This window comes from Cylindrospermum stagnale PCC 7417, assembly GCF_000317535.1.
Taxonomy (GTDB): domain Bacteria; phylum Cyanobacteriota; class Cyanobacteriia; order Cyanobacteriales; family Nostocaceae; genus Cylindrospermum; species Cylindrospermum stagnale.
The window spans coordinates 631,029-861,714 of the sequence record NC_019757.1 but is presented as its reverse complement, the minus strand read 5'-3'; the positions used below and the strand labels follow the sequence as shown (position 1 = coordinate 861,714).

Below are 230,686 nucleotides of genomic sequence, written 5' to 3'. Positions count from 1 at the left end.
CGCAGTGCTGACGCCCGCAGCACGCGCATTGCTAAAAGATCGAATGCCTTCTATGCCAAATTTGGCCATTAGATCCTCCTTCTCCTTCAAGAGATTTGTTTTTGGTTTGATGGTTTTTAATTTAGGGGAGAATCGAGAAGAAGCAGGGAAGATGAATTACAATTTTTGTCTTGAAAATAGAGACTAGAGGCTAGGGGCTAGGGGCTAGAGAAGAGAGATTTCCATGCCCTCATTGTGTGATTTATCACATCAGTTCTAGCTTGAAAGAGTGATTTTGGCGAAAGTAGGCAGCAAGATGTGTTGCTGTGGTTATTCCACCCCATAGCAACAGCAATAACTGTTGAGTGATGGTAGAGAGCAATTAGGAAGCAGAAGCCATCTCAGTCACATGAACTTGATAACCAACCACAAGCTGTACAAAAACAGTTAAATAGCATGATATGCGCTCAAGTTAAATCCATTACGGACCGGAATTTTATTTTAAAGGCTTTATTTCTATCAGGCTTTTCAGGAAATGATATTATACAAATCTATCATTGACTGCAAAGTATACATTTATAATTATGTCTAATTTATTTAAAAAAATCACCTTTTTTTTGCTTCTAAACAGATGGGAATTTATTTTTTTGAATTTACGTCATCAAAAACGAATCATAACAAGTTCTATATTGTTATTTACTCTGGCATTGTACATAACTTTGATTCCTATAACTTTTGCTCAACAACCAGCCACAAATATTTCTATTATTCACTCTGCAATCGCCATACCAGAACAGTTAATTGAGCAAGGAGAAAGTTTTTATCATGTGGGAAAGTTTAAAGAAGCGGTAGCAGTTTTGCAACAAGCTGTCCGTTTCTATGAATCACAAAAAGACTATATCCATCAAGCAGTATCTTTAAGCAATCTGGCACTGGTATATCAGCAACTCGGTTCATTTAAAGATGCCGAAAATGCTATTAATATAAGCTTAAATTTGTTGAGTTGGGATGCCAAAGAACAAAAGTTAAAAGTCAATAACCAAAACTCAAAATTTGTGGAAGTTTTGGCACAAACCTTGGATATTCAAGCGGGACTACAACTGGAATTAGGCAGGACTGAACTATCTTTAGCAACTTACCAGCAAGGAGAAAAATTTTGGCAGCAACTCGGAAATAATATTGGTGTAACTCGCAGCAAAATTAATCAAGCTCAAGCTTTACGGTTTTTAGGTTTCTACCGCCGTGCATTGGATACATTAGAAGTAGCGAATAAACACTTACAAAACCAACCTGACTCGCTGATGAAAGTTGCGGCTTTACGTTCCCTGGGTAATGCACTACAACTGTCGAGCGATTTAGAAAAATCTCAGGAAACGCTACAAGCCAGTATTAATATCGCTCGAAAACTGCAATTACCCCAAGATATTAGTGCTGGAGAGTTTAGCTTAGGTAACACGCTGAGAGTCAAGGGTGATTTTGAAAAGGCGATCGCACATTATCAAAAAGCGGCTGAAATTGCACCGAACCCCCTAGCAAAAGTTCAAGCGCAGATCAATCAACTTAGCTTGCTGGTGGATATGGAAAAAATCGCAGAGGCCAAAGCACTTCTCCCTATTATCCAATCGCAACTTGCAAGTTTACCTGTCAACCGTAGCAGTATCTACGCGGAGATTAATTTTGCCCGTAATAGTAGGAACATTATTTCTGCTCAATATATTGCCCGGATACTGGCTCAAAGTTGGCAACAGGCACAAAGTATCAAGGATAGGCTAGCCCAATCCTACGCCCTTGGTAGCTTAGGAGAAGTATATGAGGAAACCAAGCAATGGCGAGAAGCTCAGGAATTGACAGAGAAAGCATTATTGATTGCTCAAGAATTAGAAGCTTCAGATGCAGCTTATCTTTGGCAGTGGCAGTTGGGAAGATTATTGAAAACACAGGGGAAATTACAGGACGCGATCACATTCTATGATGCTGCTATTGCTACCCTTCAGTCTCTACGCAGTGACTTAGTCGCCGTAAACCGCGATGTGCAATTTAATTTCCGTGATAGTGTTGAACCTATCTACCGCCAGTCAGTAGAACTTTTGTTTCAAGAAAAAGGAGAAGGCAAACCGGACTTAGATAAAGCCCGCAAGCTGATTGAAGCACTACAAGTTGCCGAGTTAGATAACTTCTTTCGGGAAGCTTGCATAAATAACCAATTTGTGGCGATAGACAAAGTTGTAGACAGAGACAATCCCAACACTGCTATCTTTTACCCACTTATCCTGGAGAATCAGTTAGAAGTTATCCTCAAACTGCCCAACAAACCTTTAATCCATAAAACTGCTGTAGTCAGCGGTAAGGAGATTGAGCAAGTCGTAATGCAATTGCGAACAGACATTGTTCAACCCGAAAGAACTAAGAAAGTTAAAGCCCTCTCCCAAAAACTTTATAATTGGTTAATTCAACCATATGAAGTCGAGTTAAACAGTAGTGGTGTCAATACTTTAGTATTTATTCCTGATGGGTTTTTGCGGAATATTCCAATGGCTATTTTGTATGATGGCAAACGATATTTAATTGAAAAATATGCAATTGCTCTCAGTCCCGGGTTACAAATATTTAGCCCACAAACTTTTAAAACAGTATATTCTACTGCATTGATTGGCGGACTTTCAGAAATACCTGAAAACGAGAAATTTGCACCACTTCCTAATGTCAAAAATGAACTAAATCAAATTCAAAGATTAGGAATTAAGACTACTACACTTTTTAATAAAAATTTTATCAGTACAAAATTAGGTAAAACAATTAATGACAAGCCTTATAGAATAGTTCACCTAGCAACTCACGGAAAATTTAGTTCAAAAGCCAAAGAAACTTTCATTTTGGCCTATGATAAGCGTATTTATGTTGACGAACTAGATACCTTGCTTAAGAGTCGAAGTGAAAATATTACTGAACCTGTGGAATTACTAGTGCTTAGTGCTTGCGAGACGGCAACCGGAGACAACCGTGCCACATTGGGATTAGCAGGGGTTGCAATTAAAGCAGGCGCACGAAGTACGCTAGCTTCGCTATGGAACATTAATGATGACTCCACTACTTTTTTAATTAGTGAATTTTATCATCAATTAATTACTAGCAAAGTCACAAAAGCAGAAGCATTACGTCAAGCCCAAATTAAGATGCTCAAGGTTGATAATTACAGCCGTCCTTCTCAGTGGTCACCTTACGTAATAGTGGGCAATTGGCTGTGATCTAACCCAGGAGAGCGATTTTTTCGGGGGAGATGGGGTAAACAACGCGGTAAGATGACCAAATGCCCGATTCCTCTGAACCACTCATTTACCAACTTACTGAAGTTTAGTCTAAACTCCAGCAACAAAATAAATTCTACAAATTAGATAGAATTGCTATATAAAAAACAACTGGGTCTAGTTTCCACTTAACATAACGCCTAGCTAACAGAAAACCTGCAAACCTGTCGTCACATCAACGCAAAAACCAGACCCAGTATAAAATTATTGGCAATCAGACTTTGAATTCTAGCGTCTGCTACCACCACGGTAAGGCACTGCACTGAGATAATCAATATCAAATGCAGATAGTTTCTGCGCGTAGTTACCTTTGCCAGCGAGATCGGCTGCTGCATCCAAGTACTTGCGAGGGTCGCCTTCTGGCAATCGCTTTTCTTGAGCCTTGCGGCTGTAGAATTTCTCCACGGTGAAGCGCCAGTCGGTCTTGACGGTACCTTCTTTTTCTTGGAAGTCTTCGCCATAGCGAGGAGTTACCAAATTAAAGGGACGACCTTCTAAGCGCTTGCGCTGATAGGGTACGGTATTGTCGCCAAAGCTTTGGGTGTACTCTTCGCTGTCGATGATGGCATCAACAAAGCCGCTAAAACCCTTGGTGCCAATCACAATTGACCAGGCAATTTCTTCGTCTTTGTTGTAAGACGAACGACCCAACAACCGCTTGAGAGTGATGTCTACTAAACGGTAGTTGTTGTTAACAGAGACAACTAAACGATAGAAAGCCTCAGATTTAGCTAAACCTCTAATGAAGTCCCGCACAGACAGAGAGCCATTTTTCAGTTGAGATTCTAGAGTCCCTTGGCGGTTAAACTTGAGAATTTCATGTTCGCTAAAAATTTGGCGATAACCAGCCCAAATTATGTTCTGAATGTCAGTGTAAGAACTAACATCTTCAGTTCTGTAGATGTACGGTGTATTTTCATTTTGGTCAGCAACGCCGAAGCTCTTGACCCGGTGATTCTGACTGCTTGGTTTGTATTCAAGTAATGGCAGTGCCATGCTGCGTTGTTCCTCTTATTAACAAATTAAACAAAGAGCTAGCTAGTGAAAACTGAACGAGGCTTGATTTCTCAAACAACTCAATTCATGTTTTATTTATTGTCCCGCATTAGGTTAGTAGCCAGAACTAGTTCCTAACTAATTTCGCCGATTTAGCGTACAGGGAAATTAGCACTGCTATTGATGGAAACGGGAATACCTGTTGGCTTCGTTTCCCTTGTGGTGTTAGGAATTTGGATGTTTGCAGTGTTAACTCTTGTAAAGACAAGTGTCTTGATCTCAATGGAACTAGCTAATTCCAAGAAGTTCTTGATATCGCCTTCCTTATAACGCTGACTTTCTAGCTTATCGCGCCAGTAGTTGCCGTAGCGAGGTGTCACCAGATTAAAGGGTCGATCTTTATAGCGCCGCCGTTGGAAGGGAACTATATTCTCACCAAAGTTGGTTTGATACTCCTCAGAATCTAGCAATGTATCAACAAAACCACCCCAACCGAGAGTAGCAATCTTGATTGACCAAGCAATTTCTTCTTCTTTATTGTAAGGGGCACGACCTAAAAGCCGCTTCAGGGCAAGTTCCACTAGGCGGTAGTTGGAGTTTGTCTTAATCACCAAACTCTGGAACGCCTCAGATTTAGCTAAACCCCGAATGAAGTCACGCACGGTAATTGCTTTATTCTTCAATTGGGATTCTAAATTTCCCTGGCGGTAGAATTTTAGGATAACGTGTTCGCTAAAAACTTGCCGATAGGCAGCCCAAATTAATTCTTGGACTTCCCCACCAAAAGCATAGTCTTCTATGCGGTAAGCTCTGGGGGTATCTTCGTTAGGAACTTCGTAACCAGGGACGCGCTGGTTTTGGGAACTGGGTTTGTATTCTAGTAAAGGGATTGACATAGTTCAGGGGTGTTATAAGTTGTTATTCGTCATTAGTGTTATTGCTAATGACTAATGACTAAATGACTATTCCCTACGTTGTCCGGCTTCCAGGAAGGTAACGATAAGGCAAGGCAACTGGCGTGGGTTTGACGGTTGGTTGCGGGGTAGTTGCTTCGCGGGAGGTGTTGGGAATCTCTAGATTTTTGATTTGGGAGGTAACTGAGGCGATGGTTCGCTGGTAATTGCGTTCGCCGGTGATGATGTTTCCTGCCATTGCCATAAAATTGGCTGGAATTGCCCGCCGAATATCTTCTGTAGTCAAATCCCCTGAGGTGCGGGCGTTGTAGAAGGAACGACCTCCCAGGTATTGGAGAGTTAGGCGATCGCGCCAGTATCCAGCATAACGGGGGTTAGCTAAGTTAAAGGGGCGGTCTCCAAAGCGACGGCGTTGGAAAGGTACGATGTCATCGCCAAAGTTTTCCAGGTACTCGTCAGAGTCTAACAGAGCGTCAATGAAGCCATGTAACCCTTTTGTACCAATCACAATTGACCAGGCAATTTCCTCGGCTTTGTTGTAAGCAGCGCGTCCCAAAAACCGCTTTAAGGTGATATCAACTAAGCGATAGTTGGAGTTGGTGTCTGCTACCTGGGTACGGTAAACTTCCGACTTGCCCAATCCCCGGATAAAATCCCGGACGTTAATCGCCCGATTTCGCAGTTGAGATTCCAGACCGAGTTGGCGATTGCTCTTGATAATCAAGTGTTCGCTGAAAATTTGCCGATATCCTGCCCAGATGATGGCATCAATGTCTGCATCTGAGGTAGCGGCGGTCGAGCGATAAATCGTTGGCGTGTCTTCGTTAGGGACTTCGTAGCCTTCTACACGCTGATTTTGTGTGCTGGGTGAATATTGTAGCAGTGGTATTGACATCTTTACTTTTACCTTGTTTTATGGTATATAAAACAATTTATTGGCTTTGAGCCAATTGGACGCGGGCACGGACTGCCTTTTCGGCATCAGTTGCCAGCATTTCTTTGAGTCTATCCCGGATGGGCTGTTGCAATTCGCCTATCTTGGCCAAGCTTTGCAAACCAACGACAGCGGCATAACGAATCGACCAGTCTGAGTCTTGAGAAATGAACAGCAGTGTTTCCAAAGCTTGCTGTGGCGCTATTTGGCTTTCCGGAAAACCCAACTTATGCCAGTGTAAGTTTCCTAGTCCTTTAGCAGCGGCACGGCGGACACTGGGGGCAAAGTCTGTAGCAGCGGCACTGATTAAAACATCTAGTGCACGGGGGTCAGCGATCGCCGCTAAGGTACGAATCGAATAAGCCCGTGCGCCATAGTTATAATCATCTATTTGGGCGAGCAGTTGTGGTACTGCTTTTTCTCCAAACTCTGTCAGTGCCGCTACTGCCACTATCGCCGCCTCTGGGTTGTTATAACCAAACACGGCTATTAAGGTGGGAATTGCCGCTGGATCTCTGGCTGCTGCCAAGTTTTGCACTGCTGTCACCATTCGCGCTGGTGTATCTGCAAGGGCGACGGCCCGAATTAGTTCATCAGTCATTAGTCAGTGGTCAATAGTCAATAGTCAGTGGTCAATAGTCAGTGGCAAAAAACAACTGAACATTTGACAACTGACTACAAAAGTGAATCCATCAACTTCATAACCCGGATTGCATCATCAGAAACACTGAGGAAATCTAACTCGCCGGTGAGTTGATGCTCAAGCAATCCTTTGAGGGCAATGAGTTTGAAGCTATTTTCGGCTTTGGCATAAGCGATCGCCTCCGCAGAGGCCACATACCCGATTGCACCCAAGTCCCCTAAAGCAACACGGCGCAATTTCAGATCGTTGTTGTCCAACATTTTCACTAAGTGTTCCCCATAAGCAGGGTCTTGTGTAAGTTGGTACATTGCTCTGGCTGCGGCGCACTGCACACCTGGTACTGGATGCTCTAAGAAAGGCTGAATGAGGTAAATAGCCTCAGTTGCACCAATAGATCCCAAGGCTTCGATCACTGCTTCGTAGGGCTGGGTTAGGTGGGGGCGTCCGGGTACTTGCACGGCACCTGAGACACCCCCATCTAGCAGTCCTATGAGTGCAGATACTGCTGTTTTGTCCCGGAGCATTTCCAGGGATTGGGCTGCTGCTTCGCGCACGTAGAAGTCAGGACATTCTAAACACTTAATCAAGCCTGGTACAGCTTTGGCATTGCTGAGTTTCCCCAGTGCTCTGGCCGCATTGCGTCGTAGTGGATAACCTCCCAATTCAGTTCTGTCGGCTTCATCCTCTAACGCCGCAATTAGTCCATCTATAGCATCTGGTTGACTAACCCGGAATTTACCCAGCCACCAAGCAGCATAATAGCGGAGACTTAAATCTGATGATTGCAGATTGGCGATTGCGTCCCGCACGCCTTCGGCGAACCCTAGCTCTGGTGTGAGATGTGGCCCATTATCGGCAGAATATTCTGATCCACTGGGTTCTATCATTGCCAGGGCTTTAGTTGGCCTCCGGGGTGCTCAACAGTTCAATTTTGACGATTTTCCCGCCTAGACGGGTAATTCGCTGATATTCTTCGTTCAAGCGACTATAAGGCACTGTGATAAACACGCTGCCACTACGACGAATATTGTATTTATTCTTGTCGGTTTCTGAATTTTGCCGCAAGCCTACAACTTCGTAACGAAAAATTCGGCTAGCGGATGAGGAAACGCTACCCGCACCAAGTGTGGTTTGACCAAACATTATTACTCGAGCTCCTCTAATTTTTGCCTATTGCCGACCTAAGAGGCAGGGGGAAGAAGTCATCAATCAAAAGTCAAAAGAAAGACCGCTCTCTTTTTACTTTTACCTTTTGCCTTTTACCTTTTGCCTGCTTCAGGTTGAGATGATACTGACAATTTTGCCACCCTGCTTGTGAATCTGCTGGATCTTGTCAGAAAGCCGCTCGTAAGGTACGATAAACGCTGTGCTGCTACGTCGTACACTGGGATAACCAGGACCGCGAATCCCCGTGACTTCAATTCGGTAAGAGCGATCGCCTGCACCTACAGCATTACCTAAGTTTTGCTTGGGAGCTATATCCGCAGATGCACGGAAATTCCAATTATCGTTACTACCAGATGGTCCAACAATTGAGGAAGATTTGTTACTTGCCAATTCCTCAGCTAAACGTGATCTTTTGCCTTGTACCTGAGCGTTATCGCTATTGGCATAACCCCGGTATAACTGGAATATCCGATTAAAGCCAGCAATTGTTTGCCCTGGTTGAGTATCAAAACCACGGTAGTAAGGCACAACATTGTCGCCAAAGTTGTTTTGGTACTCCTGAGAATCAATGTAGGAGTCAATTTCAGCATCGTAGCCGTGGCTAATGTACAAGTCTAAATGGTAAGACACCTCAGACTCATCATAGGGAGCGCGACCCAACAAATGTTTGTAGTTGAGTTCGATCAACCGGGTTTGGAAACTATTGTAGAAAAATTTTGCTTTGTAGAGTTCTGATTTAGCAACGCTGCGGACAAACTCCCGCACTGTCAGGTTGCCATCCCGGAGAAGTGATTCTGCACTAATAAGGCGATCTGATGCCAATATATAGTCATTACCCAAAACATGTCGATAAACGGTGCGGATCACCTGTTCGACTTCTTCTCTGCTAGCGTTGGGGCGCAGTTCAACTCGACGTGCTTCGCTAAAAGGCTCTGTTCCTAGCCTTGATGCTGCTGTTGTAATTGCCATTTTTTTTCCCCTATTTATTTGCGCTTCGGCTAATTTTGCCGAGTGCTCGCTCAAATTATGCTTTTTATCTATACCCAGATAAAACGATGCCCGGAGCGAGATCCAACTGCTAGGTGATTCCATCTAACACTTGCATCCCTCTCCGGGCATAACGCTATCTAGCTGAGGGCGTTGATTGCATAGTCAATGTAGGTGTTAGCTTCGTTAGCAGCTTGACCACCCAAGCCATGATTGGCTTTGATGTACTTCAGAGCTTCTACATACCAGCTAGGAGACAACTCAAAGGAGCTGTTGATTTCTGCCAAACCAGCAATCAGGTACTCATCCAAGGGACCTGTACCACCAGCAACTAAGCTATAAGTGATGATGCGTAGGTAGTGACCAACGTCACGAGCACACTTGGACTTACCACGGCTGTCAGCAGCGTATTGTGGTCCTGGTGTTTGGGTGGTGTAAGGGAATTTTTGGTATACAGCTTGGGTTGCACCATCAATCAAACGTTGAGCGTTTGAGGTCAAGCCACGAGCGGCTTCTAAGCTAACAGCAGCACGTTGAAAACGACCGTTGACAGCTTGAAGTTCGGTGTTTCCTAAGAAACGTCCTTGAGTATCAGCAGCTGCAATAGCTTCGGTAATTGGGGTTTTAACCATGATTTCAAATCTCCTTGGTAATTCGTAATTTTTTTACCTAGACACCTAATTTTTTAGGTTCTGGGTTTTTGTAATGCTATTAAACAACAGCAGCAGCAGCGCGATCAAAGTAGCCAGCTACTTCAGAAATCAATTGGCTGCAATCACCCTTGCTGATACCGTTAGGATCGTTAGCAATCGCGATCGCTGCTTCCTTGATCTTTTGAACGCCTACAGCTACGGAAGAACCAGGAGTACCCAATGCTTGGTAGGTTTCACGCAGTCCATTGAGAGCGCGATCATCGAGAACACTGGAGTCACCTGCTAGGATAGCGTAGGTAACATAGCGTAAGATGATTTCTAGGTCACGCAAACAAGCAGCCGCACGACGGTTGGTGTAAGCGTTACCACCAGGAGCTACTAGTTGGGGCTGTTCTTCAAACAAAGCACGAGATGCGTTGGTCACGATAGCAGAAGCGTTGCTGGTGATGCGGTTAACAACATCTAAGCGCTTGTTGCCATCTTTAACAACGTTTGCCAAAGCATCGAGTTGTTCGTTGCTCAGGAATTCGCCTCTAGCGTCGGCTTGGGATACAACCTTGGTGAAAACATCTAATGTCATGGACTCTAATCTCCTAATTACTTAGTTGAAAGATGTCAGATTTAAAACTGTCAATCTTTTATCAATCTAGAATGGCTGACAACAGACCAGGAATTAAACTGCCTCTCAATTTAGTCTCACATTTGCTTGCCACTACGATGAATGAGAAATATGAGAATCTGGGGTGATTTTATGAGAAGCTGGCAAACCTTAATGAATTGATTGCCGCGTTTAACTTTCGTCTGTTGTTTTACCCCTCCAGTTTATGTTTATACAATGCTATAGATCCTTTATTTGTTACAAATTGTGAATAAATAAGTTGGGGGAATAAGAAATGCCTCAAATCCTTTACATACAAGGACTCCGCCTGAGAAAAGACAAATATCTTTGTAACAAAACTACATAAATGTTGCATTTACATAGAGCATTTTCCTTGTTTAAGATTTATTTAATTTTCGCAAAAACCTTGAAAAAACAATACGTTGCAGATTCAGATGGCATTTGTAGTCCCCGCAGATTTTGTTAAGGAATGTAAATTTTTTATTTCAAAATATTGTTCTAAGTCTCCACAATTCGTCCTCCTAGGGTTGAGATGGGGTAATTAGGGCAATGGGGAGTGCCGAATCGAGGAAAATTACTCCTCAATTCAGCACCCCCCACCCCCGTCAGTACTTAACGCCGCTAGGGCGGTGGTAATCCGAGATAGTACAACTTTATCTGCTTCTTGGGCTATCGCCTGTTGTAAGGCGGCGCTAGCCTCTGGTGTAGCAATTTCTTGCAGAGAAACCGCAGCTGCGTAACGCAGTCCCCAATCCTCAGGGGTGAGCAACGCCCAAGTCAGCTTTTCTTCAACACAACGGATAACTTCTGTGTCGTTACAAGTACTACCTATCCGTCCCAGTCCCCGTGCAGCAATGCGGCGGACGTTTCCCTGGCAGTGATTGGCTACTGCAACGCCCACAACTTCAGCTAACAAATCAAGGGCTTCTGGAGAGCCAATTTGGGCTAAAGCCTGAATAATATAGGCTTGTAAGCCCTGATCGCTAGAAGCAGCAAAAGCGGTAATTAACGGTTTTACTGTTGCAGGCGCTAATCTTACCAAAGCTGCGACAGATGCTGCGCCTACAGAGGGATGATGATGGCTTAAAGCTTGAATTAAGGCATTGATCATGGCTATTTCTTTACTTTCACTAGCAGCTAAGGTAGTGATTGCCGCGATCGCATCTTGAGGAGTTGAGGCGTGGTTTAATTGCGAGATCAATTGCTCGATATGATGAGAGTTCTGTGTGTTCATATTTAAATCATGCAGGTAAAAAACGCTGGTAAAAAAGATTGGAGACTAGATACTAAGATTTTTCTTAACACCCAAGTCTCCAATTCCTAAATTTCTAAGTTCTCATTTCAAAGCTGAATTAACAAATCATCAATTGTTTGGAAAAGTAACTGAGATGTTTCCTTTTGACAAACCTCATTATCCAAAACTCCTTCTAACATTCGCTTCAAATTTAATAGCTTCAAACTGTTAGGAACTTTAGCCGCTAAAATTGCCTGTATAGCTTGCTGATGACCAACTGCGCCCAAATCAAATATCGCAGCCCAGCGTAAATACATATTGTCATGATTGAGATTTTTGATAATGCGTTCAATGTATTCGGGCTGCTGAGTTAAAAGATACATATATCGAGCGGCTGCACATTGCACTCGCTCGGAAGAATGATTGAGAAAAGACTCAACTTGAGAACGAGCTGACCAAACTTCTAAAGTGGCTAGTGCTTCAATTAGTGCTTCATAGGGTTGTTCATGACTCTCTTGCAAAAGATTAAGCAAAGGTGTCACAGCCTGCTTGTCCCCAATAGCCGCTAAAGCCCCAATTACTGCTTCCCGCAGACGCAAATCCACATCACATTCCAAGGCGGCAATTAATGCTGGTACTGCTTGAGGATTTTTCAGTTGCCCTAAAGCCCGTGCAGCTTGACGACGCAGAGGATACCCCCCTGATGGGATGCGATACCTAACATCAAACAGGGCATCGCACAACGCCTCACAGCCTGCTTGCGCTTGATGCTTACCCAGCCACCAAGCAGCATAATAGCGGATTTGGTTATCGTCACAAGACAGCGCCGCGATCGCTGCTTCTGGAGAAAGAATTGGTTCGACAGAGTTAGCAGCAGTCATTGCAAAGATTGGGGAAATAGGAATTAAAAGGAGGGAGAGAAGTCTTCTAGAATTCTTCCCCGATCCTCCTTGTCTTGTCTGTTTTCCTGCTGTTTTAAACGGGCGAAATTTTGGTGATTTTACCGCCGCGCTTGTGAATTTCTTGGTATAGAGAAGAGAGTCGCTCGTAAGGTACAGTGTAAACCTGTTGACTACGACGCAATGCTGCTTTACTACCAATATTACCGGCGATCACTTCAATCACAAACATCCGACTATCTCCCCGTGGAGCAGAACTGATTAACGTCGGTGCTAATGATGCAAAGCCAGTACCAGCAGAAGTTGGTGGCGAAATCCAGTTTGCCAAATTCAGCGAGATTTTTGTCCGCAGGCGCGAATTTTTGCCGCCTAATTGAGCGTTATCACTGTTGCCATCACCACGATAAAGCTCGAATATGCGGTTAAATCCTACCGTCTTCATTCCTGGAATTGACTTAAATCCACGGTAATAAGGAACGACAGAATTACCAAAGCCGTTGTTATATTCTGGGCTATAGATGTAAGAATTAATCTCAGCATCGTAGCCACTAGAAGCGTACAAGTCTGTGTGGTAAGCAATTTCTGATTGATCGTAAGGTGCGCGCCCCAGTAAGTGCTTATAGTTTAATTCTATAAAACGCACCTGAGAGTTACTGTAAAAAAAGCATTCCTTGTAAAATTCAGATTTGGCTAAAATCTCAATGAATTCGCGGACATCGATTTTGCCGTTACGTAACAAAGATTCGGCACTGGTAAATTTTTGGCTGGCATATACGCCTTGACGCCCAAAAATTTGTTGGTAGGCAGCCCGAAACACCAGTTGTAAATCTTCTTCACTGGAATTTGGGCGAAGCTCAACTTTTTCGCTGGCTAAATCTCTAATTCCTAGCCGTTCTGCGACTGAACTACTCATCTTGACAATCGCTCCTTTGCAAATTTATTGTGGAAAGAAATTTGGGTCTTTGGAAGTAGAAAAATACTCAGATTTAGTAAATAGACATTAATAAACAGTAATGTTCGTAGTAGCGCTACGAAAAAACATTTAGTTTTGTCAATCTACTTATCTAGCACTTATCTATTTCTAAAGACCCAAGGGTGTTTGTTTAGCTCAATGCGTTGATCGCATAGTTGAGGTAAGTGTTGGCTTCACCAGCAACGTCACCGCTCAGACCATGATTGTCACGGACAAACTCTAGAGCAGCTACATACCAACTAGGAGATAAACCAAGGGCGCTGTTGAGTTCGCTCAAGCCAGCAACTACATATTCATCTAAGGGGCCAGTACCACCGACGACAGCACAGTAGCTGATGGTGCGGAGGTAATGGTCAATATCCCGTACACACTTGGATTTGCCTTCTGGGGTAGAGGCATATTGAGGGCCACTCATTTGAGTGGTGTAGGGGAATTTTTTATAGACGTGATTCGCTGCTGCTTCCGACCATTTTTTGCCGTTTTCAGAGAAGGCTTTAGCAGCATCTAAACCAGCACGAGCACGGTTGAAACGACCAAATACCGCTTGTAATTCGGTGTTGCTCAGGTAAGAACCGCGAACATCGGCGGCGGCGATCGCTTCGGTCAAAGGCGTTTTCATGATTTTCTTAATCTCCTGAATTTTCGAGTAATTACTAACAATCTGCTTTGAAAAAAATCTGGCAAAATACTTTTATTAGACAACAGCAGAAGCTGCGCGATCAAAATAGCCAGCTACTTCAGATATCAGTTGGCTGCAATCACCTTTGGTAATGCCATTGGAATCATTGGCAATGCTGATTGCTGCATCTTTCATTTTTTGAATTCCTGAAGCCACAGCATCACCAGGAGTGCCGAGAGCTTGGTAGGTTTCGCGCAAACCATTCAAGCAACGATCATCCATCGCGCTGGCATCACCTGTTAGTACTGAATAGGTGACATAACGCAAAATAAATCCTAAATCGCGGATACAAGCAGCTTGATTACGGTTGTGGAAGCAAGCACCACCTGCGTTGAATACTTGAGGACGTTCAGCGACTAAGGAGCGATAAGCATTTGCCACAATGGAGTTAGCATTGCTGGTGAGACGGTTAACTACATCTAACCGCTTATTGCTATCAGCAACAATTGCTGTTAATCCATTGATTTCGTCAGCGCTTAGGTAAGAACCTTTTTTGTCGTTTTGTTCAACTACTCTAGAAAAAGCGTCAAGCATTTTTTATTCCTCTCAAAGGTTATTGCTGACTTCAATAGCAATTAATTATTCAAGACAAAAATCGAAGACAAAACCTGGTAATTTTTGCACATTGAAGACATAAATGTTGCCTGATTATGTGCAATTAACTAACCAAAGAAATTTGCGTTTTGCTTGTTTTTTTTAATTGCGTTTTAAAGCTGTTTGTATTTTATATATCGCTTGCATTAATTTTTTATTAAGTTTTATGTAATTGTGTTAATCCATACAACATTCTGCTAAAGCTCTCTACCTACAAAGCTTTGGGTCGTTTTGATTAATAAATCTCTTTACAATAAGACATTTATCGTTACTTAACTTCATAAATTATTGTAGTTTTTCAAAAATTTAGTAGCATATTAAGCTTATAAATGTTTGCTACTGTCAGTAAATTGTTTTATATAAGCATTTCAAAGATTATTTATTTATAATTAATGTATTAAATATAACATTTAAGATTTTTCTCCAAGGAAATGATAATGATTCTTATGAAATAATTTAAGTATTAAGCCTATTCCCTTATATCCAAAAAAATGATGCATACCAGTATTTACAGCATTTACTGCTGCTATCTACTGCTGCTTTGATGTCGAATTTGTTTGTGACGTTTTGTAAAAATTAGTTAAGAAAAATCTGAAAAATTTCTCAGATTTCTCAGATTTCTTTTTAGTTTTCGGCAGAAATGCCGATTCGCCGGCGGAGAATTTCTAGCAAAGTCGTCAAAGTTTGGGGAAGGGGGGCAGTCACTTCGATCAAATCTTCAGATATCGGATGCTGCAACTTTAGTTTCCAAGCGTGTAGGGCTTGACCGGGCAAATTTACGCCAATGGAATGAGCAGAACTATAAATTGGGTCGCCGACTATGGGATGACCGATTTTGGCGCTGTGGACGCGAATTTGATGGGTACGTCCCGTTTCTAATTGGAAGTGAATTAATGTGTAGTTACCAAGGCGTTCTCGTATTTGCCAGTGAGTAATGGCATTTCTTCCACCTTGTTCTATGGAGACAATTGCCATTTTTTTTCTATCTTGGGGATGACGACCAATTGGTAAATCTATGATACCGCTTTCAGTTCTTGGCGCACCATAAACTACACCTAAATATTCTCGCCGTGCAGTTTTTGCTTGGAGTTGTGCTTGAAGGTGTTGAAAGGCGATATCTGTTTTGGCGATCGCGATCGCACCGGTGGTATCTTTATCTAATCGATGGACGATTCCCGGCCGTTGGACTCCACCAATTCCGGGAAGGTTGGGACAATGTGCTAACAAAGCGTTGACGAGTGTGCCATCTGGATGTCCCGGTGCAGGATGTACGACTAATCCTGCCGGTTTGTTGAGGATGATTAGCTGGTCATCTTCGTAGAGAATATCTAGGGGGATGTCTTCGGCTTGGAGTTGCAGGGGTTTAACTTCTGGGATTTCTAGGGTAATGCGATCGCCCCGAACGAGAGTTATCTTTTTAGACGTGCAAACTTTGTCGTTGAGTTGGACGTTTCCCTGTTCGATTAGCTGTTGAATGCGGGAACGGGAGATGTCTGATAATTCTTGGGAAAGATAGCGATCTAGGCGATCGCCGGAGGTATTGACGATGCGATCGCTTTTTTCTGGAACTTCTAATTTAAATTCGGTCACAATTATTCTGGATTAATTCCTCTTTCTTGGAGTAAAGCACGGAGAGATAGCAACTCTGCTTCGGCTTGTTCAGCCCGTTGACGTTCTTGTTCAGCCCGTTGACGTTCTTGTGCTGCTATGGTCTCAGCTTGATCTGCCCGTTGTCTTTCTTGCTGTCGTTCCTGGTCTAGTTCTACAAAATTGAGAAAACGTTGTCCATCAGGACGATAAATTTGCAGTTCACCATCTGATAGTTCAAAGCGGATACCAAGACGAGGACTTACCCAACCAGCCATTTGCTGAATGTCGGCTAATTCACCATCAGAACGCAACCAACCGCTTAACTCATTGGTATCTGGATCATATAGATAATATTCTTCCACCCCATAGCGTTCATAAAATTTGTATTTTCCAATCATTTCCTTAACACTATTGCCAGGGGAGAGAATTTCAAACACAACTTGTGGAGGAATATTATCTTCTCGCCATTGCAGATAAGAACCGCGATCGCCTTTTGGTCTGCCGAATACTACCATAGCATCCGGCGCTCTCCGGTTGGTGTTATTCCCTTCTATTGGATACCAAAGTAAGTCTCCAGCTATAAATACGTTTGGGTCATTGGCAAACAACAAATCCAAGTTTTTTTTAATTAGTACAATCAACTCAAACTGTTTTGTGTTATCTGCCATTGGCTGTCCGTCACTTGAAGGGTAGATAATCTCTTTTTTGGTGTCAGGTGTTAGTTGTGTAACCATTACGGTAATTCCCAGTTAATGGGCGGTGTTATTAATTTTAACAAATCGCCAAACAGGCGTGTTAATTCATATCTTGCACCTAGCCCGAACGACTGGAAGTCGCGGCTACACAAACAAAGTCCACCTGCGTGGACTAATAAAAAATGAAGGGTTTTGAGCCGGCTTTGGCAGGCTTTGTTCTGGTAGACGCGATTTTAATCGTCTGGTGCTGGATTTAAGGGCGAAACCGACGCTGTAGCATGCTTTTAAGGCGAAATAAAATCAAAATTGTTATCCAGAGACTGAAGCTAGCTACTGCACCTGCACCAATGCTGTACCAAAGGGCTTTTGTTTGGTAAAAGGGGATATTTTCGGGATCTGTTTTTTGGGCGATAATCGCAGAAGATGTTATTTGGCTAGTGCCTAGTCCAACACCTACAATTGCAATAATCGTGTTAAGATTTCGCTCCCTTTGTGCTTGTTGAATTTCCACCATACCGCGAATGGTGGTAGTCTCATTTTCTAATAAAGCTAATCCAGCATTCAGACTGAGATAGTCTTTTTCTAATTGCACTTTATACTTGTTTTCAACTATATTACTAAATTCTGTTAACCAAACTGACGTTTTGAAGTGTTTATCGCACTGAAGTTTGTAATTTCCTAAATTAACTTGGACTGTATGTTGTTGAATTTGTAGCCAATTTATATCTTGAATATATACTGATAGATTTAGTCCATTTTGTTGTAACTCTGTCTTCAGTCCCCCCAAATCTTTTTTGGATAAATCATTGGATACAACAGTAATATCCTTTTTGCTTTGTATCTGTTTCGCTAATCCAGCTTTGAGTTCTCTACCTTGTTGATAAGCCCAAATTATTTTTTGTCGCCAATAAAACAAAGAAAGCCAATGAAGATAATAATTCTTAGATACAACATCAACAAAGGTTTTTTCATCAGGATAGAATACAATTATTACATGACTGTCTTTTTCAATTCCTTCCCACTGGGTTTTTCCCCGCCACATTTCATAGACAGTTGCACCTAAAAATTCCCCTTTAATTAAATATTGATGTCCGTCAGCAATTAAAGATTGATAAATTTGTATAGCTTCAATTTCAGTAATTTGGCTATTATCGGGAACCATCGAACCTGACATCATCCAAGTTTGACCTTGATAACCAGCTTTTGAAAGATGTCCTGCTGGTAAATTATCAATCTTTGGCAGTAAAGCTAAATTTTTTAATTCAGTTAAGATTGATGGTAAATTAGATAATTCTACTTCTTCATCAAAAGAGCAGCAATAGTTTAAACAAGAAGTATCATCTACTGTAGTGCGACTATAGGAACCATCTATTTTACGAGTAGCAATTCCAAACTCAAAATATTCAGGTTCTCTAACTGTAACAGTTGATAATCTTTTCTGTTCGACTTCTGACGGCAAATTAAACCAATACTTTTCATAGGCATCTTTATCTGATACCTCTGTGAGATTGTAGATAAATAAATCGAGAGTGGGATACTTGATTTTGTTCATTAAAAACTTTATTGAATAACTAGCTTAATTTCTACTGCATATTTTTTCGCCTCAGCAGGAGAATCAGCAGCTTTTAAAATTGCTTCAATTGACTTTGAAGGCATAGCAATTGCTAAATTTTCAATCATTTCTGGGTCAGTAGCATTAGTTTGACTTTCTTTTTTCAAGTCACGGTGTTTATTGCGTTCTTGAATTTCATATTGCTGCTGGATATTCATCCTTGCTTGCAAATAAAATTCCTTCAGCACATCATCTTTAGCTAATTCTAGCAAGCGGTTAATGGCATCAGTCGGGGTGTCTGCAAAAATTTGTCCAACCTGATTAATTTCCTGCTGGAGTTTTGCGGGTAATGGAGAATCTAATTTTAACAAAGCTGTTAAAAAAGCGTTGATAGTGACTGTTTGTGGTGTGTTGAGCATAAATTTATATTAGGGTTATTTGATTTGAGAATGCAGGTTGCAAAGGCTGCTACCTCGAATTTAAAACTAAGGAAAAACCTCACCCTGTCCTGACGGACATCCCTCTCCTTCACAAGGAGAGGGACAGGTTTTGCGTAGCAGAACCAGGGTGAGGTTCTGTGAATCTTTTTCATCTCGGTTTACCTGTTAAAATAAACCCAGCCCAATAATAAGGATGAGCATAAATAGGCTCACTTGATGTTATTTTATTTGGGTCATTTTTAATTATTTGCACTTCAGTTTCTATAAACTCTCTACACTGGGGTTCATTTAATTTATTTGCTAACTCCAAATACCAATTGGCTAAACCTTTATAAGTTAACTGACTCAACCATTCTTTAGCTTGTCTCAAAGCCGCAGGAGGAGTTAGAGTTTCCTTGATTAATTGGTAAAATCTAATCATTAATATAGCAGTAGACCGTTCATCAACTCGCCATAAAGTACTAACAACATAGTTTGCACCCTTGGCTAAAAAGCCACTCACTAAACCTACATATTCATCAATCAAGTTTTCTGAACTACTCATCCCTGTTTCACAAGCTGAAAGACAAATTAATTCATACTTACTAAAGTCTAATTCATCATTATCAAAAATATCTCCCAAAGTCAATTTATCAGATTCAGTTAACATCAAAAACGACTCTCGTGGCTGTTTTGGGTTATGGTTGCCATGTCCAGAAAAATGAAATAACCCTGTATTTTGTTGCAAAGCCATGATTAATTCTTGGTGTTTGACGGGTGGGATTTGCAATGGCTGACATTCTGGATATAGTGAAGCCAGCGCAACTGATTCAATAGTGGAGAAGGCTAACTCGTTACTTACTACATTAACTATTGCCTGCGGTGATAAATACGGTTGTGCTAAAAGCTTGATACCTATCTGAAAACTTGGTAAATATGTGATGTTGGATTTTCCGGGAAATAGGCAATCTAGAGGCAGTAAATGTAATTCTCGGTGGGGAATTAATATCAATTCTTCAATATCTTGGAGATTTTCTAGAATGCGGTTAATTTCTAAGATGTCGCAGAGTTTAGTCAGCAACATATTGTCCATTTTTTGCCGCCAAGGGGCTGTTTCTTTGGCTGTATTGGTGTAATTACCCTCACAATAATCTTGATAATCTTGTTTCCATTGCTGCATCCATTCTTGAAAGCGTTTGAGTTGCTGAAAATAATCTAAAAAGTTAGATGTTCTCTGTTGTGGCAACGTCTGAGAAAAGGAGTTGAAGTAAAATTGTATTTCTCTTTTTACGGGAAATAAAACTATAGGCGGCTGATTGTGTTTGATAATAAAAGTGGTGATAGCATTGGGGCTGATGTGCCAGTAAACCGCCGCAGTTTGAGGATTAAGTAGTTTTTGCATATCCTGATAATCAAAACTGGGTGGTTGATCATCCCAACCTTCCCGCAACCAAGCTAGACAAATATTTTTCCGCGCTTCCGCTAATTCCAAAGCTTTGATGTGCTGTTGTTTATTTGGAGATTGAAGGCGGATATCTACTCGCAATTGGTCAAAAGCGGCATATTTTCGCCGTAGGGTGATTTCTTCTTCTTTAGATTGGCATTTACTGACTAATTCCTCAAGTCGCTGTGTTGCTTCTTCTTGGCGTTGCTGGAATGTCTGAGTGTCACCTAAAGCCGAACACACTCGCAATAATTCTTGCAATGTTTGCATATTGCGTTGGGGAAAGTTCTCAAAACTTAGGGAATTTAAGGCTTGTTCACAAATGGCTTTCGCTTCTAGCCAGGATTTGATCGCTTTTTCTTCTCTCCCTAAATGAAACAGCGCAATTCCCCGGTTGAACCAAGCTTCGTGGTAATCAGGTTTGAATTCTATGGCTTTGTCGTATGATGCGATCGCCTCTTCATATCTCCCTAAATCATCCAGCACAAATCCCTGACCATTCCAAGCATAGTGGTCGCCAGGTTTGAATTCTATGGCTTTGTCAAAAGATGCGATCGCTTCTTCATATCTCCCTAAATCATTCAGCGCCTTTCCTCGGTTGAACCAAGCTTCATCTTTGTTAGGTTTGAATTCTATAGCTTTGTCGAAAGACGCGATCGCTTCTTTATCTCTACCTAAATGAAACAGCGCATTTCCTCGGTTGTTCCAAGCTGTGTCGTCGTCAGGTTTGAATTCTATGGCTTTGTCGTATGATGTGATCGCTTCTTCATATCTCCCTAAGCGATACAGTGCATTTCCTCGGTTGTTCCAAGCTGTGTCGTCGTTAGGTTTGAATTCTATGGCTTTGTCGTATGATGCGATCGCTTTTTCATATCTCTCTAACTCATACAGCACAATTCCTCGACTACCCCAAGCTATGTTGTCGTCAGGTTTGAATTCTATGGCTTTGTCGTATGATGTGATAGCTTCTTCATATCTCCCTAACGCATACAGCGCAATTCCCCGGTTATACCAAGCTGTGTCGTCGTCAGGTTTGAATTCTATAACTTTGTCGTAAGATGCGATCGCTTCTTCATGTCTCTCTAACTCATCCAGCGCAAGACCTCTACCGCGCCAATCTTCTGCATTTTGGGGGGAAAGTGCGATCGATTGCTCAAAATCTGCATCTGCTAACTGCGTTTCCTTCAGTTGTTTGTAAGCCATACCCCGACGCGCTAATGCCAAAATATAATCAGGCTGAATTACCAAAGCTTGGTTGAGGTATTTCACCGCTTCTTGATATCGTTCCAGCCGAAAGCTAGCTAAACCCAACCCATAAAACACCTGGGGATTTGGCGGTTCCAGTGTCACAGCTTGCTGAAAAGTCGCGAAAGCTGCTTGGTAATTTCCCCGATCCAATTGGTCATTTCCTTGCTGGAGTAATGTTTCTAGGTTGGGGTTTAGGGTCATTTGGCTACATAGGGTTAATGCTTATTACTATTATTACTTGTAGCCATCTTCAATGAGTTATGAATAGCAAGATTCCCGACATCTCTAAACCTCACCCTGGTTCTGCTACGCAAAACCTGTCCCTCTCCTTCGTAAGGAGAGGGATGTCCGTCAGGACTGTTTGAGGTTGAAAAAGACTTTGGTTCTGCTATCGCTTTATCTTTCCCTCTCCTTAGCAAGGAGAGAGATGTTAGTCAGGAATTTTTGAGGTTGAAAAAGACTTTGGTTCTGCTATCGCTTTATCTTTCCCTCTCCTTAGCAAGGAGAGGGATGTCCGTCAGGACAGGGTGAGGTTTTAATGTTAGGGAATCTAGATTAGCGAAAGATACAGAAAGTAAATCAAATTTTTGGAATAATGTTTTCTGGCATAATTTGCACCTTGTTACTCTTGAGCATTTCTACTCGAGTAAATTGCAGTTTGCTGTAATCTGACTTGTTAAAAACTGGGGTGTGGGGTGTGAGGTATTGGGTGTCACGACATGGGAGTTGCTATACTCGCCCAAACGTGAACCGCGATATTTATCTTTCAGTGCATCCAGTAATATCGCTGCGAATTCTCAAAGGGTGATCTACCAAGAGCAAATTTTTTCATCCTTGAGATGTTTGAATGAAAACACTTCCAATTAGTAGATACCGATTTTTCCAGAAAATACAACCCCTATCTCTGTTAAAAAAAATAACTGGTAAGTCATTTACTGGTTGTTTACAAGTATTTAGCACTTCAGGTTCTTGGTCATTATACATAGATGAAGGTAAGCTGATTTACGCTTGTTTTTCAGAGAAAATGTTTGAGCCGCTTTACAGAAACTTACAGCGGTTGAGTCAGCAGGTTTCTACGCTTCCTAGAGGAATTCACGAACAGTTACGGGCAATATTTGAAACAGGGCTAGATAATAAAGCAATACCAAATCCAGATTATTTGGCTATTTGCTGGTTAGTCAATCAGAAATTTATTAGTTCCTTTCAAGCAGCGATACTAATTGAGCAATTGGCTCTAGAAGTTTTAGAATCATTTCTCAAATTAGAAGAAGGAAGTTATGAATTTCTGACCGATAGCTTTCTAGATGATCTGCCTAAGTTTTGTCATCTGAATTTGCGTTTATTAGTTGAACAGTGTCAAGGGGGTTCAAAAGTTTCTCCTGAGCAATATGCTCATCTTTGGCAGGAAAATCAACCTCTAGTTCAAACAAAAACTGAGGAACGATTACCAGAAATAAAAACTAATAAAGTAACTGAAAAGAGCTATCAGGGAATTTATTCACAACCTACAGACAAAAAAACCTACAAAATTTTAAGTATTGTTGATAGCCCTGTAGTATTAAATGCTATCGACAGTTATTTAGATGATCAAATATTTTCTGTTATTGGTGTCACTGATGCTTCAAAAGCCTTAATGGAAATTCTCCGCATCAAACCCGATTTAATTTTGCTAGATGTAGCAATGCCAAATTTAGATGGCTATGAAGTATGCTCTTTGTTGCGTAAGCATATATATTTTAAAAAGACACCTGTAATCATGGTGACAGGTAAAATCGGGTTGAGAGATAGAGCTAAAGCTAAAATGGTCAAAGCATCTGGCTATTTGCCTAAGTCTTTTACCCAAGGAGATTTACTCAAAATAATCTTTCAACACATCGTTTAATTACAAATGTAGGGGTAATTCATGAATTACCCCTACTGTAAATTAAGAGTTTTACGTTCGTAAGCATGAGTCCTCGAAATTGTATAACCACAACTTACTCATATTTAACTTATACAGCAATTCTATTTAGGTGGTGAAAACAAAATGATCTACTATATAAAGATTTTAGATTTGAAGGAGTGCAAATCGCCATAGTGAAGGCTGTAAAACAGCTAAAATATATATAATATGCTCCATCTAGTTTGATGAAATATAATAGCATTCATTATCTCCTCAAAAACAATCAGACTTGGGTAGCTGACAAGCTGGCTTTAGACCCGAATTACTTTGAAGATTTATCCAGGGGACAAACACCTCCCTTTCTCTACATCGGTTGTTCTGATAGTCGTCTGCCGTTAACAAATTTTACCCGCACTGAACCTGGAGAGTTATTTGTACATCGTAATATTGCTAATCAAGTTTCGCTGACGGATATTAACTTTTTAGCAGTTTTAGAATATGCAATTTTGCATCTACAGGTAGAACATATTATTGTTTGTGGTCACTATGATTGCGGCGGAATTAAGGCGGCTTTAGAAGGGAGGACAATCGGAATTATTGATAATTGGGTGAATCCGATTCGGGAACTTTATTTACAGAAACAAGATGAAATTGATGCTTTGCCAACGAGAGAACAACGTTTGAATCGCTTGGCAGAAATCAATGTTCTGACACAGGTAAAAAATCTTTACCAAACTTCTATCATGCGTCAGGTACTGCATGAGCAAAAAGCGCCGATGGTTCATGGCTGGGTGCTGGATATCCGCACTGGGTTGATCAAAGATTTGAATGTCTCAACTGTGGAATGGCATTTACACCCGTGCCCGTTGCTGCTGGAATTTAGACTAAAAACGAGCGTGATGTTCCCAAAATCTGCTTAGTAATCTTAGCCCTAATTAAGGCTGTAATGATTTGCCTCACCCGATGGGATGAAGTAATTTGATAATTGCCTGCACTAAATTATCCGGTTCAACAGGCTTGGAAATATGCATCTGAAATCCGGCAGCTAAGGCTTGTTGCTGGTTTATTTCTCCGGCATAAGCTGTGAGGGCGATCGCTTTAATGTTTCCTCCCAGTTCATCTGGCCACTTTCTAATTTGCCGAATTAAGAAATAGCCATCCATTTCTGGCATACCGATGTCACACAGTAGCAAATCAGGGACAGACTGATTCAAGCGGTCTAATGCCTGTGCTGCCGTTGCGGCTGTCGTCACTTGTGCGCCAGATTGTGTGAGGATGAATGCGGTCAACTCTCGGATATCTGCATCATCATCCACGACCAATATCTGAATGCCTGTTAAATGGGCCACACTTTCTAATTGGCTGTGATCAAAAGATAGTTCCTGCTCGATCAGTTTTAACGGTAGTTGGACGGTGAATGTTGTCCCTAAATTTTCTCCCTGACTGCTGGCTTGAACTGTTCCTCCATGCAGTTCAGTAAAATGGCGCGCGATCGCTAATCCTAATCCCAGTCCGCCGAATTTTCGGGTGGTGGTGCCATCTTCTTGCCGGAAGTATTCAAACACATGGGGCAAAAACTCTGAACTGATGCCAATTCCAGTGTCTTTGACTTGAATCTGAGCATAAATGCCAACCTGTGATAGTTGTACCTTGACTCGCCCTCCAGGTGGTGTGAACTTGACGGCATTGGAGACAAGATTCCAGATAACCTGTTGTAGGCGGTTCATATCACCTAAAACGGTTCCGGAAATTGGGTTGAGTGTGGTCTGAATTTGAATGCTCTTGGCGGATGCTGCCAGTCGTACCGTTTCTAAGGCTGCTTCAATCGTGGCAGCTAGTTTAACTGGAGCGACGTTTAACGTCATTTTTCCTTGTAGGATGCGAGAGACATCTAATAAGTCCTCAATCAATTGCGCTTGCAGCTTGGCATTGCGTTCGATTGTTTCTAAGGCTCGGTCGACTTTTGCGGCATCTAGCCGCTTACCTCTGAGCATTTGTGTCCAGCCGAGAATTGGATTGAGAGGCGATCGCAGTTCATGGGACAGTACGGCCAAAAATTCGTCTTTCACCCGGTTAGCAGATTCGGCTTTGGCGCGATCGCGTTGAGCTAACTGATACAACTGAGCATTGTCGATTGCTAAGGAAGCACGGCGAGCCAGTTCCTCGGCTAGTTGCAAATTGCTTCCGTCGTATAATCGCCCAGACTCGGCTGAAACAAAGGAAATAACTCCGAGAATTCGTGCTTGGGTTCGTAGTGGCACTGTCATTACAGATTTAAACCCAACCTGCCGCAAAATTTCTAAATGTTCTGGATCACGGGCTGCTTGTACGACCAACTCATCTGGAATATCCACCAACAAATCTGATTGCCCAGTTCGTAGTGTAAATGCAGCACCGCGAGCAGCATCCGGGTCTAGGGGATATTTATGTCTGATTTTGTCGGCCCATTCGAGTTTAGCAGGGTCGGCATGAGCAACAGTAATTTGCTCGATTGAGCCATCTTCTGCAACAATATGCACTGTACACCAATCTGCCAACTCAGGTACTGCCAGCTTTGCCACTCGCTCTAGGGTGGTTTGATAATCGAGAGAAGAGGCCAGGACTGCACTCGCTTCTGAAAGAAAGCGTTGGGCACGCTCTAACCGTACTTGGTCCGTCACATCTACGACATACACTAAAACGTCTTCTACCTGATGGTTTGAGTTTGTTGTTGGCAGATAGTGAACGTTGTAGTGACCCGGTTGGCGATCGTTACGTCCGGGAACGTTGACAGCAAGGCTAGGTGAGATAAAAGGATTGCCTGTAGTGTAGATTTCATCAAAGAGTTCGACTAATTTTGGATCAGATTGACCAAAAAGTTCGGGAATGGAATGCCCTAAGTGTTGTTCGCAGGTTAGTCCGTTGATTTCTGCTAGTGCTTGATTAATGGCAATAAATTGCTGCTGTGCATTTAACAGGGCAATTCCCACCGGAGAGGTTTCAAAAATGGTTGCTAGTTGACGCTGTGCTGCTTCTACTTGAGCACAGGCAATTCGTTCGCGTTCTAGCAATTGTTCCCGCTCTTGTTCAGCCTGCTTGCGTTCTGTGATGTTAATCACAAGGCCAATCATCCGCGTAGGCTGTCCCTCTAGATTGTAAGTAAATTGTCCTCTCGCTTCTGTCCAATGAATGGAGCCATCTGCCCAAACTGTTCGATATTCGTGGTGATACTCTGTTCTGTTGAGCATGGCTTGTTGAAGTGCTACTTCTGTTTTTGCTAAGTCTTCTGGATGAACGCTCTTGATCCAGAGTTCATAGCTTGGTTTGCAATCGTTTGGTTGAAGTCCGATTATGGCGAAGTGACCATCTGACCAGGTGATCGTATTCATCTGTATATCCCAGTCCCAAGTTCCCATCCGTCCGACCATCAACGCCAATTGCAGCCTAGCTCTGCTTTCTCGCGATTCCGCTTCTGCCCGCGATCGCTCCACGGCTAGCCAGGTTTTTTGGGCAATTCGCTCCATGACTGCGATGTCATCTTCTGTCCACTGCCTGGGAGCAACATGGTGCAGCACAAATAGCGCCACAAACCGTCCTTCTTTCACCAAGGGAACACACAGCAGAGACTTCGTCTCAATAGCGTCAAAGGTAGCTGCTCCAGAGCCGGCAGTCCGAGGATCGATATCGACATCATCCACAACGATTGTTTTGCCCTGCTTCAACTCAGCAATAATTTCCGAACCAAAGGAATCCATGTGATGTCTACCGATCACGCTCATTACACCATTGCAATAGTCGCGATCGACGATCACATATTCCTGGGTGGAATCAATTTCACCGTAGGTACAGCGAGTGACTTGGAAATGCTGCCCTGTGGCGCGAACCACCTGCCACATAATTTCCTTCGGGTCTTGAATGGCACGAATTAGATCATTCAATTCGATCAGGAATTGCTGAATTTCTTCTTTTTGCTGGAGGTTCTTGAGTAGTTGCTCAAGAGCCTGCTTGCGCTCGGTGACATTTTGGAAGACGACAACGGCTGCAACAATTTGATTCTGGTGATTAAGAATTGGTGCAGAATTTACATGGAGAAACATCTGGCTGCCATCACTTTGATGTAGTTCCATTTCTTCGTTAGAAACCACTTCACCCCTCAAGAGCGATCGCGCTAGCGGGTACTCATTAGGGGCATAGAGCTGTCCGTCGGAGCGAAAGGCGTCAAATGGAGTAATAGGCATATACTCCTCAAGCTCAAGCGACTGTTCATAGCCGTACCCCACAATCTGTTTAGCTTGCTCGTTGGCCAGAATCAGCTTACCAGAAGCGGCATCGGCAATCATCACCCCAGCAGGCATTTGTTGCAAAACCGCTTTAAATCGGGTGCGTTCAGTTTCCAGATCTTGCAGCAACCGCTCTCGCTCTGCCTCAGCCTGCTTGCGCTTTGTGATATCACGAAAATAAACCGCCACACCCTCGGCAGACGGATAGGCATTCACTTCTAACCAACACTGAACAGGCTCCCCAAATTCTTCCCAAGTGACCGGCACCTGTTCCGCTATTGCTCGATGGAATTCTTGGTAGGCCATCCCACCTACAAGTTCAGGAAACACCTCGTTCCAAACGTGTTTTCCAATCAGTTCCTCTGGTGTTTTGTGCAAAATTTCAACTGCTGCCTGATTCACATAGGTGTAGTACCAATTGCGATCAAAGGCAACAAAAGCATCGGTAATACTTTCAAGGATCACTGTCACCTGGCGTTCAATTTCTTGAGCCGCGATGAGTTGGGGATGCTGATCCTGGCTGATAACTCTGCCCAATTGTCGCCAAGAGTTTTCAGCATCCGCCCCATGAATATTGGAATCGAGATGTTGTTCATTTCCCAAGCTGCGGGCAATGTGTTCAATCACTTCAGAGCGAGAAATTCCTAGCTTTTGAGCTTGCTCCTCTAGTAGTCGCCATGCAGTAGCGGTAAGCGTGACACTAACCTGTTCTTTAGTCTCAGAATCCCAATTACTAACAAACTTACCTGTGCGATCGCGCTTCATGAGGCATTAATCCGTATATACACAGTCACTTTCATTCAAACTCAATTTTTACTTTATATAAATTACTCCTAAGGCAGAGAATTTTCGAGTTTCAGCCAAAATCTACCTCGCACTCATCTGAGTGCGAGTGACGAGATGAATATTGGGGTAATGACTTTCTTGACCTCTGACCAAGATTTTATCCTCAGTAAGCACTCCTTTACTGAGGGCAAAGGTAAAAAAAAGAGTTATTTACTAGTAACCAATAACCTAGACAAAGCTAGACAAATATAGAAAAATTTTGACTACCTCTTATTTTCTTTTCCCTTGCCTTTGATGAAATTACTATTAGCTTTTAACTCTATTCGCTTTTCTTCTAGCGATTAACAGGGCAACAGGAGAGTATGAAAGTCATTATCTAAGTTGAAGAAGGATTTTTTTGGCTATCGTGCTAAATTTTCATCCGTCTTTTGTATAATATTAACTAGAGTACAGTGTTGAATTCAGTCAATGCTTTTATCCATTAAAACAAAACTCAAACTGACTAAATCCCAAGAACTATTAATGTGTAAACACGCTGGGATAGCTAGGTTTACTTTTAACTGGGGAATAGCCACTTGGCAAGATTTGTACAAAGATGGATTAAAGCCCGACAAGTATCTTCTGAAAAAGTTCTTTAATAACTATGTTAAACCTGAATTCACCTGGATTAAAGAAAAAGGTATTTGTCAGAAAATCACTCAATATGCCTTTGATCACTTGGGTGAAGCCTTCAAGAGGTTTTTCCAAGGGCTAGCTAAATATCCTAGCTTCAAAAAAAAAGGGAAAAATGATAGTTTTACTATTGACAACAGTGGTAAACCAATTCCTGTAGGTGGTAAATCAATAAAATTACCTACTATTGGATGGGTAAAAACCTATGAGGGATTACCACATACTACCTGTAAAAGTCTCACTATTTCTAAAACTGCTGATAGTTGGTATATTGCTTTGAGTTATGAGCAAGAATCTAAACCAACCTTAAAACAGCACGATGTTGTTGGTGTAGACTTAGGAGTAAAACAATTAGCTACTTTAAGCACTGGAGTAGTTTTCCCTCAGACTAAACATTACCAACAAAATCTCTCCAAATTACAAAAATTGTCTCGCTCTCTTGCTAAGAAGTCTAAAGGTTCTAGCAATAGACTTAAAAGCAAAATAAAGTTAGCTAGACATCATGGAAGAATAGCCAACTTGAGAAAAGACACTCTCCACAAAATCACTACCTATTTATGCAAAAACCACGCCAAAATAGTAGTAGAAGATTTAAATGTTTTAGGGATGTTGAAAAATGAGAAATTAGCTCAAGTAATAGCTGACTGCGGATTTTATGAGTTTAAACGTCAGCTAGAATATAAAGCTAAAAAGTTTGGTTGTAAAATCTTTATTGCTGATAGATGGTATCCCTCTAGTAAAACCTGTTCTCATTGTGGACACAAGAAAGAGGAACTTTCTTTATCTCAAAGGACTTATCACTGTGAAAACTGTGGTTTTGAGATGGACAGGGATCTAAATGCAGCAATTAACTTATCGCGTCAGGCTGTGGCGTAAAAGCTTACTGAGGGATAACCGCTCCCATGCTCCCGTTGAAGTAAGAAGTAAATGTCTAGACTTGTCTAGGATTTATATAGCAGATAAATCCAAAAAACTAGCAGTCAAAGTTCCCGAAACGGTTGCCGGGGCTGTGTTTTTGGCGCGAATTATCAAACTGGACGACAGCCAGACAAAATACCGTGCAGATTAACCACTGGCCCGACTACTGCGATCGCCGGGGCGCTAAATTTAGTTTGCTCTACTTGCTCAACAATTGTCCCCAACTGGCCAATTAATTCTTCTTGTTCTGGCCTTGTACCCCAACGCACTAAACCAATGGGTGTGTCTAAACTCAACCCAGCTAAACTTAACTGTTCGACTATGTAGGGCAGATTGTGAATGCCCATATAAATTACTATTGTTTCGGCACCTTGGGCGATCGCATTCCAGTTTACTTTCGGTCGATATTTACCTGCCGACTCGTGACCAGTAACAAATGTCACTGAAGAACTATACAGTCGATGAGTTAAGGGAATACCTGCATAAGCAGCGGCGGCAATCCCCGATGTGATACCGGGCACAACTTCCACGGCAATTCCCGCTTCTACTAATTCTGCCATTTCTTCGCCACCGCGACCAAAGATAAACGGATCACCGCCTTTGAGTCGCACTACTATGGCATGATCTTGCACTTTCTCGATCAGCAGTTGGGTGGTTTCTTCCTGCAACAGTGAATGTCTCCCCATCCGCTTACCAGCATTAATTTGCTCTGCTTGGGGATTAATCATTGCCAAAATCGCCGGACTCACCAAGGCATCATAGACAACGACATCTGCACACCCCAACAAACCTTTGCCTTTGAGGGTGATCAATCCTGGATCTCCGGGCCCCGCACCTACCAAATAAACCTTACCCAAAAGCTTTTTCCCCTCCTTGTCTGTGGAGTTCATGTGTCTATTAAATTGCAAATCAGCAGAGCTAATTCTGGACTCGCTCCCAAAGGTTCCGTCAATTGGAAAGTCACCCCCGGAAATTGTAATTTTAGCTCTTCTACTGATTTAGCGATCGCATCGGTTATGCCACCAGCGAATAAAAAATATGACAAAATTGCAATTTGCCGAGAGCCAGCAGCTACCAACTCTTTCACTCGTGATTCTAAACTAGGAGGCACAGCCCAACAAGCTACCACTGCTCCCAGATTATCTGCCGTTGCTGACAATTGCTCTTGGGAACCAGGACGACGGCTGCCGTGAGCTAACAAAATCGCTGCCTCTGCTTTTATATTAGCCAATGGACGGGCCAGCAACTTCCCGAAACCGGGGTGAGTGCCTAAATAAGGTAGCAAGTCAATCATCATATCTTCACCAATAGCCTGTTGCGCCAGTGCTACTTCTGCGGGTATATCTGTCATCACGTGTACTCCCGGCAGCAGAAACAGCGGGACAATTTTTAGGCTACTGCACCCAGAGGCTAAAGCACTCTCGGCAAATTGTCTAATCTGTTCATGTAAAGGTTGAGCACTCAATTCCAAAGCAGCTATGCCAACCAGTTGTTTACTATCTGGTAATTTCTCACACACCAGCTTTGCCAGTTGCTGCATCGCCATTTCTGGGCGCGGATCACGACTTCCGTGAGATACCAATAGATATGCTGTAGATAACATAGAATCAATCACAATCAACCTTAACTTCATCTAAGTTATCAGATAATTTATCGGACAATATAGGAAACACCTCACCTGCTTGTATAGCTGGATTATTTACCTTGTTTATCTAGCTTTTCTGCGATCGCTTCCCGCACAAATTCAGGTGGATTATCTTGTTTCTTAAGTTCAGTTTCCATTGATTCGGTAATTCGTACCGTCAGCTTTGCTGTCAATGGTTCCTCTCTGTCAGTGGTGAATGGTTTGAGAGTTTCAGGATTACCTTTAGGGTTAGCCATATAAATATTATTAAGAAATATTAAAAAAATTGATTCACGTGTCGTCACGAGATTAAATAGATTAGAGGTTGTTTCCCGGTCAAGTTAGCAACCTCTAATCACCTTCTCAGGCAACTACTATTATATGCATACTCCTGAATCGCTACTAGTTCTTAGTTGTGAGCAATTACGAATGATTGCAAGTTTCGTGAATGCTGACATCACAGGCATCGAGTCAAACCAGACTGAGTTAGTTAACATAATACTGGATGCCCAATACCAGTTTTTACTAGAATTTTTCTCATGTAATCCTAAAGGACGCATAGCTCACGCTAAAAGCATCAGATATAGCGCCAATACGTTGAGAAGTGGATTAAACAACAGAGAAGTACACCTATTGCACTTACCAGCCAATGAGAAAATTGATAATCCAATCAATCAAACTATCTTAGATGAAACGAGAAAAGTTAATCGAGCAATTGCTCTGATTGAAAAAGCTGCGAGTCTGTTGGAAGATTGCCAGATTGCAAAAGCACAAGTGTTAACACTAGGGGAAGCAACACAGTTAATAACATCAAAACAAGCTAAAAGGATGTTGTTGACGAAATGCTAAAGCTGGCAAGAGAAGCGAGTGAGTTAATATCAGCCTCATACTAACAGGTTGCCAGTTTTGCCGCTAAAGCATTGATGTGTCGCCACAATTGAGTACCACCAGCCCAAAGGTGAGAGGGTAGGTGTCCTATCGGTGCTGACAAACTAAAAGATAATCTCTGGGCAGGACTCGTTGAGTTGGGGAGATTCCAGCCAATAGCAGCGCAGAACTGCCCATAATCATTGTTATAGCTTTCGTAGATTTTGGTTTGCACCGTGAAACCAAAACGCCCCCGGCTGTACTTCATCCACAACTCGTCAATTATCTGTAAATCCTCACAAGGAAACCTTTCAATATCGCCACTAAAAAAATAGCTACCAATTGGCTTGGATAAAGCCTGACACATTAACACCCAAGTCACTTCATCTGCTTGTTGCCATTTCCTCGCGGCGAGTAAGTCGCGCAACTTTTGATAATCAACGCCTACCTCAGAATTTAAGCTATTAATTAGCTTTTTTTTCACGAGTTGCGCTTCTAAGTTCATGGCTTGTAAAACTTCGGCAGCAGATTTGTAGCGTTGGGAGAGGGCATTGTGCAGCAATTTATCCAGAGTTTCCGCAAGTTTAGCGTCCAAAATCATACCACTAGGCAAATAATCTCGCCATGCCCAGCGATCGCTAGTCAGATCAAACAAATCAAACGGAGAAATGCCAGTTAGTAAGTAAATGCAAGTCACACCCAAACTATAGAGATCACTAGCTGGTAAGGCTTTGCCCCGCGTTTGTTCAGGAGCCATATATTCTGGGCTGCCTATTGTCGTACCCGTATGTAGGAATGCTGTAGCAGTGATTTGTTTAGCAATTCCAAAGTCAATCAAAACTAGATCCCCACCCGGCAACCTTCGCATGATATTTGCTGGCTTAATATCCCGGTGAATCACTTGTCGGGAATGGACAAATTGCAGCACGGTCAATAAATCTTTTAGCACGTGCCAAATTTGCGTGGCGCTAAATACTCCGTTTTGTTGCAATTCCTGGGCTAGTGTCTGTCCCGTAATTAATTCCTCCACCAAATACAACCGATTCTCTTGTTCAAAGTGCGCCAGCAGGTGGGGAATTTGGCGATGCCGCAACTCATCTAGGCGAACTGCTTCCTGGCGAAATAATGCCACTGCTTTACGAAAGCTTTCCCCATCTGCCTCTGGAAAACAAAGTTGTTTGATTACACACCTGGGTTTGGAGGGAAGGTGTTCATCCACAGCTAAAAACGTTCTGCCAAAGCCACCACGTCCAATGGGCTGAAGCGGGCGATAGCGGTCTTTGAGCAACAGTGGCTTACCACAACTGGTACAAAATCGAGCCGGATCGGGGTTGTGTGGGTAAAGACAGTCAAGGTTAGTACAGAAGCTCATCAAAAAGTGGGGAATTTCCAGAGATTTCTATATTTAAGTATTCCCAACTACTAGCACACTCTCCGCGCCTAGATTTACTGCTGTTCGGAGCTATAAGTATAAAAATTATCAAATGCTCCTACCGTCTCAAATTTGTAAGAAGGTACCCAAGAATTAAGTTTTAAATCTGTACGGTAAACACTAAAAATCATGTAATTTTGCCTAACCGTAGTTGCAGCAATGATTTCCCGGATTTGCGGGTTAGCTGTATCAACCAACTTATTGCAATTTACTTTGATTAAATTTTCTAACAGATTGGGCGTTTTTTTACAAACATCGGACTTTAAATATTTGGTCAACCCTTGTACCGCATACTCTTCATATTTAGGCTGATCGGGATTTGTCTTCGCCATTATCACCCCCAAGGTGGCGAGTCCTGCTGCTGCCACACATGTAATAATCGTTAAAACTTTCATATTTCCCAAATGTAATTCGCTGTAGTCGTTACACTCCAAGACTCTAGATTAACTGAGTCCGTTCCTTGCAAAAAAAAACTGGATCAATTTCCCAGAGGTATGCTATACTCAGGGAGTGAATGGCGAGCGTAGCCAAGTGGTTAAGGCAGTGGTTTGTGGTACCACCATTCGTGGGTTCAAGTCCCATCGTTCGCCCTGTATAAATAATAATTTATTCGCTTAGGCAGACAGAGCAGTGTTACTTCTCATAGAGATGAGCGGTTAAATCTAGGTGTTCTATTAGCTTAAATTATAAATATTAGGACTTACATTTATTTTTTGGTATTCCCTAAGCGCATCAAGACGTGACAGACAGTGATTTGATTTTGATTCAACTGTTTTTCTTGACATCTATCTAAAGAAACTAAAATTGTACTCCTTTCGTTAGTGCCAAAAATACTTAGACATCGATATTTTAGGTAAGGATGAACACGATTTGATATGCCTTCTGGAGGGCGGTTGCTCCTGGGAGAGATTTATTCGTGTTAATCCGCTTAGTCATAACCTAGCCTGGTGAGATGATCATGTCTGAGTTACTTCAAACAGTTCTAGATAGCGAAGAAAAGAACAATTTACGTTCATTACTTAGTGAATTACGCCAGCAAAAAAAGAAGTATCTGCTGCGTAACGACATACTTAATGTTTATAGCGAATATTACTCCAAGTCCCAAAATCCAGATAATTTTTACATTTCTTCTAACTTAGATAAACTAATTTACTATACTCAAGAGATTATTCTAGAGGACTCGAACTTCTATTTCATTATCCGCCCCAAGATTGCCAGTCAAGAAATTTATCGGTTGACAGCAGATTTGAGCCTTGAGGCGATGACGGTGCAGGAATTACTAGATTTACGCGATCGCTTCGTGAACAAATTTCATCCTTACGAAGGTGACTTGCTAGAACTCGATTTTGGCCCGTTTTATGACTATACCCCGCTAATGCGCGACCCGAAACAGATTGGCAAGGGTGTACAGTTTCTCAACCGTTACCTATCCAGCAAACTCTCACAAGATTCGCAGCAATGGCTAGAAAGCTTGTATCTTTTCTTGAATCTACACCAATACAATGGTGTCCAGTTGCTAATTAGCAATCGCATTCAATCACAGCAACAGCTTTCGCAGCAAGTTAAGGAAGCGATAGACCTTGTAAGCGATCTCCCCAATGATCAACCCTACGAAGAATTCCGATATGCTTTGCAAATGTTGGGTTTTGAACCAGGATGGGGTAACACAGCCGAACGTGTACGGGAAAGTCTGAACATTCTTGATGAATTAATCGACTCTCCCGACCCCCAGCTACTAGAAGCCTTCATTTCTCGTATCCCGATGATTTTTAAAATTGTCTTGGTGTCCCCCCACGGCTGGTTTGGACAAGAGGGAGTTTTGGGGCGTCCCGATACTGGTGGTCAGGTAGTTTATGTCCTAGACCAGGCAAAAAGTTTAGAAAAGCAGCTGCAAGAAGATGCCATGCTAGCTGGTTTGCAAGGACTAAATGTCCAGCCAAAGGTGATTATTCTCACTCGCCTAATTCCTCATAGTGATGGCACCCTTTGTAATCAGCGGCTAGAAAAAGTCCACGGTACCGAAAACGCTTGGATTTTGCGAGTGCCTTTGCGGGATTTCAATCTTCACATGACTCAAAACTGGATTTCTCGGTTTGAGTTTTGGCCTTATCTAGAAACTTACGCTATTGATGCAGAAAGAGAACTACGGGCAGAATTTAACGGTAGACCCGACTTAATTGTGGGTAACTATTCTGATGGCAACTTAGTGGCGTTTTTATTAGCGCGACGGATGAAAGTTACTCAGTGCAATATTGCCCATGCTTTGGAAAAATCTAAATACTTATTTAGTAACCTCTACTGGCAAGATTTGGATGATAAATATCATTTCTCCTTGCAATTCACTGCTGATTTGCTGGCGATGAATGCTGCTAATTTTATCATCAGCAGCACCTACCAAGAAATTGTGGGCACACCGGATAGTGTAGGTCAGTATGAATCTTATAAATGCTTCACCATGCCAGACTTATACCACGTAGTTGATGGAATTAAATTATTTAGTCCTAAGTTTAATGTAGTACCGCCTGGAGTGAATGAAAATTACTATTTTCCTTACTCACAAATTCAAGACCGAGTAGAAAGCGATCGCCAACGTCTTACAGAAAAGCTCTTCACCCTAGAAGATTCTAGTCAAATATTCGGTAAACTCGATGAACCCAGCAAACGCCCAATCTTCTCAATGGCACGTCTCGACCGGATTAAAAATCTCACTGGGTTAGCAGAATGCTTTGGGAAAAGCCTAGAATTGCAGGAGCATTGTAACTTAATTTTGGTGGCGGGTAAGTTGCGTGTGGAAGAATCAAATGATAACGAAGAACGGGACGAAATTGTTAAACTTTATCGCATCATTGAAAAGTATAATCTCTACGGCAAGATTCGCTGGTTGGGTGTGCGTCTATCTAAAAGTGATTCAGGCGAAATTTACAGAGTAATTGCTGACCACCGGGGAATTTTTGTGCAACCAGCTTTATTTGAAGCTTTTGGTTTGACAATATTAGAAGCGATGATTTGCGGACTACCAACTTTTGCTACACAATTTGGTGGCCCACAGGAAATTATTCAAGATCAGGTGAATGGCTTTTATATTAACCCAACAAATTTCGAGGAAACAGCGGCAAAAATTCTCAAATTTATCACAAAATGCAAACGTGATCCCAATTCTTGGGGTGTAATCTCCCAGGCAGCAATTAAAAGAGTTTACAGTGCATATACCTGGAAAATTCACACTACCAAACTGCTATCATTAGCGCGGATTTATGGATTTTGGAATTTTACCTCGAAGGAGAAGAGAGAAGATTTGTTACGTTATATTGAGGCTTTATTCTATTTAATTTATAAACCTAGGGCGCAACAACTATTAGAGCAACATAAGTATCGGTAGATCCCCTGATCCCTCCCTTCCCATTTGAAATGCTTGGATTGAGTCATCAAACCAAGTCTGCAAGTTTTAGTAATTTAATTTGGGCAAGGGAGTACTTAATAATCAACAATTAACCCACCGACTTAGATTGTCAACGCGCCCCAGGTTTTTTGACCAACTATTCCGTCTACTCCTAAATTTCGTTGATTTTGAAAAGCTTTGACAGCTATTTCGGTCAGTGGTCCGAAAACCCCATCAACTCGAATTCCATAGCCGTTAGACACTAACAACCGTTGCAAGACTCTAACGGAAATACCTGAAGTACCAAAACTTAAGATTGGCAAGGGTTGACTATTAAACTTTTGAGATCTTATGGCGATTTTTGTGTCGTCTTTGTCACTCCCTTGGAGATTTTGGGCATCCGCTAAGGTAGAAGATTCTGAAGATAGGTACTTGTTAATGATTTTCTGAAGTATTTTATTCTTCTTGATGGCGAGTGCTGATAGTCTAGTTTGGGAAGTTCCGTTTATTTGGATGAATTCAGGTGGTGTGATTTGAGCAGCAGGAACTGACTGAGATAACTGACTATTTGTGAACTTCTGCACACCATTTTCTTGCTGAAATGATCGCTGCTCTGACAAATATGGTTGTTTTGTATTTAACACGCCTGTCATTGGCAAGTCAATTTCAGTCATCGTAGTTCATTTTGCTAAAGCCACTATTTATTCTGACATTTAAAATTGAACTATTCCGGAATATTGTATACTGACAATTATCAAAAGAAACATGTAATAGTTTGGCTTGAGGGAAATTATCCCCTAGTCAAATCAGCATAATTTTCTCTGATTGTGGGCTATTTCTCTCTGTCATGCTGGCGTTGGTTGTAAAATACAACACTTAAATCAACTGTTGCAGTAAGAGCAAATTGTCTGAATTATTGACAATATTTTGGCTTAGAGATACTGAAATCAATAAATTACCAATTTACAAAAAGCGATCGCTCCGAGCTAAACTAACCTGAAGCGATGGCGCAGAGCGCTCGCCAAAGGCGAGCGGTCTGGCAATAATTACCCTAAAAATCGATTAAGGGACTGGAAAGAAATAGAAGGCAAAGCCCAAAACTGTATAGGTAGCTAAGAGCAAAGTACCTTCCAGCCAATTTGACCTACCATCGGAACTAATGCTGTTGGCAATCAATACCGACACAGCCACAGCAACTAATTCAAAGGGGTTGAAATCCAAGTCCATTGGTTGACCAATTATCCTCCCAGCAATAACTAAAACTGGAGCGACAAATAGGGCAATCTGCATACTTGAACCCACAGCCACAGAAACAGAAAGATCCATCTTATCTTTCATGGCTACGGTGACTGCTGTAGCGTGTTCAGCGGCGTTACCCACGATGGGAACTAAAATCACCCCTGTAAATAGTGCCGTTAAACCTAGTTGAGATGTGGCTACTTCCAACGCACCGACTAGTAATTCTGATTCAATAGCTACTAAGAGAGTGCAGACTAGCAGCACACCACTCCACAACAAAACGTTAGGTTTTTCATGGGGGAGACCCTCTGCTTCTATCTCTGCTACACCTATGTCATATAGATAGGCGTGGGTTTTCATCGAAAATAGCAGCGTCAGACCATAGACTAATATTAAGACTACGGCAACGGCAAGAGAGAGATTTTGCAGCGTTTTTGCGGGAATTCCTAGAGAAGAAAAGTTCATTGCTGTGGGCAACAGGATGGCAATTACGGCTAAATTCATAGAAGCAGCATTCACCCGCGCCACAATTGGCTGAAATGTCTGTTCTTTGTAGCGCAGTCCGCCCAAAAGCATGGAAAGACCCATCACTAATAATAAGTTACCGATAATTGATCCCGTGATACTGGCTTTGACTACATCCACTAAACCAGCATTCAGGGCCACTAGGGCAATGATTAGTTCTGTAGCGTTGCCAAAGGTGGCGTTCAATAATCCTCCTAAGGTGGGCCCAACTACGACAGCAATTTCTTCTGTAGCTGTACCCATCCAAGCTGCTAGGGGGAGAATTGCTAATCCTGCTGTGATGAAAACTATTAAGTCACCCCACTCCAGAAAGTGGGCTGCTAGGGAAACTGGTATAAACAGTAACAGAACGAACAAAATAATGTTTTTACCGGACATTTGTCATCTCGAATTGTGGGTAATCAGTTACAGGAAGCAGTCTTGAGTGCTGAGTCTTGAGTTTTGAATGGAGATTAAAGAATTGGTTTGATTTTTTTGAAGGAGAAACTCAGCACTACTAGGATAGTTTCTAAAAGCATAGATAAATATCTCAGCCTTTAAGAAAGCAGGTGTAACCCTTACTATGCCTAGCTATAAATGTCTATAAAATGAGCAAAGTTTTACAATAGTCTCAAGCGTCTGTGGAGCCACTGAGAATTTTTAAGACTCGTGAAGCGTCAAGCCCCCATGCTTCAGCCGGGGGAGTACGTCAAGCCAGTTGGGTGAGAGATGTGTAAAATATAATTGCGATTTACTGAGATGTTGCAATCTTTTGTTGCAAAACTATGAATTTTAGCCCGGATTTTACACCAAAAATGGGGTTTAATGGTTTGAAAGACCATTAAAATGAATAGCTCATTGGCGCTGCTAATCAGAAAAACCCCTACCTAAGTCTGTTGTTGAATTGCTGTTTACTTTGGTTCTTCGGGGAACGGGCTGTGCGATAACGCAGATTTCCCGCAAGACTAAGACTACATTTCGCGAAAATTTAGTTGTATCCCATAGTTGTATATACCGGAATTTAGGTTCTAGGGACTGTAAACAGGTACATTTACAATATTTTTGGCACAACTGCAAGTTTTTTTTGGATCAATACATATGACTTCAGCTGCTGAATTGCCAGTTAGCTCTGGCTCAAGATTCACATTACACCAAGATAATCAACCCACCCCTGATAGCGATCCCCTAAAAACAGCTACAGGTGTTTATGTAACGGTTCATGGTCATTTTTACCAGCCACCACGAGAAAACCCTTATCTAGACGCGATTGAACGCCAACCGAGTGCGGCACCTTTCCATGACTGGAATGAGCGCATTCACTGGGAATGCTATCGCCCAAATGCCTTTGCCAGGGTGCTAAATGACCGAGGCGAAGTTGTGGGGATCGTGAATAATTATGAGTACATGAGCTTTAATATTGGGCCAACGCTGATGTCGTGGTTGGAACGCCACGATGTGGAGGTGTATCAGCGGATTTTGGAGGCGGATGTGACGAGTTCGCAGCGTTTGCAAGGTCATGGAAATGCGATCGCGCAAGTATACAATCACATCATCATGCCTTTGGCTAACGAACGCGATAAATATACCCAAATTCGTTGGGGTCAAGAAGACTTCAAATCCCGGTTTGGACGTGATCCCGAAGGTATGTGGCTGGCAGAAACTGCTGTAGACTATGCCACTCTAGAAATTCTGGTAGCGGAAGGGATTCGCTTTGTGGTGCTGGCACCATCTCAAGCACAGCGTTGTCGTCTCCTACCCACGAAGAATGATCCCCATCCTGAATGGCATGAAGTTGGTGGTAATCAGATTGATCCCACCCGTCCCTATCGTTGTTATTTGAAGCCTAGCCTCAGTTGTCCATCTTCACCTTTGAATCCCAGCGTCACCAGCAACGGCAAAGCCTCAAAGCAGGAAAGTACAGAGGGATTACCTTATATTGATATTTTCTTCTACGATGGCCCGATATCCCGCGATATGGGTTTTAGCGATGTTGTTTATAATTCCAGTCACTTTGCCGGACGCATCGGTTCGGCAGTGCGTGGGGATCATCGTCCAGCACAATTAATTTCTGTGGCCACGGATGGCGAAACCTTTGGGCATCACAAAAAAGGTACCGAAAAAACTTTAGCTTATGCCTTTACTGGCGAGTTTCCTGATCACGGTTGGACTGTGACGAACTTTGCCCACTACCTCAGCTTAAATACTCCCACTTGGGAAGTTGAATTAAAACCAATCACAGCCTGGAGTTGCGCCCACGGCGTAGACAGATGGCAAGAGGATTGTGGCTGCGGTGGTGAAGGGGGCGTTTGGCATCAAAAATGGCGTCGTCCTTTGCGAAATGCGCTCAATTGGCTGCGGGATCAGCTCATAGCGGTGTATGAGGAGCAAGGTAAGCAGTTATTTAGTGATCCCTGGCAAGCAAGGGATGAATATATTCAGGTGTTGCGCGATCGCTCTCCTGCTAATGTTAGCCGTTTCCTCGGACGCCATCAAAACCACAAACTTACAGCCGCCGAACAGGTAGACGCCCTGCGGCTGTTGGAAATGCAGCGTCATGCTTTGCTGATGTACACCAGTTGCGGCTGGTTTTTTGAAGAAATTTCCCGCCCAGAAGGAACACAAATTTTGCGTTACGCCTCCCGTGCTTTAGAATTGGCGGGAGATGTGGCGGGTGTGCAGCTAGAAAAAGGCTTCCTGAAACGCCTGGGTTTAGCTCCTAGTAATGTGGAACACTTTAGACATGGGGGTGAAATTTATCGCCAACTGGTGCTAACTGCCCAAATTGGTTTTAAGCAAGTCGCTGCCCATTACGCGATTACTTCCCTATTTACAAATCACAAAAATTCCTCACCACAAGATGCGGCTAACACCAGCCCGCATGCTTGCCAAAATCGCGTTTATTGCTACAACGCCAATGAGTTAGATTACCAAATGCAACGCATGGGATCGTTGACTATGGTGGTAGGTCATTTAAAGCTGGTGTCAGAAATTACCTGGGAAAGTGAACATTTGGTGTTTGCTGTGCTTCATTTAGGGGGCTGGGATTTCCATTGCTGTATTCAACAATTTACCGGCAGGCGCGACTACAGCCAATTGAAAGAAAAGCTGTTTGGGGCGCTGAAACAAGCGAGTGCGGCTCAATGCATCTTGGTAATGACGCAGATTTTTGGGAATGAAACTTTTAGTTTGCAGAATCTGTTTGCGGAAGAACGCCACCGAATTATGCGGCTGTTAAGTCAGGAAACACTTTCACGCTTAGACCAACTCTATACCCAAGCGTATCGTGATAATTACGGTGTGATTATGGCGTTCCATCGGGATGAATTAGAGGTGCCGCAAGAATTGCAGGTAGCAGCAGAGATTGCTTTAGGCTATCGCTGTATGACAACATTGCGATCGCTAGAGCAAGATATCACCGAACCGCAATTAAGTTACAATCACATCGCCGAGCTAGAAGCGATCGCCACCGAAGCCAAACATCTGCGTTGTCGGCTGAATATCCCTGAAGGTAAGCAGATATTAGAACAGTTAATTGTGCGATCGCTTTGGAATTTGTTGCATGAAGCCAATGGTAGCTTTGATGCAGATATCCAAAGGTTAGAACGACTGATTGATGTAGGATATCAGCTAAATCTTGGCATTTCTCTACATCGATCCCAGGAACTATACTTCAGTCGTTTGCACAGTCAAATCTTACCTCTGTGTCTCACCACCTTAGCTAAAGAAGCAGATGCGACTCAATCTCGTCAATTGCTGAAGTTGGGACAAAAGTTAGCCGTTGATGTGAGCATGATTTTGAATAAGTTGTAATTGGAGTTTTGCCAATACAATCACCATTAGAAAGATTAACTCAGATCCCCCAAGTCTTGGGGGATCTTCGAGATAATAAATGTAATAATTAACTTCTTGGTCGTTTGCAATGATATGGATAAAGCCACTCACACTTAAACAGTCCATGAGTATGTTTCTCAAAAAAAGTGCCGGCATGGCGACTGTGTGAGATATCGATTCCCGCCTTTGTTTTTATCTCATACAGCCAAGGAAAGGCAGCGACTAAAACAGCTATAACCGCGAAAAAGTACAGGAAAGCGGGAATTAATTTGGGAAATCTTCGGGAATTATCCAGTTTTTTAGGCATAAAACCTGAGAGAATAACAGTTTATCCTAGCCTAAAGCTGAAAATATCGCTGGAAGCGGGGGTCAGTTTTGTCTGCTGGTTGCAGATAAAGCAGAGAGTTTGTAGATTGCTAATCTCATTTTGACCACCACGAGCCGAGGGGATAATATGGTCATTAGGCCAACTAGTGCAGCGCGGCAAAAATAACTAACCAGTGAAATTCAACTCAAAAGCTTGTGGAATCTGCTTTTTTAATTGTTAATTTTTAATTCCGACAAAGCGGTACTAGCCTCTAAAGTTGTGTCACCGCAGTTTTGGCATTGCTATTTACCACTTTGAAAAACATGCTTCCTGACTACTGACGGGATGGGAATACAGGGGTTTTGCTCATAATTTTTGACAAAACTCCTGATAATCTTGTTCTACACGCTGAGAATAGCTGCTGGCATACTTCAGGAGTTCATCGCGCCAATCAGACGAGTGAGCAAAGTTAATTAAATCATCTGCTGTAGCCGAACCTTGTCTACCACTACTACGCAATTGATCCCACGCCGTCACTTCACCCATTGTCTGCATCAACTTTTCTAAACGTCCCAACTTCCCATCCCAAGCTTTTAAATTCACCTTATCTTGTGTTGGTTGCAACTCCCGCAACACATAAGACTTATCACCATCAACTATCGCCTCCAACAGCGCCAGTGAAGTTCCTTGCAGTCGTTTTTGAAGCGCAACTACCCGCGCTGCTGGACTCTCCCACTGCGGCTGCGGTAGTGTTAAATAGTCTTGCAATGAGCTATTTCGTGTTTCCTTAAAATCTAATAGATAATTCTCATCAGGAGAACCTTTACCTTCCACCAAAATTACGTAACGTTCTAACCCTAAACTACCCGTACCAGCTATTCGCTGTTGCACATCCAAAACATGGTAAAAATCCGCATCTTGTTGTGAAGATTTATGCCAAGCAGCGATTAGTTCTTTGACTTTATGCTGCTCTGACTCCGTGGCTTCAGCAGTCCGTTTATTGTCAATAATTAAGCGCCGCTTGCCTTTCTTTTCTTTGGTGCGTTCATCTAGAAACCTTTGGCGATCGCGTTTCTTGAGACTTTCTAATAAATCTTTAACTAAACCTTTAGCAGTTTCCTTCTCCACACTCCTAGCCTTTCCTTTCGCCAAAGCATTAGTGTAGGCATCAAGAAAGTGATTGTTTAAATGCAGTGCTTCTGATTCATTTACTCCCAGAGCCTGAGAACCAACTATTATACTTGTAATAGCTCTTACCACATCCCAGGTACAGGGAGCAAGACAAGATTCATCAAAATCATTAATATCAAAATAAACTAATCGGTTATTCCCCTTATAACTGCCCAGGTTTTCTAGGTGCAAGTCGCCACAAATCCAAGCTGACGGCGCTGCATTTAAAGGTGAATCTTTAGGAAAGTCTTCATAAAATAAATGGCAAGTTCCGCGATAAAAAGTAAATACATCATCACGCATATTCTTGTATTTTAACTTCAGCCGTTCTGGGTTACGTCCTTTGTTAAATTTTTCAATCCTCTCAATTATATTGTTTGTCATCTTTTTTAGTTTTAATGTAATGCCTTACTTGTATGGAAAGTTTTTTGGTTTGACAATCTTATATGTTTTGTTATCCAAGTCTACAACATCACCATTATCACACGCTATCAACTTACAGCAGATTGCAACTTGGTGAGATACAGATTATCGTAGACAACAATGTTGTCTACCCGTGCACTTCATTTACCTGAAAAATGCTGTAAACTTATCTACCCTACCAACCTCATTCTTCTCTTTTCTGGAGTGTGAGACAATAAAATATATATTACAGCAGAAATCATTTATTTAGACCACGGTGTAGAGACGTTGCATGCAACATCTCTACAGGGATTTTAATTTCCGAGAAAGTGGTTCATTTATTTGAAAATAGCTGTAAGCCACACCAGAAGTCGATTTGTTAATAATACAAAAAAGCCACCTACAGTGTAAGTGACTTTTTTGATTAATTGGTAATCAATAAGACTGCGATCCGTCTGGACAAATTTCTCTCACTAATATCTGATGAAATGCAGCACGTCACGTAGAACGCTAAAGCCTGCTAAATCCCAAAGTAAGTACGCTAGAAAGCCAATCATTGCCAAGCGACCGTTCCACAATTCAGCTTGGGGATTCCAGCCAAAGACAAAGGCGTTACGATCTATACCATTGTAGGCTTTAGCAACAGGTGGTAAATCGGTAGAAGAGCGAGTTTCCATTTTTTTGTCTCCAAAATCAAGCGGGTTTTGGTTGAATCTTATTAGTAGCCAATCAGGTGCAATACGTCCCGAAGGACACTATAGCCAGCTAAGTCCCACAGTAAATAAGCAAGAAAACCAATCATTGCCAAACGACCGTTCCAGAGTTCGGCTTGGGGAGTTGAGCCAAACAGAAATTCATTGCGATCTCTGCCGTTGTATTCTGTAGCAACTGGCGGTAAATCAGTAGTAGAGCGAGTTTCCATATTTTTTGTCTTCAACAACTTGGTGCTTAACTTCAATGTAGCTTTTGCATACAAAACTGCTTTCTGCCTGTGGGTACAAACCAGAAGCACTTCTTGTGGACGATTATCAAAGGTCTATCGGTAGAGATAAATCTGCCTTGAGAGGGTGACAAAAAATATATTTGTAAATAAATGTAAAGTATCGTTAGCTGAAGTACAATTTCAGTAAATCAATTTGATGTAATTCAGTAATTAGAAATGCCAAAGACACAACCTAGGATAAGCCAGATTTTATGGCAATTACTGAGTGTTGAGTGCAAGCAAAGGGACTTTCACCCTATATTATGAATGGGTAGTTTCTAGCGAAAGTGTAAGGTTGTTGAACTCAAAATTTGAACTGAGTTACAAGCAAAATAATCAAATGCATTAAGCCTATAATCATGGTTTTTTTATAAAAGCTATTCAGGAATCCTCTTTGGATGCGCCATTTTTATATGGTACATAAATACTATATAAATGCGATCGCACTGTGCCAGTTGTGTAAGTCCTGAAAAAATCAAGAATATGTTTATTACTTGCACCCAAGAACATAAGTAAATACCTACCGCTGACAGAATTTTTCAGGTAAATAAAGTACACGGGTAGACAACAATGTTCATACATGTCAACTTAAGGTGAAACCCTTGTAATGGCGTTATATCAAACTTATTCAATTACCAACCAACCCCAAAGAACCCCACCCCGGTTTTGCTGACGCAAAACCTCCCCGAACCTCATGAGGGGAACTCGGGGCCCCCACGGAGTGGGGATTAGGGGTAAGGATTGAGGGGTGGGGTCAAATGTGTGTGGGACAACGGGTTGCGCTTAAGTTGACACCAATGAAGAATGTTGTACCCTTACTTACGATAATCTGTACCCCACCAAGTTGCAATCTGCCGGCATTTTTTTTAATTAGGCAAAAATTCACTATCAATTACCTGTTGAGGAGTAAAGGGACATTGTTGTGGAAAAATATCAGGACATAACCCAGTTTCTTCCACTGCCCAATCTAAAGCAGGAAGATAACATTCCTCAAAAATACTCTCATAATATCTGCTCAAACTGGGATGTTTTTGGATAGATTTATTAATGCGGCGACGATGTTCTTTAATACTAGCTCGCCAACTTCCTGAACGATGTACAGGTTGATATTTCCATTTAAGTAAATGGGCTAAAATCACAATTAAATTATTTTCTAACGCATCTTTTAAACTCCCACCCATTTCCTCTATTTCTTCTATTAATAAATCAATATCTAAATTATCAAAGTCATGTTGTCGCAACTGATTAATAGTTGACTCCAACCATAATTCATAATCTTGTTCATAGAAAGATGACAAACCAAATTGATTACTCATTTTTTAGTCCCCCATTCATTAAATAGTAAATATCTTTTACCAGATATCTTTTACTAGTACAGCACGGCGCAAATAAACAGACCATTCCAAATTAACAAAACGCTTACGCTGTAATCATTTTGAATTTTGAATTTTGAATTCTGCCTTGCGGTACTAGGGCTAGTTCATTCTTTTAAGCCCTACAATAATTTTAGTTATTTCTTTAGTCCGCGCAGGCGGACTTCGTTCTGGTAGCCGCGACTTCCAGTCGTAAGGGCTATATTGACATTATTTTTTCAGAAACTCCTGAACTACCTTCTTCGTCATTTCCTGAATAGTTATTAAATCTGGCGGTGGTGTTTCACCTTCCATTCCCAACCACAAAAGATACTCAATATTTCCCGCAGGCCCAGTTATTGGCGACCAAGTTAACCCCTGATACTTCCATCCTAACTCTAAAGCCACCTGCAACACCTGGAAAATTGCCTCGCCTTGGTCAATAGGATCGCGGACAACACCCTTCTTACCCACGCGAGACCTCCCGACCTCAAATTGCGGTTTCACCAGCAACACCGCCTCTCTGGGCGCTTGCGTAAGTTGCCATAAAGCCGGCAAAATCTTAGTTAAAGAAATAAACGACACATCCACCACTGCTAAATCAGGAAGCGTCGCATTTTCAGCATATAAATCTTCTGGTTTTAATTGCCGTAAATTGGTACGTTCTTTTAAAATCACCCGTTCATCAGTTCTGATTTTCCAGTCAACTTGTCCGTAGCCAACATCAATTCCGTAAACTTGTTTTGCGCCGGCTTGCAATAAACAATCAGTAAAGCCACCCGTAGAAATTCCCCCATCTAAACAAATCCGTCCAGATACAGAAATTGCAAATATTTCTAAAGCCTTAGAAAGTTTTTCACCACCACGAGAAACAAAAGGAGGACGTTCTTTTACTTGAATTTGCGCCGCAACATCAACCTCAGTCCCGGCTTTATCAATCATTTGTTGATTCACCGTCACTTCCCCAGCTTGAATTAGCCGTTGTGCTTGCTGACGGGAAGGGCATAAACCTAAATCTACTAAAAGCGTATCTAGTCGTTGTTTAACCAATTAACTTGATTCTCCTGATGAGATTAAATCTAAAGCATGATAAATAATTTCTTCGCAATTAACCAGCTTTTCTAATTCTTCTGACTCATAACGACCTTCTTCTACTTCAAGCGAAGCCTGATCAATAGCATTCAAATAAGCTTCTTCTAAAGTTTCTCCTAATTCTTCTCTTGTGAGATAATAACCTCCAGCTTTACGACGTTTATTTTCTCGTTGAATTTCCCGAACCGAATTTCTAATTGAGACTTCCCAAGAGCGAGTTGTGCGGTTTTCAGCTTTTTGTTTAATCAAGTGCAACAGCAGAATTACTGCATAATTCCGAATCGTCTTGATAATATCATTTCGGCTCATTTCTTCTAATTCTTCAACTATAACTAATGCCCCTTGGACATCACCTTGCAGAAGCAAGCCTTTCAGGGTTAATAATTCTTCCATAATGTAGCGCCTCAAACATCGTCGCCTAAGCAACTGCAAAGAGCAATTGTTTAGCAGAATCTTTTATGTCGGTGGTAGAAATTTTTAGAAACTATAGCAACAAAACAAGAAAATTAGCATACGAGTAAAAAATGGGTTTTCCTAGGTTAGGATTTTTCATGATCAAGGAATTGCCTTAGTTCTCGTATGGCTGCACTGGTATTGCGGTTATAGGCAGTTTCCAAACACTGCTGGACAATGCCATGTAAGTCAAGAGTAGGGAAGTAGCGGCTATGGGTTTGGGATAAATAGCTGTTTTGGTGAAGTTGATAAATAAACAGTTGCTTTTGTTTACACAGCCAAATTTCTGGCACGCGATAGGGTAAATAGTCGTTGACATCAGTATAACTAGTGACATCAATTTCCAGCACCAGATCGGGTGGTGGATCAATACTCCAGTTAATGCGCTTTTTGCCAGATACAGCTTGCCAGTTGTCAATGTAGAAACAGTAATCCGGTTCTAGTCCGCTTTCTTCGGGGAGTTCCATTGTCACCGGGGTGAAAGCATCATACTCAAGCTGGAAATAATCGAGAAGGGTAGTGATTACACTAGCGATGAGGTGAGCATCTCGACCATGTTGTGGCAAAGGTGACATCAGCAGAACTTCCCCATCTCGATATTTTAACCGGGGAATTGTGCGATCGCCCCGTTGTTGGCAGAGAGTTTGATATTCTTCCCAAGTTGCAGGCATCCGCACCACTGCACCAGGGGGAATTTGGGTTTTATCTGGTGATATCAGGGCAAACATAGCTTAAGCATCAGACTGCTAACTGTAATTCTATTTTAGGTTTAAAAAAAGTAACCGCACCTTGCCAATAAAGCCAAAGTGCGATATTAATTAAGTCCGCGTAGGCGGACTTTGTTTATGTAGGCGTGATTTATAATCGCCCTGGTTTAAGCTAAATATCCGTTTCGCTCAACTCACGAGTGATATGGTCAAAAGGTTCATCCACAAAAGCGGTATTGGCAATACCAGCCCCCGCAACTTGTGCCTTGACCATATCCTTCATAATCTGGACACCGCGAACCGTGGGACCAATAGGAACGCCCAAAGAATTGTAAGTTTCCCGCAACCCTTGCAGCACACGTTCATCTAACACATTCGTGTTACCAGCAACCAGCGCATAGGTAGCATAACGGAGGTAGTAGTCCATATCCCGCAGACAAGCCGCATAACGACGAGTCGTATAGGCGTTACCACTAGGGCGAATCAATTCTGGCAATTCTTCAAATAACTTAGAACCAGCCTGTTTGACAATTGCCGCCGCGTTAGAATTAATCGCCGCTGCCGCTTGCACCCGTGCGGTACCACTATCAAAGTAAGACTTGAGGCTATCGAGCGCATTCCGGTCAAAATAGCGCCCGGCTACGTCATAATTCTTAATTAAACTTGTTACTGCATCGCGCATTCCTTTTTCTCCCAATCATTACTATCTATGGTTTGATATTTATTTGGCTGCACTTATGCACCAGTAAATTTTTTGTGCCATTTAAAATTGATTCGGCACAAAAACAATCCATCTGCTACTTAAGGATTCTATGCCAAAGTTGACCCCTATGTGATGAACTTTCCAGTTTTGTGCAGATCAGCAGAGAAAGGTTAATATAACCTGTAATCCAGATAATCTGTATCAACTGCTACAATTTTACCCAATGTCCAGTAACTACGATATTTCAGGTATGTCACAACTTGGGTTGGCGCAGCAGGGTTAGGATGCTTTGGCAGATTCTGGTTTTACTTTAGTTAATTGGCTACAGAAGGAGTAAGAATGACAACCCCCAAAGAAGTCTTAAAGTTGATTCAAGACCAAAAAATTCAGATGATTGATCTGAAATTCATCGATACACCGGGGACATGGCAGCATCTCACCGTGTTTCACGACCAAATCGATGAAAGTTCATTCTCTGATGGCGTACCCTTCGACGGTTCGAGTATTCGGGGTTGGAAAGGCATTGAAGAATCAGACATGACGATGGTACTTGATCCAAACACCGCTTGGATCGACCCGTTCATGAAAGAGCCAACGCTAAGTATAATTTGTAGCATCAAAGAACCCCGCACGGGTGAATGGTACAACCGTTGCCCGCGCGTTATTGCCCAAAAAGCAATAGATTACCTAGCTTCCACTGGACTTGGTGACACAGCCTTCTTTGGCCCAGAAGCCGAATTCTTCATTTTTGATGATGTCCGCTACGACCAAACTGCCAACGAAGGCTACTACCACGTAGATTCTGTAGAAGGTCGTTGGAACACAGGCAGAAAGGAAAGCCCCAACCTCGGTTACAAAACACGCTTCAAAGAAGGTTACTTCCCAGTTCCACCAACGGATACCTTCCAAGATATCCGGACAGAAATGCTACTGACAATGGCAGCCTGCGGCGTACCCATTGAAAAGCAACACCACGAAGTTGCTACCGGTGGTCAGTGCGAACTGGGTTTCAAGTTTGGTAAGTTGATCCAAGCTGCTGACTGGTTGATGACATACAAATATGTGATCAAGAACGTGGCTAGGAAATACGGTAAAACCGTCACCTTCATGCCAAAACCAATTTTTGGCGATAACGGTTCCGGTATGCACTGTCACCAGTCGATCTGGAAAGATGGTAAACCCTTGTTTGCAGGTGATAAGTATGCTGGGATGAGTGAAATGGGACTGTACTACATTGGTGGTATTCTCAAGCACGCACCAGCACTCTTGGCAATCACCAATCCCACCACCAACTCCTACAAGCGCCTAGTACCTGGTTATGAAGCACCTGTAAACTTGGCTTACTCCCAAGGTAATCGTTCTGCTTCTGTGCGGATTCCTCTGTCTGGCGATAACCCTAAAGCCAAGCGATTAGAGTTCCGTTGTCCAGATGCTACTTCTAACCCCTACTTGGCCTTTGCTGCCATGCTTTGTGCTGGTCTTGATGGTATTAAGAACAAAATCCATCCCGGTGAACCCTTAGATAAAAATATCTATGAACTCTCTCCAGAAGAACTGGCGAAGGTTCCTTCCACTCCTGGTTCTCTAGAACTGGCATTGGAAGCACTGGAAAACGACCACGCTTTCTTGACAGATACAGGTGTCTTTTCTGAAGACTTCATCCAAAACTGGATTGACTACAAGCTAGTTAACGAAGTTAAGCAGATGCAGTTGCGTCCTCATCCTTATGAATTCTTCCTCTATTACGATTGCTAATTCTAAAAATTAGTAAATTTTTCTGCCACCCTAGGGGGTGGCTTTTTTTTCCACATTTGTTCAGTTGAGTCTCAGACTCAAGCTACAAAGTTTAAAAAAGGAGCGCTACTCAGCTCATGGAGGCATTGCTGCGGCCGTAAATCATCTGCGTTGTCGGATCTATCTTGCCTTGAATTGGGTTCCAGTAGTGGGATAGTTCTTCATGTAGACCGATTTCTTGTGCAGAACGCATCAGCATCGATTGTTGACGATTCTTAACTTGCTGATGTTGAAGCACCATTAATGCACGAGATTTTTCTTGAATAGACATAATACAGTCCTCTCTTAATTTTTTAGTGATATGTGATTGGCTAGTTATCCTTTCACTAACTATAATAACAGGGATTCTGTATCATAAGCTACGGAATTGATTAATTTAATAAAACTTTACATTATCTCGTCCTCTTGAATATCTTTCGATTGTCAAAAGTCGGGATAAATGTGACTAATCCAGCATAAAAAGCGATTAATTGCGGAAATTGTCCTTCATGTTCAAAGGAAGGAATGATCCACTGCCCCTTTTCGGTCAGTTTCACCTCAGCGCCCGCGCCTTCCTGACAGTAGAGGCTTTGTTTGTTACATTTTTTTACTTATAATTATTTAACGTTATAAAATCCAGAGCATTTTTATGTCTGACACTTTAACAAAGCTGACTTATCAGACCTTTCAACAAGGCAAAAACTACTTTGGACTAGCTCACAAGACTTTAAGTTCACAGTTGCGGAAGCTAGTGCATCCAACCCTTGAGCAGCAGGTTAAACCTATTCCGAACGAGGTTTTACTCAAACTTCAAGAAAAATTGAATCAGCTGCTAGAAACAGATTGGCAAGATGCTGAAAAAGGTGTATATCCCAAAAGCCTTTTGTTTGATAATCCCTGGGAAGACTTTTTCCGCTACTACCCAGTAACTTGGCTAGATTTACCTCAGATTTGGGAGCGGATGAAACAAAATAATAATCAAGACTTTTCGCCAGAAATAGAGACAGATGGTTATCCCAGCTACTACATGCAGAACTTCCATCACCAAAGCAATGGCTACTTAAGCGAGATGTCAGCCAATTTATATGACTTGCAGGTGGAAATTCTGTTTGGTGGCTCAACTGATGCGATGCGGCGGCGGATTCTCGCTCCTCTCAAGTCTGGGCTGGAAATTTTTGGGAATGTTCCACCACGAAATGTTCGGATTTTAGATGTTGCTTGTGGCACCGGGCGGACTCTGAAGTTGATGCGGGCGGCTCTACCTCAAGCATCTCTATTTGGTGCAGATTTGTCGCCAGCTTATCTGCGTAAGGCCAATGAACTCCTGTCTCAAAATCCGGTCGAATTACCGCAACTTTTGCAAGCAAATGCTGAAGAGTTACCTTACCTGGATGACTATTTTCATGCTGTAACTTCTGTTTTTCTCTTCCATGAGTTACCAGCCACGGCGCGTCAAGCGGTTATCGAACAATGCTTTCGAGTGACGAAACCAGGGGGAGTCTTTATTATCTGTGACTCAATTCAAAAGAGTGATTCACCAGAAATGGAACTGATGATTGACAACTTCCCCGAAACTTTTCATGAACCCTACTACAAGCATTATGCTACTGATGACTTAGTAGAGCGTCTAGAGAAAGCAGGCTTTGAAAATATTGATATACAAGTCCACTTTATGAGTAAGTATTTTATTGCTCATAAGCCAGCCTGAGACAAATTTTCTTGATGGTTTTTTACCGTTAACCCCAAAAAAACCAGATGCGAAATTTCGCATCTGGTCTTGGAAGGTAATAATACTTAGGATGATCTAGCATCTCCTTGGAGGATATTTATCTTTAGGAGCAAGCCCTGAGGAGAAAAACCAGGACGCAGGAGACTGATAACCTAAGTGACGTCGTTTTCTAGATCAGTAGAAGGTCAAGACTCAAACTTTAAGAGGGATTACGAGCAAGAGTTGTGTGGTTTTGAGGAGTGGGTGATGCTGTCGAGATAGGCAGTCAATTTGGTTCGTTGTTACGTTCCTCAGGATTCACGCTAACTACCTATACAAAAGCTCACTAATCAAAGAAGGAAACGGTTAAGTAATTCTGTCGTGCGTTAACTGTTTGTATCTCTGTTAAAGAGGATGAAATACTCAACGGTTAATTAATTCTGTCGTGCGTTAACTGTTTGTATCTCTGTTAAAGAGGATGAAATACTCAACGGTTAATTAATTCTGTCGTGCGTTAACTGTTTGTATCTCTGTTAAAGAGGATGAAATACTCAACGGTTAATTAATTCTGTCGTGCGTTAACTGTCTGTATCTCTGTTAAAGAGGATGAAATACTCAACGGTTAATTAATTCTGTCGTGCGTTAACTGTCTGTATTTCTGGAAAGAGAAGTTGTGTATGGTAATTTGATTCCCTTGCTACCAGACAACTAACCCTTCTAGAATTCGTATTACCCTAGGGTTGTTAAATAACAAAATGGGCGTTTCCGAAAGATTCCATTAACTCTCTGCGCCCGCTACCGCGATGAGGAACTGGCTTGTCTGGTTGGTTAGGTCTAGGTTTAGGTTTTGCAGAGACTAACAGCTGTGAACCAGAGCTGACAAGCAGCAGACGGGATAATTGGCCGAGCATCGCTTCGCAGTTTAAAGCTAAGGAGCCGAACACCAGACTCGATACTAAAAGTGGAATGGCAGCACGCATAGTAGATGTCTATTTTAGAACTCTCCAATTCACTGATACTTAGTTTTTGTATGGGCATCCGGACAATTTATTAAAAAGTATTGTGCTGCACTGAACAAAAAACAGTTTTATTCTCTATCTAGATGTTCGATTAGAAACCAATTACCAGAAAGGTTTAGATGTCCCCAGACTGTAATAATTTGTTCATCGCTCAGGGCTTGTAGTTGCTCATCAATGTGCGATCGCTTAGTCACAATCTGCCAATCGAGGTATTGATATTTGGTTGGTGTTGTGATATGCAATCTGTAGTTTTGCCAATCCAAGCGGTGAAAAACGCCTGTAACACAGTCCAATTCCTCAATTGAGTAATCAGACTCAGCAATTAATGAGCCTGGGTAATTACCGCTGGCGGGATAAGCTTCTGGATGGTCTAAATAATAAAATTGCCAGTGTAGCCACTCTGGATGATTGGGCGGTAAATTAAATAAAGGGATAATTGCTGCTTTTGCGCGATGGGCTGCGCCCCGCCCGAAGCGATCGCATTTTAATAAAGCTTCTTGCAGCATCCTCACCGCTAAATCCCTTGGCTGGCAGTTTAACTCCACGCATAAAGCCGCCGCCATACCCGCTGCTTGACCAATGCCCAAGACCACAGGTTGCAGTCTGGTAGCACCGTTAGCAATATGGGAGACAGAAATATTCTTCTCACAGACTAACAAACCATCTGTAGTGGCAGGAATTAAGCTTTTATAGGGAATTGTAAAGGGAGTCCCCGTCCAACGTCCCCCCCAGCGGATAGATTTTGGTTGCAGTGGGAACTTAACACCAGGATAATGGTGGTCATTGGCGTAGTTACCAACTGCGATCGCATCATCAAAAAGAGATGCTACTCTACCCCCTGGTAATGGTAAAATATCATGCTCACAAACGGTAGTTAGCCCGATTAAGCGGCGGCTTTCCCGGTAATAGGGATGCAGTGCAAAGGCATCAGGGGAAGAAGGAAAAATCCCTTCTGCTAAACCATAGCGACGACCAAGGTGAGTTTGGATAAAATGGGCAAAGTTTTGGCTATGCCAGCGACATTCTTGGAGAAACTCACGTCTTGATGTCTCCGACTCTAGCAAACGCCCAACCCCAAGGCCGTAGTCATTGCCACAGATAGGCCAATTAATCATAAATCGATTATCTGGCAAGCGTCCGTAATTGAGAAATTTCTCAGGGCCATAGTCATCCCAAGCACCTGTAAACTGAGATGGATCATAATTAGGAGCAGCGGGAATAACTGGTGCTTCTGCATCACCAAAATCTTGCATAATTACTACCCAAGTTGGCGCTTGCACAGGATATCTTTCTGTGAGAGCATTAGGTTTGTCTGGTGCGCTCGGCTCTCCCCATTGCGATGGGCTTCGCCCCAACCTAGGCGATTGCGCGGAGCGCAGTGCCGGAGGCAATCGCCATTCCCAGCCCCAACGGTAAGGTATTTCTCCTAAAGCCAATAAATCTCCTAACTCTGTACCGTCGAGAATCACCTGAGCGGTGACGGTGAAATCTGTAAAGCGGACACCTGTAATACAGTCCCCCGTCCGCAAAACCTCTAACGGCACTTTTCCCGAAATCCACTGTAAATTGGGCAATTCCTGCACCCAATCGGCGAAAATCTCCGCCCCAATACGCGGATCATAACTAAAAAAGCTCACCCAGCTATTATCTAATCCCCCCGATTGTCGGCGTCTCAATTCCTGTAAAAACGCACCCCATAACCCCGTCTGAAAAGCTTCTAATTCATTCCCATCCGGTGCAGAAACCCCCGCCGAGGTTAGCATTCCCCCCAACCAAGAAAACTCACTCACAAGGATAGTTTTAGCGCCTCTCCGCGCCGCTTGGATAGCCGCAGCAGTCCCGCCGGTTCCCCCACCCACAACTAAGACATCGGCTGTATATGTCTGATTAACCATTTTTTCACCTCGCTGGAATGTACCCAGTTAGGTTACATCACACAAGGTAGTTTTAATATCCGTTGCTTCTCGTAGAGAAGAGAGCGAAGCTATCACAAACTGCTTTTACTGGTGTACCATGAGTAAATTCCAGCAATAGTTCATTTCACCATCAGCCTCTTGATAAGCCGCGAACACGCGAACAATTTAACGGTTGCGGTAATTGCAGATTACGACATACAATTTTCTCCACCCTGATTCATTTAATTAATTATTAGAAGAAGTGAAATGCAAGCTGAGTTTAACTTTTTTCAGCATTGGTATCCCCTCTCACCAATTGAAGACATCGCTCCACAGCGTCCAGTTCCCGTAACTCTTCTGGGAATCCGTTTAGTGATTTGGAAGTCTAAGTTATCTGAGAATTACAGGGTATTTTTAGATCAGTGTCCTCACCGTCTTGCACCCTTGAGTGAGGGACGTGTTGACGATAAGACAGGAAATTTAATGTGTAGTTATCACGGTTGGCAATTTGATGAGCAAGGCATCTGTACTCACATTCCCCAAGCTGAAAATCCTGAACTTGTAGCTAAAAATCAACGAAATTTCTGTGTAGTTTCCCTCCCAGTGCGGCAGGAAAATGATTTACTTTGGGTCTGGCCTGATGCTGATTCAACAGAACTAGCTGCAAATACACCCTTGCCTTTGTCACCGCAAATAGATGTTAAGAAAGGTTTTGTTTGGTCTTCTTATGTCCGCGATTTGGAATATGACTGGCAGACCTTAGTAGAAAATGTAGCAGATCCTAGTCATGTTCCTTTTGCACATCATGGGGTACAGGGTAATCGAGAAACAGCAACACCCATAGCCCTAAACATTATTAAATCAACAGAAAATTTGATTGAGGCAAGTACGGCTGGACGCTTCCAAACCACAATCACTTTTGAACCACCTTGTCGCTTGGAATATGCAATTAGTGTTCCCAACTCAGACAAGCAACTGGGACTAGTTACCTACTGTATTCCTGTGTCTCCAGGTAAATGCAGAATTGTCGCCCAGTTTCCCCGCAACTTTGCTAAAACGCTGCATCGTTTCATACCCCGTTGGTGGAATCATATCAAAACTCGGAATCAGGTTCTCGATGGAGATATGATTTTGCTACATCAGCAGGAGTATTTACTTCAACAAAAACAATTAAGTGAAAGTTGGAAAACTGCTTATAAATTACCTACAAGTGCAGATCGTTTAGTGATTGAGTTTCGGAATTGGTTCGATAAATATTGTCAGGGAAAGTTACCTTGGCATCAAGTAGGAATTATTGCTCCTGAAAGGTGGCAAATAAATGATAACCGCGCTGTCATCTTGGATTGTTACAAACAACATACCCAGCATTGTAGTAGTTGTCGAAATGCGCTAAAAAATCTACAGCATTTGCAAATAGCACTTTTAGCTTATTTTGTGATTACTATTTCTGGTGTGGCGATTCTTCCTGATGCTTTACGTATGCGGCTAGGTTTACCACTAGTCATTACAGCACTTTTAGGACTGGGAGCTTATTCTTGGCTGAAATTCCGGCTCATTCCTAAATTTTACTTTGTCGATTATATTCATGCTGAGAAATAAGTTATTAGACATCTCCGACAAAGAATGTAGAGACGTTGTATACAACGTCTCTACAATGATTCTAGAAAATGCACATTTAAATTCGGTCGATGTCTAATAAAAAAGTAGATATTTTTTACAAACCATCTTTCCCCAATTCTTTAATCAAAGCGTCTATCACCTTCCCTGTCAATGACTGCCTATCTACCTTTAATTTTTTGAGAATGCGATCGCGCACTACCTCATAATCAGGTAACCCTGCTAGATAAATCCTAGACAAGTAGAACAAGCTAAAACAGAGCAATCTGAAAGATTATAGCTGAAAGTTGACCGCTAATGTTACATCTAGTAACATTGAATGGGAAAAAACCAACGTGAAAGCACAGGTATTTAGAGGCGTCAATCAATTATCCTACGAAGAGATCCCAGTCCCGACGCTGGAACCAGATGAAGTATTGGTACAGGTGCGGGTTGTGGGGTTGTGTCAGTCAGATATTAAAAAAATTCGCTATCCACTATATGAACCACCGCGCATTTTTGGACATGAAACCGCTGGAATTATTGCGGCTGTGGGTTCTCAGGTTGTAGGTTGGCAAGAGGGACAGCGGGTGGCTGTGATGCACCACATTCCTTGTATGCGTTGCGCCTACTGTCTAAATGATAATTTCTCAATGTGCAATGTGTACAAAAATATCTCCACCACAGCGGGTTTTAACGCCAGTGGCGGCGGTTTTGCTGAGTATGTGAAGGTACCAGGTCATATTGTCCAAAATGGGGGCTTAATTCCGATTCCTGATGATATTAGTTTTGAAGAAGCGAGTTTTGTTGAACCAACTAACTGCTGTTTGAAAGCGGTGAAAAAAGCCCAAATCGCACCCGGACAAACGGTTTTGGTGACTGGTGCGGGGCCGATTGGGTTAATGTTTATGATGTTGGTGAAGTATTTCGGCGGAAAAGCGATCGCTACTGATTTACTCCCATCCAGAATTGAAAAAGCCCTAGAAGTGGGAGCAGAAGCGGCTTTTGACGCTCGTGATCCTGATTTAGCCGCCAAAATTCATGCTCTCACCGATGGCATGGGTGTGGATGTCACCTTGTTAGCTGTCCCCAGTGATAAAGCCTTCTTTCAAGCGCTTGACTGCACCCGCAAAGGCGGAAAAATCCTCTTTTTCGCTGAGTTTCCCGATGAGTTGACAATTCCCATTAATCCCAATACACTCTACCGTCGAGAGATTGACTTGATGGGCAGTTATAGCTCATCCTATCGGCTTCAGGGTTTATCGGCGGATATTGTCTTTAATCGTCGCATTGATGTGTCAGCTTTGATTAGCGATCGCTATCCATTACAAAATTTATCAGCAGCTGTCGAAATGGCGATCGCACCCACACCAGAAACCTACAAAATCTTAATTTATCCGTAAAACCTAGATTATGGGTTGTATAAATTACCCATTACCCATTACTCACCAGCCCAAACAAAATGCCCTATACCCTAGTTATAGTCGCCATACTAGCCTTTTACGTCGCCTGGAATCTCGGCGCTAACGATGTCGCCAATGCGATGGGAACCTCTGTGGGTTCCAAAGCTGTCACCTTAAAACAGGCACTAATTATTGCTGGGGTATTAGAGTTTAGCGGTGCTATCTTGTTTGGGCAGGGAGTCACAGAAACCCTAGGAACGAAAATTGCTAACCCTGCCTTATTCGCCACAACACCGCAAACATTAGTTATTGGCATGTTAACGGTACTGCTGTCTAGTGGCGTGTGGCTGCAAATTGCCACATCACGGGGTTTGCCTGTATCCTCATCTCATGCAGTTGTCGGTGCGATCGCCGGATTTACTTGGGTAGCCTTGGGCGCAAGTGCCATCGATTGGTCATCACTAGGCTTAATCACCATTGGCTGGATTTTAACACCTGTAATCAGTGGTGCGATCGCCGCTTTGTTTTACAGTCTGATCAAACACTGGATTTTAGAACAACCAGATCCAGTAGTGCAGTTACAAGAGTGGATACCCTGGTTAAGCGCAATTTTATTGAGTGTATTTGGCGTAATTGTCTTACCAACCCTCACTCAACCCCTGACAAACTCTTTAATTAACCAACTTGGGTACAACATCCCTTCTCACGACATCCCACTTTTTACAGGTGCAGCAGCAGCCATTGGACTCACCTTCTTCAGTTGGCGACAATTAAAAAACAGTAAAATCCCAAATCCCGTTGAAGGATTATTTGGACGATTTCAATTGTTGAGTGCTTGCTTTGTCGCCTTTGCTCATGGTTCTAATGATGTCGGAAATGCGATCGCTCCCTTAGCTGTAATCGTCTACATCAATCAAACCGGTGGCGTACCCGCAGATAGTCTTACCATCCCCATCTGGATACTCATCCTTGGTGGTGCTGGCATTGTCGGTGGTTTAGCGGTTTGGGGTAAAAAAGTCATCGCCACCATTGGCGAAAACATCATTTCCTTGCAACCTAGTAGTGGATTCTGTGCCGAAATCGCCACCGCCACCACCATTTTAGTAGCCTCCCGCTTAGGTTTACCCGTCTCGACCTCCCACGCACTCGTTGGCGGTGTAGTTGGTATCGGACTAGTGCAAAATATCAAATCAATTAAATTTTCAACTCTCCAAGGAATCGCCGCCGCCTGGTTAATTACAGTCCCCGTCAGCGCCGTTCTCAGCGGTGCTATTTTTAGCATTGCCCGGATTTTCTTTCTTTAAGATGAATTTTGAAAGCATGAAACTATGCAACGAACGCTTCTCACAAAGCGGACTTTTGCATAATCGCTGCTCATTCATTAGAATGTTGTGCAGGGGATGGTAATAATTTTAATTTCCACAGAAAAATACTTTAATTCCCCATCCGAGATGTAAACTGTCACGCAAGTTACATTCCGCACAAATTTACAGATAGCTTAACAATTCAGATAATTTGCTTGTAGCTACTTACCCATCCGCAAGCCTTTGACAATTAATCTCCTCACCGAAATAATATGTATTAATTTTGAGTGAGATTTTTTTGAAGAGAAAAAATTGCACTGGAGAATATTAAGGGCAAACTAAACGGACAGGGTTTTAGTCTGTGATGCTGAAGACAACGCCGTGTAGTAGACAATGGGTAAATTTTACACTTTGCCAACACTGTATTCAGCGTGTCAGAATTACGTTGAAACGCGTAAGTCCTGTGAAAATTTCTGTTTTATCTGACAAAATACAGGAAATTTAGTATGAGCGCCGAGCCACTGTATGGGAAGCAACTTTATCGTCAAGGTTTTAGAGGTTAAAAAATGATGGGGCGATTTGAGAAGCGACCAGACAACCCACGAGTCAGAGGCGACCTATCCAGAGCAGCAGAAAATGCCCTCTGGGCTGTAGTTGAAGATTTGGAAAATCTCCAGCAGACTGTGCTGAGGTCGTTGCAGGAAGATGTAAAGCGGCTGGAAGGAGACAAAAACCGTTTAGCTGATGACATTGAACGGCTGTTAGTGGAAAAAGAAAAATTACAGCAGGCGCGGCAAATTACTGAACAGCAAGTGTTAATTCGTCAGCTAGCCGAAGTTTTGGCGAAGCACATCTCAAGCCAACTGCAATCGTCACTGGCGACATTAGCAAGCCAAGCAATTGAGGGCGAATCCTACGGACGAGCTACGCTGAAGTCCGCTGAGGTAAAAAGCGATATCAATGAGAATGTCGGTCAAATGCTTGACACGCTCGATGATACCGTTACCATCACCTTTAACTCACTGCAACAGGAGCTAAAAAACTACCAAAGTAGTCTTTCCCAACAGTTGTCCCGGATGTATAACCAACAACAGCAAGGGGAAGCAATATTGGCAGAGTTTGTGAATCGCCTACATGAAGAACTGGAAAAAACCCAAGAAGAAACCCCCTTACAAGCTGCAACAACACCAACTGTGTTGCAACTAATTGACCCACGAGAAAAAAGTTTCTTTGAAGCATCCACAACGAGAAACGGTACCGAGCCAATTTCTCTTATCCCCAAAGAATTCTCAAACGGCGAAACTAAATCCGAGCCTCCTCTTAGTTTTCAATCACCCCAGGAAAATACCACCGAGCCAATATCTGTCCTCAACCCAGAGTTGTCAGAGAGCACAATTACATCCCCACTCCCTGGAATCTCGGCACCCCAGGAAAATACCACCGAGCCAATATCTGTCCTCAACCCAGAGTTGTCAGAGAGCACAATTACATCCCCACTCCCTGGAATCTCGGCACCCCAGGAAAACACCACCGAGCCAATATCTGTCCTCAACCCAGAGTTACCAGAGAGTACAACTACATCCCCACTCCCTGGAATCTCAGCAACCCAGGAAAATACCACCGAGCCAATATCTGTCCTCAACCCAGAGTTACCAGAGAGCACAATTACATCCCCACTCCCTGGAATCTCAGCAACCCAGGAAAATACCACCGAGCCAATATCTGTCCTCAACCCAGAGTTGTCAGAGAGTACAACTACATCTCCACTCCCTGGAATCTCGGCAACCCAGTCCGAGATTTTTGAGCCAATATCTGTCCTCAACCCAGATTTGTCAGAGAGCACCATTACATCTCCACTCCCTGGGATCTCAGCACCCCAGTCCGAGATTTTTGAGCCAATATCTGTCCTCAACCCAGATTTGTCAGAGGGTACAACTACATCCCCAACCCCTACGGCCTCAATACCCAAGCCGCTACCAAGGGAAAAGGCCCGTGAGCCAATTTCCGTCCTCAGACCGGACTTATCAACTACATCCACAGCGACTGCTAAATCAGCATCAAAGCAGGGAGCAACACCCCGGCGCAGACAATCTCGTAGTGCCCCAAACTGGTCGCCGGTTCAGGTAGGTTTTTTGTTAGTTGTGCTCTCAACGGTGGTGTCGTCACTTTACAACGTAGCTGTTAAGGCGATTTTCCAAACAGGTTCGGAGATTTTCGGAGGGTTAGCGCCGACTGTAGGCAATATTCTCTTGGTTTTGATGCTGCGATTACTGGTGGTTGTGCCACTGATGTTACTTTTGGCTCCCATACTGCATCCGCCAGTTTGGCAAGACTTGCAAAATCTATTTGATGCCAAACGCAGAAATGCTAATTCTGATCTGGCGATGACACAGCGGGTTTTGCTGTTGTCGATTGTCAGTGGCTGCTGTTTGTTTTTGTCTCAGGTGCTGATTTACATGGCTATTGGTGAAGTCGCGACTGGGGTGGCGATCGCACTTTTCTTTATCTATCCCTCAATTACTGCCCTCTTATCCTGGTTTCTATTTCGCGATCGCCCTAATTTATGGGGTGCCGGTGCGATCGCCTCGATTTTCTGCGGTGAATTGCTGGTTTTAGGGAGTTCTCCCAACATCGGTAATAGCTCCCTCGGAAGTAGCACTGCCATATTTTCTGGCATCGCCTTTGCTGTTTATGTGATTCTGACGCGGTTATGTTCTGACAAACTGCATCCAGTATCTTTTACATTAATTAACTTCGCTACCATGTTGCTATGTAGCTTTATCTGTTTATTAGTTCCTTTACCAAGTAGTTGGAGTTTAGCGATTGACTCCTCTAGATTACTGGAACTAATTTTAAGCGCTTTTATGTTGGGGGTACTGACTCTCTGCGGTTACTTATTCAATAATTTTGGCATTCGCCAACTAGGTGCCTCGCGGTCAGCCATTATTGGTGCCTCTGTCCCAGTTTTAACCGTGATTTTTGCCGGATTGATGATTCAGGAGTCCTTGGATATTGTCCAAGTTTTAGGCGTGTTATTAGTAACTTTTGGCGCAGCAGCATTCAGCTTTGAAAAAATGCGGAATCAGGTTAAACCTTCTAGTTCTCCAAATTAAATGACGAGTATTAATCAGCCTAAATATGCTGGGAGTCACTTTGACTCCCAACAATAATACTTTGTATCTAAATCAATACACCTGTTCTTAACTTAATCTCAGCCCAATGCGATTAATAGATGTGCGTCAATCCTTGCATCGCAGATTTTATTAATTAAATGCTGAAAATTGATCACTACTAAATATATTTATCTTTAATTTTGTTAGTGTCTTTATATCGTTGAAGAAACGCGTCTTGTACAAACACCAGTCGCTTCAACTCTCTCCACCAGAGCAACGCGCTGGTTCCTGTAGTCGCTGTGAGACTCTATGAAGAAAGTCTTCGGTCGCAGGGTGTTTCGTCTTTACCCAGGTAGAGGCGATCGCCGCTAACCCACAAAGGGAAAACGAGAGCCGAATCACGACAATCGGTGAATTCAAGAAATTGAAACATTTGCCGTAGTACTTATGTCAGACACTAACAAAGCTATATTATTGACTTTAACTAAACTCGTTCTGGATTATTGGGGCTTTACCCCTCAGTCCGAAATTGGCCATGATCGCCTAGTATTAATGTCGACAATTGCAGTTTTAGTGGTGGTGTGTATGACTGTTTTTCTCTTTTCTCGTAACTGTTTATTCTTTATGGGTGGAGCAATTCAGCACCACTAAATATTGTGTTAACCAGAGTACTTGAGGGTAAAGAAAGATAAGTTACTACCAAGATCAGAAAAATATCTGCTTTTACTGCTGGACACTATTGAAATTTTACCTAACTGGTGTCGCCGTGCCATTTGGGGAAGAATTGACTTAAGCCAATGCCGCGCAACGTTGTGGCGCAGTTGTGGTTATCTCAAAGCCAGGAATTAATCACTGGCAGCGGCTTCTAGTTCGCGCCAGGAGTAGTACGAGTGATTTAAGTGTTTGAGAAAAATCTTAGATGTCACAGATGAACGCTCCTAAGAGCGCCATCGCCCAGAAGGCACTTGAGACAGCACAAAAACTCGTAGCACCATAGAGAATCACGGACGATTGCCTGCAAAGGCAACTCTAAAAAAAGACTCAGGCTGCCATTGTGCCAGAAAATACGTAGAATTAACAATTTTGGCCCCCAAAAATCTCATAGTTAATGCATAATGAGTAATTTGGAGTAAAAACATCGCCTTGAGTTGGGTGTATACTACTTAAATTTAATTTGGCTAACAACATCGTAAACATGCTATTCAACTGACTGCAATATGAATAACGACATAGATCTGATCAAGCGTCTTAGCCCCAGTGCGATGGATCAGATCATGCTTTATCTGGCTTTTAGTGCCATGCGGACGAGTGGGCACAGGCATGGGGCATTTTTAGATGCCGCCGCAACGGCAGCCAAATGTGCAATTTACATGACCTATCTGGAGCAGGGACAAAACCTGCGAATGACAGGGCATTTGCACCACCTTGAGCCGAAGCGAGTAAAAATCATTGTCGAGGAAGTAAGACTTGCGCTGACTGAGGGCAAATTGTTGAAGATGCTGGGTTCTCAAGAACCTCGCTATCTGATTCAATTACCTTATGTCTGGATCGAAAAATATCCTTGGCAACCTGGGCGCAGCCGCGTGCCTGGTACAAGTCTAACAAGTGAAGAAAAAAGACAAATTGAGCAGAAGCTACCAAGTAACCTGCCTGACGCTCAGTTAGTCTCTTCCTTTGAGTTTCTGGAGTTGATTGAGTTTCTGCACAAGCGATCGCAAGAGGAATTGCCATCTCACCATCAGATGCCTTTGAGCGAAGCCTTAGCGGAGCATATCAAGCGCCGTCTGCTCTATTCGGGAACGGTAACACGCATTGATTCTCCTTGGGGAATGCCCTTCTATGCTCTTACCCGCCCCTTTTATGCTCCAGCAGACGATCAAGAGCGGACTTACATCATGGTGGAAGATACCGCTCGGTATTTCCGGATCATGAAAGATTGGGCAGAACGGCGACCAAATGCCATGCGCTTGCTAGAAGAATTGGATATTCCCGCCGAACGAATGGATCAGGCTAAGGAAGAATTGGATGAAATTATCCGCACTTGGGCAGATAAATATCACCAAGACGGTGGCATCCCCATGATTTTGCAGACCGTTTTCGGGAAAAAAGACGACTGATAAATCAAAAGTCAGAAGAAATCTTCTGACTTTTGAGTGAATGTCACTGAATCCAAGGATTTTGGATAATCGATTTTAAATTTATTCTCGATCCAAAATCCAAAATCTAAAATTCGATCAGCGCAGCCAATAACCGTAATTTATTGATTGCCAGGATACGCGGGAAGTGGCTGATTCTCAAAGGTGGGATTCAATCCTGTCGGCACTCTCGATGGCGGTGTAGACGATGTCCCAAGACCACTAGCTCGTTCACTGGCATCGATACAAGTATCCAGCGCCTGAGTGGGGGCCAAGTCGATTTCTTTCCGCAAGCCAACTACACACTGAGCAAAAGTCACGGGCAGTAAACTGCGACTACAGTATCTTAAAACATCTGGGTTGACTTCGTTCTGAGTATTTTTACTGATACCAGCAACACAGGAAGCTAACTCTTTGGGACGGCGGGCTTGTCTACAGGGAGAAAACGCATCCGCAGGGTCAATTTGTGTCTGCTTCTTAATTGTAGCCACGCAATTCGATAAGTCTCGTGGACGCAACGCCGTTGCACAACCAGTAGAAGCCGCTTGTGCGGTTACACCTACACTCAGAAGTTGAGCAGCACAGACACGGTAATCATTGTAATAGGAATCAGTAACAGCCATACTGGGTAAGACATTTGCTAACAATCCAGCGATCGCCACAACTGGTACTGTCAAAATCCCGTAGGCAGTTCTGCCTTGTTTGTTCCTAACTCTGCTAATCTCTTTTTTGCTCCGTAACATAGCTATTCTCCAAACACCCAAGGTAATGCTAACTCAAATCTGCGAAAACGCCGCTCTAATCAAGCAAATTTCAGCGTTAGCATGAGTTTTCGGCCAGGGGATAAAATCAGCATGTCAATTTTTGTTGATATAGACTATATTAGTTAATTGGTGGCAAAAACGACTTCAGGCAGAAAGAACAATTAATTGGGGTCTTAGACTCCAACCAATTGAAGACTACTGAATCTGCTATTTAGTAGGGTCTTAAACCCAAATGGACAAGGTACAAAGACATTCTTCATGAAAAATCTTTTCTTCTGTCTACTGCCTCCTACCTTGTCTGAAAAGCAGATAAACCAATAATCCCCTGACGAATCGTTAGGGGAAAGTTGAAATTGTCGGTCTGGTTAATTTTAGAATTAGATTAAGGAAACTCATGTCCCGATATAGAGGGCCACGCCTCAGAATTGTACGTCGCCTGGGTGAATTACCAGGATTATCTCGGAAAAGCCCCAGACGCGCTTATCCACCAGGTCAGCATGGACAGAACCGCAAGAAGCGCTCTGAGTATGCCATCCGTTTAGAAGAAAAGCAAAAACTCCGCTTCAACTACGGTTTGACTGAAAAGCAACTGCTACGCTATGTACGGAAAGCCAGACGTGTGGCTGGTTCTACCGGACAGGTGTTGCTGCAATTGCTAGAAATGCGTCTGGATAACACCGTTTTCCGGATGGGTATAGCTCCCACCATTCCAGCGGCTCGTCAACTGGTGAATCACGGTCATATAACTGTGAACGGTCGGATAGTGAATATTGCTAGCTATCAGTGCCGTGCTGGTGAAGAAATTGCTGTCAAGAATAAGGAAGGATCACGGAAGTTGGTGGAAGCTAACTTGCAATATCCCGGTTTAGCCAACATCCCCAATCATCTGGAGTTTGACAAAACCAAGCTGGTTGGTAAAGTCAACAGCTTGATTGAGCGGGAATGGGTAGCACTACAAGTTAATGAACTACTTGTGGTGGAATACTACTCACGTCAGGCTTAGTCATTAGTCATTAGTCATTAGTCATTAGTTAAGGATTAATGACCAATGACTAACCCCCAATTTGCGACATGGTACGGGTGTATGTGCCGACAGTACCAGAGTCGCGTTGTTTAAAGTTAATTTCTGCCTTGATTGTCAGTACCTCCCTCACCTGATCTCGCAATTCGGTGGTACTGATGCCGGCACGCAAAGAAGTTTTTAAGTCAATTTGCCCAGTTTCATTCAATAAACAGGGACGCAGCCAGCCATCGGCAGAAAGGCGCATCCGGTTACAGCGATCGCAAAAACACTCCGACATCTGGCTGATAAACCCGATTGTTCCCTTGGCTCCGGGAATCTGAAAAACATCAGCAGGTCCATTACCACAAACTTGTGATTCAGTCAAGCCCCAGCGGTCGCGGATACTTTGTCGTAACTCAGCGGAAGATACCCAACCGCGATCGCCAAATAACTGCGAATTGCCAATGGGCATAAACTCAATAAACCGGACGTGCCATTCTTTATCAATGGTCAGGGCAGCTAAATCCAGCACTTCGTGGTCATTGACACCGGGAATCACCACTACATTCAGCTTCAGCGGGTCAAATCCCACACGATAGGCGGCTTGAATCCCCTGCCAGACATGTTGCCAACGTCCACGTCCGTGATTACCAATAATTTGCTCAAAGGTGTCTGGATCAAGAGAATCTAGGCTAATATTAATCCGCCGCAAACCTGCATCATAAAGATTTTGCGCCATTGGGGCTAGTAAAAACCCGTTGGTTGTCATTGAAATATCTTCGGTTTGGGGAAGATTGGCGATCGCATGAACCAACTGCGCCACACGAGGACGTAACAGCGGTTCCCCCCCAGTTAACCGAAAGCGGGTAAAGCCTAAAGGGATAAACACGAATTGCAGCAGGGTGAGCAGTTCCTCATCAGTTAACAATTGTTGCTTGAGGATATAGTCTAGTTCTGCCCCCTCTGGCATACAGTACTGACAACGAAAATTGCAGCGATCGATTAAACTAATGCGGAGGTAATCTACCTGGTTCATGGCTTTATAATTCTTTTATGGTCTTGACTCAGAAGATGCAGTTTTTGTCAAGCCGGAAATGCCGATCCTAAATTGTGCCTACTTTGTTTTAAGGTAACGTAAAATTAAATTTGCTGAAAATTGCAGCAGATAGAAAATTATCATTTATAATATTTACCTGCTTATTGCTGCAAATGCTGTCAACAATCTAAGTATACAGATTGTGTGATAATAAGCCGATCGCATCCACTAAGTCAGCTATCCATCGTGCAAGATACCGAATCTATCAATGACATTGCTGCTGCACTGCAACAGCCAGCAGATTTGAGCTTTGAACTGCCTGATCCAGAAGATGAACTGATTCTGGAGTCAGATTTTCAACAACAGTTGGATGTAGCCTGGCAGGTATGCGATCGCTTTGATTTGCAAACCGAAATCTGGCGGGGGCGGATTTTACGCGCTATCCGTGACAGAGAGAAAAAAGGCGGAGACGGACGCGGTACCGGCTTTCTGCGATGGCTGAAAGAACGGGAAATTAGTAAAAGTCAAGCTTATGCCTGGATTCAACTGGCAAACAGTGCTGATACCTTGATTGAAGATGGCAAACTTGACCCAGATACGGTAAATAATTTTAGTAAACGGGCGTTTGTCGAAACCGCGAAAGCTTCCCCAGAAGTACAACAGATGGTGAGTGAAGCCGCCCAAAAAGGCGATCGCATCACCCGACGCGAAGTGCGTCAACTCAGCGACGAATGGACAGCCATGTCCTCAGACTTGCTACCTGAACCAGTGAGGGCAAAAGCGGCAGATAATACCCTGCCCCCGCGCTACATTGCCCCTCTGGTGAAAGAAATGGAGAAACTGCCAGAACTGCACCAAAAGTCCATCCAAAAGGAAATTTCTGCTAATCCTGATATTGATACTTTAAAACAGGCAACTACAGAAGCCCGCAACCTGGGAAAATATCTCAAATCTGCCGCCCAAGTCCAGGCACTAACCAAAGCAGAGGTAGACATCGAAACAGCCCTAGAAGAAGCGCAAAGAATCGGTTGTTTGAGTATCGCCGCTGACTTAGTAAATCAAGCTTCTCAAATAGAACAGACAATTGCCAAGTTATACATGACTTGGAAACGCATCGGTAATTTAGCAGACCGGCTTTACGTCGATACTGGTGCGAGTACACCCAATTTGCGATCGCTTCTCAGTTGCGTAGAACCCCTAGGTGGTGAAATCATGGAAGTGCAACTGAGTGGCGCTACTGAACACACCGTCCGTCTGCAAATTCAGGAAACGAGTTAAGGGTTGGAGATTGGGGATTTTTTGCGCCGCTTTTTTCTTGGATGCCATAATCTTTTTAACCGCATCCCCAGATAACGACGACGCAAGTAACGTCGATACCGCTGCGCTACTTCTTTACCTACCAGCAACAGTCCCAACCAAAACGTCAGTTCAGCAACAACTAACATTACAGGTATTAAGAAGGCTTTTTGGGTGATAGAAAGCGGCAGGAATGGCACAACCAAAGGAACTATCAGCCAAGGTGAAAATGAGAGAATAATTAAAACTAAACCCAGCTTTTGCATATTATCTGATTGTGACAGAATCTGAGTTTAGTGTTTATATGTGGTTCGTTGATGTGACTTACCCTACAGTCAAAGTTATAAGATTGCTGATAACCAATTTTAATTGCTAATTTTCATCACCGAAATCAGGCTCAACACCAAGGGCGCGTAATTGTGCCGCTAATTTTTCCGTTCGTCGTCTTTCTTGCTCTACTTGTTTTCTTGAACGCTCTTCCGGTGTGAGAATCCAGTTACCGAGGTCATCATACCATCGCAGCCATTGCCGCTCAATGCCCTGATAGAAACCTTCCCAGAGTCCTAAACCTAGCTGAATGTCATTTATCCACACCCGCACTTGAGTGACTTCTAACTCTGTATAACTACCACCCTGCAACTGAAAAGCTCTTAATTGGTCAGTGTAGCGGTCAAAAACTATGTAATAAGGCACTCTTAAAACTCGTTCGTAGACCAACCACTTGGTTGGAGGTTGACTAGCATCGCGCAAAGTTTGCCCCAAATCTTCTTTTTCTGTCCCTGGTGAAAGGAATTCTACTACTACGAAAGGATCAACCCCTTCTTGCCACACTACATAACTCAATCGTAATTCCTGCTGTTCATACAACCTGGGTACACCAACCACAGCAAACCAATCAGGGCGTTTATACCAGAGGGGATGACGGACATCATAGTAAAGATTTAAATCTGTGGCGACGAATACCTGATTTTCTGGATAGTTAGGAGGGGAAAAGGTTTCCCGTAGTAGTTGGGGTTGTAAAACATGAAATTCGTCAGGCAAACCGGGTTCCTCTGAGTCTTCACTGGGGAGGTCATACATTGTAGGTAGGAATTCCTTGGGAGAACGCGGCGGGTCGGTTTGATACATGATGGCTTGTGGGAGATATGGGGTATGTCAACCTAATATGATTTTGGCAGGAATGATTATTGTGAGTAGGTAGAGATAAATTAAATTTAAAATGAAAATTTTGTTTGTAGTAAGCGATTTATCTTTCTGGGCAAGTGTTTTCAGGACTAAAGTCCTGACTACGAACTTTCTTTGGCTTCAATTTTTAATCCCCGTTGTGGCGATACCGCGAATAAACTGCCGCTGACCGATGAGAAATAATACCATCACTGGCACTGTGGCAATTGTTACTGCTGCCATCATCAAAGGCCAATTATTTGTATATTGCTCCTGAAACTCTGCCAACGCCAGTTGCACCGTTCTTAATTCTGGGCGTGTGGTAAAAACTAAAGGCTTAAATAAATCATTCCATTCGCCGATAAAGGTGAACAAAAACAGCGTCACTAAAGCGGGACGGGCCAGAGGTAACATTACCCGCCACAAAATTTGCAGTCGGTTCGCCCCGTCGATAGCGGCGGCTTCCTCCAACTCTACGGGAATTGTTTGGAAATACTGACGTAACAAAAAAATTCCAAAGCCATTGACAGCAGTTGGTAAAATTAGTGCACCGTAGGTATTGATCAGGTGTCCCCACTTTAAAACCAAAAAGATGGGGATCACCAACAGCTGAAAGGGAATCACCAAGGTAGCTAATACAACCAAAAGTAGAGCTTGGCGTCCCCGAAATTTCAGCCTAGCGAGGGCGTAACCTGCCAATGCAGAAGTGATAATCTGAAAAGCCGTAACCGCGATCGCCACCAAGGTAGAATTAGCAAATGCCAGTAAAAATTTACCTCGTTGCCATGCATCTCGGTAATTAGCTAAAGTCCACTTATTTACGGGCAAAACTCCAGGAGTCGTCGCCGTGGGTGCAAAGGAGGTAAGAAAAACCACAAACAAAGGCAGTAAAACAATAAATGCTCCTAGTAGTAGTACTCCTAGGCTCAGAAAATTAGCATTTTTCAGTTTCCAGGTTGTTTTAGACATGGGTTATAGCTCCAAGGAATTTGTCTTTCTAGTACTAGAGCATCGCTAAGAGCAAAGGCTAATCTATAACAATAGATGATTTGTTAAGTTAAATTAAACCACAGTGCTCATTACCCAAAATTCCTAGGGTAAATTAAATTTCGGTATCAAATGATTCAGGCTTCCCAGAGGAGTAAGCATACTATGCAGCAGATAGCAGACCAAGTTGAAAAAATGGATTTCCAGAGTGAAACATACAAAGATGCCTATAGCCGCATTAATGCAATTGTGATCGAAGGGGAACAAGAGGCCCATGATAATTACATCAAACTAGCTGAATTGCTGCCAACCAAGCAAGATGAACTAATTCGCTTATCGAAGATGGAAAGTCGCCACAAGAAAGGATTTGAAGCTTGTGGGCGAAATTTGAAAGTAACGCCGGATATGGAATTTGCCCAGAATTTCTTCTTGGGACTGCACCAAAATTTTCAAACAGCAGCGGCAGCCGGTAAAGTTGTTACTTGCTTGCTGATTCAATCTTTGATTATCGAATGTTTTGCGATCGCCGCATATAACATTTACATTCCCGTTGCCGATGAATTTGCCCGTAAAATTACGGAAGGCGTAGTCAAAGAAGAGTACAGCCATCTCAACTTTGGTGAAGTTTGGTTGCAAGAAAACTTTGCAGAATCCAAAGCTGAACTAGAAGAGGCAAATCGCCACAACCTTCCCATTGTCTGGAAAATGCTTAACCAAGTGGCAGACGATGCCCAAGTTTTAGCAATGGAAAAAGAAGCCTTAGTGGAAGACTTTATGATCCAGTACGGGGAAGCCCTGAGTAATATAGGATTCACAACCCGCGACATCATGCGCTTGTCGGCCTACGGACTCACTGCTGCTTAGACAAGTATCATAGGGGCAACTACCTTGTTGCCTCTAATGTAACATTACGCTTTATGTAGTACTTTTAAGAACTAGTTATCGTCTCTTCCCCACTAATTCCACGCTTTTGACAGCACTCGCCTAATACATCACTACATGTTTGGTCTAATTGGACATTTGACTAGTTTGGAACACGCTCAAGCGGTAGCTCAAGAATTGGGATACCCAGAATATGCCGATCAAGGGCTAGATTTTTGGTGCAGCGCCCCGCCGCAAATTGTTGATAGCATTACCGTTACCAGTGTGACTGGGCAAAAAATTGAAGGACGGTATGTGGAATCTTGCTTTTTGCCGGAAATGCTAGCAAATCGCCGTATTAAGGCGGCAACGCGCAAAATACTCAACGCCATGGCCCATGCTCAGAAGCATGGCATTGATATCACGGCTTTAGGTGGGTTTTCCTCGATTATTTTTGAAAATTTTAATTTGGAGCAGTTTAGCCAAGTCCGTAATATTAAACTGGAGTTTGAACGCTTCACTACAGGAAATACTCATACAGCCTACATTATTTGTCGGCAGGTGGAAGAAGCCTCAAAACAACTAGGAATTGAACTGTCGAAAGCAACTGTTGCTGTCTGTGGGGCGACTGGGGATATTGGGAGTGCAGTCACACGCTGGCTAGATAGGAAGACAGATGTTAAAGAGCTGCTGCTGATAGCCCGTAACCAAGAACGTCTCACAGAACTGCAAGCGGAACTGGGGCGGGGAAAAATCATGGGTTTGAGCGAAGCATTACCCCAAGCTGATATCGTAGTTTGGGTTGCTAGCATGCCTAAAGGCGTGGAAATTGACCCCACTGTTTTGAAGCAACCCTGTCTCCTCATTGATGGTGGCTATCCCAAAAACTTAGCGACAAAAATTCAGTATCCTGGTGTGTATGTGTTAAATGGTGGAATTGTCGAGCATTCCTTAGATATTGACTGGAAGATTATGAAAATCGTCAATATGGATGTGCCAGCACGCCAGTTATTTGCTTGTTTCGCTGAATCAATGCTCCTGGAATTTGAGAAGTTATACACAAACTTTTCTTGGGGGCGTAATCAGATTACCGTAGATAAAATGGAGCAAATTGGTCGAGTATCGATTAAACACGGATTTAGACCCCTATTGGTTTAGGTAATGGGTAATGGGTAATGGGTAATAGAAATCAATTACCAATCCCCAATTACCTTTTCCCAATTAACTCTTCCCCAATTACCAATTACCTTTTTCCCAATTACCTTTTTCCCAATTACCACAACCCTAACTATGGCAATTACTGAGCGTAAACCGCTACTGTTGGATTTTGAAAAGCCGCTCGCAGAACTGGCAACCCGGATTGAGCAAATTCGGCAACTTGCAGAAGAAAACGGCGTCGATGTTTCTAGTCAAATTCGACAACTAGAAGCGCGAGCCATGCAACTGCGTGAGGAAATTTTCGGTAGTTTATCGCCATCCCAGCGACTGCAAGTTGCCCGTCATCCCCGGCGTCCCAGTACTCTCGATTACATTCAGGCAATTAGTGATGAATGGATGGAATTACATGGCGATCGCGGTGGTGGTGATGATCCAGCTTTAGTTGGTGGCGTCGGTCGGTTGGGTGGACAACCTGTGGTGATGTTGGGCCATCAGAAAGGTCGTGACACTAAAGACAATGTGGCCCGTAACTTCGGGATGGCTTCTCCTGGTGGCTACCGCAAGGCGATGCGGTTAATGGCTCATGCCAACAAGTTTAGTATGCCAATTATAACTTTTATCGATACTCCAGGAGCTTGGGCGGGTATAGAAGCAGAACATCAAGGACAGGGAGAAGCGATCGCTTATAATTTGCGAGAAATGTTCTGCTTGGATGTGCCGATTATTTGCACAGTCATTGGTGAAGGCGGTTCTGGCGGCGCCCTGGGTATTGGTGTAGGCGATCGCCTGCTGATGTTTGAACACTCGGTTTACACTGTTGCTACCCCAGAAGCCTGCGCCGCCATTTTGTGGAAAGATTCTAGCAAAGCTCCCCAAGCAGCCATCGCCCTGAAAATCATCTCCCATGACCTGAAAAACTTAGGAATTATCGACCAGATATTGCCTGAACCCACTGGTGGTGCTCATTCCGACCCCCTGAAAGCTGCTACAACTCTCAAGCAAGCGCTATTGGACAATTTGGACGAACTCAATCGCTTGACTTCTCCAGAACGCCGCCAACTGCGCTATGAAAAATTCCGGAAAATTGGTGTATTTACGGAAGTTGCTCACTAACAATACAAGAAATGCTTGATTAGTACAACAGCAGTGCTATAATTGCCTATGGTTCTTAAAGATTTTTAACAATCTTATCAGCCATAGGCATTTATATGTTTGGCAAGTCAACTCAATTTGATTGAGTCGTTTGCAGAGTAATTCAGTGATCAATGTTGAGTTTTACGACCTGATTTCCCAGGCGATGATTTGTTGTCTTTCCAGGGAAAACAGATAACGGGCTATGTACCCATACTGGCAAGGCACTTTAGCAGTTGTCAAAAAGCAATTATCGGGTTTTTAGATTCTTTTAATCTATCCAATTCGAGAGATTGGCATAATTGGGTGGCTGGTAGCTTACGGCACTGCCAAAAAATTGGGAAATAACATGAGTGTGGAGCAGAAACGACGCGCCCTGATCACAGGGGCAAGCAGTGGAATTGGCAAAGCAACGGCTTTAGCATTTGCGAAGGCGGGGATAGACGTCGCCTTAGTCAGCCGTTCTGTGGATAAGTTGGAGGCCGTTGCAGCAGCAGCAAGGCTTACTGGGGTGGAAGCGACAGCTTTTGCAGTTGATCTAGCTAATGTCTCCCAAGTACAAGCAAAGATCCAAGCGATCGCTATTGAGTTTGGCGATATTGATATTCTGGTAAACAATGCTGGCATGGCATACACAGCCACCTTGAGTGAAACTCCCTTAGAAGAGTGGCAGCAGGTGATTAACTTGAATCTCACCAGCGTGTTTCAGTGTATCAACGGGATTTTGCCGACCATGCGGCATCGGGGTATCGGCACAATTATCAACGTTACCTCGATTGCTGGAAAGCAACCCTTTCCTGGTTGGGGAGCATACAGCGCCAGCAAAGCCGGACTGATGGCTCTATCCCTTGCCTTAGCACAAGAAGAACGGGCCAACGGCATTCGCGTTACTGCTATTTGTCCTGGTGCCGTCAATACCGAACTCTGGGACACAGAAACAGTCCATGCCAACTTGGATCGGTCAAAAATGCTAACCCCAGAAGTTGTTGCTCAGTCGATTCTTCATACTGTCCTATTACCGCAACAGGCAGTCATTGAAGAATTGATCCTCATGCCAAATGCTGGCGTCCTCTAATTAGTTCTGTGTCCTCTGTTTTTTGCTCAGGACTAATAACTAATGACTAATGACTAATGACTAAAACCTAACCAAAACTGACATCATGACTATCGCTAGTTCTAACGGTTCTAATCGCGCTCAATCTCCTCTTAATCCCGATTTGGCAGAAGCTATCAATCCTAGACCCGACCGTAATACCCACGACGGACGAGAACCAGTTTTGCTCTCGCCAACAGAGGAAAATAAAGAGCAAATGATGGAAGCCGCGCGGACACTGCTATTAGGCGTTGGCGAAGACCCCGAACGCGAAGGACTCCTGAAAACACCCAAGCGCATGGCTGAGGCACTGCTGTTTCTTACCAGTGGCTACGACCAATCCTTGGAAGAACTCGTTAATGGTGCCATCTTTGATGAAGGGCATAATGAGATGGTACTAGTTAGAGATATTAATTTCTTTAGCCTGTGTGAACATCATATGCTGCCATTTATGGGCAGAGCGCACGTTGCTTATATTCCTAACCAAAAAGTTGTGGGACTGAGTAAGCTGGCCCGCATTGTCGAGATGTATTCCCGGCGCTTGCAAGTACAGGAAAGGCTAACCCGCCAAATTGCCGAAGCAATTCAGACCGTTTTGGAACCTCAGGGCGTCGCCGTTGTGATGGAAGCTACCCATATGTGCATGGCAATGCGAGGTGTTCAGAAACCAGGTTCTTGGACTGTTACCAGTGCAATGGTTGGTTTGTTCCAAGAAGAGCAAAAAACCCGCGAAGAATTCTTTAACTTAATTCGCCACCAAGGATCTTTCTTTTAGGAATTGGGGATTGGGGAACTCGGAACCCCTTCTGGGGATAATGGGCAATGGGGATTGAAGAAAAACTCTTACCTTTTTCCCCATTACCCATCACCTAACCTCTGAAATAGCAGCGCTACTTTGTCTAAATTCTTGTCTCCTGGTGCGTTTTCTACACCACTAGATAAATCAATGCCACTAGGATTTACCTGACTCAGGGCGGCAACAATATTATCTGGTGTGAGTCCCCCGGCTAAGAACCAAGGGCAACTGGGGCTAAATTGTTGTAGCATTTCCCAATCTAAGGTTTTACCTGTGCCACCTAGTTGTTGGGGATGATAGGCATCGAGTAGTAAGGTATCTATGGAATTTATGTAAGTAAGTGCTGTGTCTAAGTCCCCAAGAAAGCGAATTCTCAGGGCTTTAATAATTTCTACCTGGGGGAGAGCTTGACGTAACTGGTAGCAAAACTCTGGCGATTCATCTCCGTGTAATTGGACGCCAGTTAATCCTGCTTCAACTACTACTTGACTAATTTCGGGGATGCTGGCGTTGGCAAAAACACCAATTTTGTCGATGTTTGCCGATAATGGTGCTACCGCTGCCTGTATTTGGGCTGTGGTAACGTAGCGTGGTGAGGTGGGTACACAGATAAATCCGAGTGCTGTAGCGCCAAGGGATGCGATCGCAATTGACTGTTCTGGTTGAGTGATGCCGCAAATTTTAATCCGCATACCAGGAAAGACAAATTTAAAATAGTTATGGAAAGATTTTGAATTATGGCAAAAACTTTTGCTTTGTCCTTCTTGGATTTTATAATCTTGTAGGATTACATAAATTTTTCCATTTAGGAGAAAAAGCTTGATTTCATCTATTTTACTTGCAGCCGCTGGATCTGTTCCTGCAACACCAGTGTGGAGTCCTACAGTAGGAATCATTATCAGCGTCAGCAGCTTAGTAGCTCTTTTGCTAACTCTTGTATCTAAGGCTCCCAAGGTTGGGCCTAGTCTGCCTGGACTCCCGGTCACTGTTCCCGCTTTTATTGGGGCGATGGCTTTTGGTCATGTGGTCGGTGTTGGCATCGTTTTAGGACTAACCAACATTGGTCGTCTGTAGATTTGAGTTGACTTCTCTTGGGTGAACAGTGGGCGGTGGGAAAGCTCTTATCCTATTTTTAGCAAGGATAAGTTTTTCCGCCGCCATTTTGCTATGGCTATTAGATGCCTGCCCTACAAGAATTAATTGAATATTTTTAGGGCTTGTGCATTGACAAAAAATGATAAATATGCGTTAGGTTTATTCATTGAAAATCTTAATTCGTGCTGGGCAGCACCCTACAGGATGCGTCCCAATACGGTTCGGTTAACGTTTGAATCTATCGAAGATCCCCCCAACCCCCCTTAAAAAGGGGGGCTTTTAAGGCTCTTTTACCCCCTTTTTAAGGGGGTCGCCGCAGGCGGGGGGATCTTCTCCGAACCGGATTGAGATGCGTCTGTTTACGCATCAGAACACCATTAAAAAAAACCAATATTAGTAGGATGCGTCCCCTGACGCATCAAAACATCATTAAAAAAACCCAAAATTAGGATGAATTGCCACGCTGTGTAAGTCCTAATTTTTTTATGGGGACGTGATAAGCTGTGACGCTTTTAAAAAAGCACATCAAGGGCGGGCTTTTCGTCCCACCCCACAAGAGTTATGCTCAATAATGATATGCAAATTATAGGATTTTCAGCTTATTACCCCTCAGCCTGCCGCAGTGCTTCCTGTTCCTCTGGAGTGAAGGGATTTACCCCTGCCTTGAGTGCTTCTATCCAACGCTGCCGGCGCTGTTTCACATCTTCAGAGTAATCAAGTGCATTGCTATCTACTGCCGCCTGAAAGTCTGCTAATGCCCCAAGTAAGTCGCCTGTTAATGCCCTAGCTAGTCCTCGACTATCTTGATACCTTTTATTTTCAGGTTCTAGGGTGACGGCATTTTCACCAGCGTAGATAACATTAGCAGCATGATCATGTAGGCTACCACACCAACAGAGGCTATTCCAATACTCGGCAGAAACCTGTAAATTGGGGTCAAGGTTTAGAGCTTGGTTGTAAGCCTGAATTGCTTCTTCAACCTTAGCTTCTCTAACCAAACTAATACCTCGACTCAAAGCAACCGCAGCAGAAAATGCTGGTTGTTGCGCCAACTCTGAAGGAATACTAACTGCTTCGTGTAACCCCAAAGCATTTACCCAATTTATGCTGGTGTCCCATTGAATTGCTTCAAAATAGGCACGGCTGAGGTCGGCACGGCTAAGGTCGGCACCGCTGAGGTTGGCAAGGCTGAGGTTGGCAAGGCTAAGGTTGGCATCCCTGAGGTCGGCAAGGCTGAGGTCGGCACCGCTGAGGTTGGCACTGTTGAGGTCGGCACCACTGAGGTTGACACCGCTGAGGTCGGCACGGCTGAGGTTGGCACCGCTGAGGTTAGCACTGTTGAGGTCGGCACCACTGAAGTTGGCACTGTTGAGGTTGGCACTGTTGAGGTCGGCATCGCTGAGGTTGACACCGCTAAGGTTAGCACCCCTGAGGTTGGCACCCCTGAGGTTGGCACCCCTGAGGTCGGCACCGCTGAGGTAGGCACCCCTGAGGTTGGTAAGGCTGAGGTCAGCACCGCTGAAGTTGGTAAGGCTAAGGTCAGCACCGCTGAGGTTGGTAAGGCTAAGGTTAGCACCGCTGAGGTTGGCAAGGCTGAGGTCAGCACCGCTGAGGTTGGCAAGGGTGAGGTCAGCACCACTGAAGAAAAATCTCAGGATTTCGTTATAAGTGTCAGCACCCAAGCATTGGCTATAGCCGATAATGCAGAGCAAGCGTTCTCTATCAAATTCTTCTGTATCTGGCTGACCACAGGGATAAAAGCTGATTTTGTCTTTCAAGTCATCCCTTTTTTGGGCGTAGCGATGCAACACTAAAAGCAAAATCAAGACATTCAGCCCTGTATACACATCCACTTGTCGCAGTCCCAAGTGCTTTTCTCGCTCTGGTAATTGCTTTCTCAACTGCTCTTTTTTAAACAAAGGCAAGATTTCTTTTTCTGGAGGTGCATCAATAAATTCTCCATCGCACCAACGGAGGTAAAAATTCTCTAATCTTTGAAATAGTGTTAACCAGCGTTGCGGCTGCTCAAATTCGGAACATTCAGCCAACAATCCCATCAGATATTCGACAATATCAGGCGTTAAATTTCCATAACCCAATAAATCATAAATCTGCTTATCCATCACCTCCGTTGAAACTGAGTTTTCTTGACGGTTACGCTTAGTTAATTGAGTTGTCCAATCTAAAAATCTTTCTACCAAACGTTCTGCAAATAAAAACTCGCCAAAACTCCTGTGTACAAATTCCATTGAGCCGCCGTTTTTCCCGGAAGCAGGCTTGATGTAGAATGCGGTCAACATATTATTAAGTACTTTCTCATCTTTAACCTTTTCTAGGGAAGTCTGCTCTCTAGCTTGCTGAATTAATTTTGTAACTGGGTCATTACTGTCTTTAAGTCGTGCTTCTAGCATTTTGATATTGGCAGATTCATTTCCCGACTGCACCACACACAAAGAAACTTCAATTAGAAATTGCCGCAAATCTTCACTTTCTAACCCAGACAAGCGCAGGTTTTCATCTTGACGCTGTTTTTCTAACACCCATTTAATCGATTCATCATAAATGCGAATTTTTGCTTTAATGCCTTCTGCACCTGCAAACATTTGAGAGTTGAAATGTTTCTCTCGGTGCATTTTTGCTAATAGATAAAGCAGTAAGGGTTCTCGCGCTAGATTATTTTTAATTTCATCTGGGCAAGATTGCAAAAACTGCTCAAAGTCTGTTGTTTCCTGAGTGCCAACTTTAGCTGCCCATTTTTCTAACCAGGTTTGGCGAATTGGGTCATCCATTGGCTGAATTTGCACTCGTTCCAAACTTCTTTGTGAAAGTAAACGCTCAATTCCTTGTAGTGCTAAAGGGCGACCAGTGACTAAAAACCGATGATGGCTATTGTGTTGAAAATTTTCTACTTGTTGTAAAAATTCTTGTAGTCCGCCGCTAGTTCGTCCTTCTAGCAACAGTTCATCAAAACCATCGAGCAAAAACAAGAATTTGGTATTTTTATCTGTCAGCCAACCGGAATCACTTTGGACAAAATCAACGGTTTCTAAATGGTTCTCTAAAGTTTCAGTTAGGTTATTTGCTAATACGCGCAAATCTCGCAAGCGAATTAATATCGGGGTAAAAATAGGGTGTAAATCTTGCCGCACTCTATCGGCAAACATCCGGCTAAATACACTTTTACCCCGTCCGGCTTCTCCTTGAATAAAGATGACTTTCGGTTGTTTATGTTCGTTAGTGAGTATGTTGTTTACCCATTCTTCTATCTGAAACTTCTCATCTCCTACAGGTTTACCGCAGTCATCTACTGGATGGATTTTCAGCGGTACATACAAATCTCGGAAGGTAATGTGAGTTTCATCAAAGATGTATTCGTCAGGTTTGGGTTTAATTTGCTTTTCTAGATAATCTTCAATACTCAGATATTTCTCTAGCTGTTCTTTTCCCCCGGCGCTATACCATTGCACTAATTGCTTGACTTTATCGCCAGTTGCTACAAGTGCCGGCAGAAAATCGGTTTTCCGTGCTACCTGTTCGGTTAAGGTTTTGGCTTCTGTTTCCCCTAAACCTGCATCTTGCAACCGTTGCTGTAAAACTTCGTTGAATGCTGCTGCTAATTGAGATTCGTGGAAATAGAGTATAGCTTTTCTCGCTTCCCGTTCATCTAATTCTTGTTCACCCAATTTCTTAATTTGTCGTGCAACAGCGTCAGATGCGGGAGTTTTACCAATTTGCTGTAATAATTCTGGTTTTTCGTTGAGTATTGCCCGAAAGCTTTCGAGATAAGCGGCTTGACTCACCAAGGCTACACACTGCACTAAACTTAGTTCTTTTTGCGTTTGGTCGGCAATTAGTTTGATAATAGTAAGCGCAATGGGTGCAAAAGGAATCACAGTACCGGCAATTTGACCTAATGGACTATTGAGAATATCTAAAAGCGAGGAAATTTCCCCTATATATGGGTTAAGGCTTTTTTGCTCTTTTACCGCTTTTGCTAAATCAAGCACGGCTTTGGCTGCTTCGGCTCCTGTTTTGACTGCTTCCACCCCTTGTCCTAAGTTCAATTCCCGAATGTCGGTTGTCAAAAACTTCCAAAGTTTTATAGCCATTGCCTATTCCCCTAACCATATTCATAAGCTTAGTTATAAGTATTACATTACTTCAGTATCTTCACTTGGTTAACCTCTTTCTAAGAGGATGTTTGTAAAGTATCAAAATTGATCGAGATCCCCCCAACCCCCCTTAGAGGCTGTTTATAAAGTATCAAGTCGTATCGAGATCCCCCCTAGCCCCCCTTAAAAAGGGGGGAATTGGAGTCAAAGTCCCCCTTAAAAAGGGGGATTTAGGGGGATCTACGAGTGTTTTATTTATCCCTAACGACTTTTAAAGCATCCTCTAAAAAGCTATCCATTACCCAGATATTTCTTAACAGTTCTATAACTATTACAGGAAGTCAGTTTGAGAAATAGAGGAAGCGGTTAAGCATTCTCTTGCTATTTGTTCTAAACTGCAACGAACTTAATATTTATGCCTTCAAAGCTGGTAGAATTAGCTTAAAGCTTTGTGGAATCTCCTCTTCGTAAACTTCCTACGCTTGTAGAAAATATTACCAACTACCCAAATTCAAATTATGCGCCGCTTTCTCTCCGTTCTTCTAGCGGGCTTGATAGCATCTGTGTCAGTTCTATCGGCGTTTGAGAGCGCTGATGCTGCACCACGCAACACTCGCTATCACGGTCATCATGGCAAAGTATATTATCGCCGACACAACCGCCGTAGTTATCACCGCCTAAATCATCGCCGTAGTCGCTATCGTCGCCATTACCGACGTAACCATCGCATTCGTCTTTTTAACTATATCTATATCCCCCGTCGTGGTTATGGTCGCTGGCATTAACGGCTATCGTGGTTACTGACTCCCCTGTCACAAAAAAAGTAGCCCCCTTCCCTAGCAGGGAAGGGGGTTGGGGGTTAGGTTCTTTTGCTGTAATTGATTAAACTGACAACTTTATAAATTTGAAGAGTGCGATAAGCTGACAAGAGCAGTTTTCATCCTCGAAACAATGACAGCAAAGAGTCCCACAATTTTAGCACTGGACTTTGACGGAGTAGTTTGCGATGGGCTTATTGAATATTTTGAGGTGGCATGGCGCACTTACTGTAAAATTTGGTTGCCTGCTAACGACACACTACCAGATGATTTGGCTTCTCGATTTTATCGCTTACGACCTGTAATTGAAACGGGTTGGGAAATGCCTGTTTTAATCAAGGCTTTGGTTGAGGGATTTTCTGATGCTAAAATTCTGCAAGAATGGGTAACTATTGCCCCGCAAATTTTGTTAGCAGACAACATCCAAGCGAAACAAATTGGCGAAAAACTAGACCACCTGCGGGATGAATGGATTAACTCAGATTTAGACGGCTGGCTAAGTCTGCATAGATTTTATCCGGGTGTGGTGGAAAAAATTAAGGCGACTGTTGCTAGTGAAGTTAAGTTATTCATTGTCACGACTAAGGAAGGGCGGTTTGTCCAGCAACTGTTGCAACAAGCAGGAGTTGATTTACCAACCGCAGCTATTTTTGGTAAGGAAGTGAAGCGCCCTAAGTATGAAATTCTGCGAGAATTAATTCAGACGGCAGATGTCAAGCCTGTTAGTTTATGGTTTGTGGAAGATAGACTGAAGACTTTGCAGTTGGTTCAACAGCAATCAGACCTTGGTGATGTGGAACTTTTCTTGGCAGATTGGGGTTATAATACCCAACCAGAAAGGGAAGCTGCAGAAAATGATCCGCGAATTCAGCTAAGGTCACTTTCTCAGTTCGCTGAAGATTTTTCTGGTTGGTTTTAATTAATTGAGGAATGATATGTCTCGCCTGCTTCTGAATGACAGGCGGGACGCCTGCTTCTGAATGACAGGCGAGACGGCGGCTTCTGAATGACAGGCGAGACGGCGGCTTCTGAATGACAGGCGGGACGGCGGCTTCTGAATGACAGGCGAGACGGCTGCTTCTGAATGACAGGCGGGACGGCGGCTTCTGAATGACAGGCGAGACGGCTGCTTCTAAATGACAGGCGGGACGCCTGTCCTACAATCTTTAAATGCAATTTTTTTTATCAGCACTTATTACTCATTATTTATGCTTGATCTAACAAAACTAGCGCGACAAATGCAGGGTTTAAGTCAGCATCTGACTTTAGAAGCGGCTGCGAGTCGCCAGCGTTTGGAGTTGGCGCAACAACATCTAAAAAAGGCTTTTGAGTTTCAAGAAGAGTTAGTTAACCGTCAGGAACAATGGCGCGATCGCATTATCTTTGCTAATGCTACCCCAATTGAGCCGCTAGAAACCTGTATTGATATCCCTGTTCCGCCTAAAATTCATACTGTCATCTCTACCGATGGTTCGCAAATTTCCCCTAATCACCACGAAATTGCTTACTGTTATCTGATCAATATCGGCAGAGTTGTTTTGCACTATGGTCAAAATAAGCACCCAATATTAGATAGTTTGCCGGAGGTATTTTATCGCCCGGAAGACTTATATGTGTCTCGGCAGTGGGGAATTAGAACTGATGAATGGATGGGTTTTTGCCGGACTGCGTCGGAAATTACGGTGTTAGCAGAACTGGCTTGCAGTGTGAAAGGGGAAGTGCCAAATTTGGCAATGGTGGATGGTTCGTTAATTTACTGGTTTTTGGAACAGTTGCCGATGGATGCACGCGATCGCATTTTACCCCCCATCCTCGAAGCTTGGAAGCAAATGCGTGAGGCTCAAATTCCGCTGATGGGCTATCTTAGCGCCTCTCGCAACATCGACGCCATGAACTTTTTACGTTTGTCCGCTTGTCCCCATCCAGTACCCGACTGTATAACTTATTGCCCCAATCAGCTAGAAGCAGTCCCTTGTAAAAAATTTGAGCCTTTGCGCGATACAGCCCTCTGGGCAACCCAACTCAAACCCGGACAACGTGGGACTCTTTGGCGCAGTAATGCCCGCATTCTCGAATTATATGAAAACCAAACTATCTACTTTTGCTATGTCCACGTCGGTACAGAGATTGCACGGATTGAAGTGCCTGCTTGGGTAGCGGAAAACACTACTATGTTTGACCAAGCCCTGGGACTGATGCTAGCACAAGTGCAAAAAGGATATGGTTACCCTGTAGCGATCGCCGAAGCACATAATCAAGCAGTAGTGCGCGGCGGCGATAGAGCAAGATTCTTTGCCCTCTTGGAACGACAAATGATTAAAGCTGGCATAAAAAACGTCGGAACTTCCTACAAAGAAGCCAGAAAGCGGGGGAGTATTGCTTAAAATCAGCTTTGCTCCCTTTGTGAAGGGTATTTCAGTATTATTCCTATATCCAAGAAAATTTAGAAATGCTTATATTAGCGTAACTAGGTTTATTTCGGGAATTAGAAATAGCCAAACTCTATTCTCGGAAATTTCTGTGACATTTCTTAGCTTTACTCGAAAAAACCAAAATAAAATCAACTTAAGAATCTCAAAAATTTCCAAATAAAGCATTTGGACAGGATCGGATTATGATTAAAAAAAATAAATCTAAATCTAAATATGAATTAGCAGAAGAAAAATACTCTCGATTTTTCTCGCTCTCCATAGATTTACTTTGTATCGCTGGTTTTGATGGTTATTTCAAGACTGTAAACCCATCATGGACAAAAACTTTAGGTTGGTCAACCAATAAACTCCTTGCCAACACCTTTATTGATTTTGTTCATCCTGAAGACCGTGAAAATACTATTCTCCATACTAAAACTCTGGCAAAAGGTATGGATTCAATTAATTTTGAAAATCGCTACCTTTGTGAAGATGGTTCTTATAAATGGTTGTCATGGAATGCAACTGCATACATTGAAGAGCAGTTAATTTATGCAGTTGCTCATGATATAACGCCTCAGAAAGAAAATGAGATCGCCTTACAAAAAAACATCAAAGAATTAGAAGCTTTAAGGTTCGCATTAGATGCTCATTCTCTGGTAGCTATTACTGATGTCGAAGGAATTATCACCTATGCTAACGAGCAATTTTGTAAAATTTCTAAATATTCACAAGCAGAACTTTTAGGACAAGACCACCGAATTATTAATTCTGGTTATCATTCAAAGGAATTCTTTAGAGATTTGTGGAGAACTATTGCCCAAGGAAAATTATGGAAGGGGGAAATGAAAAATAAAGCCAAAGATGGCACATTTTATTGGGTAGATACTCTCATTGTCCCAGTACTAAATCCTGATGGCAAACCCCACCAATATATAGCAATTCGTTCAGATATTACAGACCGTAAGCTTTCAGAGTTAGCACTGTTAGAGCGATCGCGCTTATCACTCTTGAGTGCAGAAGTCAGTTTAGCCTTATCTCAACGCGGTACCCTGCCAGAAATTCTCCAAAACTGCTCAAATACGATGTCGCAATACCTAGATGTCGCCTTTATTGGTATCTGGACTTTTGGGCAGGAGACAAACCAACTACAATTGCAAGCTGGCATTCATTGCACAGATGCTAACTGTGACATCTTGACCGATTTTCTAGATTATCCTAATCACATGGTTGTAGCTAATGATGCTATTAGCTCAATTACTCAAAACCATCAAGCTATTTTAAACGAAGAAGTATTAATTAATAATCAAGGAATATTTCTCGATTCTACATTTTCAATTTTCCGCTTATGTGCCTATCCCTTAATTGTTGAGCAGCAATTAATCGGCATCATGGCTTTATTCAGCCAGCAATTATTTACCGAGCCAACCCATAACCTATTAAATTGGATTGCGAATAATATTGCTGTGGCTGTTGACCGCATCTGGGCGCGAGAAGAACTCCTCAGCCGTCGGGAAGCCTTGCTGTTGCGTCTATCTAGCGAAATCCGCAGTTCTCTTGATGTCGATACTATTCTAGAAACTGCCGTTAACGAAATCCGCAGCTTATTCCAAATTGACCGCTGCTACTTTCTTTGGTACCTACCAAATTCTTCCCCTCCAAGTCTAACTATCACCCATGAAGCGCGGGACTCTCGCTTACCCGCTATGTTAGGCAAACTTTCGCCACAAAAAAGTAATTATTTGGCAAAAATGCTGATTCGTCAGGAGTTAATTTGCATAGATGATGTACACACAAACTTCCTGACCGATCATCATCTCGATTATAATACAGAAGAACTTTTAAGCGAGTTTAATATCGCTTCTCAACTGCTGCTACCCATAAAAAGTAATTCTGAAGAATTGGGCGCAATTGTTTGCAGCCATTGTAGTGGTGAAAGAGTTTGGAATAACAGCGAAATTGTACTGCTGCAAGCTGTGACAGACCAATTAGCGATCGCCATCAATCAAGCGCAAATTTATGCCCAAAGTCGTGCTGCTACTTTAGCCGCCCAAACTCAAACAGAAAAACTCACCGAAACCTTGCATAAGTTGCAGCAAACTCAAGCTCAACTGATTCAACATGAAAAAATGTCTAGTTTGGGACAGTTAGTAGCAGGAGTTGCCCATGAAATCAATAACCCAGTTAATTTTATTCATGGCAACTTAAGCTATGCTAACGAATACTTTGACGACTTACTAGAGCTATTACACCTCTATCAGCAGCATTATCCCCATCCTGACCCAGAAATTCAAGATTTATCTGAAGAAATTGACTTAGAGTTTCTGACTAGCGACCTATCAAAACTCCTATCTTCGATGAAAATAGGTACTAATCGCATCCGGGAAATTGTCCTAAACTTGCGAAATTTTTCCCGTCTGGATGAAGCAGAGAAAAAGTTAGTTGATATTCATGAAGGGATTGATAATACACTATTCATTTTGCATCACCGCTGGAAAAATACTGGTAATGGACTGGGCATATCTATCATTAAAGATTATGGAAATTTACCTTTAATTGATTGCTACCCAGGGCAACTTAATCAGGTATTTATGAACATTTTAACTAATGCCATTGATGCATTGGAAGATTTAGTCATTCAGAGAAATAACGGACAAGATAATTATCAAGAATTGCCCCTACCTACAATTCGCATTAGTACCGCAATTTTAGAAAACAATTTTGTCTCTATCCAGATTTCTGATAATGGAATCGGCATCTCAGAAGAAGTGAGAAAAAAGTTATTTGACCCATTTTTTACAACCAAACCCGTGGGTAAGGGAACAGGATTAGGGCTGTCAATTAGCTATCAAATAGTCGTCGAAAAACATGGGGGAATTTTGGAGTGTTTCTCAGAACCAGGCCAAGGTACAGAGTTCTGGATTCAGATTCCAATTAATTGACACTCTCCCAAATGAACTAACCTTGTAAATGAACCACTTTCTGGGAAATTAAACAAGAAAGTAGAGACGTTGCATGCAACGTTTTTACACTGTGGTCTAAATAATGATTTCTGCTGTAAGCCAAGGCCAACCAAAAGCTTGTCATTTCTGTTTCATGTAATTTGTGTAATTACTTGCATTCTTACTGGGAACTGTTAACTTTACATATCTTTAGGGAAACATATATTTAGCCGAGACTGAGTAAAAATCCTCCGGGGCAGCTAAACTATAGTCTAGGTATTTTTGACCAATCTATCTTTGAATTCATCTCTATGGAAAAATACTTAGACGCGCAGCCGAGTCTGTTCACTAGAAACGACTTATTCACTAAAAGCGCGGTTCTCGTTTTGGCTGTAGTTGTGGCACTGATGGGTACAGGCTGTAGTTTTCAAGCATCTGGCGGTTCTAAATCTACTGTGGATAAAGCTCCCATTAGTAGCAAAAAGAACTTACCTACCTTAAAAATTGGGGTGCTGCCAGCACGCAACCCTCAAGACCAAGAACAGATGATTAAAGCCTTCGATGCCTACCTGGAAAAATCCCTGGGACGACAAGTCGATTTCCAAGTTGCCAAAAGTTACAGTGAAGCCGTTGACTGGCTGGTGCAAGAAAAGGTTGATATTGGTTATTTAGGGCCTTCTACCTATCTGAGAGCGCTAGATCGGGGTGCTAAAGTAGAACCATTAGTCGCTCCCATCGACAGGCATACGGGGCAACCCTGGTATCGGGCGTGCATTATTGTCAGGGTAGACAGTCCCATCAAAACCTTAAAAGACCTCAAAGGCAAGCGCGTTGCCTTTGTAGATAAATCGTCCACCTCTGGGTATCTAATGCCACTGGCAAGTCTCAAAAAACAAGGTATTGAACCGGGGCGAGATTTTGCTCGAGTTCTTTTTGCTGGCAACCATAGCAAGAGTATGGCAGCACTAGAAGATGGCACCGTTGACGCTGCTGCGGCTAATATTTCTTCCTACCTCAAGCGGCAACAAAGCGGCAAACTAACAGCTAAAAACTCCAGAATTATCTGGGAGTCTGCCCCCATACCCCAAGCACCCATAGTAGTTTCAAAGAAACTGCCGATTGAGTTGATCAAACAATTGAAGCAAGCTTTTATTAATACCCCGGATGGGATAGAAGATATCACGGGAACTGAGTCGGCTGGATACACCCTTGTTAGCCCTTCCGACTATGCTCCTATTCAGCAACTCCGAAAAGACCTCAACTTAATTTCCTTGCCTGCACAATGAAGATATCCACAAAATTTTTCACAGGTTCTGCTGTATTTGTCGGACTTATAGCAGCTATTCTTGTTGGTAATACTTTAGTTTTTCAACAGATAAAACAGACTGCTATTGATAAAAATAAACAAAGTACGGCAACTATTAAAGCATCGCTAGAAGCTGAAAATGCCTTGAAATCTGAAATTATTGCCCTCAAGGATGTTGTTTTATTTAATGGTGATAATTCAGAGATGAATCAGTTTAAAACCCAGTTTATGGAGTCCCTTGATGAGTTAGAGATATTAATACCAGATGCTACAAAAATATCTATAATTCGTCGCCGTCACAAGTTTCTTTCTGATATGGCGATTCAGCTAGCCCAGAGGAAACCCAGTGAAACGTATCTGGCTGATTCACAGCAGTATTTCCGCGCTATTAATTCTTTTAACAGAGATATTGAGTTTTTTCTCAAGGATTTGATTGACCTTGCTTATAAGCAAAGCTTTCTGATTGATTTGCAATTAGAAAGATTACATAAAATGCAGAAAAATATCTCTTTTGCTGTTATCGGGGTGATTCTGATTCTATTTATTGGTAAGTTTGTGCTGATCTGGCGTCCGGTAATCAAGTCTTTGCAAAAGTTACAGGTGGGAACGGCAGAAATCGCCGCCGGAAACCTCGATTACCGCTTAAATATCTCCACAGGTGATGAAGTAGAAGACCTGGCTCAAGCATTTAACTACATGGGATTGAAGCTAGCTGAGTCCCGTGAAACGCTACTGGAAAATACTGAATTAAACCAAATAAACCAACGTCTAGAGTTAGAAATTAATGAACGCAAACAAGCAGAAGAAGCTCTTCAAAAACAAACCAGCATTTTGCAATTGCTCCTCGACACGATCAGCGATGCCGTAGTAGTTGCTGATGATCGGGAGCAATTTATTATCTTTAATCCAGCAGCAGAGCGGATGTTTGGTAGTCTGGAAAACAATGCGAAAAGTAAAGATTGGTCACAGCAATATGGACTTTTTTTACCCGATAAGGTGACACCTTTCCCTGAAAAGAACCTCCCACTATTTAGGGCAATCCAAGGTGAGGAATCAGACAATATTGAAATGTTTGTGCGTCATGCTGAGGTACCTGATGGAATTTGGGCAGTAGTCAGTGGTAGACCATTAATAGATTCAAGCATTTCTCTCAAAGCTGGAGTTATTGTCTCTCGTGACATTAGCGATCGCAAGCAAGTAGAGGAAGCTATCCGACAATCAGAAGCACAGTTGAGACAGCAAACTCAGCAACTTGAACGAACTCTAGTTGAACTCCAAAGCACCCAATCTCAACTGATTCAAACTGAGAAGATGTCTAGCTTGGGTCAGCTTGTGGCTGGGATAGCACATGAAATCAATAATCCAGTTAACTTTATCAACGGCAATATTGCTCACACCAGCGAATACGCTTATGAATTAATAGAGCTAATACGCCTCTACCAAGAAGAGTTACCGAATCCAGGAGATATAATTCAGGAAAAGATTGAGAAAATTGACTTAGATTTTCTGCTGGATGACTTTCCCAAAATTCTCATTTCCATGAAAATGGGAACTAACCGGATTAGGGAGATTGTCTTGTCTTTACGCACTTTCTCCCGTCTGGATGAAGCAGATATGAAAGAAGTTGATATTCATGAAGGTATTGAAAGTACGCTGCTGATTTTGCAGAATCGACTAAAACTTAATCCAAAGCGTCCTAAGATTGAAGTTATTAAGGAGTATGGACAGCTACCTTTGGTAGAGTGTTATGCAGGGCAGTTAAATCAGGTTTTTATGAACATTATTAATAATGCAATTGATGCCTTTGATAGTGTCAATAACCAGGGCTTCCAGCCAGATATTCAGCGCGGTCCCAACCAAATAAAAATTAGCACTGAACTTGTTGGTAATAACCAAGTGCTGGTGCGAATCGCTGATAATGGCTCAGGGATGACTCAAGAGGTTCAGCAAAAGCTGTTTGATCCATTTTTCACTACTAAACCTGTGGGTGAAGGCACAGGGTTGGGCTTATCGATTAGCTACCAGATTGTTGTGCAGAGACACTCTGGTAAGTTGCGGTGTGTGTCCGAATTGAGCAAAGGAACCGAGTTTTGGATTGAGATTCCCTTGCATCAGCAAAAGAAGCAGGTTGTATCCCCATTGGAGATGAAAGCCATCGTCTCAAGCATCTAAACAGTTAAAATTAACTTAAAATAACCCATTATGAACTGCGTACACCATAACGCCTGAAAACCCTTAGTTCCTCCTGTCTCTTGCCTTTTTTCAAGCTAAGGTGATAACTGAGATAGTACAAGCTAACAAAATTATGAAATTGCTGATCAACAGAATAAGCTATGCAAAACTTAAATACATTCAAAACTACCGAGTTGAATTTAGAGCTATTTCATCTCCAAAGTAATACGTCTTTTGATTTACCCTTAAATCAGCCTGTAATTCGCATTGGTAAGCCGAATGACCAAATTTCACCGGATATTGATGTTTCTAATTTGCCAGATGCGGATGTGGCTTCTCGCATTCATGCACAGATTCAGGTAACAGGAAGTATTTATTTTATTGAAGATTTGGGAAGCTCCAACGGGACATTTATCAATAACAATAAACTGGAGGCAAGAACTCCTTCTCTGCTTGACTTAGGAGATAGAATCGACCTCGGTCAAGGAGGTAAATTAACATTTATATTTCAATCTAAACAAGCTCGGCAAGTCAATGTTGGTTCTAGCACAAATCCTACAGCACTTCAGCCGCCAATTGCCGATAATAGCAGACTAAATTCAGTAGATAAAACTAGCAAAATTCTCGGCTTGGCTTTGATGGTTGCCGCAATTGTGATTTTAACTGCGAATGTTCGAGTGGGTCTTTTTATCCGCCTCCCTGGTGTCATGGTGTGTATGGCTGGCGTTTATATTCTCTTTCAACGGCGGATAAACCACAACTTAGGATGGCTGTTGCTCGCCTTAGGAATAGGAGTAATATTTTTTACAGCTAATGTCTTTGCATCAGTAAATCTCTTGGTGATTATCAGCGCTGCTGCTTTATTCATTGCCGGTTATCAACTGTTGAGTACCGGGAAAATTTTGGATTATGATTGGCGATCGCTCCTTTTTTTGGTCAAAAAGTGACTAAAATCTAGTTATACCAATGGTTTTGGGCGTTTTTTAGGGGTTTAGGGAGCGATCGCCGAAGCCCATTGCGCGATCGCCTTTTCTTTGACGAAAATTCCCACATACTGAGTACTTTTAGAGTAAGAAGCGAGTAAATTGATGTAGTCAACGATTTGAGATCAAAACTCAAACTCGTGTCAGGAGTAGGGTAATGAAGTATATTTTGTATTTAGTTTCAGTTCTCTTTGCTGGTTCGGTTTTGAGTCAGGCTATCAGCAATCAACCAGCACAAGCTCAAGTAGCTTATGGTAGCTATGTTGGTATCGGCCCAACAGTTGGACTTTCTGAAGGTGGCCAAATTGGTGGAGTCCTTGCCATCCGCTACAAACTACTAGAAAGACCAATTTCTTTCCGTGCCCAAGCTATAGTTGGCGAAAGTACAGCAGTTGTGCCCACAGTTTCTTATGACGTCCCCCTCAACTGGCAAACAGACGCATACTTGGGCGCTGGGGTAGTATTAGCCGGTGGTGCTACACGTTCCCCGGTAGGTAATAAAATTAGTTTTGCCCTGCAACCGGGAATTGATTACATGGTGCCAAATAGCAACACCGTAATTTTTGGTAACGCTATCATTGCCTTTGATGCCTACCGTAATGGTGCCGGTACTGCTTTATCTTTGCAAGGTGGTGTGGGTTTGAGATTTTAATGAGACCCAACTACCCAAAAGTCTTTTTAAACCTCAAAAAATCCTAACAAACATCCCTCTCCTTACCAAGGAGAGGGACAGGTGTGGTGTGGGTTTGAGATTTTAATGAGACCCAACTACCCAAAAGTCTTTTTAAACCTCAAAAAATCCTAACAAATATCCCTCTCCTTACCAAGGAGAGGGACAGGTTTTGCGATAGCAAAACCAGGGTGAGGTTTCCGAGAAGTTATTCTTAATCGAGCAAATTTAATACAGCATTTTGCAAGTAAATGAAGTACAGCTATTAGCGCTTCTAGCCCGCCATTGTGTACCTTATTTTGATGTAATTGGCTGTATTACTAATCTCGCAGCAGCACATACAAATTTTGCTGATTTCCACGCATTAGGCGGAAATCTTCATCTACATAGGTAATATCTGACCAACCACTAAATGAGAGTGCTGCTTCCAGAGGTGAATCATTATCTACTCCTAAAGCCTCTCGAAAAGCAGAATCACTCAAATCATTATTTACACTTTTAACAGAAGTTTCCCAAAATTCAATATTCAAGCGTTTATCATTTTCAACAGTATAGCGTCCGCTAACTAAAGCAACACCTTGAACACCAGAAAATCCAGTAAATTCAATCAAGTTAATGTACTGCTGACCATCCGGATAAATTTCTTGAAAGATTCCAGTAACATTAACTTTCACATTCGGTAGTTTACCAAAAGAAAGACGTTGCAGAGTGGTTTCTTGTTCTAAGCTAAATGTACTGTACAACAGTTGCCATCGTCCTTGAAGCAACTCGATATGATTTGTCGGTTCAGCGGTGGGATTTAGCGGTTCAATTTTTGCAGCTAATGTCTCGATTTGCTCTTTGGTTGCCGGAGTGATGTTAAAGCCAAGATTGGTAGATTGGCAAATAGAAATTAGTTCTTGTTTGAGGTTTGCTAATTCGATAATCATGGTTTTTTGTTAAATGATTAATTTTGGTTTTGAGAATTTTGGAAAAAATCAACTTTTACTCATTTCTATTGCTGCTGGCTGATACCAAGCTTGATAGAAGTCGGGGTAAGTCATGTTTTCAGCGCTGTATCGCACAATTTCCCAGCAACATTGTCTTACTAACCAGTGTTTTGATCTAAATTCTGGTTTTATCAAAAAATCTTTCAACATTTTAACGATAACTTCAAATAAATTGCCTTTAAGAATCTTTTTCAATGAAAAAATAGCTGCTGTTCCTTGATTAGAATCATCACTGCCTTCATAAACCTGTTTTATTAAATCATTTATCACTTCAATTTCGGATCTTCCAGATAGTATATCTTCTAAACTATGGCTATTCTCACTTTGACTATTCTCAATTTCAATATGTTCTTCTCTAAAATTATTTACAGAATAGCAACTTTTGATGTGGCCACTACTGATATAAGATATTAATGTTTTATTCATAATCTTAATATCTTCAACATCACCTGCCCAAGAAGGGAAATCTATATCTATGAAATAAAAATTTTGGAATAAATAGTTAAGATTTTTTATCGCATCTGAGTTATCCTTTTCAAGTATTAACAACCTTAAGCTAACTTCTTCAATAAAGTTTAATAATGCGCCATCATATCCTGGAATAATAAGTTCTTCCTCAACAGGAAACAATTCCTTTAGAATATCCATATGAGCAGATAACAACTTAGTAATATGCTCTATCGCTTTACTGCGATCAGTGTCTTGTATTACAGACCAAGCTTTTTGAGTAAGGATTGGCAAATTCCTATGACAACAATATTGTTTATCATCATAATAACCAAAAGCCAATTTGACAATGTACTCTATAATTCTATCAGGAAAATTAAAATCTTGAAAGTCTCTAAACTCAGCCAAACTAGCTGCTGACATAAAGATTCCTGAAAACAAATAAAAACCTTCGCATCCATCTTTAAATTCCACCATCCTTTTGATAAAGTTTTCCTTTTCATCCTTATTCACATTATCACGCCCCAGCCACAGCAAAATTACCTCTTTCCACTGCGGTTCAAAAATGCGGTATCTGTCGGAAACTGGCTGAGGATTATTGTTGTCATGTTCACGGGGTAGAAAAAAGTCCCAATCATCAATAGCTAACGCTGCAAAATATTCTTGAAACGTGGGATGGTAGAAAGCGTAAACACGCTGATTAGGATTTTTTGCGTCTACACCAACTTGATTAAGCCAGCCAATTTTTAACGCTAATGAAAATAAATCATCATCCTTTTCACCCAAAATCTTCTCAATAAACTTTTCTGGCAAACAAAAGCGATTATTTGCATTATCAGTTCCCTTTAAAGCCAATTCTTCCAATTTGGCGTTTAGTTGCTTTTTCTTTTCTGATGTTATATCAAATTCTTTTTTCTTCCATTTGTAGAATTCATCAACAAACTGCTGATAAAGTTCAGCCTTGGTATCTGGTAATTTACCATTTAGTCCCTGCCAAGTTGAACATAAAAGCATCAACCGCAGAGGATTTTTGACTAAATCCTTAATTCGTTCTTTTCCCGGTTGGTTTAATGCTTTTTGTAACTCATCACCTAATGCAGAGTTTTTCTGGAAACCAGCTTTGATAAAATCGTCTACTTTTTCTTGGCTAAACTGCAATGTGCGATAAGTTTCAAAGCCATCTAGTAAAAATGGGTTTGCTTCCCAAATATTTAGCCGACAACTCAAGACAAGGTGCAAATCTTTACTCCAAGCTTGAAACCCATCTGAAATTACTGTAAGCGGATTTCCGCTATTAACAGCTATCTCATCTACCCCATCCAGCAACAGCCACACTTTACCAGCAGTTATTAATTCTGTAAACTCATCCTTGTGTTTTGATGTAACTGGAAAAATAGCATTTTTTAACCAATCATTCAAAAGATATTCCTGAAAATTGGGTGTTGGGGTGGCGAGATTTCCTAGTGATATCCAAATCGGTAAACCTAAGTTTTTCTCTAATATCTCAAAGGCAATTTTTTGTAAAAGTGTCGTTTTACCTGCACCTGGTTCACCAATAATCGCAATTTTGTTACTTTGCTCAGATTTCAGAACCTTATCAAAAAATTCTTCATACTCCAATTTCTCGGTTTCTTCATATTCTGGCTGAGAAAACCGGAATCTTTCAGAATCATCATCACCAATACGTTTGTCTGGTGGCTTGCGTTTGACTAATGCTAACTTCACATCAATATCATTGATGTTAAATACCATCTCTTCTGCAAGCATCAGCCGTTTGGTAGTGAACTTTTTCTGTTCTTCCAACATGGTGCGGCAGATATTTTGCCAGTCAAACTCACCCTGAGTTTCTTCAGCAGTATTCAGACTTCTTTGATAAATAGCTTCTAAATCTTTAGATTTGTTCGTTCTACTCGCTTCCCAGAGTACCTCAAACTCTTTACGATTCGTTTCTACGTCAGTTAAACTCCAAAGCTTCAGAGCAAATTTCCCTTTATCTGAACCTTGTTTTTGGTTTAAACGCCTGTCATCCCAAATTTCTAATTCCTCCAGCAGTTTAATAACTGTGCCAATTTTATTCTTTGTGAAGGAATCCAGATTATTTAGAACTCTCCGCTGTGTGTTTACCACCAACTCGGGCCTGTTTGCATTCTCTTTCTCCCAGTGGATTTTAAACCCTGGTAAATTGTCGCCACGAGTGAATAATGTTTCTACAAAGTCCCATACAAGTTTTTTGCTACCAGGCCCCTTAGTTAGTTTCCCCATTAGCCAAATATCGAGAATTTTAAAAAAAGTTTGGGGTTACCCCAACTTGGAGATACTACCCCAAACCCATATATTCCTGATTCTAAAGAGTTTCTGCCCGTTTAGCTGGGATTTGCTTTGTCTTACCACCCCAAATAGAAACTGTATCCACCAAGCAATTCATTCAGGTGGAACAACATGAAACCAAATCGTCAAAACCTTGCAGGGAAAACCATCACTATTTTGCTGATTTTGCAAATCCTACTCATTGGCATCGAAGGCAAAAACCGCATTCAGCAAGGAGACTCGGCTATTGAAACTCTCCTGTGGATGATTAACCAATATATCCCGGTACTGCTACGCGCTAGCCGTTTGCTTCCATCTACTGATTCTAAAAAGCCGCATTTGTCAAATATTCCTGATGCAGCGATCGCAAAAGCGGATTAAAAGATGGTAGATGCACCTTGATTAAATCTTAGCCCCCGGCTTACAGCTGGGGGCCTTTATTTTACAAACTTTTACTTCTCAGAAATTTAGCATTTCGTCAATATACAAAACGAAATATATTTAGGAGAATTTTTCGATAATCCGCTAGAATAAATAATACTACTAAATTTAGTAGATACACCTTAATTGAATTATCGCCCTCGGCTTTTAGCTGGGGGTTTTATTTGAGCCGTTTCAGGTTGCTCAGATTTTTTGCCACAAGTTAAATTTGTCCTGATGCAGTGGCAAATCAAGCGCATAACAATATAGTAAATGCACCTTAATTGAATCATCGCCCTCAGCCTTTAGCTGTGGGTTTTATTTGAGCCGTTCCTGATGACTCAGGTTTTAGATTTTCGTAAATACAAAAAAGTTCTCTAACTAACCTAACTCTGCTAGAAATAGTGAGAACTCAAGCCGAGAACAATAGTAGAACTTACGCAAAAATGAGATGAAATCGTCGATTTATTGTAGAGGCAATTGATGAATTGCCCCTACATTTGTCAGTTGATGCGTGAGTCCTAAATAGGATAGATACACCTTAATTGAATTATAACCCTCAGCTTTTTGGCTGAGGTTTCAATGTATCACTTCCCAACTAATAATGGTTAATCTCTGTGTAAAGTTATGGCAAAGTTTTATAAAAACTTACATTTTCCCGGATACAGTGACAACTCAAGTGGATTAATAAAAGGTAGATGCACCTTAATTGAATCATAGCCCTCAGCCATTGGCTGGGGGTTTTTATTATTTAAATTTTCGTTATTTAAATATAGATGGGAACAAACCGGGTGCTAACCATAGTCCATAACCAATAAAGCCAAATAGCAAAGTAATCAAAACGGTGATGACGTAGCTGATGCACATCAGTAAACCGTCAGATTCAATAGTGGCAACGGCTAAAAGTAAAATACCTACAGTGGGCAAGGGGTTGGTTAAGGGAATTGGTGAAATTAGCAATATTGCCAACCAAGAGATACAAAGCCCATTAAATCGCCAAATCCAAGGATGATTTGCTATTTTGCCCCATCGGTGACGAGTAATTTTTTCTACAACCTTGGTGATTCGGTGCAGATTTTGCAAAATTATTTCGGCAAAGCGGCGAGGAAATTCGTAATTGGCGATTTTTTTGGGTAGCCAAGGCGATCGCCTTCCCAAAAGCATCTGCACTGACAACAGCAAGCAAGCAGCACCAAAAGGCCCAGTAAAGCCCGGTGGCATTGGAAATAAAAACGGCAAAACTAATAACGCAATTACCAGACTAAAACCCCGTTCAGAAGTCCCCGCCAAAATAGCACCGAGAGTCAGGGGCTTAGAGGCTAGGCGTTCCAGCAAGGACTTAATATCTTGAGAAAATCTCAGATGCATGTGGTGCGAGTTGATACGAATTGTCAAAATACCTAGCTTGACACGGCTATAACAAATGCACTCAAATTAAATTCCTAAAATCACCTGTCGGTCATCTAATTTTGCCCTCGATCCGCTTGACTGTAAAGCTTTCAGGCAATAAAAAATGCAACACCTGATAAAATTTTAACTAAGCAATTTTCGGGTCAGAGAGAGAATAACAACTGACTATTGAAAACCTTTTATTTATTGTGGCGGTACCAAAACAGATATAGCCATGGGAATAACACGGAACGTCGCTGGGGTGTAAGTTGTAATTTCACCATCTGTATTGATCGGACGTGGTTTACGGGTATACACCTCTATTTCTTTACCCTGAAGGGCGCGGACTTTGCGTGAATGTATATGTCGCCCTTGTCGCATTGCTGGCAATAATAGTATCATTTCCCACCAGTGTTTAATTTCCAAGCTATAAAGATCTAGCCTTTGATCGTCTATTGTGGCATCGTGAACCACTGCCATCCCACCGCCATAATACCGACCATTGCCCACAGCAATTTGCACAGTTTTCACCTGTATCGAGGTGTCTTTGATGCGAATCTCTGCACTAAAGGGGCGAGATTCCCAAATTACTTGCAATGCAGTGGCAGCGTAAGCAAATATTCCCCAACGGCGCTTGACTTCTTTGGTTAGTTTCTCGGTAATTTTGACACTCAGTCCCATACTGGCAACGTTAAAAAAGTGCTTACCATTCACCCACCCCAAATCAATGCGTTTCATTAGTCCGTGGGCAATAATTTCGCAAGCTTCGGGTAAGGAATTAGGAATTCCCAAAGTCCGCGCTAAGTCGTTAGCAGTTCCCAAAGGTAAAATTCCCAAGGGCAGTTGGGTCTCAACTAAAGCATCGACTACGATATTGAGAGTACCATCACCACCGCCAACAATTACCAAGTCAATTTCATGCTGGTAGCGCCGGACAATATCACAGAGGCGTTTGGGTTCTTCTGTGGATTCCTCAATCACATCAAAACCGAGTGTCTTCAGATAATGTATGGCTTCAAAGAGATACTTTTGTCCTTGACGGGCATGACGATTTACTAGCAGCAATGCGCGGGGACTAATGGGTAGTACCCTTTGTAGTTGAGATGTTGAATTATCCACGTCCATATACCCTGCTTGAATTTGACTATCAAACCGTAGTGGGTTGTTATCCAAGTTACCAACAATTCAGATTGTTAATGTTGATTAACTCCTTACTATCTGGTTTGATCTAGTTTAGCTTTAATCACTATTGATAGCTTTATTCCTAGAGAATGGTTTAATTAAGCAAAACCCTAACTCTTATCTAATACGCTTCAATTAAAAGATTCCCCCGACACCCTAGGCCTTAATTATCGGAAAATCGAGTTTTATTCGAGAATTAACGGTCTGAAAACATAAAATCCAACATTCCCAATATTTTGTTGAATAATGCTTGCGCTTAACTCAGGCGACAGGTTATCTTAAGTCTCATTTAAATAAATATTTTGGCTCATTAAAAGTATCATTATTGTACTCTTTTTGGATACACTTTAGACAAGTAAAATCAATTTTTTTGGTATTAAATTTATGACTTTACCGTGATCCACCGAATGCCCCTTCCTCAACGCAGTAGGGAGGGGATGAAAGGTGGGTTAAAATCTCCACGTTCTTGAATCATCGTTTGGCATCGCAAAACGAGAAAGAGAACAGTGAAGATTTTAACATTTTCTGTTTCTGTGTTATACTTACGCTATTAAGTTGGGCGTAAAGATGCTGGTATTTGAAGCAAAACTCGAAGGAACTAACGAGCAGTACAGGAAGCTAGATGAAGCTATCCGTACTGCTCGTTTCGTTCGCAACAGTTGTGTTCGATACTGGATGGATAATCAGGGTATTGGTAAATATGAGTTAAGTGCATATTGCGCTGTACTTGCTGCCAATACTGATTTTCCCTTTGCTGCCAAGCTCAACTCAATGGCAAGACAAGCTTCTGCTGAAAGAGCTTGGTCTGCAATCGCTCGGTTTTTTGATAACTGCAAAAAAGGTAAACCAGGAAAAAAGGGCTATCCAAAATTCAAGAAGGAACAAACGCACGGATCTGTTGAATATAAAACCTCCGGGTGGAAGCTTTCTGTTGACCGCAGATACATCACTTTTTCGGATGGATTTAAGGCAGGAAGTTTTAAGTTGTGGGGAACTCGTGACCTGCATTTCTACCAACTTAAACAGGTCAAGAGAGCGCGAGTCGTGCGCCGTGCTGATGGTTATTATTGCCAATTTTGCATTGATCATCAGCGGGTAGAAAGACGAGAACCAACGGGAAAAACTATTGGTATTGATGTGGGATTAAACCACTTTTATACAGATAGTAATGGGGAAACAGTTGCCAATCCTAGACATCTTCGCAAAAGTGAGAAGTCTTTGAAGCGACTGCAACGCCGAATGTCTAAAACTAAAAAGGGTTCTCGGAACAGAATTAAGTTTAGAAATAAGCTGGCTCGTAAACACCTCAAAGTAAGTCGTCAGCGTAAAGACTTTGCCATTAAAACAGCAAGGTGCGTGGTCAGGTCTAACGACCTTGTGGCGTATGTAGGCGCTTCGCCGTGCCGAAGGCTGGATTTGATGGTCCGGAATATGATTAAGAATCATCACTTGGCTAAGTCAATTAGTGATGTATCATGGTCGCTGTTTCGTGAATGGGTTGAGTATTTTGGTAAGGTGTTTGGTGTGGTAACTGTTGCTGTACCTCCCCACTACACCAGCCAAAATTGCTCTAATTGTGGTGAAGTTGTGAAGAAAACTCTTAGCACCAGAACTCATGTATGCCCTCATTGTGGGCATACCCAAGATAGAGACCAGAATGCAGCACGCAACATCTTAGAAAAAGGACTGAGTACGGCGGGTCACGTCGGAACTAACGCCTCTGGAGAGACTGATCAATACTTGGGTGAAGAAACTCCTCCAAGCAAATCAACTCGTGGAAAGAGGAAATCTCAAGAGTGATCTTTAGAATCTCCACCTTCAACGAAGTAAGGTGGGGAGAATGTCAAGTAAGTTTATCGTATTTATATTTGCTAAATATTGAGATTAAGAATTATGTAGAGATGATTTACGAGTGAGCGATCGCTAATTTTCAGGTGGCACAGCTAAATCCAGCCTTTGATTTCACTGTCTGTAAGAGAACGTCCGATTTTCAGATATTCCCGCTGTGATGCTTGTACTAAATGGCTCATGCGTACAGCTTTCCTGCCATCGGCAGCCAGAAAAGCGGCATTTAAAGCAATGTTGCGGATATTGCCGCCGGAGACATTCAGCTTGGCAAGTTTATCAAAAGCTATATCTTCTGTAGGGGTTTGGGGAGGAAAGGCACGTTGCCAAATCTCCGCCCTAGCTTGAGTATCAGGGAAAGGAAACTGCACCATAAACCGGATGCGGCGGCTAAAAGCTTGGTCTAGAGAGTCTTTCAGGTTAGTGGTGAGAATAGCCAAACCTTGGTAAGCCTCCATCCGTTGCAGCAAATAGGCAACTTCTACATTAGCATGGCGGTCGTGACTATCTTTCACCTCCGACCGTTTGCCAAAAATCGCGTCAGCCTCATCAAACAATAATACCGCTCCCCCCGTTTCCGCCGCATCAAAAATTCGCCGCAGGTTCTTTTCCGTTTCCCCAATGTATTTACTCACCGTTGCACTCAAATCAATGCGATATAAATCTAGGCGAAACTCCCGCGCTAGCACTTCAGCTGCTAGAGTTTTACCAGTACCGCTTTGTCCGTGAAACAACGCACTGATACCTAATCCCCGTCCCCCTTTTTTGGCAAAGCCCCAGTCTTGGTACACCTGGGAACGATGACGGAGATGGGTAGCAATTTCTTGAAGAATCCGTTTTTCACGTTCTGGTAGTACCAAATCTTCCCAAGTGGCGCTAGATTCCATCCGTTGGGCTAAATCATCTAAATGGGGGCGGGCTTGCGATCGGCAAAAATTCCAGATTTGGGTTTTCAAAGCTTCCTTTTCTTCCCCATTGCCTTGATTGTTGACGTGTAAACAGGCAGCTTGGATAGTTGCAGTAGAGAGATTGAACTGAGAGACAATGGCATTCACATCACCATTTAACTCCCCAGCATTAGCACCGAGATGGGTTTGCCAGAGATTGAGTTGTTCTTGATGCGTCAAAGGTGGGACATCATGGGTGAGGAGAGGGCGCTGGCGTTGTCGCAGACGTTCTTGAGTGCTGACAATTAATAAGCTATTGATACCCTCAATAAATTGGGCGAGAGTTGCTGCCCGCAAAGGATCGGCTGGGCTGATGGTATCGCAATCTAATAAAAGTACACAGTTAGTCAAAATCGCTTCCCGATGCCAGCGTTGCAACAGGTGATGGCATTCATCAGGGGAAGTGGGGAGGAATTCCGCAGACATCTGCATCAGATTGCAATCAAATTGCTGACAAGCAACAGCGGCAATCGATTGCTTAGAAGTGATATCTGCGCCACAAAGTTGAAAGATCGGCAAAGAAGCAGAACTAGAAGTCTGCAACCAAGCAGTAGAGATTTGGTTGGCGAGGTGTTGGTGAGATGGTGCAAGAACCGCTACATCTGTGGAGATTGGACGGATAAGACCAGATAGTTTGGCGTCGATTTCTGGTTCCCCCAGGAGATAGCAGAGAATGCGGTGGTCAATTCGCAGGGGAGACTGTGTGAAAGAAAGCCCTTCACCGACTTGAACCAACTGCCAACCCAGCAAGGGAGAACGAGAAGAGACAAAGCGGAAATCTGCTCTTGGAAAAGCTGCTACGGCTAAAGCGAAGGTGGGATAGGTTTGGTAAGGAGAGACTTGGGCGCAAATATCACTGAAATCAGGGTCAAGTTCCATACCCAAACATAGCAGCAAAATATCCCGCTCAAAGGGAGAGATGTTAAAAAGATGACAAAGCTGATTGAGAGATGAAGAGGAGGTTGTTTCAGGAAGTGATAGCGACTCAGTTTCAGGCGTTGGGGAAGAAGTGCCTTGATCTATACATTTTTTGAGCATCCCCCTGATGCGAGTTAGTTCAACAAACAAATTTTTGAGGTTATCTGGCGACCAATTGGGGGAGGTGGAGTTAGTCATAGGGCAGAAAGAATATTTTCTACTGAGAGAATAAAACAATTACTGAAAAATAGTTACTAAGCAATAGTACAGGCATTATTATCTAAAAAGTATAAGCAAACAAGTGAATAGAAAAAGTTTTGTCAGTTCCACCCCAACTCATTCAGGAACAAGATGTATAAACCCAAGCAGCCAAGCCAATCTAGAATCCCCACCACTGCCCCAAAAACCAGCAAAAATAAATATGCACCAGATACTTTTACAGTCCAGCCCAAAGGGTTAGATAATTCTCAAAAGCAACAAGAGCGACGAAAATATAGTTCTGATGCGGTAGACCGGATAGCAGCGAAAGTGACGGGTGGAAGTGTGCGATCCTGCCGTAGTTATACCTGAAGGGACTGCACTCTCAATTCCCAAGGTTCAAGGAGGATTTTTCGTTGACCACTCGGCGGCTAATCCAGGTGCTATACCTCGCACTAACACTACAGATAAGGAAGTACCACCCAATTATCGAAACTACTGGCCAAATTCTAGTAGCAGTCAAGACGGTTCCAAGCAGGGGAAAAATATCCAAGAGGCAAGTCTCTGGGACTACCCCGGCGGTGGGCCAAAGTTCCATATTGGCTTTAACTTTGAAACAGTAGCACGCTCGGAGGATGTGGGTATCGATTATGGCACTATCCACTGGAACTTTAAACTCCAGAGCGGTACAGTAAAAGATGAGTCTTTCCACGTCGAGAAAGGAACTTCAGAAACTTTCCAGGCGGGGTTGCAGGAGTTTAATAAGTTTTACAAGAACCCGCATACCGTTATGAAGGGTGAAACTCTGGCGAATATTTCCAAAAACTATTACGGAAAGCCGGATAGATGGCAGGATATCTACAAAGCCAATAAAGACATCATCAAAGACCAAAATAATATCAAACCTGGATTAAAACTTCGCATTCCTGATTTCAGCGCATGAACACCTTAGTTTTTGGTTTATGTCTCACTCTTCTAGCGATTGGTAACTGTCAACTACCCAGCCAAGCAGCCAATCAGGAAAAGGTTTTACTAATGAAGAATATTTCCATGACAGACAAAGAACAAGACGCCGCCCGTTACCTTGCAGACCTAGACAGCCCCGATCAATATGTGCGCTCCCAGGCTGCTGTAAAATTGCAACGAATGGGTCATCCACAAGGTTTGGAGGCTTGCTTACGTACTTTGAATGATGGAGAAGATGAACTCCACTTGGACTACACACCAGCCGTGTTCTGCCTCGCGGAGATCGGCAAACCAGCCCTTGCTTCTCTGTTAGACCGCCTACTAGACAATGATGAAATTACTCGGTTGCGGGCACAGCGAGCAGTAGAGGGGATTACTACTAGGCTGCTGGCAAATGGGGAAAACGAGAGTGATGTACAGGTAAGTTGGAGGAAGTGGTGGAAAGAGATGGGGTATTCTTACGATGCAGATCCAGAAAGTAGACGAGCAGGTCTAGCACGGCTGAGGGCTTGGATGGAGTCGTTAAACTGAGAGAATTAAAAAAGCTTAGGCTCTCGCCGGTTCTGCCGACAAAGAAATTCCTGGACAAAAACGGCTACGCATTGCTACACCCAGCGCGACAATAACAATTCCGCTTTATGACTACATGATACAAACTGATGCATCTGCCAAAGGTGAGCAAGGGAAAGCTAATAACCGCCCAGTTAAGATAGGTGAGTGGTACTACTTCTACAATCATCCCAAATATCTACTCAAGCACCCCGCAGGTGAATGGCAAGGGGAAAATTCGATTTACATGGGGAAAGATGATAAGGGGACGCAACTGTGGTCTGGCCTGGGAACGGTGAATTCTGCCTAAACCGACACGAAGGTCACTGAGGATGAAATGTTATCTCAGATGGTGGATGCCTACAGTGGTGAGCGAGATCCAGATGACAATAAAAAGTTGGAGGGCATCAAACAAGACAATGGAGGTGAATTGCCGAAAGAATATGTCTTCGAAGATGAAGGTGGTAAAGTGCCAAGAGAAATTGATAAAAAGCGAATTCTTAATGATCCTCCTTATACAATCGACAAGGTAACTCGTAAAGGAGGGTTCAGCGCGGGTGATGGTGCAACACTTAACGTTGATAAGGTGAAGGCTTTGAGAGGTTAGCTATGAGAGCAAATTCACTAGGACTCAGCATCCTTATTGCCTTAACTAACTGCGTATTACCCGGTACATCGCCCTTATGGCGTTCTGATGGCAGAAACCAGGAAATATCTATGGCTACACAGTCAGCATTACCCCCCGTGGAAATTAAATTTATTAGTCAGCGTTCTCAGCGTCCACCTCTTGTTAGCCTATTTTTTGACATCACGCTCCGCAACGACCAATCAGAACCGCGTTGGTTCATTCTACCGAGTAAGCTGAATTTACCGCCTGGAAAGGGAGTTGATGGGGTTGAGGTATTTCATCTGGGTGGAAAGGGACGGGTGATTATTGGTCGCTTTCAGGGTACAGGAGGTTTCCAGATATTACTGCTACCTCCAAAGGCTGAAGTGACTTTGCGCGGCTTGCCTATTTCTTTTTGGGGTATTCCTCCCAAAGACTCCCTCTCTGTGGATGTAATCATTGCTGATCGACTGACTATTGGCAATGAACCTGCCGAAGCATGGTTTAGCAGCGATCCCACTAGTGATGTACGTGCTGATGTTACTTTCGCTCAAAGTGAGCGAGTTACTTCCAAGTTTACCCCTGATCGTCATGAGGTTCAGGTATTGATGGCTGGAGACCTTCGTATGAAGCTGCAAGTGAAGCTTACTTCAGATTGATCTTGTTAGTGAAATAGATAAAAGTGCGATACTGTTCGCGTAGCTTGCCTTAGGCGATCGCTTATCGATGAAACGGGTAAAAGTGCGTTGGCGTAGCCCATCGTAGATATCGCTCTCATTCTCCCCAAAATGCGTAGGCGTAGCCCACTGTAGGCATCGCTTTTTACCATTACTTTCTGCCTCAATGCAAAAATTTTACAAACTAGTTCTTCTATTTTTATTTAGGGTGGAAAGCTTAGTAGGTTGTAAGCTGTTAGCTGCTCAGTTACCACATAAGACTTTTGAAGGTTCTGCTCCCATAACTCAATCCGTTTCGGTAACTCAGCCCTTATAAGTCTTTTGTTCATCTACTCAAGATCCGAATGGTGAAGTTACCTTGCATTACCAAATCAAAAATGTGAGTAACGCAACAATTCATGTGTTTGATAGTCAAAGGATGCCGTATCTCATTTTGCAAGATGATGGTTCCCTGTTGGTTCTACATGGCGTTAATCCTCCAGATTCGGAAGTTGATTATTACGGTATCGAAATCCCAATTACCCGTTCTGTAGAACCTGGAGAGGTGGTAAGTTATCAGGTTAAGTTGACCCCACTTTATCTTGTGGATCATTATGAGCGTCACAGAACACCAACTGATTTGCATGGCGTTGTAGTAGTTCATTGCCTCTTAGGTTGGGGTGAAACGCCAATTTTAGTTTCTGAACGCCAGAAAAAATCAATCAATTTCTTATTGAACTGGCAACATCTTGTCAATGCAGACCCAATTCAGGTGAATTTGCCCAATTTGCGATGCCTTTCGTGTAGCGTGACCCAGGAAAGGCGATGGTGCGTATGTTGCCGTCTTGATGGAAAAAAGGTTCAACTTGTTGGGATTTACCGCAAACGTCTGGTTTACAAAAAGAAACCCCGCCCATTTGATCAGACAGCACCGGTGTTTACGGGTCATATTTTTATTGAGGTCGAAGGCAGCCCCCAGGTGTATAATCCATATCAACCGCCTGATGCCCGGAGCATGGTCAGGTTAGGTTTGGAACCCCGCCCGTCAGCAGAAATTGAACGCTTTGTAGATCAGAAGGTGACTGTTGAAGGTAAATTGCTTATTTGTGTAAGTTCGCTGGCTCCTCCTCCAGAGGTTGCTCAAGTGGCACAAACCTCCAGTATTGCTAGAGTTTAGAGACTTATCGGCATATTTTAAAAAATTTGTGCGATCGCTTTTTGATGAAACGGGTATTCGGGCGATTGCAAGAGAGCGGGCGTTTTGCGCGCTCGCTATTGGCGCTGCGATCTGCACTCCCGCAGCAGCGCTGAGTGCAAAGCATCCCGTCAGGGATACGCGATCGCCGATCTTGTAGACTGCGTTATTTACGCCGCATATCTCACTCCATATGTAATATCACCCAACCTATTCGTGTAATAAAGTAAATAGAAAAAGTTTTGTCAGTTCCACCCCAACTCATTCAGGAACAAGATGTATAAACCCAAGCAGCCAAGCCAGTTTAGAATCCCCAACACTGCCCCAAAAACCAGCAAAAATAAATATGCACCGGATACTTTTACAGTACCGCCCAAAGGGTTAGACAAATCAGCAATTCAGCCAGAGCGACGAAAATATAGTTCTGATGCGGTAGACCGGATAGCAGCGAAAATGACGGGTGAAACTGTACCAGCATCCGAACATGAAGGTGTTGAGGAGTTGGGGTTAGTACAGCAGATGGCACAGGCCCCTGCTGCGATTGATACATTGCCGATTCAGGCAAAGTTAACAGTCGGCGCACCAGGGGATAGATACGAACAGGAAGCAGATCAGATGGCTTGCCAAGTCATGTCTATGCCTGATACTGCTGTGCAACGGGAAATGGCACCAGAGGAACAGATAGAGCAGCAAGTACAAACTAAGTCTCTAGCAAATGCCATTACCCCAATCGTGCAACGGGCGTCACTGCCAGCAATGGATGGTAGCTTACAAACTGGAGGTAATATTGAAACTCGGCTCAATAGTAGCAAGAGTGGTGGAAGTCCGTTAGCGGATGATGTACGCGGCTTTATGGAACCCCGCTTTGGTACTGATTTTAGTCAAGTGCGGGTGCATACGGGTGAAGAAGCCATTCAGATGAACCGGGAGTTAGGCGCACAGGCGTTTGCTCATGGCAGTAATATTTACTTTGGTGCTGGTAAAGCGCCGGGGAATAATGAGTTGACGGCACACGAGCTTACCCATGTAGTGCAGCAAAAGGGTCAGACTCAACTTCAAGAACCGATGAAAGCCGAATTAACCATAAGCTCCCCAAAGGATGCCGTAGAACAGGAGGCACATGAGGTAGCACATAGAGTCATTAGTGGAGAACAGGTGGAAGTAGGACAAACAGCCACCGCAAATATTCACGGGAATTGGTTGTCGGATATCGGGAAGGCAATAAAGGATAAAGTCTCGGATGGCAGCAAGGCTGTCAAGAAGCCTGCCAAGGATGATGTCAGCGCGGAAAAGCTCAAAGCGGCTATATCTGCCAAGAAGTCCAGTGAAGTCCTGTCCATACTTGCAAATGCACCAGAAAGCGAATTTACTTTATTAGTTCAGGTCTTTACGCCAGATACCACCCGTTGGTTCCTGGCAAACTTACCCCCCGCCAAGACAGTGGCGAATCAAGACCAGATTATCCAAAAGTTTAAAAGTGAACGGTCTGTAGAGGGAGTACTTGGGCTTAAAGACCAGCTCTACTGGGCTGGTGGATCTGGATCTGATCCCAATGACAATTACCAGATCAAGACGAGTACAACACGCCCGAAAGATGCACTCAATGATACAGGGGGAAATACCAACACTAACGATTTTGCCCTATGGGTTCGGGGTGGTAAGGAACCTACCAACGCCTCTAAGATGAATTGTTGGGAGGCTGTTCTGTACGGTGCATACCTTGGTGGTGTTGTCTCTAAAGATTGGTTGGTTAAGATTCACGAGGAAGCAGCCAAAGCTGGTACTACTACAGCCACCGCGCTAAAGCCACTTATACCAACTATCGAAGCTAAAAAACGAGCAGAAATTGATGCAACAATCACTAACGCGAGATTCGACCGTTCTAAGTTACCTCCGGGATTTAATTCGGGTGTAGAAGCCAAGGCGCAAGCGGATGGAGAAGTCAAGAGTCTAGGGGCTATAGCCTATTCAGAAGTCTTGAAAAAGCACCTTGGTTTCAATACTGCCAAGCCAATCACCCCAGGTAAGCAGCCAAAGCGCGGTGATATCGTCTTCTTTGGTAATAGCTTAGAGCATGTAGCTATATCACTAGGACCCGACAGCAAAGGAAAAAATGAGGTTATGAGCCTGTGGATATTGCCTCTAAAGAACGCCAACGAATTTAACAGCAAGTTTCAGCGAACAACTATTGAAGAAATCAATGGACAGATGGGAGTTATAGGACTAACGGCGTTAAATGTCACATTTGCCCCTAATCCATTCTAGGAGCCTATGATGCGTATCTTGTTATGTTTTGTGATTGCATTACTAGTGGCACTCTCTGGTTATAGCAGCAATGCTGTGCTGTCCCAAGAAACGCCGTCGAATTCTGTTGGAGGAGTTAACGTGTCAATCTCGTCTATGTCAGTGGTCGCGGATCTACCCTGGTCTACTCCAGATATTCAACCTCGTATCTTTACTTTTCAAACTAGTAATAAGTTTGAGCCAGAGTTCAGTACCCAGATTCCACCGGATCTCATACAAGGGGTAAATGGTAAACTGTGGCTAGTCTTGACAAAGGGCAAAGTGGCAACCCAAGAAGGTAATTCCTGGCGGCTGCTAAACACTGATGCGGCGCGGGTAGATAAACTCATTACCATTGCGCCGCTGACTAATGGGAGTGTGATCCTGCTTGGTCTTGACAGCAACGAGAAGGAAAACATACTGGCAGCGGTGGACAGCAGTGGAGCATTGCTCTGGCGACGTACCGGGACTTATGACAGCAACAAACTCGATTTATCTTTGCTGCGTGGATACTTTAACGACCTAATCGTCGATACAGATGGCGCGGTTTACTTACCAGGTACGCGGATTCGTGGCGCATTTGCTCGAATTGATCCAGTGTCAGGTGCTACTCCACAAGTGCTTGATATAGGTGAATATCATATAAATGATGACGGTATATTCATTTACAAAGGTGAACTATTTCGCGTGTTGTATGACAACGGTGTATTCTACTGGATACGTCGGCCAATTGTCGGTGGCAGCGACAATAAGATGCGTACATCTGAAAAAATACAAGACCTTGTAGCTTATCCACTTGGCGTTCTCCCAGATGGTGGTGCGCTCTTGAGCAAAGATCCAGGGTCGTTAACGTGGATGTCACCTACTGGAGAGGCCACTAGACAGAACCGCCTGTTAGCAGGAATCGTGCGTCATGGTAAGGAGGTCTTCGCGGCTATTCCTGGTGATGACCAGATGACAGTTGTGCATTCCACAGGCGATCACACAGAGCGTGAATTCATCGGCAAACTACCAGAACATGCACGGTTGATCCGGGCAGACGACTCTGGATATGACTTTCTGTTGGGATATGACATTTTTGATGATGCTTCCAACCCACCTTATCTTGGCCAGATTAGCCGACCAGTGGATCGGCTGATTCATGTAGATCGCAAAACCAAGGAGCATCGTGTAACCAAGTTATCGACTGATGTTGATCGTCGGCTCAGTATTGAGGGTAAAGTAAGTTACGACCGTCCAGTAATTGTTGACTCCAACACATTACTCCTCGTCGGCACAGATCCCAAGGGGGCATTTGTTGTCCGTATTTCCTTCTCAGACAAATAAAACTGTAGTGCTATCACCTGTAATTGGTTCGTTCATTCGACAGCAAACATTACCAAGTCTAATCAAGGGAAAAAGAGTGATCGCGCCCAGCATGCCGGAGGCGATGGTGCGTATGTTGCCGAGGCTTGCTGGATACAGCTTGCCTTCACCTTGCCTTTGGCAAGGTGCAACCATCCTAAAAGCATGGTTGGGCAACAGCACCCGCTCTCCAGCGATCGCTTTGCGCGATGGGCTACGCCCCGCTCTCCAGCGATCGCTGAAAATTGGCGCGAAATGCCTAGATGCGGAGCAGCTGGTCTCGGACATCACTCGGTTTTTGCTGAAAATGCGATTAAAGGCGGGTTTAGCGAGGGTAGTGGTGCAACACTTAACCTTGATAAGGTGAAGAAGTTGAGAGGTTAGGTATGAGAGCAAATTCACTAGGACTCAGCATCCTTATTGCCTTAACTAACTGCGTATTACCCGGTACATCGCCCTTATGGCGTTCTGATGGCAGAAACCAGGAAATATCTATGGCTACACAGTCAGCATTACCCCCCGTGGAAATTAAATTTATTAGTCAGCGTTCTCAGCGTCCACCTCTTGTTAGCCTATTTTTTGACATCACGCTCCGCAACGACCAATCAGAACCGCGTTGGTTCATTCTACCGAGTAAGCTGAATTTACCGCCTGGAAAGGGAGTTGATGGGGTTGAGGTATTTCATCTGGGTGGAAAGGGACGGGTGATTATTGGTCGCTTTCAGGGTACAGGAGGTTTCCAGATATTACTGCTACCTCCAAAGGCTGAAGTGACTTTGCGCGGCTTGCCTATTTCTTTTTGGGGTATTCCTCCCAAAGACTCCCTCTCTGTGGATGTAATCATTGCTGATCGACTGACTATTGGCAATGAACCTGCCGAAGCATGGTTTAGCAGCGATCCCACTAGTGATGTACGTGCTGATGTTACTTTCGCTCAAAGTGAGCGAGTTACTTCCAAGTTTACCCCTGATCGTCATGAGGTTCAGGTATTGATGGCTGGAGACCTTCGTATGAAGCTGCAAGTGAAGCTTACTTCAGATTGATCTTGTTAGTGAAATAGATAAAAGTGCGATACTGTTCGCGTAGCTTGCCTTAGGCGATCGCTTATCGATGAAACGGGTAAAAGTGCGTTGGCGTAGCCCATCGTAGATATCGCTCTCATTCTCCCCAAAATGCGTAGGCGTAGCCCACTGTAGGCATCGCTTTTTACCATTACTTTCTGCCTCAATGCAAAAATTTTACAAACTAGTTCTTCTATTTTTATTTAGGGTGGAAAGCTTAGTAGGTTGTAAGCTGTTAGCTGCTCAGTTACCACATAAGACTTTTGAAGGTTCTGCTCCCATAACTCAATCCGTTTCGGTAACTCAGCCCTTATAAGTCTTTTGTTCATCTACTCAAGATCCGAATGGTGAAGTTACCTTGCATTACCAAATCAAAAATGTGAGTAACGCAACAATTCATGTGTTTGATAGTCAAAGGATGCCGTATCTCATTTTGCAAGATGATGGTTCCCTGTTGGTTCTACATGGCGTTAATCCTCCAGATTCGGAAGTTGATTATTACGGTATCGAAATCCCAATTACCCGTTCTGTAGAACCTGGAGAGGTGGTAAGTTATCAGGTTAAGTTGACCCCACTTTATCTTGTGGATCATTATGAGCGTCACAGAACACCAACTGATTTGCATGGCGTTGTAGTAGTTCATTGCCTCTTAGGTTGGGGTGAAACGCCAATTTTAGTTTCTGAACGCCAGAAAAAATCAGTCAATTTCTTATTGAACTGGCAACATCTTGTCAATGCAGACCCAATTCAGGTGAATTTGCCCAATTTGCGATGCCTTTCGTGTAGCGTGACCCAGGAAAGGCGATGGTGCGTATGTTGCCGTCTTGATGGAAAAAAGGTTCAACTTGTTGGGATTTACCGCAAACGTCTGGTTTACAAAAAGAAACCCCGCCCATTTGATCAGACAGCACCGGTGTTTACGGGTCATATTTTTATTGAGGTCGAAGGCAGCCCCCAGGTGTATAATCCATATCAACCGCCTGATGCCCGGAGCATGGTCAGGTTAGGTTTGGAACCCCGCCCGTCAGCAGAAATTGAACGCTTTGTAGATCAGAAGGTGACTGTTGAAGGTAAATTGCTTATTTGTGTAAGTTCGCTGGCTCCTCCTCCAGAGGTTGCTCAAGTGGCACAAACCTCCAGTATTGCTAGAGTTTAGAGACTTATCGGCATATTTTAAAAAATTTGTGCGATCGCTTTTTGATGAAACGGGTATTCGGGCGATTGCAAGAGAGCGGGCGTTTTGCGCGCTCGCTATTGGCGCTGCGATCTGCACTCCCGCAGCAGCGCTGAGTGCAAAGCATCCCGTCAGGGATACGCGATCGCCGATCTTGTAGACTGCGTTATTTACGCCGCATATCTCACTCCATATGTAATATCACCCAACCTATTCGTGTAATAAAGTAAATAGAAAAAGTTTTGTCAGTTCCACCCCAACTCATTCAGGAACAAGATGTATAAACCCAAGCAGCCAAGCCAGTTTAGAATCCCCAACACTGCCCCAAAAACCAGCAAAAATAAATATGCACCGGATACTTTTACAGTACCGCCCAAAGGGTTAATTAACGGCTGCCCAACAAACACACCCTCGCTTAATAATGCAAACATAGCGTTACGGTTCAATTTGAGAAATGAGAAGCTTTTTCATTGTTAGCTGCTGTCGGCTGCTTGCCTTGCTCGTGCTGTTGGGCTGTGGCGATGCGCCAGCTAGTGTCTCTAGAGAAGTACAACCAATTATGAACTTATCAAAGACGAACGCAAATGCTGCATCTGTTTCTTGGGGCCAGCAGGTAAGTGGTCTAAGGCTTGGCTTGTCTACGGACGGCGGATTCGTGGAACTGCATCTACAAAATATTGGCACCGCGCCTTTAGAAGTGTTGAGTCATGTAAATGCAGGTGATATCCACCTAGATTGGTATACACTGCGCTTAAAGGATGAATTGGGGAACACTCGTAAGCTGGAGTTGATGGATGAACGAGACAAGTCCGGTATTGTTCGGTCTCACCTCGAACCCGGAGTCAGTATTCAGCACCAAGTGGATGTGGTAGCTTGGGCAGTTCGTTCAATTAATGGTACCAAGCCGCTAGCAGCCGGTACTTATAAACTGTATGCAGTCTATGAAGTAGAGCCGGGAAGAAATAGTTGGAGTGGTCGACTGGCGGCTGGCCCTATTATGCTGACTGTGCAAAACAAAACTTAGATAATCAGCTATGTGGGATGAATTTTTGTTTCAGCTAATTCCCAGGATGGGAATGCTGGTAAAAATGCGTAGGCTCTCGCCCTGCATTCGCATCCCCTTAATCTTGTTTCTTCACGAAACAAAAAAAGGTAAAAGCAAAAAAGAATTGTTGCATTTTACCTTTCTATTAAAATTCGTCGCTTGAGGGTTAAACAGGAAATTGGGCGGGGAGATTAGTCGTTAGATAGTTCCACAATCCCCCTAGACCCATCTATGCGTACTTGTTGACCATCTGCCAAAATAGATGTAGCACCTCGCACATCCATCACGGCGGGAATACCGTATTCACGAGCGACGATCGCACCGTGAGAAAGTTTTCCTCCTACTTCAGATATCAATCCTCCCGCCCTGACTAAAGTTGGTGCCCAACCGGAATCTGTGTAAGGTACTACCAGAATGGTCTGCCGGTCTATATGGCCTACGTCTTGTAAATTTCGCAACACCTTCACCCGTCCTTGAGCCTGGCCATGACTGGCAGGAATGCCTTGTAAAATTTGGCTAGAGTAGTGGACAGAAGGGGCATCGGGGTGGGGCGGTGTATTGCCGTAGACTAACTGAGGAATATCTCTTATTTGGCTATCTTGGAGGAATTGCGATCGCCTCAATTGCACTAACTCCGACAATTTATTTCGCAAAACTAAATCGGAACCTGTAGCCAGACGCCGCACTTCATCTAACTCTAGAAAGAAAATATCCCCTACTTGCCGCAGCAAGCCGGAGCTTAACCAAATCTTCTCTAAGGCCACAAAACTCCAGCGCAATTCTGCTAACAGCCGAGAATAAACTTCAGTAACTCGCCCTTTGAGATCCACCCGCCGTTGCACAAATTTCCCCAGGCGCTTGGAAGCAAGAAGCTGATTATTTGGCGGTTCGCTCCCCAAGATCAACTGCACAAACAACTGCTTGATCGGCTGGGGTTGCTCTCGCCAAGTGGGAACGGCAATATCAGTCCCCACTTCACTTAAATAACCATAATCATCCAGCAATTCGGCAAAGTCTTCTAAAACCCTCTTTCCCTCAGGGGTTTGCGCCAATTGCTCAAACACATTTTCTGGCTCAATCTCCGGTAAGATTTGCTTGGCATCTGCGGCGAGAAGCATCAGCGATCGCATTGATGCTACCTCAGGGGCGACACTATGATCAATTTGTTCATCTTTCACCCGCATTAAAGCCTGCCGTACCGCAGCACTCAAAGGCGCTAAAATGCTGTAGTAAGTTCCCTGACGTAGCAACTCTAGAATTAAGTCAATTCTGGTTAACAGATCGGGCGGTGACATTTCCTCCATCAATTCGTTCGTTAACTGCATCAACCCAGGAATAAACTTCTGGCGATAATCTCGCTTAAAATCCTTTTCTAAACTCAGTTCCCGCTGAAGTAACCTAAAAAGCCCCGGCAAATTCTGCCAAGTGGAATCCAACGCAGGTGTCGTCATTTTTGCGCCCCTGGTTAAAAACTCCAGACTTTCCGGTGGTAATCCCATCCGCAGAAAAATTTCCCAAAGGAGAGAGGCATTGAAATAAGCTCTAGAATAGTGCAACGTCGCAGTTTCTGTAAAATCTAACCCACGGGTGCGATTGTCTAATACTAAAGTAAAAATTTCTCCCCAAACTCCACAGGTTAATGGTTGATTAATCGACCAAGTTAACGGGTGAATTACTCCAGGAATTACTTCGGCGGCGATTTTCCTGGTCCAGATCGGTAGCAGGGTGGTGATAGGACGAGATTGCAACACCCAGAGGGATTGTCCATCATAACTCCACTCAATATCTTGAGGAATACGGTGGTAACGTTTTTCTAGTCGGCGGGCTAAATATGCAACTTGCTTGATTAATGAAGGGGGAACTTGCCCTGAACCTTCTAATTTGACACAAGATAAATTGTCTTCTGTCTCAACGATCAAAGCTCGATATTGTTCTGGTGTCACTTGTCCAGAAACGACTTGCGTCGGGCTACCTGGTAAGGCTTCAATCACCACAGCATCACCTTGTTGGGTAATGGGATCGCGGCTGAAAGCTACACCAGAAAACACACTCTGGACTTGTTGTTGAATCAGCACCGCCATCGCCGCTTCTTTGGAACCGCGATCGTGGCGATATTGGGCGGCGGCTGGATGATTGTAAGAAGCTTGCACAGTGGCGATCGCTTCGTACAGGCTTTGTTTACTGGTGACGTTCAAAACAGTTGTGTACTGTCCAGCGGCAGAAGCTTGTTTTGAGTCTTCGCCAATGGCGGAGGAACGCACCACCAGAGGGGATAATTCTGATGGCTGGAGAAACTCAATCAACGCTTCGGGATCATCAACCGGGGCAATTACCCACCCTTTAGGCACAGGATAGCCCCAACGTTTAATTTGAGATAATGTAGCAGCTTTCTCTCCGACTATCGCCGCATCCAATTCTTCATCTAGAGATGCTAGCACTTGCTCACCCTGTAAATATTCGATCATCGCCTGAGACTGTGTTTGCGCCTGTTGGACTGGGAGGTTCATGTCATCGGGAATTTTGGTGTAAATCCAGGCCATTAAACCAGCTAAAACAATCGCCGCCATGATTCTGGGGAAATCGTCAGCGTGCAGGATGGAGACAATTAGGGGAAATAAAACTAAAACCCCAAATTTGACTGCAAGCCTAGACCGCAGAATTATAAAGCTGATGGCTGCCAACAAAGCCACAAATCCTGCCACTAGGGGATCATGTACCAAAAACCCCCAGGAGACGTTGGTTGTTCCCGCCCCTCTACCCAGAGCATATCTCCCGATTACCAAGGCAATCAGGGCAATCAATTCCCAAAATGATCCCTGTGGGAAAAAAGCGCGGGCGATTAAGACGGCGGCAATTCCTTTCAAAGCTTCTGACAAAACTGCCAGAACGCCCACCAATGTGCCGCCGTGATAAAAAGCGGCTGAAACACTAATGTTTCCTGTGCCAATCTGTGCTAATCGTCTTCCCTTCAAGGCGTAGGTAATCCAGGCAATCAGCGGTAGTGCCCCTAAGGCTGGACAGGCAATTAAAATAAGAAGGATACCCCAAAGTTCAAACATTGTGGATTTCGGATTTTAGATTTATCTTCCATCTAAAATCGCCAATCGCAAATTTTAATTTTTCAAGAAATTGTTTGGCTGGTTCTAAAACTACTCTGATCTTATCAGGATGTTAGGGTCTAATATCCCTAACCTCCGGGAACGCCAGGTATATCTACAGGTAACTTGTGTTTCAGTTTTTAATTCTTAATTTTTAATTTTTAATTGTTTATTAGTTGCGTGATGGACACTTGACAGTAACGGAGACCGTTGTTGCCAGTGTCCTTCTCGGCTACTAAGGGATTCTAGTTTAGGGCATAGGCAGCTTGTAGCGCCCAAAGGACAAGAGCAGCAATCGACCCCAAAAGCAACACAGTAGAGATGGTGACTGCTTTTGGCGAATCTGCGCCCTTAAATTTCATAATTCCGCGATTTAAGTCGGACATAGCTTTGTATGCCTCCTTTGATTACTGTACTAATTCGTCAGTTTTGATTGTAGTCTTTCTGTTGGCGGATGATGTTAAATTCCTATTATGATTTTGTTTTGGCTTGGCAAAATTTATCTTTTGTATCTCTCAATACTTGATGTGACCGCAAGAATTGATGGTTAATCAAGATTAAAGCCGTGGTTACTGAGCGAAGTCGAAGTGAGCGAAGTCGAGGCTTTAAGAACAATATTTGCTTTTGGCGAATGCGAACATCGTGCCTTTTTGCGATCACAGTTTGGGTAGCGTCCCGTAGGGAAGGTGAAATTAATGGAGATGGTGCGTTCCCATAAAGACGTTTGGTTTGAGATGAGAGATTGTCTGAAGGAACGCATCCTACGAGAGAGATGCGATCGCATTAACAAGATCAACGATCACACTTGACTTTATAGGCAATTTTATTCTGGAAGTCGAATATCCCGTCGAATCGTTACAGCATTCAACAGTCCATCATCTAGTTTCTGATCTCCGGGTTGAAAGTGAGCTATGACAGCACAGGTGTATGGGGAACCCGTAATATCAACATAAAAAAGAACCTTGATTGGGCTATTGAAATGAAGCTTTGGCGCGGTCGAGTAAGTTCTGTAATTTGCCTGCACACCATAAACACTTTTATACCAACCCTGAGCAGTGAGAGCTTCCACGCTACCTTGTGCCAGGGTGGCAGTGGGTTAGGATGGCTGTGGTTGCGGCTTTACATTCGGGGAACAAAGCGAAAATAATTTAGCAGTTCGACTACACACACTGCTAAAACTTCGGCAACGCTTGAGTTTTAGTCGCTTTCCGATCCAAAAATGCTAACAATTGCTAACAATTGTCTGCTTTTTCTTCCTGTTTCCACCTGGAAGTGTCGGCACAAGAGAGTCCACAGGCTCTCCCCGACTAATCTAGCCGCATAGGAACTTAAATTAATAGCAGCGTTTAAATCTCTATCGCACTCAAAACCGCAGTGTTCACATTGGAATACTCGTTGAGAGAGTGACAGAGATATTTTTTTCTCACCACAACTAGAGCAAGTTTTACTACTGGGGTAAAATCTATCTACAACTACTAACTTACTGCCATATAGTTGAGTCTTGTATTCTAGCTGTCTACGGAACTCATAAAATCCCATATCAGCGATCGCGTATCCCTGACGGGATGCTTTGCACTCAGCGCTGCTGCGAACGCGCAAAGCGGACCGCATCACCCGGAAATTTTCCGCGATGTCAAGCTGAATTTACCCTCGCCATCTTTAAAAGTTACAATACAAGCCGATTCTGGGATCGCTAACCGTACTAATAGGAGCCAATGCCGCAGGCGTTGCATCCAAACAATAATTAGTTAGTATAGTTTAATACTAAAATTTTTAGAGATTATTGGGGTGTTTGCAGGTGAAAGTGGCTCTGTTGGTAATTTTGGCGGTGGCTGTTCTATTGTTTGTGGCGATAGAGTTAGGATTGCGATCGCTATTTGGCTTTGGTAATCCCCTGATTTACATTCGAGATGAAAATATTGGTTATTTGTTAGCGCCTAACCAAGAAACTCGTCGCTTTGGTAATCGGATTGCGATTAACGAGTATTCCATGCGGAGTGCGCCCATCAATCCGACACCTGCATCCTCAACGCTGCGCGTGCTTCTTTTAGGTGACTCTATTGCTAATGGTGGCTGGTGGACTCCTCAGACGCAGACGATTTCTAGCTTGATGATGGATTCTTTAGCAGCAGCCAAGCCTGGTAATTATCGGGAAGTAGAAGTACTAAATGCTTCAGCTAACTCTTGGAGTCCGCGAAACGAATTAGCTTATTTGCAGAAGTTTGGCAATTTCCACGCTCAGGCGCTGGTGTTATTAATTAATACCGATGACTTGTTTGCTATGGCGCCGACATCTTTAGTCGTGGGACGCGATCGCAATTATCCCGATCATCAACCACCCTTGGCAATAGTGGAAGTATTGCAGCGTTACGCTTTTAAGCAAAAGCCAATTCCAGAAATCCAAGCTTTGCATGATCAAGTAGGTGATTGCGTCGGCGTTCATCTAGAGGCGATTAGTGAAATTCAAACACTGACTCACCAAAGCAACAGCCAATTCCTACTAGCTATGACGCCTTTACTCCGAGAAATTAGTGAATCAGGCTCGCGCGATTATGAAATCGTTGCCCGTCAACGCCTCCGTGATTTTACTAAAGCGGGGCAAATTACCTATATAGATTTTTTGCCAATATTCCAAGCAACCACCAACCCGCAAGCTTTGTACAAAGACCACATTCATCTTAACTCCCAAGGAAATCAGCTTGTGAGTAAAGTTATAGAGCGATCGCTTTTAGAAATATTAAAATTGGTATGAACCAGCCATCGAACGTACAACCGCCATCATCGCCAAAGCCTGTAGAGGACTCGCCTTTAGCAAATACGCGATTGGGGAAAAGTACCAAAACACTGGTGATCAACGTTTGCGAATTTGTGGATCAGTTACTATATGGGTTGATGGGGCAATTGGGAAGAACAGTGTATGCTTCAATTCAAGATGCGATCGCCCTGAGTATTCTCCTGAAACTTACCGGATTCGTCAGTCAAAGCATTTTTGGCAAAGATTTCTCTAGTTTTGATGTTTGTTTGACAGAAAATGCCTGGGGTTCAGCTCGTTATGCTTGCTTCATCATCGTTACATCGGATTTTTTGTGGTGGATTGTGCTCGCAGGGCGCATAATTGCCCGTTTTTGGCTACATATCAAGAAATTGAGGAACCCATAGCAGCTTAAGCATGAACATTCCCAATTTCTTCGGCTTGGTGCAGTCGCGACTGCATTAGGTGGCTAGCATCTGGCGTGGAAAAAAGACACTTGTGCGTGCTGATTCACCAAAATTCAAACTCCAAAATTGTTATGACCTCAACTAGTCGTCAGCAAATTAGTCTTTATCAAGAAACTATTGCCGGATTCAATTCTTTAGTCAAGCAAACGGCTCAAGTTGGTGTGGGTTTTTTAGTTATGTTACTGCTCACAGGTGGTAAACCATCAGCTTTTGCTATGGCGTTAAGCTGTGTGGCCGGGATTGGCTTTGTTGCTTGGAGTGAACAGAAGCGAGTAACTCAGCAGCAAACAACAAGTGAACAGAAGAAAATTGACCTGCTGTTGAAGCTGCTTCAGAAAGCAAAGACCGATAACTTTTCTGAGTTAGTTAAAAGTTCTGAACTAAATCCGGCTGAAGATTTTGCTGGAGCTAATTTAGCTGGTGTGACAGGAGTTGCTTGCAATCTCAGCGGCTTTAACCTCAGCAACGCTGATTTAAGTACAGCCGACTTGAGCCGTGCTGACTTGAGTGATGCTAACTTGAGGTGTGCCAACTTGCAGTCTGCTCAACTTAACCGTGCTTATCTGGAGGGTGCTAACTTGAGTAATGCGTTGCTCATAGATGCCGACCTCAGTCATGCTGACCTCAGGGGTGCTAACCTCAGCAATGCTGACTTGATGAATTCTGACCTCACTGGTGCTGATATGTGCGGTGCCAACTTGACCCAGACAAATTTTAGCAGTGCCATAGTAGAAAAGGCAGAATTTGGTTTTAATGTCGGACTTTCTGATGATGTTAAATCTGACTTAGAAAAGCGAGGAGCAATCTTTCCAGAAGAGGAACTTGTTACAGTCTGACAGCAAATGACTTTAAGGAGGTATCTGTCATGAAAAAAGAAGATATGGAGGTTTTAGAAGGATTAATTGATCAGTTGACATTAGCCGCGATCCTAGAGATGTTAGAGCGAATATGTCACAAAAAAGCAGAAAAGCTGAGAACTCATTGGAAAGATGAGGTTTCCGCCAAGTTTTGGGAAAAAGCTGCTAGACAGATTGAAAATATCAATGTTGATATCTAGTCAAAATGGCTTGTTGCCAATCCCGTTAAATTTGGCTAGGTAGCCTTTGGAGATCTCCAGAAAATAATTATAATTATGCCTTGCCCGAAATCCAAAGGGTAGGGACAATTGATCAATCGTCCCTACCCTTTTTCATCTCTAGATGATCGCTGTCAAATTGACGCTCACGATCACATCGTTGTAATCTTTGTCACCACCATTTGGTAGATCCTCAAAGCCAAAAGTGTTATCCGCTAACAAGCGAATGTGGTCTACTTTATCTGCATTAGCCCCTAAGAATGGGAAATAAACCGCTGGATCATTATTCAGATTACTATCGAAAATGGCATCGGGTCTACCATCGACAATCATAAATGGGGCGAATATAGCGCCAGGTTGGAAGGTGCCAGTGTAAGTTGCTGTTCCTTGGTTATTCACTATTAAATCCATACCTGCTACTCTTCCCTGAATTGCAGCTTGAATATATCCAGTCTGTCCAGGAATAAAATCTGCATTACCATCACCGTTGGTATCAATTCCCCCATTAGCATCAGTCACCTGATAGAAACCAACAAAGTTATTAAAAGCAGCTTCTCGGTTAACAGTAAACTCAGCTTTTACCAAACTGGTAACATCCCGTAAATCAATAACTTCTCCTGGTGAATTGTCTTGCAAAGCTGTACCCAGAGGCAAGGATTCAATAGTAGCGTTAATTTTCACTACTAAATCCTGGAAAGTATTACCAGAACCATCATTCCAAGCCAGAGAAAAACCATCAACACCTAAGTCTGTGATTTCTTGAGTGAAGGAGTTAGAGAAAATTATTTCATTGTTGAATGTACTGTTGTTTTTTACGGCATCAATTGAACCGTCTTTGACTAGGTAAAATCTCAATTGCTCACCATAGTTATATGCCAATTTCCTAGTGAGATTAATCGGATTAAAGCCATTAGGAATATTGGCAATAGCTGAGAAAATTACTTTAGACCTTGCTAAAGCAGCTTGAGTGTAACCTACTGCACCGGGAGCAATCCCATCGATTTTCCCCTCGGCATCATCAACAGTAAAAACACCTAATTCGTTGACAGATTGAGAATTACATCCTGTGAGGGTAACTCGAAGTTTAGGTTGACCAAAACCACCAGCAATTACAAATATATCATCACTAATTTTATTCAGTTTAGTGGGTGGGAATGTTAGTTCATCAACTTCATCTGTGATGGAGGCTACTGGCAAGTTTTTGGGTAATTCCAAAATGCCCAGTTTTACAGGAGTTGGCCCGGCAACGTTGAAGTCATTATCATTAATCAGCGCTAAGGTGTTAGGCGCTACTAATGCCAGTCCTTCCAATTTTTCTACCCCAGTGTAACCAAGTTGAGCCGCATTAGCAACGAGACTTTTGCTCACTGGCGTAATTTTGGCAGTGGTTAACTCCCCAGGAGACAACTGTTCAATTGTCTTCCCAAGTGGCAAGGTAAAGTTAGCGGGTTTGTTAATATTAGTTGCTCCTGCTAAATCAATTTGGTATAGCAGTTTGTTAGCAGTGTTATCACTTCTATCATCTCGCTCCACAACCACAAATTTACCATTGCCAAGGGAAACAGCATCGCCTAGTTTGTCTGTTTTGGCGTTACCACTAGCTGTAATCTCATCGAGAAGATATAGATATTCACCTGTTACCTTTTTAGATGCAATATCAAATTCTAGAATTCTGAGATTACGGGAACCTCTAGATGTTGTATCACTGCCGTTGTCTGGATTATCGAGTGCACTTTGGATAAATGCATAAAGCTTATTACCTTCTAACGCCACAGCTTCAAATCCGCGATTGTTGCGGCGTTGAGCATAAATTTCTGGTAATATCTCAGTGCCAAAAGTTCCCGCCGATTGGTCTGGGTTGGGTGCAATTGCCGTTCCTTTGGGAATAAACCGATCAATTAACTTCCCGTTGCGATCAAAGTGGTAAATTGCCGGACGGTACTCATCCACCATCCAGAAATCGCCATTTTCTGCAACTACAATCCCCTCTAAATCAGCCCCAAAAGGATCGTTAGTTAGAGCTTGTCCATCCAAGTCAACAGCAATTTCATCGGTATAAGCTGTACCACCAACCCCAGCTTGCAGGTTAGGCAGTCCAGTTAATGGAGTTGTACCATCTTGACGGAATAACTTTGTTTGTTTGGTAATTTCAATCTCACCTGTAGTCCGATTGAGTTCAAAGCTGACTACTTCTGGCTGGAAACTGGGTAATAGAAATGGTCTGCTTTGACCGATTGTTTCTCCATTTGGACCTCTATCTGTGTGGGTAACAAACTTGAGGTTACCGTTAGCAGCAATTCCTTGGAAGTACAACCCAGAGAAACCACCCAAGAAAATATCTTCACCTTTGGAGGTGGTTCCTAATTGGGGTAAGTCAGTAAATTCATAGGTAGTTAATCTCGGCTGGGCTACAGGATTGCGGGGGTCATAACTGGTGGTGTCAATCTTGAGGATATCGGGGATAGTATTGGCGATATTTTCCCAAGGCACAAACTTAAAGTTGGAGTTGACATTTACTAATTCACCGTCATCTTCAACTAGTTTGGCTCTTTCATTATTACCATCTTGGGTGACAAATAGACCATAAGGGAAGTTGGGGCCTAAGGGGACGTTGATTACATCTGCACCATCGGACTCTTGAACGCTGTCAATTGCCCCATTGTTACCAACACCAAAACGCCCTAAAAAGTCGTTGTTGCCTTCGCGGGTGTAGGCTGCAAAGGTGTTGTCACCCTGGCTAGATGCGAGTAAGTAGCCTGTACCGTTTTTGCCGTAGTAGATGGTTAGTCCTTCGACATCGTTGGTTAGATAACTTCCACCTAAATCTTTGACTTTATCTATTAGTTTGCCAGTTTTGCCGCCGTTAGGTTCTGCATCAAACTTCCAAATACCCACATCTTCTTGAGCAATGTAAAGGAAGCCTGTTTCCTGGTCTGCAACCATACCTTCAGTTTGAGGAGAGCGATCGCCAGTGGTGGGTATGGTAAACTCTCGTACACGTTCTGCTCCAATCTTGCCATTGCCTTTGTTAATTAGTTTGAATTGCGCTACATCTCCAGTGTCACGACGACTAACAAAGACATAGTAATCATTAGTGAAGGGACTACGGTAAATTGCCAGCCCGTAAGCGCTCAGTTCTGATGGTTCATAAGGGGGACTAAAGGGTGCTGCTTGGAAGAGAGTGCCAATACTGTTATCAGTAATTTCTTCTAGGTAGTTACCATCAGCAGGATTTGGGTTAATTTTGAAGATTGCTAGTTGATCATTTTCGCGATCGCTTGCTATGGCAATATCAACTGTCTGTCCACCTAACTTAAACCCATATTGCAGGTCTACGTTATTGTAGCGAATGCCCCCAGGATTAACGCTTTGCAATAAATTACCAGACAAGTCATAAACCCGCAGTCCGGCATTTTTCACCGCAGTCAGCACCAAGCTTTTAGCTGAGTCGCTAGCATTCACATAAATCGCCGGATCATCAGCATCAGCATTCTGATCTATCGGGGACTGTGCGATATCTTCATCATCAAACAAATCAGGACGGGTTTCGACGGTGGGGGTAGCAGTCGGTACTAAGTCTGCACTCAAAGTCAGAATTTGGGTAAATTGGGTGGCACTGAAGTTGTTATCGCTCACCAACACGATGGATTGACGGCCATCTGCTAATTTGGGTCCGAAAGCTAGACCTTCCACATTGTCTAATCCAGTCGGCACTTCAAGCGAGTCAAGATTTAACAGCAAGCGCTTTTGAACAGGTGCGATTGCTGCAAGTTGATTGTTATTCAAACTACTGAGTGAGTCAATAGTACTAATATCAGTCGCACCTTGCAGAGAAATTTCGTAGATTTTGATCGTGTTGCCTGTACCAGCAGCCCCACTAGAAAAAGAACGCTCCAAGGCTAACAAAGTCCCTCGGTTGTCAATTGCTAGTAAATCTACCAAGCCATTAGTACCAAATGCCTCAGCAGGATTAGGGGCTACTGCTACCGGATCAGTGATGTAGAGATATTCTTTTTCTGGCTGCCCACTCGTCAAGTTGTATTGTAAGATGCGAGAACGAGAGCCTGTGCTAGTGCTAGCAACTGACCCATCTTGAAACAGGGCGTTTTCTGTAGCTGTGAATAAAGTCTTTTGGTCAGGGGTAATCGTCAGACTTTCAAAGGCCAAATTATTGCGAATGCCTGATATCTGAGTATCCTCGGCATCAACAATATTGTTGCCGTTAGTATCCTGAACTACTGGTAAGAACTTTTTGGGTACAGCCAGGGTTAGCACTTCCTGCCCCGTAGATAGAGAAAACTCTTTAATGAAGGGGTCGGTGACACGACCTGCACCAAGATTTACCTCACCCTCAGAAGAGATGAAAACAGATCCATTGTTGGTTAGTGCAATACCTTCTGAGTCCAGGCTGTTAGGTTCAAAAAAATTGCCGTTAGCATCTTTCAGGGGGGTGACATTGGTAAACACCACCCCATTGATCCCATTACTGCCTGGATCATTATTGAAGGTATAGAATCGGGCAGGGGCGTTTTGCGAGCGATCGTCTGAGATAGCGTAGTAGTGATTGTTGGCGGCATCGTAGGTAACACCAGACAGTCCACCTAATGGAGCCTGTTGTCCCTCCACAGTTCCCGCTGCACCAGTGGGAATAAAGCCTGTGTCAAACTTAGCCTGTCCAAGAAATTCTAAATTAGCAACGGTTTTACCCGCTGCCGTTGGGCCAACCTGCACATCTGCAAACACTAAGCGATGGTCTGAACTGGGGAACCCACCAGCAAGACTAGAGTTAAAACTACCTACAAGAGAAAATGTCGGCTCATTATTTACGGGCCAGAAAACTCCTGAGTTAGCAATTTGGAGGTCAGATGAGGGTAGTACATAGTCAGTCCGCAGATTACCAGGAGCAGCATCATTGAAGTCTGCGGTATCAAAACTAGGATTGCCTTTTTGGTTAGTGTTTGCCGCACCTTGTAAAGTTGCCTGCTGATGAGCGCCAAGACTAGCGGGAATAACATTAGTATTAACACCAGGATTTTGTAACAGTTGCAGAATCGCCTGATCTACACTATCACCATCTAACGGGTCAGCATTCTGATCACCCATAATCACAAAACTTGATCCAGCAGCAAGACCGCCTTTTTTATCCTGGTCATTGTAGATATAATCGCCTTTACCTGGGGTGATATAGTCTGCCCAAAAGCGGATCTCGTCGTGGTTACGCTTACCGTTGCGGTCTTCAGTTCCATCAAAGGTCGGTGGAGTAGGATGACTAACTAAAACATGAATCGTCTCCCCATTTACCTTAATAGGCACATCCCAGTGGCTTTTGGAAGAAAGACGGAATACATTCAACTCTTCTGAAGAATACCAATCATTTGCTTCGGGTGTATTTGTATCATCAGGTAGTAAAGCCCCCGGCATATCTTTCCAGAGGAAATTTTGAAAGGTGCGGACGCTAGCAGTGTCAATTTCATACTTAGACAGCAGTAACATCCCAAACTGACCGGGGAAATTTCCGAAACCGTAGGCATCATCACCATATCCCGATGCACCTGGGGTAGTAACCACTGTACCGTTGTTGTTCAAGTCAAACCCGGAACCAATACCTGTGTTGGAAGGAGCTATGTAAGCATAGGCGTAATTAACAGGTGTTGCACCGTTCTGGCTAACACCAAGATAATTTTGTTTAAATAGGTTTACAGCTTGTAGAGGATCGCTTGCAGCAAAGTCAAACTCATTGATTAGTAGTATATCTGGGTTATGGCGCTGAATGATTTCTGCAACAGCTTTTGCCTGAGCATTGTTTGGAGTAGATAAATCTGTGGCTAACTGACCTTCTGTGTTGCGATTCAGGGAAGCATTGAACTGGGCAAAGCGGATGGTGTTGACAGTTACCATAGTTTAATTCTCAGGTATTTGGTAGAAATGTGATGTTATTTACGCTGTTCAGAAATTGACTGCGTATAAACATAACAGTCCAAAGTTAAGAGTTAGGAACGTATAGTTTAAAATCCTTTGACTTTTTACGAAGATCCAAAGCAAAAATCTTGAATCTTCAGCGACTACTGATAACCGGCGGCTTGCAACAAAAACAACCTAGCATAACGTCCTCCAGCCTGTAATAATTCTTCGTGGGTTCCCAGTTCAGCGACAACGCCACCTTCTATGACTACGATTTGGTCAGCCATCCGGACTGTCGAGAAGCGGTGAGAAATCAATAAAACAATCTGATTTTGAGTGAGGGCACGAAAATGGTTAAAAATCTCAAACTCAGCTTGGGCATCCATTGCCGATGTTGGTTCATCTAAAACTAAGATATCTGCTTGCGATCGCATAAACGCACGAGACAAAGCAATTTTCTGCCACTCTCCCCCTGAAAGTTCCTGTCCTCCCTTAAACCAACGACCGAGTTGCGTCTGAAAGCTTTGGGGTAATCTGTCAATCAAAGGTTGAGCCATACCTTTTTGAGCAGCAGTTTGCCAGCGGGTTTCATTTTCTAAATGTTCTACATCACCCACGCCAATATTCTCACCCACAGTAAACTGATACCGGACAAAGTTCTGAAAAATCACACCAATGCGACGCCGCAGCACATCTACATCCCATTCTTGCAAGTCCAAGCCATCTAATAAAATCCGCCCAGAGTCAGGGGTGTAGAGTCGGGTAAGCAGCTTAATTAAGGTAGTCTTGCCGGAACCGTTTTCACCGACAATTGCCAGTTTCTCGCCAGGTTTCAAATGCAGCGAAATGTTTTTCAACGCAGGGAAGGAACTTTGCGGATAAGTAAATGAGACATTCTCAAACCGGATACCATCTTGGGGATTTAAACCAATTGTTGCCTTACCCCAAGGCTTTCGGACTTTTTCTTCGAGGAAATCGTAGAGATTTGACAGGTATAAGTTGTCTTCATACATCCCGCCAATAGAAGTCAGGGCACTAGAAAAAGTAGACTGTCCTTGGCGAAATACGGTGAGATACATGGTCATATCTCCTAAAGTAATCCTACCTGCCGCCGTCTCCAACACAATCCAAGCATAAGCTATGTAAAGGGCAACGGTACTCACTAAACTCAGCAGATATCCCCATAGTCCCCGCTGCAAAGTTAAATCGCGGTCTTTGCCGTAGAGTTGATCAAACAGATTGTGGTAACGTCCTAACAGCATCTCTCCAAGTTGGTAGAGTTTGACTTCTGTCACATAGTCTTCTCTGGCTAGCAGACTTTCTAAGTATTGCTGTTGGCGGGTTTCTGGCGCACGCCGACTAAATAGGCGAAAGGCGTCTCCGGCAAACTTCGTTTCGGCAATAAATACAGGTATAGCTGCTAAAATCAACACCACTACTGCCCAAACTGAGAACTTCACTAGCAAAATACCGTAGGTGACAAGAGAAAGGGCACTTTGCACTAACCCAAAGGTGCGGTTTACTAGTCCAAGGGGACGAACTGATGCTTCTCGCCGTGCATTGGTCAATTTATCATAGAATTCTGAATCTTCAAACTGGCTTAGTTCCAGGGTCAGCGCCTTTTCTAAGATCAGTACATTCACTCGATGACCAAGTTGGGCCCGCAATAACGACTGACAAATGATCAGTCCCCTTTGACTGCCTACTAGTAAAACTATCGCGATCGCTTCTAAGCCTACATACAATAAAGGGTGAGAATTATTAGCAAAACCATTGCTCTGTAGATTGCCTTGAGAGGCAATGACTACTGCATCAACAATTAACTTACCAATGTAAGATATCAACCCAGGTAAAAGACCAGCCACTAATGTTAAAGTAGCCAGCAGAATAGTCAGAGAGCGGCTAGTAGTCCATACTAAGCTGATAGCCCTTCCACTGTAGGAGAAAATCGCCAATGATTGGTGTAGGACATTTCGTTTTTTTTTAATCTTCATATTTTAGTTAGCTTTTTTGGCAAGTTGCTTTCTTAAGCATGACTGTAACTATATGTATCATCTCAATACTTGGTGAAACTCCCAGCACTCAAGTGACTGCGAATGTCAATTCTGATCTATGGCTACTTTCAACCACCCCGCAGAGCAGCTGAACTTTTGGGAGGTAATCGCGCATCAATGCGTTGTGACTGTAACTTCAAAAATCGCGTCATTACCACTTGCGTAAATATATTTCCATTAAGCAAATGTTCAAAACACCAAAACCTCTAGCACAATAGGATAACAAGTTTTAGCTAAGATTCTGTTTGCTGGCAACTCAATAAATTGTCTTCGGTGTGGTTTGGGGTGTGTGACTCACAACTAGACTTATTTACCTTCGGACATTGCGAGGTGAACCTATGGATGCGAACAAGCTCCTGACTCTCTATACAGCAGGAGAACGTAATTTTAATAAAGCAACCCTGCATCAAGCCAACCTGAGTGAAGCTGACTTGAGTGGTGTTAATTTAGCTGAAGCTGACTTGAGTGGTGCTAACCTCAGTCAAGCTAACTTGAGCGGATGTAACCTCAGTCGGGCAAATTTGACTGATGCTGACTTGAATGAAGCTAATTTGCAAGGTGCTAACTTGAGTGAGGTCAACTTAATCGGTGCTGACCTGATTAGAGCTAACTTGCAAGAAACCAACTTAACCCGCGCAGATTTACGGAGTGCAAATTTAATTCTGGCCAGCCTGGTGGATGCAAACCTTAGCGAGGCGCAAATAAGTGGCGCAGATTTAACTGGTGCAGATCTCAGAAAGGCAAATTTGATTGGTAGCAATATCAACGAGGCGGAATTCAATGGCGCAGATTTAAATGGCGCCATCATCACCGAACTAGAGATGACTAGCGAAATTTTGCATATAGGTTTATCCCATAAATGGATAACCTGGGCTGGTAGTGGCTGATTCTCTGGTAAGCATGATCTGCTGTAGGGGCATAATGATTACAAAGTTATGCCCCTACAAAAGGATAATGCATATTTAATTTTCACTGCTATGACTGAATAGCGATCGCCATTCAGTCAGTAGAAACAACACACATTTAATGTCTGCAATATTGCTGATCAACCCCCGACATGGACGCCAGGACGCTGATGGGGATTCTTTTCAGCCCGACGGAGGACTTCACGGGTGACTACAGCGATATCGCCCTCACCAAACAAGATAAAACGCAGTAAGTATTGTATCGGGTTTCCCTCTACCCAGCCGAAGTAAGCATGGGGAATTTTACCCGTTTGGTCTCGAATATAAAGCAGTAACGCGGCGATCGCATTTGGTACCGCTGCACTCTCAGCCCGTAAGATGCGGTAATCACCAACTTGCACTCCTTTGACTCTGATCACATCCGCAAATTCCGAGGCATCGGACACCAGAATTTCTAAAAAAACAATCGGGTCATTGGGCGGAATATGGTTATCTTCCCGCACTTCTTTCTCTTTTAACAAATACTCTTGGACATCGCCCACATTCAACCGATTAGCAATCAATCGGATTGCTCCCTGGCTCTCTTCGGCAAGGAATTGGCGGGCATTTTCGTCAATTTCGATCCGTTCTGCTCGCAGTTCTGTTGAACGCCAAACGCGAGAAATCAGCGAGGTAAAAATGATCGTACCGATGAAGAACCCAGCGATTCTAATCCCTTCTGGTCTTTCGATGATATTGACAACAGTGGTGTAGATAAATAACAGTGTAATAGTTCCCAAGACCAGTTGTTGCCGCTTCTGCCTGTGACGGTGGGCTGATAAAGTTACAGCCAAAGCAGCTGAAGTGATCAACACCAGCACACCGGTTGCGTAAGCCCCACCTTGGGCTTCCACATTGGCCCGGAAGATAATTGTCACCACAAATGCGATCGCTGTATACACCAAAACCAGAGGTCGTGCAGCCCTTGCCCAATTGGGTGCCATGCCATAACGCGGCAGGTAGCGCGGCACAATATTGAGTAGCCCAGCCATTGCAGATGCACCTGCAAACCACAAAATGGAAATAGTACTCAAATCGTAAATTGTGCCAAAGCCATCACCTAAATATCGATGTGACAGATAAGCGAGGGCGCGTCCGTTGGCTTTACCCCCAGAGGCAAATTCTGCCGCTGGAATTAGTAAAGTAGTGATCAAGCTGCTGGTGAGCAAAAAGAAGCTCATAATCACAGCCGCAGTCGTCAGCAGATGGCGTGTATTCCGAATCCTTCCTCTCGGCTGATGTTGGGTGTCGCTGCTGCTACCTTTTACCAGGGGCATAACGGTCACCCCAGTCTCAAAGCCTGATAATCCCAATGCTAGCTTGGGGAAAACGAGGAGAGCGATGACGAGCATAGACAAGGGGTGAGAATATTGTGCAGTCAGTGCAGTCTGCCAATTAGCGATCGCACTTGGGTGAGTTAGGATTTGATACAGACCAACGCTAACTACAATAAAATTTAACAGCAGATAAACTCCCACCAAAAATACTGCAATACCGATTGCTTCTCGGAAACCTCTCAGAAAAACTGCCCCTAATAATGCAATTAATATCAGCGTGATAGCAATGCCCTGACCGTGAAACCAATTTGGAGTCAGCGGATTTTCGACGATATGGGCTGTAGCATCAGCAGCTGAAAGGGTAATAGTAATAATAAAGTCAGTTGCCACAAAGCCGAGTAGACACAATACAAGTAATTTGCCTTGCCACCAGGGCAGCAAACGCTCTAACATGGCAATCGACCCTTCCCCATGAGGGCTTTCGGCAGCAATCCGCCGATATATAGGCAATGCTCCAAAAAGCGTCAACAAAACTAAAATCAAGGTCGCTAAAGGAGAAAGAGCGCCAGCTGCTAATGCTGCAATACCAGGTTGATAGCCAAGGGTTGAGAAATAATCCACACCAGTCAGGCACATCACCTGCCACCAAGAATGCTGGCGGTGTGGTTCTTCTTTGCTGTAAGGGCCTTCTTTCTCTCGTCGGTCTTCTTCCAGCAACCAGCGGATTAACTGTTTGCTGAGTCGTTTTTTTGAAACAATTGATTTAGCCATTTAATCCGGTTAAGTCGCAAAAGTCGACTTTGTGATTTATTTGAGCTTTCGTGGTTTATTAAAATTTTGAACTACAAAGATATATCACTATCATTTACTAGTTCACCACTATTAGTAACGAGATAAAATTTTATTTCCAAATCTAAGCCAATATTTTGAGTAATTTGGGGACACTATTCTATCTCGGTTTCACACAAAATACTAGCAATATACTTACCCGTAGAAGTGCGAGTAACAGTTTGCACTGGCTTTGGTATTAGTTCTGACTTAATTTGTTCTACATAAGCTGCCAACACTACTATAATAGGCTGACAGAGAGAAGCCAGAGCAACTTCTACCGCATGGAGTATAAAGCTGCGTCCTTGGTAAGAAAACAGTTGTTTTGCTCTTGCCATGGGGGTTGCGGCTTAATTATCCATCTTTAATCTGCGTTTATCTGCGTTTATCTGCGGTTAATTTTTTTTCATATCTTATTCTATGCAACTTCATATCAATTTGGTATGTATGTCCAACATTTCTCAGTTGTTTTCTCTGACTTCTATCTTTTTGAGCGTGCTCTAGGCTTCAGTGGTTCGGACTTGGATAGCAGGGTTAAAGATTACCTGGCATGGGGTGGAGTTCGTGCCCTTGAGCAAGTCCAACAATTGAGTAGACCCCGATAAAGCTATATATTTCGGCAATTTAGCCTGAACAGTTGCAATTTATGACAATAATCTGAGAAAATGAGAAAAATATGAAAACAACCTAGAACTACTACCTGTGAAACTTGACTCTGCACCTAAAAGCTCTTCTGGCATATCTGAGACTGAAAGCCAGCCAGAACCAACAGATAGCCACGATTCTCTCTTAACGACTGCACAGGCAGTATCTCTAGAAGAACAACCTTCTTTAGAAATAGTCTCAATCATTGAGCCAGGGACATCTGTAGTTGTCAATAGTCCCAAAAAGCAGGAATCAGCGGCGGTAGTTTTCGGCACAACCTTTATTACGATTTTTCTCGCAGAAATTGGTGATAAAACTCAACTCTCCACTTTGTTAATGAGTGCAGAATCTCATGCACCGTGGGTGGTGTTTATCGGTTCTGGGGCGGCATTGATAACCACCAGCTTATTAGGCGTGCTTTTGGGTGGTTGGATTGCTAACCGACTTAGCCCAAAAACAGTAGAAAAATCAGCAGGCGTGATGTTGCTGCTGATTTCTCTGATGCTGTTTTGGGATGTATTTACAAGTAATTAACTATAGAGAAATTTAATTATGAACTGGCATCTTTTAGGACTGAGCTATATTACAGTTTTTCTCTCAGAATTAGGTGACAAAAGTCAGTTAGCGGCGATCGCACTTTCAGGTCGGAGTCAATCTCAGAAGGCTGTGTTTTTCGGCACGGCGGGGGCACTGCTGTTAACCAGCTTCTTGGGCGCATTAGCAGGGGGAGCAGTAGCGGAATTATTACCCACTCGCTTGTTAAAAGCGATCGCTGCTGTAGGATTTGCCATCCTCTCAATCCGCCTGCTGTTACCGAGCAATGAGGCTGAAGCAGATTCTGAACCAACGCCTTAACTTTCATCCTCGTAGTTGCGTTTGGGAAAAGACAACGCAACTACAACCTATACATTTCATTTGCCAATAATCCGCACTTAGCTTAAGCTTGACGCCAGCACCAGCTAAAAAGCATACCACCAGCTACCAACTTCACGGCTTCTAGTAACCAATAACCGCCGTGTAGTAAATTCATTGTCGCGGGAATTGCCGCAGCAGCTTCAAATAAATTGAGTTGAATGCCGACAGCGCACATTTGCGGAGTGAAAAAATAAGTATCTAGTAAAGATACAGCGAGCAATAGTACAGATAAAACAATACCGCGCTGACGCCATTGAGATTGAGTTTTGCTCAAAGCCAGAACGCTGGTTAACACTACAGCAGCAGATAATAACTCCATGCGATTAAAATTCCAAAAAATCACATAGCCTGCTGTACTAAAACCAGCTTGGTTCATCATGCCAGAAAGATAAAGACTAGGCATAATTACCCAATCTAAAACTAAGCTAGCACTCAGCCAAAAGCCCAAAGTCAACATAATGGCGGTTTGCCAAGTTGGGCGCTTGAATTCAATGTTGGAAGAAATAGCGTTCATAGGAATAATTGCTGGTGTTGTCTTTTTAGTTTTCACTACAGAAGTTAATTTGACAATAGAAATCAATTATCCTTAACAATTAATAATGCGAGCGATGGATCGCAGTTATTTTTGATGTTATTAAGTTTGATTGCGAAATTATAATAAAGACAAATTTATTTGTGAATTTTTAATTGTTTATTTAGTTATTTAATGATAATTAAACCAGAAACTAAATTTTAAAATTTGAATGCGCGTTGCACTTTTATTCAGCACAGCATTAATTGCTATCTCAGTTATTGGGGGAAATGCTGACAAGCCGAGTCAAGCAATTCAGTTGCAAGATGGCACGGTATATTTTGCCCATCCCCCGCGATTGGTGGAGACAGCGACTACTTTTAATGATGTTAGGGTATGGGGTGCGACATATTATTTCACTGTCAGCTTGCCAGAAGATGCAGGGGAACCCTTGCAAAGAATCACGATTCACCAGCGTGAGGGAGTAGATAATATTCGCTATGATTTTCAGAATAGTTTCGCCTTTGAAGGAACTCGCTCCCGCAAACAGCAGAGGTTACAGCTAAAAGACGCGACTAGCAACCAAAAAACGCGAACAGTGTCCCTAACATTTGCTCCGCCGGTTTCTCCAGGTAAAACCATCACAATTGCTCTGAAACCGTGGCAAAATCCATCTTTTGAGGGTGTTTATCTGTTTGGAGTCACGGCTTTTCCTACAGGTGAGAAATCTCATGGTCAATTTCTTGGTTTTGGACGGCTGCATTTTTACAGTCGTGGTTTTAACCGTTTTGGCTTTCCCTATGGGTGGTAATTTTAGAAACCTTATTTCTCTTTAAATGTCCAGACACCCTCATCCCAATCTGCATCTGATGGCGGTGATTTTAACCAATGTTGACAACGTCGCAGATATAACATAGCTGCTTTGTCATGGCATTCAATAGCCAAAACTTTGGCGAACTCAACACTGGCAGATGTAAACTGACGGTTGAGATAATACTCTCGTCCTTTGTGATAATGCTCAATGACTTGCAGTTTGGCGCTACTAATGGGGTCAGAACGTAAACCCAATAATTCGTAGATAGCTAATGGTTCATTTCTGCCTTTAACGCGAATGTAATCTAGTTCCCTAGCCCAAATATTATTTTGACAGGGTTGATAAGTATTATCACTAATGACAATATCGCAACCATACTGTTTAGTAATGCTTTCTAGTCGGGAGCCAAGATTGACACCATCGCCAATTGCAGTAAATTCCATCCGCTTGCTAGAGCCAATATTGCCACTAATGACGGTATCAGAATTAATGCCAATACCAATGCTAATCATCGGCTTATTAGCTGCATGGCGACGGTGATTAAATTCGACTAAGCGATCGCGCATTTCTAGAGATGTTTGCACCGCCATCCAGGCGTGTTCCTCTAAGGCTAGGGGGGAACCAAACACAGCCATAATGGCATCACCGATATATTTGTCTAGAGTGCCTTTATGCTTAAAAACTGCCTCCACCATTGACTCAAAATAATCGTTGAGCATACTCACCACTTCTTCAGCTTCCAAATTTTCTGTTAAAGAGGTGTAGCCACGGATATCAGAGAATAAAATGGAAACTTCTTTGCGATCGCCTCCGAGTTTCGCATCATCCAGTTTCAGCAACTCTTCTGCTAATTCCTGGGTCATGTAGCGGTACATCGTACTCTTGAGGCGCTTCTCATCGCTGATATCTTCCATCACCACCAGCACCCCAGACACCTGCTCTTGTTCACTAACATCAGCCATCGTGTTCAATGATAAATTGATACTGTGCTGTTCAGTGCCAGAAGTCACGAGTCCGCGATCAGGGTAATATTGCCGAGAGTTTTTTGAATCTTCTCTACATAAAGCATCTCTAAACCACTTCGTAAAATCTCCTTCTTTGAGGCTAATGACATCACTAATTAATTGACCTTCTAAACGGTGTTCTTGATTCAGTCCTAGCAAGGATTTAGCGCTTTCATTAGCGGTGATAATCAGTCCGGCTTTATCAGTAGAAATTACACCATCAGAAAGACTCCGCAGAATGTCCCGTTGCATTTGTTCTTGTTGCTTGACTTTGGCGAACAACTGGGCATTTTGCAAAGCTACTCCCGCTTGAATATTAAAAGCTTCCATAAACTCTTCGTCATTGCGGTCAAAACTTGCTTGAAAGAGTTCGGGAGCATCGGGCCAGTCAGCCGGATTATAAGCGGGAAAATCGCCTAATTTCTTTTTATTGACCAACTGGGTAACGCCAATCAATTCTTGATCGGTGTTAAATACTGGCATACAAAGTAAATTACAGGTGCGATAACCATTTTGCTGGTCAATTTGTTTAGCCGTATCAGAGTCTGGATGGTCATACAAGTCAAAGGGGATATTTAGCTTTTTGCCAGAAGCCGCGACTATCCCTGCAAAACCTTTACCTACTGGTACTCGCAACTCCTTGGTTGTTCCCCCGTCTTGGGGAATTTTCGTCCACAACTCATGGCGATCGCGATCTATTAACCATAGTGTACTGCGATCGGCGTTCATCAGTTCCTTCGCCTCATCCATCACCCGCTTCAGAGTATCTTCTAAATCAAGACTACTTTGACTCAGGGACTTAATCGCCTTCATCAGCGCCGCTACCGCTCTTTGTTTTTGGGTAGCAACATAAAAAGAACGCGACGACTCTAAAATCAGTCGAATCGAAGGCGCAAATTCTTGAAATAAATCCTCATCAGCGCTAGTGAAGCCCCTGGTATCAATTCGCTCTGAAAGTGGAGCATCTGGATAATTTAGAGGTTTTAATTTATTCAATAATTGGACTACCGCGACTAATTTTCCCTGTTCAGTCAACAGCGGTAAAGCCAACATTGTGTAGGTGCGGTAGCCAGTTCTTTTTTCTTGTTCCCGTGCAAATACTGAACGTGGATCGTTATAAAAATCAAAGGGTATGTTGATTACATACTTAAAAGTCGAGACTTCACCCGCAATCCCTTTATTCGCGGGGACACGAATTTCTAGAGAGCGATTACCTTCTCCCTCAGCCAAAATAGACCAGAGTTCTTGTTTTTCTTCATCCAACAAAAAGATTGTCGTCCGGTCAGCTCCCAGTAGTTCCCCGATTTTCAAGGTAATCGAATGCAACATTTCTTGCAAAATTGTGTCAAATCCCTGAGAATCTAACATTGACAGGGTTTGATGGACAATCTGTAATTTTTGCTCAACTTCCCGAACGACCTGTTTAAAAGTATCCTGAGTTAGAGGAGCGAGAAACTTAGAAATAGTTCCTTGTCTCGTAGCTAGAGCACCCACAGGCGCAGGATTTAATTGTAAATCGTGGTTTTCTTGGTTGTGAACACCAATAATCAAGGCGGTCTCCCCAGTACTAGGTTGATGCACAGACATATCTTGCGTTTAATATAACAGGATTAGATTTTAGATATATATATTTAACAATGCCATTAAATTTACGTAAGTGTAGCTTTTAGCAAGAATTCCTTGATATTATCTTCAGTTTAATTCACTTTTTCAGCCGGCGTCATTTTTACTAACATCTACTCTACTCCACGCTGATACACCCGTGCATACCATATTTTTAGGTCTAAGTCAATTAATTGGGTTGCGCCTCAAGCTTGGTTTTGAACTCTGATGTCAGATATTAGTAGGAATTACGCATCAAGTACGAAATGTAGGGGCAATTCATGAATTGCCCCTACGGTAAATCCTTGCTCTTACATCATTTTTGCGTAAGTCCTGATTAGTTAAGTCCGAAATGTAGAAGTAATTTATCAATTACTTAGGTCAATCAAGTCTTTCATGCTACTTTTATGGAAGTTCTATTAAGTAAGAAAGTATAATGGCTATCAAAAACTGGAAAAATAATTTATTTTTAGGCTTGACAGGTGCTTTTTTTGCGGTTGGATATTCCAGTTTATTGGCGACAGAAACTCCTTTACAGAATACACCTACCTTAAACAAAGATTCGTTAGCCCAATCAGAAACAAACCTAAAGGTCAGTGAATATCTAGAGAAAAATAAGCCAGAAAGTTACAACTATTTGAAAAAGCAGCTAGAGGCAGGTATTGAGGATGCCAAAAAACCAAGCCAGGACAAGGTGGTTAACAATCTTTGGTCATTGTCAGCCAGCAACCCTAAAATCAAGATGAGAAATAATAACGGTAAAGATGAATATTTGATGGTCATTTGGACACAGGGAAAATACATACCTAAAGAGTGGAAGCGGGGGGCAAAAATAAATATAGAACGTCAATCTTGGTTAACAGCAGCGTCTGAAGTTAAAGATTTTTGCCAAAACTGTAAAGGTACAGGGATAGATATTCCTGGCAATATCATGCTTTCTCTAAGATTGCAGCAATATTTAGGCTTAGTTTTAAATAAAAATTCCGAGAAAACGCATTTTGTGGAAATGTGGGTAAAAGCCGAAGATTTAAGCAGACCATGTATTGATCCAGAAATCAATGATTCTAGTTGTAAAGCTTTACCTGTAACTGTTCTTGATAAATATCCTGTTTTGCAAAAGATATATACAGATTCTTATGCAGTTGGTAAACAAAATTATCCCTGGACAGGTTTGGGTTATACTTATGATTGGGGAAACCCTAACAAACCACGTCAAGGTGCTAGTGAGTTTTTGATTAATGGAACTAATCAAAAGCCGACTGAAGTAGAAATTGCTGATGTCAAAGCTACCCAAGAATATTGTAACAACCAATTTTTAAAATAAAGATTATGCCTGTCATAAACTCAACATCTACGTAGGTTGGGTAGAGGAACGTATCCCTAACGGGAGCCGGAGGCATAAACCAACATTTGGGCAACGAAAGTTGGGTTTCACTTCGTTCAACCCCTACTACAATTTTCTTCACACCAACGGTATTGCACTATAACCGGCGCATACCCATTGCTGTATGCGATCGCCTTTTTCGCCTTTTTCGCCTTTTACAAGTCATGTGTACCCTAGGATGGATGCCAGAAAAGCAACTTCTTGACAGGCTAAAATTAACAGTTAATGCTAAAGTAAAATGCCGCACGTCTTACTGGTGGATGACGAAGTATCCTTACGCGAGAGCCTTACCTACACGCTGCAAAAAGAAGGTTATACCGTGACAACAGCAGCAGATGGGCATAGTGCCATCAAACAGTTCCACAAAGAAGTGCCGGATGTAATTTTGCTTGACCTGATGCTACCAGAGGTTAGCGGTATGGAAGTTTGTTGGCGAATTCGGGCGTTTTCAGATGTTCCGATCGTCATGCTAACAGCTAAAGATCAGGATATTGATAAAATTTGGGGCTTGGAAGCAGGAGCAGATGATTATGTCACCAAGCCATTTAACACCCGTGAACTGCTGGCACGAGTAAAAGCAGTGTTGCGCCGTCGTTCTGGGGATTAATCTAAATCATGGGCTGGTTGCCAAGTATAAAGTTAAATACCATTCATACCAAGCTGTTAGCCACATACCTGCTACTGATAACCTTAGGAACTTCTTTGATGGCAGGCTACATCCTGTGGTCATTTTATGCCTACTTCATGCGATCGCGACAAATGGATTTGGATAACTGGACAAATGCCTTAAGCCAGAGTGCAGCAGATGCCTTAGCAGAACAAAATCTTCAGAAAGTAGAGGTGTTGGTGCAGCGGTATGGTGCGCCACAAAATGTGACTCTCCGCATTTTTAATCAACAAGGTCGTCTGCTAGCCACTTCTGACCCAAATGGCGATAAAAAGGTCACAAACTGGTACCAGGTTTCTGGTGTGTCGGCAGCTCTGCAAAATCGTATAGAACAAGGTTTTTCAAAAGGAGTTTTAACAAATGAAGATCGCCTCTATGTTGCTAGACCAATTGTGCGTGACGGTCAACTACTGGGTGTAGTGCGATTGTCTATCACTCTAAATCAGGTTCAGAATCAGTTTACTAGAGTGATTTGGAGTGTGTTGGGGACGCTAGCGCTAACAATCTTGCTCTGTGCGCTGATTAGCACTCGTTTTGCTCGCAGTCTCTCAAAACCAATTGAAACTATGCGGAACTTTGCGATTCGCTTGGGTAGTGGCCATTTTGGCGATAAGCTTGAGATTCATGAAAACAATGAGTTAGATCAGTTAGCGACAGAGCTAAACCGGATGAGTGAAAGGTTAGCTTCCCTTGATCAAGAGCGACGGGTTTTTTTAGCAAATGTGTCTCACGAACTTCGCACACCCATCAGCAATGTTCAGGTAACGGTAGACGCATTGAGAAGTGGAGCTTATGAAGAACCGGAATTGCGCGATCGCTTTTTCCAAACTATCGAGAACGAGATTAAACGCTTATCACGACTGATTCATGACTTGCTCGATTTAGGACGCTTGGAAGCGGGTGTCTATCAATTGGAACAACAACCCATCTCACTGCTTGGCCTGATTAACCGTGCTGTTGGTGCAATGGAACCCCGGATGCAAACAATCGGCATATCTGCGCGAGTAAATGTGGTTGACTTACTGATACAAGGCGATCCGGAGCGGTTATTACAAGCTGTTTTAAATGTGCTGGACAATGCCATCAAACATTCTTTACCCAATTCCCAGATTTTTATTTCTGGGTACAACGAGGGGAATCTAGCAGTTGTGAGAATTAAAGACCAGGGGACGGGTATCAGTGAGCATGATTTACCTCGGATTTTTGAGCAGTTTTACACCACAAATCCCTCCCGTCAAGGTAATGGTAACGGACTGGGATTAGCGATCGCCAAGCGGATTATCGAAGCTCATCATGGTAGCATCACAGCCAGCAGCACAGCCAATCAGGGGGCAATTTTTACGATTTGCTTACCGCTGAAAGTGAGATAAAGATATCAAAGAACTCAACGACGGGTAAAAGTAAAACTAGAGAGAACTTGAGCAAATACCTTTTGATTAAAGATAGTAGTTGGTCGCCCTTGTTTAATATTAAAGGGAGCCGAAACAGTAATTATATTTTTCCGGTCGGGAGTAAAGAAAGAAACGCTTTTTTGGAATCCTAAAGTGTTTGCGGTGTAACTGATAGCAGCTTGATTAGCAACTTTGGTGTTTTCAACTTTTTCAATTCCACCAGGATTTTCTTGTCTCACAAGATAGGCTAAATCACGATTTTTAGAATTAACAGCTTTTGCATATATAGAAATATGTTCAGGAAATTCTCTAGCAGCTTTGCTTTTTATTAAACATTGCGTCAGGGTAAAAGTATTGGGGTCAAATATTAGTAATTCGCTGCTATGAAGCGACATTGTTTTATAGTTATTTGGGATTTTCACGCTATAGGCAAATTTTTCTTGGCGAATGATTTTGGTTTGTCGTGAGGGGGCAACTACTGCTAACTGGGGACAGATTTGATTTTGTGCGAGGGTTGCAGGAGTAACAAAAGGAATGCTTGCTAATGCAGCTATTATTAAGATGTTTTTGAGTTTCATGATTCACCTTTTCAGTTGTAAATTTTGAATTGTTTAGAGGATTTTTGTAAAGTGTCAAGTCGTATCGAGATCCCCCCAACCCCCCTTAAAAAGGGGGGCAAGAAATTCTTAAAGTCTCCTTGAGATTGGGCAAGAAATTCTTAAAGTCTCCTTGAGATTGGGCAAGAAATTCTTAAAGTCTCCTTGAGATTGGGCAAGAAATTCTTAAAGTCTCCTTGAGATTGGGCAAGAAATTCTTAAAGTCCCCTGGAAAATGAGCAATAAATTCTTAAAGTCCCCTGGAAAATGAGCAATAAATTCTTAAAGTCTCCTTGAGATTGGGCAAGAAATTCTTAAAGTCCCCCTTTTTAAGGGGGATTTAGGGGGATCTACAAGTCTTTGATATATCACTAATAACTTTTGAAACATCCTCTTAAAATCGTGAATTAAATAAAATGCAAAACTTTATGCACCAATCTTGAAAACGGTGCGTTGGGAACGCACCCTACTACTTAGTTTCGTCTAGTACTAATGTAGAATCGCCAGTGCGTCCAAATTCTTCTGGTGCATATTGCAGATGAACTTCAGCACCAGGCCAGAGGAATGTACCGGGAGTAACGGAACGCACCAAGTAATGGAGGCTGTAAACTCCGGGTTCGAGGTGATCTGCATAGGCTAAAATGCGATCGCGATATATTGTTTTAAACCCAAGTTGCCAATTGTCGGTTTTTGTCTGCAATGCAGATGTAGAGGTTTGAAAACTCTCATCCACCGCTTCAAATCCTGCGGGTAGGGGATCTGTCATCACCAAATGTTCCACAGGATGATCAGCAATCACTTCCAAACCTATATCAAATACTTGTCCAGGCTGTAAAGTTAAAGGCTTATCTTTAGCATAAAGTCCTAATTTTTGCAATATCTTTTCTTCACCGACTTTGCTAATTTCTCGTGTTACTCGTAAACCATTGAACCTCCCTGGTTGATTACCTTGCAAGCGATATTCATAAGCGACTAAATAATGTAAATTACCTTTACCAGATTTTTGCAGCAGCAAATCGTGACGCCCACGAGGTAATTTATCCATCGCTACATTCAAACTTAAACTAGGATTTTTGTAACCATCAAAACGGTTTTCGCCTAACTTTTTACCAGCTAATTTTACCGTAGCGATAAAATTAGGCGGTGTGGGTTGTAGTTGGCTATATTCCACCAAAGCTGTGAAGGCTTGGGCGTTATTATAACTATTTTGCCATGTACCATTGCGGCGGAGTGCCAGAAGGCTTTGCAATAACTTATCAATAATTTCTGGTTTAGCTTTTTGGGCAATAAATAACCGTAAAGCTTGCGCCTGGGTTGAAGTATTTGAACTCATCCATCCCCAACTAGCAGGTAAATTCACAACTGCTGCGCGTCCAGTTTCATAAATATTTTTTTGCAACTGAACTCGCATAATTTGCGCTTCATCTTGCCATTCAGGAAACTGAGATAAGTATCGCGCTAGTTTTATTTGTGTGACTAAATCAAAAGCTTCGCGCTGTTGATAAATATCTGAGAGAAAACTATTGCGTTTGTCTCCCAATTCTGCTAAAGCTATCAAGGAATTGAGTTGCAGTTGATTTTTACAAAGTTTTTGTTTACAATATTCGTATTGTCCTGGATTTGCGAGAACTGTTTGCAAATAAGCCTTGAGGCGATTTAGCATTCCCGAATTTACTAAACCAGGGAACACCTGATTGGCTTTAGCTAGAGATTCTGCTGCGTAGGGAGAAACCCAAGGATCAGATTTTTCTTGTCCGGGAAAACTTGCAAAACCATTATCAGCGAGTTGGAGTTTTTGCAATTGTTCAATTGCTAGCTTTGCTTGGTTTTGAGGATTAAATTCAGCAAATGTCTGATTATACTTTTGCGCTAGAGTTTGCAGATTAGCAGCAATTAACAATTGACTTGCAGCAGGTTCTGTAAATGGTAAATCTTCATCTCCTAAAACCTGTTTTGCGGGTGCTTTAATTTCGGGAATTAAAGTACTCGCTAACTGAATATCTAAACCTCCCGCTTCTGGGAAGACATTTTTGTCAACATTCAGAGGTATTTTTACCTGCTTATCCGTAACACCAGTTTCTATAACTTGTTCTGTGATTTCCAGCGGCTTAATTTCTAAAGGTACTTCAAAAGCATCTGCTGTACCATTTAGCTGAGTGGTAAAGCGAACTTGACTAACTCCCGCATTACCCGCCACCATTGGAAAGCGATAAGCGTGAGTTGCGGTTTCAGCTTTGGTTTGCAAGGTTGCAGATGTGGGGTTATTTTCGGTAAACTTCAGATTCCCGCTAAGTTCGCCATTAATTGCCAAATTTCCGGTAGTACCAGTGGTGTTGGTGACTGATAAACCTGCTTGAATGCGATCGCCAATCCGAGCGAACTGTGGCAAAATAGCATTAGTTAAAAGTGGCTTTGTCGTGATAAAAGTCTTTTCCCCATTCCCAAAACGCAGATTTCCATCAGTAGCCACAGCCATCACCCGCCATGTAGTTAAATCATCCGGTAATTTAAAGGTAATTATCGCCTTACCCTCAGCATCAGTTATCACCGAACCATTGTAATAAGCTAAAGCTTGGAAATCTTTACGAGTACGAGTATTTGCTGCACCACTTGACAACCCACCGCCATAACCCCAACCTTTAGGTAAACTTGCAAGTTGTGGTGCTAATCTCACATCCCGGCGATTATCATTAAAGCGCGTAGATATCGGCTGTTCAGCATATACAGTATCTACCAAATTTGGCGGACGATAACCAGAAAGTTGTAACACCGCCTCATTCACCACCATAACAGTAAACTGTCCTTTGGCGGGACTTCCCTGAATATCTTTTAATTCCAATTGAACAGTTTCTTCAGCACCAGGTTCCAGAGAAGCAAGAACCGGGTTAACTTGCACTTTTAAATACTTATCAGCCAAATTAACTTTAAAAGGTGCAAAGCCAATGCGTACTAAATTATCTAAATTCCCAGGTTCCACTTGATTAATTGGTTTACCTTGCCTAACTAACACAGCTTCAACCGCTGCATTTGGCAACATTTCCGGCGTAACTTGAAACTGAATTTGTGGTGCGCCTCCCTTAACTTTAACAATCTGCTGATAGAGAGTTTTATCTTTAATCACCGCAAAATACAACTCTGCTTCGGGATAAGGAGATTGAATTAATGCCGTTGCAGTATCACCAGGTTTAAACTCTTTTTTATCCAGCTTAACTTCCAGAACATCTTTTTCAGTCGAACCCCAAAACACGGGATTTTCTCCAGTAGCCCAAATTTGTAAATCTGTAGCGCTTAATTCATCTTTGCCATCCCTAAAATTAGCCCTGATGCGGTAAGAACCCGATTCAGTTGGCGTCAAATTTACTGATTGTGGATTGCTAGCAGATGTAATTTCTGTTTGGGAAACAGTCTTATATTCAACTTGGTTTTTTGGCGTTTGACTACCTTCCACCGACTGGGTAACGCTGCTATATTTCATCTGTTGTAATTCCAGCCGCACCCGTTGTCCCTCTAAAACTTTCCCCGTCGGTTCAGTTACAATAACTTCAACAGGAAAAGCCTTCCCAGCATCAGCCACAAAATTACTTTTTAACCCAATCAGCCGATTACTTGGTAAAGCTGTAAAACTTTGAGAATTCGCCACAGACAGATTAGAAACATCTGCAACTTGCACATCCACCCGGTAAGTCATCGGATAAGGTAAATCCTTAGCCACCGTTACAGTTTGACTACTTTTACCATTAGCATCTAGCTGAGTATTAGTTTGCAACACATCAGCAGGAATCGAAGGACTTTCTTCTGGCCAAAACCATTGTCTACCAAAATTAAATTCCTCCCAACCTTTGGGAATAAAATTAGCCTGCTGGCGCGTAATAAAATATTTCGCTTCTCCTCCTTCCACAGGCGCACCAAATAAATAATTACTTGCTGCCTTCGCCGCAACTTTTTCATCAATCAGAGCAAATTCTTTATCTAAATTGAGTTCAACTTTAAAATTAGGCGGTTTAAACTCAGCTACCCTAAATTCTCCCGAAATTTCTTTCCCCTCCTTCCCCTTCGCCTGGATATTATAGTAGCCTAAACGTTGATTAGTCTTGATTGGTAACTCTAGAGAAAACGTGCCAAACTCATTTGTAGTTTGCGTACCTAAATCTGTCTTTTGTCCATCGGGATTTACCAAACTTACTTGATAAACTGCATTTTTATCTTGATTAATTGCGCCATTTTCTAAATAGTCAGCAAAACCAGTTAACCAAGCTTTTTCCCCTGGCTGATATAACTGTCTATCTGAAAAAATCACCCCTCGCGATGCTGGCTTGCCATCTTGCCAACCAGCATCAATACCATAGCCATAAACACCACTATATTCTTCAGTTCTAGCAAATGCCCAATCTTGATTTTCACGGGCAATTACTAACAACTCTGGTGCTTTAACAAAGCTTGGTTTATCTGCAAAACATTGCTGTAAATCCTGACGCTGAATTCTAAAAAATCCATTTTCATCAGTTTTACCTGTAGCACATGGTAAAGCTTGAGGACGAGATTTTGCATCTAACTTTGATTGATATATTTCAACAGCAGCCGCTTTCACAGGCGAACCATCAGCTAGATGATTAACGCGAATTAATCCCGACTCTGGAAACCACTGAGTAAATACGCCCAAATTCGTTAATTCCACCAAGCCAAAAGTCGTGGGTTCTCGCCACAATTCCTTACCATTCTCCTGATATTTATTAGTGCGTGCTTGCACTCCATAAGCTAACATTCCCGTAGCAGCGCCAATTTTTTCTCGCAGGGGAACAGTTATATCAACTGATTGATTTTTCTTACCTGATACCTTGAAGCTTTGCCATTCAGCAGTTTTTGGTAATAAATCATTCCCATTTTTGAAATAAACTAAATCTGTTGGCTGCACTACTCGATAAGCTGCTTTGTATTTTGCTTCTGGCAGATTTACTGTATTAATATTTAGCTGTAAATCTTTGCCAGTGGGAAAAATATTTAACTCTGCCGGTGCCCAGATATCCCCCGCTAAATCGCCAGTATCATACTTGAGAGTGAGAGGTTTACCCAAAGTCTGCCCAAACTTATCTTTGAGATTAGCGCCAATAGTAATTGTATAAGTTTTGTCTGGTTCTAAGGCATAAGGATTAATAGTGACAATTCTATCTTCGTCGTTGATTTGAAGAGTTCGAGAAATTGCTTTAGGTGCGGGATTAATTTTTATATTTTCTTTGGCTGAATCTGCTACCAAAATATTATTAAATTCTAGCTGTGGACTGCCTTTAACAAATCTGCCATAAGTTCCCCCTGCATCTGGCTGTCCATAATAGTTAATTTTCTGAAATGCCAAAGGCGAATAAGTTGCTAATTTAGTAACAAACTCCTTTTCACTAGGGAGATTACCATAAGCAGGTAGTATACCCGGAGAGAATTGTAAGCGATAACGGGTAGCCTTTTCAAGATTTTGCTGAGGAATGAGATGATAAATCCAATTGCGGGCTGAAGGGTCAAGTTTTTCTAAAGGATATTCATTTTCTAGTTTTTCTTCTTTGGCTAATTCTACCTTGAAGCGCACAACCTTTTTTTTATCTTCTGAAATTAGCTGTAAATGCTCTTGCACTGAAGCTAAATCTAGTTCTAAATTTGAGTTAAATTGCAACTTAGGCTGTAAATCAATCGGTTCTATATCGCCTTTTTCAATTGGGTTAATACCTGGTAAGTTAGTCAGGGCGATAGATTCAGTATTAAAAGTCCAAGCTAAATCTTTATCTAAGCGGTGATTTTTTAAATCTGCTAAACCTGATTTGAGTGTAACTTGAAATCTGGTGGCTTTTGGCAAAGCTTTATCAGCTTGAAATCCCACCATGCGCGGTGTTAAAAATCTAAAGCTACCGGGTAAAGGCGGCCAAAGTGCAAATTTAGATAGCAACTGCTGCTGTTCTGGACTATCTAAACTTTCAACAGGAATTAAAGCCTCTTTAAACCTGATGCGAATTTGACTCAGGGGTTTCGCATCTCCTAAGGGGCTAATTTGTTCAATCCAGTCTGGTAAATTTGGCGGTGTGAGTTGAGAAACTGCTGGTAGTTGTTCTTTGCCTGGTTTAATACCAACTAAATTGCAACCTGCCAAGGCTAATACAAGGGTGAAAACAAATATTAATTGGATAAAATTTTTCATGTTCATATTCTATAGTAATGCCAAATAATTATTACTTAAAATATTACTTTTCTTATTCTATTCTTCTCTTTGCGCTCTTTGCGGTTTATTACAAAAGCAGAATCTGAGCAATTCTATACCAATCTACACTTAGAGGATGTCTGATTCGTATCAGAATTGATCGAGATCCCCCCTAGCCCCCCTTAAAAAAGGGGGGAAAAGTTCTTAAAGTCCCCCGTTCGGGGAGCCGCTAACATCTATGGCTCAGATTCCGACTTTCTAGATAAGTCGCGGATCTGGGAATGTTTTTCAAACAATTCTACCAAACCAAATAGACCGACAAAAAAGTATAAATTCTATTTCTGAGGTTGGTGCAAGATATCAGATATCAGACAAGTTGATCAAACAGCTTTAAAAACTGTTCGGTATCAACATCTAAACAGGCTTCTACATTAGGTGGATTGGTTTTCTCATCTCGGCGATCACGCCGATCTACCAGTGATAACCCAGTGGTAAATCGTCCTTCGGTTTCGACCATCATATAGAATAATTCAGTCTTTACCAGACTCGGATCGATAGCGACTGCCATCGCCAAAGGATCATGTAAATAACAACCGTAAAAGCCTTCATTATCTCGATAGAAAGCCATATAAATTCCAGTGCAATCGGCAATAAACTGGGTAAGTTTTGAAGGGCGGCGCTGTAAATTATCTTCAACAACTTGGCGCGGTAAAGGGGCTTTCATCGCCACATCTAAACCTACTAAAGTGAGGGGAATCCCTGACTCCATTACGATTTGAGCTGCATCAGGATCTACAAAAAAATTAAATTCAGCCGCAGCCGTAATATTTCCAGGTACGGTAACAGCCCCGCCCATGATGATAATTCGTCCTATTTTTTTCATCGTGGCGGCATCTTTTTGAATTGCTGTTGCTAAATTAGTTAGTGGACCCAAAGCCACAATATTTAGACTGTCGCCGTACTCTTGTGCTGCCTTGAGAATGACATCAATAGCATTCTCTGTAGATGCTTCAATCGTCAGTTTAGGATAGCGGGCTGTGCCATCAGCTTCTTTAAATTGATCTAATTCACCAAGCCCATCTGCGCCATGAATACCTGCGGCATTAAACGGCTGTTTAACCAGTGGTTTTTCACAGCCTTTAGCAACAATGGGTAAGGTATTTGGTTGGACAATGCTCATTACCCGCAATACATTATTAGCCGCTTGGTCTACATGGATATTACCAGCTAAAACGGTAATTGCTTTCAGGTCTAATTGTGGTGAGTTCAATGCCATAATCAGCGCTAAGGCATCATCAACACCTCCGTCTGTATCCACCAGCACGGGGATGGGCTGACTTTGAAGGATTGTCATGCTCGTTACTCCTTTTGTTTAAGAATGGTAGGGAACTAAACCTTTTAACAGAAATAATTCAGAAGTCAGAATACAGAATTATTAGAAAATCAAGCGTGCTATTGCTTCTTGATTTTATCGTTAATTATTAGAGGAAATCTGAAAAGTTGTTTGTGATCAATCAAACACTCGTAGATCTCCCTAAATTCCCCTTATAAAGGGGGACTTTGAGAAGTTTTTGCCTGCCTTAAAAAGGGGTTTTAGGGGGATATCGATCAATTGTGATCCGAATCAGATATCCTCTTAGGCTTGGGTATCAGAGTCTTCCGAATTCTCAATTCTGAATCTTTACTCAAATCCTGCTATTTGTATATCAATCTTCCTTCGATATGGCTGTTAATATTTTGATGATGTCCAAAGAATTCTTCTAGGACATCCTGGCAGGATGTTGTGATTACCTTTGAATTACCTAATTCTTGATGTGTTATATCTAAATTTCGCTCGGAATTTTGGTAACGATAGCCATCCATACATATAGTGTATTGATGATCCTCTTGTATGGATTGTCCATTAATGCTCAAAGATTCAATCCTATGCAGGGCATCATTGTAAACCGCCTTAATACCTTTATTTAGCTGGAAATACTCACTTCCACCTGGTGCTCGGTTTTCGGGTCTCATAATATGTGTAAATATCTTTGTGAGATGTACCCCGCTAACTGTAAACTTATAAAGAGTATCGTCGTAAGGGTAAACCTTTTTTAGATCGCTCAATGTAACTAGAGGACCTAATTCCGTTCCCCGGATTGCACCACTCGCTACAAAAACTACATCTAACATATCTTGTTGGGCAATAATATCAGCAATTAAGTTACCCAATTCAGTTTCTTCTTCACGCTTAGGATGGGTTAATTTACGTGCTAATCGTCCAACCAGTCGATTATACTTGCGGTCAACTTCTTCTTTGAAAGTAGCAATCAGATTCTCGATATTGGGATCTGGTTGTGCCAAATTGCTATCCACAGGCAGAAGTTGCCACTTCCATTCTACAATGCTGTTAGTATCGTCATCTACTACAATATCGAAACGTCCAATCTGGTCTGTGCCAACTCCAGCTTGTGCGATTAGAATATTGTTGACTTGGGCAGGTTGTTCTAAAAATGTATGGGAGTGTCCCCCAATTATCAGATCCACACCCCATTCTGGGTTTAGCATTGCTGCTAATTTTTTATCTTCTTCAAAACCGATGTGCGTCAGAATAATTGTTAGGTCAATGTCATCATTTTTGTAGGCATTACAAATCTTGCCAACTTCTGCTGCCGCATCTTCAAGGCTGACAAAAGTGCCAATACTGCTATCACGTTTTAATGTCCTCAGAGCTTCTTCAGTCACAATTCCGATGAACATGATATCGAATCCATCTACATTTAGGATTAGATAAGGATTCATCAAGCGTTTGTTATACTTTTTAATATATAGGTTGGCATTGACTATAGGAAAATTAGCCATCTTTTCTAGAAAAAGTAAGTGAGGCAACCCATAATCTAATTCGTGGTTCCCCAAAGTCACTACGTCAGGAGCCAGGTAATTCATAATTTCCATAGTTGAAATACCTTTGTATTCGGTATCAATCATAGAGCCTTGGAGCATATCACCCGCGATGACAAAAAGTACGTTTTTCTCTTCCTGACGCACCTGATTTATATATCCAGAAAGCAGCGACATTCCACCAATAGCATGACCTTCTGCTATACCCGTTGCCTCTGCTAAAAAGTCTCCGTGCATATCATTGGAATGCAAAATTGTAAACTTTTTAAATCTCTCAGTATTCATCTTTTATCTCCAAAAAGTTAGTTGCTTTTAGTTGAAATTTTATTATTTTATATTTAGTCGAATATACCAACACAGAAAATTAATATTTCGATACTATATTCACGCTTCCTAACACCTAAGACATTTAAATGCAATACCCGTGAATCAAATTCTCAAGCCGCCTTTGGAGACAGAATTTAGAAATCTTTTTTCAAGTCTCTAACTTCCGAATCATGGGTTGAATTTTTTCGTTTACAGGACTTACGCAATTGACATATTAGTAGTGTGCGTCAGACTTGATAATTCGGTAACAATCAACAGATTTTCGACATCTGATGCACCCTACAATCTTACCTTGAGTGTGACATGCAGCTTTAGTCCTAGTTTAAATTTGGACATTTCACTGAGCCAATAACTGAGCACATCTCCCAGAAAAACACGCCTACACTAGAGACAGCAAATAAAAGCGTCAGGTAAAGACTATGACTCAAATTCTAGAACAGTAACCCAGTGGCTTATATCTGCAAAACTCCAACCAACAGATCGCTTTTCCCCTCAAACACACGGAAGTAAAAGCCAAAATCGCTGGTAACATCTCACGGGTAGAAGTTACCCAAAGCTTTGAAAATCCCTTTACGACAACCCTAGAAGCCGTTTATATCTTCCCCTTACCCGATGAAGCCGCAGTTGATGATATGCTGATTCGGATTGGCGATCGCACAATTCAAGGCAGCATCAAAAAACGCCAAGAAGCTTTAGCTATCTACGAACAAGCCAGAAAACAAGGACGCACAGCCGGACTCCTCGAACAAGAACGAGACAACATCTTCACCCAATCCCTAGCAAACATCAAACCCGGTGAACAAATTGATGTCATTATTCGCTACAGTGACAGCCTAAAATTTGAGGGTGGGAATTACGAATTTGTCTTTCCGATGGTTGTCGGACCCCGTTACATTCCAGGGATTACCATTGAGGATAATGCAGTTGGGGGTGGTTCAGCCATTGCACCCATGACTTTAAATCAAGATACTGATTTAGTTCCAGATGCTTCCCGCTTGAATAATCCCATTCTCCCAGCCGGGATGCGATCGCGCCATGATATTAATGTAACGCTTGAGATTAATGCCGGAGTTGAAATTCAGGATATTAGCTCACCCTCTCACCAAATCCAAATCATCCGTGAAGAACAGCTAGTGCGGGTAAAACTAGGATACAAAGTCAGGTGTGGCAGCTGTGACAGATACGGCTCTCACTTATCAACTGTTATCGCAATATACCCCGCCTTTGTTGCCGTCAGTGATGATGTCAGAGTCAATCCCAGCCAGGATTCTGTATCTGTGCAAGTGCCTGAAGGTATCACCCATGAGGGCATTTTTGGTAATTCTGTTCTTACAAGGGTATTGGGAATGGTAAGTCCGCAAGTTTTAAGCCAACGAGGGAAAAAACTATCTGCACCCCCTCCATCCCCGATGTCTGCACCTGCTCCAGCACAGCTGATGCCAGCATCAGCACGGGAAATAGGATTTTTAGAGGTTGATGAATTTGGTGAGCTTGATTGCTTACTCAGCGTATCAGAGAATGAAGAAAACAGTCCACAGTTTGCAACATTTGAGGAATTGGGAGAAATAGAATTTGCGGAGCTTTTAGTGGTTGAATCTTATAGTTATGGCGATCGCAGTCAAGTTCTAAATTTGCTAATGTCTGATGAAATAGATGCTGAGTTGGAAGATTTCACAGCCTTATCGAAAGAAGAATCTTCTGTCCCTCGTCTACAGGTTTTGAGCGTGACGGGATTGGATCAGCAGGTGATGACTCTGCTGACTCAATACTTGCAATTAATTCAACTACCTACTGGTTTCGGTGGTGATTTGGTGTTTGAGTTCCAGGTTATTCAGGGACGGGTGAGACAGTTGGTGCTGGATGAGCAAGCTTCTTCTGTGAAAGAAGAGACGGTAATTGAATCAATTAGGCGATCGCTTTTAGCTTGGCTACCCTCCCAGTCCCTCACCAGTACAGTGCAGTTGACACTGAGGATTCAACCGTCATAGTCCAAATAGACATCTGGTAAAAATTAAATATGCGTTATCCAGACCCTTGTAGAAACGTTGCATGGGTAGGGATTCTCGACTCTACATTTTTTCCCATCAGATATCTACAGTTCGGGTAAGATCCCCCTTAAAAAGGGGTAAATGAGGAAAATAGCCCCCCTACTTTTTAAGGGGAATTGGGGGGATCTTCGAGAAATCAAAACGCCTTCTCATACCGTATTGCCAGATATCTAAATCATTGGTGTTTAGACTAATAAAGGAAAAAACGACCCAATCTAAACACCAAAACAAGTCTTGTAAAGAAATATTACGAAAAGAAAAATCTTGCGTAAATAATAAATGTACCGCTGTTGAATAATTAGCAGGTTGAAAATAATTATTCAGCTTGCAAATCACATCAGATTTTGTATAGCTGTCACCTTTATAGGTGACGGCAACTATTATATTATCTGAGCTTTAACCTATATCACACAGAGAAATTAATCATGCCACTACTTTCAACATTTGAATTGCTTGTGAAGCAAATTGCTCCTACCGATAACTTAGATAAATTGCCCCCGAAGATTGCAGCTCAACTAGAAAAAGTTGCTCGTAGAGTTGTTCAAGGTTACTTTTTAACCATTGCCAACACTACTAATTCTGATGCCAACATAAGGCTAACATTTACAGCAACAACACCCAATTTAAATCTAGCAGATACAACGATAATCAGCGATATTTTAAATAATGTCAATGAGACTTTTAACTTGACCCCAGTTCCAGGTAATCCTAAAAAATTTACTTTCAATCTGAGTATTCCTGCTCACGATACAGCATTAGTAACCTTACTACCTGCTCTTGAGAATTTAGACCTTTTTACTGGAGCAAAAAATTTAGAGATTCGTGGCTATGTGACAATCTCTAGAGCGTTTTTATTCGGAGGTCCAACTTATGATCTGCTAGTTACGCCTGAGCATCGGGGAACTTTCCTACCCAAGAATTTAGATGATTCAGTTCCTGATTTTGATCAAATCGCCTACGCTCTACCCACTGCTAGTGGTGGTAGCCTCGTAACATTAAAATCTTTTGTAATCGGCGGCGGTATACCAGTCGACAATTCTAGTGCAACAGAAGATATGCAAGAGCTAATTAGCTTAATGGCCGAGCGTGTTGACGAGCTAGAGCAGCGTCTGGAAAGTGCTTAATTAAACATAAAATCTTGAGGAGATAGATACCCAACTTCTGTTGAGAAGTTGGGTATCTAGGTTTTATGTTTATTTATAGTCCAGTGAATTTTTCTAAGTAATTAGAGCCACCTTAATTTGTACTATCGTTAAATCAAGGAAGTTATGAATCAAAAGCTGCGATTTCAACCCGTTTCTTTTAGTTGGGTTGCCCTGCATACCCAACCTAAAGGAGTAATTCAATTCATCGGTGGGGCTTTTTTCGGTACATTTGTCCCCATGTTTTTTTATCGCTATCTACTCGAATGTTTATTTAAGCAGGGCTATACAATAATTATCTTGCCATTCAACTTTACCTTTAACCATTATGCAGAGGCTGGGTTTCTCATCAAAGAACAATATGCACTTATGCCAGAATTGGTAAGAATGGCAAAACTAGCAGGTTATGAATATGAAACTTACCTAGATGATTCTAATTTCTCTTGGATAGGTCATAGTGTTGGCTGTAAATACATTGCACTTTTAGAAGCATTTAGTGCCTTACCCCAAGAACAAGATAAAATCAAACAATTTATCTATGAGGTAGTCCAAAAAACATCAGGTACTTTATCCCCAGAAAAACAAGAAAAAAAAGTTAACAGCATTTTAAATGATATCGAAAACCTAATTAATGAACTGAAACTTAAAAGTTCCAATGCGAAGAAATTAATTTCCTACTACGTTAATCAAGATACTGCCAGAGGTCAAAATAATTTTTCTGAGTCTGATGTAAAAATTGCCAGTATCTTTATTAAAAACCAGATATCTCTACTCTTAGCTACGGTCAATACTGGACTTGACAGCGCAATTAAACCTCAAGCTTTAGCAAATTTTATTATCCGTCTTGGTTTGAATGTAAAACCAACCCCTGAAGAAACTTATGCTTTAATCGAAAACAGTAATTTATTTAATTTGCTTGGCTTGGTTTATTTCCCGTTAGATAATATAGGCAAATCTACGCGGGAATGGTTATTTAATATATTTAGAAAACCTCCACAAGATTTACGAGCAGAATTAAAAGGTGGACATTTAAGACCTCTGGGATTACGTCTAGGTAATTTAGTTATTAATTTCCCAGATACTCTTTCAGTTCCCCCCATTCAATCCATCAACGGAAGAAACGCCGAATTTGAAGTTTATGTACTTAAATTACTCAATTATTTAGAACAAAAACGCCAGGATTTGAAAAAATAATTTCTGGCTCAAAAGTTTTTCAGCCTGTGATCCCCCTAAATCCCCTTTGGAAAGGGGGACTTTGAAAAGTTTTGCCCTGTTTTCGTAGGGGGATTTACGACTGTATGCGGTATCACAAAGAACTTGCAAACATCCTTTTAGTCTAAATACTAATAATCATTTCCTGGCATTCAACCCCCTAGAGCGCTCTACCAAGCGAATGAATTCATCCCGATAGCCCTCCTTGTCTTCTCCCTTGGCCTGGGTTGCCAATTTGATCACCAAATCATAGTTAGCATTTCCCTTATATTCAGAGTCACGCAGCACCATCCCAAAGGTGGCTACTGCTGCGGCAAATCTCAGGTTTGTTGAGGGTATCTGGTCTGCGGGGCTTTGATCTTGGATGGTTTGGGTAATCAGTTGACTGGTGCTGTCCTGGGGCAATTTATAGCGCAGTTTCACCAACATCATCTCATTGCCGGCAACATCCGGGGCAGTTTCACCAGAACGTTGATACCGCAAGGGGTCTACCTCCGGCAGTTTCACATTGCTTTTAGTGCCAGTGGGAATAATTTCATACAGCGCTGTCACAGAATGACCAGCCCCAATTTCCCCTGCATCTTTTTTGTCATCATTGAAATCTTGGTTTTGCAACAGACGGTTTTCGTAGCCAATCAAGCGGTATGCCTGGACTTTCGCGGGATTAAACTCCACCTGAATTTTCACATCCTTAGCAATAGTAAACAGAGTTCCCCGAATATCGTTAACTAACACCTTTTTGGCTTCCAATAGAGTATCGATGTAAGCATAGTTACCGTTACCCTTATCGGCCAGTTGCTCCATTTTTGAATCTTTGTAGTTGCCGGTGCCAAATCCCAGAACTGTGAGGAAAATTCCCTGATCTCGCTTCTGTTCAATTAATCGCGTCAATTCGGCATCACTGGAAACCCCAACATTAAAGTCTCCATCAGTAGCTAAAATTACTCTATTATTACCAGATTTGAGGAAGCTTTGTTTGGCTATTTTGTAAGCTAGTTCAATGCCCTGACCGCCAGCAGTAGAGCCGCCAGCTTCCAAGCGGTCAATCGCTGCCAAAATCTTGGCTTTCTGACTACCGGGAGTAGCAGGTAATACTAATCCAGCGTTACCAGCGTAGACTACCAAACTTACTCGGTCTTCAGAACGCAGTTTATTCACCAGCAATTTCAGGGACTGTTGCACCAAGGGTAATTTGTCGGGTTCACCCATAGAACCGGAGACATCAATCAGAAATACTAGGTTGCTGGGTGGTAAGCTTTCACTCTCTAGGCGTTTACCTTGCAAACCCACCTGTACGAGCTTGTGTTGAGGATTCCAGGGCGCAGCAGCAACTTCAGTGGTGACAGAAAAAGGGCGGTCACCTTTTGGTTGAGGGTAATTGTAGCTAAAGTAGTTAATCAATTCCTCTATCCGCACTGCATCTTGGGGTGGTAATTCCCCTTGAGTAATAAACCGTCGGATGTTGCTGTAGGATGCCGTATCTACATCTATAGAAAAGGTAGAAAGAGGGTCGTTACTAACACGTTGAAAGGGATTGTCCTCAATCCGGTTGTAGTTCTCTGTATTGAATCTGCTGTCTGTTTGGGGTTCAGGGGCAAATGTTCCATCAGCAAGTCTATTAATTCGGAATTTAAGGAGAGGTCTCCGACGGTTAACAGCTTGATTTTGGTTAGATGATCCCAACGTCGTTATAGTAGGGAGTGGGGCCATTGGTACTGGTAACGATTGAGTCTTTCGCGGAGACTCGGCTTGAGTACGTTCTCTGGTATTCTGAGTAGGGGTGATGTCACCGCGAGCTGCCAATTCATCTTTCTCACCGCTGAGGGTTGCTAACTCCGGTGCGAATTCTTGCTGCAAGCGTTGTAGGGTTTTTCGGTCTGTTTGGGTAACTATTTTGGGGTCAGTCGCTATTAGCTCATTGCTCCGATTTAGACAGGCATTCAAGACTGCGGCAAACTCACTCCGGGTTAGAGGAAGAGTGCCAAAGTTTTGGACGGAGACGACACAACTATATTGTTTTACTAATGCCTGGAGTGCTTGGTAGTCAGGGTGATTGGGTTGAATGGAGCTTGCTGGGGTCGAACTCTTAGGAGTCTGATTGGCTGGAACCGCAACTGTAACAGACTGACGTAAAACGGCAATTCCTACTGATGGTATTAATAACAGCAGTGTTAAAATACTGACTCGTTGCCACATTTTGGACTGAATCGGGTAAGACATTGCTAAATCCTCACGCTAAATTTGTGTATCGGCTCAAAACCTCGTGGGATGTGTGAAAGCCCTGTCTCTTTAGACCGGAGTTGCTGACATCTGAAGTTTCCGCTTACTTAGAATAGTCCTGAGTAGCCTGGGATTTGATAACTGTTACAGTTTTGGTAACTTTCTTGCTCAACCTTTGCGTAATAGGATTCGATTAAGGGGAATTATCTACAAGGTGGCTGAGAGTCAAAGGAAAAATCTCATGCAAGCATACAAACTCAAAGGAAAAATTGTTCGATATTTTTTACCTAAATTAATATAGTTTGATTTCTTTTCGCCTATTTAGTTATTAAGAACTATTGAGTTTTTCCCAAAACTAATTTATATCTGCTGAATCATTAAGTGAAGGTAAGTTTTCTGGGTCTGAGGATTTGCTGATGAAGTTAATTTTGCGACCATCGCTAATCCGAATTAAGCGTCACCTCAGCAAAACGGGTAAAGCTGTTCTCGCTGTCCTGCTGCTGTGCCTTGTAGTGCGCTTACTGCCTTACTTTGCACCCATTCATGCCGCAGATATTGCCCAAACTCAGTTAGCGATGCAATTTAGCGATCGCCACGGGCTACCACTAGGAACATTGCTCACCCGCGATCAAGAGCATACCGCCATAGTCCCATTAAATCAGATTTCCCCCCAATTTATCAATGCCATTTTAGCCGCCGAAGATGGCAGCTTTTATCATCATGGGGCGTTGGATATGAAAGCAGTTATCCGCGCCATCAAAGACGCCATTCACGCCAAAAGAGTTGTTTCCGGTGCTTCCACAATTACCATGCAGTTAGCCCGGATGTTAGATCCACTTCCTCGCAATTTATCAGGTAAATTATCGGAAATTTGGCTATCTTGGCGGTTAACAGCAGGAATGAATAAAAATGAAATCCTTTCTGCGTATATTAATCGTCTACCAATGGGAGGAAATATCTATGGTGTGGAAGCAGCCGCCCGGACTTATTTTTCTATATCAGCCAGTGATTTGAATCTCGCCCAAGCTAGTCTTCTCGCCGCTATTCCCAATAATCCCACATACTTTAATCCTTACCAACATTGGGAACGGCTGAAAACAAGGCAGAAATATGTTCTCAATCAGATGGTAATAGATGGGTATATCACGCACCCAACAGCAGAACGCATATATACAGAAAAAGTAGTATTTCAATCCCGTCAAAAGGGAATTATTGCAGCACCTCACTTTTTGTTTTGGTTAGCGACGCAAAGAACCCCACCCCTAGCCCCTCCCCGCAAGCGAGGAGGGGGACATGAGGGAAATGAGGGAAATTTGATTTCAACTACAATTCAGACAACTATACATCCCCGCAAGGGAGGAGGGGAACTAGAATCAACCACAATTCAAACAACTATAGATCGTCCTTTGCAGCAGTTTGTGGAAGCACAGGTACAGCAAGTAATTTCTGCACTCGCTGCTAACAATGTCCATGATGCGGCGGCGTTGGTAATTGACAATCATACTGGGGAGGTTTTGGCTTATGTTGGTTCCCCTGATTATTTTAATGAAGTCAAATTAGGGCGAAATGATGGAGTACAGGCGCTGCGTCAACCAGGTTCTACCCTCAAGCCTTTTGTCTATGAATTAGCTTTAGAAAAAGGTGTGATTCGCCCGAATACAATTTTGGCAGATGTGCCTTCTCACTATGCCATTCCCGGTGCGAAACTTTATAGCCCAACAGATTATACAGAAAGCTTTCTCGGCCCTGTGCGGGTGCGAGTTGCTTTGGCTAATTCCTTAAATGTGCCAGCGGTAAGAGTGTTAGAAAAGGTCGGTGTGCAGACTTTCCTCACACGTCTGCATCAATTAGGGTTTGAACACCTAAATCAAACTCCAGAATATTACGGTTTGGGGTTGACTTTGGGTAGTGGCGAAGTTAGTTTATGGGAACTAGCAAGGGCTTATGTCACTATGGCACGACAGGGAGAGGGGACGCAGCTAGTAACTACCTTTTCTAATTCCCCCCAAAATTTGATTTCCCCAACCCCCCTAGCCAAGGGGGGCGATAATATCCAAAATTCGCGAACATGGCAATTAATTACTGATATGTTAAGCGATCGCCACGCTCGTGCCACATCCTTTGGTGTAGACTCTGTTTTAAACTTACCTTTTCCCACTGCTGTTAAAACCGGTACTTCCTCTAATTTTCGCGATACTTGGACAGTTGGCTTTTCTAGCAATTACACCGTTGCTACCTGGGTAGGTAATTTCAACGGCGAACCAATGCGCCAGGTTTCTGGAGTTACAGGTGCTGCGCCTTTGTGGAATCGGATCATGTTACATCTGCACGAACATCAGGAACCAGCAGGTTTTCTGCCTCCAGAGGGTTTAGTGCAACTGCCAATTTGTACAATTTCTGGGTTGCGCCCAACACCAGATTGTACTTCAGTAGTGCAGGAATATTTCTACCCAGAAGACAAAGTTGCTTACGAAAATCAGCACCATTTCCAATTGCCATCAGAGTATAATGAGTGGTTAGCAAGACAGCAACAATCGAGCTTTGCTGCTGGTAATCTGCGGATTTTATCTCCCCATAATGGCGATTTATTTTTGCTGTATCCCGGTGAAACAGCGAAACAAAAATTGGAGTTTAAGCTAGCAGGAACATCCGCAAAACCTGTCGAGTGGTGGCTAAATGGTGAAAAACTAGCCACACAGTCAACTAATTCTTTCTTTTGGCAGTTGCGCCCTGGTAACTGGACTTTAGCTGCGAAAAGTGGGGAAATGTCTGACAAAGTGAGTTTTCAGGTGGAGTTATCCGCTGTAAAACCTACACGGCGCGGCTTTTCTCTCGTTAATTCTCCAGTTTTTCGGCATTCTATAGATTAATTACCGGAAAAAAATCCTGCTATAGAGGTTTACTGCTTGAAAAGTGATGATATACATTTATGTTCAAGTTTCAATCGCCAATTCGTTGAACCATGAAAACCACACAGACCGATTCTAAATCACCAGAAAAAAAATCCACCAAGAAAAAGCACTCCTCTTTTCCTGGTGTGGATCTTGGTACTCCTCAAGTACCACTCCGCAAATCTAACAAGGCAAAACCAGCGAATGAATTACTCAGTGACTGGGACCACGCAAGTTAGTTTCTAAATAACTGGGGCAGCAGTGATTGTAAACCACAACAACAACGCCAAAATCAGGACGAAGATTTTAACTAATAGGTATGTGGTGCTGTTAGGGATGATAACATCGTACATCATGATTTTTACCTCCATTTGCAGCTTGCTAGAAAGCTATTTGAGGTTTTGAGTAATGGCAGGAAACAAATACCAGTTCCCTACATCTCTATTGTTGCTCAAAAATGACTAGAGAGTTTTTTGGGTAATATTTAGATAGGATTTTTTAGCCAAGTTCCAGGCTTGTCACACCAAACACGCGGTTGATGGGGAAACTAGGAATCGTTTTTGTATACATCCGTGCCGCTTCAAAGACTCGCTTCATCCGGTGGCGTTGAACTAGGGCGTTTGCTTGTGGATTAGCATCTGGTATATCGAGAAACACGGGAGCATCAGGACATTTGGCAAGCAAGGCTTGAAAAAGTGTTTCGGCAATCTGTTCATCGTTAGCAAACAGCGGCCCAATCCTAAAACCTGTGTGGCTAGCCCGGATGACTCCATAACCCACAAGATGCCCGTTGCTGAGAACTCCTAAAGCAAAACTCTCTGGTTGCTGAATCCAAGTTTGCAAAAATTGCGATCGCTCTGCTGGGAACAATTGGCGATCGTCAGCCACCAACTCTGCAAAAGGCAATGTCCTCAATTCTACAACACCAGGAGGCACAACACCGCCGCCCAGCGTCTCGTAACGAATATGATTGTAGGCGATTTTGAAACCAGATTTCTGATAGTTCTCCTGTTGGACAATCAACCCATCTAAGCCGATGTTACGATCAGTGCCTAAATAAGCCATTGCTGCTTGCCAAAGTTTCAGCCCAAACCCCCGCCCCCGAAATTGCGGCTGGACAATATAAAAACCAATAAAGCCATAGTACTGATCGTAAGCCATAGCAGAAATACACCCCACAGGCTCACCGTTCAACTCTCCCAATAAAAAACCGTTTTTGTCAACCTGATAAAAAGACTCAGCATCATATTTCCCTGGATTCCAGCCTTCAGCCGCAGCCCATGCAATCGCCAAATCAACTTCCGACCTGTTCATTGAGCGAATAGTATAGTTATCGGTGGACATAACTTTATTCCTGCTTCACGAATGAAAGTTTGCACATTATACTCCTTGCCTAAATACTTAATAAATACTTAAATTGTTATCTTTATCCTTGTCCAAGGCATAGCCTACAGAATACCATAGAATATTTTTCAATTTTTTCAGCAATTTTCTGACTTTTATGAATAATTTGGATATTTTGCCGATTGTTTTATCTATTTTTTAAACATAAAGTTATCTTAGGTTTTTCTTAACACAAATTGACCGCATCTTCTCCAGAATGATTACTGATTCATTTGCTGTCAGTAGACTTTGATTCAAAAATTACGGAGTATGCAGTGACCTTATCAAGACGTCAATTTTTCTCTTTGGCCGGTGCGGGAACTGCCGGTGCTTTACTTTTATCACCATTACAAGCTTTCTACGCTAAACGCACTTTAGCAGCCGGGCCCTACGGTGCCCTCGTATCTGACCCCTTAGGTGTTCTAGATTTACCTGCCGGCTTCTCTTATGTGAGATTGTCTGAGACGGGGCAAATGATGAACGACGGCTACACAGTTCCAGGTGGACACGACGGTATGGGGGCGTTTGCAGGAGCCAATGGCAATACAATTTTGATTCGCAACCATGAACTTAGCCCAACATCGAGTAACGGTGTAGGAGCACCTAACTCTAAAAAATATGACACCAAAGGCAGAGGTGGCACCACAACTTTGGTAGTCAGTTCTAATGGCGCTTTAGTTAGCCACTACGGTACTCTGGCTGGTACATACCGCAACTGCGCTGGTGGCCCAACACCTTGGGGATCTTGGCTTAGTTGCGAAGAAAGTTTTGAAGTTGGTAACAAGAAGCATGGCTATATATTTGAAGTGCCAAGTAGTGCAACTGGGTTTGTAACACCTGTACCCCTAGTAGCGATGGGTCGCTTCAATCACGAAGCAGCAGCGGTAGACCCGGACACAGGTTATGTCTATCTGACCGAAGACCGCAGTGATGGCTTGTTATATCGCTTCGTGCCCAATACAGCAAATAATCTGAGTGCTGGCACACTGTATGCTTTGAAAATTACGGCAATACCCCAAGCAAACACCACAACAGGATTTACAGTCGGTCAATCCCACGCGGTGAGTTGGGTTCAGATTGCTAACCCCGATCCTGCTAGTGATACAGTGCGGGTTGCGGGCTTTAACCTCGGAGCCGCCAAGTTTGCTCGTGGCGAAGGTATTTTTTATGGTAATGGAGATATCTATTTCTGTTGCACTAGTGGCGGTAGTGCTGGATTAGGTCAAGTCTGGCGCTACACTCCGGCCACGGAGACACTCCGGCTGTACATACAACCTAACAATTCCGGTACTCTAGATTTCCCTGATAACATTGTAGTTGCGCCCAATAATGATATCTTCCTGTGTGAGGATGGCGGCGGTACTGACTTTATTGTGGGCGTGACACCAACTGGCTCACTCTATAAATTTGCCCGTAATGCGTTAAACACAAATGAGTTCGCCGGGGCTTGTTTCTCACCTAATGGACAAATTATGTTTGTGAATATGCAAACACCAGGAATTACCTTTGCGATCACAGGCCCCTGGTAAGGTTTAGGCATTGACAAAAAATTAGAAAAGTGCAGAGGATTTTGCCAATCCTCTGTACGCAGATATATCTTTAAAAAAGATTCCCAGACTCTGCCAAGCGCCCGCCTCTAGCAAACGCTGTGTATATATAGAGGGTCGGGGGTGGGGTGTTAGGATGTGTGCGGATACGATAAGTCTTTAACTAGACTTGATATTACAAATCAATCCAGATACTTCCTTCTTCCACACGAATCGGAAAAACTGGCAGTGATTTTGCTTCAGAGACCATTGAGAGTAGCTTACCTACTCCAGGTGGCCAAGGACACCATGCTTTTACCTCGCCAGTACCTATATCAAAAGCGCTGCGATGGAAAGAGCAGACAATCGCGCCTTCTTCGTTAATTTTGGCCTTTTTTATTGGCAATTTTAAGTGAGGACAAATGCTATCCACGGCATAAAGCTTATTTTCGTGGTTCAAAAGCAGGATATTGCGATCGCCTACTTTCACAACTTGTCGCCCACCAGATGACAGCGCATCCGCTGCAAGAACTTTAGTCCAGCTCATTAGGTTCTCCTTCCCTAATAGGATCTGCTTCTAGTTTCCCGCAATTCTGGTGCGAAATCGCCGCTTCTTTAATGACAATTTGTCAGCAGAGTTATCTAGAACTTCAATAAAACGGAGAGGGAGAGATTCGAACTCTCGTATACATTTCTGCATAACAGACTTTCCAGGTCTGCGCCTTAAACCACTCGGCCACCTCTCCAGGTGCCATGAATTTCAATTGTACGATGAAATTCAAAAAAATGCAAAGATTAGGGAAGACATTTTTTTGCTCCTCCCCTGCCTAAAGGCCAGGGGTTTCCACACCACATGCTTTTCCCAAGGGAAGACACTGCGCGAACAAGTAGGGTTTCCCGACTTGTAGCAACTGGCGTCCCCTGGCTTAAAAGACACCAAAACCTAAAAACTTTTTGGGTTTTTAGGTTTTGATTCCAGGGTTTTCAGCCTACTTTCTTATAATTAATCTCAGACCCCACACTTTCAATCATCAAGATGGATCGGACATACACGATTAAAGTTCACGATCGCGCCACTGGCAGAGTACACACCCTGCAAGTACCACACGACCGCTACATTCTACACACTGCCGAACACCTTGGGGTCGATCTGCCGTTTTCTTGTCGCAACGGGGCTTGTACCACCTGTGCTGTCAGAGTCATCTCAGGAGAAATTTACCAACCGGAAGCGATTGGACTGTCACCAGAGTTGCGCCGCAAAGGTTATGCTCTCCTGTGCGTGAGTTACGCCCGTTCTGACTTGGAAGTAGAGACACAAGACGAAGACGAAGTCTATGAACTCCAATTTGGGCGCTTTTTTGGTAGGGGCAAAGTTAAAGTGGGTTTACCCTTAGATGAGGAATAGGATTTTGTTTGCACCTCGGCGCTTCGGCGCCTTGGCGCAAATGCCAACTTTGGCGGTACGTCTGGGCGTCTGGGCGCGAAACATGGCAATATTAGCTTGCTTGCTACTGCTAATGAGTTGTCAAGCCAAAAATCAGGGAGCAGAAACTCAGGCCCAGGTGAAAGTAGCGCGGGTTGTGAGTGGACAAAGTTTGGAAGTGCTAGGTATGGCAGAGCAACCAAATTTGATTTCCCAAGTGCGGTTAATTGGGATTGATGCCCCAGATGTGCGACAGCGCCCTTGGGGAGAGGAGTCCAAACAACTGTTAGAAACACTGATTGGCAATGTAGAAAAACCCGTAGTGCTGGAATTTGATTTCGCAGCACAAGACAAAATTGGACGGACTTTGGCTTATGTGTGGAAAGATAAAGTGTTATTGAATGAAGAATTAGTCAAACAAGGGTATGCACTATTCGTAGGGCGATCGCCAAATCACAAATATGACCAGCGTTTAGAACGTGCCCAGCAATGGGCTAGACTCATGGGGCAAGGAATTTGGAACACCGAAAAACCCATGCGTCTCACCCCCGGCGAATTTCGCCGCATGAATCGGTGAACATAGGACTGAATACTGGGTACTGTCCGGGGGACAATTGACTAATGACTCATGACCAATGACCAATGACCAATGACCAATGACTAATGACTAAACTACAAATTTTTTTAGATATTGCCACAGAGGCGGCATTAGCTGCTGGTGTTGTGTTGCAAGATTATTTTGGTAAATTAGAAGACGCAATTACTGAAAAGGGACGCCCTGGTGATTTAGTCACCGTCGCCGATAAAGCTTCAGAAAAGGTGATTTTAGAAGTTTTGCGCCGCCATGTTCCTGAACACTCCATCCTCGCTGAAGAGTCAGGAAAACTAGGAAATCAAGATAATGAATACCTCTGGGCAATTGATCCCCTAGACGGCACAACCAACTATGCCCATCAATACCCGTGTTTTGCTGTTTCCATTGGGTTGTTAATTAATGGCGTTCCGCAAGTTGGCGTAATTTATGACCCTTTCCATGATGAGCTATTCCGTGCTGCCGCTGGACTGGGGGCAACGCGCAACCGCCGCCCCATCAGGGTTTCTAAAACATCTGAACTGAGTAAAAGCCTGCTAACCACGGGATTTGCCTACGATCGCCGCGAAACATCTGATAACAACTACGCGGAATTTTGTCACCTCACCCATCTTACCCAAGGCGTCAGGCGCGGTGGTTCAGCATCTCTAGATTTAGCTTATGTTGCCTGTGGGCGTGTTGATGCCTATTGGGAGCGGGGTCTTGCTCCTTGGGATATCGCCGCTGGTGTGATTTTGTTACAAGAAGCCGGGGGTAAAGTCTCCGCCTACGAACGCACTCCCTTCAAAATTGAGTCCGGTAGAATCCTGGCTACTAATGGTCATCTTCACGACAGCCTCAGTCAGGCACTGGCGCAAGTTCCGCCCCTGTCAGCTTGGCAATGAATCAGGCGCAAAAAGTAGCTAATGAACCATGACTAACCGGCTAATTCAGTGTTAACCACTAAACAATTGCTTAATCTGGCAAAGTAAACTGGAGAGAATATAACTGCCCCTTGGGTGCAACAGCTGTATATGTCTTTGAGAATAGATCGTGGACTTTTTAAATATGATTTCATAGACCATCACGCAGTTCTGTGCGTTCCAGTTGATGCGGATGTCAAAGATATCCGCAAACGCTATCTGAATATTGCCCGCCGCTTGCACCCTGATAGCCGGATTGCTGCAAATGACTCTGAAAAACAGCTATCCAGTGAATTGTTATCTAAGCTGGTTAACCCAGCTTACGAAAAACTCTCTTTGGAACGCACGCGTGGAGAATATATTCTAGTTTTGTCGCAAATCGGTAAGCGTCTATTACAAGAATCATCTACGGTGGAACTGCACAGCAAATTGGCCAAGGAATTAGCCACTGCTACCAATATCGATCTTTTCTATAAAAGTGCGATCGCCAAAATTGCTGAAACTCAATTCGATGCTTTGCAGCAAGTGCCGCAAGTTATTGCCCAAATTAGTGAGCTAAATTTAGTCTACTTAATGCGGATTGCTGGCCAATCATTGGCAACAGCAACACCCACACAAAGCAAAATCAACTCCAGCACCCTCAAGCCCAATTCAGCCAAAAATATAGCACCGCCAGCCGTTCCTAAAGAAGACTCAGCCGCCGAACAGTACCTCCGCCGCGCTGAAAGCTTAATTGCGAAAAACCAATTAGCCCAAGCCAAAGTAGAATTACAGGACGCCCTGAAACTAGAGCCGAAAAATAGTCGTTGCCATAGCTTGATTGCAATGGTCTATTTACGGCAAAATCAGTTAAAAATGGCAAAAATTCACTTTGACAACGCCCTGAAATTAGACCCTAAAGACCAATCAGCTTTGGAATGGATACCCAAAATAGAAAAGGCTTTAGGCAGACAATCCGGTGCTACTCAGGTGAATTCATCTCCAAAAAATGGCGGTAAGCAGCCAGATAATTCTGGAGGTGGCGGTTTGTTTGGTGGTTTGTTTGGTGGGAAGAAAAAATAATGGTGTATCAACCAGCAGCGGGAGCTAGGGATTTATTGCCCTTAGACGTAACTCAAAAACGCTGGATTGAAGAAAAGTTACAGCAGGTGTTTCACCGTTGGGGATATCACAGGATTATCACCTCAACATTGGAGCGCATGGATACCCTAATGGCAGGTGAAGCAATTCAGCGCCAGATGGTAATTCAACTGCAAAATGCCCAAGATGAAGAATTAGGGTTGCGTCCAGAACTGACAGCTTCGATTGCTCGCACCGTTGTGACGCGGATGGCAGGTGTGACTTATCCCCAACGGCTGTATTACAATGCCAATGTATTTCGTCGCAACTGGGAAGGTAAGCATAATCGCCAGCAAGAGTATTATCAAGCTGGAGTGGAGTTGTTGGGGACTGGGGGATTACTGGCAAATGCAGAAGTGCTGTTGTTGGTAGCAGATTGTTTATTCGCCTTGGGTTTGCAGGAGTGGCATTTAATCTTAGGCGAAGCCGGAATTACGCGATCGCTACTCAATGCCTTTCCCGCTCATCTACAAGGTAAAGTGCGTCAGGCTCTAGCCCATCTCGACCGGATTACAATAGATACTCTACCCCTTGACGACGAACTACGCCAACGTGCCAGAATCATGTTGGATCTGCGCGGCAACAGTGCAGATGTCTTGCAAAAAGTCAGCAGCTTAAATCTAGATACAGAGCAGCAAGCAGCGGTAAATAATCTCAAATCCCTAGTAGAGTTACTAGAATCTGAGAAAAAATTGCCGTTAATCCTTGACCTCAGCTTGATCCAAACCATAGATTACTACACCGGCATCGTGTTTGAAGTCGTCAGTAATACAGAAAACCAAGCACAGGTTTTAGGCAGAGGTGGTCGCTATGACCAACTTTTAGGGCTATATCATCCCCAAGGCGAAAATATCCCCGGAATTGGTTTTGGACTCAATATTGAGGATTTGTACCAAATACTTTCGTCAACTCAGCAATTACCGCAGGCAACCCCAGCTAGCGACTGGTTAGTGGTATCAGAAACAGCGAGTGCTGATGCTGCCGCCTTTGCCTACGCCCAAAAACTGCGAGATTCTACTGAGTTAGTGCGGGTAGAAATGGACTTGGGGGGAAGAAATCCAGACGCCATCCGCCAATATGCAAGCGATCGCGGTATTGCCCAAATTGCCTGGATCAAATCTGAAGGTGTACCAACAATTGAACCATTGCACTAAAAGGTAACACTGCTAATTGCTAGGCTAGAAACTGATGCAGAAGAGAGGGAATCGAGAATATGCCGCACACGATTGTTACTGAAGTTTGTGAAGGTGTCGCTGACTGCGAATCTGCCTGTCCTGTAGCTTGCATTCATCCAGGCCCAGGCAAAAATGCCAAAGGAACCGATTGGTTTTGGATAGACTTTGCCACCTGTATCGACTGTGGCATCTGTCTCCAAGTTTGCCCAGTCGAAGGCGCAATTCTCGCAGAAGAACGACCCGAATTGCAAAAAATAGCAGAATAGTCATTAGTCAGTGGTCATTAGTCAGTGGTATAACAACTGACTAATGACTAATAACTAATGACTAATGACTAATAACTAATGACTAATAACTAATGACTAATAACTAATGACTAATAACTATTTATTAGAAGTTCAAAACGTCCACGCCGGATATATTAAAGACGTAGATATCTTACAAGGTGTGAATTTTCGGGTTGAATCAGGGGAACTGGTAACAGTAATTGGCCCCAACGGTGCTGGAAAATCTACCTTAGCAAAAACCATTTTTGGACTTTTGACCCCCCACACAGGCACAATCACCTTCAAAGGGGAAAATATTGCGGGGCTAAAGTCAAACGAAATAGTTCAGCGGGGAATGTGCTATGTACCGCAAATCGCCAACGTCTTCCCTTCTCTCACCGTGGAAGAAAACCTAGAAATGGGGGCTTTTGTGCGGAATATTCCCCTGAAACCGCTGAAAGACAAAATCTTTACCATGTTTCCCAGATTAAGCGATCGCCGTCGTCAACGTGCAGGTACTCTCTCCGGTGGGGAACGCCAAATGTTAGCGATGGGTAAAGCTTTGATGCTAGAACCGAGTTTACTGCTGTTAGATGAACCTTCTGCGGCTTTATCCCCCATCTTGGTAACGCAAGTATTTGAGCAAATTAAACAAGTTAATCAAGGGGGAACTGCGATCGTTTTGGTAGAACAAAATGCCCGTAAAGCTTTAGAAATGGCTGATCGCGGTTATGTATTAGAATCAGGACGTGATGCCATCTCAGGCCCAGGACAAGAATTATTGCATGATCCCAAAGTGGGAGAATTATATTTAGGTGCCGGTAAAGCACATTAACCGTAGGGTGCGTTCCTAACGCACCATTTCCGAGATGTTGTTTAAGTAAACTACCGATAAGATGAAAATATCTTTAGTTGTCTTTTATTTAAGCAAAAGATTAAATAACTCTTAAACCGTGTAAAAGCGTACTCTTAAATCTTCCATGATTCTGATATCTTCCTGGCAATAAGGGAGCTTTTGTCAGGTAGGTTAATGAGTAAAATTAACGGATTTGTAGGGCGTCGTAATTTCTTGAAATGGGCAGGCGTTGGAGTATCGGGAATTGGAGCGATCGCCACTTTTGGGAGTATAATATCGGGGACAGAGGAAATCGCGATCGCCGAGCCAAATCCGGCAAACCCTCACCCAGTCAATGCTAACGACGCTTGGAAACGCTTGCTGGCTGGAAATCAGCGATTTATCGCTCAAAAGCCTAAACATCCCGACCAATCAATAGAACATCTACAATTAGTTTCCAAAGTCCAGTATCCTTTTGCCTCAGTATTAGGCTGCGCAGATTCTCGCGTACCTGCGGAAATCATCTTTGATCAAGGACTTGGGGATTTATTTGTTGTCCGCTTGGCTGGTAATGTTGCCAGTGATATGGCTATAGGTAGCCTAGAATATGCTACAGCGGTATTAGGTACACAGTTGATTGTCGTTTTAGGTCATAGAAGATGCGGTGCAGTAGCTGAAGCACTCAAAGATCAAGCAGTTCCGGGGAGAATTGGCTTTGTTATTGAGGGCATCAGACCAGCCTTAACTAAGGTAAAATTTAGAACTGGCGATGTTAATCAGGATGCAGTAATTGCCAATATTATCTACCAAGTTGAAAAATTACAGAATAGCTCCATGCTTTTAGCTAAACTAATCCGTGAAGGCAAACTAAAAATTATTGGTGCTATTTACGATATCGATACGGGAAAAATCACGCCTATCAAGTAAAAAGCACGAAATTTTCACTAGCAGCTAGATAGGGAAATTAAAAGAAAGCTCGTAGTAAGGACTTTAGTCCTTTAATTGCGTTCCCAGAGAGATAAATCGCTCTTTACAAACAAAATATTTATTATACATTTAATTATGTCTACTGCCGTTTTCCCAAGTACGCATTACTGGATATCCTTAGGGAACCATAGAGAAAACTCTTAGATAAGAATAATTTTTTTCATATAAAACAATTTAACTATACATATCTCTTGTCTGGTATATTCCAGTAAATAACAGAATTTTTTGTTACTCTGTTGCCGCCATACTTTAACTGCTCTTTACCTGCTAAACCATAGTTAGTTGGGGGTAAGGATATAACTTATTAGGTATACAAGCAACTTAGTATCAAATTTGCTTATTTCCCTGGAGGTAGATTGATGAGTCGCATTAACGGATTTGTAGGGCGTCGTAATTTCTTAAAATTAGCGGGTGTGGGTAGTATCGGCATTGGTGCTACTGCTGCTGGTAGTGTCTTGTGGAAACAAGAGGAAGCTGTGGCCCAAAAACCAGCTACTTCTGTGCAAAAACCTCAAGCAGTTAATCCGGACGCTGCTTTAAAAAGTCTGGTAGAGGGTAATCAACGGTTTATTGATGGGAAGCGTCTCAACCCCAACCAATCAAAGTTCCGTTTGCAAGAAACTTCCGTAGCCCAATATCCGTTTGCAGCTGTGCTAGGTTGTGCTGATTCTAGAGTCCCAGCAGAAATTGTTTTTGATCAGGGTTTTGGGGATTTATTTGTCACCAGACTAGCTGGTAATGTTGCCTCTCCAGAGACTATTGGAAGTCTGGAATATGCTACAGCTGTATTAGGTGTCCAACTAATTATAGTTCTGGGTCATGCAAGCTGCGGTGCAGTACTGGCTGCGGTTGAAGGCAAACCACTTCCTGGAAGAATTAGCTCTTTTGTAGAAGAAATTAAACCTGCGGTAGAAAAAGCTAAAACCAAAACTGGTAATTTAGAAAATAATTCCATCATTGCCAATGTCCAATATCAGGCGGCAAGATTGGCAGAAGGCTCGACAATTTTAGGACAATTGATTAAGGAAGGTAAACTCAAAATTGTTGGTGGTTTTTATGACCTAGCTGTAGGAAAAGTTACTCTGGTGGCTTAAGTTGAGCTAGGTTTATGTAAATAAAAATGTATTGAGATTAAATAACTATGTGGCTATTTAATGTGAGTAGCTAGGTTAAGAGACGCACATAACAATTAGTGGCATAGTAGTAGGGTGGGCATTGCTCACCCTATTATATTTCAAGGATACGAGCATCAAGATGACAGACTTCAGAGAAATCAAAGCATGGGAAAAAGCTCATGAACTGACAGTTGCAGTTTACGAGGTAACAAAAAGTTTTCCGGAAGAGGAATTACTGGGGTTAACACAACAAATTCGTTTAGCTTGTGCGGCGATACCGATTAAAATAGCTCAGGGATGCGATCGCGAATATCCAGAAGAACAATTAGATTTTTTAGAATTGGCAAATGATTCTACGATTGAGGTAGAGTATTACTTGCTGCTTTGCTTTGAGTTGAATCTGCTCAAATCACCTGATTACGATCGCCTCATTAGCCATGTGGTAGAAGTCAAAGACCAGCTAGAATCCTTCATTGACGAGCAAAGTCGGAATTTTTGATGAACGCGGTGCGAATCAAACTCCTCCCAGAACACCAACAAGTTATCCGCACCCATGCCGAAAGCACCTACCCAGATGAGTGCTGTGGGATCATGCTTGGTTATCTGGCTAGTGGCTGTAAAACTGTGGTGGAAGTAATCCCAACAGCAAACGCTTGGAATACAGAAGCGGCTGATTTTGCTGATGAACCCACAGAATATAGTAACAGACGACGATATGCGATCGCTCCCGGATTCATGTTACAAGCTCAAAGGGACGCCAGAAACCGTAACCTCAACATCATTGGCATCTACCACTCCCATCCCGATTATCCCGCCATCCCCTCAGAATGGGACAGGCTATATGCATGGACAGAATACTCATATATAATAGTATCCGTCCAAAATAGAAAAGCTGGTGAACTCAATTGCTGGAGTCTTGATGAGAGTCACCAGTTCCAAGCCGAAACAATCGAATCCATAAATTGAACAACTTAAGTTAACAACGGATATCTTTTTTAGTTACCATTAATACTCCTAACTGCGGCAACAAAACAGAAAATGCTCAATCCCAATCTGGATGAAATCCAGTTGAACAAAGACGATTACGAACGCTACTCCCGCCACTTAATTTTGCCAGAAGTGGGAGTAGAAGGACAAAAACGCCTGAAAGCTGCCAGTGTATTGTGTATCGGTACAGGTGGACTAGGTGCGCCACTGCTGTTATATTTAGCAGCAGCCGGTGTGGGACGTATCGGCATCGTTGATTTTGATATCGTTGATACCTCCAACCTGCAACGCCAAGTCATTCACGGTACATCCTGGGTAGGTAAACCCAAAATTGAATCAGCGAAAAACCGCATTCACGAAATTAACCCCTATTGTCAGGTTGATTTGTACGAAACTCGTCTGAGTTCAGAAAACGCCCTCGATATAATTCGTCCTTACGATATCGTTGTTGATGGTACCGACAATTTCCCCACCAGGTATTTAGTCAACGACGCTTGCGTATTGCTAAACAAACCCAACGTCTACGGTTCGATTTTCCGCTTTGAAGGACAAGCCACCGTTTTTAACTACGAAGGCGGGCCAAATTATCGTGACTTATATCCAGAACCACCACCACCAGGAATGGTTCCCTCCTGTGCAGAAGGCGGCGTACTAGGAATTTTACCGGGAATGATTGGGATTATCCAAGCGACGGAAACAGTCAAAATTATTCTTGGTAACGGTAATACTCTAAGTGGACGCTTGTTGCTATACAACGCCTTAGAAATGAAATTCCGGGAGTTAAAGCTGCGTCCTAACCCCATCCGCCCAGTAATTGAAAAGCTGATAGACTATGAACAATTCTGCGGAATTCCCCAAGCACAAGCAGAGGAAGCAAAACAGCAAATGGAAATTCAAGAAATGACTGTGGTGGAGTTGAAGCAATTGCTGGATAGCGGTGCAAAAGATTTTGTACTTTTGGATGTCCGCAACCCCCATGAATACGAAATTGCTAAAATTCCGGGTTCTGTATTAGTACCCTTACCCGATATTGAAAACGGCGGTGGCGTTGCTAAAGTCAAAGAATTACTCAACGGACACCGTTTAATTGCTCATTGTAAAATGGGTGGACGTTCTGCCAAAGCCTTGGGTATTCTCAAAGAAGCGGGAATTGTTGGCACAAACGTCAAAGGCGGAATCACCGCTTGGAGTCGTGAAGTAGATTCTTCAGTTCCAGAATATTAAACGAACCGCAGAGACGCAGAGAACGCAGAGAGGAGAAAGAAAAATTCTCTTACTCTACTCCTACTCTCCGCGCCTCTGCGTGAGACAAATTCATATTTTTATTCAGCAACGCCAAAATATGAATACCTCAAAATCTCCGCCAAATATCTTATGGGTGCAAGTTTGGGTGTTAGCTCTTTTGCAGGGAGCAATTACCCTCACTTGGTTAATTTATAACTCATATCTGCCGAAACTTTTAACTCAGTTTGGCTTCCCCGCCTCCTTGGCAGTTGGTATATTAGTGGTAGAAAATGCCTTAGCTGTGGTGATGGAACCGCTGATGGGCGGACTTTCTGACCAAACCAAACGCTCTTTAGGCAGTCGTTTTCCCTTCATTTCCGCCGGAGTCATCCTGGCATCGGCTTTGTTTATCGCTATCCCCTGTATTGTCACCTTTATCCCGCCTGCTGAAGTTATCCGCTGGATTTTACCCATAGCAATGGTTGCTTGGGCGTTAGCGATGACAGTTTTTCGTTCACCTGCGATCGCATTACTCGGAAAATATTCTACACCCAAAGAGTTACCCTTAGCCGTCAGTTTCGTGACTTTAGCCGGGGGAATTATTGGCGCTTTCAAAGGAATTGCCAATAACTTTATTCTTAGCTTAGGTCCGATTTTTGCATTTGCGATCGCATCTTTCATCCTCTTGGCAGCTGCGGCGGTGTTGCGCTATCTCAACCCCCCAGAAATACCAACTGATGAACATCACGCCGAAACAGCAAACTTACCCTTTCAGCCATTAAGTTTAATATTCGCCACAGGATTTAGTATCGCTTGGGGTTCCCGGTTGCTGATGGATGCTTTAGGCAAAGTTCTCAAATCCCAATTCAACACCGATGATATCAGCTTACTCATGTTGTCTATTGGATTAGCTTTAGCATTTGCTGCCCTACCTGCGGGATTCTGCGCTACCAAAATTGGCAATCGTCAAGCAATGCTTTATGGAATCGGTTTGACTATTTTGGCGATTTTGGTACTACCCTATATGCGCGCACAGATTGCCATTATATTTTTTATAGTAATTGGATTTAGTTTAATTGTCAATGGGGTGATTCCCTTTATTTTGGGTTTAGTACCTCAACGCTGGGCAGGATTAGGGATAGGGATATATTTTGGTGGTTTCTCATTAGCCATGAGTGTATTTGCGTTGGTGTTTCCCCCAGGAATTACACCTGTAGTAGCTGCCGTTGCCGGTGCCTTGGCGTTTTTGGTGGCTGGTGTGTGCATATTTTCAACGCCTAAGAACGCAGAGATTTAATGCTTGTTCGTTACCCAATCCCCCATTAACTATTCTATGCAATACATTTGTATAATTTATTATTTTAAGTAAGCATATCTAGGGCAGACTAGATAATTATAGTACTAGCTGTATGACCATAGATTTACGGGAATTTTATCAAGCCACTGACCCCAGCCGGACTTTGTTTGTCAATAATGGGTCAGATGGCAAGTATTATATTGATTTTTCTGATGTGCGGGGAGGGGATATTATTGGCAGGTTAAAACAGAAAATTACCTTTTTTCAGCCAAATGAACCTACCTGCACCTTATTTACGGGGCACATTGGTTGTGGTAAATCGACGGAACTGTTGCGGTTGCAGATGGAACTGGAAGCGATCGCCTTTCATGTGGTCTATTTTGAGTCTAGCGAAGACTTGGAAATGACTGATGTCGATATTGCCGATGTGCTGTTAGCGATCGCCCGCCGTATTAGTCAAAGTCTAGACCAAGTTCCACTTGAGCGGCCCAACAAGTTTAATGAATTGCTCCAAGGTGCTTGGAATGTCTTAAACTCCGATGTAACTGGGTTGAAAGTCAAAACACCTGTTGGTGATGTTGGTGTCACTGCTGACGGACAAAAGTTTTCTCTAGCTGTGGGGATTGGTGAAATCACCACCAGGACGAAAAGTGACCCGACATTGCGGGAGAAACTTAATCAGTATCTCGGCCCGCAAAAAACCAAATTGCTGGAAGTGATTAATCAAGAACTGATAGAACCGGCAATCGCTAAATTGAAACAGCAGGGTAAAAAAGGTCTCATAGTCATTGTCGATAATCTTGACCGCATCGATAATCGTGTTAAGCCCTGGGGTCGTCCCCAACAAGAATATTTATTTGTTGACCAGGGTGAATTTTTGACAAAGCTAAATTGTCATCTAGTTTATACAATGCCTTTGTCGTTGAAGTTTTCCAATGATTACGGAATGCTGACCCAGCGATTTCCAGAAGATCCGAAAGTGTTGCCGATGGTGCCTGTACAATGGATTGATGGTAAAACCCATGAACAGGGAATCGCACTGTTGCAACAGATGGTCTTAGCCAGAGCCTTTCCCGACGTGGAACCATGCGATCGCTTAAATAAGCTGACTGAGATTTTTGATCATGTAGCCACCCTCAACCGCTTATGTCAGTTGAGCGGTGGTCATGTGCGAGACTTGCTGCGGTTACTAAATAGCTGGATTCAAGAAGAAATGGCACTTCCCCTCACCCGTGAAACCTTGGAAATAGTAGTTCGCGCTCGTCGGAACGAAATGACTCTGCCGATTTCTGATGATGAATGGCAATTATTACGCCATGTCAACCAAAGGAAAAAAGTTAGTGATGACCAAGGATACCAAAAACTGATTCGCAGCCGGTTTGTCTTTGAATATCGCGATCGCGGCGAGTCTTGGTTTGATGTTAACCCGATTTTGGCAGAGGCGCGAGAGTTGCAGTAACTAAGAAAGGAAAACCTCTCTCCCAATAAGGTTCGGAGAAGATCCCCCCGCCTACGGCGACCCCCTTAAAAAGGGGGTAAAAGAGAGTCATCAGCACCCTTTTTAAGGCGTAAAAAACACTCAAAAGCCCCCGTTTTAAGGCGTAAAAGACACTCAAAAGCCCCCCTTTTTAAGGGGGGTTGGGGGGATCTACACGATGTGAGGCAACACTAAAAGACTCGTGTATACATTTAAATTTCCCATCCAAAATCTAAAATTGGTATGACTGACTTACAGCAAAACGCAAACGAAAAGGCACTGCAACAATTAGCGTGGGCGATAGAAGGCTCCCAGGGCAAGTTTAAGCTGATTTTGGCTAAGTGTAATTATGTCAGTTTGCGCGATCGCCTCATCGCCAGATTACCCGAAATCTGCAAACTCGAAATTAGCGTTTTATATGTGCAGGAATCCGCAAGGACTCTTTATAGCGCCATTCGCGAGGAAGTTGGGGACGGAGTGCAAGCCATGATGGTTGTCGGCTTAGATTCCTTACCGGGTCTACCACAGATGTTAACCGCCGATAATCAGGTGCGCGAGGAATTTCGCAAAAACTTTGCTTTCCCCCTAGTGCTGTGGATTAACGATGATGTCCACAAGCGGCTCATGGAACTAGCTCCAGACTTAGAGAGTTGGGCAACCACCAGAAATTTTGCGATCGCACCTGACCAACTAATTGATTTTTTACAACAAACCGCCAAACAATTATTGCATAATCATCTAACTCTAACTTTAGAAAAGTCTACAGAAATTAAATCAGCTTGGCAAGACTTACAAACCTCCGGACAAATTTTAGAACCAGAATCAAAAGCAAATTGTAATTTTTTACTAGGATTTGTCGCCTTTAGCAATTATCAGCTAGATTCAGCCATTAGCAATTATCAGCAAAGTTTAACTTATTGGCAAGCAGTAAACAATCTTAAATTGCAATTTAAAATTCTTAGTCATATTACATACTGTCATTACAAACAAGCTAAACAACTTCAAAACCAAAACACCTCATCTATACTCCCCTCCCCTAGCAGGGGAGGGGCTGAGGGAGAGGTCAGTTTAGATTGGCAAGCAACCAAAAAATCTCTCCAGCAATGCCTAGAATTATTAAAAGCTGCTGAAAGTCCAGATTTAGGAACTTATTTAATTGATAATTTTGGCGGTATTCTACAAGACTTACAATATTGGGAAACCTTAGAAACTCTTGCCAATAATGCTTTATCAGTGCATCAAGCCGAAGGAAACCAAATTAAAATAGCTCAAGATTACGGCTATTTAGCAGAAGTCGCTCTTGCCAGAAAAAATCGGCTTAATGCCAAAGAGTTAGCAGAGAAAGCATTAATAATTTTAGCCAGATTACCAAATCAAGAAACAGATAAACTTATAATATTACAACATCATAGTTCATCTTTATTTATTCTGTCACAAGCACACCGAAATCTCAATCAATATCAAGCAGCCATTAATAACTTAGAAACTGCCAAAAAACTCGGTGTTACTGGCAATAACGCGCATTTTTATATCAAGATTCTCAACAATTTACAACTTCTATTATTTCAGCAAAAGCAATATCTTCAAGCCTTTGATATCAAACTAGAGCGGCGTTCCATTGAGCAACAATTTGGCTTACGGGCGTTTATTGGTGCAGGATGGTTGCAGACAATTAAACAAGCATTTTTAGATGGCTTACATGTAACTTCTGTACAAGAAAATCTAGCTTTAGAAATTGCTGCATCTGGTCGACAGTTGGACGTAGAACGCTTAATTGAACGCATTGCCCGCCCAGATTATAAATTAATAGCCATCTATGGGCAATCAGGAGTAGGTAAAAGTTCCTTAGTAAATGCGGGACTAGTGCCTGCGTTGAAAAAGAAAGCCATAGGAATTCAGGATAATTTGCCAGTGGTGATGCGCGTTTATACCAACTGGGCAGAGGAGTTGGGACGTTTAATGGTAGAGGCTTTGCAGGAGAGGGGTAGAGGAGCAGGGGGAGGTTTAGAACTCGGAACTACTAGCCCAAAGCTAGAAACTACTAGCTCAAAGCTAGAAACTCCTAGCTCAAAGCTAGAAACTACTAGCTCAAAGGTCGAAACTTCTAGCTCAAAGGTCGAAACTCCGAGCCTAAAGCTAGAAACTCCTAGTTCAAAGGTCGAAACTTCTAGCTCAAAGGTCGAAAAACCAACCCGGAACCTAACCCCCCAACCCCCTTCCCTAAGAGGGAATGGGGAGAATTCAAAGCCTCTCTCCTCCCAGGAGAGAGGTTTGGAGAGAGGTTTTCCAGATTCTGTAAGGGAGAATGGAGAGAATTCAAAGCCTCTCTCCTCCCAGGAGAGAGGTTTGGAGAGAGGTCTTCCAGATTCTGTAAGGGAGAATGGAGAGAATTCAAAGCCTCTCTCCTCCCAGGAGAGAGGTTTGGAGAGAGGTCTTCCAGATTGTATAGTCGCTCAACTGCGGGAAAATGAACAGCGCAACCTCCGCACCGTGTTGGTTTTCGACCAATTTGAAGAATTTTTCTTTGTTTACCCAGAACCAAAACTAAGGCGACAATTTTTTGAATTTTTGGGAGAATGCCTAAATGTGCTTTCAGTGAAAGTAGTTTTGTCACTGCGGGTAGATTATCTGCATTACTTGCTGGAATGCGCGAGCCTATCTACCATGAAAATTATTGGTAACGATATTCTCTGCAAAAACGTCCTTTACGAACTCGGCAACTTTTCCCCAACTGATGCTAAGTCAGTCATTGAGCGTTTAACAGCCAGCGCTAACTTTCACCTAGAACCTGCATTAGTTGACCAACTCGTGCAAGATTTAGCCGGAGAACTAGGTGAAGTCCGCCCCATTGAGTTACAGGTAGTAGGAGCGCAACTGCAAACCGAGAACATCAGAACCCTAGCAAAATATCAAGAATGCGGCACCAAAGAAGAACTAGTAAAGCGTTACCTAGATGAAGTTGTCAATGATTGCGGTGCAGAAAATCAGCCAGTGGCAGAGTTATTGCTATACTTGCTCACCGATGAAAAAGGAACTCGCCCCCTCAAAACTCGTGCAGAGTTAGAACGAGATTTGCAAGCATTAACCACAAATGCAATCACAGACAACAGCAAACTAGATTTAGTTTTGGAGATTTTTGTTAAATCTGGCTTAGTGCTATTGTTGCCAGAAAACCCTGCTGACCGCTATCAACTGGTGCATGACTATTTAGCCTTATTTATCCGTCAGCAACAACACCCAAAGTTAAATGAGGTGCTGCTAGAACTGGAAAGGGAAAGAAAGCAAAGAAAAATTAGTGAAGCAAAACTCAATATTGTTCTCAAACAAGCCTTGGTTGGTTCAATTGCAACAGGCTTAATGTTAGCTGGGCTGACAGCGACAGCTTGGAATTCAGCACGACAAGCAGATGAGCAGAGAAAAAAAGCTGCAATTAATGAAATTAACGCTTTGAATAATTCTTCATCTGCGTTTTTTGCTTCAGCAGAAACCGGAGAGGCACTGATAGAAGGCTTAAAGGCATATAAAAAACTAAAACTCGCACCTTGGGCAAAAACAGATACCCAAATGCTAACTGTGGCAACATTACGGCAAGCAGTTTATTTGCCGCCAAAAGAGCAACCAGAGACTAGAGCTATAGAAGTTAATACCTTAGAAGGGCATAGCAGTACGGTCAATAGCGTCGTCTTCAGCCCCGACGGCAAGACAGTGGCATCTGGCAGTTATGACAACACCATCAAACTCTGGGATGTCACCACAGGCAAAACTCTCAAAACCCTCACAGGGCATAGCAGTTATGTCAGGAGCGTAGTATTCAGCCCCGACGGCAAGACAGTGGCATCTGGCAGTTATGACAACACCATCAAACTCTGGGATCTCACCACAGGCAAAACTCTCAAAACCCTGACAGGGCATAGCGATTCGGTCTTTAGCGTCGTCTTCAGCCCCGACGGCAAGACAGTGGCATCTGGCAGTGGTGACAACACCATCAAACTCTGGGATCTCACCACAGGCAAAACTCTTAAAACCCTGACAGGGCATAGCAGTGGGGTCACTAGCGTCGGATTCAGCCCCGACGGCAAGACAGTGGCATCTGGCAGTTATGACAAGACCATCAAACTCTGGGATCTCACCACAGGCAAAGCGCTCAAAACCCTGACAGGGCATAGCAATTTGGTCTTAAGCGTCGGATTCAGCCCCGACGGCAAGACAGTGGCTTCTGGCAGTAGTGACAAAACCATCAAACTCTGGGATCTCACCACAGGCAAAACTCTCAAAACCCTGACAGGGCATAGCAGTTATGTCAATAGCGTCGGATTCAGCCCCGACGGCAAGACAGTGGCATCTGGCAGTGATGACAAAACCATCAAACTCTGGGATCTCACCACAGGCAAAACTCTCAAAACCCTGACAGGGCATAGCAGTGGGGTCAATAGCGTAGTCTTCAGCCCTGACGGCAAGACAGTGGCTTCTGGCAGTAGTGACAAAACCATCAAACTCTGGGATCTCACCACAGGCAAAACTCTCAAAACCCTGACAGGGCATAGCAGTTATGTCTTAAGCGCCGTCTTCAGCCCCGACGGCAAGACAGTGGCTTCTGGCAGTGATGACAACAGCATCAAACTCTGGGATGTCTCCACAGGCAAAACTCTTAAAACCCTGACAGGGCATAGCAGTTCGGTCTTAAGCGTCGTCTTCAACCCCGACGGCAAGACAGTGGCTTCTGGCAGTGGTGGCAAGACAATAATTTTATGGGATTTAGATTTAAATGAGTTAGTGAAAGATAGTTGTCACTTGCTCAATAATTATCTGGTAACCCATCCTGAAGTCCTAGAAGAATTAAAGGACTGCCAAACTCAGCCTATTTTGGTGAAAGCTGCTTCAGTGTTGCTTCTCCAAGGTGAAAAGCTAGCGAGAATAGATGATATAGATGCTGCTATTGCCAAGTTCCGCAAAGCACAACGGTGGGATTCTAACTCACCCTTTGACCCAGTAGCAAAAGCACAAGAATTTGCTAACAAAGGAAAGGCTGAACGCTTAATTACAGAAGGAGAGAGTCTTGTGACAGAGGGTAAGGTAAAGGAAGCCCTAGCAGCTTACGCAGATGCCCAAAAGTTAGATTCCCAAGTAGAAATTTCTGCTGATTCTTGGGGCGCACTCTGTCGTTACGGTAGCTTAAACAAAAAAGCCCCTAATGTCCTGTTTGCCTGTGAAAATGCTGTGAAGCTTGCCCCTGATAATGTCGATATTCGTGATAGTCGCGGTTTAGCAAGGGCGCTGACAGGTAACACCCAAGGGGCAATTGAGGATTTTGAAGCATTAATCGCCCAAACTGACGATAAAGATAGTAAATCACAACGGCAAGCCTGGGTGAAAGCCCTACGCGCTGGCAAAAATCCCTTCACAGATGCAGAACTGAAGAAATTACAGCAGTAAACAAATTAGAGTGTTCCCAATACACTTCGGATAAGATCCCCCCGCCTGTGGCGACCCCCTTAAAAAGGGGGTAAAAGAAAGTTAAAAGCCCCCCATTTAAGGTGTAAAAGACACTCAAAAACCCCCCATTTAAGGCGTAAAAGACAGTCAAAAGCCCCCCTTTTAAGGTGTAAAAGACAGTCAAAAGCCCCCCTTTTAAGGTGTAAAAGACAGTCAAAAGCCCCCCTTTTAAGGTGTAAAAGACAGTCAAAAGCCCCCTATTTAAGGTGTAAAAGACAGTCAAAAGCCCCCCTTTTTAAGGGGGGTTGGGGGGATCTTCCACATTGAGAGTGTTCCAACTTCAAAGGTAGAACAGGCGAGACGCCCCACGGGATAATTGATATGAGTGTGGCGCTGGTTTTCTACCTCAAAAACACCTTAACCCTACCTAAACCCGAAATAGCTCCCCAGTGATAAGATGTTGTCATGGCTGTTTTAATCCTCGCCGCTAATGAATAAACCATTGGATGAAACGCTGTCAATCACAACTGCCCAAAGCCTCAAAAGCAAAGCCAGTACACCATTTGATAATGCTTACAGAGCAGCATTAGCAATCCAGGGAGCAAAGTATGTGCAGGGGTTTTTAGTTTTTGCAGGTCAGCCATACGAACCCATCGAACATAGTTGGATTGAATTAGGGGATGTAATTATTGACCCGACATTACTCCACCTGAAAAAAAATCCCGATGAACTTTGGTATTTTCCTGCACAAAGCCTGACTGTAAAAAAACTCAAAGCCATCATCGAAGAATCCCAAGAAGATTATCCAGAAGACGAACCATTGCCAATATATGGTGACCCACCTTATGAGTATTATGGTGATGTCATGTTGGGTGGTCAAGATTATTTAGCAGCCTATCAAGCAGCAGAAGCTAAATGTAGAGAAATCAATCAACCAAACCTTGAAAATAACTAACAAATAGTTATCAATCCTCTTACCTCTTACCTCTTGCCTAATTGCCTTCTTAATAAGATTTGCCATCGCTACCAAAGTATTCCCGATAGCTACAAATTTTGTCGCCACGCACATCAAAGGAAATCGCAACACGGTTTTTGTATGGTTGTCCTAACAACAGTCCCTCGTCTCGAAATTCAAATACAACTGTGGTCTCGTTGCTGGTAAAGCGGTCTAGTATCAGGGTGAGTCCTTCCGGAAAAGATTCAGCAACGTATTGGAAAAACACTATCGCTCGCTCTTTTCCTGCATTTAACCCCTGGTATTTTCCCATTGGAAACCAAATGCTAATATCTTCTGTGAGCATATCGAGAAATCCTGACCATTCCCCTGTTGCTAGACCATGCTGAAGATGCTCAAATGCCTGTTGAGCCACTTTCAAACTGTTTTCTGATTCTGCTGTCATTTTGTCCCCCTATAAGTAATTCAACAGGAAATATTCAAAGCTTAACGGCAAATTGTATTTAAAATAGCCTATCATCTAAACTAAGCTCATTCCGGTAGACAAGTCCCGGAGTTTAGTACCGAATTCTAGTACACAACAGGCGCGACAAAATGCGACAAGCCAATCGGCGACAGCATGATCTGTATCTGCTGCTGGATGTAGATGTACCTAGGGTAGATGATTCACAGCGTTATTTGCCTAACTATAGAGAAGAGTTTGGCGATCGCAGCATTCAACAACTGGGAGGAACCCTGGCGGCTTGTCTGGCAGTAGATCAGGCATTGGCGACTTAAAACCCGACAAGTAGTTTGCCAAAACAGCGATGGTCTCCGCCCCACCGTAGGCATAGCGATCGCATAATTAATCACAAAATCCCCGAAATAACTATGACTCAAAACAACCTACCTCCTGTTTGGAATAGAGTAGAAAAACATGCAGTGTTTCCAGAAGCTAAACACGACGAAATCGCTCGTTATAATTTTCTGGCAAATTTAACTCGTCATTTGGCAACTACTGTATCTCCAGGCAACAAAATTGCATATGAAAAACGTGTTCGTCCAAACTTTCAAAAAGCACAAAGTCGGGACTTTGAAACACGAGAAGAAGTGCGAGAAGCCATGAAAAACGATCCTTACTATCAGGCTTGGAGTGCTTTACGCAGATCCGCTATGGAAATGAGACAACAAGCAGGTCGTTCAATGGTTTTACGTCAAGCAAATCAACTGGCAGAAAAAGCACAGCGTTTAAATCAGGGCAAAGATACCCTTAAACTCAATCCAGACCTAGAAATACCTCATTATATTCAAGCAGTAGATCATCACTGCATGCCCGGCAGTTACTATACAGAACTCATAGAGAAAGATGTAACATCTGCGGCTAATTATGACTCTGGAATATTTGTGACAACGGCTGGCTTACTAGGGCGAATGAGCGATGCAGGAGGCAAAGCCATTGTACAGTGGCTGAAAAAAGATTCCCCCAAATTTCAGCCCAAACGTATACTTGACATAGGTTGTGGATTGGGTCACAACGTCATTCCCATAGCGCAAGCTTATCCCGACGCCGAAGTAATTGCTATTGATATAGCTGCTCCCATGTTGAGATATGGACATGCTCGCGCTCAAGACCTTGGCATAAAAAACGTTACTTTTATCCAAATGGATGGTGCGAACACAGAATTTGCAGATGAGTCATTTGATTGGATACAAACCACGATGTTTTTGCATGAAACTTCCAACAAAACACTTCACCGAATTATGGAAGAAATTTATCGCCTGCTGCAATTTGGTGGTTTAACCCTTCATATCGAACAGCCGCAATACACCAAAAACATGGATCTATACGAACAATTCATCCGCGATTGGGATGCCTATTACAACAATGAACCATTTTGGTCTAAGATGCATGACATAGATGTAAAAAAACTGATGATCCAAGCTGGTTTCCCAGAAGACGCATTTATCCAAATAGGTGTTAAAGCCGTAAATGATCTCGAAGAAAATCAAAAAACAGATGAAATAGTGGAAGATTACGGTCGTTCTCCTGTTTGGAATGCATTTGGTGTCTGGAAAAGCTAGTGTTTTTAATCTTAAAATAAGTGAATATGCAAGATATTAATGACATCTTGTTAGCAAGTAATAAGAGTAAGGGTCAACGTCCCTATTTCTTTAACGATCCTGCTGTTGAACGGGTACTGAATATTACTATAGCTATAGCTATGGAACATGCAGTTACACGCGAACGTTTGGATACTATAGAGCGTCTCTTAGCATCGAAAGGTATACTAAGTCAATCAGAAATTGATGCCTACGAACCCGACAAAACAGCAGCTGAACAACGCCAGCGATGGCATGCAGAATACATTTCTCGCATACTTCGGATAATTCAACAGGAACTCGAAGCATTGGAATATCCCGAAAACAATCAGGATATAGAAGAGATTGCCGAAGAACTTGGACGTAGCTAAAAACTAAAATGACAACTGCAATAGAGCAAATTGATAGTTTTTTTCGCGCTGTTCTTCAGAAAGAAGCAGTTCAAATCTGCCAGAATTACCTTCCTCAAGAGGATACTTACGTTTTTGTGGAAGGGCCTCGCTACTCTACTATTGGCTATACCAATATTGCTAAAGGCTGGCAGGATTTTTGCGATTCTCTACTCAAGTTAGAAAACATCGAATGGGTAGAAGGCCCCTTTACCGAAGAAAGCGAACATTTGGCTTGGGTAGCGGGAATGGTGCAACTGACAGTAGCCGTGAAAGGTCAAGTTATCCAACGAACATTCCGCGCTACTTTTGTGCTTCAAAAAAATGAAGTTAGTCACTGGCAGATACGGCACGAACATGTATCTGCTCCCCTAAATGACCCTTATGGTATTGGAGATTGGTTGAAAAAAAACTAGAATTCTTAATTTTAATTAAGCCAGTCTGCGTTTAATTTCCTCTGCCAAATTTTCCAGCATCACTTCTACTTGCTCACCTGATTTTAAATCCTTAAGTGATGACTTTTGCGCCGCTGCTTCCTCAGAACCAATAATTACGCAAAATTCAATTCCCTGTTTTTCAGCTAACTGGAATTGTTTACCTAATCCTTTTTTATCAAAGCTAGTTACAACATTAATACCAGCCTGACGTAATTGTTGTGATACTTTTAAATAAGTGGGCATCAAATCCTCTTGCATATTCACCACCATCACTTGGGCTGGTGTAGCAGCTAAAGTATTGAGAATGCCAGCTTTTAGTAAGCGACTAATTAAGCGAGTTAAGCCGATAGAAATACCCACACCAGGCATTTTCTCGCCCAAAAATACCCCGACTAACTCTTCATATCTACCACCAGAACAAATACTACCCAAGGCTTCATGTCCTAACAAAGTTGTTTCGTAAACTGTGCCAGTATAGTAATTAAGACCACGGGCAATACGTAAATCAATGCAGAAGCAATTTTCGGGAACTCCGAGATTACGCACTCCTGTAATTACTGTTTCAAGTTCAACAACTCCCAAACTAAATTGTTCTGCTTCTGGCAAATTTTCTGCAAGGTGCTTGAGCTTATCTAATACCTCATCTACTCCACCATCGATTTTAATAAAATCAATTATTTTTTGCACCTGCTCTACTGAAACACCCTCTTTCTCTAAATCTTGTTTTACCTTAGTTTCACCGATTTTTTCCAGATTATCAATAATCCCAATACAGGATTTAATTTGGTTTTCAGCAATGCCCACCGACTGAAAAAAACCAGTAAGAACTTTGCGATTGTTGATGCGAATTAGAAAATCACCAATGTTAATTGCTGTAAATATTTCTGTGATAATTGCCGGCATCTGAGCATCGTAGAGCAAGCTGAGTTGACTACGCGCCACCACATCAATATCGCACTGACGAAATTGACGAAACCGCCCATCTTTTGCCCGTTCACCGCGAAAAACCATATCCATTTGGTAGCGAGCAAAGGGAAAGGTTAATTCATTTAGATGACGGGCAATATATGCTGCTAAAGGAACTGTTTGGTCAAACTTTAAAGCCCTGGCTTCTGAACCAGAATCACCAGATTTATCCTTCTCAGCCTGCCGATTTGGTGGCAGAATAGTATCAATACCATAAATAATGTTATCCCCTTGATTACCTTTAGCTTGTAGAACCTCTAACCGTTCTACTGCTGGCGTTTCAATGGGTGTAAATCCGTAGCTTTCAAAAACACGACGGATAATATCCAGTAAATATAACTCTAGACGCTTTTCGCTAGGTAGAAATTCTGGGAAACCACTAGGATTAGAAAAGTTTACTTTGTCGCCTTTTGCCATGCCTATACCTTGCTAAATTAAAATTAGAGTTGAAATTACTATTTTAGTCGTTCTTCTTGAATTAGAGTACGTTGGTAGACTTGATGATTTTTAAACCATTGCCATGTACGGGCACGATAGTTATTGTCAGGACTAATTTGAATCATTTCATATAAGTACATTTCTGGAAAATTTTTATAAGCAAACCACAAAATAACTGTAGAATCATCGACTTCCCAGGCTTTACCTAAAATACGTTCTGTGTCAAACCAGATTTTTTTGTCTCTATAGGTTGCTGGAAATTGATGTTCTTCTTGTTTACCATCATCCCAGGTATAACGATTGATTTGGTAGTATGAATGAGGTGCATTTTCAGGAAACTGACAGCTTAAATGAGACTGATGGCTGTCGATAATTTTTCCTGTTGGATCAATCAGGGTATAAGTACCCACCCAATCTCCTTCATGACGGGCAAGTACGGGCATCTCTTGACGAATGTTAGACATTAGAATCTCCTTTTTAATTACTTATTCCTCATTATTAAACCACCAAGGGTCATTAATAGAATTAGTTTTCATCAGAAAAGCTTTTTTTCGTAGAAACCGTTTCAATGCTGCTGCACCCATACGTGAACCACCCATGCCGGAGAACTTGAAAGCGTTTTTCTCTCCTTCATGCATAATTGCTGTTAAGGCAGCATCGTTGATACTAATTGCACCTGCATCTATCTGCTGGGCAACTTCTAATGCTAACTTTTCTGACTCGGCAAACACAGCAGCACTCAACCCATAAATTGAGTCGTTTGCCAAATCCACTGCTTCCTCAATTGTGGCAAAAGCCATTACTGGCATGATTGGGCCAAATGTTTCTTCTGTCATCACCTCCATTGAATGGTCAATCTCGGTGAGAACTGTGGGACGACACCACCAACCCCCGCCTAATTCTTCAACTTTACCGCCACAGTGAATAACTGCTCCTTTGGAGACTGCATCCTGTAAATGATCTTTAATAATTGCTGCTTGGTGTTCAGCAATGATGGGGCCAATTTCACCACTTTCAATTGTGGGATAGGCTAGTTGGAGGCGAGAAGCTTTAGTGACTAATTTATGATAAAACTCTTCAAATATAGATTCAGCAACATAAATTCGCTCAATTGAGAGGCATGACTGTCCGGTGTTGACGACTGCACCCCACAATATTGCTGAGGTGGCTAATTCTAAATTGGCTGATTCTAAAACTATTGCTGGGTCTTTTCCTCCTAATTCTAAAAAAGCCGGAATAAAGTTTTTAGCTGCGGCTTCTGCAACTCTTCTCCCAGTTTCTACACTGCCTGTAAAACATACCAAATCTACATTTTCAATCAAAGCTGCTCCCGTTTGTCCTGCTCCCTCAACAAAAGTTAAGACATCGCGCAATTTGGGGACGGCATTAAGTGCGGTCATTAGCGGTGCTACGAAGCGGGGGGCAATTTCACTGGGTTTGACGATAACGGCACAACCCGCTAGCAATGCCGGAATTGTGTCAATTGTAGACAGCAACAGGGGAAAATTCCAGGGGCTAATTACCGCCACTAGGGAGTAAGGAACTGATGTTTGTTGTAAGGCGATAAAGGGGATGGATGTGTTTTTTGCTGATTCTTGCAGCAACTGTGGCGCTAAATTACACCAGCGGTCGATGCTAGAGAGGAAGGAGTCTATTTCTAGTATGGATATTGACAATCTTCCTGTGTCATTGACTAAAGCATCTGTCAGCTGTTCGCGTTCAGATAAGATGACTTGCTTCCACTGCTGTAAGGCTTCAATTCTGCCTTCTAGACCCATTTGCTGCCAACTAACTTGTGCCCTGCGGATGCGGTTACATTGCTGTGCCAGTAGCTTGGGGGGCGGTGGGATAATTACGTAGTCGTATTTGCCAGTTCGGGGGTTGCGGACTTCTATTGGTTTTGTCATTAGTCATTAGTCATTAGTCATTAGTCATTAGTCATTAGTCATTAGTCATTAGTCATTGGTCATTGGTCATTGGTCATTTTTGAATTTTGAATTGTTTAATGGTCATAATCAAATAAGCCCTAATTTGGCTAGGCGTTCAATGGTTTCTTGCTGTGTTCGGATAAAGTGTTTGCGGTCAACGTCTGATTCCAGCATAGTATTAGCAGGGTAGAAGTGTGGCTGGCGGTAACTGTCGGCGTATAGCTCAAACCGCTGGCGTGAAAGTAAATTATTTAACCCTGGTCGATGGCGATCGCGTTTTAAGGCGGCTAAATCAATCTCTGCAAAGGCTGCCATGCTTTCACCAGAGCCTGTTTCAGCTAAAACTATCCCTCGATGATCAATGATTTTTGAGCCACCATCTACAGAAGCAATGGGAATCGGGCTATTAGCGATGCCTGCGGTATTGGCTGAAACTACGTAAGCCATATTTTCCACGGCGCGGGAGATTTTGGCAGCATCTTTCGGCGTGAGGTTCTTGCTATACACTTCCGATGTGGAATGCAGAAAAATCTCTGCTCCTCGCATTGCTAGACACCGGGCGACTTCTGGATACAAAATTTCTTCTGATGCCAAAGCGGCTAAATTACCAATTTCGGTTTTGGCTACGGGAAAAACGCCCTCTAACCCATAACAATCGAGATACTTATCCCAAACATCGTGGGGTGTGGGGGCAAACATCGAATTTAGCCGCCGATACCGCAAAATAACTGAGCCAGAAGGGTCAATTACAAAGCAGGTTTGGAAGTACAACCCCGGAAAATTGGCATCGAGTTCGTAGGCGTTACCAGCTAGAAAAATTCGATGTTTTTGAGCAATTTTACCGAGTGCTTCATACTCAGCACCTGCCATTTCTATACAGGCTTTTTCTGCCCACACTGCTAAAGATTCTCCTAAGGGAAAACCTGTGAGGAAATATTCTGGGAGGACAATTAAACGACAGTCAAAGCCGATAAAAGCAATGCTGGCGGCGATTTGTTGCCCTAAGCGGTGAATGGTATTTTGGATTAATGTCTGGGCTTGGGTGCGATCGCTTGCTTGATTCACTGCATGACTTGTGACTTGCAGGGCCAGGGCGCGGAATGAGTCTAAATGATCGGTGTTAGCTGACATACTGCTGTCTCCCAAGTTTCCTACTATTAATTCATAGGATACGATGGCCCACCGCCCAACTTAATCCCTCCCCAAAGCGATCGCACCAGTTTATCTGTCAATTCTCCTCCCAACAGTTGCACAGCCAACTTATTGCCAGGATCAGCTTCAGCACTGGTGCGACGTAGCCAAAAATCCCGCGCCGCTAAAGCCTCCCGCGCCTGGGATGGTACAGGTTCAGCTTCTTCTACCCAGATGAGCCAGCGATCTAGCATTTCGTGTGCTACTGTGCGAGTTAATTCGAGGGCATCCTCACTAGGGGCGCTGGTGTAGCACAGGCTAATCGGCGATTGAAACAGGCGGACATACACGCTTTTGCTAGTAAATGGCACAAGACGCTGATCGGCTTGCAACTTCAAAAATGTTTGGTTAACTGGCTCATAATAACGTTCCAGATAATCCAGATCGGTTAACATCTCAATCCGGGGAATATAATCCATGTAGAAGAAAAGATTCGGAACTGTGCCAAATTCAAATGCCAGATGGGGAACTTTAATATGTGGACCTAACCAGGTAGTAAGACGCATGGTATTAAAATTTAATTTTTCCGGGTTCCCCAGCCATGAATGCACCAGCCAATCAATTTCTTCTCCCGAAAAAGCGGTGAGAGAACCTCTGATTTTACCATCCAAACTGCTGTATTCTCTTAAATCTTGTGTCGAAGATTCTGGATTGAGGGAAAAACGAGCCTCCAGTTTCTGGCGGAGTTCATTGGTAATAGTCCACAACTGCTGAAATATATTTGGATCAGGTTGTTGCTCAAGCATTTTTACATCTGTTCCCTTTAGCTCAAATTTAATTAAATTCCTCACTTCAGCTAAGAGAATCCCACATTTTTTTGCTCCACGGCGTTAAAAATTGATACAGCGTTGCTGAAAACTCCGATGATTTGTGTTCTGGTGAGCCAAGTAGCTGTATTCTCAAAACAAGTCTGCATTTGCAAATAGCTTTATGTCTTCTGGCGAAAAACTGCGGCAGTTACTGACGCGTCCTGAAATTATCATCATTCCTGGGGTTTATGACTGTCTGGGTGCAAAGCTGGTGGAACAGCAAGGTTTTGATGTCGCCGCTACCAGTGGCTTTGGGATTGCTGCTTCTACACTGGGTTTACCAGATTACGGTTTTCTCACGGCGACGGAGAACCTCTACAGTGTGGGACGGATTGCTCAGTCAATAAATATACCCCTAATTGCCGATTTAGACACAGGCTATGGTAACGCCTTGAATGTGATTCGCACTATTAAAGATGCGGTGCAGTTGGGTTTGGCGGGAGTGATTTTGGAAGATCAGGAATGGCCGAAAAAGTGCGGACATTTTGAGGGGAAGCGAGTGATCCCAATGGCAGAACACGCAGGGAAAATCCGCGCCGCAGTAGAAACCCGTGGCGATGGCGGTTTGGTGATTATCGCCCGCACTGATGCCCGTGGGCCTCTCGGTTTAGAAGATGCGATCGCACGGGGAAAAGCCTACATCGCCGCCGGTGCCGATGTGCTGTTTATCGAAGCGCCCCAATCTGTTGCCGAATTGCAAATTATCGCCGCTACTTTCCCTGATATACCATTAGTAGCCAACATCGTTGAAGGTGGAAAAACTCCCGAAATTTCCCCAGCAGAATTACAAAATCTGGGTTTCAAAATTGTCTTTTTCCCGCTTACGGCATTGTTAGCCGTCACCCAAGTAATGAGCAATTGTTTCCGTCACCTCAAAGAACAGGGAACCACCGCTAATTTTCCCGGCTTAGTTAATTTCCCAGATTTCCAAAAACTCAACGGTGTTCCTGAATATCTGCAAATTGAGCAAAAATTTAAAGAATGAATTTTAGCTAACAATCAGTTAGGCTAATTAGTAACAGCAATCAGCCAAAGATTATGGTTAACTCTCCTCCCGTTTTAACAACTGTTTCTACTGATACTTGGGTAGAAGCGACTTGGGAAGATTTTCTGACTTTTGCCGATGATCCCACATTAGCAAATGGCAGATTTTATTATGATCAAGGCTACATGAGAATTGAAATGTTACCAATAGGCTCTGCACACAGCCAAGATAACTCCATCGTTTCCACTGTGATTATTTTGTATGCAGCCATCAAAAATATTCCCATTAAAGAGTTAACCAATCCGAGTTTGAGAAAAGTTGGTGTGCGGGAATCTCAGCCGGACATCGCTTTTTATATTGGTAAAAATCTCAGATTTCCGCCTCGGAATAATGCACCAGTCAACCTGAATGAACTAGATCCACCGAACCTAATTGTAGAAATTGCTGCTTCTTATTTAGAAGATGACACTACGCACAAACAAAAACTTTATCAACGTTTGGGAGTGGGGGAGTATTGGGTTATTGATGTAAATCAGAGTCAAGTGATTGCTTGCTGTTTATCTCCTGATGAAAGTATCCCCATTCGTGAATCTCTAGTTTTACCAGGCTTAGAAATTGACTTGGTGGAAGAAGCTCTTAAAAGATCGCAAACTGAAGATGATGGAGCAATTAGCCGTTGGTTATTGGCAACTTTTAGCAGATAAATTGATGATGATTGCTGAAATTGACTTTTTTTGAATTGGAGCGAAGCGACTTGACTCAATAACCAGGCTCCAGCTTCAGATTGATTTCTCGACTATGGTTAAACAACGATATAAATTTGCTATTGTAGGCAGCAATTTAAAAAGTAAATTGTAGCCAAATCTAAAATCTCAAACACCAAAATCAAGGTTGATGGCGTCCGAGAAGTTCAGCGATCGCTTTTGCTAAATCTTCAGGATCAACCGGCTTAGTAACGTGTTTTTGGAAACCAGCCGCCATTGCTTGTCTATAGTCAATTTCTCCAGCATAAGCGGTTAAGGCGATCGCTGGAATTTGCCCACCTCGTGCTGGGGGCAATTTTCTCACCCGGCGCAACAACATATAGCCATCGATTATCGGCATCCCAATATCACTTAACAAAATATCTGGCTGGGACTTAGCCAACGCGAACAGCGCTGCTTCTGCCGATGCAACCGCTTTGACAGTCGCGCCATACTCTTCCAGCATGAAACAAAAAAGCTCTCGCACATCAGCCTGATCATCTACAAGTAAGATTTGCACTCCAGAGAGTAATAAGTTTTTAGTGCATTGTTCTAAATTAGCAGGCTCAGGATTTGAACAAGGTAACTCAGAACTTTTGAGCAAAGGTAGCTTACAGGTAAAGGTTGCCCCTTGGTCTTTTCCGGGACTTTCCACCTGAACAGTACCACCGTGAAGTTCTACTAGATGACGGACAATTGCCAATCCGAGTCCTAATCCACCAAATACCCTGGTTGTTTTGGCATCTGCTTGGCGGAAGTATTCAAAGACGTGAGGCAAGAATTCTGGGGTGATGCCAAAGCCAGTATCAATCACCTGAATTTGTGCATCTAACCCAACGGTTTCTAAGCGTATTTCCACTTGTCCGCCTGTCGGAGTAAACTTCACAGCATTCGAGACTAGATTCCAGATTACCTGTTGCAAGCGATCGCCATCGCCCATCACCTGAATGATCTGATTACTCAGCAAGGTTTTTACTTGAATTGACTTAGCTTCTGCTGCCAAGCGTACTGTTTCTAGGGCGGCGATGATTGTGACTCGCAAATCTACCGCCCGGATATTGAGACTCAACTTACCTTGTAAAATTCGGGAAACATCTAGCAAATCTTCAATTAGTTGAGTTTGTAACTTGGCATTGCGTTCGATTGTTTCCAAAGCACGATCTACCGTAGCTTCGTCGTGCTTGCGGGTGCGGAGTAACTTAGCCCACCCCAAGATCGGATTCAGGGGAGTTCTCAGTTCGTGGGAAAGGACAGCGAGGAATTCATCTTTAATCCGATTCGCTGTCTCAGCTTCTGCCCGTGCGGCTTTTTCTGCCTCATAAAGTTGCGCGCGGGCGATCGCCAAAGCACACTGCTGCCCTAGAGTCAGCATAAATCCTCGGTCTTCTTGAGCAAATGCTTGAGCAGTGTTAAAGCTCAATGCTAATCCCCCAATTGTTTTTCCCTCGACTATCAGAGGAATACAAGCAAAGGCGCAATTTCCTGTTGTAGCTAGCGCATTCGCTAAATGGGGATATTTAGCAATAAAGGCGTCTACACTTTCGACAAAAATCGGCTGCCCAGTTCTTAAGGTTTCGGCGATCGGCACAGAGGCAGTAATCGGGAAACTTTTCCAGGTATCTAGGAGCAATTGCGGATAGCCAATAGCTTGCACAACCTTGATAGTAGCTCCTTCTTCAGCTAATAAAACAACAGAACCAGCGGTGGCTCCCAAAGCTCTAATTCCTTGGTTCACCACCACATCTGCCACTTGCTGAGAAGTCAATGCCTCGGAAAGCGCTGCGGTGATTTTTTGTAACCGCACCGTGCGATTAACAGCCCTCTCTGCTTCCTGCTTGGCCTGCTGAGTTTCCTGGTAGAGTCTAGCATTATCAATTGCTGTAGCAGCGCGACGGGCAATATCTTCTGCTAAAGCCAAGTCTGTCAATTCGTAGTGATGATCTGACTCGGCTGTGAAAAAACAAATTGCGCCGAATAGTTGCTCACGGGAACTGAGTGGAATCACCATCAGAGAGCGAATACCCAAGCTTCGCAGTAATTGCAGATGCTCCTCGTCTTGAGCCATCTGTTCTAGAATCGAGTCAGTTAATTCAGGATAAAAACCAGAGTTTTCTGGCTCTAACTTCCGCAAATAATCTTTGACCCCGATTTTTGGCGGATAACGCCGTCTAATTTCTTCTAAAGCCTTTCGTTTTCCGGGATCGGCAGTTACGAGGGCAATCTGTTGACTTGAGCCATCTTCCGGAAAAATATCGACAACGCACCAATCAGCCAGAGTCGGAACTACCAAGTTAGCCACATTTACCAAAGCAATTTCATAATCCAATGAGGTCGCTAGTAAAGTGCTGGCTTCAACTAAAAATTGTTGCTCGGCTTCAGCTCGTTTGCGTTCGTGCAACGCGGCTTGCCGTTCGCTAATATCTTCAATAATACCTACTGCATACTTTGCTTGCCCGTTAGCATCCCAAACCGCTGAAGAAGTCAAATTTACCCAAACGATGGAACCATCTTTGCGGATGTAGCGTTTCTCCAGAGAATAACCGCTAATTTCCTTTGCTAACACTCGTCGCCCATATTCCCAATCGGTTTCCAGGTCATTAGGGTGAGTAATTTCCTGGAACTTCATCTGAATTAATTCTTCATAGTTGTACCCAGTAATCTCGCATAGGGCGGGATTAATCTGGAGGAATCGCCCATCCAAGGCCACCAAGGCTATACCTACCGCTGCTTGATCGAACATTGCCCGGAACCTGGCTTCGCTTTCGCGCAGAGCAATTTCTACTCGCTTGCGTTCTGTGATGTCGAGAACAAAGAAAGTTCCTTGATCTACACTGTCTTCAAAATGGCTACCACCTAACAGAATCGGCAAGCGTGAGCCGTCTTTACGGATATATTCTTTTTCAAAAGGAGTAGAAAAGGAACTGTATTGAAGTTGAGTTAGCGCTTGCTCGTCAAGTGGCAGGTATTCTGGAGGAGTCAGGTCTTGCCAAGAAAGGTTGCTATTTATTAATTCTTCACGGGTATAACCCACCATACTCAGTAAAGCATCGTTAGCTTCTGTGATTCTGCCGTTTTTATCCCAAAAGCCAATACCAATCATGTTTGACTCGACGACACTGCGAAACTTCGCTTCGCTTTGCCGTAATGCTTGCTCAGTCAGCTTGAGTTGGGTAATATCCATTGCCGTGATCCCCACTCCCAGCAGTCGCCCATCTGGTAAACTCACTGGATAGTAGCTGACAAGTCCATAACGATAGACTTCTCCTGGAAAGGTTTCACCTCTCAATTCTTGATTGAGTAATGGCTCCCTAGTTTCCATTATTTGACGCAAAATCGGCTCAACTTGCGGTGCCCATTCCGGTAGCACCTCCCTCAGGGTAAAGCCGATGTGTTGACTTTGGGGTAAGCCATTGAGGGCAGCTAAAGCTTCATTCACATAAACGTAGCGCAGTTCTGTATCGAGAAAACCAAGGGCCACAGGCGAACTGGTAAGGCAAGCATTGAGTAAGGCTAGAGACTCGTCTTGGCGCTGAATAGCTGTTTCCAGTTCTTGACTTAACGTGGCTGTTTCTAGTTCTGCCTGCTTGCGCTCAGTCACATTTAAAGCTACACAGGTAATACCCTGGATGCGATCGCTTTCATCCCTGAACGGTTCAACTAACAAATCATAGAAACGGATTTGTCCTTCATTAATTAGACAAACTTCTTCACAAATGGAAATACCTGTTTCTATTACTCTTCGCTTAATTGCTGTTAGTTGCTCCAATCCTGAGGTTGAGAATAATTGATAGTCTGACTTACCCACCATTTCCCCAGCCAATTGCACACCCTGAGAATTATGAATCCAGTCATATCGTAAATCTCGATCTTGTTGAAACACCACAATATCTGAACTGGTTAATGCTAATCGAAATCGCTCCTCACTCACTTTTAGTTTCTGGAGATTCTTTTCAGCCCGTCGTTTAGCAGTTTTTAATTCTTCACATAAAATACTAAAGAGTAATCCCTGGGATGCAAACAACCCAATTCGCAGAAAATCGGGTAGGTCAACCAACAAGCTATATTTTGGTTCAACGAAGAAGAACCTGCTCACTAGTGTAGATAAGACAGTTGCTAACACCCCTGACTTCAACCCACCGTACCAACCACTCACCATGACAGCGCTAAAAAACAGCAGGAAAGGACTTTTGCTCATTCCCAGCCAGGGGTCTAGCAGCAGCATCACCAGGAGAATAGTTGTAACAATTAGTACAACAAATCCAGATCTTCGGAACTGAGAATGATTAATATAGCGCATGAAAATGATTGAGAATAGCTAATACTTCTTACCAAGACTGTATCTACCCTAAGCCTGTTTGCAGCTTTTCGGAATTTATCTTCAGATAGATTCTCATCAAAGATTAAAAAAATCTTTTGCTAAAAGGTAGTTCTTCGTTATTATGGTACTCTCGGCTATAATCTATGATTTATGATGTGGAGCTATAACAATTTCTGATTAATAACCGATATTAAGCATTGCTGAATTGACGGATGAACTTTCCTTTCTCCCTTTGCCTCTTTGCCACGAATGCGTAAGTTTATCATATCCTGAATCAGCAAGGCCAATTATTAAATTTACAGAACAGAAACTGCCCAATTTTTCAACAAAAATTAGTAGCTGGCATCTTGTCTAAGCAAGGATGAAGTGAGAGAAAAAATCTAAACTTATTACGCAGAGATATTTTTCAGTACTGCTACCAATTTCTCAATCTGCCCTAATTCATGCGTTGCCATCACAGAAATCCTGATCCGACTTGTAGGCACTGTGGGAGGACGAATTGCTGGGGCAAAAATCCCCGCTTCTCTTAACTGCTTCGCTGCCGTTAGTGCCGCTGTTGCACTTGGCAATTGCAAACATAATATAGGTGATTCTGTAGGCAGTAATTTAAGCTGAGGTAATTCTTTTATTAACTTTTTTAAATAATTCACATTCCGCCACAGTTGGGCGCGGCGTTGCGGTTCTGCTTGTACTATCTTGAATGCTGCTAAAGCTGCCGCTGTGTCAGGGGGTGAAAGGGCTGTGGTGTAAATCCAACTAGAGGCGCGATTCCGCAAAAAGTCAATTAGAGCAGCACTTGCCGCCACATAGCCGCCTAAACTACCCAAGGCTTTACTCAAGGTGCCAACTTGAATTAACTCTCTACCGGTACACCCGAAATGTTCAACACACCCAGCACCATTTTTGCCCAGTACTCCAGTACCATGAGCTTCATCGACTAGCAGCATACAGCTAAATTTTTCAGCTATATCTAACAGCGCACTTAAAGGACATAAATCGCCATCCATGCTGAAGACACTATCAGTAATTATTAAACAGCGTCGGTAATTTTGCCGCTGTTGAATTAAATTTTCTCTTAATACTGCAACATCGCAGTGGGGATATTCAATCAATGCTGCACCGCTGAGAATCGCCCCGCTTTTTAGGCTGGAATGATTGTACTGGTCAGATAAAATTAAATCACGCTTGCCTACTATGGCGGTAATTGCACCCAAATTGGCTAGATAGCCTGAACTAAATACTACAGCATCGTCAGTTTGTTTGGTAGATGCGATCGCCTTTTCTAATTCACTGTGTAACTCTCGGTGCCCACTGACTAACCGCGAACCAGTGCTACCAGTGCCAAATTCTTGAATAGCTGCTATTGCTGCTGTCAGCAAACGCTCATCCCCAGCCAATCCTAAATAGTCGTTACTGGCAAAATTAATTACCTCAACGCCTGCTACAAGCACCGTTGCCCCAGGGATACCGTGGATTGCTTGTACTGAACGATACCAGTTAGCCCGGTGAATAGTTGCCAGGGATGCTTCTATCCAAGCATAAGGATTGATCTTCATTGTTGCGCTTCAAGATTCAACTTCAGTGCTGCTAAGATGTGCGATCGCTTGTTTAATCCAATCTTCCACATAGGCATCTTTGGTTAATCCGATGTTTTCACTGACAACGTGCAGGGCGTGACTGACTTCATGGGCAGTATATCCCAAAGCAAAGAGAGTCATTTGCACTTCTTCTAAAATCCCTGGTGCTGGGCCACCAGTAGCGACGAAGAAGCCTGCTGATTTGCGCCACTCGATCAACTTGCTTTTCAGTTCCAAACAGATGCGTTCAGCGGTTTTCTTGCCCACACCAGGAGCTTGAATTAAAATTTGGGTATTAGCCGCAATAATTGCCTGGACTAAATCTGGCACTTCCAAAGTGTCCAAAAGTGCGATCGCCGAAGCTGCACCAATACCGCTGACAGTTAGTAAGTGACGAAATAAATCTCGTTCTGCTGGCGAAGCAAAGCCGTATAGCAACGGCACTTCTTCGCGAATTTGGTAATGGGTAAAAATTTGTACCTCTTGCCCAATCGTCGTTAATTGCCGGCCGAGTCGTTGGGGAATTTGTAAATCATACCCCATACTATTCACCTCTAAAGTCAGAATCGTGCGATTCGGACTAATGGTTTGGACGCCAGCGACAAGACCTTTAAGATAGCTGATCATTGTAAGAACCCAAAGTATTTCAATCCTTCAATAATTCCACCAGCACAAAAATTTTGTGCTAGGTAACGGTAGTCAGCGGGATAATCATTGTGCCACTGTAGTAACTCAGGGCGGGCGTTCCCGACAATGATTCCCCGTTCGTTGCCTACAGCGAATAAAGCAATATCATTACCCGAATCGCCACAAACAACAGTTTGCTCGGCTGCAAATTTCCACTTTCGACGCAGAAATTGCATTGCCTGACCTTTATCGCTGGTAAGGGGTACAATGTCAAGGTCAATACCGCTGCTATAGATTAACTTTATATTTAATTTAGATTTCTGCAACTCTGCCTCCAGTTGTGGTAAAACCCTGACAGATGCTTCCTGTTGGAGGAAAAAACTCACTTTGAAGGGACGTTGTTCTGAATCTGGTTGGCGAATTAACTCCCGAAACTGCTTAGTGATAGATAATACCAATTCCCGATTCCATCCAGGCGCGAGGATTTCTGCCCAACCAGCATCGGTTGTCTCACTACCATCAAGGTAGATTTCTGTACCCACAGACAGAACAAGAGCATCTGGTGTTAAAAGATTTTTTTCCTGTTGGATTTCGCGGTAGAGAATAGGCGATCGCCCAGTAGCATATACAATCTTAGTTCCATACTCTTGGCGATGCTGTTGGAGGCGATCGCTTAATTCTGCCAAAGCCAAGTCATCACCTACAAGGGTATGATCTAAATCAGTTACAAAAAGAAATCTAGTCACAGCAAACTCCTTTGTGAGGTGAACCAACAAAAAGTTTATGCTGTTTTTGTGATTATCTGTAAATCTGGGAAGATAGATTTTTACCTCACACACCAGAGGGAGGTAGACAAAAAAGTTATTCGTCTTTTAAAGTTTCAATCAACAAATCAACCTGCTGCTGTCGCTGCTGCAAAAAAGTTTCGCACTGACGCAAAGACTCAACAGCGGCAGCAAATTGCTCAAACACCTCTGCCAAATCCAACTCACCCGCCTCAATGCGAGCAATTATTTTCTCAATTTCCGCTACCTTCGCCTCATAACTCCCACCCACCAGAGAATCAGAATTAGAAGAACTACTACGTTTAACCATTCAAATCTTGGCGTCCTTGGCGTCTTGGCGGTTCGTTAACTTCCACAACCTTCACTTTAACCTCACCCTGTCCCAACTGAATCAGCAAATCATCCCCTACAGTTAATTCTGCCGCCGAACGTGCGATCGCGCCATTTTCTTGCCTCACCACCGCATAACCACGCTGTAACACCGCTTTCGGGTCAATGCTAGCCAACTTTTGCCGCAACAATTCCAAATGCTGACTTGCTTGTTGCGATCGCCCCATAGTCACTTGCAGTAAATGCTGACGCCGCCAACTTATTTTCTGTACCTCTTGCTGTACAAGCCTTTCTAACCCCAACCGCCGCAACCGGTGTTTTAACGATTGCAATTGGTTATCGGCAATTTCCCCAGACTCATGCACCGCCTCACGTAAAGCTGCAACTCGCTGCCGATGCTGATTATACAACTCCGACAACGCCGGCACAACCCTTTCCGCCGCTGCGGTAGGTGTATGTACAGAGACATCAGCAACTAAATCTGCCAAAGACTCATCTCGTTGATGACCGATACCACTAATTACAGGAATGGGACAATTGGCGATCGCCCTCACAACCCGTTCATCATTAAAGCAAGCCAACTCCTCAACCGCCCCACCGCCTCTAGATAAAATTAACACCTCGGCGCGACCATCTCTTTCTACCCGTTCAATCGCTTTCACAATCGATGCCGGTGCTAAGTCACCTTGGACAGTAGCGGGAGAAAATAAAATATGTATTCCAGGGTATCTGTGTTTGAGGGTTTTTTGAATATCACCCCAAGCAGCAGCAGTGGGAGAAGTGACCACAGCGATAATTTGGGGGTGAATCGGAAGCGATCGCTTTCTTTCTAAATCAAACAACCCCTCAGCCTCTAAACGTTTCTTCAATTGTTGATAGCGTAACGCCTGTAAACCAGCACCAGCAGGTAAAGCTTGCCACACCGTCAACTGATACTCACCCCGTTGCGGATACAACCGGATACTACCCAAAATAATTAACTGTTCACCGCGAATCGGTGTCTGCGCCAGTTTTGCCAATTGGCTATTCCACACCACACACTTAATTGTCGCCGTACCGTTAGGATCTTGCAGCGTGAAAAATAACCCACTGCGATGATTGTTAGCGCTGGAAACTTCCCCAGTCACCCAAATTTGCCGTAGGTGTTGATCTTCCTCCAACAGCAAGCGGATATAGTCAGTTAACCCAGCGACAGAAAGCGCCGTATCGGGAATCAGAGAATCAAAACTCATCAAAGATGCCTGAAAGCATTTGTGCTAAAGCGATTTTAGCATTTTTCATCAAAACCAAACTTTAGCCCAGTAAACGCTTTAATCTTTTATATATAGGAGTGAAAAAGAATGTAGAGACGTTGCATGCAACGTCTCTACAAGGGTTCTGGATAAAACATATTTAACATCGGTCGAGGTTTTTTGTAGACGACATAATTTGAGAAAATTAAGAACAGTTGCTAATTTATCGAGCCTCGCCATCAACTAAGAGACTTCCAATTAAAAAAATATCCAATCGGTAGGGACACAGCATTGCTGTGTCCCTACAAGTCTATGATTACTGGATAATTTATTTTTTGGTATTCCCTAAATGCTCCAATGCAGACGTAAAAGCCTCTGTACCAACCATTTTGGACTGACTCAAAGCCGTTTCAGCCGCTTGACCAAAAACCATATCCTCTAATTTTTGCAGCCGATTGAGTAATTTATGGTAGCTATCTGCGGAAATAATCACATGACTAGGACGTGATTGTTTGGTTAGTAGAACTGGCTCAATTGCAGCCTTGTCAAAAACCTCACCGTGTTTGTTGCGAGCATCTGTGAGAGTGTAGGTCTGCATAGTAGCTTTGACTATTTTAGACATCATGACTATATTTTAGCAGATGCAATGGGCTACGGTGGGGCGTAGGCGATGGCGCAAAGCGCCTGCTGGAAGCGATCGCATGACGGGCATTAAACCAAGGGTATCGCACCTTCAAATATGGGTTAACTTATCTATCTATCTATTGGATATAGTTTATTTGCTAATTCAAGGCATTTATCAACCGTAAATTCTACTACTTCTTCTGATTCATCTTTGACTTTTTTGTCTACAGAATAATCTCCATCTTACCTCAAGTGCAAACATACTGGGTTTTAATTCAATAAATCTCAGCTTTTTACCTTCAAATTCTTGATAGCTACTAGCAATAATTTTAGGATGTAATTCAACCTCTAAAGACTCTGGGTGAATACCCAATAAATCGAGATCAAATAAAGTATGTAAATCTGCTTTTAGGAGTAACCCATTATCTGGATGATTATCATCAGCACCGCGATATGGTGAGATATGAGCAGCTTCCAAAATATCAAGTAGGTTACAACCACTAATCATACATTGGTCGCCGTAGCGTTGACGCAACGCATTTCTAAATGGCGATTGTCCACGACGTTCTTTGATTTGTCTGAATACTATTTGCCGACTATCTTCTTTTGTGGGAACATATTCAGAGATATGATCCTTTTCTGCATCATGATCTTTGAGATAATCAAAATCTTCCAGATAATCAAAATCTTCGCTTAAATTAAGCAGTTTAGCGACTTCGGGCGCATTTTTGAGTAACATTCCTTTAATTTGCTGTAAATCAATGCAGTTAATTGACGACTGTCCGTTATATTTTGGACAGGCTTGTCGTAGCTCCTCAATCTTGACTGCTTTTTCTGCTGCTATAAATGTATTGCCAAAATCAGCAATGAATTTTTTGCAAGCTTTAGGCTTAATAATAGGTGTCTCAAATTCTTTACCACACATAATACAACGGAATACAGGCTTCTTTGTTATTCGTTTATTTATTTTTGTAGTCCCACATGCAGGACACTTTCCAAAATTTTAGACTTCTATTACTCCAATCTGGGTAAAGTCGCATTTTTCAGCTTAAAATTACTTAAGCCTTTTTTTACATAACCCAAACATGGATAATGCCAACCCAGAAACCCCTCCCTTATCCGGCAGAGAAATTTATCAAAAAATTTGTCACAACATTCAAAAAGTGATGAAAGGGCAATCAGCAGCCATTAGGAAGTTGCTGTCAGCCTTTGCTAGTGGTGGTCACGTCTTACTAGAAGACTATCCCGGAACCGGTAAAACAACCTTAGCCAAAGCCCTAGCATTCTCTGTAGATGTCACATTCAAGCGGATTCAATTTACACCAGATTTGTTGCCGTCGGACATCTTGGGCGTTTCCATGCTAGACCCCAATGCACGCACCTTTCATTTCCATGAAGGGCCGATATTTGCTCATATCGTCCTAGCTGACGAAATTAACCGCGCTTCACCCCGCACCCAGTCTGGCTTACTAGAAGCAATGGCAGAGTTTCAAGTCAGTATTGACGGGAACTTGCGAAAACTCAAAGACCCCTTCTTTGTAATCGCTACACAAAACCCAGTAGAATCCCGTGGTACTTACCCCCTACCAGAAGCTCAAATGGATAGATTTGCGCTTCAATTTAGCCTAGGCTACATATCCCCAGAAGACGAAATTAACCTGCTCTCAGACCAAATCGAGAAACATCCAATTGATACCATTCAACCATGCGTTGACTTACAACAAATAATCACCTTAAAACAGCAAGTCAAGCAAATCAGAATTAGTGAAGAATTGAAACGCTACCTTGTAGATATTGTTAATGCTACTCGTTCAGCCGAAGGTGTGCAATTAGGAGCTAGTCCCAGAGCTTCTATTACTTTAATGAAAATTTCTCAAGCTTTGGCTTTGTTTGATGGTTATGAATTTGTCACCCCAGAACACATCCAAGAACTAGCGGTATCAGTCATAGCTCATCGTTTAGTTATGGAACCTCAAGCGCGTTTCTCTGGAAGAACTGCTGAAAGCGTTATTGAAGATATTCTCAAATCTGTGCCAGTTCCTACCTAAAATGCAACCTACAAAAACACAACGTTCTATCTATCGTCTTTACCATTTCAGTTCTGCTATTCAACATAGGCTAAAAAAACGAGTTACTGTTTCTGGTGCAGTTATTTCTTGGTTAACTGCTGCTGCTATTCTGGCCGGAGATAGCAACCAAAGTATGACTTATCAGATATTTACTTTTTTGTTATCTATTCTCATCATAGGTATAGTCTACACTCTGTTTTTTCGCTACCGCTTTAGTGCAACTCGTAATTTACCCAGATATGCAACTGTGGGGGTGAAACTAAACTACCGAGTTTTGATTCACAACAAAAGTGACAAAATTCAAAAAGGATTAAAACTATTTGAAAATTTTGCTGACCCCCGTCCCACTTTTCAAGAATTTATAGAAACGCCTGAACCTGAAGAAGAGAAACGTAGTAATCTTGATAGAAAATCAGGATCTTACCGCTGGCTATGGCTAGTTTCTCGGAAGCAATGCGCTACAGCGAAACCAACAGAATTACCCCCGCTTGCACCTAACAGCAAAACCGAAGTAATTTGTGAAATTACACCCACTCATAGAGGTGTCGTCCGGCTGGTTGGAATGACGGTGACGCGACCAGATCCTTTTGGTCTTTTTAATGCTTCTACAACTATTTCTTTATCCCAATCTTTGTTAATTCTACCAAAGCTATATAAACTACCACCAATTGAACTTCCTGGTTTAAAGAGATATCAATCTGGTGGAGTGGCTTTAGCTTCATCTGTGGGAGATGCAGAAGAATTTCGGTCTTTGCGAGAATATCGTCCTGGGGACTCACTGCGAAAAATTCATTGGAAAAGTTGGGCAAAAGTCGGTAAGCCAATTGTCAAAGAAGAACAAGATGAATTTTTTATCAGACACGCATTGATTTTAGATACATTTCAAAGCGTGAAGTATAGCGAGATTCTCGAAGAAGCTATATCAATAGCAGCTTCATTAGCTTATGAAGTTCAAACCCAAGAATCTTTATTAGACTTGATGTTTGTGGGTAATGAAGCTTATTCTTTTACATTTGGTAGAGGACTAAGTCATACTGAAAAAATGCTAGAAATCCTCGCTTCTGTAGTTGCTTGTCGGGATAAATATTTTGATTCACTTATTCCAGTAGTGATTGAGAGAGTTTCTCTTTTAAGTGGGTGTATTTGCATATTTCTCTCTTGGGATGAGGAGAGACAAAAATTAGTCGATTATCTCAAGAGAATGGGTATCCATACCTTAGTATTAATTCTTCTAGACAAAAAAGACAATCTAGATAAATTTAATTTTATCCAAGATGAATTCACAACTTTTCATACCTTAAAATTGGGGACAATACAGGAGCGATTAATGAAGTTATGAAAACACCTCCTTTTCTCCTTGGTGCTGCTTTAATATTTTGGGGTTTGCAGACGGGATTATGGATTTTTGCTCTACTGATGGCTGTAATTCTGGAAGGCTCGCGCTTCATTCATTTGCGGTGGGATTTCTCTAGTGATGATTTCCGGCGCATTGCTAATCTGTGTTTGATGCTCCTGGTCTCTTTATTAGTTTATATTCTCATTACTCAAGGCACACTTTATTTCATATATACTCTTTTAGAGCTACTGCCATTTGCATTTTTCCCTCTTTTAGCTGTTCAGGCATATTCTGTCAATGAAACTATTGATATTCGTACACTTTTTTTGAAAAATATAACTACAAAAGAGAAATCGACCAGATTTACTATTAATTTAACTTATCCATATTTTGCTCTTTGTATTTTTTCTGCTGGAAACGCCAATACTCAGAACATTTCTTTTTATATCGGAATGTTTTTACTTTCATCGGTTGCTTTTTGGTTTCTGCGGTCTAAAAGATTTTCGCCTATTCTTTGGTTATGTCTAATCCTGCTTGCCGGAATAATTGGATTCATCGGACAGATAGGGGTGGCTCAACTTCAAATGAAGTTTGAAGAAAGTGTTGTAGCATGGTTAAGCAATGGCGTCGGACAAGAGATAGATGCTTTCAAGAAACAAACAAGTATGGGAGCAATCGGCACTTTAAAACAGTCTAACGATATTGTCTTCAGGGTCAGTGCTGAGACTCAACAAGCTTTGCCTTTACTGCTAAGAGAAGCAACTTATAATAAATACAAATCTTCTACTTGGTTGGCATTGAAACCTCAATTTAGGACTGTTAAACCGCAAGGCAATGGTAAGACTTGGAATTTAGGCGATAAACCAGCAAATAGTTCTACACTCACTGTTTCTACTACACTTAATCGCGGTAAAGGTTTATTAAGGCTGGTAGATGGTACATTCCAAATTGATGAATTACAAGTTAGCCAAATGGAAAAGAGTAAATATGGTACGGTAAAAGTAGAAGGGAAAGTTAATGATATCGTTTACCAACTCAATTTTAATAATACTCTTTCTTTGGATAGCGCACCGACAGAAGATGATTTGCAAATCCCCCCCAAAGAACGAACAGCAATAAATCAAACTATCAGTAAACTTGATATTCAAACTAAATCACCTCAAGAAATCTTAAAGCGTGTAGACAGCTTTTTTCAAAAGAATTTTCGTTATTCTCTCAAGCTGACAGGTAAAAACCATTCTTCAACACTTTTATCAACATTTTTACTACAAAATCGCTCTGGACACTGTGAATATTTTGCCACTGCAACTACACTTATTTTGCGGGCATTAGGCATCCCCACCCGTTATGCTGTGGGATATTCAGTGCATGAATTTAGCAACTTAGAAAAGCAATATATTGTCCGCAGTCGTCACGCCCATGCTTGGACAATGGTATATTTAGATAATAGATGGCAAGCCTTTGACACCACACCTGCTGATTGGACAGGTATTGAGGATGCGACTGCTTCTAAATGGTCATTCATCTCTGATTTATGGTCATTTTTGGGTTTCAGACTTTCAAGCTGGTTAGGAAATGTCAGAGGTAGCAGTCTATTTAAGTATGCTTGGTGGCTTGTGTTGCCGTTTATCTTGATTGTGATGCGGAGGTTGGTTCCCCAAAAAGGGGTGCGCCGTGTATCTACGAAACAGATATTGCTGAAACCAAGTAACAAATTTGATCCAACTAGAAAAAATTCTGAATTTTATGCGATTGAGAAGGCTTTAAACGAGTTGGGATTTATACGTAACCATTCAGAGTCTTTAAAGCACTGGATTCAAAGGCTAAAAGAGGAATTATCTTCATCCCAAGTTGACGATTTGACATCGCTGATTGAGCTTCATTATCGCGATCGCTTCGATCCCGCAGGAATCAAAGAGACTGAACGAGCCAAATTCAAGTCTGCTGTTCAATCATGGCTCGATAAATACAGTCATCCTCAATAAGCCTTCAGATCATCCCCCGATGCAAGCAGTCAAAGCCAGTGTGCTGCGATGCCGGATTGACTTCTAGGGGGGAAAAATCACGCCTTTGCAAGATTGTCGAGTTCCATTACCCTAATCAGGGAGCGATCGCGTTACGATCTTGTCAAACTTCCTTCTAGGAAAAGTCCTATTACAACATTTTCCGGCTAAAATAGTATATCTGTTCTACTCAACCTCCCAACGCAAAAATCCTTAAATCCTATATTTTAGAGGCACGAATGGCTATCAACACCGACACTACTGGCAAGCAAAAAGCGCTGACAATGGTACTCACCCAGATTGAGCGCAGCTTCGGTAAAGGAGCAATCATGCGTCTAGGAGATGCTACCCGGATGCGGGTAGAGACAATTTCCAGTGGGGCGCTCACCTTGGATTTAGCATTGGGTGGCGGTTTACCCAAAGGACGGGTGATTGAGATCTATGGCCCGGAAAGTTCCGGGAAAACAACAGTAGCCCTCCATGCGATCGCCGAAGTGCAAAAAGAAGGCGGTATAGCAGCCTTTGTTGATGCTGAACATGCCCTCGATCCGACCTACGCTGCCGCCTTAGGTGTAGATATTGAAAACTTGCTAGTTTCCCAACCTGACACCGGCGAATCGGCTTTAGAAATAGTCGATCAACTCGTTCGCTCCGCCGCAGTTGACATTGTAGTCATTGACTCAGTGGCAGCACTAGTTCCCCGCGCCGAAATAGAAGGCGATATGGGTGATATTCACGTTGGTCTGCAAGCCCGGTTGATGAGCCAAGCTTTGCGTAAAATTACGGGCAACATTGGTAAATCTGGTTGCACAGTAATTTTCATCAACCAGTTACGGCAAAAAATCGGCGTAACCTACGGTAGCCCAGAAACCACAACTGGCGGTAATGCCTTAAAATTTTATGCCTCGGTGCGCCTAGACATTCGCCGGATTCAAACCTTGAAAAAAGGTACAGAGGAATTTGGTAACCGCGTCAAAGTGAAGGTAGCAAAAAATAAAGTAGCGCCGCCTTTCAGAATCGCCGAATTTGACATTATTTTTGGCAAAGGAGTTTCTACTTTGGGTTGTATTGTTGACCTAGGAGAAGAAACTGGCGTCTTAGTCCGCAAAGGCGCTTGGTACAGTTACAACGGCGATAATATCTCCCAAGGTAGAGACAACGCCATCAAGTACCTAGAAGAAAAGCCAGAATTTGCCGAACAAATTAAGCAGCAGGTGCGTGAAAAGCTAGACAAGGGGGCTATTGTGTCTGCTAACTCCGTCACCAAGGTCAGCGAAGAAGAAGAGGAAGAAGAAGCCGATTTAGATGAAGAATAGGACTAAGCTGACGCATCTCCGGACTGTGTGAGCATCGCTTCCCTCATTTCCCCAAAAAGTCCGGGGATTTTTTAGACATTGTGCAAAACCAGTTCACCGACAAATCCCAGAATAAGTAAAATATACAAGTAATATCTAGACACAATCATCGGAAAAATCAACAATTCTTTCCTGTTATCAGGATTTGTTTGTATATAAAAATACATAATTTACCGAAGAAACTACTATTTCAGTCGATTCATCTGAAGATTAAACTCCCAGAGTTTTAGAGCTAGATAACGCTTCTTAGCAATACATCCTCTCGATTTGTGTTAGAATGTCTTGAGATGATTAAATTCGGCTGTACGGTTTGTTGCTATTTACACTCGTATTACAGACATCTCCGGATCTAAATCTCTACACTCTCGGTTTCTGGAGATTTTTTTTATGTCAATTTACGTCGGTAACTTATCTTATGAGGTTAGAGAAGAAGACCTTAAGCAGGTCTTTGCGGAATATGGAACTGTCAAGAAAGTTCAACTACCTATCGACCGGGAAACGGGTCGTGTTAGAGGTTTTGGCTTTGTAGAAATGGACTCAGACGCGGAAGAAGAAGCAGCAATTGCTGCCCTTGACAACGCTGAATGGATGGGTCGTAGCTTAAAAGTTAACAAAGCTAAACCTAAGACAGACGGCGGCGGCGGTGGCGGCGGTAGACGCGGAGGTGATGGTGGTGGTGGATACTCTCGACGCTACTAAAGTTTAAAACCAAGAATTTAACTCTAAGGTCTTAAGGGCAGACAAAGAGTCTGCCTTTTTTAGCGATTTGCTTGACTGGATTGCTTACAACTAAATAGCTACTAATTTAAGTCAATTTAGCAGGAGAGAGAATGACCCAAATAATTGTCGGCGAAAATGAAGGAATTGAATCAGCCCTACGTCGATTTAAGCGACAAGTCTCCAAGGCTGGGATTTTTCCAGATATGAGAAAGAACCGTCACTTTGAAACACCTCTGGAAAAACGCAAGCGCAAAGCAGTCGCCAAGCACAAGCAGAGTAAGAGACGTTTCCGGAATTAAGATTTACTGTCTTTGATAAAGGCATGGGATTGTTTTCTTAACAGGTGTAGCAACCGTGACCCCAGAAGCCAAACACATTGTTAGCGAACTAAGGAGTGAGTTCTACTCTCTCTTTGCTGCTGCTATGAATATGCCAGTGATCATCAGCGGTACATCCTACAGTAGTAATTCCCCTATTGCGTCTTGGATGGATGATAGGCAGCGGCTGAACTATGTAAACATATACGCTTACATAGCACCAGACGAATTTATCCCATTGCGGCCTTTTATTCTTCGACTGGCTATTAATAAGAGCGCTCTTCAAGTCATGATGGTGAAAAAGGGGCAAGAATCTCGAGGTCTTAATCTGTTATGGGACTTCGAGTTAACTGTGTTGCCAAGAGAAATATTAGACTTTCTTCCGTGGGTAGTTAACTTAGTTGAGGCTCATGGCAAAGGTTCACCCTTGTTGCTACAGTCACCACCCCATCCATTTGAATTAAAAGTGCCAGCCGTTGGGTTATGCAATGACGCATGGACTGAGAAAGCTTGGCTCCTGACGCAAAGGTGCGGTTCGTGTGAATGCCCCTCGGTTCAAGCCCCAGGGGATGAAACACGACCCACATTACTCTAACCCCCGTCTAGAGGCATCATCAAAGGAGAAAGTACAGGTGCAGTTATTTGGTTCAACTCCAGATGATTTCATGCCCTTTGGCGAAACCAGTTAAACAATACTTGGTAGCAATAGACCTGAACCGATTTTAGAGTGAAGCTTTGTGGCTACCTGCATTTAGATATAATTACTACTTAAAAGATTAGTTATGACTTAGGAAGCAATTTTTTGTGCTTGATACAGCTTCCTAAATTTAAGCTTCACAAAAAATGTGTAAATATACAAACGCTGTTGCTTTCTTGAATATGATCTTTGCTAAGTTTGTAGAAGCGACAAAGCTCAATTATCTTCCTGAAACAACAACACCCAATCTCTTATTAACTGAGTGATTTCCTCTTCTTGCTAATTTCGTACAGGGTTGCACTGATTCAGAGCTTAACACTCGTATTATGCTAAACAATCAGTTACATTGCCCCCTTGACTACTACTTTGAGGAAATATCAGCCTTGGAGTTGGGTGTTATTGTTAGTTGACAAGACAGATATTGAAACAGCGTCTTTACCTCTTAACTTAATTTAATTTTGGACTTTGGCTGTTGAATCTGCCAGAGAAGCTTTACAGCTTCTATTAAAAATTTATCACTATAACAATGTGAAGTAACTTGTTTTGCAACTAAACTTTACTTTTAAGCTGGTGAATATACATGATTACACTTGTGGTACTTAACAATGCTTAATGTGTTAAGTAGTCTATGTCTATCAATCAATACTATTTTATTTAATGGGATTACTGAATCAGGAAATGAAGCTAAGGAAAGTACATTGAAAATTGCCTAAGTCTTCTTGCATTAATCAACTCTGATAGTTTGACAGCAGGCATTGCTTAAATTTCTTTAACTTGGCGAAAAGATTCTGCTTTCAGACTCTATTTTTTCATACCACTAAACAGCAATTTTGCTGAAAGAGTTACCTTTATTTGCAATCCGTTTTCAACCCGTCACAATAGCGAGGTTCAAATAATCATAGGATGTTTTTATTTAACTGATACTCATGCCTATTTAGGCATTTACACTATTTTTTTGATGTTTGGCACTCTAATTGTTTGTCTAACTAGTAGGAATTTTGCTTTAATGATGATCTTTGCTCATTCAAACAAAAAAATCCGCAAATTTACCATAGGTAATCTTAGGTATTTGATTTTATTCTGGGTGTTTACGTAAGAATAAACTGGAGAATAGTGCGCGCATGGCTGAAGCTTGTCAATAAGGCTCTTGAGTTGAAAAAATGGCCAGGACTCCCCAAGGAAAACTGGCTGGATAAATGGGCAGTTTATTCCAGAAGGTTAATTCCTGGGAGAATAGCCTGGCTATCCCCGCACAGATTGACAAAAAAAAAGTTCATTGAGCAGCTTTTCCCAGAGATGGGGGCTGAAAGCCAGGACTTATTTGGAGCATTATTCTTGCAGACAAGACCCAAAGACATGAGAATTTGAGGAAGAGCCATGCCCGGAAATGAGCGGGAAAAAATACGCCACCTATTCGTCCTCCAAGACCAGCAAGGGCAGCGAACTATCCCCCTACTAGAGGCTACGTACTCTCTTGGGCGGGATACTAGGAACGCTATTGTGCTCCATTCCCGGTCTGTATCGAGGCAGCATGCGATTTTATTGCGGGTAACTGTTCCAGATACCGAGCAATATGCTTTCCGGATTATTGATGGCAACTTCAAGGGCAAAAAAAGTACTAATGGCTTAATTGTTAATGGTACTAAATGCTTTTCCCATGACCTCCAGCATGGAGACATGATTTCCTTCGGCAATCATCAAGCTCAGGCTAAATACTATGCTATTTCCAACTTGTCAGAACAAGCATTTTCCGAATCTTGTGAAGTTGAAGATATTTCTAGCTTTCTGTTGGCACAAGCCAATCCTGCTAATCCTTTTGAAACCCTGATTTTCCGCGATTCCAACTTGGAAGGAGCTAGTGAGGGCGCTCTCGCTCGCCTCGCATCTTTTCCTGAACTCATCCCTAATCCAATCATCGAGATGGATTTAGAGGGAACAGTGACATATCTCAATCCAGCTGCGGCTCTGAAGTTTCCCAAACTCAGGAAAATTGGCAAGCATCACCCCATTCTGGCAGAACTTTTGAGTGCGGTTCAGAATCAAGAGGGAAATTCTTTTGTGCGGGAGGTAGAAGTTAACGGAGAGATTTTTGAACAATCCGTTCACTACCTTCCTGAGAGTGATTTAATTAGAACCTTTATAGTAAGGGATATTACGGAGCAAAAGCAAGCCGAGGCAGAACTGCGCCAACGCGATCGCTTGTTACAGGCAGTTGCTGAAGCCGCCAATTATTTACTGGCGGAAATGAACTACGAGACAGCCATTAACAAAGCATTGGCAGCCCTAGGGGAAGCAGCCGGAGTTGATCGAGTCTATCTCTTCCAAAATCATCCCCATTTGGTTACGGGAGAAATGGCGGTCAGCCTGCGGTTTGAATGGACGCACTCCGATGTTGAAGCTTCTTACTATCACTGGCAGAATCAGTCTTATCAAACTTCTGGACTAGGGCGCTGGTGGACTGCCCTCTCTAGCGGCCAGTCTATTAGTGGACTCACCCAAGAATTTCCCGCCGCCGAACAAGAACTCCTGACCAGAAACGGCATTCAATCCCTCCTGCTAGTGCCCCTCCGCTTAGAAGAAGAGTTTTGGGGTTACCTTGGCTTGGCAGACTGTAACTCAGAGCGTTATTGGTCAAGGCACGAAGAATCCACCCTTTTAACTATGGCTGCTAGTATCAGTGGCGCTCGGCAACGTCAGATAGTCGAGGAAAAGATTCGCTATCAGGCTCTTCATGATCTGCTCACTGGATTGCCCAATCGCTTGCTATTTAATGAAATACTGGCCTTAGCTTTGCCCAGCGCGGCACAGAATCAGGAAAGTTTAGCTGTCATGTTCCTCGATCTGGATCGCTTCAAGATCATTAACGATACCTTGGGGCACACACTAGGAGACAAATTGTTACAAAGCGTAGCCCAAAGATTGAGAGATTCCCTCCGACCTAGGGACACTGTCGCCCGTTGGGGGGGTGATGAATTCACCATCCTCTTGCCCGGAATTACTCAGAGCCAAGAGGTCGCTCAGGTAGCTCAGAGAATCTTACAAGCCTTAGAAAATGCCTTCCATCTTCAGGGACATGAACTTTATGTAAGTGCCAGCCTCGGCATCGCGCTGCTTGATGAAAACAGTCCTGATACCGAAACTCTCATCCAGCACGCGGATGCTGCTTTGTATTATGCCAAAGACGAGGGAAGGAATAACTACCAATTCTACAGCGTCTCCCTCAATGCTAAGACTCCCGAACTCTTGAGTTTAGAGAGGAGCCTGCGCCATGCCTTAGAACGGGAAGAATTAACAGTGTACTACCAGCCTCGGGTCAACATCACTACAGGAAAAATAGCAGGTCTGGAGGCTTTGTTGCGCTGGCATCACCCCGAGATGGGAATAGTCGCCCCCAATGTCTTCATTCCCCTAGCTGAGGAAAGTGGATTAATTGTCCCTATTGGCGAATGGGTACTACGGAAAGCCTGTAGTCAGAATAAAGCCTGGCAAGAGGCGGGATTGCCTCCCCTAACTATCGCCGTCAATCTTTCTCTCAAGCAGTTCCGCCAACCCCAACTGGTAGAGATGGTAGCTAATATTTTAGTAGAGACAGGACTAGAGGCGCACTTTTTAGAGTTAGAGATTACGGAAACGATCGCTGTTGAAGATATCGACTTTACCAAAACTGTGCTCAATAATTTGGAGCAGATGGGGGTATACCTCTCCATTGATGACTTTGGTACAGGTCATTCTTCTCTTTCCCGCCTACAAATGTTACCACTCCACAGCCTGAAGATCGATAGCTCTTTCATCCGAGAATTGGCGACAAATCCCAAAGTAGGGCATATTATCCAGGCTATAGTTACTTTAGGACGGAGTTTGGGTTTACGGCTGACTGCTGAAGGAGTAGAAAAGCCAGAGGAACTGGAGTTCTTGAAATCTATTGATTGCGACGATGTCCAAGGGTTCCTATTCTATCAACCGCTTTCAGCCCAAAAAGCCACAGAAATCCTCCACATCAACTCTGCACATCCATGTCCACTTTCTTTTTCCTAGCAAGAAAAGGCTAATTAACCTACATAATTCTGTCTTACAGAAAACGCGTCTACAGTCCTGAGAAGGATTTTAACTGCATTAATTTTGACTACGATCAGCAACGACTGATGAGACAAAAAGCAAGATGAATGCAGAGATAACCGCAATCTGGGACAAGGTGCAGGCAATGATTAACGGCTTCATGATGTTGTTGCCCAATATCATCCTGGCCTTGATTGTCTTTACGCTCTTTGTTGTAGTTGGTAGAGCAATTAAGCGATTAGTCAAGCGCTTGACCCGCCATCACCGTTATGCTCGCAATCTGGGAATGGTGTTGGGAAGGTTAGCACAGGGCATAACAATTTTGGTAGGTCTGTTTGTCTCTCTGTCTATTGTGATTCCCTCGCTCAAAGCAGGCGATTTAGTACAACTTCTAGGAATCAGTGGGGTAGCGATTGGTTTTGCTTTTCGCGATATTCTGCAAAATTTTTTAGCAGGTATTTTAATTTTGCTGACGGAACCGTTTCAAATTGATGACCAAATTATTTTTAAGGGCTTTGAGGGTACGGTAGAGAATATTCAGACAAGAGCCACGACTATCAGAACTTATGATGGTCGCCGGATTGTCATTCCCAATTCTGAACTTTTTACTAATTCGGTGACGGTGAACACTGCTTTTGACAATCGCCGCCTAGAATATGATATCGGCGTTGGCTATGGTGATGACATTGACTGGACGAAGCAGTTAATGCTGGAAGCGATGCATAGTGTAGATGTTGTTTTAAATGATCCGGCTCCTGATGTGCTGGTGATGGAACTTGCGGAAAGTACTGTCAATATCCGCATCCGGTGGTGGATTAAACCGCCACGCCGGATAGATGCTCTTGAATCGCGGGATCAGGTAATCTCTGCAATTAAGCAAAAGCTGTATGTGGAAAATGGGATCGATTTGCCTTATCCCACCAGACAAATTTTATTCCATGATCAAACTGAAGAGACTGATGGCGATCGCTCTCGTCAACGTGAAGGCTGGCCTAAAGGTAAAAGTGAAGTTCCCAAACCGCGCAGCATTAGCGGTTCACTTCAGCGTTTGGCGCTTTCTCCAAAATGGCAACAGCAAGGTAGATGCTCACCGAGATCACAATCAATCATGAAAAATGTTAACTTGAGCCAGTTTAGTCATGAGTGAGTAGCTCATTACCCGTTACCAATTAACAATTGACTCTCGATTGTGATTGTGTAGCACATCCGTTATCATGCAAGCTGTTTAGCCTATTAGTAGAGTTGTTTCAAGGAGAGGGGATGAAAACATGAAGGTTTGGCTGGCCTGCTTTTTGGTACTGTTTGCCTTGGCGGAACTATTTGACTGGGTGGAAGGCTTTACTCTACCTTTGCCCATCTATATTTTGGGAGGGGCATTTTTAGCTGTTGCTTCTAACTACGATAAAATTATTGGCTCTTACTTCAGTGATCCAACTAGCGAAATATCACCCGAACCACTCCAGTTAGATTCATCAACTCAATCTAGCCGCTCGATTTCTTTCACAATTGCCCGTCCTGTTGAGGATGTTCAACAATCGGAAATAGAGTAAATGTAACACACTCTCACTTAAATCTAGTGTGTTACTATGATTTTCTCATATTGGCATCAGCAAAATAACGTTTACATGTTATGTCAAATTATAATTCATACCATAAAGGAAACCAGTATGAAAGAATACATGACTCTGAAATTGCCTATTTCTCACAAAAAAAGACCTAGAACTCAATCTATGGCAGCGTACAAATTTGTAAAGAAGTACGTTATCAACAAACAACTTAATTAAAAGTTTATCCGATGCATTTTTGAGAATATGCTTGTACTTGTGCTTCATAATTAATATTTATTAAAATCTTTAGCGAATCCCATCTATGATCCTTGTTGTTAGAATTTAGGTTTTTTGGGAATCACTAATTATTACATAAATTGCCAATATTTAAGTAAAAACTCTATTAGTATTATTCTCTAATTGAATAAAAAAACTAAAATAACAAGTACATCGTTTTATCTATTTACTGATAAAAATGAGGCGTATTTCCGATCTTGGAAAAGGATCTAGGTTTTTTGTTACAAAAGTTATTAAATAAAAATCTAAGTTTTGTAGCGTTTAAACAAAATGCTATCTTTACAACAAAAATATGAGATTATTGCATCGCAACACAGTTGTTCAACAGTTAGCAACTGCAATAAGGATTATATTTTTGTTAATATTATCCAAAAAAATAAATTTGGGTAACTTTTAAGACAGAAATAAGTATCAAAAATTACGGAATCTATTTAAGTAGCACAAAATTGTTGGTGCTTAGGGACAAAAACAAGTGTTCAAGAAAGTTGTGATGATTGGGGTTTTGACCCTATTACTGCTGGGAGTACCGCTGACGGGCAATGCTTTTGCCCAAGCAGCAGCAGCGACTCCGCCTGCTGCCGATACTGGAGATACAGCATTTATGCTGATTTCATCGGCGCTGGTGTTGCTGATGACGCCAGGGTTAGCCTTTTTTTATGGTGGATTTGTGCGATCGCGCAACGTTCTGAACACGTTGATGATGAGCTTCGTACTCATGGCGATTGTGGGAGTCACCTGGATTCTCTGGGGCTATAGCTTTTCCTTTGCACCAGGTAACCCGATATTTGGTGGGTTAGATTGGTTGTTTGGCAATGTGGGGTTAGAAACTCAGGGCTACCTACCGCATATGCCTTACGAGGATGCACTCATTGCCACAGATCCCAAATATGCTGATTTAACGTCATATGCCGGGACAATTCCGCACCAGGCATTCATGATCTATCAAGCCATGTTTGCGATTATCACCCCGGCTTTAATTTCTGGGGCGATCGCCGAACGGATCAGTTTCCGGGCCTATTGCTTGTTTGTGCTACTGTGGTCAACCTTTATCTACACCCCCCTAGCTCACATGGTATGGGCTAAAGGTGGATTCTTGGGTTTAGCTGGCGGTTTGGGTGCCCTCGACTTTGCGGGGGGTACAGTCGTGCATATTAGTTCTGGTGTTTCTGCCCTCGTAGCGGCGATCGTCCTCGGTCCTCGGAAAACCCATCCTGATCGCCTGAGTCCACCGCACAATGTACCCTTCATTTTGCTGGGTGCTGGCTTACTCTGGTTCGGTTGGTTCGGCTTTAATGCTGGCAGTGCCTTATCTGCAAGCACTGTAGCCACAGTAGCCTTTGTTGCTACCAATACAGCAGCGGCTGCTGGTACTTTAATGTGGCTGATTTTGGAAGGAGTTTTACGCGGTAAACCCACCGCTGTGGGTGCAGCTACAGGTGCTGTAGCTGGTTTGGTGGGCATCACCCCAGCCGCCGGATTTGTCACACCCCTATCAGCGATTTTAATTGGTTTCATCACCTCCTTTGTGTGCTTTTATGCGGTGAGTTTCAAGCACAAGCTGCAAGTTGACGATGCCTTAGATACCTTTCCTGTGCATGGGGTCGGCGGCACTGTGGGGGCTATTTTAACCGCCATCTTTGCGACGACAGCAGTCAATTCAGGTGGGAAAGATGGGGTGTTGCGTGGTAATTACAGTGAAATCCTCGTTGAACTAGTTGCGATCGCCATTGCCTATATCGTCGCTGCTGCTGGTACTTGGATCATTCTGAAAATTATCGATGCTACAGTCGGTCTGCGAGTCAAGGAGGAAGCCGAACTCCAAGGCATGGATATCAACGAACACGGGGAAGAAGGTTACAACTCCGAGTTTGGCGATCGCATTAATGTTTCCTAATAGATATTGGGATTTAGGAGCACTAGCGATCTAAAATCTGATTCAAACAATCGGTAAAATTCGCTAGTCGTGTCCAATCCTGCAAAAACCTTTCCTATCTGGGGATTTTTCTCGCTGGTTACCAACAGCATACTTATGTTGGCGGTCATCCTGCTGATTTGGCAACAGCAGAGATTGACCGCTTTTTTTGGCACAACAGCATCCCCAAATCAAGTCAACCTAAATAATTCAACCGCAGCCGCTACACCGGCGTTAGGCACCCGTCACAAACTTAATTACCAGCAATGGGTAGATATCCTGAAGCAAGAAGCCAAAGTAGCAGCTGATAAGCCTCCTGAGCACTTAACCATACTGGCCGGAGATTCACTGAGTTTGTGGTTTCCATCTAAGTTATTACCTGAAGACAGAAATTGGCTCAATCAGGCAATTTCTGGTGAAACCAGCAATGGACTATTGCAAAGATTAAATCTATTTGACAGCACCCAGCCAGAAGTAATTTTGGTGATGATCGGTATTAATGATCTGATTCGGGGGGTGAGCGATGATGCAATCTTAGACGATCAGCGGCGAATTATCAGTTATCTACGCAAGATGCATCCCCAAGCACGAATCGTGATTCAGTCGATTTTGCCACATGGGGGAGAGGAAGCAACTTGGGAAGGACGAGCCAAATTACTAGCTATACCCAATAATCGGATTCGCCAGTTGAATGAGCAACTGCAAAGCATAGCTACTAGAAAAAATGTCACATATCTTGACTTACATCCCCTGTTCACTAACCAGTTCGGAAATCTCCGCCAAGAATTTACTACCGATGGCTTGCACCTGAGTCCCCAAGGCTATATAGTCTGGCGTACCGCATTGCAAATCTATGGACAGACGGAGTTCAACCCCAGCTTCAGGAAAAGCCGAAGGGGTAAAGTAGAATCAGTTTTCCCCACCTAGATCGATTTTGCCCGCTAAATAGCGTCTTAGGGGGAGAAAATAAGAAATAGTAATTTTAGTTGTCAAACCAAATGGATACAAAAGCTTTTAAGCGTAGCCTCCAGCATTCAGAAAATTACAATCGTAAGGGATTTGGTCATCAAGCAGAAGTCGCTACTCAGTTGCAGTCTGAGTATCAAAGCGACTTGATTCAGGAAATTCGCGATCGCAACTACATCCTGCAACGAGGTGATGTTACCATCCGACTAGCTCAAGCCTTTGGTTTTTGCTGGGGTGTAGAACGTGCAGTGGCTATGGCCTATGAAACCCGTCAGCACTTCCCCTCAGAACGCATCTGGATTACTAACGAAATTATTCACAATCCTTCTGTAAATCAGCGAATGCAGGAGATGGAAGTAGAATTTATCCCCGTTGATGCTCATAAAAAAGACTTTTCTGTTGTCACCACCGGCGATGTCGTCATCTTACCTGCCTTTGGAGCCAGCGTCCAAGAAATGCAGATTCTTCACGATAAAGGCTGCAAAATTGTGGATACAACTTGTCCTTGGGTTTCTAAAGTTTGGAATACAGTAGAAAAGCACAAAAAAGTCGATTACACTTCCATTATTCACGGTAAATATAAGCACGAAGAAACTGTCGCCACCAGTTCCTTTGCTGGTAAATATCTGATAGTGCTGAATTTGTCAGAAGCAGAATATGTTGCTAACTATATTCTCAATGGTGGTAACCGTGAGGAGTTTTTAGCAAAATTTCCTAAAGCTTGTTCCGCTGGATTTGATCCAGATCAAGATTTAGAAAGAGTGGGGATTGCTAACCAAACCACCATGCTTAAAGGTGAAACTGAGCAAATTGGCAAGCTGTTTGAGCGGACAATGATGCAGAAGTATGGACCCACAGAATTAAATCAGCATTTCCAAAGCTTCAACACCATCTGTGACGCCACCCAAGAACGACAAGATGCCATTTTGGATTTAGTGCAACAAAATCTAGATTTAATGGTAGTAATTGGGGGCTTTAATTCATCAAATACCACTCAATTGCAACAGATTGCTTTTGATAGAGGCATTCCTTCCTATCATATTGATGTTGTTGAGCGAATTAAATCAGGTAATGCTATCGAACATCGGCAGTTAAAAGGAGACTTGGTAATTACAGAAAACTGGTTACCTGCTGGAAATATTACAGTAGGAATTACTTCTGGTGCTTCAACACCAGATAAGGTAGTAGAAGATGTGATTGAGAAGATTTTTGTATTGAAAGCGATCGCAACTATCGTTTAAGCAGCAATTCACCCCTTTTTACTAGCTAAGAGGATGTTTGAAAAGTTGTTTGTGATAAATATAACACTCGTAGATCCCCCTAAATCCACGCCAGTCGCTTATGGGGAGCCACTGCGTTGGGCGGCTCCGCCGACTTGTTCGCGCAGCGTCTCCCCTTGGGAGAAGCATGTGGCGTGGAGACCCCCTTTCCCCGCGCTGGCTCCCCGAACGGGGGACTTTAAGAGTTTATTGCCCCCCCTTTTTAAGGGGGGTTGGGGGGATCTCGATCAATTTTGATACTTTTCAAACATCCTCTAAGAGGGGTGCGAAGTTTTCACTTAATTATTAGAAAAAAAATAGCCAAAGTCAATTTTAGGGAAATAAAACTAAAGATGCACTATGAGATTTACACAGATAATAAATAATCAGTCTTTATCCAATATTTTTGATAGCAATCTATTAACTATATTTAATGAATTTATATTTCCCCATTATGATCTAGCAAAGCATATAGGCGTTGAGCATCGCGGATAGCATGACCTTCAGGGTCATTATTAAAGTGGATATATACATCAATATTCTGGGCTAAAAACGAGAGAATATGTTCAGCCCAAATAGCTAACTCTTCATCACTATAACCTGTGCCCCATTGCCCACTATGCATTCGGATATAAGTCCAATCAGCAGTTAGGTAAATATCTAGTGGTATTGTTGGTTTGACAGGTAGGCACAGAGCTACACCTGCACGCTCTAATAGTTTGTAAACTTGTGGAGTTAACCAGCTAGAATGACGAAATTCAAATGTAAATTTTTGCTGTGGATAGGTTGGGAGTAATTCTAAAAATAGCTCTAAACGCTGAATATTAATCTGCCAAGTATGCGGTAACTGAAAAAGAATTGGTCCTAGCTTTTCTTGTAACCCAGATGCTCGCTCCATCAGCCGAGATAACGGTTCAATCGGGTCTTTTAACTTCTTCATGTGGGTAAGGTAACGGCTACCTTTGACAGCAAAAATAAAATTTCCTGGTGTTTGAGATCGCCAACTTGTAAAAACCGACTGCTCTGGCAAGCGATAGAAAGAAAAGTTAATCTCAACGGTTGAAAAGTGCTGGGCATAAAATGACAGTTTTTGGTTGTTAGGCAAAACCGCTGGATAAAATATTTCCATCCAGTGCCGATAAATCCAACCACTTGTACCAATTTGCAGCATTGCCGAATGCAATTATATTTTGAGTGTAACTCCTACAGGTGTAATCGCTACCTCAGCTTTTCTATCCAATAATTATGATCATTATTCATTTTTTTTCTCTTGAGTTAATCTTCCTGACGAAATAAGCCGATTAACTTGTAATTATTGTATTACAAGCTAATAATTAGCTGAGAGATCATCTCTTTCTACTCCCTGGGACTGTTTTTCTAGAAAATTCTCTGTGGCAAATCTTCTACCAGAAAGTAGAAATATCCTTCCTATTACATACCAGAACGGTTTTCTACTATACCTTATGGTCGGGTTTTTTAGTTTATTTGTCACATTAATTTTTAATTCAGAAGACACTCTTTTGGTAGAAGATAAACTATCAATAAATGTTTATTGTGGTGAATGTAATTAAGTTAGAAATACTTTCCAAAAGCCTATTTTATCAAAAAATTAGGCACGATGGGTCTGAGGATAAAAGAATGAAATTTCAAATTGAATGTAACAAACTCCCAAATTCCCAAAGTTGCTTAACATGTCGCCAGCAGTTTCAAATGAAAGAAGCGAGATTAATTATCTGTGACGATCAAGGTGAGATATATGGCGATGTTTGTCCTGAGTGCATAGCTAGAGGTGCTACTTGGATTGGTAACCGCCTCCAACAATCGAACCATAAACTGAGCGTCTAAAATTGAGATAGAGAGCGCTGAGTGAAAACAAAGAAATTTTCATTCAGAATGATATTCTATGATTTTTTGACTTTGGTAATAAATATGCTCCGCCTCACTAAAAGCATCAATTTTTCTCTTTTTATCTGAATAAAGACGCTTTTTGGCTATTTTGCTGGATGAGTTTCAGCCAGATTTGCTACCACATTAGTTTAGTCCAAATTTCAGTAACAAGCTCATAAACCCGCGTCACAAATACTTTGGAGGCGGGTTTTCAATTGCGATCGCTAAAATTTTTACTAATATTTTTGACAACTAACCCTGTAAAGATTAGCTCTAAGTATGCCATAATGGCAAGAGTCACTCAATTTTAAATTTTAGATTTCTTCCCGCTCCCATATCTAAAATTGTCGGTTCGGCAACGCTTTCAGGAGAAGGATTATGTACTCCCACCAGCTGTTAAAGCCGGATGGCCGTCAACTGACCTTATACAGCAGATTGCCGATCGCCGAAAATATCATCGCCACCAGTCATTGTCATCAGCCAGTGCAGACAAATCCCCATCTGCGCTGGCATCCGTTGCGCGGTGAATGGGTGGCTTACGCGAGTCAGGATCAAAAGTATCACCCCCTCAGACCCACCGCAGAAAAGCCATTCTCTACCGAACTCCCCCCAGGCAAATATGACATAGCAGTGTTTGATCAGCGGTTTCCACCGCTGACACTATTTGCACAAAATCCCCCTGAGTGTATTGTGGAAACGGTGCCTGCCAATGGAGCCTGTGAAATTGTAGTTTTTACTCAAAACGAACACGCTTCTTTGAGTTCTCTGGAACTAGATCACCTGGATTTGCTGTTGCAAGTGTGGGGCGATCGCACTCGTGTATTAGGAGCGAATCAGCAAATTCAGTACGTGCTACCATTTGAAAATCAAGATTTAGAAGTGGATGCGGCTTTGCACCAACCCTACGGGCAAATTTACGCTTATCCATTTATCCCACCGGTTCCCGCACGGATGTTAGAAATGCAGCGGCGGTTTTACCAGGAACATCACCAAAGTTTGCTGGCAGATTTGATTCAAAAGGAGATTGTTGCCCAAGAGCGGATTATTTATCAAGATGAAGATGCGATCGCCTTTGTGCCAGTATGCGCTCGTTACCCCTATGAAGTTTGGATTGCCCCCATTCAGCCAGTAAGTCACCTGTTTGGGTTGAATCTACAGCAACGTCAGGGACTAGCCAAAGCCTTAAAAACAGTCACCCTCAAATATCACGGTTTAGGCAATCGTCCATTGCCTTACTCGATGGCTTGGTTTCAAGCACCAACTGACGGCAAAGCTTATCCTCAAGTCCATCTACACGCCGAGTTTTATCCAGCAGACCAAACCACAGGCAGCGCATTAGCTGGGGGGATGTTTACTAACGACACTTTGCCAGAGGAGAAGGCAAAGGAATTACAAGCTGTGATTGTGGATATTGAAATCAATTTCAGCCCACATGGAGCAGGTTAGTTGAAGTTGAAACCTAAAAACCCAAAAAGTTTTTAGGTTTCAACTTCGGGGTTTTCAGCCAACATTCTTATAAGAACTTGCGGGTGTGCCGTAAACAGTGATGGTTGCTATTATCCGTAAATCTCCAATTCCATTGTTCAACAGTGACCAGAATACTTGGTCGCTAGCTTGGTGTATTGTTACGCAAGCTGCGACCAAGGGCAAACTAAACGGAAAGAGCCAAGATTAGTCAATGAGTCCACGAGTGGGAATTTGCCTATCGATATCTGCTTGAGATAACTGGGGAAGTAACCAGTTGCTCTCACCCGTCTTGAAGACTTTGGCAGGTTCAACATTCAATTCAATCACACCAGTTGCTGGATTAGTTCTAGCAACAGACTGTGTGCCATCAACGAAATTAACGGCGATTGGTTCAGTCAGCTCTTGTGGTTGAGCATTCGGACTCAGAACTACCTGAGAACCTGCGGGTAAGTAGATGCCATCGCAATCCCAATCATCATCCGTGATTTTTCCAGCCCCCAAGAAGTAGAGTTGAGTTAGAGATTTTTTCGGTTTATTGGCATAGACAGCCAACGTCTTTCCAGTTTCATTGCGGCACTGCGCCCGCTTATTTGCAGTTTCGATAACATTTTTCTGAAACTGCAATTGTGCCAGCCGCTGCTGAAATTGCTCTGGTGTATAGCCAGCTTGCTCAGGCGTATCCTTGGCTTGTAGAAGTTCATTGAGTGCCTGAGTTACCTCAGCATAGTCGGCCCCTTTGGTGAAATCCTTGCTTGCCCAAGAAGGTTGAGCAATCACCAAGTTCACGAGCAGTACGAGAGCGACAAAAACAATTTTGAGAAACGGCATATTTTTCTTCTTGATTTGAAATTACGGTTTGTTTCAACAAAAAACGTGATGAAAAAGTTGGAAGTTGCTTAATACTTTAGTAAGTATGAAGGCAGAATGATCGCCAGACTAATAGTTTTCTACAGAACTCAGGGTGACTTCTCTCGGTTTATTAGCTTAGGCAAACTGGATGTAACTGTGCATTTCACTGCATTTGTTATGACTTTATTTTAGACAAGTTGATTCAATAAAAGCAAATAGTCCTTGTTGTTAATTTCATAAATAAAAGTGATTGATTTTTAGCTAATCTCTAAAGCTAGAAAATATATGGTTCATGTCATTACGACTAGAACATGATAGGGCGCGAATTGGGAATATTCTTGAAGGGTTTGCCCAGTAGGCAATTTTGCTGCTTACATAGATATGTACTTGGATACCGACTCTTTAACCTTGTATTAATTCTCCAGCCTATTTCGATTCACCCAACGATTGATAAATTCGTTGTTGCGTTTAGACACCTTAATTTGTACTTGCTTGGAGCCTAACTTAACTATCTCGGCGGGAATTCTTTGGACATCGACAGAATCTCCGCGAGGCTTGTAGAGCCAAATAACTTTTTGACCTACTTGAAAATAGTCATAATTACTAACTAAGGAAGGAGGTGTTTCTGCCCAAGAAGGGCAAGCGACTACTAAGTTGATTAAAAATACTAAGACCACTAGAGAAATTGGGAAAACTTTCATTTTTTTTTAACCGATTACAAACTTTGAGTTTTGAATTTTGAATTTTGAATTGTTTTGCTGAGTCCGATCAAACACAGGCAGCTAACCGCTAAGGTAATTGGAGTCAACGAGGCACTGTCTAGGACAATAAAGGCACCTAAACCTATCAACACAAAGGGAACAAAACCGTTGCCGTAGCGGGTTAGCAGATTGTATATTGCAGGTTGGCAAGTCAGCTTGTACGTCACATAGCACCAAACCCCAACAAGTAACAAGAAGACTGCAATAATCACCAGTAAACTAGGGAGAGTAGTATTGGCAAACAAGGGCATATAAATACCTACATTGTCACTACCATTGGCGATGGTAATAGCTGCGACACTATAGCTTTGAGGAGACAAAAAACTACCGAAAGATGAAGGATGAGATAACTCTGTTTCCGACTCCGTATTTGTCTCTGAATCGCTTTCAGGATTCAGTAATCGGTTTAGCCCAACGGCGATGGGTACTAGACCCAAAAGACCAATCAATTGGGATGGTAAGACTAAGCCCCCTAGAAAACCAACCAAACTGGCAATCACCAAAGTACTGAAGCCTAGATACTGACCAATCACAATGTGCCGACGGCGGAAAGTTGCATTCACTTGGGAGAATAACAGCGTCAGAATGACCAAATCATCAATATTTGTGGCTGTAAAAGCTGTGATTCCTGTGGAAATTGTAGTAACGAGTCCGTTCATTTCTATTTCTCCTAAATCTTCACACCGGCGGTTGTCTACGTTAGTATCGGCCTATGTCTGCACATGTCTGGGAAACTGCTACTTGGTCAAGTGTGGAGGTGTAGCATCCCGAATTCAACTGGTAGGCTGTGTCTGAGGGGGATTCAATGGCAAATGTGTCATTTCACTCTGAGAACCCTGTTGAATAACAGCAAATATTCTTTTTGGTAAAAACTCTCAATGGATAGTTTAGATTAATAGTGCCAGATTCTCAGAGTTTTACTCACAAAAACATTGAGTAAAGTCGCATTCAGACTTTCAGGCTTTTAGGATGATGCAAAAAGCGGTTTTGGCACACTCTTAACGGCGGACGAATTTATCAAAAACTTTGTGATCGTCGCCAATTGGTTGCTCAACATTGAGGTTTTTGTTAGCAACAAATGTTTTGGGGAATTGAGCGCCAGTTTGAATATAAAGTCCTGGCAATACACTCACTTTCATCTCTTTAATCTCTTTGGCAGCAGGTACTAAACTTACTTTAAGCTCATTGAGAACTCGCTGTTGTTCTTTAACTATTTGAGTCAGTTCTGTTAGCTGTTGCGAATGCAAGTCATCCAATTTTTCATGGAGGAGTTCAATATTTTGTCCGGCTCTCAAATTCACTTGATGGTCAATTTCGGCGTTTCTCCGGTCAGTATCAGACTGGCGGTTTTGACTCATCAAAACAACTGGGGCGGTGTAGGCCGTTGATTGTTGTAGTTCTATAACATTGGGTTTGTTTGCGGGATTCATGTTGCACCTTCTAAGCGTTATTTCAATCTGTGTTTTGCCTGATGAATTTCAATGTATGCTGACCAAAAGATAAGAGCAAATACTCTTTGTTTTCAAAAGGATAACTAGAAGTGATTGTTAGTCCAGATTTATCCTCAAAGCATTGCCAAATATGACTTGCACCATGAAATAGCCAAATCATCCAGATTGTTGCTTCTAGGTAAGCCGTTTAGTTTGCCCCTGGTTGCAGCTTCCGTAACACTGCCTCAACGGCGATCGCTAGTTTGGTGGAAAAAATCATGGCTTATCATGAGAGATAGGCTCACGCCTACTCTAGGGCTGGATGCTTTACTGTAGAAGGTTTTATCCCAATGTCGTTCAAGCCATCAAACGCAGAGATAAAAAATAAGGGACTGGGGAAAAATCTTCTTCATCCCCATCCCCAATTACCAATTTCTAATTACCCACCACCAACAATCCACCACCAATCCCCAACCACCAACCACTGTCTTGGTGATGAATCATTGCATGACTGAAAAACACAATTGTAGAGACAAGGGTGAGTGCTCAACTCACCCCAGAGCATTACTTACTTGGTAGTACTTTCAGCAGTCTTACCAACCAGCATTGCAGCATTTTCTTCACTTTCCAAAATACCGAATTCAATCAACAAGTCTTCCAACTCTTCCATTTCAATAGGTGTAGGAATAGCTAGATTCTTGTTGTTGATGATCTTCGTCGCTAATGTCCGATATTCATTAGCTTGAGTGCTATCCGGTGCGTACTCGTTCACGGTCATCCGGCGCAATTCAGCGTGTTGCACTATGTTGTCGCGAGGTACATAGTGAATCATTTGGGTGTTCAAGCGTTTTGCCAGGGTTTCGATCAATTCGATTTCCCGGTCAACGTTACGGCTGTTACAAATCAAACCACCTAAGCGCACACCACCAGTGTGAGCATATTTCAGAACACCGCGAGCAATATTGTTCGCGGCATACATCGCCATCATTTCACCAGATGTCACGATGTAGATTTCTTGTGCCTTCCCTTCACGAATCGGCATGGCGAAACCACCGCAAACTACGTCACCTAATACGTCATAGGATACGAAATCAACGTCTGTGTATGCACCGTTTTCTTCCAAGAAGTTGATGGCGGTGATAATACCACGACCAGCACAACCTACACCTGGTTCTGGACCACCAGATTCTACGCAACGTACGTCCCGAAAGCCAGTGAGCATCACTTCATGGAGTTCTATATCTTCCACAGCACCACGTTCAGCAGCTAATTGAAGAACGCTTGTTTGAGCCTTGCTGTGCAGCATCAAACGGGTAGAGTCAGCTTTAGGATCGCAACCGACAATCAGAATGCGTTGACCCATTTCTGCCATAGCAGCTAGGGTGTTTTGAGAGGTGGTAGATTTACCAATACCGCCCTTACCGTAGAAA

At 42.9% G+C, this 230,686-nt stretch carries 197 protein-coding genes, 2 tRNA genes and 1 pseudogene (2 of these 200 only partly in view); 104 read left to right on the top strand and 96 right to left on the bottom strand.

Annotated elements, in window-relative coordinates; genetic code table 11:
• Nucleotides 1–69, bottom strand: partial view of a DUF6345 domain-containing protein gene (locus CYLST_RS03615; protein WP_015206344.1) — the 5' portion only. Its footprint begins 681 nt before the window's first position; only the first 69 of its 750 coding nucleotides appear in the window; the start codon lies at nucleotides 67–69; the stop codon falls past the left edge of the window.
• Nucleotides 70–563: 494 nt separating this feature from the next.
• On the opposite strand from CYLST_RS03615, the gene CYLST_RS03610 reads away from it, so the two are divergent.
• A complete protein-coding gene (locus CYLST_RS03610) occupies nucleotides 564–3,224 on the top strand; it encodes a CHAT domain-containing protein (protein ID WP_015206343.1) in 2,661 nt (886 codons plus the stop codon).
• A 288-nt stretch (nucleotides 3,225–3,512) separates the two neighbouring features.
• Here CYLST_RS03610 and CYLST_RS03605 read toward each other — a convergent pair whose 3' ends face one another.
• From CYLST_RS03605 to CYLST_RS03515, 19 genes are all read right to left on the bottom strand, one after another.
• Entirely contained in the window at nucleotides 3,513–4,280 is a 768-nt protein-coding gene (locus CYLST_RS03605) for a phycobilisome rod-core linker protein CpcG4 (protein ID WP_015206342.1), read from the bottom strand.
• A 152-nt stretch (nucleotides 4,281–4,432) separates the two neighbouring features.
• Nucleotides 4,433–5,176, bottom strand: coding sequence for a phycobilisome rod-core linker protein CpcG2 (locus CYLST_RS03600; protein ID WP_015206341.1), 744 nt, complete (start codon nucleotides 5,174–5,176; stop codon nucleotides 4,433–4,435).
• A 73-nt stretch (nucleotides 5,177–5,249) separates the two neighbouring features.
• Nucleotides 5,250–6,089, bottom strand: a complete 840-nt coding sequence (locus CYLST_RS03595; protein WP_015206340.1) for a phycobilisome rod-core linker protein CpcG1 — start codon at nucleotides 6,087–6,089, stop codon at nucleotides 5,250–5,252.
• 37 nt (nucleotides 6,090–6,126) lie between these two features.
• On the bottom strand, nucleotides 6,127–6,729 hold the full coding sequence (locus CYLST_RS03590; protein WP_015206339.1) for a C-phycocyanin alpha-cysteine-84 phycocyanobilin lyase subunit CpcF: 603 nt from the start codon (nucleotides 6,727–6,729) through the stop codon (nucleotides 6,127–6,129).
• A 74-nt stretch (nucleotides 6,730–6,803) separates the two neighbouring features.
• A complete protein-coding gene (locus CYLST_RS03585) occupies nucleotides 6,804–7,658 on the bottom strand; it encodes a C-phycocyanin alpha-cysteine-84 phycocyanobilin lyase subunit CpcE (RefSeq protein WP_015206338.1) in 855 nt (284 codons plus the stop codon).
• 10 nt (nucleotides 7,659–7,668) lie between these two features.
• Nucleotides 7,669–7,914, bottom strand: a complete 246-nt coding sequence (locus tag CYLST_RS03580; RefSeq protein ID WP_015206337.1) for a rod-capping linker protein CpcD — start codon at nucleotides 7,912–7,914, stop codon at nucleotides 7,669–7,671.
• Nucleotides 7,915–8,046: 132 nt separating this feature from the next.
• Entirely contained in the window at nucleotides 8,047–8,907 is an 861-nt protein-coding gene (locus CYLST_RS03575; protein ID WP_041233408.1) for a phycobilisome linker polypeptide, read from the bottom strand.
• 158 nt (nucleotides 8,908–9,065) lie between these two features.
• Nucleotides 9,066–9,557, bottom strand: a complete 492-nt coding sequence (cpcA, locus tag CYLST_RS03570; protein ID WP_015206335.1) for a C-phycocyanin subunit alpha — start codon at nucleotides 9,555–9,557, stop codon at nucleotides 9,066–9,068.
• A 79-nt stretch (nucleotides 9,558–9,636) separates the two neighbouring features.
• Complete coding sequence (locus CYLST_RS03565) at nucleotides 9,637–10,158, bottom strand: C-phycocyanin subunit beta (RefSeq protein ID WP_015206334.1); 522 nt, start codon at nucleotides 10,156–10,158, stop codon at nucleotides 9,637–9,639.
• Nucleotides 10,159–10,783: 625 nt separating this feature from the next.
• Nucleotides 10,784–11,431 carry a HEAT repeat domain-containing protein gene (locus tag CYLST_RS03560; RefSeq protein ID WP_015206333.1) on the bottom strand — a complete coding sequence of 216 codons (648 nt, stop codon included), beginning with the start codon at nucleotides 11,429–11,431 and terminating at the stop codon, nucleotides 10,784–10,786.
• Nucleotides 11,432–11,538: 107 nt separating this feature from the next.
• Nucleotides 11,539–12,312: a HEAT repeat domain-containing protein gene (locus tag CYLST_RS03555; protein ID WP_015206332.1), complete on the bottom strand. Its 774-nt coding sequence runs from the start codon at nucleotides 12,310–12,312 to the stop codon at nucleotides 11,539–11,541.
• A gap of 94 nt (nucleotides 12,313–12,406) precedes the next feature.
• Nucleotides 12,407–13,243 (bottom strand): phycobilisome rod-core linker polypeptide, encoded by an 837-nt coding sequence (locus CYLST_RS03550; protein ID WP_015206331.1) that lies wholly within the window; start codon nucleotides 13,241–13,243, stop codon nucleotides 12,407–12,409.
• Nucleotides 13,244–13,433: 190 nt separating this feature from the next.
• Nucleotides 13,434–13,922: a globin family protein gene (locus CYLST_RS03545; RefSeq protein WP_015206330.1), complete on the bottom strand. Its 489-nt coding sequence runs from the start codon at nucleotides 13,920–13,922 to the stop codon at nucleotides 13,434–13,436.
• Between the two features lie 75 nt (nucleotides 13,923–13,997).
• Nucleotides 13,998–14,516, bottom strand: a complete 519-nt coding sequence (locus CYLST_RS03540; protein WP_015206329.1) for a globin family protein — start codon at nucleotides 14,514–14,516, stop codon at nucleotides 13,998–14,000.
• A 684-nt stretch (nucleotides 14,517–15,200) separates the two neighbouring features.
• A complete protein-coding gene (locus CYLST_RS03535; protein WP_172642173.1) occupies nucleotides 15,201–16,169 on the bottom strand; it encodes an RluA family pseudouridine synthase in 969 nt (322 codons plus the stop codon).
• Entirely contained in the window at nucleotides 16,169–16,900 is a 732-nt protein-coding gene (locus tag CYLST_RS03530) for a Uma2 family endonuclease (protein ID WP_015206327.1), read from the bottom strand. The genes CYLST_RS03535 and CYLST_RS03530 overlap by 1 nt, the downstream gene beginning before the upstream one ends.
• A gap of 214 nt (nucleotides 16,901–17,114) precedes the next feature.
• Nucleotides 17,115–18,413: a hypothetical protein gene (locus tag CYLST_RS03525; RefSeq protein ID WP_015206326.1), complete on the bottom strand. Its 1,299-nt coding sequence runs from the start codon at nucleotides 18,411–18,413 to the stop codon at nucleotides 17,115–17,117.
• Between the two features lie 8 nt (nucleotides 18,414–18,421).
• Complete coding sequence (locus CYLST_RS03520) at nucleotides 18,422–18,832, bottom strand: hypothetical protein (RefSeq protein WP_015206325.1); 411 nt, start codon at nucleotides 18,830–18,832, stop codon at nucleotides 18,422–18,424.
• Nucleotides 18,833–19,001: 169 nt separating this feature from the next.
• Nucleotides 19,002–21,725 carry a CHAT domain-containing protein gene (locus CYLST_RS03515; RefSeq protein WP_015206324.1) on the bottom strand — a complete coding sequence of 908 codons (2,724 nt, stop codon included), beginning with the start codon at nucleotides 21,723–21,725 and terminating at the stop codon, nucleotides 19,002–19,004.
• A 646-nt stretch (nucleotides 21,726–22,371) separates the two neighbouring features.
• On the opposite strand from CYLST_RS03515, the gene CYLST_RS03510 reads away from it, so the two are divergent.
• Both CYLST_RS03510 and CYLST_RS03505 read left to right on the top strand, forming a co-directional pair.
• On the top strand, nucleotides 22,372–23,406 hold the full coding sequence (locus CYLST_RS03510; RefSeq protein WP_015206323.1) for a response regulator: 1,035 nt from the start codon (nucleotides 22,372–22,374) through the stop codon (nucleotides 23,404–23,406).
• 245 nt (nucleotides 23,407–23,651) lie between these two features.
• The gene (locus CYLST_RS03505) at nucleotides 23,652–24,326 is read left to right on the top strand and encodes a carbonic anhydrase (protein WP_015206322.1); all 675 of its coding nucleotides are present in this window, start codon (nucleotides 23,652–23,654) and stop codon (nucleotides 24,324–24,326) included.
• A gap of 36 nt (nucleotides 24,327–24,362) precedes the next feature.
• On the opposite strand, the gene CYLST_RS03500 is transcribed toward CYLST_RS03505, so the two are convergent.
• On the bottom strand, nucleotides 24,363–28,430 hold the full coding sequence (locus CYLST_RS03500; RefSeq protein WP_015206321.1) for a PAS domain S-box protein: 4,068 nt from the start codon (nucleotides 28,428–28,430) through the stop codon (nucleotides 24,363–24,365).
• Nucleotides 28,431–28,919: 489 nt separating this feature from the next.
• Here CYLST_RS03500 and CYLST_RS03495 point away from each other — a divergent pair, with 489 nt between their 5' ends.
• Together CYLST_RS03495 and CYLST_RS34140 are read left to right on the top strand one after the other, a co-directional pair.
• Nucleotides 28,920–29,999 (top strand): RNA-guided endonuclease InsQ/TnpB family protein, encoded by a 1,080-nt coding sequence (locus CYLST_RS03495; RefSeq protein ID WP_015206320.1) that lies wholly within the window; start codon nucleotides 28,920–28,922, stop codon nucleotides 29,997–29,999.
• A complete protein-coding gene (locus CYLST_RS34140; RefSeq protein ID WP_015206319.1) occupies nucleotides 29,962–30,192 on the top strand; it encodes a hypothetical protein in 231 nt (76 codons plus the stop codon). The genes CYLST_RS03495 and CYLST_RS34140 overlap by 38 nt, the downstream gene beginning before the upstream one ends.
• Here CYLST_RS34140 and cobA read toward each other — a convergent pair.
• From cobA to CYLST_RS03480, 3 genes are all read right to left on the bottom strand, one after another.
• Nucleotides 30,152–30,931: a uroporphyrinogen-III C-methyltransferase gene (gene cobA, locus CYLST_RS03490; RefSeq protein ID WP_015206318.1), complete on the bottom strand. Its 780-nt coding sequence runs from the start codon at nucleotides 30,929–30,931 to the stop codon at nucleotides 30,152–30,154. The two genes, CYLST_RS34140 and cobA, sit on opposite strands and share 41 nt — an antisense overlap.
• Nucleotides 30,928–31,644: a sirohydrochlorin chelatase gene (locus CYLST_RS03485; RefSeq protein WP_041233407.1), complete on the bottom strand. Its 717-nt coding sequence runs from the start codon at nucleotides 31,642–31,644 to the stop codon at nucleotides 30,928–30,930. The genes cobA and CYLST_RS03485 overlap by 4 nt, the downstream gene beginning before the upstream one ends.
• A gap of 92 nt (nucleotides 31,645–31,736) precedes the next feature.
• Complete coding sequence (locus tag CYLST_RS03480; protein ID WP_015206316.1) at nucleotides 31,737–31,922, bottom strand: hypothetical protein; 186 nt, start codon at nucleotides 31,920–31,922, stop codon at nucleotides 31,737–31,739.
• Nucleotides 31,923–32,094: 172 nt separating this feature from the next.
• Between CYLST_RS03480 and CYLST_RS03475 the strand changes: the two genes are divergently transcribed.
• Nucleotides 32,095–32,514: a hypothetical protein gene (locus CYLST_RS03475; protein WP_041232944.1), complete on the top strand. Its 420-nt coding sequence runs from the start codon at nucleotides 32,095–32,097 to the stop codon at nucleotides 32,512–32,514.
• A 40-nt stretch (nucleotides 32,515–32,554) separates the two neighbouring features.
• Here the strand turns inward: CYLST_RS03475 and CYLST_RS03470 are convergent, their stop codons facing one another.
• Together CYLST_RS03470 and CYLST_RS03465 are read right to left on the bottom strand one after the other, a co-directional pair.
• Complete coding sequence (locus CYLST_RS03470; RefSeq protein ID WP_015206314.1) at nucleotides 32,555–33,904, bottom strand: serine/threonine-protein kinase; 1,350 nt, start codon at nucleotides 33,902–33,904, stop codon at nucleotides 32,555–32,557.
• A 74-nt stretch (nucleotides 33,905–33,978) separates the two neighbouring features.
• Nucleotides 33,979–34,359, bottom strand: coding sequence for a DUF4359 domain-containing protein (locus tag CYLST_RS03465; RefSeq protein ID WP_015206313.1), 381 nt, complete (start codon nucleotides 34,357–34,359; stop codon nucleotides 33,979–33,981).
• A gap of 122 nt (nucleotides 34,360–34,481) precedes the next feature.
• Here CYLST_RS03465 and CYLST_RS03460 point away from each other — a divergent pair.
• Nucleotides 34,482–34,554, top strand: a tRNA-His gene (locus CYLST_RS03460).
• Nucleotides 34,555–34,922: 368 nt separating this feature from the next.
• The gene (locus CYLST_RS03455; protein WP_015206312.1) at nucleotides 34,923–37,343 is read left to right on the top strand and encodes a sucrose synthase; all 2,421 of its coding nucleotides are present in this window, start codon (nucleotides 34,923–34,925) and stop codon (nucleotides 37,341–37,343) included.
• A gap of 122 nt (nucleotides 37,344–37,465) precedes the next feature.
• Here the strand turns inward: CYLST_RS03455 and CYLST_RS03450 are convergent, their stop codons facing one another.
• Entirely contained in the window at nucleotides 37,466–38,017 is a 552-nt protein-coding gene (locus CYLST_RS03450; protein WP_015206311.1) for a peptidoglycan-binding domain-containing protein, read from the bottom strand.
• 388 nt (nucleotides 38,018–38,405) lie between these two features.
• Nucleotides 38,406–39,485 carry a calcium/proton exchanger gene (gene cax, locus CYLST_RS03445; protein ID WP_015206310.1) on the bottom strand — a complete coding sequence of 360 codons (1,080 nt, stop codon included), beginning with the start codon at nucleotides 39,483–39,485 and terminating at the stop codon, nucleotides 38,406–38,408.
• A 699-nt stretch (nucleotides 39,486–40,184) separates the two neighbouring features.
• On the opposite strand from cax, the gene CYLST_RS03440 reads away from it, so the two are divergent.
• Nucleotides 40,185–42,896: a DUF3536 domain-containing protein gene (locus CYLST_RS03440; protein ID WP_015206309.1), complete on the top strand. Its 2,712-nt coding sequence runs from the start codon at nucleotides 40,185–40,187 to the stop codon at nucleotides 42,894–42,896.
• Between the two features lie 88 nt (nucleotides 42,897–42,984).
• Here CYLST_RS03440 and CYLST_RS35715 read toward each other — a convergent pair whose 3' ends face one another.
• The 10 genes from CYLST_RS35715 to apcB form a co-directional block, all read right to left on the bottom strand.
• On the bottom strand, nucleotides 42,985–43,224 hold the full coding sequence (locus tag CYLST_RS35715) for a hypothetical protein (RefSeq protein ID WP_085960571.1): 240 nt from the start codon (nucleotides 43,222–43,224) through the stop codon (nucleotides 42,985–42,987).
• A gap of 21 nt (nucleotides 43,225–43,245) precedes the next feature.
• Nucleotides 43,246–43,404, bottom strand: a complete 159-nt coding sequence (locus CYLST_RS33050; RefSeq protein ID WP_425389069.1) for an HNH endonuclease — start codon at nucleotides 43,402–43,404, stop codon at nucleotides 43,246–43,248.
• Between the two features lie 186 nt (nucleotides 43,405–43,590).
• Nucleotides 43,591–44,778 carry a DUF2252 domain-containing protein gene (locus CYLST_RS03435; protein WP_015206307.1) on the bottom strand — a complete coding sequence of 396 codons (1,188 nt, stop codon included), beginning with the start codon at nucleotides 44,776–44,778 and terminating at the stop codon, nucleotides 43,591–43,593.
• A 491-nt stretch (nucleotides 44,779–45,269) separates the two neighbouring features.
• Entirely contained in the window at nucleotides 45,270–45,473 is a 204-nt protein-coding gene (locus CYLST_RS03430) for a chlorophyll a/b-binding protein (protein ID WP_015206306.1), read from the bottom strand.
• Between the two features lie 41 nt (nucleotides 45,474–45,514).
• Nucleotides 45,515–45,718, bottom strand: a complete 204-nt coding sequence (locus CYLST_RS03425) for a chlorophyll a/b-binding protein (protein ID WP_015206305.1) — start codon at nucleotides 45,716–45,718, stop codon at nucleotides 45,515–45,517.
• A gap of 926 nt (nucleotides 45,719–46,644) precedes the next feature.
• Nucleotides 46,645–47,094, bottom strand: coding sequence for a DUF29 domain-containing protein (locus tag CYLST_RS03420; protein ID WP_015206304.1), 450 nt, complete (start codon nucleotides 47,092–47,094; stop codon nucleotides 46,645–46,647).
• A gap of 267 nt (nucleotides 47,095–47,361) precedes the next feature.
• Nucleotides 47,362–48,180 (bottom strand): TlyA family RNA methyltransferase, encoded by an 819-nt coding sequence (locus CYLST_RS03415; RefSeq protein ID WP_015206303.1) that lies wholly within the window; start codon nucleotides 48,178–48,180, stop codon nucleotides 47,362–47,364.
• The gene (locus tag CYLST_RS03410; protein WP_015206302.1) at nucleotides 48,181–48,615 is read right to left on the bottom strand and encodes a DUF29 family protein; all 435 of its coding nucleotides are present in this window, start codon (nucleotides 48,613–48,615) and stop codon (nucleotides 48,181–48,183) included.
• Nucleotides 48,616–48,761: 146 nt separating this feature from the next.
• Nucleotides 48,762–49,403 carry a Uma2 family endonuclease gene (locus tag CYLST_RS03405; RefSeq protein ID WP_015206301.1) on the bottom strand — a complete coding sequence of 214 codons (642 nt, stop codon included), beginning with the start codon at nucleotides 49,401–49,403 and terminating at the stop codon, nucleotides 48,762–48,764.
• Nucleotides 49,404–49,554: 151 nt separating this feature from the next.
• The gene (gene apcB / locus CYLST_RS03400) at nucleotides 49,555–50,064 is read right to left on the bottom strand and encodes an allophycocyanin subunit beta (RefSeq protein WP_015206300.1); all 510 of its coding nucleotides are present in this window, start codon (nucleotides 50,062–50,064) and stop codon (nucleotides 49,555–49,557) included.
• 360 nt (nucleotides 50,065–50,424) lie between these two features.
• Between apcB and glnA the strand changes: the two genes are divergently transcribed.
• Nucleotides 50,425–51,840, top strand: coding sequence for a type I glutamate--ammonia ligase (gene glnA, locus CYLST_RS03395; protein ID WP_015206299.1), 1,416 nt, complete (start codon nucleotides 50,425–50,427; stop codon nucleotides 51,838–51,840).
• Between the two features lie 109 nt (nucleotides 51,841–51,949).
• On the opposite strand, the gene gifA is transcribed toward glnA, so the two are convergent.
• On the bottom strand, nucleotides 51,950–52,150 hold the full coding sequence (gifA, locus tag CYLST_RS03390) for a glutamine synthetase inactivation factor IF7A (protein WP_015206298.1): 201 nt from the start codon (nucleotides 52,148–52,150) through the stop codon (nucleotides 51,950–51,952).
• 357 nt (nucleotides 52,151–52,507) lie between these two features.
• Between gifA and CYLST_RS03385 the strand changes: the two genes are divergently transcribed.
• Complete coding sequence (locus tag CYLST_RS03385; protein WP_015206297.1) at nucleotides 52,508–53,566, top strand: class I SAM-dependent methyltransferase; 1,059 nt, start codon at nucleotides 52,508–52,510, stop codon at nucleotides 53,564–53,566.
• 743 nt (nucleotides 53,567–54,309) lie between these two features.
• Here CYLST_RS03385 and patX read toward each other — a convergent pair.
• Together patX and CYLST_RS03375 are read right to left on the bottom strand one after the other, a co-directional pair.
• Entirely contained in the window at nucleotides 54,310–54,546 is a 237-nt protein-coding gene (gene patX / locus CYLST_RS36660; RefSeq protein ID WP_015206296.1) for a heterocyst-inhibiting protein PatX, read from the bottom strand.
• A gap of 107 nt (nucleotides 54,547–54,653) precedes the next feature.
• Nucleotides 54,654–56,480, bottom strand: a complete 1,827-nt coding sequence (locus tag CYLST_RS03375; RefSeq protein WP_015206295.1) for an FAD-dependent oxidoreductase — start codon at nucleotides 56,478–56,480, stop codon at nucleotides 54,654–54,656.
• A gap of 267 nt (nucleotides 56,481–56,747) precedes the next feature.
• On the opposite strand from CYLST_RS03375, the gene CYLST_RS03370 reads away from it, so the two are divergent.
• Nucleotides 56,748–58,079, top strand: coding sequence for an aromatic ring-hydroxylating dioxygenase subunit alpha (locus CYLST_RS03370; protein WP_015206294.1), 1,332 nt, complete (start codon nucleotides 56,748–56,750; stop codon nucleotides 58,077–58,079).
• A 115-nt stretch (nucleotides 58,080–58,194) separates the two neighbouring features.
• Here CYLST_RS03370 and CYLST_RS34135 read toward each other — a convergent pair whose 3' ends face one another.
• Nucleotides 58,195–58,338 carry a hypothetical protein gene (locus tag CYLST_RS34135; protein ID WP_157162523.1) on the bottom strand — a complete coding sequence of 48 codons (144 nt, stop codon included), beginning with the start codon at nucleotides 58,336–58,338 and terminating at the stop codon, nucleotides 58,195–58,197.
• A gap of 94 nt (nucleotides 58,339–58,432) precedes the next feature.
• On the opposite strand from CYLST_RS34135, the gene CYLST_RS03365 reads away from it, so the two are divergent.
• From CYLST_RS03365 to CYLST_RS03355, 3 genes are all read left to right on the top strand, one after another.
• Entirely contained in the window at nucleotides 58,433–59,479 is a 1,047-nt protein-coding gene (locus tag CYLST_RS03365; RefSeq protein WP_015206293.1) for a zinc-dependent dehydrogenase, read from the top strand.
• Nucleotides 59,480–59,538: 59 nt separating this feature from the next.
• Nucleotides 59,539–60,783, top strand: a complete 1,245-nt coding sequence (locus tag CYLST_RS03360) for an inorganic phosphate transporter (RefSeq protein ID WP_015206292.1) — start codon at nucleotides 59,539–59,541, stop codon at nucleotides 60,781–60,783.
• Nucleotides 60,784–61,352: 569 nt separating this feature from the next.
• The gene (locus CYLST_RS03355) at nucleotides 61,353–63,896 is read left to right on the top strand and encodes an EamA family transporter (RefSeq protein ID WP_015206291.1); all 2,544 of its coding nucleotides are present in this window, start codon (nucleotides 61,353–61,355) and stop codon (nucleotides 63,894–63,896) included.
• 307 nt (nucleotides 63,897–64,203) lie between these two features.
• Here CYLST_RS03355 and CYLST_RS36320 read toward each other — a convergent pair whose 3' ends face one another.
• Nucleotides 64,204–64,329, bottom strand: a complete 126-nt coding sequence (locus CYLST_RS36320; RefSeq protein ID WP_281172806.1) for a hypothetical protein — start codon at nucleotides 64,327–64,329, stop codon at nucleotides 64,204–64,206.
• A gap of 784 nt (nucleotides 64,330–65,113) precedes the next feature.
• Here CYLST_RS36320 and hetR point away from each other — a divergent pair.
• The gene (gene hetR, locus CYLST_RS03350; protein ID WP_015206289.1) at nucleotides 65,114–66,013 is read left to right on the top strand and encodes a heterocyst differentiation master regulator HetR; all 900 of its coding nucleotides are present in this window, start codon (nucleotides 65,114–65,116) and stop codon (nucleotides 66,011–66,013) included.
• A gap of 140 nt (nucleotides 66,014–66,153) precedes the next feature.
• Here hetR and CYLST_RS03345 read toward each other — a convergent pair whose 3' ends face one another.
• Nucleotides 66,154–66,774, bottom strand: coding sequence for a hypothetical protein (locus CYLST_RS03345; protein ID WP_015206288.1), 621 nt, complete (start codon nucleotides 66,772–66,774; stop codon nucleotides 66,154–66,156).
• Nucleotides 66,775–67,189: 415 nt separating this feature from the next.
• Between CYLST_RS03345 and rpsD the strand changes: the two genes are divergently transcribed.
• A complete protein-coding gene (gene rpsD / locus CYLST_RS03340) occupies nucleotides 67,190–67,798 on the top strand; it encodes a 30S ribosomal protein S4 (RefSeq protein ID WP_015206287.1) in 609 nt (202 codons plus the stop codon).
• 49 nt (nucleotides 67,799–67,847) lie between these two features.
• Here rpsD and moaA read toward each other — a convergent pair whose 3' ends face one another.
• The gene (gene moaA, locus CYLST_RS03335) at nucleotides 67,848–68,834 is read right to left on the bottom strand and encodes a GTP 3',8-cyclase MoaA (protein ID WP_015206286.1); all 987 of its coding nucleotides are present in this window, start codon (nucleotides 68,832–68,834) and stop codon (nucleotides 67,848–67,850) included.
• 246 nt (nucleotides 68,835–69,080) lie between these two features.
• Between moaA and CYLST_RS03330 the strand changes: the two genes are divergently transcribed.
• Nucleotides 69,081–70,112, top strand: a complete 1,032-nt coding sequence (locus CYLST_RS03330) for a hypothetical protein (RefSeq protein ID WP_015206285.1) — start codon at nucleotides 69,081–69,083, stop codon at nucleotides 70,110–70,112.
• Here CYLST_RS03330 and CYLST_RS03325 read toward each other — a convergent pair.
• The 3 genes from CYLST_RS03325 to CYLST_RS03315 form a co-directional block, all read right to left on the bottom strand.
• Nucleotides 70,109–70,396, bottom strand: coding sequence for a transporter suffix domain-containing protein (locus CYLST_RS03325; protein ID WP_015206284.1), 288 nt, complete (start codon nucleotides 70,394–70,396; stop codon nucleotides 70,109–70,111). The genes CYLST_RS03330 and CYLST_RS03325 overlap by 4 nt on opposite strands.
• 106 nt (nucleotides 70,397–70,502) lie before the next feature.
• Nucleotides 70,503–71,258, bottom strand: a complete 756-nt coding sequence (locus CYLST_RS03320) for a Uma2 family endonuclease (RefSeq protein WP_015206283.1) — start codon at nucleotides 71,256–71,258, stop codon at nucleotides 70,503–70,505.
• Nucleotides 71,259–71,435: 177 nt separating this feature from the next.
• Nucleotides 71,436–72,263 (bottom strand): carbohydrate ABC transporter permease, encoded by an 828-nt coding sequence (locus tag CYLST_RS03315; protein ID WP_015206282.1) that lies wholly within the window; start codon nucleotides 72,261–72,263, stop codon nucleotides 71,436–71,438.
• 183 nt (nucleotides 72,264–72,446) lie between these two features.
• Between CYLST_RS03315 and CYLST_RS03310 the strand changes: the two genes are divergently transcribed.
• From CYLST_RS03310 to folE, 5 genes are all read left to right on the top strand, one after another.
• Nucleotides 72,447–73,145: an aldehyde oxygenase (deformylating) gene (locus CYLST_RS03310; RefSeq protein ID WP_015206281.1), complete on the top strand. Its 699-nt coding sequence runs from the start codon at nucleotides 72,447–72,449 to the stop codon at nucleotides 73,143–73,145.
• Between the two features lie 135 nt (nucleotides 73,146–73,280).
• Complete coding sequence (locus tag CYLST_RS03305) at nucleotides 73,281–74,300, top strand: long-chain acyl-[acyl-carrier-protein] reductase (RefSeq protein ID WP_015206280.1); 1,020 nt, start codon at nucleotides 73,281–73,283, stop codon at nucleotides 74,298–74,300.
• Between the two features lie 132 nt (nucleotides 74,301–74,432).
• Nucleotides 74,433–75,413, top strand: coding sequence for an acetyl-CoA carboxylase carboxyltransferase subunit alpha (locus CYLST_RS03300; protein WP_015206279.1), 981 nt, complete (start codon nucleotides 74,433–74,435; stop codon nucleotides 75,411–75,413).
• A 367-nt stretch (nucleotides 75,414–75,780) separates the two neighbouring features.
• The gene (locus CYLST_RS03295; RefSeq protein ID WP_015206278.1) at nucleotides 75,781–76,506 is read left to right on the top strand and encodes an SDR family oxidoreductase; all 726 of its coding nucleotides are present in this window, start codon (nucleotides 75,781–75,783) and stop codon (nucleotides 76,504–76,506) included.
• A gap of 85 nt (nucleotides 76,507–76,591) precedes the next feature.
• A complete protein-coding gene (gene folE, locus CYLST_RS03290) occupies nucleotides 76,592–77,299 on the top strand; it encodes a GTP cyclohydrolase I FolE (RefSeq protein WP_015206277.1) in 708 nt (235 codons plus the stop codon).
• A gap of 83 nt (nucleotides 77,300–77,382) precedes the next feature.
• Here the strand turns inward: folE and CYLST_RS03285 are convergent, their stop codons facing one another.
• On the bottom strand, nucleotides 77,383–78,012 hold the full coding sequence (locus CYLST_RS03285) for a phosphoribosylanthranilate isomerase (RefSeq protein WP_015206275.1): 630 nt from the start codon (nucleotides 78,010–78,012) through the stop codon (nucleotides 77,383–77,385).
• Between the two features lie 127 nt (nucleotides 78,013–78,139).
• Here CYLST_RS03285 and psaK point away from each other — a divergent pair, with 127 nt between their 5' ends.
• A complete protein-coding gene (psaK, locus tag CYLST_RS03280; protein WP_015206274.1) occupies nucleotides 78,140–78,394 on the top strand; it encodes a photosystem I reaction center subunit PsaK in 255 nt (84 codons plus the stop codon).
• Between the two features lie 623 nt (nucleotides 78,395–79,017).
• Here the strand turns inward: psaK and CYLST_RS03275 are convergent.
• Entirely contained in the window at nucleotides 79,018–82,524 is a 3,507-nt protein-coding gene (locus tag CYLST_RS03275; protein WP_015206273.1) for a pentapeptide repeat-containing protein, read from the bottom strand.
• Nucleotides 82,525–83,045: 521 nt separating this feature from the next.
• On the opposite strand from CYLST_RS03275, the gene CYLST_RS34130 reads away from it, so the two are divergent.
• The 8 genes from CYLST_RS34130 (at nucleotide 83,046) to CYLST_RS03240 (ending at nucleotide 93,811) form a co-directional block, all read left to right on the top strand.
• A complete protein-coding gene (locus tag CYLST_RS34130) occupies nucleotides 83,046–83,312 on the top strand; it encodes a hypothetical protein (RefSeq protein WP_015206272.1) in 267 nt (88 codons plus the stop codon).
• Nucleotides 83,313–83,478: 166 nt separating this feature from the next.
• On the top strand, nucleotides 83,479–84,264 hold the full coding sequence (locus CYLST_RS03270; RefSeq protein ID WP_015206271.1) for an HAD family hydrolase: 786 nt from the start codon (nucleotides 83,479–83,481) through the stop codon (nucleotides 84,262–84,264).
• 289 nt (nucleotides 84,265–84,553) lie between these two features.
• Nucleotides 84,554–85,729, top strand: a complete 1,176-nt coding sequence (locus CYLST_RS03265) for a DNA double-strand break repair nuclease NurA (protein ID WP_015206270.1) — start codon at nucleotides 84,554–84,556, stop codon at nucleotides 85,727–85,729.
• A gap of 230 nt (nucleotides 85,730–85,959) precedes the next feature.
• Complete coding sequence (locus tag CYLST_RS03260; protein WP_015206269.1) at nucleotides 85,960–88,698, top strand: PAS domain S-box protein; 2,739 nt, start codon at nucleotides 85,960–85,962, stop codon at nucleotides 88,696–88,698.
• A gap of 311 nt (nucleotides 88,699–89,009) precedes the next feature.
• The gene (locus CYLST_RS03255; protein ID WP_015206268.1) at nucleotides 89,010–89,984 is read left to right on the top strand and encodes a substrate-binding domain-containing protein; all 975 of its coding nucleotides are present in this window, start codon (nucleotides 89,010–89,012) and stop codon (nucleotides 89,982–89,984) included.
• The gene (locus tag CYLST_RS32135; RefSeq protein WP_015206267.1) at nucleotides 89,981–92,176 is read left to right on the top strand and encodes an ATP-binding protein; all 2,196 of its coding nucleotides are present in this window, start codon (nucleotides 89,981–89,983) and stop codon (nucleotides 92,174–92,176) included. The genes CYLST_RS03255 and CYLST_RS32135 overlap by 4 nt, the downstream gene beginning before the upstream one ends.
• A 161-nt stretch (nucleotides 92,177–92,337) precedes the next feature.
• Nucleotides 92,338–93,123: an FHA domain-containing protein gene (locus CYLST_RS03245; protein WP_015206266.1), complete on the top strand. Its 786-nt coding sequence runs from the start codon at nucleotides 92,338–92,340 to the stop codon at nucleotides 93,121–93,123.
• Nucleotides 93,124–93,316: 193 nt separating this feature from the next.
• Entirely contained in the window at nucleotides 93,317–93,811 is a 495-nt protein-coding gene (locus tag CYLST_RS03240) for a hypothetical protein (protein WP_015206265.1), read from the top strand.
• A gap of 338 nt (nucleotides 93,812–94,149) precedes the next feature.
• Here the strand turns inward: CYLST_RS03240 and CYLST_RS03235 are convergent, their stop codons facing one another.
• Both CYLST_RS03235 and CYLST_RS03230 read right to left on the bottom strand, forming a co-directional pair.
• Entirely contained in the window at nucleotides 94,150–94,758 is a 609-nt protein-coding gene (locus tag CYLST_RS03235) for a PAP/fibrillin family protein (protein WP_015206264.1), read from the bottom strand.
• A 48-nt stretch (nucleotides 94,759–94,806) separates the two neighbouring features.
• Nucleotides 94,807–97,527, bottom strand: a complete 2,721-nt coding sequence (locus CYLST_RS03230; RefSeq protein WP_015206263.1) for an NACHT domain-containing protein — start codon at nucleotides 97,525–97,527, stop codon at nucleotides 94,807–94,809.
• Between the two features lie 177 nt (nucleotides 97,528–97,704).
• Here CYLST_RS03230 and CYLST_RS03225 point away from each other — a divergent pair, with 177 nt between their 5' ends.
• Nucleotides 97,705–97,953, top strand: a complete 249-nt coding sequence (locus CYLST_RS03225) for a hypothetical protein (RefSeq protein ID WP_015206262.1) — start codon at nucleotides 97,705–97,707, stop codon at nucleotides 97,951–97,953.
• An 801-nt stretch (nucleotides 97,954–98,754) separates the two neighbouring features.
• Here CYLST_RS03225 and CYLST_RS03220 read toward each other — a convergent pair.
• Together CYLST_RS03220 and CYLST_RS03215 are read right to left on the bottom strand one after the other, a co-directional pair.
• Entirely contained in the window at nucleotides 98,755–99,360 is a 606-nt protein-coding gene (locus CYLST_RS03220; protein WP_015206261.1) for an exopolysaccharide biosynthesis protein, read from the bottom strand.
• 225 nt (nucleotides 99,361–99,585) lie between these two features.
• Entirely contained in the window at nucleotides 99,586–100,506 is a 921-nt protein-coding gene (locus tag CYLST_RS03215; RefSeq protein ID WP_015206260.1) for a lipid kinase, read from the bottom strand.
• 624 nt (nucleotides 100,507–101,130) lie between these two features.
• On the opposite strand from CYLST_RS03215, the gene CYLST_RS03210 reads away from it, so the two are divergent.
• Nucleotides 101,131–102,363, top strand: a complete 1,233-nt coding sequence (locus tag CYLST_RS03210) for an RNA-guided endonuclease InsQ/TnpB family protein (protein WP_015206259.1) — start codon at nucleotides 101,131–101,133, stop codon at nucleotides 102,361–102,363.
• A gap of 143 nt (nucleotides 102,364–102,506) precedes the next feature.
• Here the strand turns inward: CYLST_RS03210 and CYLST_RS03205 are convergent, their stop codons facing one another.
• A complete protein-coding gene (locus tag CYLST_RS03205) occupies nucleotides 102,507–104,471 on the bottom strand; it encodes an ATP-binding protein (protein ID WP_015206258.1) in 1,965 nt (654 codons plus the stop codon).
• A gap of 153 nt (nucleotides 104,472–104,624) precedes the next feature.
• On the opposite strand from CYLST_RS03205, the gene CYLST_RS03200 reads away from it, so the two are divergent.
• The 6 genes from CYLST_RS03200 to CYLST_RS03175 all read left to right on the top strand — a co-directional run bounded on the left by CYLST_RS03200 (nucleotide 104,625) and on the right by CYLST_RS03175 (nucleotide 107,252).
• Nucleotides 104,625–104,843 (top strand): hypothetical protein, encoded by a 219-nt coding sequence (locus CYLST_RS03200; RefSeq protein WP_015206257.1) that lies wholly within the window; start codon nucleotides 104,625–104,627, stop codon nucleotides 104,841–104,843.
• Complete coding sequence (locus tag CYLST_RS32130) at nucleotides 104,809–105,414, top strand: LysM peptidoglycan-binding domain-containing protein (RefSeq protein WP_015206256.1); 606 nt, start codon at nucleotides 104,809–104,811, stop codon at nucleotides 105,412–105,414. Before CYLST_RS03200 ends, CYLST_RS32130 begins: the two co-directional genes overlap by 35 nt.
• Complete coding sequence (locus CYLST_RS03190; RefSeq protein ID WP_041232942.1) at nucleotides 105,411–105,968, top strand: HEAT repeat domain-containing protein; 558 nt, start codon at nucleotides 105,411–105,413, stop codon at nucleotides 105,966–105,968. The genes CYLST_RS32130 and CYLST_RS03190 overlap by 4 nt, the downstream gene beginning before the upstream one ends.
• A 115-nt stretch (nucleotides 105,969–106,083) precedes the next feature.
• A complete protein-coding gene (locus CYLST_RS03185) occupies nucleotides 106,084–106,296 on the top strand; it encodes a hypothetical protein (protein ID WP_015206255.1) in 213 nt (70 codons plus the stop codon).
• Between the two features lie 27 nt (nucleotides 106,297–106,323).
• Complete coding sequence (locus CYLST_RS03180) at nucleotides 106,324–106,593, top strand: hypothetical protein (protein WP_015206254.1); 270 nt, start codon at nucleotides 106,324–106,326, stop codon at nucleotides 106,591–106,593.
• A gap of 2 nt (nucleotides 106,594–106,595) precedes the next feature.
• Entirely contained in the window at nucleotides 106,596–107,252 is a 657-nt protein-coding gene (locus tag CYLST_RS03175; RefSeq protein WP_015206250.1) for a hypothetical protein, read from the top strand.
• Between the two features lie 5 nt (nucleotides 107,253–107,257).
• Here CYLST_RS03175 and CYLST_RS34125 read toward each other — a convergent pair whose 3' ends face one another.
• Nucleotides 107,258–107,422, bottom strand: coding sequence for a hypothetical protein (locus tag CYLST_RS34125; RefSeq protein WP_157162520.1), 165 nt, complete (start codon nucleotides 107,420–107,422; stop codon nucleotides 107,258–107,260).
• A 227-nt stretch (nucleotides 107,423–107,649) separates the two neighbouring features.
• On the opposite strand from CYLST_RS34125, the gene CYLST_RS03170 reads away from it, so the two are divergent.
• The 6 genes from CYLST_RS03170 (at nucleotide 107,650) to CYLST_RS03145 (ending at nucleotide 113,114) form a co-directional block, all read left to right on the top strand.
• On the top strand, nucleotides 107,650–108,426 hold the full coding sequence (locus CYLST_RS03170) for a hypothetical protein (protein WP_245587461.1): 777 nt from the start codon (nucleotides 107,650–107,652) through the stop codon (nucleotides 108,424–108,426).
• Entirely contained in the window at nucleotides 108,413–108,604 is a 192-nt protein-coding gene (locus CYLST_RS34120) for a hypothetical protein (protein ID WP_157162518.1), read from the top strand. Before CYLST_RS03170 ends, CYLST_RS34120 begins: the two co-directional genes overlap by 14 nt.
• A gap of 116 nt (nucleotides 108,605–108,720) precedes the next feature.
• On the top strand, nucleotides 108,721–110,709 hold the full coding sequence (locus CYLST_RS32125; RefSeq protein WP_015206252.1) for an eCIS core domain-containing protein: 1,989 nt from the start codon (nucleotides 108,721–108,723) through the stop codon (nucleotides 110,707–110,709).
• 120 nt (nucleotides 110,710–110,829) lie between these two features.
• A complete protein-coding gene (locus CYLST_RS03160; RefSeq protein ID WP_157162522.1) occupies nucleotides 110,830–112,053 on the top strand; it encodes a hypothetical protein in 1,224 nt (407 codons plus the stop codon).
• Nucleotides 112,025–112,438: a hypothetical protein gene (locus CYLST_RS34115; protein ID WP_157162521.1), complete on the top strand. Its 414-nt coding sequence runs from the start codon at nucleotides 112,025–112,027 to the stop codon at nucleotides 112,436–112,438. Before CYLST_RS03160 ends, CYLST_RS34115 begins: the two co-directional genes overlap by 29 nt.
• 19 nt (nucleotides 112,439–112,457) lie before the next feature.
• A complete protein-coding gene (locus CYLST_RS03145) occupies nucleotides 112,458–113,114 on the top strand; it encodes a hypothetical protein (protein ID WP_015206250.1) in 657 nt (218 codons plus the stop codon).
• Nucleotides 113,115–113,119: 5 nt separating this feature from the next.
• Here CYLST_RS03145 and CYLST_RS34110 read toward each other — a convergent pair whose 3' ends face one another.
• Nucleotides 113,120–113,284, bottom strand: coding sequence for a hypothetical protein (locus CYLST_RS34110; protein WP_157162520.1), 165 nt, complete (start codon nucleotides 113,282–113,284; stop codon nucleotides 113,120–113,122).
• Nucleotides 113,285–113,511: 227 nt separating this feature from the next.
• Here CYLST_RS34110 and CYLST_RS03140 point away from each other — a divergent pair, with 227 nt between their 5' ends.
• A complete protein-coding gene (locus CYLST_RS03140; RefSeq protein WP_157162519.1) occupies nucleotides 113,512–114,288 on the top strand; it encodes a hypothetical protein in 777 nt (258 codons plus the stop codon).
• The gene (locus CYLST_RS34105; protein WP_157162518.1) at nucleotides 114,275–114,466 is read left to right on the top strand and encodes a hypothetical protein; all 192 of its coding nucleotides are present in this window, start codon (nucleotides 114,275–114,277) and stop codon (nucleotides 114,464–114,466) included. The genes CYLST_RS03140 and CYLST_RS34105 overlap by 14 nt, the downstream gene beginning before the upstream one ends.
• 85 nt (nucleotides 114,467–114,551) lie before the next feature.
• On the opposite strand, the gene CYLST_RS03135 is transcribed toward CYLST_RS34105, so the two are convergent.
• Nucleotides 114,552–114,737: a hypothetical protein gene (locus CYLST_RS03135; protein ID WP_015206248.1), complete on the bottom strand. Its 186-nt coding sequence runs from the start codon at nucleotides 114,735–114,737 to the stop codon at nucleotides 114,552–114,554.
• A 23-nt stretch (nucleotides 114,738–114,760) separates the two neighbouring features.
• On the opposite strand from CYLST_RS03135, the gene CYLST_RS03130 reads away from it, so the two are divergent.
• Nucleotides 114,761–115,330, top strand: a complete 570-nt coding sequence (locus CYLST_RS03130; RefSeq protein ID WP_015206247.1) for a hypothetical protein — start codon at nucleotides 114,761–114,763, stop codon at nucleotides 115,328–115,330.
• Nucleotides 115,331–115,542: 212 nt separating this feature from the next.
• Here CYLST_RS03130 and CYLST_RS03125 read toward each other — a convergent pair whose 3' ends face one another.
• The 4 genes from CYLST_RS03125 to CYLST_RS35705 form a co-directional block, all read right to left on the bottom strand.
• On the bottom strand, nucleotides 115,543–118,410 hold the full coding sequence (locus CYLST_RS03125) for a glycerol-3-phosphate acyltransferase (protein ID WP_015206246.1): 2,868 nt from the start codon (nucleotides 118,408–118,410) through the stop codon (nucleotides 115,543–115,545).
• A 284-nt stretch (nucleotides 118,411–118,694) separates the two neighbouring features.
• On the bottom strand, nucleotides 118,695–118,835 hold the full coding sequence (locus tag CYLST_RS35070) for a hypothetical protein (RefSeq protein WP_015206245.1): 141 nt from the start codon (nucleotides 118,833–118,835) through the stop codon (nucleotides 118,695–118,697).
• Nucleotides 118,836–119,272: 437 nt separating this feature from the next.
• Nucleotides 119,273–119,518 (bottom strand): hypothetical protein, encoded by a 246-nt coding sequence (locus CYLST_RS03115; RefSeq protein WP_041232937.1) that lies wholly within the window; start codon nucleotides 119,516–119,518, stop codon nucleotides 119,273–119,275.
• Between the two features lie 128 nt (nucleotides 119,519–119,646).
• On the bottom strand, nucleotides 119,647–120,060 hold the full coding sequence (locus tag CYLST_RS35705; RefSeq protein WP_245587460.1) for an RNA-guided endonuclease InsQ/TnpB family protein: 414 nt from the start codon (nucleotides 120,058–120,060) through the stop codon (nucleotides 119,647–119,649).
• A 187-nt stretch (nucleotides 120,061–120,247) separates the two neighbouring features.
• On the opposite strand from CYLST_RS35705, the gene CYLST_RS03110 reads away from it, so the two are divergent.
• From CYLST_RS03110 to CYLST_RS03095, 4 genes are all read left to right on the top strand, one after another.
• Entirely contained in the window at nucleotides 120,248–121,201 is a 954-nt protein-coding gene (locus tag CYLST_RS03110; protein ID WP_041232936.1) for an SGNH/GDSL hydrolase family protein, read from the top strand.
• Nucleotides 121,198–121,608, top strand: a complete 411-nt coding sequence (locus CYLST_RS03105) for a hypothetical protein (protein ID WP_015206243.1) — start codon at nucleotides 121,198–121,200, stop codon at nucleotides 121,606–121,608. The genes CYLST_RS03110 and CYLST_RS03105 overlap by 4 nt, the downstream gene beginning before the upstream one ends.
• Nucleotides 121,609–121,739: 131 nt before the next feature.
• Entirely contained in the window at nucleotides 121,740–122,504 is a 765-nt protein-coding gene (locus CYLST_RS03100) for a pentapeptide repeat-containing protein (protein ID WP_015206242.1), read from the top strand.
• 29 nt (nucleotides 122,505–122,533) lie between these two features.
• Nucleotides 122,534–122,725 carry a hypothetical protein gene (locus tag CYLST_RS03095; RefSeq protein WP_015206241.1) on the top strand — a complete coding sequence of 64 codons (192 nt, stop codon included), beginning with the start codon at nucleotides 122,534–122,536 and terminating at the stop codon, nucleotides 122,723–122,725.
• Between the two features lie 138 nt (nucleotides 122,726–122,863).
• Here the strand turns inward: CYLST_RS03095 and CYLST_RS03090 are convergent, their stop codons facing one another.
• Together CYLST_RS03090 and CYLST_RS03085 are read right to left on the bottom strand one after the other, a co-directional pair.
• A complete protein-coding gene (locus tag CYLST_RS03090; RefSeq protein WP_015206240.1) occupies nucleotides 122,864–128,641 on the bottom strand; it encodes a phytase in 5,778 nt (1,925 codons plus the stop codon).
• Nucleotides 128,642–128,805: 164 nt separating this feature from the next.
• On the bottom strand, nucleotides 128,806–130,638 hold the full coding sequence (locus CYLST_RS03085; protein WP_015206239.1) for an ABC transporter ATP-binding protein: 1,833 nt from the start codon (nucleotides 130,636–130,638) through the stop codon (nucleotides 128,806–128,808).
• Between the two features lie 398 nt (nucleotides 130,639–131,036).
• Here CYLST_RS03085 and CYLST_RS03080 point away from each other — a divergent pair, with 398 nt between their 5' ends.
• On the top strand, nucleotides 131,037–131,585 hold the full coding sequence (locus CYLST_RS03080) for a pentapeptide repeat-containing protein (RefSeq protein ID WP_015206238.1): 549 nt from the start codon (nucleotides 131,037–131,039) through the stop codon (nucleotides 131,583–131,585).
• A gap of 158 nt (nucleotides 131,586–131,743) precedes the next feature.
• On the opposite strand, the gene CYLST_RS03075 is transcribed toward CYLST_RS03080, so the two are convergent.
• Together CYLST_RS03075 and CYLST_RS35700 are read right to left on the bottom strand one after the other, a co-directional pair.
• A complete protein-coding gene (locus CYLST_RS03075) occupies nucleotides 131,744–133,690 on the bottom strand; it encodes an APC family permease (RefSeq protein ID WP_015206237.1) in 1,947 nt (648 codons plus the stop codon).
• A gap of 173 nt (nucleotides 133,691–133,863) precedes the next feature.
• The gene (locus CYLST_RS35700; protein WP_051056091.1) at nucleotides 133,864–134,085 is read right to left on the bottom strand and encodes a glycosyltransferase family protein; all 222 of its coding nucleotides are present in this window, start codon (nucleotides 134,083–134,085) and stop codon (nucleotides 133,864–133,866) included.
• Between the two features lie 364 nt (nucleotides 134,086–134,449).
• Here CYLST_RS35700 and CYLST_RS03065 point away from each other — a divergent pair, with 364 nt between their 5' ends.
• Nucleotides 134,450–134,926, top strand: a complete 477-nt coding sequence (locus tag CYLST_RS03065) for a TMEM165/GDT1 family protein (RefSeq protein ID WP_015206236.1) — start codon at nucleotides 134,450–134,452, stop codon at nucleotides 134,924–134,926.
• 18 nt (nucleotides 134,927–134,944) lie between these two features.
• Nucleotides 134,945–135,247, top strand: coding sequence for a TMEM165/GDT1 family protein (locus CYLST_RS03060; RefSeq protein WP_015206235.1), 303 nt, complete (start codon nucleotides 134,945–134,947; stop codon nucleotides 135,245–135,247).
• 82 nt (nucleotides 135,248–135,329) lie between these two features.
• Here the strand turns inward: CYLST_RS03060 and CYLST_RS03055 are convergent, their stop codons facing one another.
• The gene (locus CYLST_RS03055; protein ID WP_015206234.1) at nucleotides 135,330–135,821 is read right to left on the bottom strand and encodes a hypothetical protein; all 492 of its coding nucleotides are present in this window, start codon (nucleotides 135,819–135,821) and stop codon (nucleotides 135,330–135,332) included.
• 229 nt (nucleotides 135,822–136,050) lie between these two features.
• Here CYLST_RS03055 and CYLST_RS03050 point away from each other — a divergent pair, with 229 nt between their 5' ends.
• The gene (locus tag CYLST_RS03050) at nucleotides 136,051–136,629 is read left to right on the top strand and encodes a DUF2808 domain-containing protein (protein WP_015206233.1); all 579 of its coding nucleotides are present in this window, start codon (nucleotides 136,051–136,053) and stop codon (nucleotides 136,627–136,629) included.
• Nucleotides 136,630–136,640: 11 nt separating this feature from the next.
• Here CYLST_RS03050 and CYLST_RS03045 read toward each other — a convergent pair whose 3' ends face one another.
• Nucleotides 136,641–139,223 (bottom strand): adenylate/guanylate cyclase domain-containing protein, encoded by a 2,583-nt coding sequence (locus CYLST_RS03045; protein WP_015206232.1) that lies wholly within the window; start codon nucleotides 139,221–139,223, stop codon nucleotides 136,641–136,643.
• Nucleotides 139,224–139,674: 451 nt separating this feature from the next.
• Between CYLST_RS03045 and CYLST_RS03040 the strand changes: the two genes are divergently transcribed.
• The 3 genes from CYLST_RS03040 to CYLST_RS03030 all read left to right on the top strand — a co-directional run bounded on the left by CYLST_RS03040 (nucleotide 139,675) and on the right by CYLST_RS03030 (nucleotide 142,659).
• A complete protein-coding gene (locus CYLST_RS03040; RefSeq protein ID WP_015206231.1) occupies nucleotides 139,675–140,562 on the top strand; it encodes a hypothetical protein in 888 nt (295 codons plus the stop codon).
• A gap of 298 nt (nucleotides 140,563–140,860) precedes the next feature.
• Complete coding sequence (locus CYLST_RS03035; protein WP_015206230.1) at nucleotides 140,861–141,229, top strand: response regulator transcription factor; 369 nt, start codon at nucleotides 140,861–140,863, stop codon at nucleotides 141,227–141,229.
• Nucleotides 141,230–141,237: 8 nt separating this feature from the next.
• Entirely contained in the window at nucleotides 141,238–142,659 is a 1,422-nt protein-coding gene (locus tag CYLST_RS03030; RefSeq protein WP_041232935.1) for an ATP-binding protein, read from the top strand.
• 14 nt (nucleotides 142,660–142,673) lie between these two features.
• Here the strand turns inward: CYLST_RS03030 and CYLST_RS03025 are convergent, their stop codons facing one another.
• The 4 genes from CYLST_RS03025 to CYLST_RS03010 all read right to left on the bottom strand — a co-directional run bounded on the left by CYLST_RS03025 (nucleotide 142,674) and on the right by CYLST_RS03010 (nucleotide 152,619).
• Complete coding sequence (locus CYLST_RS03025; protein WP_015206228.1) at nucleotides 142,674–143,258, bottom strand: hypothetical protein; 585 nt, start codon at nucleotides 143,256–143,258, stop codon at nucleotides 142,674–142,676.
• Nucleotides 143,259–143,745: 487 nt separating this feature from the next.
• On the bottom strand, nucleotides 143,746–149,460 hold the full coding sequence (locus CYLST_RS03020; protein ID WP_015206227.1) for an alpha-2-macroglobulin family protein: 5,715 nt from the start codon (nucleotides 149,458–149,460) through the stop codon (nucleotides 143,746–143,748).
• 361 nt (nucleotides 149,461–149,821) lie between these two features.
• Nucleotides 149,822–150,808: a nucleoside hydrolase gene (locus tag CYLST_RS03015; RefSeq protein ID WP_015206226.1), complete on the bottom strand. Its 987-nt coding sequence runs from the start codon at nucleotides 150,806–150,808 to the stop codon at nucleotides 149,822–149,824.
• Between the two features lie 341 nt (nucleotides 150,809–151,149).
• Nucleotides 151,150–152,619 carry a bifunctional metallophosphatase/5'-nucleotidase gene (locus tag CYLST_RS03010; protein WP_015206225.1) on the bottom strand — a complete coding sequence of 490 codons (1,470 nt, stop codon included), beginning with the start codon at nucleotides 152,617–152,619 and terminating at the stop codon, nucleotides 151,150–151,152.
• A gap of 500 nt (nucleotides 152,620–153,119) precedes the next feature.
• Between CYLST_RS03010 and CYLST_RS36655 the strand changes: the two are divergent.
• The 4 genes and pseudogenes from CYLST_RS36655 to CYLST_RS02990 all read left to right on the top strand — a co-directional run.
• Nucleotides 153,120–153,812, top strand: a pseudogene (locus CYLST_RS36655) (VIT domain-containing protein); the annotation flags it as partial.
• Between the two features lie 195 nt (nucleotides 153,813–154,007).
• The gene (locus CYLST_RS36650; protein WP_425389077.1) at nucleotides 154,008–154,649 is read left to right on the top strand and encodes an after-VIT domain-containing protein; all 642 of its coding nucleotides are present in this window, start codon (nucleotides 154,008–154,010) and stop codon (nucleotides 154,647–154,649) included.
• Between the two features lie 485 nt (nucleotides 154,650–155,134).
• Nucleotides 155,135–155,833, top strand: a complete 699-nt coding sequence (locus CYLST_RS02995; RefSeq protein WP_015206224.1) for a hypothetical protein — start codon at nucleotides 155,135–155,137, stop codon at nucleotides 155,831–155,833.
• Between the two features lie 144 nt (nucleotides 155,834–155,977).
• On the top strand, nucleotides 155,978–157,045 hold the full coding sequence (locus CYLST_RS02990; protein ID WP_015206223.1) for a DUF1350 family protein: 1,068 nt from the start codon (nucleotides 155,978–155,980) through the stop codon (nucleotides 157,043–157,045).
• Nucleotides 157,046–157,201: 156 nt separating this feature from the next.
• Here the strand turns inward: CYLST_RS02990 and CYLST_RS02985 are convergent, their stop codons facing one another.
• Nucleotides 157,202–159,283 (bottom strand): vWA domain-containing protein, encoded by a 2,082-nt coding sequence (locus CYLST_RS02985; protein WP_015206222.1) that lies wholly within the window; start codon nucleotides 159,281–159,283, stop codon nucleotides 157,202–157,204.
• Between the two features lie 416 nt (nucleotides 159,284–159,699).
• Between CYLST_RS02985 and CYLST_RS02980 the strand changes: the two genes are divergently transcribed.
• Entirely contained in the window at nucleotides 159,700–162,153 is a 2,454-nt protein-coding gene (locus CYLST_RS02980) for a penicillin-binding protein 1C (RefSeq protein WP_015206221.1), read from the top strand.
• 519 nt (nucleotides 162,154–162,672) lie between these two features.
• Here the strand turns inward: CYLST_RS02980 and CYLST_RS02975 are convergent.
• Nucleotides 162,673–163,518 carry a GNAT family N-acetyltransferase gene (locus tag CYLST_RS02975; protein WP_015206218.1) on the bottom strand — a complete coding sequence of 282 codons (846 nt, stop codon included), beginning with the start codon at nucleotides 163,516–163,518 and terminating at the stop codon, nucleotides 162,673–162,675.
• A 314-nt stretch (nucleotides 163,519–163,832) separates the two neighbouring features.
• Here CYLST_RS02975 and CYLST_RS02970 point away from each other — a divergent pair, with 314 nt between their 5' ends.
• A complete protein-coding gene (locus CYLST_RS02970; RefSeq protein WP_015206217.1) occupies nucleotides 163,833–165,086 on the top strand; it encodes an alkaline phosphatase PhoX in 1,254 nt (417 codons plus the stop codon).
• A gap of 193 nt (nucleotides 165,087–165,279) precedes the next feature.
• On the opposite strand, the gene CYLST_RS02965 is transcribed toward CYLST_RS02970, so the two are convergent.
• Together CYLST_RS02965 and CYLST_RS02960 are read right to left on the bottom strand one after the other, a co-directional pair.
• Nucleotides 165,280–165,630: a Rieske (2Fe-2S) protein gene (locus tag CYLST_RS02965; protein ID WP_015206216.1), complete on the bottom strand. Its 351-nt coding sequence runs from the start codon at nucleotides 165,628–165,630 to the stop codon at nucleotides 165,280–165,282.
• A gap of 112 nt (nucleotides 165,631–165,742) precedes the next feature.
• Nucleotides 165,743–165,829: transfer RNA gene (locus CYLST_RS02960), tRNA-Ser, on the bottom strand.
• A 290-nt stretch (nucleotides 165,830–166,119) separates the two neighbouring features.
• Here CYLST_RS02960 and CYLST_RS02955 point away from each other — a divergent pair.
• The 16 genes from CYLST_RS02955 (at nucleotide 166,120) to CYLST_RS02880 (ending at nucleotide 184,870) form a co-directional block, all read left to right on the top strand.
• Nucleotides 166,120–166,488, top strand: a complete 369-nt coding sequence (locus CYLST_RS02955) for a 2Fe-2S iron-sulfur cluster-binding protein (protein ID WP_015206215.1) — start codon at nucleotides 166,120–166,122, stop codon at nucleotides 166,486–166,488.
• 40 nt (nucleotides 166,489–166,528) lie between these two features.
• Complete coding sequence (locus CYLST_RS02950; RefSeq protein ID WP_041233395.1) at nucleotides 166,529–167,083, top strand: thermonuclease family protein; 555 nt, start codon at nucleotides 166,529–166,531, stop codon at nucleotides 167,081–167,083.
• A gap of 86 nt (nucleotides 167,084–167,169) precedes the next feature.
• On the top strand, nucleotides 167,170–167,982 hold the full coding sequence (locus tag CYLST_RS02945; RefSeq protein ID WP_015206213.1) for an inositol monophosphatase family protein: 813 nt from the start codon (nucleotides 167,170–167,172) through the stop codon (nucleotides 167,980–167,982).
• Nucleotides 167,983–168,111: 129 nt separating this feature from the next.
• The gene (locus tag CYLST_RS02940; RefSeq protein WP_015206212.1) at nucleotides 168,112–169,062 is read left to right on the top strand and encodes a J domain-containing protein; all 951 of its coding nucleotides are present in this window, start codon (nucleotides 168,112–168,114) and stop codon (nucleotides 169,060–169,062) included.
• Nucleotides 169,062–170,273, top strand: a complete 1,212-nt coding sequence (locus tag CYLST_RS02935; protein WP_015206211.1) for an ATP phosphoribosyltransferase regulatory subunit — start codon at nucleotides 169,062–169,064, stop codon at nucleotides 170,271–170,273. The genes CYLST_RS02940 and CYLST_RS02935 overlap by 1 nt, the downstream gene beginning before the upstream one ends.
• A gap of 59 nt (nucleotides 170,274–170,332) precedes the next feature.
• A complete protein-coding gene (locus tag CYLST_RS02930) occupies nucleotides 170,333–170,560 on the top strand; it encodes a ferredoxin family protein (RefSeq protein ID WP_015206210.1) in 228 nt (75 codons plus the stop codon).
• A gap of 106 nt (nucleotides 170,561–170,666) precedes the next feature.
• Nucleotides 170,667–171,395, top strand: a complete 729-nt coding sequence (locus tag CYLST_RS02925; protein WP_015206209.1) for an ABC transporter ATP-binding protein — start codon at nucleotides 170,667–170,669, stop codon at nucleotides 171,393–171,395.
• A gap of 195 nt (nucleotides 171,396–171,590) precedes the next feature.
• Nucleotides 171,591–172,322, top strand: a complete 732-nt coding sequence (locus tag CYLST_RS02920; protein WP_015206208.1) for a carbonic anhydrase — start codon at nucleotides 171,591–171,593, stop codon at nucleotides 172,320–172,322.
• A gap of 419 nt (nucleotides 172,323–172,741) precedes the next feature.
• On the top strand, nucleotides 172,742–173,476 hold the full coding sequence (locus CYLST_RS02915) for a carbonic anhydrase (protein ID WP_015206207.1): 735 nt from the start codon (nucleotides 172,742–172,744) through the stop codon (nucleotides 173,474–173,476).
• A 160-nt stretch (nucleotides 173,477–173,636) separates the two neighbouring features.
• The gene (locus tag CYLST_RS02910; protein WP_041232932.1) at nucleotides 173,637–173,996 is read left to right on the top strand and encodes a four helix bundle protein; all 360 of its coding nucleotides are present in this window, start codon (nucleotides 173,637–173,639) and stop codon (nucleotides 173,994–173,996) included.
• Entirely contained in the window at nucleotides 173,996–174,463 is a 468-nt protein-coding gene (locus CYLST_RS02905; RefSeq protein WP_015206205.1) for a M67 family metallopeptidase, read from the top strand. Before CYLST_RS02910 ends, CYLST_RS02905 begins: the two co-directional genes overlap by 1 nt.
• A 72-nt stretch (nucleotides 174,464–174,535) precedes the next feature.
• On the top strand, nucleotides 174,536–175,708 hold the full coding sequence (gene moeB / locus CYLST_RS02900; RefSeq protein WP_015206204.1) for a molybdopterin-synthase adenylyltransferase MoeB: 1,173 nt from the start codon (nucleotides 174,536–174,538) through the stop codon (nucleotides 175,706–175,708).
• A 118-nt stretch (nucleotides 175,709–175,826) separates the two neighbouring features.
• Nucleotides 175,827–177,005: an MFS transporter gene (locus CYLST_RS02895; protein ID WP_015206203.1), complete on the top strand. Its 1,179-nt coding sequence runs from the start codon at nucleotides 175,827–175,829 to the stop codon at nucleotides 177,003–177,005.
• Nucleotides 177,006–177,117: 112 nt separating this feature from the next.
• Nucleotides 177,118–178,464: an AAA family ATPase gene (locus CYLST_RS02890; RefSeq protein WP_015206202.1), complete on the top strand. Its 1,347-nt coding sequence runs from the start codon at nucleotides 177,118–177,120 to the stop codon at nucleotides 178,462–178,464.
• Between the two features lie 261 nt (nucleotides 178,465–178,725).
• On the top strand, nucleotides 178,726–183,915 hold the full coding sequence (locus tag CYLST_RS02885; RefSeq protein WP_015206201.1) for an nSTAND1 domain-containing NTPase: 5,190 nt from the start codon (nucleotides 178,726–178,728) through the stop codon (nucleotides 183,913–183,915).
• A 490-nt stretch (nucleotides 183,916–184,405) separates the two neighbouring features.
• Nucleotides 184,406–184,870 carry a hypothetical protein gene (locus CYLST_RS02880; protein ID WP_015206200.1) on the top strand — a complete coding sequence of 155 codons (465 nt, stop codon included), beginning with the start codon at nucleotides 184,406–184,408 and terminating at the stop codon, nucleotides 184,868–184,870.
• A 49-nt stretch (nucleotides 184,871–184,919) separates the two neighbouring features.
• Here the strand turns inward: CYLST_RS02880 and CYLST_RS02875 are convergent, their stop codons facing one another.
• Nucleotides 184,920–185,315: a nuclear transport factor 2 family protein gene (locus CYLST_RS02875; RefSeq protein WP_015206199.1), complete on the bottom strand. Its 396-nt coding sequence runs from the start codon at nucleotides 185,313–185,315 to the stop codon at nucleotides 184,920–184,922.
• A gap of 149 nt (nucleotides 185,316–185,464) precedes the next feature.
• On the opposite strand from CYLST_RS02875, the gene CYLST_RS02870 reads away from it, so the two are divergent.
• The 4 genes from CYLST_RS02870 to CYLST_RS02855 all read left to right on the top strand — a co-directional run bounded on the left by CYLST_RS02870 (nucleotide 185,465) and on the right by CYLST_RS02855 (nucleotide 187,754).
• Nucleotides 185,465–185,647 carry a hypothetical protein gene (locus tag CYLST_RS02870; RefSeq protein WP_015206198.1) on the top strand — a complete coding sequence of 61 codons (183 nt, stop codon included), beginning with the start codon at nucleotides 185,465–185,467 and terminating at the stop codon, nucleotides 185,645–185,647.
• A 93-nt stretch (nucleotides 185,648–185,740) separates the two neighbouring features.
• Complete coding sequence (locus CYLST_RS02865; protein ID WP_015206197.1) at nucleotides 185,741–186,931, top strand: class I SAM-dependent methyltransferase; 1,191 nt, start codon at nucleotides 185,741–185,743, stop codon at nucleotides 186,929–186,931.
• A gap of 26 nt (nucleotides 186,932–186,957) precedes the next feature.
• Nucleotides 186,958–187,320 carry a hypothetical protein gene (locus CYLST_RS02860; RefSeq protein ID WP_015206196.1) on the top strand — a complete coding sequence of 121 codons (363 nt, stop codon included), beginning with the start codon at nucleotides 186,958–186,960 and terminating at the stop codon, nucleotides 187,318–187,320.
• Between the two features lie 8 nt (nucleotides 187,321–187,328).
• Complete coding sequence (locus tag CYLST_RS02855; RefSeq protein WP_015206195.1) at nucleotides 187,329–187,754, top strand: YybH family protein; 426 nt, start codon at nucleotides 187,329–187,331, stop codon at nucleotides 187,752–187,754.
• Between the two features lie 15 nt (nucleotides 187,755–187,769).
• Here the strand turns inward: CYLST_RS02855 and hisS are convergent, their stop codons facing one another.
• The 5 genes from hisS to CYLST_RS02830 form a co-directional block, all read right to left on the bottom strand.
• Nucleotides 187,770–189,158, bottom strand: a complete 1,389-nt coding sequence (gene hisS, locus CYLST_RS02850; protein ID WP_015206194.1) for a histidine--tRNA ligase — start codon at nucleotides 189,156–189,158, stop codon at nucleotides 187,770–187,772.
• Between the two features lie 38 nt (nucleotides 189,159–189,196).
• The gene (locus CYLST_RS02845) at nucleotides 189,197–189,643 is read right to left on the bottom strand and encodes a DUF3598 family protein (protein WP_015206193.1); all 447 of its coding nucleotides are present in this window, start codon (nucleotides 189,641–189,643) and stop codon (nucleotides 189,197–189,199) included.
• Between the two features lie 21 nt (nucleotides 189,644–189,664).
• Nucleotides 189,665–191,086, bottom strand: coding sequence for an aldehyde dehydrogenase family protein (locus CYLST_RS02840; protein ID WP_015206192.1), 1,422 nt, complete (start codon nucleotides 191,084–191,086; stop codon nucleotides 189,665–189,667).
• Nucleotides 191,087–191,194: 108 nt separating this feature from the next.
• Entirely contained in the window at nucleotides 191,195–192,238 is a 1,044-nt protein-coding gene (locus CYLST_RS02835) for a nitrilase-related carbon-nitrogen hydrolase (RefSeq protein ID WP_015206191.1), read from the bottom strand.
• Between the two features lie 26 nt (nucleotides 192,239–192,264).
• Nucleotides 192,265–193,044 (bottom strand): Red chlorophyll catabolite reductase (RCC reductase), encoded by a 780-nt coding sequence (locus CYLST_RS02830; RefSeq protein WP_015206190.1) that lies wholly within the window; start codon nucleotides 193,042–193,044, stop codon nucleotides 192,265–192,267.
• Between the two features lie 184 nt (nucleotides 193,045–193,228).
• Here CYLST_RS02830 and CYLST_RS02825 point away from each other — a divergent pair, with 184 nt between their 5' ends.
• Nucleotides 193,229–194,092, top strand: coding sequence for an isocitrate lyase/PEP mutase family protein (locus tag CYLST_RS02825; RefSeq protein ID WP_015206189.1), 864 nt, complete (start codon nucleotides 193,229–193,231; stop codon nucleotides 194,090–194,092).
• A gap of 53 nt (nucleotides 194,093–194,145) precedes the next feature.
• Nucleotides 194,146–194,796, top strand: a complete 651-nt coding sequence (locus CYLST_RS02820) for a Uma2 family endonuclease (protein ID WP_015206188.1) — start codon at nucleotides 194,146–194,148, stop codon at nucleotides 194,794–194,796.
• 181 nt (nucleotides 194,797–194,977) lie between these two features.
• On the opposite strand, the gene CYLST_RS02815 is transcribed toward CYLST_RS02820, so the two are convergent.
• From CYLST_RS02815 to CYLST_RS32120, 8 genes are all read right to left on the bottom strand, one after another.
• On the bottom strand, nucleotides 194,978–199,132 hold the full coding sequence (locus tag CYLST_RS02815) for a PAS domain S-box protein (protein WP_015206187.1): 4,155 nt from the start codon (nucleotides 199,130–199,132) through the stop codon (nucleotides 194,978–194,980).
• Nucleotides 199,133–199,542: 410 nt separating this feature from the next.
• Complete coding sequence (bioF, locus tag CYLST_RS02810) at nucleotides 199,543–200,709, bottom strand: 8-amino-7-oxononanoate synthase (RefSeq protein ID WP_015206186.1); 1,167 nt, start codon at nucleotides 200,707–200,709, stop codon at nucleotides 199,543–199,545.
• 9 nt (nucleotides 200,710–200,718) lie between these two features.
• Nucleotides 200,719–201,357: a Holliday junction branch migration protein RuvA gene (gene ruvA, locus CYLST_RS02805; protein ID WP_015206185.1), complete on the bottom strand. Its 639-nt coding sequence runs from the start codon at nucleotides 201,355–201,357 to the stop codon at nucleotides 200,719–200,721.
• On the bottom strand, nucleotides 201,354–202,103 hold the full coding sequence (locus CYLST_RS02800; protein WP_015206184.1) for a sucrose-phosphate phosphatase: 750 nt from the start codon (nucleotides 202,101–202,103) through the stop codon (nucleotides 201,354–201,356). Before CYLST_RS02800 ends, ruvA begins: the two co-directional genes overlap by 4 nt.
• Before the next feature lie 115 nt (nucleotides 202,104–202,218).
• A complete protein-coding gene (gene xseB / locus CYLST_RS02795) occupies nucleotides 202,219–202,452 on the bottom strand; it encodes an exodeoxyribonuclease VII small subunit (RefSeq protein ID WP_015206183.1) in 234 nt (77 codons plus the stop codon).
• Nucleotides 202,445–203,704: an exodeoxyribonuclease VII large subunit gene (xseA, locus tag CYLST_RS02790; RefSeq protein WP_015206182.1), complete on the bottom strand. Its 1,260-nt coding sequence runs from the start codon at nucleotides 203,702–203,704 to the stop codon at nucleotides 202,445–202,447. Before xseA ends, xseB begins: the two co-directional genes overlap by 8 nt.
• Nucleotides 203,705–204,032: 328 nt before the next feature.
• Nucleotides 204,033–204,329, bottom strand: coding sequence for a type II toxin-antitoxin system Phd/YefM family antitoxin (locus CYLST_RS02785; RefSeq protein ID WP_245587459.1), 297 nt, complete (start codon nucleotides 204,327–204,329; stop codon nucleotides 204,033–204,035).
• 204 nt (nucleotides 204,330–204,533) lie between these two features.
• Nucleotides 204,534–205,253, bottom strand: a complete 720-nt coding sequence (locus CYLST_RS32120) for an HNH endonuclease (RefSeq protein WP_015206180.1) — start codon at nucleotides 205,251–205,253, stop codon at nucleotides 204,534–204,536.
• A gap of 160 nt (nucleotides 205,254–205,413) precedes the next feature.
• On the opposite strand from CYLST_RS32120, the gene CYLST_RS02775 reads away from it, so the two are divergent.
• The 14 genes from CYLST_RS02775 to CYLST_RS02710 all read left to right on the top strand — a co-directional run bounded on the left by CYLST_RS02775 (nucleotide 205,414) and on the right by CYLST_RS02710 (nucleotide 222,844).
• Nucleotides 205,414–206,376, top strand: a complete 963-nt coding sequence (locus CYLST_RS02775; RefSeq protein ID WP_015206179.1) for an AAA family ATPase — start codon at nucleotides 205,414–205,416, stop codon at nucleotides 206,374–206,376.
• A 1-nt stretch (nucleotide 206,377) separates the two neighbouring features.
• Nucleotides 206,378–207,736 (top strand): DUF58 domain-containing protein, encoded by a 1,359-nt coding sequence (locus tag CYLST_RS02770; RefSeq protein WP_015206178.1) that lies wholly within the window; start codon nucleotides 206,378–206,380, stop codon nucleotides 207,734–207,736.
• A complete protein-coding gene (locus CYLST_RS02765) occupies nucleotides 207,733–209,718 on the top strand; it encodes a transglutaminase-like domain-containing protein (RefSeq protein ID WP_015206177.1) in 1,986 nt (661 codons plus the stop codon). Before CYLST_RS02770 ends, CYLST_RS02765 begins: the two co-directional genes overlap by 4 nt.
• Nucleotides 209,719–209,975: 257 nt before the next feature.
• Nucleotides 209,976–211,052, top strand: a complete 1,077-nt coding sequence (recA, locus tag CYLST_RS02760) for a recombinase RecA (protein WP_015206176.1) — start codon at nucleotides 209,976–209,978, stop codon at nucleotides 211,050–211,052.
• Between the two features lie 426 nt (nucleotides 211,053–211,478).
• Nucleotides 211,479–211,790 (top strand): RNA recognition motif domain-containing protein, encoded by a 312-nt coding sequence (locus CYLST_RS02755; protein ID WP_015206175.1) that lies wholly within the window; start codon nucleotides 211,479–211,481, stop codon nucleotides 211,788–211,790.
• Nucleotides 211,791–211,921: 131 nt separating this feature from the next.
• Entirely contained in the window at nucleotides 211,922–212,110 is a 189-nt protein-coding gene (gene rpsU, locus CYLST_RS02750) for a 30S ribosomal protein S21 (RefSeq protein WP_015206174.1), read from the top strand.
• Nucleotides 212,111–212,165: 55 nt separating this feature from the next.
• Nucleotides 212,166–212,723: a hypothetical protein gene (locus CYLST_RS02745; protein WP_015206173.1), complete on the top strand. Its 558-nt coding sequence runs from the start codon at nucleotides 212,166–212,168 to the stop codon at nucleotides 212,721–212,723.
• 1,215 nt (nucleotides 212,724–213,938) lie between these two features.
• Entirely contained in the window at nucleotides 213,939–214,193 is a 255-nt protein-coding gene (locus tag CYLST_RS02740) for a hypothetical protein (protein WP_041232931.1), read from the top strand.
• Nucleotides 214,194–214,202: 9 nt separating this feature from the next.
• Nucleotides 214,203–216,860, top strand: a complete 2,658-nt coding sequence (locus CYLST_RS02735) for an EAL domain-containing protein (RefSeq protein ID WP_015206172.1) — start codon at nucleotides 214,203–214,205, stop codon at nucleotides 216,858–216,860.
• A gap of 124 nt (nucleotides 216,861–216,984) precedes the next feature.
• Nucleotides 216,985–218,028 (top strand): mechanosensitive ion channel family protein, encoded by a 1,044-nt coding sequence (locus CYLST_RS02730; protein WP_015206171.1) that lies wholly within the window; start codon nucleotides 216,985–216,987, stop codon nucleotides 218,026–218,028.
• Between the two features lie 121 nt (nucleotides 218,029–218,149).
• Complete coding sequence (locus CYLST_RS02725; RefSeq protein ID WP_015206170.1) at nucleotides 218,150–218,431, top strand: hypothetical protein; 282 nt, start codon at nucleotides 218,150–218,152, stop codon at nucleotides 218,429–218,431.
• Nucleotides 218,432–219,215: 784 nt separating this feature from the next.
• Nucleotides 219,216–220,619, top strand: coding sequence for an ammonium transporter (locus tag CYLST_RS02720; RefSeq protein ID WP_041232930.1), 1,404 nt, complete (start codon nucleotides 219,216–219,218; stop codon nucleotides 220,617–220,619).
• Nucleotides 220,620–220,754: 135 nt separating this feature from the next.
• Nucleotides 220,755–221,564 carry an SGNH/GDSL hydrolase family protein gene (locus CYLST_RS02715; RefSeq protein WP_015206167.1) on the top strand — a complete coding sequence of 270 codons (810 nt, stop codon included), beginning with the start codon at nucleotides 220,755–220,757 and terminating at the stop codon, nucleotides 221,562–221,564.
• A gap of 71 nt (nucleotides 221,565–221,635) precedes the next feature.
• Nucleotides 221,636–222,844 (top strand): 4-hydroxy-3-methylbut-2-enyl diphosphate reductase, encoded by a 1,209-nt coding sequence (locus tag CYLST_RS02710; RefSeq protein ID WP_015206166.1) that lies wholly within the window; start codon nucleotides 221,636–221,638, stop codon nucleotides 222,842–222,844.
• 457 nt (nucleotides 222,845–223,301) lie between these two features.
• Here the strand turns inward: CYLST_RS02710 and CYLST_RS02700 are convergent, their stop codons facing one another.
• Nucleotides 223,302–224,033, bottom strand: coding sequence for a DUF72 domain-containing protein (locus CYLST_RS02700; RefSeq protein ID WP_015206165.1), 732 nt, complete (start codon nucleotides 224,031–224,033; stop codon nucleotides 223,302–223,304).
• A gap of 539 nt (nucleotides 224,034–224,572) precedes the next feature.
• Here CYLST_RS02700 and CYLST_RS36315 point away from each other — a divergent pair.
• Both CYLST_RS36315 and galT read left to right on the top strand, forming a co-directional pair.
• On the top strand, nucleotides 224,573–224,707 hold the full coding sequence (locus CYLST_RS36315) for a hypothetical protein (protein WP_281172805.1): 135 nt from the start codon (nucleotides 224,573–224,575) through the stop codon (nucleotides 224,705–224,707).
• A gap of 420 nt (nucleotides 224,708–225,127) precedes the next feature.
• Nucleotides 225,128–226,195 carry a galactose-1-phosphate uridylyltransferase gene (gene galT, locus CYLST_RS02690; RefSeq protein ID WP_015206163.1) on the top strand — a complete coding sequence of 356 codons (1,068 nt, stop codon included), beginning with the start codon at nucleotides 225,128–225,130 and terminating at the stop codon, nucleotides 226,193–226,195.
• A gap of 225 nt (nucleotides 226,196–226,420) precedes the next feature.
• Here galT and CYLST_RS02685 read toward each other — a convergent pair whose 3' ends face one another.
• The 5 genes from CYLST_RS02685 to nifH all read right to left on the bottom strand — a co-directional run.
• Nucleotides 226,421–227,044 (bottom strand): hypothetical protein, encoded by a 624-nt coding sequence (locus CYLST_RS02685; RefSeq protein WP_015206162.1) that lies wholly within the window; start codon nucleotides 227,042–227,044, stop codon nucleotides 226,421–226,423.
• Nucleotides 227,045–227,478: 434 nt separating this feature from the next.
• Nucleotides 227,479–227,766: a hypothetical protein gene (locus CYLST_RS02680; protein WP_015206161.1), complete on the bottom strand. Its 288-nt coding sequence runs from the start codon at nucleotides 227,764–227,766 to the stop codon at nucleotides 227,479–227,481.
• Between the two features lie 14 nt (nucleotides 227,767–227,780).
• Complete coding sequence (locus CYLST_RS02675) at nucleotides 227,781–228,485, bottom strand: cadmium resistance transporter (protein ID WP_015206160.1); 705 nt, start codon at nucleotides 228,483–228,485, stop codon at nucleotides 227,781–227,783.
• Nucleotides 228,486–228,824: 339 nt separating this feature from the next.
• Complete coding sequence (locus tag CYLST_RS02670) at nucleotides 228,825–229,256, bottom strand: DUF1003 domain-containing protein (RefSeq protein WP_041232928.1); 432 nt, start codon at nucleotides 229,254–229,256, stop codon at nucleotides 228,825–228,827.
• Nucleotides 229,257–229,824: 568 nt separating this feature from the next.
• A protein-coding gene (gene nifH, locus CYLST_RS02665) for a nitrogenase iron protein (protein WP_015206159.1) crosses the window boundary here: on the bottom strand, nucleotides 229,825–230,686 show its 3' portion. 29 nt of this gene lie beyond the right edge of the window; only the last 862 of its 891 coding nucleotides appear in the window; its start codon lies beyond the right edge, outside the window; its stop codon occupies nucleotides 229,825–229,827.

Bases quoted from the DNA above. Each gene is read 5' to 3' on its own strand.
- CYLST_RS03610 (WP_015206343.1), top strand. From the start codon at position 564: ATGTCTAATTTATTTAAAAAAATCACCTTTTTTTTGCTTCTAAACAGA.
- CYLST_RS03605 (WP_015206342.1), bottom strand. From the start codon at position 4,280: ATGGCACTGCCATTACTTGAATACAAACCAAGCAGTCAGAATCACCGG.
- CYLST_RS03600 (WP_015206341.1), bottom strand. From the start codon at position 5,176: ATGTCAATCCCTTTACTAGAATACAAACCCAGTTCCCAAAACCAGCGC.
- CYLST_RS03595 (WP_015206340.1), bottom strand. From the start codon at position 6,089: ATGTCAATACCACTGCTACAATATTCACCCAGCACACAAAATCAGCGT.
- CYLST_RS03590 (WP_015206339.1), bottom strand. From the start codon at position 6,729: ATGACTGATGAACTAATTCGGGCCGTCGCCCTTGCAGATACACCAGCG.
- CYLST_RS03585 (WP_015206338.1), bottom strand. From the start codon at position 7,658: ATGATAGAACCCAGTGGATCAGAATATTCTGCCGATAATGGGCCACAT.
- CYLST_RS03580 (WP_015206337.1), bottom strand. From the start codon at position 7,914: ATGTTTGGTCAAACCACACTTGGTGCGGGTAGCGTTTCCTCATCCGCT.
- CYLST_RS03575 (WP_041233408.1), bottom strand. From the start codon at position 8,907: ATGGCAATTACAACAGCAGCATCAAGGCTAGGAACAGAGCCTTTTAGC.
- cpcA (WP_015206335.1), bottom strand. From the start codon at position 9,557: ATGGTTAAAACCCCAATTACCGAAGCTATTGCAGCTGCTGATACTCAA.
- CYLST_RS03565 (WP_015206334.1), bottom strand. From the start codon at position 10,158: ATGACATTAGATGTTTTCACCAAGGTTGTATCCCAAGCCGACGCTAGA.
- CYLST_RS03560 (WP_015206333.1), bottom strand. From the start codon at position 11,431: ATGAACACACAGAACTCTCATCATATCGAGCAATTGATCTCGCAATTA.
- CYLST_RS03555 (WP_015206332.1), bottom strand. From the start codon at position 12,312: ATGACTGCTGCTAACTCTGTCGAACCAATTCTTTCTCCAGAAGCAGCG.
- CYLST_RS03550 (WP_015206331.1), bottom strand. From the start codon at position 13,243: ATGAGTAGTTCAGTCGCAGAACGGCTAGGAATTAGAGATTTAGCCAGC.
- CYLST_RS03545 (WP_015206330.1), bottom strand. From the start codon at position 13,922: ATGAAAACGCCTTTGACCGAAGCGATCGCCGCCGCCGATGTTCGCGGT.
- CYLST_RS03540 (WP_015206329.1), bottom strand. From the start codon at position 14,516: ATGCTTGACGCTTTTTCTAGAGTAGTTGAACAAAACGACAAAAAAGGT.
- CYLST_RS03530 (WP_015206327.1), bottom strand. From the start codon at position 16,900: ATGGTTACACAACTAACACCTGACACCAAAAAAGAGATTATCTACCCT.
- CYLST_RS03525 (WP_015206326.1), bottom strand. From the start codon at position 18,413: ATGAACAAAATCAAGTATCCCACTCTCGATTTATTTATCTACAATCTC.
- CYLST_RS03520 (WP_015206325.1), bottom strand. From the start codon at position 18,832: ATGCTCAACACACCACAAACAGTCACTATCAACGCTTTTTTAACAGCT.
- CYLST_RS03515 (WP_015206324.1), bottom strand. From the start codon at position 21,725: ATGACCCTAAACCCCAACCTAGAAACATTACTCCAGCAAGGAAATGAC.
- CYLST_RS03510 (WP_015206323.1), top strand. From the start codon at position 22,372: ATGAAAACACTTCCAATTAGTAGATACCGATTTTTCCAGAAAATACAA.
- CYLST_RS03505 (WP_015206322.1), top strand. From the start codon at position 23,652: ATGAAATATAATAGCATTCATTATCTCCTCAAAAACAATCAGACTTGG.
- CYLST_RS03500 (WP_015206321.1), bottom strand. From the start codon at position 28,430: ATGAAGCGCGATCGCACAGGTAAGTTTGTTAGTAATTGGGATTCTGAG.
- CYLST_RS03495 (WP_015206320.1), top strand. From the start codon at position 28,920: ATGCTTTTATCCATTAAAACAAAACTCAAACTGACTAAATCCCAAGAA.
- CYLST_RS34140 (WP_015206319.1), top strand. From the start codon at position 29,962: ATGCAGCAATTAACTTATCGCGTCAGGCTGTGGCGTAAAAGCTTACTG.
- cobA (WP_015206318.1), bottom strand. From the start codon at position 30,931: ATGAACTCCACAGACAAGGAGGGGAAAAAGCTTTTGGGTAAGGTTTAT.
- CYLST_RS03485 (WP_041233407.1), bottom strand. From the start codon at position 31,644: ATGTTATCTACAGCATATCTATTGGTATCTCACGGAAGTCGTGATCCG.
- CYLST_RS03480 (WP_015206316.1), bottom strand. From the start codon at position 31,922: ATGGCTAACCCTAAAGGTAATCCTGAAACTCTCAAACCATTCACCACT.
- CYLST_RS03475 (WP_041232944.1), top strand. From the start codon at position 32,095: ATGATTGCAAGTTTCGTGAATGCTGACATCACAGGCATCGAGTCAAAC.
- CYLST_RS03470 (WP_015206314.1), bottom strand. From the start codon at position 33,904: ATGAGCTTCTGTACTAACCTTGACTGTCTTTACCCACACAACCCCGAT.
- CYLST_RS03465 (WP_015206313.1), bottom strand. From the start codon at position 34,359: ATGAAAGTTTTAACGATTATTACATGTGTGGCAGCAGCAGGACTCGCC.
- CYLST_RS03455 (WP_015206312.1), top strand. From the start codon at position 34,923: ATGTCTGAGTTACTTCAAACAGTTCTAGATAGCGAAGAAAAGAACAAT.
- CYLST_RS03450 (WP_015206311.1), bottom strand. From the start codon at position 38,017: ATGACTGAAATTGACTTGCCAATGACAGGCGTGTTAAATACAAAACAA.
- cax (WP_015206310.1), bottom strand. From the start codon at position 39,485: ATGTCCGGTAAAAACATTATTTTGTTCGTTCTGTTACTGTTTATACCA.
- CYLST_RS03440 (WP_015206309.1), top strand. From the start codon at position 40,185: ATGACTTCAGCTGCTGAATTGCCAGTTAGCTCTGGCTCAAGATTCACA.
- CYLST_RS35715 (WP_085960571.1), bottom strand. From the start codon at position 43,224: ATGCCTAAAAAACTGGATAATTCCCGAAGATTTCCCAAATTAATTCCC.
- CYLST_RS03435 (WP_015206307.1), bottom strand. From the start codon at position 44,778: ATGACAAACAATATAATTGAGAGGATTGAAAAATTTAACAAAGGACGT.
- CYLST_RS03430 (WP_015206306.1), bottom strand. From the start codon at position 45,473: ATGGAAACTCGCTCTTCTACCGATTTACCACCTGTTGCTAAAGCCTAC.
- CYLST_RS03425 (WP_015206305.1), bottom strand. From the start codon at position 45,718: ATGGAAACTCGCTCTACTACTGATTTACCGCCAGTTGCTACAGAATAC.
- CYLST_RS03420 (WP_015206304.1), bottom strand. From the start codon at position 47,094: ATGAGTAATCAATTTGGTTTGTCATCTTTCTATGAACAAGATTATGAA.
- CYLST_RS03410 (WP_015206302.1), bottom strand. From the start codon at position 48,615: ATGGAAGAATTATTAACCCTGAAAGGCTTGCTTCTGCAAGGTGATGTC.
- CYLST_RS03405 (WP_015206301.1), bottom strand. From the start codon at position 49,403: ATGTTTGCCCTGATATCACCAGATAAAACCCAAATTCCCCCTGGTGCA.
- apcB (WP_015206300.1), bottom strand. From the start codon at position 50,064: ATGCGCGATGCAGTAACAAGTTTAATTAAGAATTATGACGTAGCCGGG.
- glnA (WP_015206299.1), top strand. From the start codon at position 50,425: ATGACAACCCCCAAAGAAGTCTTAAAGTTGATTCAAGACCAAAAAATT.
- gifA (WP_015206298.1), bottom strand. From the start codon at position 52,150: ATGTCTATTCAAGAAAAATCTCGTGCATTAATGGTGCTTCAACATCAG.
- CYLST_RS03385 (WP_015206297.1), top strand. From the start codon at position 52,508: ATGTCTGACACTTTAACAAAGCTGACTTATCAGACCTTTCAACAAGGC.
- patX (WP_015206296.1), bottom strand. From the start codon at position 54,546: ATGCGTGCTGCCATTCCACTTTTAGTATCGAGTCTGGTGTTCGGCTCC.
- CYLST_RS03375 (WP_015206295.1), bottom strand. From the start codon at position 56,480: ATGGTTAATCAGACATATACAGCCGATGTCTTAGTTGTGGGTGGGGGA.
- CYLST_RS03370 (WP_015206294.1), top strand. From the start codon at position 56,748: ATGCAAGCTGAGTTTAACTTTTTTCAGCATTGGTATCCCCTCTCACCA.
- CYLST_RS03360 (WP_015206292.1), top strand. From the start codon at position 59,539: ATGCCCTATACCCTAGTTATAGTCGCCATACTAGCCTTTTACGTCGCC.
- CYLST_RS03355 (WP_015206291.1), top strand. From the start codon at position 61,353: ATGGGGCGATTTGAGAAGCGACCAGACAACCCACGAGTCAGAGGCGAC.
- CYLST_RS36320 (WP_281172806.1), bottom strand. From the start codon at position 64,329: ATGTTTCAATTTCTTGAATTCACCGATTGTCGTGATTCGGCTCTCGTT.
- hetR (WP_015206289.1), top strand. From the start codon at position 65,114: ATGAATAACGACATAGATCTGATCAAGCGTCTTAGCCCCAGTGCGATG.
- CYLST_RS03345 (WP_015206288.1), bottom strand. From the start codon at position 66,774: ATGTTACGGAGCAAAAAAGAGATTAGCAGAGTTAGGAACAAACAAGGC.
- rpsD (WP_015206287.1), top strand. From the start codon at position 67,190: ATGTCCCGATATAGAGGGCCACGCCTCAGAATTGTACGTCGCCTGGGT.
- moaA (WP_015206286.1), bottom strand. From the start codon at position 68,834: ATGAACCAGGTAGATTACCTCCGCATTAGTTTAATCGATCGCTGCAAT.
- CYLST_RS03325 (WP_015206284.1), bottom strand. From the start codon at position 70,396: ATGCAAAAGCTGGGTTTAGTTTTAATTATTCTCTCATTTTCACCTTGG.
- CYLST_RS03320 (WP_015206283.1), bottom strand. From the start codon at position 71,258: ATGTATCAAACCGACCCGCCGCGTTCTCCCAAGGAATTCCTACCTACA.
- CYLST_RS03315 (WP_015206282.1), bottom strand. From the start codon at position 72,263: ATGTCTAAAACAACCTGGAAACTGAAAAATGCTAATTTTCTGAGCCTA.
- CYLST_RS03310 (WP_015206281.1), top strand. From the start codon at position 72,447: ATGCAGCAGATAGCAGACCAAGTTGAAAAAATGGATTTCCAGAGTGAA.
- CYLST_RS03305 (WP_015206280.1), top strand. From the start codon at position 73,281: ATGTTTGGTCTAATTGGACATTTGACTAGTTTGGAACACGCTCAAGCG.
- CYLST_RS03300 (WP_015206279.1), top strand. From the start codon at position 74,433: ATGGCAATTACTGAGCGTAAACCGCTACTGTTGGATTTTGAAAAGCCG.
- CYLST_RS03295 (WP_015206278.1), top strand. From the start codon at position 75,781: ATGAGTGTGGAGCAGAAACGACGCGCCCTGATCACAGGGGCAAGCAGT.
- folE (WP_015206277.1), top strand. From the start codon at position 76,592: ATGACTATCGCTAGTTCTAACGGTTCTAATCGCGCTCAATCTCCTCTT.
- CYLST_RS03285 (WP_015206275.1), bottom strand. From the start codon at position 78,012: ATGCGGATTAAAATTTGCGGCATCACTCAACCAGAACAGTCAATTGCG.
- CYLST_RS03275 (WP_015206273.1), bottom strand. From the start codon at position 82,524: ATGGCTATAAAACTTTGGAAGTTTTTGACAACCGACATTCGGGAATTG.
- CYLST_RS34130 (WP_015206272.1), top strand. From the start codon at position 83,046: ATGCGCCGCTTTCTCTCCGTTCTTCTAGCGGGCTTGATAGCATCTGTG.
- CYLST_RS03270 (WP_015206271.1), top strand. From the start codon at position 83,479: ATGACAGCAAAGAGTCCCACAATTTTAGCACTGGACTTTGACGGAGTA.
- CYLST_RS03265 (WP_015206270.1), top strand. From the start codon at position 84,554: ATGCTTGATCTAACAAAACTAGCGCGACAAATGCAGGGTTTAAGTCAG.
- CYLST_RS03260 (WP_015206269.1), top strand. From the start codon at position 85,960: ATGATTAAAAAAAATAAATCTAAATCTAAATATGAATTAGCAGAAGAA.
- CYLST_RS03255 (WP_015206268.1), top strand. From the start codon at position 89,010: ATGGAAAAATACTTAGACGCGCAGCCGAGTCTGTTCACTAGAAACGAC.
- CYLST_RS32135 (WP_015206267.1), top strand. From the start codon at position 89,981: ATGAAGATATCCACAAAATTTTTCACAGGTTCTGCTGTATTTGTCGGA.
- CYLST_RS03245 (WP_015206266.1), top strand. From the start codon at position 92,338: ATGCAAAACTTAAATACATTCAAAACTACCGAGTTGAATTTAGAGCTA.
- CYLST_RS03240 (WP_015206265.1), top strand. From the start codon at position 93,317: ATGAAGTATATTTTGTATTTAGTTTCAGTTCTCTTTGCTGGTTCGGTT.
- CYLST_RS03235 (WP_015206264.1), bottom strand. From the start codon at position 94,758: ATGATTATCGAATTAGCAAACCTCAAACAAGAACTAATTTCTATTTGC.
- CYLST_RS03230 (WP_015206263.1), bottom strand. From the start codon at position 97,527: ATGGGGAAACTAACTAAGGGGCCTGGTAGCAAAAAACTTGTATGGGAC.
- CYLST_RS03225 (WP_015206262.1), top strand. From the start codon at position 97,705: ATGAAACCAAATCGTCAAAACCTTGCAGGGAAAACCATCACTATTTTG.
- CYLST_RS03220 (WP_015206261.1), bottom strand. From the start codon at position 99,360: ATGCATCTGAGATTTTCTCAAGATATTAAGTCCTTGCTGGAACGCCTA.
- CYLST_RS03215 (WP_015206260.1), bottom strand. From the start codon at position 100,506: ATGGACGTGGATAATTCAACATCTCAACTACAAAGGGTACTACCCATT.
- CYLST_RS03210 (WP_015206259.1), top strand. From the start codon at position 101,131: ATGCTGGTATTTGAAGCAAAACTCGAAGGAACTAACGAGCAGTACAGG.
- CYLST_RS03205 (WP_015206258.1), bottom strand. From the start codon at position 104,471: ATGACTAACTCCACCTCCCCCAATTGGTCGCCAGATAACCTCAAAAAT.
- CYLST_RS03200 (WP_015206257.1), top strand. From the start codon at position 104,625: ATGTATAAACCCAAGCAGCCAAGCCAATCTAGAATCCCCACCACTGCC.
- CYLST_RS03190 (WP_041232942.1), top strand. From the start codon at position 105,411: ATGAACACCTTAGTTTTTGGTTTATGTCTCACTCTTCTAGCGATTGGT.
- CYLST_RS03185 (WP_015206255.1), top strand. From the start codon at position 106,084: ATGATACAAACTGATGCATCTGCCAAAGGTGAGCAAGGGAAAGCTAAT.
- CYLST_RS03180 (WP_015206254.1), top strand. From the start codon at position 106,324: ATGTTATCTCAGATGGTGGATGCCTACAGTGGTGAGCGAGATCCAGAT.
- CYLST_RS03175 (WP_015206250.1), top strand. From the start codon at position 106,596: ATGAGAGCAAATTCACTAGGACTCAGCATCCTTATTGCCTTAACTAAC.
- CYLST_RS34125 (WP_157162520.1), bottom strand. From the start codon at position 107,422: ATGGTAAAAAGCGATGCCTACAGTGGGCTACGCCTACGCATTTTGGGG.
- CYLST_RS32125 (WP_015206252.1), top strand. From the start codon at position 108,721: ATGTATAAACCCAAGCAGCCAAGCCAGTTTAGAATCCCCAACACTGCC.
- CYLST_RS03145 (WP_015206250.1), top strand. From the start codon at position 112,458: ATGAGAGCAAATTCACTAGGACTCAGCATCCTTATTGCCTTAACTAAC.
- CYLST_RS34110 (WP_157162520.1), bottom strand. From the start codon at position 113,284: ATGGTAAAAAGCGATGCCTACAGTGGGCTACGCCTACGCATTTTGGGG.
- CYLST_RS03135 (WP_015206248.1), bottom strand. From the start codon at position 114,737: ATGTTTGCATTATTAAGCGAGGGTGTGTTTGTTGGGCAGCCGTTAATT.
- CYLST_RS03130 (WP_015206247.1), top strand. From the start codon at position 114,761: ATGAGAAGCTTTTTCATTGTTAGCTGCTGTCGGCTGCTTGCCTTGCTC.
- CYLST_RS03125 (WP_015206246.1), bottom strand. From the start codon at position 118,410: ATGTTTGAACTTTGGGGTATCCTTCTTATTTTAATTGCCTGTCCAGCC.
- CYLST_RS35070 (WP_015206245.1), bottom strand. From the start codon at position 118,835: ATGTCCGACTTAAATCGCGGAATTATGAAATTTAAGGGCGCAGATTCG.
- CYLST_RS35705 (WP_245587460.1), bottom strand. From the start codon at position 120,060: ATGCGGTCCGCTTTGCGCGTTCGCAGCAGCGCTGAGTGCAAAGCATCC.
- CYLST_RS03105 (WP_015206243.1), top strand. From the start codon at position 121,198: ATGAACCAGCCATCGAACGTACAACCGCCATCATCGCCAAAGCCTGTA.
- CYLST_RS03100 (WP_015206242.1), top strand. From the start codon at position 121,740: ATGACCTCAACTAGTCGTCAGCAAATTAGTCTTTATCAAGAAACTATT.
- CYLST_RS03095 (WP_015206241.1), top strand. From the start codon at position 122,534: ATGAAAAAAGAAGATATGGAGGTTTTAGAAGGATTAATTGATCAGTTG.
- CYLST_RS03090 (WP_015206240.1), bottom strand. From the start codon at position 128,641: ATGGTAACTGTCAACACCATCCGCTTTGCCCAGTTCAATGCTTCCCTG.
- CYLST_RS03085 (WP_015206239.1), bottom strand. From the start codon at position 130,638: ATGAAGATTAAAAAAAAACGAAATGTCCTACACCAATCATTGGCGATT.
- CYLST_RS03080 (WP_015206238.1), top strand. From the start codon at position 131,037: ATGGATGCGAACAAGCTCCTGACTCTCTATACAGCAGGAGAACGTAAT.
- CYLST_RS03075 (WP_015206237.1), bottom strand. From the start codon at position 133,690: ATGGCTAAATCAATTGTTTCAAAAAAACGACTCAGCAAACAGTTAATC.
- CYLST_RS35700 (WP_051056091.1), bottom strand. From the start codon at position 134,085: ATGGCAAGAGCAAAACAACTGTTTTCTTACCAAGGACGCAGCTTTATA.
- CYLST_RS03060 (WP_015206235.1), top strand. From the start codon at position 134,945: ATGAACTGGCATCTTTTAGGACTGAGCTATATTACAGTTTTTCTCTCA.
- CYLST_RS03055 (WP_015206234.1), bottom strand. From the start codon at position 135,821: ATGAACGCTATTTCTTCCAACATTGAATTCAAGCGCCCAACTTGGCAA.
- CYLST_RS03050 (WP_015206233.1), top strand. From the start codon at position 136,051: ATGCGCGTTGCACTTTTATTCAGCACAGCATTAATTGCTATCTCAGTT.
- CYLST_RS03045 (WP_015206232.1), bottom strand. From the start codon at position 139,223: ATGTCTGTGCATCAACCTAGTACTGGGGAGACCGCCTTGATTATTGGT.
- CYLST_RS03040 (WP_015206231.1), top strand. From the start codon at position 139,675: ATGGCTATCAAAAACTGGAAAAATAATTTATTTTTAGGCTTGACAGGT.
- CYLST_RS03035 (WP_015206230.1), top strand. From the start codon at position 140,861: ATGCCGCACGTCTTACTGGTGGATGACGAAGTATCCTTACGCGAGAGC.
- CYLST_RS03030 (WP_041232935.1), top strand. From the start codon at position 141,238: ATGGGCTGGTTGCCAAGTATAAAGTTAAATACCATTCATACCAAGCTG.
- CYLST_RS03025 (WP_015206228.1), bottom strand. From the start codon at position 143,258: ATGAAACTCAAAAACATCTTAATAATAGCTGCATTAGCAAGCATTCCT.
- CYLST_RS03020 (WP_015206227.1), bottom strand. From the start codon at position 149,460: ATGAACATGAAAAATTTTATCCAATTAATATTTGTTTTCACCCTTGTA.
- CYLST_RS03015 (WP_015206226.1), bottom strand. From the start codon at position 150,808: ATGACAATCCTTCAAAGTCAGCCCATCCCCGTGCTGGTGGATACAGAC.
- CYLST_RS03010 (WP_015206225.1), bottom strand. From the start codon at position 152,619: ATGAATACTGAGAGATTTAAAAAGTTTACAATTTTGCATTCCAATGAT.
- CYLST_RS36650 (WP_425389077.1), top strand. From the start codon at position 154,008: ATGGTAAGTCCGCAAGTTTTAAGCCAACGAGGGAAAAAACTATCTGCA.
- CYLST_RS02995 (WP_015206224.1), top strand. From the start codon at position 155,135: ATGCCACTACTTTCAACATTTGAATTGCTTGTGAAGCAAATTGCTCCT.
- CYLST_RS02990 (WP_015206223.1), top strand. From the start codon at position 155,978: ATGAATCAAAAGCTGCGATTTCAACCCGTTTCTTTTAGTTGGGTTGCC.
- CYLST_RS02985 (WP_015206222.1), bottom strand. From the start codon at position 159,283: ATGTCTTACCCGATTCAGTCCAAAATGTGGCAACGAGTCAGTATTTTA.
- CYLST_RS02980 (WP_015206221.1), top strand. From the start codon at position 159,700: ATGAAGTTAATTTTGCGACCATCGCTAATCCGAATTAAGCGTCACCTC.
- CYLST_RS02975 (WP_015206218.1), bottom strand. From the start codon at position 163,518: ATGTCCACCGATAACTATACTATTCGCTCAATGAACAGGTCGGAAGTT.
- CYLST_RS02965 (WP_015206216.1), bottom strand. From the start codon at position 165,630: ATGAGCTGGACTAAAGTTCTTGCAGCGGATGCGCTGTCATCTGGTGGG.
- CYLST_RS02955 (WP_015206215.1), top strand. From the start codon at position 166,120: ATGGATCGGACATACACGATTAAAGTTCACGATCGCGCCACTGGCAGA.
- CYLST_RS02950 (WP_041233395.1), top strand. From the start codon at position 166,529: ATGCCAACTTTGGCGGTACGTCTGGGCGTCTGGGCGCGAAACATGGCA.
- CYLST_RS02945 (WP_015206213.1), top strand. From the start codon at position 167,170: ATGACTAAACTACAAATTTTTTTAGATATTGCCACAGAGGCGGCATTA.
- CYLST_RS02940 (WP_015206212.1), top strand. From the start codon at position 168,112: ATGTCTTTGAGAATAGATCGTGGACTTTTTAAATATGATTTCATAGAC.
- CYLST_RS02935 (WP_015206211.1), top strand. From the start codon at position 169,062: ATGGTGTATCAACCAGCAGCGGGAGCTAGGGATTTATTGCCCTTAGAC.
- CYLST_RS02930 (WP_015206210.1), top strand. From the start codon at position 170,333: ATGCCGCACACGATTGTTACTGAAGTTTGTGAAGGTGTCGCTGACTGC.
- CYLST_RS02925 (WP_015206209.1), top strand. From the start codon at position 170,667: ATGACTAATAACTATTTATTAGAAGTTCAAAACGTCCACGCCGGATAT.
- CYLST_RS02920 (WP_015206208.1), top strand. From the start codon at position 171,591: ATGAGTAAAATTAACGGATTTGTAGGGCGTCGTAATTTCTTGAAATGG.
- CYLST_RS02915 (WP_015206207.1), top strand. From the start codon at position 172,742: ATGAGTCGCATTAACGGATTTGTAGGGCGTCGTAATTTCTTAAAATTA.
- CYLST_RS02910 (WP_041232932.1), top strand. From the start codon at position 173,637: ATGACAGACTTCAGAGAAATCAAAGCATGGGAAAAAGCTCATGAACTG.
- CYLST_RS02905 (WP_015206205.1), top strand. From the start codon at position 173,996: ATGAACGCGGTGCGAATCAAACTCCTCCCAGAACACCAACAAGTTATC.
- moeB (WP_015206204.1), top strand. From the start codon at position 174,536: ATGCTCAATCCCAATCTGGATGAAATCCAGTTGAACAAAGACGATTAC.
- CYLST_RS02895 (WP_015206203.1), top strand. From the start codon at position 175,827: ATGAATACCTCAAAATCTCCGCCAAATATCTTATGGGTGCAAGTTTGG.
- CYLST_RS02890 (WP_015206202.1), top strand. From the start codon at position 177,118: ATGACCATAGATTTACGGGAATTTTATCAAGCCACTGACCCCAGCCGG.
- CYLST_RS02885 (WP_015206201.1), top strand. From the start codon at position 178,726: ATGACTGACTTACAGCAAAACGCAAACGAAAAGGCACTGCAACAATTA.
- CYLST_RS02880 (WP_015206200.1), top strand. From the start codon at position 184,406: ATGAATAAACCATTGGATGAAACGCTGTCAATCACAACTGCCCAAAGC.
- CYLST_RS02875 (WP_015206199.1), bottom strand. From the start codon at position 185,315: ATGACAGCAGAATCAGAAAACAGTTTGAAAGTGGCTCAACAGGCATTT.
- CYLST_RS02870 (WP_015206198.1), top strand. From the start codon at position 185,465: ATGCGACAAGCCAATCGGCGACAGCATGATCTGTATCTGCTGCTGGAT.
- CYLST_RS02865 (WP_015206197.1), top strand. From the start codon at position 185,741: ATGACTCAAAACAACCTACCTCCTGTTTGGAATAGAGTAGAAAAACAT.
- CYLST_RS02860 (WP_015206196.1), top strand. From the start codon at position 186,958: ATGCAAGATATTAATGACATCTTGTTAGCAAGTAATAAGAGTAAGGGT.
- CYLST_RS02855 (WP_015206195.1), top strand. From the start codon at position 187,329: ATGACAACTGCAATAGAGCAAATTGATAGTTTTTTTCGCGCTGTTCTT.
- hisS (WP_015206194.1), bottom strand. From the start codon at position 189,158: ATGGCAAAAGGCGACAAAGTAAACTTTTCTAATCCTAGTGGTTTCCCA.
- CYLST_RS02845 (WP_015206193.1), bottom strand. From the start codon at position 189,643: ATGTCTAACATTCGTCAAGAGATGCCCGTACTTGCCCGTCATGAAGGA.
- CYLST_RS02840 (WP_015206192.1), bottom strand. From the start codon at position 191,086: ATGACAAAACCAATAGAAGTCCGCAACCCCCGAACTGGCAAATACGAC.
- CYLST_RS02835 (WP_015206191.1), bottom strand. From the start codon at position 192,238: ATGTCAGCTAACACCGATCATTTAGACTCATTCCGCGCCCTGGCCCTG.
- CYLST_RS02830 (WP_015206190.1), bottom strand. From the start codon at position 193,044: ATGCTTGAGCAACAACCTGATCCAAATATATTTCAGCAGTTGTGGACT.
- CYLST_RS02825 (WP_015206189.1), top strand. From the start codon at position 193,229: ATGTCTTCTGGCGAAAAACTGCGGCAGTTACTGACGCGTCCTGAAATT.
- CYLST_RS02820 (WP_015206188.1), top strand. From the start codon at position 194,146: ATGGTTAACTCTCCTCCCGTTTTAACAACTGTTTCTACTGATACTTGG.
- CYLST_RS02815 (WP_015206187.1), bottom strand. From the start codon at position 199,132: ATGCGCTATATTAATCATTCTCAGTTCCGAAGATCTGGATTTGTTGTA.
- bioF (WP_015206186.1), bottom strand. From the start codon at position 200,709: ATGAAGATCAATCCTTATGCTTGGATAGAAGCATCCCTGGCAACTATT.
- ruvA (WP_015206185.1), bottom strand. From the start codon at position 201,357: ATGATCAGCTATCTTAAAGGTCTTGTCGCTGGCGTCCAAACCATTAGT.
- xseB (WP_015206183.1), bottom strand. From the start codon at position 202,452: ATGGTTAAACGTAGTAGTTCTTCTAATTCTGATTCTCTGGTGGGTGGG.
- xseA (WP_015206182.1), bottom strand. From the start codon at position 203,704: ATGAGTTTTGATTCTCTGATTCCCGATACGGCGCTTTCTGTCGCTGGG.
- CYLST_RS02785 (WP_245587459.1), bottom strand. From the start codon at position 204,329: ATGATGTCTAAAATAGTCAAAGCTACTATGCAGACCTACACTCTCACA.
- CYLST_RS32120 (WP_015206180.1), bottom strand. From the start codon at position 205,253: ATGTGTGGTAAAGAATTTGAGACACCTATTATTAAGCCTAAAGCTTGC.
- CYLST_RS02775 (WP_015206179.1), top strand. From the start codon at position 205,414: ATGGATAATGCCAACCCAGAAACCCCTCCCTTATCCGGCAGAGAAATT.
- CYLST_RS02770 (WP_015206178.1), top strand. From the start codon at position 206,378: ATGCAACCTACAAAAACACAACGTTCTATCTATCGTCTTTACCATTTC.
- CYLST_RS02765 (WP_015206177.1), top strand. From the start codon at position 207,733: ATGAAAACACCTCCTTTTCTCCTTGGTGCTGCTTTAATATTTTGGGGT.
- recA (WP_015206176.1), top strand. From the start codon at position 209,976: ATGGCTATCAACACCGACACTACTGGCAAGCAAAAAGCGCTGACAATG.
- CYLST_RS02755 (WP_015206175.1), top strand. From the start codon at position 211,479: ATGTCAATTTACGTCGGTAACTTATCTTATGAGGTTAGAGAAGAAGAC.
- rpsU (WP_015206174.1), top strand. From the start codon at position 211,922: ATGACCCAAATAATTGTCGGCGAAAATGAAGGAATTGAATCAGCCCTA.
- CYLST_RS02735 (WP_015206172.1), top strand. From the start codon at position 214,203: ATGCCCGGAAATGAGCGGGAAAAAATACGCCACCTATTCGTCCTCCAA.
- CYLST_RS02730 (WP_015206171.1), top strand. From the start codon at position 216,985: ATGAATGCAGAGATAACCGCAATCTGGGACAAGGTGCAGGCAATGATT.
- CYLST_RS02725 (WP_015206170.1), top strand. From the start codon at position 218,150: ATGAAGGTTTGGCTGGCCTGCTTTTTGGTACTGTTTGCCTTGGCGGAA.
- CYLST_RS02720 (WP_041232930.1), top strand. From the start codon at position 219,216: ATGATTGGGGTTTTGACCCTATTACTGCTGGGAGTACCGCTGACGGGC.
- CYLST_RS02715 (WP_015206167.1), top strand. From the start codon at position 220,755: ATGTTGGCGGTCATCCTGCTGATTTGGCAACAGCAGAGATTGACCGCT.
- CYLST_RS02710 (WP_015206166.1), top strand. From the start codon at position 221,636: ATGGATACAAAAGCTTTTAAGCGTAGCCTCCAGCATTCAGAAAATTAC.
- CYLST_RS02700 (WP_015206165.1), bottom strand. From the start codon at position 224,033: ATGCTGCAAATTGGTACAAGTGGTTGGATTTATCGGCACTGGATGGAA.
- CYLST_RS36315 (WP_281172805.1), top strand. From the start codon at position 224,573: ATGAAAGAAGCGAGATTAATTATCTGTGACGATCAAGGTGAGATATAT.
- galT (WP_015206163.1), top strand. From the start codon at position 225,128: ATGTACTCCCACCAGCTGTTAAAGCCGGATGGCCGTCAACTGACCTTA.
- CYLST_RS02685 (WP_015206162.1), bottom strand. From the start codon at position 227,044: ATGCCGTTTCTCAAAATTGTTTTTGTCGCTCTCGTACTGCTCGTGAAC.
- CYLST_RS02680 (WP_015206161.1), bottom strand. From the start codon at position 227,766: ATGAAAGTTTTCCCAATTTCTCTAGTGGTCTTAGTATTTTTAATCAAC.
- CYLST_RS02675 (WP_015206160.1), bottom strand. From the start codon at position 228,485: ATGAACGGACTCGTTACTACAATTTCCACAGGAATCACAGCTTTTACA.
- CYLST_RS02670 (WP_041232928.1), bottom strand. From the start codon at position 229,256: ATGAATCCCGCAAACAAACCCAATGTTATAGAACTACAACAATCAACG.